A 230,686-nucleotide genomic window follows, 5' to 3' on the forward strand; every position below is an offset into this window, starting at 1 on the left:
ATAAATACTTCCAACACCTCTTTCAAAATCTTCGGTAACAATCATTGGGTATTTAGAAGCATTCTCATAATCTGCAATGGCATTTTTTATGGTTGGAATTACTTGCTCTCTTGGCGGTGTAAAAAGGAAATCCCAATAAGGCACAAAAATTCCACCAATTGGATATTTTTCCATCATGTTTTCAATAGAACCAAATTCTGCTACCTGCGTTTTATGAAACGCTCTTACAATCATGGTTTGTCCAATTTTTTCTCTTATAGATAAACTTTTCCAAGAAGTATCTTTTGGGGTAAAGTTGTAAGAAATTGCATCTGGTAATTGATGTTCTTTGGGTTTGTTACAACTAATAATAGTAACGCAAAACGTTACTATTATTAGAAAAATTGATATGTTAGTTTTCATATTTTATTTTACTTCTTGAGTTTTAAAAAATGCAATTGCTTGTGCTTTTAACTCTGCTTTTATTGTTTTGTAAGCTTCTTCTTTTGCTAAATTCTTTGTTTCCTGTGGATCTTTTTCATAATCATATAGTTCTTCAGCATCCACTAAATCAGCATCAAAAGGTTGATTTGTTCTAAAATTACCTTTCATCCAAATTGTGTAACGATGTGTTTCATTTCTAAATGTATAACCCATTTTATCTTTTTCTCTTGGAAACTGACTTACAGCAAAATCTTTTACTTTATCTACTTTGCCTTCCAATAAAGGAACTAAACTAACTCCGTCTAAATTTCCAGGAGATTTTACACCTGCCAATTCTAACAAAGTAGGGTAAACATCTACAAATTCGGTTGGAGCATTCGATTTTCCAATTTTATCTTTTCCTGCAGAAAAAATTAATGGAGATCTTGTAGATTGCTCGTAGTTTGTGTGTTTACAATACATATTATGGTCACCTAAATGCCAACCATGATCACCCCAAAGAACAATTACAGTGTTTTCTCTTAAACCTAATTTGTCTAACTGGTCTATCACCAAACCAATTTGTGCATCAATAAAAGAAACACTTGCATAATAACCTTGTATTAATTTTCTTTGATCTTCTTTAGGAATTGGCACACTGTAATCTTTAGGAAAATCTACATAACCACCTCTTAATTCCCAACTTGGTTGTGTTGCATAATAAGGTGCACCTTCTGGATCTTTTTGGTATTCTGGAAGCGAAATTGTTTCTATTGGGTACATATCCCAATATTTTTTGGGAACTACAAAAGGTAAATGAGGTTTGTGAAAACCAGTTGCTAAAAAGAAAGGTTTCTGCTGTTTTGCAAATTTTCTTAATAATAAATTACTTCTTGCAGCCACCATTCCATCTACAGTTTTACTGTCAGGAATATTTAAAACTTCATAAGAAACTTTGGTAGTTTCTTTTACATATTCTTTATTTTTTCTTTTGATTCTTGCATATTTATGTGTCCATGAAATAGAATCATTTTCTTTATCAACAGATCTAAAATCGAAAATTTTACCAACAGGAGCTGTTTCATACCCATTTTGTTTGAAAAATTGTGGCATGGTAACAATATCAGGATTTATACTTCTAATGTGTGTTTTTAAATCCCAAATTTTTGTGTAATCTGGTCTTTTCCCTGTTAAAATGCTTGCTCTAGAAGGCCCACAAACTGCTTGCTGACAATGGTTATTCTCTAAAACAAAACCATTGGCTGCTAACTTATCTATATTCGGAGTTTTTACAACTGTATTTCCATAAGCGCCCAAAATTGGTTTTAAATCATCTACAGCTATAAATAAAACATTTTTTGGTTGTTTAGTTTCTTTTTTTGTTGATTTTGATACTCCTTTACAGGCAACAAAAAACAGTGTAAAAGTAAAAATGTAAAGGATTTTAGTTTTATAATTTTTCATTTAATATTTTATTTTAAACACTTTACGAGGTTATGAAACCTTGCAAAGTGTTGATTTTATCCTAAAGTAATTTCTACTGAGTGTTCTTTACCGTCATTAAAAATAGGAGCAATATTGCCTTCTATTTCTTTACCATCAACTAACATAGATTTGTATCCTTTTGATACTCCATTTGGATTTTTTACTGTAATGTTATAGGTTGTATTTCTAAACTTTCTAACGGCTGTAAAACCATCCCAAGATTTTGGTATACAAGGATCTATCATTAAACCTTTGTGGTCTGGACGAACGCCCATAATGTATTTTGATGCTGCTTGATAGGTCCAAGAAGAAGTACCAGACAACCAAGAATTTCTTGCCATACCAAATTGTGGATGCTCATCTCCTAAAATATTTTGAGGATAGCAATATGGATCACACTCAAAAGTGTCTATAATATCATTTTTAGACGCAGGATTTATTTGATTGTAGTATTGAAAAGCTCTGTCTCCATTACCCATCATTGTTTCTGCAATCATTACCCAAGGATTTGAGTGTAAGAAAATACCACCATTTTCTTTGGCTCCTGGAGGATAGGTAGAAACCCCACCTATACTTTCATCATAACCATTGTAACCAGGATAACTTAACTTAATTCCAAATTTTGTATTTAGTTTTTCTTCAACAGAATCTAAAGCTTTTTCGGCTCTTTCTTCAGTTGCAAAACCAGATAAAATAGTCCAAGATTGTGCGTTTGTATAAATTTGGCCTTCGCTATTTTCTTTAGAACCTATTGCATTTCCATTGTCTTCAAAATAACGCATGTACCAATCTCCATCCCAACAATGTGTGTTAACCACTTCTTTCATGTGTGCATGGTCTTTTCTGTATTGATCAGCCAAAGTAGTATCCCCTAAATGATCTAACAAAGCAGCCATTTCGTTTAATGCTTTTCCATATAAATTGGCATTAAAAATACTTTCTGCATCACCAGGTAAATTTACAGTGTCATTCCAATCTGCAAAGCCTAACATTGGTAAACCATGTTGACCACAATTGTTTTTTGTAAATTCTAAAGAACGTTTTAAATGCTCTAAAACGGTTCCTTTTTTACGGTCTTTTAACGGTACTTTTTTCTCGTAAAAAGTAATTTCTTCTTGTAGGAAATTGTAATCTCCAGTTTCTTTTATGTATTCTATTACAGATTGTACAATCCATAAATGGTCATCACCATAAAAATCTTTTAAATGTGGTTCTTCTCTAGAATCCCCTTCATTAGCTTCCATTGTTAAAGGAAAAAATTGGTGCATTGCAGAACCATCTTCTTTTTTTACAGAAATTAATTTTTTAATTAATTCTTTTCCTTTTTCTGGCATTGCCGATAAAATACCTAAAACATCTTGAGAGCTGTCTCTAAAACCAATTCCTCTAGCTCCTAAACCTAACTGATATAAAGATAAATAACGAGACCAGTTATAAGTAGTGTGGCATTGACGTGGATTGTGAATATTTACCATAGAATTAAAGGCAGCATCTGGTGTATGGAAATGTGCTTTTGATAAGTAATCGTCCCAAAATTCTGATAATTCTTTAAAAGCTTGATCTACATTATCTTCGCTTTTAAATTTGTCAATTCCTTTTGTAATTTCATTGGGTGCTTCTTGCCCTAATTGTGTAATTACTGTTTTGGTTTCACCATTTTTAACAGTACCTAACTTGTGTAGCAAAGCTGCAATATTATCACCTCTATTCGATTCGAAATTTGATAAACTTTCGTTTTGTAATTCTAACGGATTTTTCCAGGTTCCATATTCATTATCACCTAAAAATATTTTACGATCTGTTTGAAAAGAATCTACAGGGTAATTTGAGGTAAAAAAGTTATTTTCAGTTTCTTTTTTCATAAAAGCATACTGACGTAATAATACTGTTCCATCTTCATTTTTAGTGGCTCTCATTGTCATTGTTTGCGGACACCAATCTGCATTTGTATACTGTTTTAAGGCATCGAAATGTGTAAATTCTACAACCGGAATTACATCTATCTCTAAATCTTTTCCACTACTATTTTTTACTTCTATTTTACGAATTACCTTGTTTTCTCCTGAAGGAACAAAAATGGTTACCTCTGTTCTAATTCCGTAAAATTCTGATACTATTTTTTGATAAGATAAACCTACATGACACTCAAATAAATCGTAATCATCTAAAGTGGGTACAAAAAATGGCGAAAACACTTTGTATTTACCATTTTCATCTTTAAATCTTATGTATAAAGTTTCTCCTTTAAAATCGGAACTTGGTAATTGTGGTATGTATTTTACAATTCTATTTAATGCTGGGTCTCCTTTACAAATTAAAGAACCTCCTGTTTGATCTACGATTCCTCCAAAAGATAATGTACCTACATAATTGGTCCATTTTACTGGGGTTTTAGGATTTGTAATAATGTATTCTCTTTTTTCGTCGTCAAAATATCCGTATTTCATTTTAATATATTTTTAGTTATTGGTTTATGGTTATTGGTTTTTAGTTAGTTGTAATAACTCATAACTTATTTTCCAAACCTTAATATTCTTTTCTCTCTATTCTTTAAGAATTCTTAAACTTTTCCTCTTCTTTCTTCTAACTGTGTTCTGATTTCAGCGGCTTTTTTAGCTGTAATTGGAAATATTTTTAAAAGTAATATGGCTAAAATCAATGCAGTTATTGGTATTGCTAAAAATCCAATTCTCATAATGTCATAAACCCCTTCAGCTTGATTATTATCTAAATTTGCATCGAAACCAGTCATTTCTATTACAGGTCCAGAAATCATAAAACCAATAACAAAACTAAATTTTAACACCCAAGAAAAAATAGAAGCAAAACTACCCTCACGTCTTTCGCCTGTTTTTAACTCATCATAATCTACTACATCTACTTGCATAGAAGGTATCATTAACCACAAACCAGCATAACCTGCGCCTATAAATGCCGTATTTACTAACATTAACCAAGGGTTATTTGGGGTAAACGTCCACCAAGTTGTGGTAACAGCAACTACTACAATAAACATAGAAATCATTAACACTCTTGGTTTGCCTATTGTTTCTGATAATTTTCTAAAAATGGGTATAAATAACAAACTAAACCCTGTGTAAACAAATGTTCCATAACCTGCAAATTTTGCACCTTCATTCCAATCTCCTCCTAGAACGTAATAGGTTCCTACATAGCGTCCATAGCTATCAAAAATTGAGGTTCCTAATAAAAAGAATAATGTTAATAAACATAAAATTATAAATGGTTTATTAGAAAATGTTTCTTTTAAACTATCTGTTAATTTTACTTTTTCTTGATTCTGAATCAAGTCGCTTTCATAGTAACGTTCTTTTACGAAAATGGCTGGTAAAACTCCTAGTACAAGTATTACAGCTGCTATTATTAAACTTATATAACGCATTCCGTTTACAGGACTTGCTTCTCCATTAATAAAGAAAATTGGTAACATACTTAACCACCAAACCCAACCATTAAAAAAGCCGGCAAATGTTTGAAAATAACCACGTATTTCTGCAACTCTTGTACGTTCATTATAATCAGGAGTCATTTCCATTAACATACTTTGGTAGGGCATTGCCCAAACTGTAAAACAAGTGTAGAATAAAATTCCGAAACCAATTACCCAAAACATAATACCTTCTTGAGACATGTCTGTTGGAAACCACCAAATAAAAGGGTATGTAAGTCCAGCTAAAATTGCACCAACTAAAATAAACGGTCTTCTTCGACCCCATTTTGATCTAAAATTATCAGAAATCCAACCCATTAAAGGATCCATAACACCATCCCAAAGTCGTAAAGACATTAAAATAATAGCTACATATGTTGGAGGCATTTTCAATTCGAAATTGAATACTTGATAAGCAATACTTACCATAACCCAAACTCCTAAAATATCTACAGGACCTCCTGCAGCATACGCTAATTTCTTTGAAAAGGGAACTTTATCCTCGCTTTTCACTAATGATGCTACATCTTTTATTTCTGACATAATTTTTATTGTTTGTTTATATTGTTGGTTTCAGCACTGTTGTTTTTGATAGCCTCTTTAAACCAAAGTGCAGACTTTTTCGGAATTCTTTCTAAGGTTTCAAAATCTACATAGTGCAAGCCAAATCTTTTTTCATATCCAGAGGCCCATTCAAAATTATCCATGAATGACCAGGCGAAATAACCTTTCAATTTTACACCTTCTTCAATTGCTTCTTGACAAGCTTTTAAGTATCCTTGATAAAAATCGACTCTTTTTTGGTCATCAACTTTTCCATCAACTACTTGATCTGGATAAGCACAACCGTTTTCGGTGATGTAAATATTGGGTTGATCATAACGTTCGTCAATCCATTTTAGTAATTTTTTACAACCCCAAGGCACAACTGCCCAGTCCATTAAGGTTACATCCCAACTTTTGTCTAATGACAAGTTAACATCTTGATCTTCAGAAATACCTCCATTTCCGTGAACAGAGATTTCTTCTTGTTGACCATCTGAATGTGCTGCATACATGGTTGTATAATGATTCAATCCGAAAAAATCTGAAGAACCTTTGATGATTTTTTTCTCAGACTCAGAAAACTCAGGAAGACGTTCCTTTAGTTTTTCTTTCATCATATTTGGATAATCACCTTTGTAAACAGGATCTGCAAACCAAGCTAAGAAAAACTCTAAAGCTCTTTGAGCTGCTTGTTTGTCTTGTTCGCTATTTGTAAGTGGTTCACGCCAATCGCAATTGTTAGAAATTCCTATTTGTCCATTTTGATGCGTATATTTTTCTCTATAAACTGCTACTGCTTTTGCATGTGCAATAATTAAATGATGTGCAGCTAAATAAGGTTCTGAATTAGAGTTTCTTCCAGGAGCAAATACACCTTGGCCATATCCTAAAATAGAAACTACCCAAGGTTCATTTAAGGTAATCCAGTTTTTTACACGGTCTCCAAATCTATCAAAGCAAAGATTTGCGTATTCCGCAAAATAGTTTGCCATATCTTTATTTAACCAACCATCTTCTTCTAATTGTAAGGCTAGTGGTAAATCCCAATGATACAATGTTACCCAAGGTTCTATACCTGCTTTTAAAAGCTCATCAATTAAATCAGAATAAAATTGAATTCCTTTTTCATTAACCTCTCCTTTTCCTGTGGGCATTACTCTTGCCCAGGCAATAGAAAAACGATAGGCTTTTACACCCATGTCTTTCATCAGTTGTATATCTTCTTTAAACTTATGGTAATGATCACAAGCTAAATTTCCTGTTTCTCCTTGTGCAATTTTACCAGGTATGGTGCAAAACGAATCCCAAATAGAAGGTCCTTTGCCATCTATATTTGCAGCTCCTTCTATTTGATAAGAAGAAGTAGCTGTACCCCAAATAAAATCTTCTGGAAATTTTTTCATGTTTATTATATTATTTAATCACTTATAAAACGAGTTTAAAATTTTTCTTAAAATAGAACCTCAGATAAAAAATCGAGATTTGTTGTGAAGTAAAATTAGTTTGATTGTGGGTATTTACGGTTTACTCAACATCAAAAGAGGTTTTGATATAGTCAAAAATCTGGGAATTACTTGTATTACCCCTTTGTTGACGATTATTTGACAATAAAAAAGCAGAAGGATCACTTCTGCTTTATAAAAATTCATAAAATTATGGAATTCAATTATTTTCTATCATTACCTATAAGCTCTTTCACTGAAGGTTCTCCTTTGTTTTTATCTACAATCGCACCAAAATCTTTATCTGTAATTGCTCTAAAATCAGATAAAGACTTGTCATTTTCGTACTTTCCCATTAAGCCTTTTAATTGCTTTTTTAGTTGAGCAATAACATTAGTATATTGAGGATCTGAAATGATATTATGCATCTGTTTTGGATCTTTTTCTAAATCATACAATTCCCAAACATCTATGTTATAATAGAAATGTGCTAACGTATATTTTTGGGTTCTGATACCATAATGAGGTTGAACATGATGCCAAAAAGGAAACTCGTAATAATGATAATACATTGCCTGCTCCCAATTGTTAGGTGTTTTTCCGAATAAAATAGGTGTAAAGCTTTTTCCTTGTGTTTTCTTAGTGGTTTTAATATTTGCAAGTTCTAATAAAGTTGGTGCAAAATCGATATTGGTAATGATATCTTCATTTACAGAACCTGCTTTAATTTTTTTAGGATACTTAACAATAAAAGGCATTCTTAAAGACTCTTCATAAATAAATCTTTTATCAAAAAAACCATGATCGCCTAAGTAAAAACCTTGATCTGACGTTAAAACCACAATTGTATTTTCCTCTAAATTATTCTCTTTGAGGTATTGCAAAACACGGCCAACATTATCATCAACAGATTTAACACAAGCTAAATAATCTTTAATATAGTTTTGATAACGCCATTTTTTACCTTCTTCAGCGTTCAAGTTTTCAGGTTGTACAATTTCTCCTGGTTTAGAACCGTAAAATTCCCAAGCTAATCGTTTACGCCAATTTTTTTGTAATTCTTTCGGAGTTTCTAATTTCATATCTCTTCTTGAGAAATAATCCATCGTCATTTCGGTATCTCCTGCAGTTAACTCTCTTCCTTTGTAATCGTCGTTAAAAGTTGTAGGATAAGGCATATCAATATCTTCCCACAAATTCTCATATTTTGTATCTGGTTCCCAAGGTCTATGAGGAGCTTTGTATTGCAATACCATTAAAAATGGTTGTTGTTGGGTTCTTTTATTTGATAACCAATTGATAGCAAAATCTGTACTTAGGTTTGTAGCATATCCTTTTTCCTTAACATCTTTTCCATTTTCATTATACAAAGGATTCCAATACATACCTTGTTGATTGGCAGAGTTATGGTATTTGTAATCTGTAAAACCCTGTGGTTCTGTACCTAAATGCCATTTGCCAAACAAACTTGTTTGATAGCCATTTTTTTGAAATTCTTGTGGGAATGTCCATTTGCTTTTATCAAATTTACCTCCACTTTCATTTTTATAGTATCCATTTAAGTTACTATAGTCTCCAGTTAAAATAGACGCTCTTGATGGACCACAAATGGCATTGGTACATAAAACATCTTGAAAAAGCATACCTTGATTAGCAAGCTTATCGATGTTAGGGGTAGGGGCAATGTCTTTAAAAATACCTCCGTAAGCACTAATAGCTTGTGTTGTTAAATCATCTGCCATAATAAAAATGACATTTGGTTTTTGCGTAGTTGTATTGTGTTTTCTATTTATTGCTTTATTGCCACAATAACTTAGAATTAAAACTACTAATACTACCCAAAAAACAACAGAGAAATATTTTTTTGTTATTTTCATTTTTGATTTTATCCTTTAACTAAAATTAGTAACCAGGGTTTTGATCAGCGTTTGTTAGATTATTATTTCCAATAATTTCATTTACAGGAATTGGAAATAATAAGTTTTTTGTTAATTCATTACCTACAACAAAGGATAAATTTGGATTCCATATGTTATGGTATTTAGTTTTATTTTTTGTATCAAATAAATCTGCACCAGTCATTAATGCCTGTCTTCTTTGGATTCTGTTTTCTAAAAAGGTAGTGTTATTGATTTTTATTCTTCTTAAATCAAACCATTCAAAACCTTCACCTAAAAGTTCATATATACGTTCTTTTGCAATTCTTAAACGTAAATCATCACCTCCAGCAATAGCATCTATATTTGCTTTTGCGTATAAAGTTGGTTCAGCTCTGTCTAAAACTTCTTTAATGTATCCTTTAGATAATACAGTGTTGCCTCTTTCATTTTCTATTTCTGCAAGCATTAATAGTAAATCAGCATATCTAAAAACGATTCTATTTTTTTCAGAATTTATATTTGTGTTATTAGATTCTGCGTATTTCTTTATAAAGTTTACTGCAAAACCTCCAGAGAATTGAGTAGGGTAAATTTTTCTTTTTCTATTTGGAGCAACAATTTCTGTATAAGTATCTTTAACATAAGTAGCATCAATTCTTGAATCTGGATGATTATCTTTGATACCTACGTTATAATCTAAATAATGATCGTGTAAAGCTAATCTGTTTACCCTTACTTGTCCACCTTGATTTCTCTGATTATAAATTGATCTTTGAGGAGAAAAAATTGTTGAATGTTGTCCGCTTTTTGTAGATGTTCCAGTAGAAACAAATTGTAATTCAAAAATACTTTCTACAGTATTTTCATTTCCTTCTGCAAACAAATCTGCATAATTTGGAAGTAAACTATATGCTTTTGCATCATAAACAGCTTTTGCATTTTGAAATGCTAACTCCCAATATTCTTGAGGTGTTTTAGATAAACCTGTTTCAGACGCCATTTGCATGTATACTTTTGCTAAATACCCTTGTGCTGCATAAGACAAAGGTCTTCCTGTAGCATAAGGTTGTGAAGGTAACTCTGATGTTGCTTCAGTTAAATCCTTTATAATTTGGTTGTAAATTTCTTCTTTAGACGATTTTGGTAAGAATAATGTTGCTTCTGTTGCTAAATCTAATCTTAAAGGTACTTCTCCCCAAACTCTAACTAAATCAAAATAAGCTAAGGCTCTTAAAAATTTAGCTTGTCCAAGTACTGTTGTTGTATTTGAAAAATTAGGAGCCAATGAATTCACCTTAATAATAAAATTATTGGCATTATCTATACAACTGTATATTTCTACCCAAGTATCATTTAAGTTTTTTGAGGAAGGAGAAATATTGAATTGCCCAAATTCTAATCCTCTAGCACCAGTACCTGCAAAATACGGGTTATGAGAAGATGTCATTTGAAGAAAGTTACCTCCTTGATAAAATTCTGAGGCATATTTGGCGAAAACACCATTTAGTACCTCTTCTATGTTTTGTTCTGATGAAAACAATAGTTGATCGTTTAAAGCACCAGATTCAGCTAAGTTATCTTCCACATCTAGAATAGTATCACATGAAACTAAAAACTGAAAGCTTACTGCAAGAATAATTATATATTTAAATTTCATAATTTGTTAGTTTAAAAGTTAATAGAAGCTCCTATTGTAAATGTTTTTTGATTGGGTGGACTAGCAATATCAACTCCTAAAACACCTGGAGTAAACCTTAAAGATGATATTTCTGGATTAACACCATTGTAATTGGTCCATGTGAATAAATTACCTCCAGAAGCAAAGAATTTAAGCTCTGATAATTTAGATTCTTTATTTAACGGAACTGTATACCCTAGACTTACACTTTGTAGTCTTAAATAACTACCATCTTGAATAGCGTTATCTAACACTCCAATTTCATTTAATGTTGCCTTTTGTAAATTAAGAGCAGGTAATGTACCTGTTGGGTTTGTAACAGGATTATAATAATTGGTTAGATAAGAAGCTCTAACATTATTATATCTGTTTTCTGCACTATATACTTCTGTTAAATAATTGGCATTGTATATGTCATTTCCAAATACTCCATAGAAATCTGCAGATAACGACCAGTTTTTATAATTTACATTAGTACCAAATGAAACAATAAAATCTGGATTTGGATTACCAATAATAACTTTGTCTTCATTGGTTATATCACCATCTCCGTTTTTATCAATAATTTTATAAAAACCTTCTTGAGCTGGATCACCATTTATTGTTGGGGCACCGTTTGCAATATCGTTAGCATTTAATATTCCGTCTGTTTGAAAACCAAAAAGTAAGCCAGGAGCTTGTCCTTCTAAATATACATTTGTAGGAACAGTATTGGTATTAGATACTTGAATTGGTCTACCATAGTAACCTACAAATCTTCCTGCAGAAGCAAATTGAGCCTCTTCTAGACCTAAGTTTGTTATTCTTATCTTATTAATTGAGTAAGTTCCAAAAAGATTCCATAAAAAATCTTCGTTCTCAAAAATATTTCCATTAATAGCTAATTCAATTCCTTTATTACTAATAGATCCTTGATTTACAACCAATACATCATCACCAGAACTACCTCCAATACTTAAAGTATTTAATAAATCATCTGAAGTTTTATCATAAGCATCTATGGTTATAGATAGTCTGTTGCTAAACATACCAAGATCTATACCTGCATTAAACTGTTTTTGTGTTTCCCAAGTTAAATCCTCGTTTGCAATATTTGTTTTTTCATAGGCTTGTAATAGAGATCCACTAGTTGCATAACCTTCTGGTGAAATTCTGTAATTAACAGCAGTTAAATTGTTACCAACTCTTTGATTTCCTGTTTCTCCGTAACCAAACCTTAGTTTTAACTGATCTATATATTTACTTCTTCTTAAAAACTTTTCTTTATGCATTTCCCAAGCAAAACTTATTGCAGGAAAAAAACCAAATCTGTTTTTTCCGATAAATTTGCTAGAACCATCATATCTTAATGAACCAGAAACCTTGTACCTGTTTTTAAAAGAATAAGTTCCACGACCTAAGAAAGAAATTAATCTTTGAGGGCCAAAGTTTAATACTGGAGTTTCAATAATACTTGCTCCAAAAAAATCACGTCCTCTGTTTAACAATCCTGCTGCAGAGTAATTGGAAGCTCTTGTATATTTCTTCTCAGAATCTGTACTTGCATAAACTACACCTCCTAGAACTGTATATCTATGGTTACCAGTTGTTTTAGGTCTAAACAGTAAAGTTTGATCTATGTTGTAACTAAATCTATCTAATTCAGAAAAAGCGTAACGTCCTTCTCTTGTAAAACCACCTCGTGTGCCTGTTCCTTGCCAAATATCTAGTTCTCCTTTTCTTAAATCACCACCAACTTTTAAATTATATGTTAATGTATTTGTTACTTTATATTTTGCAGAAATATTACCGATAAGTCTATTTTCTGTTGATATATTATCATACTCATCTACCCAACCTCTAGGTGAAATTCTAAACCCTTCATCTTCTAAAGGAGCTATATCTTCTCTAATTTCTAGAGGAAATGCATCATTAATATGTCTGTATATTGATCTTTCTTCTCCTGCATTTGCACTGGCACCTCCAGTTAGTGAGTTTTTTGAATTCGTAAAAGCAATTTTTGCTCCTATTTCTAACCTGTCATTAAACTTGTGTTTTAGGTTTGTGTTAAAATCTAACCTTTGTAAATATACATTTGGTATAACACCTTCATTTTTTAAAAAGCCAATAGAAGCATAATACGTTGTTTTATCAGTTCCGCCAGAGATGTTTAATCTATTGTTTGTTGAGAATGTAGTTCTGTAAAGGTTTCTCCAATTACGAGCTTCAAAAACACCAATTAAATCTAACTCACCATCTCCATCTTCATCATTTCTGTTGATAAAATTATATAAACCATCAGGTCTTTTCTCAAAAGGACTTCTTCCTGTTGGGAATTGGTATTCTGGTCCAGCTAAAGAATTAGGATCTAATTTATATTTTTCGGCCATTAATGCTACATAATCTTCTGTATTTGCTACATCATAAGGTAAAACAGCTTCTCCAACTGTAGTTGATGTAGAAAATTTATATTTTACAGTACCTTTTTTACCAGATTTTGTTGTTATTAAGATAACTCCGTTTGCACCTAACGAACCATAAATTGCAGTTGCAGAAGCATCTTTTAGTACTTGAATAGACTCAATATCTTCTGGAGAAATACCACCAATACCACTTTTACTTGTAGTTTGAAAATTTGTAGGGTCTGTTAAAAACTCTTCAGAGCTATCCATTACAATACCATCTATAACATATAATGGTTGATTAGAACCGCTTAAACTTGATGTACCTCTTATGTTAATAGAAACTGCAGCTCCTGGATCTCCATTAGATAAAACATTTAAACCAGAAACACCTTTTAAGACAGATTCAAAAACACCAACACCAGCCTTTTTTTCTGTGTCTACTTTAACAGTTGTAATAGCAGCAGTAACATCAGACTTTGTAGAACTACCATAACCAATTACAACAATTTCTTCTAATTGTTCAGAGCTATTATCTAAAATAATAGTGATGTTTTTTTGATTGTTAACAACAACTTCTTTTGATTTATAACCCAAATAACTTATAACTAAAGTAGATGGTTTTTTAGGTATATTAATAGAAAATAAACCATCAAAATCGGTTATTGATCCTATTGTAGTTCCTTTTATTAAAATAGAAGCACCAGGTAAAGGGTTATTCTCTTTATCTATTACTTTACCTTTAACAGTTAGTGTTGACTGAGCTAGAAACGCTAACGGAAAAAGCAACAATACTGTATAAAATATTTTTCTCATAATTGGGTTGATTTATATGATGCTAAAGTAGCATTAGAACTTATCATCTGCTTTTAATTAACATCACAATAGGTATGATAATTGTCAAAATAGCAATTATACCTGTTAAAATAGACTATGTTGATAATTTAAGGTTATTCTTTTTTTAGACTATCTAAAAAACCACTTGGAGTTTGGCCATAGAATTTTTTAAAAGAAGTGCTAAAGTATTTTGGGTTTGAAAAACCAGAACTATAAGCAACCTCTTTAATACTTAATTCTCCTTTTATTAATAAGTTTTTAGCATGCTTTAGTTTTGTGTGAATTATAAAATCTTGAGGAGATAAGTTTACTAGATTTTTTAATTTCATATATAAAGATGTTCTACTCATACCAAAACTACCTGATAAATCATGTACAGAGAATGAATTGTTTTCTATATTCTCTATAATTTTATCTTCTAAATCTTTTACAAAATCACTATCCTTTTTATTTCTAAAAAGGTTGGCATTTTCAGAATCATTTTCATGAATATATTTCTCGCGAAGTTTTCTCTGAAACTTTAAAGTGTTTGTAATTTTTGCTAATAAGAGTTTAGTGTTTACAGGCTTCTCTAAATATTCGCTAACACCACTCTCTATACTTTCTATTTTTTGATTGGAATTTTGAAGCACAGTAAGCATAAAAACAGGAATATGATTTAGACTGATGTCTTCTTTTAGCCTTTTTGCCATCTCAACACCATCCATTTCAGGCATTATTAAATCTGTGATTATTAAATCTGGAAAATTTTGAGAAGCTATTTCTATTCCTTCTTTACCATTACTTGCCTCAAATACTAAAAAGTACTTTCCTAAATTTTCTACAAGATTTGCTCTTAACTCATCATTATCTTCAACGATTAAAATTTTAGCATCAGAAAATTTACCTAACTCCAATTGTTCTTCTGCAGATTGCTCAATTTTTAAAGCTTCATTTTGTTTAGCTATAGACTCTTCGTAAGTAGATGTTAAGTTTTTTAATATAATTGTAAAAGTGGTTCCTTTATTTTCTATACTATTAAATGTTATTGTACCACCTGTTTTTTCAATTAATTTTTTGGTCATGATAAGACCTAATCCTGTACCAGGACTTTGACTATTAATAGCGTTTCTTGCTCTGTAATAACGCTTTAAAATGTATTTTTGTTGATCTTTTGGAATACCTAAACCATCATCACAAATTTGAAGTTTTAACTCATTATTAGTGGTTCTATTTAATTTGATAATGATGTTACCTCCTTTAAAAGAATATTTTATGGCATTAGAGAGCAGGTTTAAGAAAATTTTATCGAAAACATCCTTGTAATAATAAAAGATATTATCTGGCCAATTGTTTTCAATTTTTATTGTTAAATCTCTTTCTTTAGTTAGCGGTTCAAAATTGTTTACTCTTGCTTTTAAATAATTCTCTACTTTAATTTTAGATACGTTTTGATATATATTGTCTTGAGAAGTTACCTTATGAAAGTTTAGCATTTGCTCAAATAAAGAATTTAATCTTTTTACCGTAGATTGAATTTGTTTGTTAGATTCTTTAGAGTCGTTTTTATTGGTGATTTTCTCTAATGATGACATTAATATTGTAAGTGGTGTTTTTAATTCATGGGTAATATTATTAAAAAACTCTATTTGATCATCAGCATTTTTTTTATTAATAAGAATAGAAGTAAAGTGAATAACAGACCATATTAATAATATTGATAATAGGAAATATATAAAATATGCTGTATTTGTTAACCACCAAGGAGAAAGCACTTCTATCTTAATAGTTCTAATATCACTTGAAATATCATATTTATTAATTGCTTTAACTTTAAATATATAATTTCCGGCTTCTAGGTTGGTGTAATTTGCTAGATTATTATTGCTAGGTTTAGACCACTTTTTATCAAAACCTTCTAAAATCCAGGAATATTTCATGTTGTTTGGAGTGCTATGGTCTATCCCAACAAATTCCAATCCAATAGAATTTTCGTTATATTTTAAGTTTATAAGTTCTGTGACATTAATATGTTTTTTTAGTGGTGCATCAGAAGGATTAACAGTCTTGTTAAACAACTTAAAATTATCTAATACTAAATTTGGGTTTTCTGTTGGATTTTTAATTTTATTAGGATTGAAAAGGCTTATTCCGTCAACTCCTCCAAAAGCCAAAAAATTGTCATCTAGCTTAGCATAGCTGCCGTAATTAAATTCTGTACTAGCTAATCCATCTTTTTTATCATAGACATTGATAATAGTATCTTTATCTGTAATTTTAATATTGGCTAGACCCTGAGTAGTACTCGCCCAAATATTATTGTCGTTTTGTAAAAGTACACCTTGTACAATATCTGAAGGTAAACCAGAACCTATGTTTATTTTTTTTATTTCTTTGGTTTTAGAATTATAAAAAATTACACCAGCTCCATTTGTTCCGATAACCAAATTATTATTTGAAGTTTCTTTAACGGATTGAATTGTTGAAAAAGCTAAAGATTTTTCATTAGGTTCTAACTCTTCCATAATTCTAAAAGAGTTGTCACTAGGATTTATTTTGTGAACTCCATATCTACCAGAAGCTAAAATTTGGCCATTTTCTAATTCGGTAATTGATTTGATAAATAACAAAGGAAATTTAGTGATACTTTTATCTGGTTTAATAACCATCATTTCATTATCAATACCTGCAACCCAAATATTTTTATGTTTGTCTTTTTTTATAGTATAAATTTTTGTGATGAGGTTTTTCTCTTTGTGTAAATTATTATAGTTTATTATTTTATAATTTTCTATGTTTATTTTATACAAACCAAAACTATAAGTTCCAACCCACATAAATTTGTTATCTGGCTCAAGAGCAAGCACTATTGTTTGAGATAGATTATCTTTATCGAACTTTTTGATATGCTTCCAGGTATTATTTTTCTGATTCCAAATACTTAAGCCATTCTTGGTTCCAAACCATAATTTCCCGTATTTATCTTTGGCTATACTTCTGGTAAAATTACTTGATAAGCTATTTGTATTGTTTAATTCGTGTTGAATCTTTATAAGAGGAAGTTTGTTAAAGTTAAAGTAGTTAATACCTCCACCATACGTGGCAATCCATAGAATTCCAGATTTATCTATTTCTATGTCATATATCCCATTACTAGATAGTGATGTTGGGTTGTTGAAATCTTGTAAGTAATGTTTAAGAATTTTGTTATTTTTTGTTTGATAAATACCATCTCCGTCTGTGGCAATAAAAAGGCTGTTAGAATCACCTTTAATAATGTCTTTAATAGGGAAACCAAATTCTTTCTCAATTTTGTCAAAAACAAAAACTCCTTTTTCTTTTTTTAATGAAAATTCATAACCAGATTCTGTTCCAACTAATAATTGATTATTTACAAACCCAGTAAAATGAACATCTTTAATACTTTCATCTAATTCTATCTCTCTATATTTTTCTGTGTTTAAATTATAGGAAAAAAGACCTTTTTCTGTTCCGCAAAAAACAATGTTTCTAATAACAGTAATCGACATTATAGGCTTGTCAAAACTGGTAGGAACCAATTTTCTTTTTGCTTCATCATACTTCCATAACCCATTAAAACCTCCTATCCAAATTGTTCCATTTTCATCTTCTTTTATGCTATTCACTAGAGATGGATTTATATTTTCTTCGGTTGTTAATAAATCGAACTTGTCTAAATCAGGATTATAAATACAAACTCCTTTTTCAAGACCAGCAAATATATTTCCTTTGCTGTCTATAAAAATTTCAGAGGTTCTATTGCTTAAAGTTTTAGGTAGGCCATTGTAGGTATTGTAAAGTTTGTAGTATTTAGAGTTATGCTTTAAAACACCTTCTTCAGAAGCAATCCATAAATTTCCAATACTATCTTTTTTTATGGCATATGTAATACTTTGTGTAGATGAGTTTTCACCAGACAGCTGCGAAAAATCAATAGAATTTTGACAAAAAGAAGTTTGGCTGAGAATGAAGAATACAATAAACAAAAATCGAAAACTCATTATCTTAAGATATTATAAAAGAATAAAAACTAAATGTAATAAATATTAATTATAAAAAAGTAAAATTTAAGTTTTTCATTACTGTTTCTTATAATTTCAATCTTATAATCAAGATTGATTTTCACAATATAAATTTCAGGTTTTTCAGGTAAATCAACTTAAATTTTACTTAAGTTTTTTTTTATTTTTTGTTGGATTACGATAGAAATAACATCTGCTAATTTTTCTTCTGAAACAGAAATAGAATTGTTGGATTTTTTCCAATAGTTAAAACAAATGATGCTTGCTATTTTTGATGTATCTTGGTTTGTTACAATTTTTAATATCGTTCATTTCCTTCTTTTTATGAACCCGAAACTTACTTCTAATTAGAGTTAATTCCGAAAAAACCTCATAAAGAAATCTTCGTCAAAAGTTTTTTATTCTAATTTGAGTTACCACGTCTACCAAAACCTTACCACTAAAATAATCGCTGTAACGCCTACTGATTTTGAGGTTTACCAGCTTCTCCATATTATAACCTGTTCTACCATTTTCTTTAGAAGTATTCACTTGATGGATGCTCAAAATTTAAGAAAATATGAATTGGGTAAACAAGAAATGAAAATTTCTATGCTGAAGAGGATTGCTGATGCCTTTGGAGTTTCTCCTTCAGAACTAATAAACTTTAACGAAGATTAATTTAAAAAAAATATTTAGCTCTATATTTTTTTTACTTTTGTTACTATCAGAGCTTCTATTCCAATTTAATTTAAGGATACAGCAAAATATACTTTTCTATTAATTCGGGTAAAATCGTGGGTAAAAAATAAAACAAAAAACCCTTAACCAATTTAAGGTTAAGAGTTTGTGAAAAATAATTGAGGTGTCGAGCGGATTCGAACCGCTGTAACTGGTTTTGCAGACCAGTGCCTAAGCCCCTCGGCCACGACACCTTTTTCTATTTAGGATTGCAAATTTACGGTTTTTTACAATTACTACAAGTATTTTTTAGTTTTTGATTTGCCAAGGTGGATTTTTTCTATTTTTTCCTCCATAAAACAATATAATCTGATTCTTATCTGGGTCTTGCAATCTAGCTTCACGCCATAACCAAGTTTTATCAGTTGGGATTTCATCAAAATTAATACCTAAACCTATTAATTTATCTACTTTATTATCTAAATCCTCACATTCAAAATAGACATAGATTCCATCTCCTTTTGGTAACTCTTCTACTTGATGTATTGAGAATGTAGCATCTCCATCAGGACAAACAAACCTTGCATAATGAGGTAATGCATTTACAATGAGCTCTAAACCTAATTTTTTATAAAAGATTATTGCCTTTTCAACATCTAAAGATGGAACAGTAATTTGGTTTAGATTCATTAAAATTTATCTTTTTTTAGATAAAATAATAACTACTTCTTCTACATTACCACCTATTGGCGGATTGATTTTAGCAACTGAAACTGTTGCTTTTTTTAACATAGAAATTTCTTTAAAAAAACGATTTAAAATACGTTGTGCAACTTCCTCTAATAACTTAGAACGAATGGCCATTTCTTCTTTTACAATATAATTTAAATGCACATAATCTACGGTATCTGCTAAATCATCTGTTTTTGCTGATTTTTTTAAATCTGCTTTTACCTCAACATCTACACGATACCAAGAGCCTATTTTTGCCTCTTCATCTAAGCAACCATGTAATGCATATATCTTAATATTGTTAACTCTTATTTTTCCCATTTATGCTTCTTTTTTAGATGCTGATTCAACTTTCTCCCACATTTTGTCAGAATTTAATCTGAATGAACCTAAATGCTGAAAACTACATTGCTCAGGAGCTATTATAGATAAAAATGATTCGTCTTTTTTGTTTTTATACAAATGATAGATTTCGCCAATATTGGGTTCAAAACTAAATTTAGCATTGTACACCAAGTCATTGTATTGAAACTTTTGCATTAAATCTTCATATTGCTGCTTTACCTCATCAAATTTCGATTTAAATTGTTTATTGACACGCTGAATTCCATCGTTTTTCCAACTTGCAGTGTTTAGTGGTTTAATAACTGGAGAACTTGCAGAGGTACCATAAGGCTTTAATGAAGCATCATATTGCTGACTTTCTTCATTGAAAACAACTAAATCTGGTTTTTTATTATCATTCTTCATAAAATGCAAAATTTACTTTAAAATAGTTCTTTTGTTATTCATTAAAGCGCATTGTTAATTTCTATCCAATAACCATCAGGGTCTTGTATATATAATTGATGAATACCGTCTTTTCTCACATAATCTTTAGTTATGGTATTCTTCCAATCTGAATATTCAATATTTAAAGCGTTTAAATGCTGAATAAAAGAATCTAAGTCTGAAGTTGACAAAGCAAAATGCACTGCTTTATTTGTTTTGACTTCAAGTTTTGGACGTGGAATAATGTGCAATTGCTTATTCTCTGCTAACAATAACCATCTTGTTTGAGAATTAGAAGCTGTATTTTCTATTTCTTTTAATCCAAAAACTTTTTGATAAAATGCAATAGATTCATCTACATTTTTTACAGAAATCGCTATATGGTTTAAGATAAAAGAAGACATGTCTTTATTTTAATGTTGTAAAAATACAACAATAAATAAGCAGTAAAACTCCCTTTTAGAAAACTTTAACGAGCAAATATTTGAAAACTCTACATAAGGTCGAGATGACAAAAAGGAATTAACTCGTGAAAAAATCGAATACGTTACTTATTGCACTTGTCTTTGTCTTATAAAATTCTGTATAAGTGCATCGTTCGCAAGTAACGCTTGTAAATTTTTGATTTTGGATATCGAAAATCTTTGACAATGTTCCTCCTGTTGCACGCATTTGCCCTAATTTATAATGTTTTGAATTGCACTTAGGGCAGGTGTAATTTCTAATTTGGTCGCTCATTGTAAATGTGTTTATTGATTAGATGCTGAAATTCTAATTTTGTTACAAGATAGTCAATAGCAATTTATTGGGTAATAAGTTAAAATAGATTCCGAAACAAGTTCGGAACTAATTCAACTAAAAATTTTACTTCATCTTTAATTCGTAAAATTTTAGTTTCATTGAGTATTTTACGTAATTTTGTTGCTTAATTTTTTTTGATAAAAGCATGTCTGAAGAGAGTAAATCGCTCAATTTTATTGAGCACATTATAGAAGAAGATTTGGCAAACGGTATGCCAAGAGAAAATTTGCGTTTTCGTTTTCCACCAGAGCCTAATGGCTATTTACACATTGGGCACACCAAAGCAATAGGGATTAGTTTTGGGTTAGGAGAAAAATACAATGCACCTGTAAACTTACGTTTTGACGATACTAATCCTGCTAAAGAAGAGCAAGAATATGTAGATGCTATTAAGCGTGACATTGCTTGGTTGGGTTATACTTGGGCAAACGAATGTTATTCTTCAGATTATTTTCAACAACTGTACGATTGGGCAATTTTATTGATAAAAGATGGTAAAGCCTATGTAGATTCTCAAACATCAGAAGAAATGAGAATTCAAAAAGGAACACCAACTGAGGCTGGAACCAACAGCCCTTTTAGAGATAGATCTGTAGCAGAAAACTTGGAATTATTTCAAGGAATGGCAGCTGGAAAATTTAAAGAAGGTGAACATACTTTACGTGCAAAGATTGATATGAGTTCTCCAAATATGCTAATGCGTGATCCTTTGATGTACAGAATTATGTACAAAACGCATCATAGAACTGGTGATGATTGGTGTATTTACCCAATGTACGACTGGACACATGGTGAGAGTGATTATATTGAGCAAATCTCGCATTCTTTGTGTTCTTTAGAGTTTAAACCTCATAGAGAATTGTACAACTGGTTTAGAGATCATGTGTACGAATACAGTGCTTCAGCTTTTCCATTTCCTCCAAAACAACGCGAGTTTTCTCGTTTAAATTTGAGTTATACCATTATGAGTAAACGTAAGTTACTAAAATTGGTAGAAGAAAATATTGTTTCTGGATGGGATGACCCAAGAATGCCAACAATTTCTGGTTTACGCAGACGTGGTTATACACCAGCATCAATTAGGAGTTTTGTAGAAACTGTTGGGGTTTCTAAACGTGAAAATATAATTGATGTTGCACTTTTAGAGTTTAAAATTCGTGAAGATTTAAACAAAAATGCACCTAGAGTAATGGCTGTTTTAGACCCTGTAAAAGTGGTAATTACCAATTATCCTGAAGATAAAACAGAGCTTTTAGATGCTAGTTATAACGATTATGAAGAAGGTTTTGGCAGCAGAGAAGTACCTTTTTCTAGAGAAATTTATATAGAAAGAGAAGATTTTAGAGAGCAAGCAAATAAAAAATTCTTCCGTTTAAAATTAGGGAAAGAAGTACGTTTAAAAAACGCGTATTTTATTACTGCCAATAGCTGTACTAAAGACGCTGATGGAAATATTACAGAAATACAATGTACTTATGATCCGTTAACAAAATCTGGAAGCGGAACAGAAGAAAGCAAACGTAAGGTAAAAGGTACTTTGCATTGGGTTTCTGTTAAACACGCTGTAAAAGCAGAAGTGAGAGCTTATGATAGATTGTTTTTAGATGAAGCACCAGATGCGCATAAAGACAAAGATTTTATGGAGTTTTTAAATCCGAATTCTTTAGAAATTATCAATGCTTTTGTAGAACCAAGTTTACAATCTGCAAAGGTTGGAGAGCGTTTTCAGTTTCAACGATTAGGGTATTTTAATGTTGATGATGATTCTACTGCTGATAATTTAGTATTTAACAAAACTGTTGGGTTACGTGATTCTTGGGGAGGGAAATAGTTTTTTAGAATAGAGAAATAAGAATAAAGACAAAAAATGATATGAAAAAGTTAATCGTTTTAAGTTTATTGATTTTAGCTTCTTGTAAAACTAAAATGAAAGTAGAAGTTGCTGAAGCAGAAATTTCTTGTGGTCAATGTCAGTTTGATTTAGATTCTGAAGATGGTTGTAGTTTGGCTGTAAAAGTACTAGACAAAGCTTATTTTGTAGATGGTTTTGATATTGATGATTTTGGTGACGCTCATGACAAACATACTGGTTTTTGCGAAGTTATTAGAACAGGTAAAATTGCAGGAACTATTGAAGATGGTAGTTTTAAAGCAGATCTTATAGAACTAAAAAAATAGTTTTTAGTGAATATTCAAAAAACATAAAAAATCCGAAGTTTGTTGACTTCGGATTTTTTTATGCTATAAATTGAGACTAGAAAATCAATCTAGTTATAATTATGGTGCAGGATTTGGTATTGCTGCATGTACTTCTTCAATTTCCTTTAGGGTTTCTTCGGATAAATTGATATGAATACTGCCAATATTTTCTTTTAATTGACTCATTTTTGTAGCGCCAATAATATTACTAGTTACAAATGGTAATTGGTTTACAAAAGCCAAGGAAAGTTCAGATAAGGTCATTCCGTTATTTTTTGCAATGACTTCATATTTTCTTACGGCGTCTAAAGAACCATCACCCATATAACGTGCTATAAATCTTGGGAATAGTGTTCCTCTAGCTCCTTTAGGTTTATTACCATCTAAATATTTCCCAGATAAAACACCTTGTGCCAAAGGAGAGTAGGCTAATAAACCAATGTTTTCTCGCATGGAAACTTCACTCATACCAACTTCATAACCTCTATGGATTAACGAATACGAGTTTTGAACAGTAACAGGTTTTGCTACATTTAATTTTTTAGCGGCTTCGATATATTTCATGGTACCCCAAGGTGTTTCGTTAGACAAACCATACGTTTTAATTTTACCTTGTTTTACCAAGTCGTTCAAAGTTTCTAGAATCTCTTCATAGTTTTCTACTTCACTATTTGCTGTTGCCAATGGAAAATCTCTAGTTCCAAAAACATTAACTCCTCTGTTTGGCCAATGTAATTGATACAAATCGATGTAATCTGTTTGTAATCTTTCTAAACTTTTGTCAATCGCCTCGAGAATATTTTTTTTGTTAATGCCTCCTTTTCTAATATGAGCAGTGTAATCTCCACCACCTGCAATTTTACTTGCCAAAATTACTTTATCTCTATTTCCTGTTTTCTTAAACCAAGTACCTATAATACGTTCTGTTTCTCCATAAGTTTCTGGACTTGCAGGCACAGAATACAATTCTGCAGTATCAAAGAAATTAACACCTTGTTCTAAAGCATAATTCATTTGTTGATGCCCTTCTGCTTCAGTATTTTGGTTTCCCCATGTCATGGTTCCTAAACATATTTTAGAAACTTTAAGGTCTGTATTAGGCAAAGTAGTATATTTCATTTTGTGGTATAATCGTTTATTTGTTAAATCTTGTAATTATTAAAAAACTAAATTATAACTTATTGGTCTTTAAAACAAAAAGCGTATAATTTTAAAAATTATACGCTCATAAGAATATGTTATAATTGAACTTCGATAAGCTCAGTTTTATATTAAGATTGTTAATTGTTCTATTTGAATTTTAGTTTAAAACTCCAACATTTCAACAATTACGCTTATTTCTGAATTGCTTCAATACCAGGTAAAGTTTTTCCTTCTAAACTTTCTAACATAGCACCACCACCTGTAGAAACATAACTTACTTTTTCTGCAAATCCAAATTGTTTTACAGCTGCAACAGAATCACCTCCACCTACTAAAGAAAAGGCTCCGTTTTTGGTTGCTTTATCAATAGAGTTTCCTAGCGCGATTGTTCCACCTGCAAAAGATTCCATTTCAAAAACACCTAAAGGTCCATTCCATAAAATTGTTTTTGATTCATTTACTACTTTATCAAAATTTTCTCTCGATTTTGGTCCAGCATCTAAACCTTGCCATCCATCTGGAATCGAATTAATGTCTAAAACTTGCGTATTTGCATCATTAGAAAAATCATCAGCTGCAATAACATCAACAGGAATATGAACCTGAACACCTTTTTCTTTGGCTTGTTTTAAAATATCTAAAGCTAACTCCATTTTATCATCTTCACAAATAGAATCACCAATAGTTCCTCCTTGTGCTTTTACAAACGTAAAACTCATTCCACCACCAATAATTAAATGATCTACTTTATCTAAAATATTTTCAATTACGGTAATTTTTGATGATACTTTTGCACCCCCTAAAATTGCCAATACTGGTTTCTCAGAATTGTTTAATACTTTATCAATACTAACAATTTCTTTGGCTAATAAGTTTCCAAAACACTTGTTTTCTGGAAAAAATTGGGCAACAATTGTTGTTGATGCATGTGCTCTATGGGCAGTACCAAAAGCGTCGTTTACATAGACATCTCCTAATTTTGATAATTTTTCTGCAAATGCAACATCACCTTTCTTTTCTTCTTCATAAAAACGTAAGTTTTCTAACAATAAAACTTCTCCTGATTCTAAATTTGCAACAGCTTCTTCTACTTTATCACCAATACAATCTGATACAAATTTTACAGTTACTCCTAAAATTTCTGTTGCCTTTTTTACAATGTGACCTAAAGAAAACTCATCTTGAAATCCTTTTGGACGTCCTAAATGCGACATTAAAATACAGCTTCCATCTTGTTCTAGGATGTCTATTATTGTAGATTTTGCAGCCTGAATTCTAGTTGCATCTGTTACCTCAAACTTGTCATTTAAAGGCACATTAAAATCAACACGAATTAATGCTTTTTTATTTTTGAAGTTAAAATCTTTTAGTGTTTTCATTTTTTTTGATTCTATTTTTAACAAAAATACCGATTTATTTAAGGAAAATCTACCTAGTTTTTAAAAATCTAAGTTAACGTTTGCGTAACTAGCCTATTAATTTTTTTGCATTCTTAAATTGATGAATTGCAGCATTTACAAATAAAATAGCGGCACTTATATAAGCGACAACATCAATATTATTGATTCGTGTTTTGTTGGCTATCGCTATGGCTATTAAAGCCCAAACACCTACAAATACAAAAGCTTTCATATTTCTTTTCCAAAGCACCAAAATGTTGATTATTGTAGCTACTACAATCATAACAATCGTCCATATTTCTGGAGAAATTCCGAATCCATTCCAATCTATTTTTATCAAATAAGACGATACGTTTGCTACACTTGCCACTGTTACCCAACCACTATAAATAGCAAATGGTAACCATATAAAAAAATGCGTTGCTTTTGATGCTTTTACAATTTGCATCTTATTATTGTCTACAATTTTAAGAAGCGAAAAAAGAAGTAGAAAAATAAAAACACATGACAAACCAGTATATTCGTATATCCATGCAAAAACCCATGCTGAATTTGCTACACAAGAAATTATAAACCAAAAACCTATTTTCTCAATAAAATCATCATTTTTAACCTTTACAAAAAGGCTTCTTCCTTGGTAAATTACAAAACAAAAAAGCAAAAGGTAAATTAAACCCCAAATAGAAAAAGCATATCCTGCTGGTGTAAAAAGTGAATTTAATTCTTGAGATATTTTACCTATGGTAGAATTGTTAAGAGCTCCTGTATTTGATAAATAATTGATAAATACAGTAGCAATAAATGCAACACCATTTGAAACTTGTAAATATTTTTTCATATTTGGTTATTTTGAATTTTAAAATTACAAAAAATCCATAATACTTAACGAAACCCTTATATTTGCCTATGCTTTTCAACCAAATTATCGGTCAAGAACATATTAAAAAACACTTGCAAGTTTCTGCTGAGAATGGCAGAATTCCTCACGCTCAATTATTTGTTGGTAAAGAAGGAAGTGGTACTTTACCAATGGCAATTGCTTATGCTCAATTTTTGCTTTGTCATTTTTCTGATACTACAGAAATCTGTAACTTAAAGTGTGATAAATTACAACATCCAGACTTGCATTTTGCTTTTCCTGTAACTTCTAACGAAAATGTAAAAAAGCATCCTGTTAGTAGTTTGTTTTTAGAAGATTGGAGAGAATTTATCGCTACACAACCTTATGGTAGTTTATTTAATTGGCTACAACATATTGGGGTTGAAAATAAACAAGGAATTATTGGGGTTGATGAAGCATCAGCAATTGTAAAAAAACTACAATTAAAAAGTTACGAAGGCGGTTTTAAAGTAATGATTATTTGGATGGCAGAAAAAATGAATATTGCAGCTGCTAATAAATTACTAAAACTGATTGAAGAACCTCCTGAAAAAACTGTTTTTTTATTGATTACCGAAAATGAAGAGCAGATTATCAACACCATAAAATCAAGATGTCAAGCCCTGCATTTTCCTGTTTTAAGCGAACAAGATATTGCCAATACTTTGGTGGTGAATCATCAAGTTGAAAATAAAGAAGCTGCAAAAATTGCACATCAAGCAGAAGGCAATTTTAATAAAGCATTGCATTTGTTACACAACGATTCTTCTGATCTTATTTTCGAAGAATGGTTTGTGGCTTGGATACGAACTGCATTTAGAGCCAAAGGAAATGCTGCTGTTGTGCAACAATTAATTGAATGGTCTGATACCATTGCAAAAACCGGACGTGAAACTCAAAAACGCTTTTTAGACTATTGTTTGCAATTTTTTAGACAAGCTTTATTGCTAAATTACAAATCTGAAAACTTGGTTTTTATGGAAACTAAATCAGGATTTGACCTTTCTAAATTTGCGCCTTTTGTGCATGCTGGCAATATTTTAGATATTGAAAAAGAACTTAATGAAGCCCTTTATCATATAGAAAGAAATGGAAATGCAAAAATTATTTTGTTAGATCTTTCTATGAAATTAACACGTTTTTTGCATAAAAAAGAGGATAAGGTTTAGAAGCTATTTCCAGCTTTTCACTATATCTTTTTTCTACTGTTCTCGATACAAATTTTTCATTCTTCAAAATTCACTCGAACTGATAGAAAAAAGGATGCCGTTTCAATCTGGGCTAAACTTGTTTGCTAGCTAATTTTTCAAAATTTACTCCTATATTTTTTTTGATTATCAGATTTCACTATAACATCGAAATGACATAGGAAATTACATCCCTTTTGCAACTCTTTTTGCAACATATAAATCTGCAATGGTTGGGTTTTCTGGGCAAGATTTTATTTGTTCAAAAATATCACCAGCTTTAACAAAACCTGTTTGTAATACTTTAAAATATACACCACAAAAAGTAGTATTCCAGAATTGTTTTACAATTTTCATATCATTAAAACGGATACCTAATTTGTAACATGGATTTCTTTGAACTGTAGCTTCTAAAATAGTTTCACCTACCTTAAACCTATCTCCTTGATAAATCATAGTTTCATCTAGGTCATCAATAGTTAAGTTTTCTCCAAAAATTCCATTTTTAAAAACTACATTTGGATGGAGTTCTTTAAAGTAGGCATAATGTTTTAGGGAATATCCGTAAACAGCCTGTAAAATTCCTCCGTGATTTTCTCTATCACAAATTGCATCATCTTTTACATCTTCTTTATCTAAGAAAATAGGTGTATCAACTGTATATTTAAAAATACCTGTGGTAACTTTTTTACCTTTCCAGTCAATTTCTTTACGTTCTCCAATATTTGTTGAAATTATTTTCACAAGATTACTTTTTAAACTTTTCTAAGGCTTTTTTGGTAAAATCAGACAAAACCAATTCACCAGAAACAGCAGCTCTTTCTGCTAATAAGCTGTTCCAATTTTCTGTACCTTTCCATAATGCTTTTTTCATTTCTGATAATGCATCAGGATTGTAAGAAGCCAGTTTTTCTGATAACAATGCTACTTCTTCATCCAATTCTTTTTGTGTTTCAAAAACCTTAGCATACAAACCTTTGTCTTTTGCCCAATATGCATTTTTCCACGAAGTTGCGTCAAGAGTTAATTCTGATGTTCCTGCAACTCCAATTTTACGAGTTACAGCAGGTTCTATAACAAAAGGACCTATTCCGATAGTAAATTCTGACAGTTTTACAGCTGCATGTTCTGTTGCCAAAACATAATCGCAAGCTGCTGCTAATCCTACTCCACCACCAACTGTTTTACCTTGAATTCTTCCAATAATCAATTTTCCACAAGTTCGCATTGCGTTAATGACATTTGCAAAACCTGAGAAAAATTGTTTGCCTTCTTCTAAATTAGAAATTGCAACCAATTCATCAAAAGAAGCACCTGCACAAAACGCTCTATCACCCTCAGATTTTAAGACGATAACAGCAACATCTTCATTCTGACCAACTGATATCAACTCTTTTCTCAATCTTTCTAACAATTCACTAGGAAATGAGTTGCTTGCAGGATGACCAAATTCTATGGTTGCTATCTTATTTTGAATTTGTGTGTATAAACTTCCGTTTTGTCTTGTTGTCATAAACGTTCTTTTTGTAAAAATAGGATTTTATCAGCTATTTGTCACTTTGAATGAAATTATTTAAAACGATAACGAAAAATAATTTTGTATTGAGAAGTCTTATTGGTTCTCGATACATTTTTCTTCATTCTTCAGAAAAACACTCGAACTGACAATTGTTATTTTTTGAAAAATTTCTTCGTAAACTCGCAATGACAACTTTTATGAATCATTATTTGCAAGTGGTAAAAACTCATTTCTAAATTTAACCACTAATGGTAAACCTCTAGCTAAAATCCAAAGGGTAAAAGCAATCCAAATTGCGGTTAATTTTAAATCGTAATAATCGAACAGTAATAATGTTGGAATAAAAATAAATCCTGTGGAAAGAATTAAAAGATTACGTAAATACTTCATTTTTCCCATTCCTTTAAACATTCCGTCAAAAATAAATGTAATAGCACTTATGGGTTGCGTTAGTAATACAATCCAAAAAACATCATAAAACTGAACTAAAACTTCAGCTTCTTTTGTAAAAATTTGTCCGATAAAATTGTAAAAAACAAAACCTAATCCCGCAATTAAACTTCCTGTTACAATTCCGTATTTAAACAACTTGTTGCTCAATGCAACTAAAGTTTTATAATCTTTTGCGCCCAATAATTTTCCTGATAAAATGTTTCCTGCACTTGAGTAACCATCAATCATAAAAGCACCCAATAGCCAAATATTAATTCCAATGGTATACGCTGCAATATATTCTTTTCCATAATCGGTGGCGTAGGCTGTTGCAAAATATAATGCAGTATTTAAAGCGATTGTTCTTATAAAAAGGTTTCCTATCATTCCTAATAAAGTCGGAATTTCCTCATGAAATGGTAACCCTATTTTTAAAGAAATAGAAGTCTTTTTTAACAGTAGCACTACTGCAATAATTGCCATCGTAATTTGCGCAATAACACTTGCATACGCAGCTCCTTCTATATTCATAGCAGGAATAAAACCTTCTATTCCGTAAACAAAAATGATATCTAACACAATGTTTAATAAAGCTCCAATAATGGCAATAATCATAGGATAATAGGTGTTTTGTAATCCTCTAAACGTTCCAAAAATTGCAAATACGAAGAGTGAAAATGGGAAACCAAAAATTCGAATTTTAAAATAAGTAATACAATATTCTAAAACAGCTCCTGATGCGTTGTAAAATTGAAATATTTGTTCTGCAAACGGATATGAAATTGCCAAAACCAACAAACTTCCTAAAACTACAATTGCTATGGCTTGAGCTGGTAAGCTTTTGATTTCATCCAACTTATTGGCACCCAAATATTGTGAAATTATAGAAGAAATTGCACTTCTAATCTGACCAAAAACCCAAATTAACATTGAAATAAACGCACCAACAATACCAACAGCAGCTAAACTTTCTGTGGCATTTTCATCAATATTACCAATAATTGCAGTGTCTGTAATAGACAACAAAGGTTCTGCAATACCAGCAATTAAAGCAGGTATAGCTAGTTTATTGATACTTTTTAAGCTAATATCTGTGCTCAAAATTTTATTTTTTTTTGCAAAGGTACATATCTAAAAAATGGAAAAGTAGCGGAATCATTGAAAAATAACTAACTTTGTACCCACCAAATTCGCTTACAATGAAAAACATCTTAGTACCTATAGGATCTACTGAAACTGCTCAAAATTCGTTGCAATACGCTATTGATTTTGCTGCAGATATAAACGCAAATGTTTTTGTCTTTAGAGCTTATAAAGCCAAATCTAAAGCAGGAACTATGATAAACGTAGATGCTATTATTGAACGTGAAACTAACTTGTACCTTCGTACAATGGTAAATGCTGTTGATAGAAAGAATGTTGATGTAAAATTAATTTCTGCTAAAGGTAGTGTTGTTGAAAGTGTTGAAACTATTGATGAAGAGTTAGGTATTGATTTGATTATTGTAAACACCAAAAGTAATTCTATTAAAGAAGAAGTTTTCTTAGGTAGTACTACTGGAAGCTTGGTGAAAAAAACCAATATTCCTGTTTTAAGTGTTCCTCCAGGATACAAATATGAACCAATAAAAAGTGTATTATTGGCATTTAAGTCTGGAATTGTAAATAGTAAAACAGCTTTGAATCCTTTGAAATCTATTGCAAAAAAGTTTACCCCTCAAGTAAATTTATTATTGGTTAAAACTGCTAGTTTTGCTGAAAAAGATTTGGTTTTAAATCAAGATTTAACTGAGTTGCAAACTTCGTTTACTACTACTGAAAATGCAACGACTTTTCAAGGTGTTTTAGAGCATTTTAAAACACATGAACCTGATTTATTATGTGTTTTTAGACGTAAACGTGGATTTTTTACCAAACTTTGGGAAAAAAATACAGTTCTTAAACAAGAGTTTCATACTTCAAGACCTTTATTGATTTTAAAGGGAGAATAATTAGTACTTTAAATCAGCAGGTTCTATAAACGGAATTTCGAGATTGTAAATTTCTTTAATGTAGTTTTTGATTTCATCAATAAAATCATTCAATCTTTCTTCTGAGATTTCAAAATCTGGTTTTCTATAATTTGATGAAAAATTAACCGATAAAAATCCACTTTTTAGATTTTTAAAAGAATAAATTCCAGCTTCTAATGATTGAGTAAAATTGTATTTTTTACTTTTTGTAAATAAATAGGCATACAATAACACCTGAATGGCTTTGTGATGTTTTTCATCCCTTAAACTCTTATAATCTGTTACTCTTAAATTGGTTCCAGAAACCATTCCTGTTTTATAGTCGATTATTCTAAGTGTTCCATTGAGTTCATCAACCCTATCTACTTGACCGTGAATTTTTATTGGAAAATCGAATCCATCAATTGTAAGCTCTGTAGACAAATTTTCTTCTGTTGCCAAGATTTTAAGTCGATTATTCTCGTCTTTTAGTACTTCCTTTTCTTGTGATAAAAAGTTTATTACAAAACGATTGGCAACCTCAAAAATCAGACGATTTCTACCTGTGGTAATATCACCATTTTTAAATTCCTTTTTAAAGTGTTTAACAACTAAATCTTTGGCTTTGGTTTCCATCCATTTGATGTTTTCTAAAGTCAAGTAACTATTTACAAAAGGTGTGTATAATTCGTCTAAAGTTTCGTGAACAACAGTTCCTAAGGTGTTATAAGCGACAGTTTCTTCTACATCATCAAACTCTTTAATTCGCAATACTTTTTGTTTGTAAAAAGCAATTGGGTTATATAAGTAATTGGTTAATGCAGAAGGAGAAATGCCCTTTTTGGCCAATTCTTTTAAGGAGGTTAAAATGGTTTCATCTTTACTTATTTCTTTTAAAGTTATATTTTGAGGAATTACTTTTGGTGAAATTGTTTTATGAGTAATGTCTGTCCTCATCATTTCCAATTGTGTCACAAATCTACTTTTTTCTCCACTACCAAAGACATCATGTTCTGTGTTATAAATGATAAAAACATTTTTTGCTCTTTGTAATAATCTAAAAAAGTGATAAGAAAAAATAGCATCTTTTTCTCTATAAGTTGGCAAATTAAATTCTAATTTCACATCAAAAGGAATGAATGAATTTTGCTGACTATTGGCAGGTAAAACACCTTCATTTGTAGAAATTAAGATGATATTTTCAAAATCTAACACACGTGTTTCTAACATCCCCATTAACTGTAAACCTCTTAAAGGTTCTCCTTGAAAGGATAAATTTTCTGAGGATATCAATTGCCTAAAAAATTGCGCTAATGTTTTTAAATCTGGAAAATATTGATATTCTTTTTGAAGAATTTTTAGTTGATTAAAAGCCGAATAAAACCGAAACAATTGTTCTTTTTCTAAATTAGTTACTTCTTCTTTTAATAGATCAATAACTGCTAAAATTCGATCTAAAAATTCATCAACAGTAACTATTGGTTTAAAAATTGATAAAATGGTGTTTTTACTGTTTTCATCTACCTCTTTAAAAAAAGAAAACAAAAAATTTTCATTGATAAATGTCTGATTTTGTTTGGCAACCTCATCAGAAAAATTATCAATATTGGGTAATAATTTATAAAAGGATTGATGTTTTAGAACGCTAATTACATCTTTATAATAAAACTCATTTATTGCTATTTTTTGCAACTTTTCTTGCGAAATAAACAATTGAAATATTGAAAAAATAAGACTTGTAGTAGGCACATCTTTTAACGGATAACCCATTGTAATGTTAATCGCATTGATGTTTTTTGGTAAGGAGTTTAACGTTATTGGCAACAAGGTTTCGTCTGATAAAACTAATGCTGTATTGGTAAAATCATTAAATTTTTCTAAAATCTCTCCAGCATATTTTACTTGAGTAGTGTTTTTTGGTGCACCAATTACTTGAATGTTTTTTGGTGCCGCAAAGGTATTTCCAAGTGTTTTTAACGCATTATTTTCATAATACTTCCACTCTTGTTTGTATTTTCTGATGAATTTACCGGCTTGATGATTGGCGTTGAAAAAAGTAGTATCAATGTCCCAATACATCTCAGAATTGCCTAATGCTAACACTTTTTGAAACAACAATTCTTCCGCTTTGTTTAGCGCATTAAAACCAATAAAAAAGAATTTTTTTGTAGCGTTTTTATCAAGATAATCATCAATTTTTTTACATGATTCTCTATAAATAAGGCCCTGATAACCAATGTTTTTTTTCGTTAAAAAAACATATAACGCATTGTAATACGTATTTAATTGTTCTAAAAACGAGTAATGATCTTTCATTAATTCGGTTTCCTTAAACTCACCTTTTACAGACCATTTTCGCAATCTTTGAATATCTCTTAAATAAATAAAAATTTCTTTAGCATTTACTAAATGCTGATCAATTTCATTAAAATCTTGTAATACTGTAACCGCCCAAGAAGCAAATACATCAAAAGTTACAGGTTCTTTTTCTATAGTTTTGTAAATGGAGTAAAAATGAAATAATAACTGAATACTATCTGCTTTTTCAATTCCAGAAATTTGATTGATAAATTGCTCAACATTTAAAATTTGAGGTAAAAACCCAACTGTAATTTTATCTTTAAACGTTTGTTTTACAAATACTTTTGCTCTTTGTGATGGCAAGACAAAAACAACATCTTCAAAAGAAGTGTTACTTTTTAAAATATCATCTATAGTTTCAGAAATAAAGGATTGCATCAATTTTTGGGTATCATTTTGGTTTTCTAAATTACAAAAACTTACTTTTATACTTCTTTAATCTTAAAATTATTTTTGATGCAAAATGAATTGAATGTTGTTGGTATTCAAGCTGATTTGGTTTGGGAAAATCCAGAAAAAAATCGTGCTTTTTTTGAAGCTCAAATCAATAACTTAGAAAATGTTGATTTGGTAGTTTTACCAGAAATGTTTACCACTGGTTTTACAATGCATCCTTCAACAATTGCAGAAAAAATGGATGGAGCATCAATTTCTTGGATGCAGCAAATCGCCAAAGAAAAAGATCTTGCGATTACTGGAAGTTTGGTTATTGTTGATAAAAATAATTATTACAATCGTTTGGTTTTTGTGCATCCTTCTGGAAAAATTGAAACCTATGACAAAAGACATTCGTTTACTTTGGCAGGTGAGGATAAAGTCTATACTTCTGGAACTGATCAACTCATTGTAAATTACAAAGGATGGAAAATTTGTCCGTTAATTTGTTATGATTTACGTTTTCCGGTTTGGGCAAGAAACACAGAAAATTATGATGTATTAATTTACATGGCAAATTGGCCCATAACTAGAATCAAAGCTTGGGACACACTTTTAAAAGCCAGAGCTATCGAAAATATGTGTTATACAATTGGCGTAAACAGAACAGGAAAAGATGCTAATGATTATCAATATTCTGGAAATTCTCTGATTGTTGATTATTTAGGTGAAGAACTGTCTAATTTAAAAGCTAATGAAATAGGGATTCTAAACGCAACTTTGCGAAAAGACAATCAAGAAAAAGTTCGTGGAAAATTAGGTTTTTTGAATGATAGAGATATTTTTAAAATAATTGAGTAACTTTTTTTAATCTGCTATATGGGCATCTTTTTTTAATGGCAAATCAATATTTTACTTTCTAATACCTTATTATAAATTACGTTGTTTAAGTATTTCTTCTAAATCTGTATTCTTTTTTGAGTTTTTAATCATTTTAAAAATAAAAAAGACAGGAAATAACATTGGTATAAAAAATCCTAATCTTTTTTTTGGAGAAAGTAACCAAGCAACAATTCCAAAAATTAATATTCCTACCAAAAAACCAATCATTAATGCATGTATAATTTTAGATTTTTGTAGTTTCTTTTTTTCAATTAGAAGTTCATCGTTTGATAATTTTAAAAAATCCTTTTTTTCTATATCTGCTGATTTTATAATAAACTGAAATATTATATAAAACTAAAATAATCTATTTACATAAATGCTAAGCATAGCATTAACTTGGTTGCAACATCCACTTGAATTTAAAATCGGTATCTGGAACCACAATTCTTTCTGTAATTCTATACATTCTATCTGGTAGTTTCATTAAGTAATCACGTGCTTTTTCTGCCTCTGGAGTAAGGTTGGTAATTTTATCGATTTCCCAAGCTTCATTTAATTTTCTTAAGATATCTACATAATCGAAACCTGTGTAAACTCCTAATCTTTGTGCTACTACAGAGAAATCATCAAACAAGGTGCCTTTTGCGTTAAAAGACTCTCTTAAATGCATTGCAGGCATTACAATTTTATGTTTCATCATATGATGAAAAGCCAACATCATTTCGCTTGCATCTATCTTAAAAATTTCTCTTACAAAATCTGTATATGCTTTATGATGACGCATTTCATCACCTGCAATAATTTTAGACATTTTTGCTAATGCTTTATGTCCTTTTTTACGCGCAATTTTTGCAACATTGTTATGAGAAACATAAGTAGCCAATTCTTGAAAACTGGTATATACAAAGTTTTTATAAGGATCTGTTGAGGTACCTATATCAAAACCGTCTGCAATTAAATGCTGTGTAGAAATTTCTACTTCACGCATATTTACACGACCTGATAAATACAAATATTTATTTAATACATCTCCGTGTCTATTTTCTTCTGCTGTCCAGGTTCTTACCCATTTTGCCCAAGAATTGTCTGGGTCTTGAGAAACGCCATCTAAATCTAACAACCAAGATTCGTATGTTGGTAATGCTTCTTCTGTAATGGTATCTCCTACTAAAACAATCCAAAAATCATCATGCAAATCTTTTGATAATTCTCTGATTTCTTCAACTTCTGAGATGAAAGAATCTTTCTGAGAATTTGGTAAAAAATCTGTAGGTTGCCAAACTTTTTCTGGTGTTATTAAGTATTTATCTACGAAGCCTTGCATGTTCTTTTCTAAAGTTTGCATTACTTCTATTCTGATGTTTTTTATCGACATAATCGTTATTTTATGTGTTCTTTAATGACTTTTTCGGTCTTTTCTAAGAGTTCTTCAAAAGGTAAAGAATCAATTTTGATAGGTTCGTGTGTAGTAATTGTCATTGGACTTCCTATACCTAAAGGAAATTTTCCATATTTGAATACTTTCCAAGAATTGTTTATCGTTAAAGGTACAACATATCCATCTTTATTGAACTTCGCAATCACTTTTAATCCGTTTGAAGAGAACTTTTTTGGTACTCCATTTCTACTTCTTGTTCCTTCAGGAAAAATAATGGCTCCCCATTTATTTTTATGAATTCGTTTAGAAAACTTAACCAACTCACCTATGGCTTGTTTTGGATCTTTTCTGTTGATTAACGCTGCACCACCATTTCTTAAATTATAAGAAACACTTGGTAACCCTTTTCCTAATTCTATTTTGGCTACAAATTTTGGTTTATGCTTTCTAAAAAACCATCCTATTGGTGGAATATCAAAGGTTGATTGATGGTTTGACACAAAAATCAATGTGGTGTCTTCTGGTAATTTATGTTTGTTGATTAAACGAACTGGAACCCCTATAATCAACATTGATTTTACTAGAAAAAAGTTCAATGCATTAATTACTTTATCATGTGCTCCTCTACCAAATACATTTAAACTTAACCATTGTAATGGATGGAAGATGACTAAGAATAAAAAAAACACCAATGCAAAGATTGGTGATAATATGTAACTTAAGATTTTCATTTTTTAAAACCAGTTATTCCAAGGGATTCTTGATAAAATCAACACTAATGCAATTCCATAAAAGATAACAAAAGTTTTGAACTTTGCAGCATCTTCTGTCTTTTTCTTGTGTTTAGACCAACCTATGGTGATTAAAACAATTGCGATAATCATCATTAATGGATGCTCTACAGCCAACAGTCTTGCAGTTTTATCTCCCATGACATCTCCTGTTCCAGATTTTAAAGCTTTAAACCAAGGAGACATAAAATACCATCCTAAACCAATTAACAGCTGAATATGAGATACAATTAAGGTAAATAGCCCAAATCGTAAATCTTTATCTGTAAATTCTTTCTTTTGAGATAAACCAATAATTGCGTTTACCACAGTAAAAATTAAAATTGCTAAAACAATATATGCCCAATAGGAATGAATTTGTACCATAATAGTAGTTTTTTGAGACTGTAAAGTTATCATTTTAAAAATAAAAAAACCACCTCATTTGAGGTGGTTTTTAAAATTTTGTTTAAGAAAATTTTACTGTTTTACAAAAACACCACCTGTTTTAATAAGGTTCATTGTGTTTTCTCCAGTAGCACCATCGTAAATTACATAGGTAACTGCATATTTTTGCCCTTCTTCTGCAGAAGGGTTAATGTTATTTAATAACGCATTAAACGCTTCTAAAAGCATGTCATCGTTCCAGTAATTAGAACTGCTTTCTCTTCTGTCAAAACTTCCGAAAAAGCCAACATTATCTGCAGGACCTGGATAAGTAGTTATAAATTCATTAGAAATATATGCTATATCTGCAGCTGTAAGTGTATATTTAATTGTGTTATCTGGCACCCAATTTGTACCATCATGACCCAATTGTAGTTGAGTTTCTATAACAGTTGGTATTGCATTCCAAACTGTACCATCAAAAACAAAGTTTACATTTCTTTGACTTACACCACTACTAAAGTAATCGTATTGAACTGCTACAAAGTCGTCAGGTTTTGCAAATGGATATAAAGTTTTTAAGTAAATTCCTATATTGTACACAGCTTCATCTCTATCATCAAAATTAGGAAAACGTTGCCCCATCAAAGTATATTCTGCTCTAGTAAAAGTTACTGGTGCAGCCCATTCTTCTGCTAAAGTAAATCTCATAGTAGCATCTTCTAAAGCAAAAGTATATAGCTCATAAGTTTTGGCACTAAATAAATCATAAGCATTCCCATTCTTAACAACTAACATTGTTCTTGTAGAATCGAAACCTTCCCAAACAGCATAAGTTACTCTATAAATATCGCCATCTACTGCAGCCGGGAAATTAGCAAGTAAAATAGTTTCTATTTTTGCTCTTCTAGATTCTATAGTTTCTTCACCTCTGCCTTCTCTAATATCAAAGTTATCAAATTGCCCATTACCTACAGAATCAAAATCTGCCTCGGTTAAAGTATAATCTGTTGTTTTTGCTGGGTCTGGAGCATTATCTGTTAGTATAACTTCCATATCCAAGTTTACGGTTTCAAAATCGTTATTAAAAGCGTCGTAAGTTACTTTGTATTTAGCTCCAAAATCGGCATCAGGAAAATTATTTAGTAAGATAGTTTGAATTTTTACTCTTCTTGCTTCTATAGTTTCTTCATCTCTACCTGTTCTAATATCAAAATTATCGAAACGACCATTACCTACAAAATCATAATCATCATCGTTTAATGTATATGATGTAATAGTTGGCTCTGCTTTGTAAGTTAAATCTACTACAGTTCCTTTTGCTTCACTCGGAAATTTGTAATCGAAAAAATCATTGTAATCTCCAGCATCATTTAAACTGGTTAACCCAATTGCAGAATAGTCTGCATCTGTTACAGTATAACTTTCATATTTAATTGGGCTAAATAGTTTATATGTAACTATTGCTGATGAAGATTGAGCTATTGTACCATCCGGATTATAAGTTACACCTAATTGTGGGTAATTTTCTGCTAAAAATCCTGGTAGAGCTTCTTTGGCATCATCTACAGAGCTAAAGTTACCAAAACTTAAACCTAGTTCTTCGTAATCTTCATCGGTTAAGGTTAAGACTAAATCATCTACAAGTTTATCATTAGCTGTTAATGCATCTACTTCTTGATTTATATCCTCTAAAGGATTACATGAAGTAAATACCAACGCTGTAATTGCGAATAAATAAAATATTTTTTTCATTTTGTTATTTTTTTAAAAGTTAATTTTTGCTCCTACACTAAATGTTCTACCAAAACCATAATAAACATTTGCTGTAGTTGCATTAGAATCTCTACCATCTTGTGCATCTGCAATATATGTAGTGTCAAAAATATTGTTTACTCTTGCAATAATTGACGTATCAAAGTTGCCTATTTTAAATTCATGTCTTATGGCAGTATCAAAAACGTCGTATGATGGTACTTTCCAAGCATCTGGACCTGGAGTTCCTCTGTCACTTGGGTCATAATCTGCATATAAATCTGCAAAGTGATTATAATCTAAAGTAAATGTCGTTTTTTTAGTTAAATCATAATTTAAACCTAAAGCAAACGTAGTTTGTGCTGCATCACCAACATGAACATCTTTAATAAACAAGTCTACAGTTTCTACTAAATTATTTTCTTCATCAAAAATTTGTACATCTTTAATATCATTTGCCCATCTCCAATCACCTAAAGATGCCATACCTGTTATTCTTAAATTATCTGTTGCTCTGTATATAAAGTCTACTTCTACACCTTGATGAATTGCGTTTACCCCCAATACATTTGCAGTTGCTCTAGTACCATCTGGTTGTTGAAAACCAATAGTTTCTGTTCTATCATTCCAATTAGTTCTATATACGTTAACATTACCTGTTAATTTAGAACTTCTATAGGTATACCCTAACTCGTAACTTGTAATTTTTTGGTTCGGTGCATCCTCGTTTGTATTTGTATTACTGTTAAAATCTACAAATACGGCTCTAAAAAAAGGTGCTCTTTCAAAATAACCGATGTTTGCAAAAATACCATGATTATCATCTAAGTTATAGTTTGCACCACCTTTAGAACCAAAACCTGTAAAACTAAATTTCTCTGAAGTTTGTCCGGGATCTGAATCTAAATAATTAAAACGATCAACTCTTTGGTAAGATGTTGTAGATAAATTTAGAGAAACAAATGCAGATAAATCGTTTTTTGAATATTCCATTTGTGCAAAACCTCCTAACCAATCTACTAAACCATCATTGTCGTATAATATTTTATCTCCTGTCTGTGCCAACTTTGTTGGGTTATTAATATCACTATCATCAGCAAAATACTGACCACCTAATAAATCTGTTAATTCAGTAAAGTGAATACCTTTATAACCTCTGTAATCAATACCAGTTAAAAATGATAACTCATCATTTATCTCTGTTTTTATAGTTGATAAAATACCATACCAATTATGGTCATTTCTTGATGCTCTTAGAATAGATTCTGACCCTTGTGTTCCTCGTGCTATGTTTTCATCAACAATTTTATCAAAATTGATTGTTCCAAAGTTTCCAATTCTGTAGTTAGCGTCATCAAAACGGAATTTATTAACACCAGAGAAACCACCTCCACCACCTGAACCAAAAGAAACGTAGGCTGCTGTAGAGATAAATGTTTTATCACTTAAGTTCCAATAATGGTTTAAAGATATTTGTGGTTTGTGATAAAAATTGTCTTCTGAGTTTGTTAATTGACCATTTTTATAACCCCAATCTGAGTTGTATTTTCTACCTCTTTCACTACCTCTAAAAGTAGCGATTCTATGTCTATTTTGTCTTTGGCCATGTCTTTGTTTAGCTCCAAAAGCCGTTAAAGATAATTTATGCGCATCATTAAATTGTTTGGTAATATTTATAAAATAATTAAAACCTGTAAACGGTGTTCCATCTACATAACCTTCTCCAGAAGTCTGAGCAGCAGAAACAGAAACAGCTACACCATTATCCATTAAACCTGTAGAATATGTTAATCCATACTTTTGGTATCCATCATTTGCTAAAGCATAACTAAAGTTTCCACCTTCTTCAACATCTGATGTTTTTGTTAAAATATTGATGGTACCTCCAATAGAAGGGACTGCTACTTTGGATGCACCTAAACCTCTTTGAACTTGCATTGCAGAAGTTACATCTCCTAAACCTGCCCAGTTAGACCAGAATACACGTCCATTTTCCATATCATTTACTGGTACTCCGTTAATCATTACAGCAACGTTTTCAGAGTTAAAACCACGTAAATTGATACGTCCATCTCCATAACCACCTCCTGCTTTGGTTGCATATACACCAGGAGTTGATTTTAGAATTTCCGGAAATTCTTGAGTTCCTAATTTTAACTCAATTTCTGCAGCTTTTACCGTAGATACGGCAACTGGAGTTTTTCTATCTATTGCAAATGAGTTCGAAACGATTACTATTTCTTCTAAAATAGCATCTTCTTCTAACCTGATGTTTCCTAAATTAGGTTTAGCAGAAGAAAAAATAACTTCTCTTGATTTAAAACCAATAAAAGATACTACAATAGTACCTGAACTAGTTTTAGCATTCAACACAAATTCACCATCAAAATTGGTAGTTGTACCATTTGTTGTTCTTTTTATAAGAACACTTGCTCCTGGTAAAGGTTGGTTTGTATCATCTACAACTATACCAGTAATTTTAGTTTGCCCTAAAACAGTAACTGTTACAAAAAACAGGGCTAAAAATAATAAGTTTTTAAAATTTTTCATTGTTTAATTTTATATTTGAATTGTCCTACAAAACTCTCTCTTTTGCAGGTTTGATGTGTTAACTCAATGTTAAGATTTAACAAAAAATTAAGACAATGAAAAGTAAGTAATTTGGTTTTTATAAATGAACACCAACAAAATAAATATTAACAGATTTATTAACAAAACACTAAGAAATGGTAAAAGTTTTGAATTATTTTTTCTGAAATTTAATTTTTACTGATTATTTAATAATTTTTTAGCCAATTCTTTTCCTAACTCAACTCCAAATTGATCGTAACTATATATATTCCATAAAATTCCTTGAGTAAAGATTTTATGTTCATATAAAGCGATTAATTTACCCAAAGATTTAGGAGTTAATTTATCAAAAAGAATGACATTACTTGGTCTGTTTCCTTCAAAAACTTTGAATGGTAATAATTGATTGATTTTATCTTCATCACCAGAAAATTTTAATTCTAAATGAACCTCTTCTTTTGTTTTACCAAAAGCCAAAGCATCCATTTGTCCGTAATAATTTGCCATTAACTTTTTATGATGATCAGTTAAACCGTATAAAGATTCTTTGTAACCTATAAAATCTGCAGGAATTAGTTTAGTTCCTTGATGCACCAACTGCATAAAAGCATGTTGCATGTTAGTACCTGTGCTACCCCAAACAATTGTTCCTGTTTGGTAGTTAATTTTATCTCCATTTCTATCTACACCTTTACCATTACTTTCCATAATAGCTTGTTGTAAGTAATCTGGAAGCTTCTTTAAATATTGAGAATATGGTAAAACCGCCTCAGTTTCTGCTCCGTAAAAGTTATTGTACCAAATGCTTATTAATGCTAAAACTACTGGAATATTATTCTCAAAATCTTCATTTTTAAAATGGTTATCCATTTCTTCTGCTCCTGCTAAGAGTGCTTTGTAATTGTCAAACCCTACTGATAAAGAAATTGATAATCCTACTGCAGACCATAAAGAAAAACGTCCTCCAACCCAATTCCACATTGGAAAAACGTTGTTTTTATCGATACCAAAACTATCTACAGCTTCTAAGTTTGTAGAAACCGCTACAAAGTGTTTTGGAATGTCAAAAATAGTTGCCGATTTTAAAAACCAATTTTTAATGGTTTCTGCGTTAGAAATGGTTTCTTGAGTTGTAAATGTTTTAGAAACAATTACAAATAAAGTAGTTTCTGGATTTAAGTTTTTAATGATTTCAGAAACGTGATCTCCATCTACATTAGAAACAAAATGTGTAGTTAATTGATTTTTATAGAATTTTAATGATTCTACCACCATATCTGGTCCTAAATCTGAACCTCCTATACCAATATTTACAACATCTGTAATAGATTTACCTGTATACCCTTTCCATTTACCAGAAATTACTTTGTTAGAAAAACTTCTAATTTTTCGTAAAGCTGATTGAATTTTAGGCTTAATATCTTTTCCATCAATTAAAACGGGCTCTTCTGATGTGCCTCTTAATGCTGTATGTAAAACAGCTCTTCCTTCTGTAACATTGATTGTTTCTCCAGAAAATTGTTTTTCAATCGCATCTTTTAAATCAACTTCTTTAGCCAAATTTACTAATAAATCAATGGTTTCTTTTGTGATTCTGTTTTTAGAAAAATCGACTAATAAATCATCAAATTGAATTGAAAAGTCTTTTTTTCTATTCTCATCTTTATATAAATCTTTTATATTGATGTTTTGATTCTCGTTAAAATGATTTGTTAACGCGATCCATGCTTGAGTTCTGGTTGGGTTGATGTTTTTAAGAGCCATTTTTTTAATTTTGTGCTATACTTTCTATAATTTCTGGTTTTTTAACCGGAAGAATTTGATGATCTAACTGATATTTTAGAGGTTCTATAAACTTTAAATATCTTGGTTTTATACTTTTCTTTAGGGGTTCTGCTTCTGGTAATTTGGTTCTGGGACTTAAAGGGTCTACTTGTCTACCATGTTTCCAAAAACGATAACAAACGTGAGGTCCACCAGTATTTCCTGTCATACCAACAGTACCAATTACATCACCTTGCTTTACATAATCTCCTCTTTTAACCTTACGCCTTTTCATATGTAAGTATTGGGTAGAATAAGTGCTATTGTGCTTAATTTTAACGTAATTTCCATTGCCACCTCTTCTGGCAGATTCTATAACTGTACCACTTGCTGTAGCTATTATTGGTGTACCAATATTTGCGGCAAAATCGGTTCCTCTATGAGGTCTTACTTTATTACCATAATACGCTATTTTTCTTCTAAGATTGTATCTAGAAGATATCCTATATTGAAATTTTATTGGTGATTTTAGAAAGAAACTTCGTAACATATTTCCTTCTTCATCGTAATATTCTGGTATTCCATTTATTGAATCAGCAATAAATCTAAACGCATATAAATCTTGACCTTTGTGGGTAAATACTGCTGATTTTATATCTCCATAACCCGCAAAAAGTGAATCTTTGATAAATTTCTCTTCAAAAACCAACTTAAACGAATCTCCTTTCTGTAGCTTATAAAAATCTAGCGTCCATGCATATATATCTGCAACTGCCCAAGTTAGATTTGGATTTAAATGCAAACTATCCATCGTATTTGAAAGATTAGAATAAATTTTACCTTGTACAATTCTTTGAACTGTTTTTATAGGTTCTTCGAATCTTTTTGCAGTAATTATAGAATCTTTAAAATCTACAATGGTAGCATTAATTCTATCGTGTTTGTATATAAAAACTTGCGCTTTTTCAGTAGAATCTTTAGAGGCTAAAATTGTGTAAGGTCTTCCTGCTCTGACTCTTCTAACATCAAAAGTTTCTTTAACCGTTGCAGCAATCTTATTAATCTTCGGATAAAATACGTGATGTCTATCTAAGATAATACCAAAACTCTCACCGTTTTCTATAGTATCTTGAATTACTTTATAATTGTCTAAATTATAACCATATTTGATAACAGGTTTCGGAATTACTATAGGCTTTGAAATTACTTTTTCTTTCTCTTTTTTACAAGAAGAAAAAGCTGCAATAATTAGGAAAAGAAAGATTACTTTTTTCAAGAAGTTTGCCCTTAAATTAAACTCATCAAAAGTACAAATAAAAATAATTTTTTGATTAATGATTATCAACGAATTTCGATAACGGTTTCGTTAAATTCTATTTATTTTTTTAAAAAAGGGTTTGCCAAACCTTTATAATCTTCTAGTTCTGCTCTCAGCGATCCAACAGAAAGTGATGCTTTTAATTTTACAGGAATTTTATTTGTATCGTCAGTTATCCAAATAGAAACACTTTCTTGTGCTTTAAAAACTCTTCCAGACTGAACTAGAGGTCTAAAAACCAATGTTTTTATTTTTCCAAATTTTGTCTTTAAAACTTCTCTACCTAGAAACCTCAATTTGAAATTATAAGTTTGAGAATCTAAAAACATATCTAACACTATTTCTTCTCCTTTTTTCATTTTTGAAACATCTTTGTTTCTCAAAAAATAAAAAGAAGACAACATATCTTGCACATTAGAAAATGCTATGGATGAATCTTTTTGGCGAATAAAATCTTGAACATATGCTTTTTGGGTTTCATGGTTAAAAGAAGTATGTACATGTTTTTTATAACCACCTTCATCAATTTTTCTTTTAAATAAATAAGGTTTTACGGTGTCTTTATCAAAATAAGATTCATACTTATCATCCACTTCAAAAAACCAACTGATCATACCAGAAGTCCAACCAGAGCCTTTGGTATGAAATACTTTTTTACCATTAAACTCTACTTCATCAACCTCTAAAATTGCTGTACCAGCTCTTAAAAAACCACTGTAACTCATTTTATACCTCAGCCATTCTCCGCTTTTAAAAGCTTGTTTTTTTTCTTGACCAAACATTGTTGTCAAGAAGAATAAAGTATAAAGAAATAAAATAGGCTTTTTCATATTAAAATCAAACATATAAAAAAGGAATGACAATTACCATTCCAAAATCAAAAAAAGCCTTTTCCTAACTTTAAGAATATGACTTTTTAACGATTTGTTTAGATTTAAAATGTACCCCAGTTTTCTAACTCTTCTTTATTCCATAAATATGGGTAAAAAATTCTTCTTTGGTATTTAGGATGCATGTATTTACGCCAATTACTGCCACCTGTTGCTTCTAAATCAGAATCTTTACCTCCAATATATTTTGCTGCAGCATTGTAATGTGCCATTACCCACTTTACATTTACAGTATAATCGTAATGACGCATTGCTTTGATTAAATCGTCGTTTTCTTGAACTTCTTTAGGCAATTGTTTGAATTTTAGAGATAAATTAATGTCATTATAATCTTCCATAAAATCTATAAAATCTCCCATATATTTTTTCTCGAAAAGATTTAATAAGGTTGATTTTTGACCAGTAGTATAGTTTTTTCCTGCTGCTTGCCAATACAAATGATTGTATGCATTTCTAAAAGACGAATTTCTATCAATTGTATCTCTGTAACGTGCATCTATTAAATTGATGAGTTCAGTAGATGCAAACTCTATTTTTCTGTATTGTGCTGATTGAAAACCACTTGCAGGAGTTAATGTATTTCTAAATTTTAGGTATTGTTCTTTCTCCATACCATCTGCCATAACATTAAAAGAACTACATAGCATATCAAAATATCTACTGATTCTGTCTAAATGCATAGAGAATTTTTCTGCTGTAACTTCTATAGATTTCGCAACTTGATCTATTTCCCATAAAATCATTTTAAACAACAATTCATTTACTTGATGATACATGATAAAAACCATTTCATCTGGTTGATTGGTTCTTGGAGTTTGCAAGCCTAAAAGTGCATCTGTTTGAATGTAATCCCAATAGGTAATGGGTGTACTGTGCAATAAACCTTCTAACATTGCATCTACAGGAACACCTAATTTATCGTACTTTTCTTCTATGGCTTTTAAAATTTTTTCTCTGTTCATTTATTGAAGTAAAATTTATTTATAATAACAAAACAGTTATAATCAAATATACAAAAAAGACCTTTCAGGTTTCAAAAACCTGAAAGGTCTTTCGCTATTTTAAGACTTCGAGCTAAAAAACCACCAACTTTTAAAGTGTACCTCTTTTTTGCTGTTCTCTTTCTATAGACTCAAACAAAGCTTTAAAATTTCCTGCTCCAAAACCCTTGGCCCCCATTCTTTGAATGATTTCAAAAAACAAAGTAGGTCTGTCTTCTACTGGTTTTGTAAAAATTTGTAATAAATAGCCTTCTTCATCTGCATCTATCATAATACCTAAAGCTTTTAAACTTTCGATATCTTCTCTTAATTCGTGACTAAATTCTTCTAATCTACCAGGAACAGCTCTGTAGTATTCTTCTGGTGGTGTAGATAAAAATTCTACTCCATTTGAACGTAATTGAGAAACGGTTTTGATAATATCATCTGTAGCCACTGCAATATGTTGCACTCCTGCACCTTCGTAAAAATCTAAATATTCTTCTATTTGAGATCGTTTTTTACCTTCTGCTGGTTCGTTTATTGGGAATTTGATACGTCCATTTCCATTGGACATTACTTTACTCATTAATGCTGAATATTCTGTATGGATTTGCTTATCATCAAAAGACAAAAAGTTTTCGAAACCCATGACATCTTCGTACCATTTCACCCAAACATCCATTTGATTCCAACCTACATTACCCACCATATGATCTATATATTTTAAACCAGCAATTGGCGGATTGTAATCGGATTCCCATTTTTTAAAGCCAGGTAAAAATGCACCTTTATAATTTTTGCGCTCTACAAACATATGCACAGTTTCTCCATAGGTGTAAATTCCTGCTCTAACCACTTCTCCATGTTCATCTTTTTCTACTGTAGGTTCCATGTACGATTTTGCACCTCTAGAAGTGGTTTCTATATAAGCTTGTCTTGCGTCTTCTACCCAAAGTGCCACTACTTTTACCCCATCTCCATGTTTTACGATATGATCGTTAATTGGCGATTTGCTTGTTAATGGTGTTGTAAGCATTAATTTGATTTTGTCTTGGGTTAACACATAACTTACGGAATCTTTTGCTCCTGTTTCTAAACCACGATATGCGTGCGATTGAAACCCAAATGCTGTTTTGTAGAAATGTGCTGCTTGTTTTGCATTACCTACATAAAATTCTACATAATCTGTACCTAACAATGGAAGGAAATCTTGTGCGCCTTCGAATATTTTTTCTAAACCGTAATTGACTGATTCTATTTTTTTATTGCTCATTTTTTGTTTTTTAGCAGACCTTTTAGGTTTTAATACTGAAATAAATTCAGCACAAGAAACCTGAAAGGTCTTTTGTTTTTGGATAAGCTATTTGTTTATTTCTTCTCTTTGTTTGCAAACAAGTTTAGCCGTGATTGAACGGTTTGTTTGAAATCTTTTTTGTCCTGAAAGGCAAAAAAATTGAGTAGTGAAAGCGCGAAATAGCTTCTAAATATTTTTATTTAATAATGATTTATAATGGATTCCCTTTTTCAAGGGAATGAAAAACTACTCTAACCAAGATTTATAATACTCTTCATCCGCAATTTTTAGGGCTTCTTCTGTAACTTGTAAAGGTTTAAAAGTATCTACCATAACTGCTAATTCTTCGGTTTCTGTTTTACCAATACTACGCTCTGTAGCTCCTGGATGTGGACCATGAGGGATACCTGCAGGATGCAAAGAAATATGACCTGCTTCAATATCGTTTCTGCTCATAAAATCGCCATCTACGTAGTACAAAACCTCGTCTGAATCTATATTACTGTGATTGTAAGGTGCTGGAATTGACTGTGGATGATAATCGTACAAACGTGGTACAAAACTGCAAATTACAAATGCATTGGTTTCAAAAGTTTGGTGAACTGGTGGTGGTTGATGAATACGACCTGTAATGGGTTCGAAATCGTGAATTGAAAATGCATAGGGAAAGTTGTAACCATCGTAACCTACTACATCAAAAGGATGTGAGGCGTACACCATTTCTATAATTTCGCCTTGTTTTTTTACGTTGATGATAAAATCGCCCAACTCATTATGTGTTTCTAATTCTTGTGGTCTTCGTAAATCTCGTTCGCAAAAAGGTGCGTGTTCTAACAACTGACCAAACCAATTTCTATAACGTTTTGGTGTGTAAACTGGTGAATAGGATTCTACAATAAACAATCTATTGTCTTGTGAATCGAAATCTAGTTTATAGATAATTCCACGTGGAATTACCAAATAATCTCCATATTTAAAGTCGATATTTCCTAAATGTGTTCTTAGTTTTCCTGTTCCTTTATGGATAAAAATAACCTCGTCTGCATCTGTGTTTTTATAAAAATAATCTTTAGTAGATTCTTTTGGAGCAGACAAAATAATATTACAATCTGAATTGGTTAACACCACTTTTCTGCTTTCTAAATAATCGTTTTCTGGTTGTACTTGAAATCCGCGAAATCTGTAAGACTGAATATTATTTGCTTTGGCAATTTTTGGTTTTACAGAATATTGTTTTCTAATTTCTTTGACCATGGTTGGTCTGTGTTCATGGTAACTGTTGGTAGACATACCATCGAAACCTATGGTACCAAAGAGTTGCTCGTAATACAAGCTACCATCTTTTTTACGGAATTGTGTGTGTCTTTTTGGAGGGATTTCTCCTAATTTATGATAAAAAGGCATAATGTTCAATTTGTCATTCCTGCGAAAGCAGGAATCTTGTTAATCAATTATTGAGTTTTCTATAATGAGATTCCACATCAAGTGCGAAATGACAGTCAAAAGAACATCACTCTGGATTGCGCTTGATTAAGAACTTTAAATAAGTTAGTAAATCTGGATACATATTACTAAATCGATTTCGTTGTCTAACAAATATACAAAAAGTACATCAGAAATTTTTGTTAAGTATTACAAAATGGGTTGTTGTATTCGTAAGATTTATAGACAGTAATTTTATAGAATAAAAAAACCGAAACAAATTTGTTTCGGTTTTACATATTTTTGTTGATACTACTTATTCTGTTGGTAGTCTTTCGTCTATCATTTTTAATGGCATATCTCCCATTAATTCGAATACATCTAAAATACTTCTTACAGTATCTTCTTCTTCTACTTGTTCATTAACAAACCATTGCAAAAATACTTCTGATGCAAAATCGTTTACGCTTCTTGCTTTGCTAAAACATTTATAAATAGATTGTGTAACCCCAATTTCTTGATCTAATGAAGTTTCATAAATAGCCTTTAAACTTTCAAAATCGTTATTCACTACTGGTATTGCTGGCGATATTGCTGCTCCACCTGCATCGTTTATAAAATTAAAAATTTTCATTCCATGTTCTCTTTCTTCCTCAGCTTGTTTGTAAAAAAAAGCTTTGCTATTTAAAAGTTCACGTTGGTCGCACCAAGATGCCATTGCTAAATAAGAAGCAGATGCATGCATTTCTAGTGCTATTTGGTCGTTTAAAACATCCATCACTTCTGGATGTATGGTCATTTGTCTTCTTATGGCTGTTTTCATGATTTTAGGTATTTATACACCAAAGATACAGTAAAGTATCATTATATGTTTATTGTAAGATGAATTTAAAAGCAGTCTAAATAAAAGAAAAGGTATTTAAAACTCTGAAAAACAATACCCTAATTCTTCTTTTAAATCTATTAGTTTGGGTATGTCTAAAAACACTAAATGTTTTCTGTCTGCAATAAATAAGAGCACAAAGTTTTCGTTTTGAATGATGTTTTCTAAACTATCTAAACTGGTTAAAGCTTGTACTTTGTTTCTTAACTGAAGTAACTGTGGAAATGTAAGCGACATTACTTTATCATCTATCTTTAATTGATAGTTGCAAAACGTATGTTTCGTAATTTGAATATTAAAAGTTACGTCATGTAAAATTTCCATGATGCAAATTTAATTATTATTTAGAATAAATAAAAATAATATTTATCTAATTTTAATACTTCTAGAAGATGTCAACTAATGGAGTTACAGCAAGAATATTTGTAGATTACTCAATCTTTTTAACTACTGCTTTTGGTGCTTCTTTTCTAGAGCCATCAAAACCATCTACACCACCAACTGTAGTATATTTCATTACATATTTTTTATCTGGAAAAATGCGCTTGTATGCACTTTGACACATTAAAGTTGCTTCGTGAAATCCGCATAAAATCAACTTTAATTTACCAGGATACGTATTTACATCGCCAATGGCATAAATACCTGGTATGTTGGTTTGGTAATCTAAAGCATTGTTTACTTTAATGGCATTTTTTTCTATTTCTAAGCCCCAATTTGCAATAGGTCCTAATTTAGGTGATAACCCAAAAAGTGGGATAAAATGATCTGTTTCAATCATAAAAGGTTCACCTCCTTTTTTAATAACAGAAACACCTTCTACATGATTTGTACCAGCAATACCTACCACTTCTGCAGGTGTAATTAAATCTATTTTACGAGCATCTTTCAATTCTTGTACTTTGTCTACAGAATCTAAAGCGCCTCTAAACTCGTTTCTTCTATGAATTAATGTTACAGAAGATGCTACATCTGTTAAAAAGATAGACCAGTCTAAAGCAGAATCTCCACCACCAGCAATTACTACTTTTTTATCTCTGTAAACTTCTGGGTCTTTAATAATGTATTCCACACCAGCATTTTCAAAATTTGCAATGTTTGGTATGGGTGGTTTTCTTGGTTCAAAACTACCTAAACCACCAGCAATAGCCACTACTTTTGCTTGATGTTTTGTGCCTTTATTTGTAGTTACAATAAAGGTTTCATCTTCTTGTTTTTCTATGGTATCTGCACGTTCTCCTAACGTAAAACCTGGTTCAAATTGTTTAATTTGTTCCATTAGTTTATCCGTTAAATCGCCTGCTAAAATTTCTGGATAAGCAGGAATATCGTAAATAGGTTTTTTGGGATAAATTTCAGAACACTGACCTCCAGGTTGAGGCAAAGCATCAATTAAATGACAACGTAGTTTTAATAATCCTGCTTCAAAAACGGTAAATAATCCTGTTGGGCCAGCACCAATAATAAGAATGTCTGTGGTAATCATTAATTTAAAAATATAAAAAAAACAAAAGTAGATTTTTTAGAGAAAAGGATATGTGACAAAAGTCACATATAAACTAAGCTACATTAATAACCTCTTCTATTTGTGGCGCATATTTTTTTATCGTGGCTTCTACACCATTTTTTAAAGTCATTTGGTTTACAGAGCAGCCTGTACAAGCGCCTTCTAATTGTACTTTTACAATAGCGTTTTCTATAGATAAAAGCTTAATATTGCCACCATCGCTCATTAAAAAAGGTCGGATTTCATCTAATGCTTTTTCTACATTCTGTAATGTTTCTTGTGCTGTCATAACTTTACTTTTTAACTGCGCTACAACCACTCATTGTTGTAATTCTAACAACTTCTGTTGGTGGTAGGTTTTTGTTTCTTTTTAACAATTGTGAAACCATTTCTTTAGTGATATTATTAAAAGCTTCTTCTAAAACGGTTCCTTCTTGCAGTGCAACTGGGTGACCAACGTCACCAGATTCACGAATACTTTGTACTAATGGTACTTCTCCTAAGAATTGAGTTTTAATATCTTCGGCTAAATTTTTTGCGCCATCTTGACCAAAGATATAATATTTATTGTTTGGTAATTCTTCTGGTGTAAAGTACGCCATATTTTCAATGATTCCTAAAACAGGAACATTAATGCTTTCTTGTTGAAACATTGCTACTCCTTTTTTAGCATCAGCTAAAGCAATATTCTGTGGTGTACTTACTACAACAGCTCCATTAATTGGTAAAGATTGTACTATTGATAAATGGACATCTCCTGTTCCTGGAGGTAGATCTATAAGCAAGAAATCTATATCTCCCCAGTCTGCGTCAAAAATCAATTGTTTTAACGCTTTAGATGCCATTGGTCCACGCCAAATTACTGCTTGATCTGGATTTGTAAAAAATCCTAGTGATAATAATTTAACTCCATAATTTTCTACAGGTTTCATTTTAGAACGCCCATCAACGTTTACAGAAAGTGGTCTAGATTTTTCAACATCGAACATAATATGCTGTGATGGACCGTAAATATCTGCGTCTAAAACACCAACATTAAAGCCCATTTTTGCTAAAGAAATAGCAGTATTTGCTGTGATTGTAGATTTACCTACACCTCCTTTACCAGATGCAATTGCAATGATGTTTTTGATGTTCGGAATTTCTTTTCCTCTAATCTGATTTGGATTTTCTTTTGGTGCAGGTTTCTCAACTTTTACGTTAATTTTTACATCAATCTCTTCAGAAACATTTGTTTTGATTGCTTTTGCAATTTCAGTTTCAATTTTCTTTTTTGCTTGTAATGTTGGATTAGTGATTGTAACATCTACATTTACCTCATTACCAAAAATTACTACATTCGTTACATTTTTGTTTTCAACTAAACTTTTTCCTTCTCCAGGTGCAGTAATTGTTTCTAACGCGTTATATATATCTTGTTTTTTAAAACTCATTTTAGGTTTTAATTTATTAGGATTTATTCTAAATTACAAAGATACTTGTAAAAATATTCTTAAGGAAATATTGCTTCAAATAGTACTATTAAAATACTCTTAAAAGTTAAAAAAAATAAAGCTTGTAGTTTTTATTATTTTTTCTTAGATTTATGTAAAAATACCTTTTAATATATAATCTATGAAAAACATTATCCCCCCAAAATGTTTAGTTGTACTACTATTTTTGCTTTTTAATTTCAAAAGCGGTTTTCTAAGGACAAATTCATTTTCTAAAAATCTTAAATTTACTTATTATTATATTGAATAATAGCTGGGAAATTAAAGTACTAGAAATTTTATCATAAATAAAAAGATGGTAAATATTTCTGCTCTTCTTATTTTAAAAAATAAATAAAGAAATAGAGGTTTTATAAAAGTGAAGAATTAAACGATTCTTCATAAATATTTTATTATGATACTCTAATAAAGTTTTATAGTCTTAATATAAATCATCATAAAAATTAAATATGAAAATATTTATTACGTTTGATTTTACAGCACTTTGCAACAAAGTTCTTGAGGAAAAATTATGCGATCTTGATATTAAATATAAAATGTTAAGTTTTGGTGAAGTAGAGTTTTTAGAGAAAATCTCTAAAGAAAAACTAACTCATTTAAATAATTCTCTTAAAGAATATAGCTGTAGTATTATTGAAAATGAAAAAATTATACTAGTGCAAAAAATTAAAGACACTATTATAGATATGGTTTATAATAACGATAATGATATTCATGTAAAAAGTTCTGTGTATTTATCAGAAAAACTAAACCAAAGTTACGGGTACTTATCTAACCTGTTTTCTGAGGTTACATTTACATCTATAGAAAACTATATTATTCTACACAAAATAGAATACACAAAACAACTAATTACAAACAGCAATTTAACACTAACAGAAATTGCCTATAAATTAAATTATTCTAGCGTAGCTCATTTAAGTACCCAATTTAAAAACACTACTGGCATTACTCCTTCAGCTTTTCAAAGAATAATTACTAAAAGAAGAACCCTAAAATAATTAAATATGCAAGAAAAAGAAATTTACATACTACTAGCAGATGATGATGAGGATGATAGATTATTTTTTACAGATGCTTTAGATGAGTTAAAAATAAAGACCAAGGTTAAAACCTTTAATGATGGAGTAGCGTTAATGAATTATTTAAATGATAAAAGTAATTTATTACCAAGTATACTTTTTTTGGATTTAAATATGCCAAAAAAATCGGGTGTAGAGTGTTTGTCTGAAATTAAAAAAGACGATTATTTCAAAGATATTGCAATTGCCATATATTCTACCTCTGCATCTGAAGCAGATATCGAAGACACTTTTGTGTTAGGTGCAAATATTTATATTAAAAAACCTAATGATTATAAGAAACTAAAAAAAACACTATCTAACATTGTAACAATTAATTGGCAATACGATACAAGTAATTTAAACAAGGATAATTTTTTATTGCGTTTGTAATATAATTTTTAAAATTATGACCTCCAGAAAAATCTTAAATTTTACTTTTTCTCTTAGTTTTTCTATAATTGTTGTTGTAGGTATTTTCTCATACACACACATAAAAGATCTTATTAAATCTTATGATAAAGTATCGCATACTTTTAAAATTATTACAGAATTAAACAAAACACATCATTATTTAACAGCTGCAGAAAATAATTTAAAAGAATACTTAATTTTTAATAATAATATTGAAGAACCTTTTTATAAAAATATACAGAAACTAGATAATAGTTTTACAAGACTAAAAGCCCTTACAGAAAATGATTCTACACATCAACAAAAATTAAAAGAACTTAATATTCTAATACCAAAATTATTAGTTTTTTACAACAAAACTTTAAAGAGTTTAAAAGAGGGAGAATTAAACCCAACTAAGTTTAATTTGGCTTTCATTAAAAATAAAAAGATAGAGGCTATTCGATATGAGATTTCAAATATTATTAGATATGAAGAAAAAATATTAAATTTTCAAAAAGAAAAAAGTTATAATGGTTTAATAAATACCCCTATTATTATATATGTTATTTTAATAATAACACTAATAATTGTCTTATACACCTATTTTAGAACAAGTAAAAATTTAAAAAAACTCGAATCTAAAAATGAGTCATTAGAAATCTTTAAGACAGCTTCAGACCAAGCAGAAATTGCGTGTAAACATGGTAATTGGTCTTTGTTTTTAGACGATTTAAGATATGAATTTTCAGACAATTTATATCGTTTATTAGGAGAAAAACCACAATCTTTTGCGCCTACTTCAGAAAACTTTATGGCATTTGTTCATCCTAAAGATTTAAAAAAATTAAGAAAACAAATAAAGATGATGTTGGTAGCAAAAAACCTTCCTCCTGTCTATTACAGAATTATTAAAAAAAATGGTGAAATCTCTCATTTTAAAACATTTGGTAAAATTATCACAAATAAATATGGAGGGACTAAAATTTTAGGAACAACTAGAGATATAACTGAAGAAATAGATCATTACAAATTGTTAGAAGAAAGAAATAGAACATTAGAACGTAAAAATAAAGAGTTGAATTCTTTTAACCATGTAGCTAGTCATGACCTTCAAGAACCTCTTCGTAAAATTCAAACATTTATATCTCGATTAGAAGATAAAGAAACAGACAATTTATCTGAAAAAGGATTGCAGTATTTACTAAAAATAAAGAATTCTGCAACAAGAATGCGTGCATTAATTAACGACTTATTACATTTTTCTAAAGTAACCAAACCTAAAGAAGTTCTAGAACTAACTGATATGAATATTGCTTTAGAAAAAGCTAACAAGGAATTAGAAGAATTAATTACAGAAAAACAAGCAATAATAACTGCTGATAAAATTCCTATAATTACCGCAATTCCTTTTCAAGTAGAACAATTATTTATAAACTTAATAAGCAATTCTCTAAAATATAGTAAAGATGATACTGTACCAAATATATCAATCTCCTACTCTAAAGTAAAAGCGATAAATTATTCTAAAATTAAAAATCCAAAATTTAAATACTATCATAAGTTAACTTTTAAAGATAATGGTATTGGTTTTAACAAAGCATATGCCGAAAAAATTTTCGCGCTTTTTAATAGACTCCACAGCAGAGGAGAATATTCTGGAACAGGTATTGGATTGTCTATTTGTAAAAAAATTGTAGATAATCACCAAGGCTATATTTTTGCGGAAGGAGAAGTAAATAAAGGAGCTACTTTTGAAATTTTTTTCCCGAAAATAAAAAACTAACCATAAAATTACTGTTTAATAAATCTACTTTTTAAAATCTTATAACAATTAGAAAAAATTGTATAACAAAAAAAGTGAATCTAGATTGTAAATTTGAGATATAGAAATTGTTTTATTAATATAAAACCCTCTGTCATGAAAAATTTACATATAATATTAGGTCTCGTTTTATTGATATCATTAAACTCTCAAAGTTTTTGGTCTCAAAATTTAGCTATAAATACAAATTTAAAAAAAACGTCAGTAAATAATTTTATCCCAAAAAACAAAAAAGTAGTAAATACTATTTTAACTGAAGGGAACTACACATACGTTTGTAAAGGCAAAGAAGTTTTAGTAAAGATTAAAGATGGTTACTATAAAGAAAATTATGAAAATAATGAATTTATTGAGGCTAAAATTAATTGGATATCTGAAAATGAGTATAGCCTTACTATTACAGATATAAACAAGAAAAACCTACCATTTAAAAAAGGAACACAGTTAAATACTAAAATAATAAAAGTTAAAAACAATAAATATTATTACGAATCTAATTTAAATGGTTTAACCTGGACAGGTAACTTTAAAAAAGAGTAAAATGCTCTTTTAATAGTTCATAAAATAGCTCATCATTTATTTGATGAGCTATTTTTTATTTTAGTTTTTTTGGGCTTTAAAGCATGTGCTAAAAATCTTTAATTTAATTTTCTAGCACAGTAATTAGTTTATTTCTAAAAGTTGCTGCATTAATTCTTCTAATATTTATTGTTAGACTTTCTCGTTTTTTAAAAGTAATTACTTACATCTCTTATTAAATTTTTAATGTATTCTAAATTAAAAAAACAATAGACCCAGCATTATTAATTTTAAATAAAAATCTTGTAACAATTAGAAAAAATTGTGTAACAAAAAAAGTAGATATCGGTTGTAAATTTGAGGGTATAGAAGTTGTTTTACTAATTTAAAATTGTCCATCATGAAAAATCCATATAAAATATTAGGTCTAGTTTCATTATCAATATTGTTTAATTTTCAAATTTCCGTTTCTCAAGAAAGAGTTCGTGAAAATATGATAAACACATACTCAAAAATGTATACTTTAGCAAAAAGTGTAGTTGTAGAAAGTCCTATATTAAAGGACGGAGCATACACTTATAAATGTAAAGAAAATGATATTTTTGTAGAGATTAAAAATGGTTATTACTATGAATATCATCCAGGTAAAGAATATATCAAAGCTGTAATTGATTGGAAATCTGAATATCAATACAAATTAATTGTAGTAGAATTGGAAAAAAGAAATGCTCCTTTAAAAATTGGCAGTGAACTGTCAGCTGAAATTGTAAAAGTAAAAGGAGATCAATACTATTACACTTCTGTTTTTAATAATAAAACCAGAAACGGAAGTTTCAAAAAAATAAGATAACTTACTTTTTTAAACTTAATCACTAAAATCTCACCAATTTTTTGATGAGATTTTTTTTTACTTTAATTTTAAAAAATAGAATAACTTACCTTTTGAGTTCTAAAAAGAGTTTTTCTAAATCTTGAATTTTATTGTAATCCTTATCATTCTCTAAAATTATCAAAAGCTTACTAATCTTATAAACAAACCTTTACCTTACATTTAAAAAAAATTTATTATATTTATTGCATAATTTAAAAACCCTAATTAAATCCCCTAATCATGAAAAGTTCAAAAACTCTAAATTTTGTTGTATTCTTATTCTTAATTTTTTTTAATTCCCAAATTTCATTTTCTCAAGAAAGAGTTCGTAGCAATATGATCAACACGTATTCAAAAACATATACTTTAGCAAAAAGTGTGGTTGTAGAAAGTCCAATATTAAAAGATGGAGAATACACTTATAAATTTAAAGAAAAAGAAATTTTAGTAGAGTTTAAAAATGGTTATTACTACGAATACCATCCTGATAAAGAATATATTAAAGCTATAATTGATTGGGAATCTAAATATAAGTACAAATTAATTATAGTAGATATGGAAAAAAGAAATGTTCCATTAAAAGTTGGTAGTGAATTAACTGCTGAAATTATAAAAATTGAAGGAAATCAATACTTTTACACTTCTGTTTTAAATAATAAAACCGGAAACGGAAGTTTCAAAAAAGTAAAATAACTTATCTATTTTATATGTAATAGTTAGAATCTCATCAAAATTTTGATGAGATTTTTTATTTTAAGACAACTCATTTATAGGATCCCAAAAAATATTCTCAAAATCTTGAATCTGATTCTCAACAACTACAATCCCTTCACTTTCCAATAACTGTTGCATAAGGTTTGTGCCGTCAAAATGATGTTTTCCTGTAAGAATTCCTTTTCTATTTACCACTCTGTGTGCTGGAACTTGAGGTTCTTGATTTCCTGAGTTATTCATAGCCCAACCTACCATTCTTGCAGAACGTGCTGCTCCTAAATATTTGGCAATTGCCCCATAACTGGTAACTCTACCAAAAGGAATTAAACGTGCTACCTGATAGACTTTCTCAAAAAAATTATCCTGATTTTTCACCTTGTGAAAATACAAAAGAAATTATGATAAATATCGTAGTTTATTAAACTATGATATTTATCATATTTAAAATGAATTAAAAAGATTAAATTAGAATACAATTTAAATACTAGAAACCATGAAAAAATTAATTTACAGATTGATTGTTTTGTTGTTGATAGGTTTTACTTTAAATATAGAGGCTCAAAACCTTGACAACAACATTGATAGAACAGAAAAATCTATCGAGGACGGAAAATACAAATATAGCAATGCAAGTTGTGATGTTATTGTAGAGTTTAAGAATAATACTTATACAGAATACCACCCTAATAAAGAGTATATCAAAGCCAAAATAAAATGGTTAACAGACCATCATTATATGCTTGAAATTGTAGAGATACAGAAAAAAGATTTACCTTTTGGTGTTGGTACCAAAATGACAACTAAAGTAGTTAGAAAAAAGGGTAACTTTATCTCTTATGAATCTAATTTACAAGGTTTAACTTGGTCTGGTAAGTTTGTGAAAATTAAAGAATAAATTAAACAAAAGAGGGTTAAAAAAAAATCATCCTATCTTAATTAAGATAGGATGATTTTAATATTTTAGCTTAAATTGAATATAAGTAATTGGCTTACCAACCTCTAAATACTGATTCTCATAAAAAGTTTGCGTTTCAGTTACTTCTTTTGGAGATCCTTCATTTTTATATACATTATGGTTTGCATTCAAAACCTCATGCCCTTCTCCATGCAGTAAACCTAAGGTATAACCATGCATAAACTCACTATCAGTCTTTAAATTTACCAAACCATTTTCTTTTAAAATTTGATGATATTTTTTTAAGAAGTCAGAATTTGTCATTCTGTGTTTGGTGCGTTTGTATTTTATTTGTGGATCTGGAAAAGTTATCCATATTTCAGAAACTTCTTTTTCGGCAAAAATAAAATCAACTAATTCTATTTGAGTTCTTACAAAAGCAACATTTTCTAAGTTTTCTTCAAGAGCTGTTTTGGCTCCTCTCCAAAAACGAGCACCTTTAATATCAATTCCAATAAAATTTTTATTCGGATTTTTACGAGCTAAAGCAATGGTGTATTCTCCTTTTCCACAGCCTAATTCGACAACAATAGGATTATCGTTACCAAAAAAAGAATGCCATTTCCCTTTGTAAGAAAAGTTAGTAATTACTTCTTCTCTTGTAGGTTGAATGACATTTTTAAACGTTTCATTTTCCTTGAAACGTTTTAATTTGTTTTTGCTTCCCAAGACGTAAAATTAAGCTCTGTCTTCTGTTCCTTCTCTTAAGAACTTTGCAGATTCTTTCATCCAATATGCAAAAAGAACAAGAAGCACTAAAAGAAATCCCCAGTTAATAGCATTAGAAGTCCACCATCCTAAATCAGATAATGCCAAATCTAACCTTAACCACTCAAAAGGTAGAAAAAGTAAATCTGTAAATAAACTACCAATCCATCTAAAAATATTGCTTGCTATCATAACTTAATTATCTTTACAATGCAAAAATAACAAAAGAAACTATGTTAGCCAATTTTTTAGAGAAATCTAAACCTATAAATTTTATCATCTATTTGGGTTTCTTTCTTTGTTTCTTTCTTATCGCTACAATTACATCTTATTTTAATGATGGTTTTAGCTGGATAAAAGTTTTAGATATTATTGGTTTCTTATTTTTATTTCTGACTATTTTCTTTTTTTTCAACTTTATAACAACCAAGAATAAACTCACTTTTGATCATTCTTATGCTTTCTTTATTTTTATTCTGATTAGCATTCTATTTGTTTCTAAACTCCTAGATTTTAATGTGTTGATTCTGCTTTTAATTCATCTTCTTTTTTTAAGAAAAATCTATAGTTTGCGATCCTCAAAAAGTGTCATTCAAAAATTATTTGATAGTGGTTTTTGGCTAGGTATTCTGTTTATTCTAGAACCTATTTCAATTGTGTTTTTTTTATTGATTATTGTGTCTGTTATTCTTCAGCTTAAAGTAACAATATCTAATATAATTACACCTGTTGTTGGTTTTATAACACCGTTAATTATCTATTTCACGTATCTATTTTGGTATGATACTATTGATGTTTTTATAGCTCTTTTTTCTTTTGATCCGATAATTCCATTACTAATTTATGCAGAAGATGCTACAATTTGGATTTTTGGTACACTTCTTTTACTATCTATATTTTCTATCTTTTTAAAATCACCTAAGGCATTGTCTGTAAACAACAGTTTTAAAAGAAGTTGGCAATTGTTAATTATTAATTTAATACTTGCTGTTGTTTATGCGTTATTAATTACCAATAAAGATGGTTCTGAAGTAATTTTTTTAGCCTTACCTGCATCTGTAATTATTGCAAACGGATTTGAAGTAATTCAGAAAAAAATGATAAAAAATGGACTCTTTTTTGGCTTAATTATTTTGGCAATTGTAGGGTTTTTCTGGCTATAATTTTTCACCAAAAGCCAAATCTCCTGCATCTCCCAACCCAGGTACAATGTACCCTTTATCGTTTAATTCTTCGTCAATAGCGGCAATCCACAAATGTGTGTTTTTTGGAAATTTATCTTTAATAAATTCAATTCCATCTTTAGCACCAATAACCGATACAATATGAATCTCTTTGGGTTCACCATATTTTTTAATTGCTTCTAAAACTGCTACTAAAGACTGACCTGTTGCCAACATTGGATCTGCTAATAATAACGTTTTATTATCTATAGTTGGGGCAGCAAAATACTCAACAACAATTTCAAAATCAGCATTATTATTTGGATGATGACGATATGCAGAAATAAAGCCATTTTCTGCATCATCAAAATAATTTAACAACCCTTGATGCAAAGGCAAACCTGCTCTTAAAATCGAGCATAACACTACATCATTACTAATTAATTTCTCTCTACTTGTTCCTAATGGTGTTTTAATATCTACATTTGTATAAGACAATTCTTTACTCAACTCATAACCTAAAACCTCACCAATTCTTTCAATATTTCTTCGAAACCGAAGAGAATCTTTTTGAATAGTTACATCTCTTATTTCTGAGATAAATTTGTTTAAAATAGAGTTATTTTCTTGGATGTGATGAATAATCATTTTAGCATATTATAAAAACAAATTTAATAAACTATTTAGTATTTGTATATTGCAGCAGCTTAATTTCCATATTTATGTGGAGCAACCAAAAGTTAACAACCCAAACCAATAGAGTTTCAGCAATATGTTGAAACTCTTTTTTTGTTCAACAAATAAAGTATCTTTGTTGCTCATCTAAACGTTGATTTTATGATTCAATCTATGACTGGTTATGGCAAGTCTGTATTACAATTACCTACCAAAAAAGTAACCATAGAAATTAAATCGTTAAACAGTAAAAACCTCGATTTAAACGTTCGTATTCCTTCTTATTACAAAGAAAAAGAATTGTCTGTTCGTAAAAAACTAGCAAGTGCTTTAATTCGTGGTAAAGTAGATTTCTCAATTTTTGTAGAAATGACTGCGGATGAAACCTCTACAACTGTAAATCATGGAGTTGTTAAAGAATACATGCAACAACTTAGAAACGTTGTTCAAACAGGTACTTCTGATGATGTAGAATTGCTAAAAATGGCTGTTAAAATGCCTGATGCCTTAAAAACGGAACGTGAAGAATTAGATGACAATGAATGGGCAGAAATAGAAAAAGGAATCGATATGGCCATCAAAGAAATTGTGCAATACAGAATTGATGAAGCTGCCTCTTTAGAAATAGATTTTAAAGAAAGAATTGCTAATATCAAAACTTATTTAGAAGAAGTAAAGGCGCTTGATGGAGACCGAATTGAAAATGTAAAAATGCGTTTACAAAAAGCTATTGAAGAATTAAAAGTAGAAACAGATCAAAATCGTTTTGAGCAAGAATTGATTTACTACTTAGAAAAATTAGATATCAACGAAGAAAAAGTACGTTTGGCAAATCATTTAGATTATTTTCTACAAACTTTAGAAACACCAGATTCTAACGGAAAAAAATTAGGATTCATCATTCAAGAAATGGGAAGAGAAATTAATACCACTGGTTCTAAAGCCAATTTTGCACCAATGCAAAAAGCAGTAATTCAAATGAAAAACGAGCTAGAACAAATTAAAGAACAAATTTTAAATGTGCTTTAGTTGGTTTTTGGTTGTTAGTTACTAGTAAACTATCAACCAAAAACTACTAACTAAAAACAAAATTATATGTCAGATTTTAAAGGAAAATTATTTGTGTTTTCTGCACCATCAGGCTCAGGAAAAACAACAATTGTTCGTCATTTATTAAAACAAGAAAGGTTTAATTTAGAATTTTCTATTTCTTGTGCTTCTAGAGATGCTAGAGGAACTGAAAAACACGGTAAAGACTACTATTTTATAACCTTAGAAGACTTTAAAAGTAAAATTAAAAACGATGAATTCCTTGAATGGGAAGAAGTGTACAGAGATAATTTTTACGGAACGTTAAAAAGCGAAGTAGAACGTATTTGGGCTCAAAAAAAACATGTAATTTTTGACATTGATGTTGTGGGCGGATTACGAATTAAGAAGAAGTTTCCAAAAGAAACATTATCTGTTTTTGTTAAACCACCAAGCGTAGATGAGCTAAAAATTCGATTAAAAAAACGCTCAACAGAAAGCGAAGACAAAATTAATATGCGAATTGCAAAAGCTTCAGTAGAATTGGCTACTGCTCCTCAATTTGATAAAATCATCAAAAATTACGAATTAGATGTAGCACTAAAAGAAGCTGAAGATTTAGTTGATGAATTTTTGGAGTTAGAAAAATAAGAAGATATTTAAAACAAAACTTCTCGATACAAAATTCTTAAAAAAAGAATTTCACTCGAAGTGACAGTTTGTTTTAGAACTTGATAAAAGTGTTGTCAGTTCGAGTGATTTTTGAAGTATGAAAAAATTGTATCGAGAACATTAAAAGTAAAAAATGAACAAAATTGGTTTATATTTTGGCACGTTCAACCCAATTCATGTTGGCCATCTCATTATTGCCAATCACATGGTTGAATATTCAGATTTAGATGAAATTTGGATGGTGGTAACCCCTCATAATCCGTTTAAAAAGAAAAATTCTTTGCTAGAAAATCATCATCGATTTGAATTGGTATATAGAGCTACAGAAAACTACCCAAAAATTAAACCTTCAGACATTGAGTTCAAATTGCCTCAACCCAATTATACAGTACATACTTTAGCGCATATTTCTGATGTTTATCCAAAACATGAATTCTGTCTGATTATGGGAGAAGACAATCTAAAAAGTTTTCATAAATGGAAAAATTATGAGACGATTTTAGAACATCATCATATTTATGTCTATCCAAGAATTGCAGACGGTATTATAGAACATCAATTTAAAAATCATCCAAAAATTCACAAGGTTGATGCACCTATTGTCCAAATTTCTTCAACAATGATTCGAAACGGAATTAAAGATCAAAAAAACATAAAACCATTACTCACTAAAGAAGTTTGGGAATATGTAGACGAAATGAATTTTTACAGAAAATAGTTTCACTTAAAATTCGTTGTATATTTGTGAAACATCAAATAATATTTTGTGGCAAAAAAGGATAAAAAGAAAGGAAAACTCAAAAAAAAACTGACAGACAAATACAGGTTAGTTGTTTTAAATGAAAACACATTCGAAGAGCGTTTTTCATTGAAACTTTCTAGATTAAATGTATTTGTATTAAGTGGTGTGTTTTCAATTTTATTAATCGCCCTAACTACAATACTCATTGCTTTTACGCCTATAAAAGAATACATTCCTGGGTATTCATCTTCAGCTTTAAAAAGAAAAGCAGCAAAACTAACCTTTGAAGCAGATTCTCTAAAAACAAAATTAGCCGTTTTAGAAAATTATACCAAAGCATTAAAACCTGTTTTAACAGGAGAAATTCAACCAGAAAGCATAGATTCTATTCAGGTTGAAGCCAGAAAACGCTTTATTGATGAAAGTAAACTAAATGCAACCAAAGAAGACTCTTTATTCAGAGAAAAAGTTGATAGTGAAACGCGTTTTTCACTAATCAATAGTAAAAAAAATAAAGTAAATATTGTCTTTTTTGCTCCTTTATCTGGAAACATTTCGCAAGATTTTGATAGTAACTCAAATCATTTTGCGGTAGACATTGTTGCCAAAAAAGGAACTCCTGTTAAAGCTACAGCAGACGGAACCGTTATTTTCTCAGGATGGACTACAGAAACAGGATATGTTATCATTTTAAAACACAGTAACAACTATATTTCTGTTTACAAACACAATGGGAATTTATTGAAAGAACAAGGTGATTTTGTAAAATCTGGCGAAGTTATTGCCATAGTAGGTTCTACTGGAGAATTAACAACAGGACCACATTTACACTTTGAACTTTGGAGCGGAGGTTATGCTGTAAATCCAACCAATTTTATCGATTTTAAATAATGAGTCTCAAGTCTCTCTTAGCCATACCATTTGCCAAAATAGCCACTAAAAAGGTCTATAAATGGGCAAATAAACCCCATAAAACTCAAGAAAAGGTTTTTAAAAATTTAATTGCTACTGCAAAAAATACTGCTTTTGGTAAAGATCATCATTTTGATAAAATTGCTACTTATGATGATTTTAAAAAGCATGTAAAAGTACAAGATTATGAAGGTTTACGTTCTTATGTAGATAGAATTGTAGGTGGAGAATCTGATGTACTTTGGACTGGAAAACCACTCTATTTTGCAAAAACATCTGGCACAACTTCTGGTGCAAAATACATTCCTATTACCAAAGAATCGATGCCAACACATATTAAAGCAGCAAGAAATGCCTTGTTGTTTTACATCGCTGAAAAAAATGATGCCAGTTTTGTAGATGGCAAAATGATTTTTTTACAAGGAAGTCCTGTTTTGAGTGATAAAAACGGAGTAAAATTAGGTCGTTTAAGTGGTATTGTGGCACATTATGTTCCTAAATATCTACAGAAAAATAGACTCCCAAGTTGGGAAACCAACTGTATTGAAGATTGGGATACCAAAGTAGATGCCATTGTAGAAGAAACTCTAAATGAAGACATGTCTGTAATCAGTGGAATACCTTCTTGGGTGCAAATGTATTTTGAAAAACTCATTGAAAAAACTGGGAAAACTGTTTCAGAATTGTTTCCTAATTTTAATTTCTTCATTTATGGTGGCGTAAATTTTGAGCCATATAAAAATAAATTTGAAACCTTAATTGGTAAAAAAATAGATTATATAGAACTTTATCCTGCTTCAGAAGGTTTTATTGCATATCAAGATTCGCAAACCGAAAAAGGAATGTTATTGCAATTAGATTCTGGTATTTTCTATGAATTTATTCCTGCTACTGAGTTTTTTGATGACAACCCAACTCGAATATCTATAAAGGATGTAAAAATTGGCGTAAATTATGTCATCATTTTAAATACAACTGCTGGTTTATGGGGATATAATATTGGAGATACTGTTGAATTTACATCAACAAAACCTTATAGAATTAAAGTTACTGGAAGAATTAAACATTTTATTTCTGCCTTTGGAGAACATGTTATTGGCAAAGAAGTAGAAAAGGCTTTAAACGATGCTATACAAGGTACTGACATTAATATTAGTGAGTTTACGGTAGCACCTCAAGTGAATCCAAAAAATGGTTTACCCTACCACGAATGGTTCATAGAATTTGAAACTGAACCAAAAAATTTAGATGAATTTTCTCTTAAGGTTGATGCTTCTATGCAAGCCCAAAATATTTATTATTTTGATTTGATTGAAGGTAAAATTTTACGACCACTTGTGATTAGAAAAGTTAAAAAAGGCGGATTTCATAATTATATGAAATCTATTGGTAAATTTGGCGGACAAAATAAGATTCCACAATTATCTGATAATAGAAAAATTGCTGACGTTTTAAGCAATTTTTTAGTTGAAGAATCATAAAAATATAAAAACATGGGAGGAGATTTTTTATTTATAGGATTAGCAATAGCATTAGTTATTGTTTACTTTTATAACAAATACAGAAACAGACGTTAATGAGCACAATTAGAATTACAAAGCAATTTAATTTTGAAACCGGTCATGCTTTATATGGTTATGACGGAAAATGTAAAAATGTTCATGGACATTCTTATAAACTTTCTGTAACGGTTTCTGGAAAACCGATAAATGACAATACCAATGTAAAATTTGGGATGGTCATTGATTTTGGCGATTTAAAAAAGATTGTAAACGAAGAAGTTGTAGACCTTTTTGATCATGCCACTGTGTTTAATAAAAACACACCTCATGTAGAATTGGCAAAAGAGTTGAAAGACAGAGGGCATCATGTTATTTTGGTAGATTATCAGCCTACAAGTGAAATGATGGTGATTGATTTTGCTAAAAAAATTAAAGGTCGTTTACCAGAAAATATCAAATTACACTCCATTAAATTACAAGAAACTGACACTAGTTTTGCAGAATGGTACGCAAGTGAAAATTAACTTTTACTATAAAGTAACTTTTTAACGCAATATCATTTATATTAATGAGTTATATTTGAAAAAAATATTCACATGAAATCAGTAAAATACTTTTTAGTTCTATTTCTAGCTTTTAATATACTAGGTTGTGATAGTAGTGATAACGAACCAATTTTTGTATTATCTAAAGCAAATTTAATTGGTACCTATAGCATGGAAAGTATGACCTTAAATACGAAAACAACTACAGAAGTAGTATCTGGTTTTCCTTTTGTTGTTAATGCAAATAGTGTTGGTAGCCTTTTTCAAGTAGATCTAATTTTTAATTCGGATGACACCTATTCTATTAAAGGAGAATACGCTGTTAAAACTACCACAACATCTATTGGAAGTTCACCCATTGTTAATGAACAAATTATTGTTATTGATGAAGCAGGAACCTATGCTGTTGATAATAGTGATGGCACTATTTCATTTACAAATCAAAATGCTGAGTTATTAACAGGAAAGCTAACGGTTTCTGGCATTAGTGAGACTAAGTTATTATTAACTCAGTTTGTAGAAGAAGCTATTCCTTCTCTTAATACTACTATAGAAGCAGATTTAAAAATCAGTTTTAATAAATAAGTAACAAACGTATTATTTACCATTAAAAGTATTCATTGTATTTGCTAAACCAGCTGTACCAAAAGAGGTAACAACTTTTGCTGATGTTGGTAAACGCTCTATTAATTGACTTTCTTCGTCTTTAGACCAATCTCCTAAAACGTAATCTACTTGACGTCCTTTTGAGTAATTACTTCCAACACCAAAACGAAACCTTGGATATTTGTTTGTTCCTAATTTTTCTTGAATATCTTTTAATCCATTATGACCACCATCACTCCCTTTTGCTTTGACTCTTATAGTACCAAAGTCGATATTTAAATCATCAGTAATAACTAAGGTATTCTCTGTAGAAATTTTCTCTTTTTGCATCCAATACTTTACAGATTTTCCGCTTAAATTCATAAATGTACTAGGTTTTAAAAGGATAAAGATTCTCCCTTTAAATCGAAAACTAGCAACATCACCCAATTTATCTGTTTCAAAAGAAACGTTATGCTCTTGAGCTACTTCATCAACAATTTTAAAACCGATGTTATGACGTGTATTCGCATATTTTTCTCCAATATTACCTAAGCCTACAATTAAAAATTTCTTCATCAATTCTTCTTTAGATTCTGTTTTTAAACCGAAAAAGTCTTTCAAAAACCTTAAAATATTCATTCTTCAAAAGTAAGAAGAAATAAGTTTGTAAATAAAGTTTACTGGAATTTGAAATAAATTTAAAGCAAGAAAAAAGCGTTACAACATGTAACGCTTTTTAATATAATTTTGAGCAAAAATTTATTCTGCTGCTGCTTCTGTTGTTGCTTCTTCTTCTTCTTCTTCAACTTCTGCCACTGCATTACGAGAAGTTCTAACTTGAACTACTACTGTATTGTCTGGGTGCATAAATGTATAATCATCATTGAATAAAGAGGTAACAAATAATTTATTTCCTATTTTAAGTTTAGAAATATCTGCTGTTACAAAATCTGGTAAATTAGCTGGTAAGGCTTTTACTTTTAATTTACGGTTTGTAAAACGTAAAGAACCACCATTTAATACTCCAGGAGAAGTACCTGTTAATTTTACAGGAATATTCATCGTTACTTCTTTATCATCAAATAATTGATAAAAATCTACGTGTAAGATTCTATCAGTTACAGGGTGAAACTGAATGTCTTGTAAAATTGCTGGTATTTTTTGTCCATCAACATCAATACTTGCTGTATAAACGTTTGGAGTAAATACCAAGTTTTTAAACGCTTTTTCTTCTGCTGAAAAATGAATTGGTGCTTTTCCTCCGTATATAACGCAAGGAACCATTCCAGCATTACGTAAGGCTTTAGTCGCTGACTTACCTACGCTTTCTCTTTTTGATCCTTTAATTGTAATTGATTTCATTACTTTTTTTTAAAATTATATAATAAATTGTCCGCTTATCGAAGTGTTATCTTGTACTTTATGCATAACATCCGCGAATAAGGGCGCGCAAGATACAACTTTTATTTTAGATGTCTCTTTTTTAAGCGGAATAGTGTCAGAAACGATTAATTCTGTTAATGCAGAATTTTCTATTCTTTCGTAGGCATCACCAGAAAGTAAAGGATGTGTACAAATAGCACGTACAGAATTTGCACCTCTCTCCATCATTAAATTTGCTGCATGAGCTAATGTTCCTCCAGTATCAATCATATCATCAACCAAAATTATATTCTTACCTTCTACATCTCCAATTACTTCCATATGACCAATTACATTGGCTTTTTTTCTTTGTTTGTAACAAATCACAACTTCAGAAAGTAAGTGTTTTGAGTAGGCATATGCTCTTTTAGAACCTCCCATATCTGGGGATGCAATAGTTAAGTTTTCTAGTTTTAAGCTTTCTATATAGGGCATAAAAATAGTAGAAGCAAAAAGATGATCTACTGGTTTTTCGAAGAAACCTTGAATTTGATCTGCATGTAAATCCATGGTCATAATTCTTGTAGCACCAGCTGATTCTAATAGTTTCGCTACTAATTTTGCACCAATGGCAACTCTTGGTTTGTCTTTTCTATCTTGTCTTGCCCATCCAAAATATGGCATTACAGCTGTAATGTGTCTTGCTGATGCTCTTTTAGCTGCATCTAACATCAGTAACATTTCCATCAAGTTATCTGCATTTGGAAACGTAGAACCAATAATAAAAACTCTTCTACCACGCACAGATTCTTCGAAAGCGGGTTGAAATTCTCCGTCGCTAAAATATGTTGTTTTTACTTTTCCTAATTCTGTATTGTATGCTTTAGCTATTTTTTCGCCCAAAACTGTGCTTTGTCTGCAAGCAAATAATTTTGGTGCTAATTGAGAGGTAGACATTTAGATGTGTTTTTGTTGTATTGATGTGAATGAACAAAAGTAGAAATTATTTATTGAGTTTGAAATTTATTTTTTGACTTTAAAATAAAATAATTTTATACATTTGCAATCCTATTAAACAATAGCTCAAGTGGCGGAATTGGTAGACGCGCTGGATTCAAAATCCAGTTCTTTCGGGAGTGTGGGTTCGATTCCCACCTTGAGTACACATAAAAAAGCCTACCCAGATTCTGAGTAGGCTTTTGATTTCATAGCAAATTCCCAACATTAATTACCCCCTAAAAGCAATAATTCATTTACTAAAATTTCTGTCACATATCTTTTTTCACCCTCTTTAGTATCATAAGATCTATTTGTTAGTTTACCTTCTACAGCAATCTCTTGACCTTTGTTTACATAGTTTTCAACTACGTTTACTAAACCTCCTTTTATAATGATATTGTGCCAATAAGCACGCTCAACTTTGTTACCAGCTTTGTCTTTGTAACTGTCATCTGTAGCCATAGAAAATTTAGCCATTTTGTTTCCATCTTTAAAAGTTACGATTTCTGGTTCTTGACCTAATCTACCAATTAACTGTACTTTGTTTCTTAACGTATTCATAAGATAAGTTTTAAAAATTATTATTCGTTTTTGTCAATTCGTTTTGACACTGCAAAGATGAAACACCATCCAACTTTTATTCGGTTGCAAAGCAATTACTTTCGGTTGTAGTCGTTTGTAGTCGTTTGAAATTGAATAAACACACTTGTTTTAGAAATCTATTTATAGTAATGTAGTGCAAATGCTACATTTTTCACCTTTTTCAAAATATATTTTTTGCATCCTAAAAGTATGGTTACTTTAGACAACCTAAAGTTAAAAAAACGACTCAAACTCAATTTTTTATGAAAACTATAAATACACTATTATCTTTTTGTTTAATAATTTTCCTTTCGTTTGGATGTTCAAACAATCAAAATCAAGAAAATAAAAATGACAATATGTACGAACAAAAAATTGACGCACTTATTGCTAAAATGACAATTGAAGAAAAGGTTGGTCAAATGAATTTGTACAATGGTTTTTGGGATGCAACCGGACCCGTACCTGAAGAAGGAAATGCAAAAACTAAATATGATCATTTAAGAAAAGGTTGGGTTGGTGCAATGTTAAATGTAAAGGGAGTTAAAAAAACAAGAGAACTGCAAAAAATTGCAGTTGAAGAAACAAGGTTAGGTATTCCTCTTTTATTTGGTTTCGATGTCATACATGGTTTTAAAACATTGAGTCCTATACCTATTGCGGAATCTGCAAGCTGGGATTTAGAGGCTATAAAAAATTCTGCAAGAGTTGCAGCAACAGAAGCATCAGCAGCAGGAATTACTTGGACATTTGCTCCAATGATAGATATTTCTAGAGATCCACGCTGGGGTCGAGTTATGGAAGGTGGCGGAGAAGACACTTATCTAGGCAGTAAAATTGCAGAAGCAAGAGTAATAGGTTTTCAAGGAGACCATCTTTCTGATGTAAATACCATAGCTGCTTGTGCAAAACATTTTGCTGCTTATGGTTTTTCTGAGGCAGGTAAAGAATACAATACTGTAGACATTAGTAATAATACCTTATACAATACTGTTTTACCACCGTTCAAGGCAGCAGAAGAAGCTGGTGTTAGAACATTTATGAATGCTTTTAATGACTTAAACGGTATTCCTGCAAGTACAAATGAATTCCTACAACGCGATATTTTAAAAGGCAAATGGGACTTTAATGGTTTTGTAGTATCAGATTGGGCTTCTATAAATGAGGCCATCTTTTGGGGACAAGCTAAAGACAAAAAGGAGGCTGCGTATTTGGCCTCTAAAGCAGGTTCAGATATGGATATGGAAGGATATGTATACATCAACGAATTGGTGAACCTAGTAAACGAAAGAAAGGTAAAAGAAGCCATAATTGATGATGCTGTACGAAGAATATTAAGAGTAAAATTTGAGTTAGGTCTATTTGATAATCCTTATAAATATTGTGATGAAGCTAGAGAAAAAGCTATAATCGGACAAAAATCGAATTACGATGCTGTACTAGATATGGCGAAAAAATCTGTGGTATTGTTAAAGAATGATACACAATTACTTCCGCTAGCAAAATCTGGAAAAAGAATAGCTTTAATTGGTCCTTTAGCTGATGATGATAATAGTCCATTAGGTAGTTGGAGACTCGCTTCTGACGACCATAGTGCCGTTAGTGTTTATGAAGGAATGAAAGCTTACAATGGAAACAAATTAAAGTATGAGAAAGGGGTAGATCTATATATTGGTAAAACCGCTTTTGTAAATGAGGTTAACATTAATACAACCAATAAAAAAGGAATAAAAGAGGCTGTTCGAGCGGCAAAAAATGCTGATGTTGTGGTAATGGTTCTTGGAGAACACGGTTTTCAAAGTGGTGAAGGAAGAAGTAGAACAAATTTAGATTTACCTGGTCTGCAACAAGAATTGTTAGAAGCTGTTTATAAAGTAAACCCTAATATTGTTTTGGTTTTAAATGCGGGTAGACCTTTAACGATTAATTGGGCAAAAGAAAACATACCTACCATTGTTATGGGATGGCAATTGGGTACACAAACGGGTAATGCAATTGCTCAAGTTCTTTATGGAGATTACAACCCAAGTGGAAAATTACCAATGACTTTTCCTAGAAACGTTGGGCAAATTCCTATTTACTACAATTATAAAAATACAGGAAGAGGTAGCAATCGCAAAAACAATGTATTCTGGTCTCATTATAGTGATGTAGAAAACACTCCTTTATATCCATTTGGGTATGGGTTAAGTTATACCTCTTTCGAGTATAAAAATTTAAAATTAGATAAATCTGTATATACTGCAAATGAAACGGTAAAAGTATCTGTAGATTTAAAAAATACTGGTAATTATGATGGTAAAGAAGTGGTACAACTTTATATAAGAGATAAAGTGGGAAGTATTACAAGACCTATAAAAGAATTGAAAGGTTTTGAATTGGTTGAACTTAAAAAAGGCGAAACAAAAACCATTACATTAAAACTAACGAAATCAGAATTAGGATTCTATACTAACCATGGAAAATTTATAGTTGAGCCTGGAGATTTTGAAGTTTTTGTTGGTGGAGATTCTACTGCAGATTTGAAAACATCATTTGAGTTAAAGTAATTTTGAAGTCATTATAAATGTAGATTAGTTATTAAAGATAGCTTTTTTCTAGTAACTCATTTTTCTACTTAATAAACCTATACTTATGAAGGAATTTAATATTAAAAGTGTAATTATAGTTATCACCTGCTTTTTGCTATTATTTGCTTGTAAAAGAAATAATTCTAATGAAAATAAAATAGAAATGATAAATTTTGAGATAAAAGCCAAAAGTTTAGTTGCTAAAATGACTTTAGTGGAAAAAGTTTCTCAGATGAGTCATGAATCTCCAGCAATTAAGAGACTAAACATACCAGAATACAACTGGTGGAACGAATGTTTGCATGGAGTAGGAAGAGCAGGAAGAGCAACTGTATTTCCGCAAGCTATTGGTTTATCTGCTATGTTTGATAGAGATCAAATGTCTAAAATATCAACAATTATTTCTGATGAAGCTCGGGCAAAACATCACGAATTTGCGTCTAGAGGAAAAAGAGGAATTTATCAAGGTTTAACCTATTGGACACCAAATATCAATATTTTTAGAGATCCAAGATGGGGAAGAGGAATGGAAACTTACGGGGAAGATCCTTATTTGGCAGGAGAATTGGCTGTACGTTTTATAAAAGGTTTGCAAGGAGATGATCCTAATTATTTAAAACTAGTCGCAACTGCAAAACACTTTGCGGTGCATAGTGGTCCAGAAGTAGATCGTCATCGTTTTAATGCAACACCAAGTCCACAAGATTTTTTAAACACCTATAGTCCGCATTTCGAAAAAGTAGTAAAAGAAGCACAAGTGTATTCCATAATGTGTGCGTATAATAGTTATAATGGAAAACCATGTTGTGGTAACAAAGATTTAAGCAGTTTACTTCGTGATGACTGGGGCTTCGATGGCTACATTGTTTCAGATTGTTGGGCAGTAAGAGACTTTTATGATAAAGGAGCTCATGAAATAAGTGCTAATGCAAAAGAAGCATCAGCCATTGCAGTTAAAGCGGGTACAGATTTAAATTGTGGAAATTCTTATCCAGCTTTAGTACAAGCTGTTAAAGACGGTTTAATTACTGAAGAAGAATTAGATGTTTCTTTAGTTAGACTATTTGTAGCTCGTTTAAAACTAGGTTTATTTGCTCCAAAAGACGCTGTTAAATACCAAAACATATCGTATGATGTTGTAGATTCTGAAAAACATAGATTAGCTGCTTTAGAGACTGCACGAAAATCTATGGTCTTATTGAAAAATGAAAACAATTTATTGCCTTTAGATAAAAATAAAATTAAAAAAATAGCTGTAATTGGTGCAAATGCAGACGATTTAGAAGTGCTTTTAGGCAACTACAATGGTTACCCAACAGATCCTATAACTCCTTTAGAAGGTATAAAACGTAAAATACCAAATGCAAAAGTTTCTTTTGCTGTGGGTAGCAAATTAGCTGAGGGACTTCCAGTTTTTGAAGCGATACCAGAATCTTTTTTGTTTACAGATACTACTTTAAAAACAAAGGGATTAAAAGGAGAATACTACGATAATATCTCATTCAAAGGAAAACCAAAACACACACGTACAGATAAAAACGTAGATTTTACATGGAGAACCACTCCTCCGTTTCAAGATATGAGTTATGACACATATGCTGTAAGATGGTCAGGTTTTTTAAGTGTAGACAAAACTGGTAATTATGCTTTAGGTGCAGAAGCTTTTTCGGGTATGAAGTTGTATTTAGATGAAAAACTAATTGTAAGTTATCGTGCAGAACATCATCCTAAAAAAGTATATGAATACTTAAAGTTAGAAGCTGGGAAGAAATACCAAATTCGTTTTGAATGTGTGCAAAATAATACAGAACATTCTATTATGAGATTGTTGTGGGAATCACCTAAAGAAAATCTTACAGAGGAAGCATTAGCTATTGGTAAAGATGCAGATGCCATTGTTTTGTGTATGGGAATTAGTCCATTATTAGAAGGTGAAGAAATGAAAGTAAAAGTAGATGGTTTTGCTGGTGGTGATAGAGTACATATTAAACTACCAAAAACACAAACAGATTTGATTCAAAAAATTCGAAAATTAGGCAAACCTACCATACTTGTTTTATTAAATGGAAGTGCTTTATCTATCAATTGGGAAAACGATAACATACCTGCCATTATAGAGGCTTGGTATCCTGGACAAGCAGGTGGTACAGCCATTGCTGATGTTATTTTTGGAGACTATAACCCTGCTGGTAGATTACCTGTAACTTTTTATAAAGATATTAATGATATTCCTGCCTTTAGCGATTATAAAATGCAAGGTAAGACCTATCGTTATTTTAAAGGAGATCCATTGTATGAATTTGGATATGGATTAAGTTATTCCACGTTTAAATATCATAATCTTACACTACCAAATGTTATTGAATCTGGTAATGATTTTAATCTTGAAGTAGAAGTGGAAAATACAGGTAAGTATGATGGAGAGGAAGTGGTGCAAGTTTATATACAAAATAAAAATGCAGACAAATTTAATCCTCATAAAACGCTTGCTGGTTTTCAGAGAACTTTTTTTAAGTCTGGAGAGAAAAAACTATTGACTTTTAAAATTGACAAAGCTCAGTTAAGCTCAGTTAACAAAGATGGAAAAAAGGTAATACTGCCAGGAGAATATCATATTTCGGTTGGAGGAGCTCAACCTTCATCAGATAGAGAGAAGAATGGGACTGTTGTTACAAAAAAACTTATACTCCAATAAAACTTAAACTTTGTCTTTTTTTAATGAAACAATTATGTTGTAAATCTATTTTTTGTAACCGTTTGCAAACGGATAATTTTAGGTATATTTAAGCCTATGCAATTTTATTTAGAAACAGAAAGACTTATCCTTAGAGAACTTCTAGATACAGATGTTGAAGGGATGTTTAATTTGGATTCAAATACAGATGTCCATAAATATCTTGGTAATAATCCAATCACATCAAAAGAAGAAGCTCAGAAAAGTATAGCCTTCATCAGAAAACAATATAAAGAGTTAGGCATTGGACGTTTTGCTGCAGTAGAAAAAACATCTGGAGAGTTTATGGGTTGGTCTGGATTAAAGCTTAATAAAGGAGAAAAAGAAGCATTGAATGGTAATCAAAACTTTATTGATATTGGGTATCGCTTTATACCAAAATACTGGAAAAAAGGGTATGGATATGAGTCTGCTGTAGCTTGTTTAAAATTTGGATTTCAACAAATGAATTTTAATACTATTTATGGAGCTGCGGATGTAAAAAACATAGGCTCAAATAAAATATTACAAAAAATTGGTTTGCAGTTTGTCAATGAATTTAGTTATAAAAATCTTGACGTAAATTGGTATGAATTAAAAAAAGAGAATTATGGAAAATAGAAAATGCTTAGAATGTGGAGATGTTGTTAAAGGTAGAATTGATAAAAAATTCTGTTCTGATTATTGTAGAAACGCCTACAACAATAAGGTAAATAAAGACAGTAAAAATCTCATCAGAAATATCAATAATCGTCTTCGTAAAAATTATAAAATTTTATCTGTATTAAACACAACTGGTAAAACAAAAGTAACCAGAACCAAATTATACGACAGAGGTTTCGATTTCAACTTCTTTACATCCATCTATAAAACTAAAACTGGAAACACTTATTTTTATGTTTATGACCAAGGATATTTGGCGCTAGAAGAAGAATTATTTCTACTAATAAGAAAAGGTAGTTAATTCTAAAATAGTATTATTTCCAAGTATTCCCTTTAACGTTATCTGCTGCTTTTAAAACATCTTTCTGGCTTAGTTGGCCAATTAATTTACCATTTTCAACCACAGGAAATCTTCTTCTACGAGAAGAAATAAACTTAAAGGCAGCATCAAAAATGTTCATATTCTTATCAATCGTATCAACATCAGTCACCATATATTTCCCTACAGTATTATTTCTATCAGATGGCATATTGTAATATTTACTCTCAGAAATATGTTTGATACAATCTGTTTCAGAAATAATACCAATCAACTCATTATTATCGTTTACAACAGGTCCTCCAGAAATTTTATAGGTAATTAATTGATGAATTACATGATCTAAAGAATCTTCTGCTTTAAAAGTGATTAATTTTTTAGTCATATAGTCAGACACTAAAATCTGTGCTTCTTCTTTTGCTTGATTTGTATCTCTTTTTCCTTGAAAGCTTTTAATACCCATAATAATTTAGTTTTAGTTGTTTTAAATTTACTGATTTTTCTGTTTTATCCAACAAATACCCTAAGTTTTTTTTATTTCATACATTTATAAAAACTAAACTCATTGTATGAAAGCTTTTTCTTCTCTTGTTTCAGTACTCATAATTTTAGGTGTAATTTATTGGAGTTTTTCTGATATGAAACCTACTTTACCATCAGAAAAAGTAACTTCCAAAACAGCTTTTTCTATTGATAATGCGTTGTATCATTTAAAGAAAATCAGTAAAGAAGCACATTATACAGGGTCTGAAGAACACAAAACTGTACAAAATTATATTGTAAGAGAATTGCAAAAAATGGGGTTAGAAACTGAGATACAAACCCAAACTGCAATCAATAGAAAATGGTTTGCTGCCACAACTACAGAGAATATTTTAGCTCGAATTAAAGGAACTGAAAATGGTAAAGCATTAATGCTATTAACACATTATGATTCGAATCCGCATTCTGCATTGGGTGCAAGTGACGCTGGTTCTGGTGTAGTAACTATTTTAGAGGGAATTAGAGCTTTTTTAGCCAAAAACAAAACACCTAAAAATGATATTATTATTCTAATTTCTGATGCTGAAGAATTAGGATTATTGGGTGCTCAAGCATTTGTTGATGCACATTCTTGGACAAAAGATGTTGGTTTGGTGCTCAATTTTGAAGCCAGAGGGAGTGGTGGACCAAGTTATATGTTGATGGAAACCAATGGCAAAAACAGTAAATTATTGAGCGAGTTTTTGGCAGCAAAACCCAATTATCCTGCTGCAAATTCTTTAATGTATAGTATTTATAAAAAGTTACCTAACGATACAGATTTAACTATTTTTAGAGAAAATGCTGATATTAACGGATTTAATTTTGCTTTTATTGGAGATCATTTCGATTACCATACCGCACAAGATTCTTACGAAAGATTAGACAGAGAAACATTGTTACATCAGGCAGATTATTTTACCTCAACTGTCAATTATTTTGCAAACTCAGACTTGTCTAATTTAAATTCTGATGAAGATTACGTATATGTAAATTTCCCTTTTATGGGATTAGCAACCTATCCGTTTTCTTGGGTTTTACCTATGCTGATTGCTGCAATCGTTGTATTTGTATTGTTAATTTTCTTTGGAATTGCAAAAAGAAAACTTTCATTAAAAGGCATTTTAAAAGGCTTAGGAATTTTTCTTTTATCTATTCTTTTATGCGTTGGAATTTCTTTTGGATTATGGAAACTAATCTTAATGATTCATCCTCATTACCAAGATATGTTGCATGGTTTTACCTATAATGGATATCAATACATTGCTGCATTTGTTTTCTTAAATATTTGGCTACTTTTCAAAACTTACAAATACATTTCTAAACACGAAAAAATTACTGATTTTCTCATTGGACCCATTCTAATTTGGTTAATCATCAACTTTTTAATTAGCAGTTCTTTAAAAGGTGCTGGATTTTTCATCATTCCTGTTTTTTGTGCGTTAGCAATTTTAGCAATTGCTGTTTTTATGGATTTAGAAGAAAAGTCAAAACGTATTTTATTTACCATTTTATCTATTCCAACCCTCTATATTTTTGCACCTTTAGTAAAAATGTTTCCAGTAGGTTTAGGGTTAAAAATCTTATTTGTTAGCGGACTTTTTATTGCATTAATCTTTGGGTTAATGGTGTTTACTTTTCATCAAAAAAAGACCTTTTGGATGCAAAAAACAGTTGGTCTTTTGACTATTATTTTCTTTGGGTTGGCAACATACAACAGCGGTTTTACTGTTGATAAAAAGAAACCAAATAGTATTGTTTACATTCAAAATTCTGATGATAAAACTGCTTATTTTGGAACTTACAATCATACTTTAGATGAATACACAAAACAGATTTTTGATAAAAATGCTATAGAAGGTGGTATTGTAAATGCAGAAACCAAAAGCAAATACAACACTCGCTTTAGCTACCATAAAAAAACTGATTTTAGAAACATCAAATCGTCTAATATTGTTACCGAATTAGATACGATAATTGGCAACAAACGTTTTATTGAGTTAACAATTTCTCCCGAGAGAAAAGTAAATAAGTTAGAATTTATCACAAAAAAAGAATTGAAGCTACATCAATTTAAAGTAAATGATGTTTTGGTAAATGATGGCAAAACCTATAACGTAAAAAGGGCAACCTTTTTAATTTATCATGTGGCAAATCAAGACAAAGAAGTAACACTTTCTTTTTCGGTTTCAAAAGACTATAGTTTTAATGTTATTATCAACGAAATCTCTTACGATTTGTTAGAAAACTTAAATTTTAACATCACTCCTAGAACAGAGACAATGATGCCAATGCCATTTGTAACTAATGATGCTATTATTATTTCTAAAAAATTACCTCTATAAAAAAAGCACCCTAAATTTTAGGATGCTTTTATATATTATTTCAGTGGTTTCTTAATCAATTTCAGAAACACGCAATGTATTTACCATTCCTTCTGCTTCAACTGGCATAGAAGTTAGGTTAATCATTAAATCACCTTCTTGAACAAAACCTATTTTTTTGGTAATTTTATTAATATCAACCACAGTATCATCTGTACTTAATCTTTTGTCATAATAAAAAGCTTTAACTCCCCAAAGTAAGTTTAGTTTTCCTAAAATTCTTTTTTCTGATGAAAATGCTAATATTTTAGCTTGTGGTCTCCATGCAGAAATTTGAAAAGCTGTATAACCACTTCTTGTTAATGTAGAAATTGCTTTTGCATCGATATCATTTGCCATTAATGCTGCGTGATGACAAACGGATTTTGTAATAAATCTATTGGTTCTTATGTGTGGAGCTTCATGTGGTACTTTAATCATTCTTGAGTTTTCCACAGCTTTGATAATCTCTGTCATTTTTTGAATAACTCTTATTGGGTGTTTCCCAACAGAAGTTTCTCCAGAAAGCATCACAGCATCTGCACCATCAATAATAGAATTGGCAACGTCATTAACCTCTGCTCTTGTTGGTACAGAATTGTCAATCATTGTCTCCATCATTTGTGTAGCAATAATTACAGGAATTCTTGCTCTTTTTGCACGTCTCACTAATTTTTTCTGAATTAATGGTACGTCTTGCATCGGAATTTCTACACCTAAATCTCCACGAGCCACCATTAATCCATCACAATAAGGTATTAGAGCGTCCATATTGGCAACCGCTTCTGGTTTTTCTATTTTAGCAATTACTGGTACTCTATATTCTGAATGTTCATCAATTAAATCGCGTAACATTCTTAAATCTTCTGGTGTTCTTACAAAAGATAGTGCAATCCAATCTACTTCTTGCCCTAAAGCAAAAATAGCATCTGCTTTATCTTTTTCTGTAAGAGCTGGCAAAGAAATGGCTGTATTAGGTAGATTAACTCCTTTTTTAGAGTTTAAAGGTCCACCAACAATTACTTTTACAACTACCTCATCTTCTTTGTTTGTAGAGATTACTTCGAACATCAACTTACCATCATCAACTAAAATATTTTCTCCTACTTTAACATCTTTAGGAAAACGTTGATAGGTCATAAACGCTTTTTCTTTTGTACCAATGCATTGATCTGTAGTAAAGGTAAAGGTGTCTCCATCTTCTAAAACTACACCATCTTCCATAACTCCTACACGAAGTTTTGGACCTTGTAAATCTGCAAGAATAGCTACGTTAAAACCGTTTTCTTCATTGATTTCTCTAATTCTTTGAACCTGAGTTTTTACAATATCATAATTCGCATGTGAAAAGTTAATACGAAATACATTAACCCCTTCTTTTGCTAACTGCGTAAGTATTTCTTTTGAATCTGTTGCTGGTCCTAGAGTAGCAACTATTTTTGTTTTTTTATAATAATCCATATTTAAAATATTAAAAAGTCTTTTGACTTTAAAGTGTTTTTATCAATTGAGTATGCTGTAATTACATGATCAATCTGTTTAATTTTATGTATCGTTTTCAAAATAAATTCATATTCAGATTCTCCACAAATTTTTAAAAAAAAATCTACTTTTTTCTTCTCTGGAATCAGATATGTCTTTGTTTCTGATGTTAACAATAATTCATTTGATACGGTTTGATTTTCTCTTCTATAGCTATTTGCTATTAAAAACCAATCAAAATCATATTTTACGTTTTCATAATTATAAATCGAAAATGTTGCTTTCTTATTTTGCCTTTTAAATTCTAAATCTTTTTGAGCTTTAGAAAAATGCGTATTTAAGTTTTTGTTAAGCAGATAAGCAAGTTTGTAGTCTTCTAAAGTAGAATGGATTCCTATTAAAGAATATTCTTCTTCGCAAAATTCGTCCATTTCTAAAGCGTAAACCTGCATAAATTATAACGAGTTATAGTTTTTATGAGTAAGCTAAATTACGAATTTGTTTATGAGTTTTTGTGTTAATTTAACGATAACGTTTTCGTGTTGTTTAGCCTAATGTAATTTCTTTTTGAAAAGCATAATATACTCTTTTAGATGCTTGCTCTTCTGCTTTCTTTTTAGATGTAGCCCTACCTTTGGCAATCTGTTCACCATCAATACTAATTTTTACACTAAAATGTTTTATTGATTCGTTTCCGGAATCTTCATAAGTATCAAAAGAATATTTCTTTTTTTGTTTTTGACACCATTCTATAATCAATCCTTTGTAGCTTGTAATTTTACCTTCTAATTTTTCAATATCTACATAAGGTATAATTACATTTTCATAGATAAATTTTTGGCATTTATTGTATCCTTTATCTAAATAAATAGCGCCAATTAATGCTTCAAAGATATTTCCGTGAATATTATCGCCAACATTAGCTTGATCTATATTACTCTTTACAAAACGAATTAAATCTAAGTCTTTTCCTAACTCGTTTAAATGCTCTCTACTTACAATTTTAGAACGCATTTGTGTGAGATACCCTTCTGAACCTGTTGGTACTTTTCTATATAAATAAGCAGCAATCACAGAACCTAAAATAGAGTCTCCTAAAAACTCCAAACGTTCATAGTTGATAGGAATTCCTTTTTTATCAACAATTTGTAAAGATCTATGTGTAAATGCCTTCTTGTATTTATTGAGGCTTCTTGGAGAAAAATTGAGTAGTTTTTTTAATTCGTTATATAGATGTGTGTCCTCTTCTGATTGAGGTTTAACTATTTTACGAATAAAATTCATACAATATTATTCTTCTAACTTTCTAAATGCAACACAAGCATTATGTCCTCCAAATCCAAAAGTATTGCTCATGGCTACTTTAATTTCTCGCTCTTGCGCTTTATTTAAAGTTAAGTTCAATTCTGGATTGATATTCTCATCTATGTTAGCATGATTAATTGTTGGCGGAACAATACTATGTTTCATCGCTAAAATAGAAGCAATCGACTCGATAGCACCTGCAGCGCCCAACAAGTGACCTGTCATAGATTTCGTAGAGTTGATGTTGATGTTTTTTGCATGATCTCCAAAAACTTTAGATATTGCTTTTAACTCAGCTACATCTCCTAAAGGTGTAGATGTTCCATGAGTATTAATATGATCTACGTCTTCTGGTTGAATTCCTGAATTTTCTAAACAGTTTTTCATCACTTCAATAACACCAATTCCTTCTGGGTGAGGTGCTGTCATATGATGTGCATCAGAAGATAAACCTCCTCCAATAACTTCTGCATATATTTTTGCGCCTCTTGCTTTGGCATGTTCATAGGTTTCTAAAACAATTGCTCCTGCTCCTTCTCCTAAAACAAAACCATCACGTTCTGCATCAAATGGTCTTGATGCCGTTTCTGGACTTTCATTTCTTGTTGACAAAGCATGCATTGCATTAAAACCTCCCATACCAGCTATGGTTACAGCAGCCTCAGAACCACCAGTAACAATAACATCACAATATCCTAAACGAAGGTAATTTAAAGCATCTATCATAGCGTTTGCTGATGATGCGCAAGCGGATACTGTAGTATAGTTAGGTCCCATAAATCCATTTTTAATAGAAATATTTCCTGGAGCAATATCTGCAATCATTTTTGGGATAAAGAATGGATTAAATCTTGGAGTACCATCTCCAGAAGCAAAGTTTAATACTTCGTTCTGAAAAGTTTCTAAACCACCAATTCCTGCTCCCCAAATTACACCAACGCGTAATTTGTTGACTTTGTCTAGATCTAATTCTGCATCAGCAATAGCTTCGTCTGAAGCCACCATTGCATACTGCGTAAATCGATCCATTTTTCGCGCTTCCTTTCTATCAATAAAGTCAGTCGCTTTAAAATTTTTTAATTCACATGCAAAACGAGTTTTGAACTTGGCAGCATCATAGTACGTAACAGGTGCTGCTCCGCTAACTCCGTTAACTAAAGCGTTCCAATACTCTTCGATATTATTACCTATTGGCGTTAATGCGCCAAGTCCAGTGACTACAACTCGTTTTAACTGCATATAAAATTACTTTTTAGCTTCCTCGATATAGCTTACTGCTTGACCTACTGTACCAATGTTTTCTGCTTGGTCATCTGGAATTTGGATGTCAAATTCTTTTTCGAATTCCATTATTAATTCTACAGTGTCTAAAGAATCCGCTCCTAAATCATTAGTAAAGCTTGCTTCTGATGTTACTTCATTATCGTCTACGCCTAATTTGTCTACGATAATAGCTTTTACTCTTGATGCAATGTCTGACATAATTTTTGTTTTTAAAATTTTAATCGGGGCAAAAATACAAATCTTTATAATTATAACTAATATTTGCCCAAAAAATGATTACGAAAGATAAATAAAAATTCTTAATCTTCCTTTCAAATCAATGATTTTGTTAATATTTATTCTTTTTTTTGTAACTAAGATTTATAGATATGAAGCGTATTGTTGTTTTTGCTTCTGGTTCTGGTACGAACGCAGAAAACATTATTAAGTATTTTAATCAAACTAAGACAGCTGTTGTTACTAAAGTATTGTGTAACAATGAACATGCCAAAGTTTTTGAACGATGTAAAAACCTAAATATTAATTGTTTACACTTTAAAAGAAGTGAGTTTTCTTCTTCTAATTTTGTTTTAAATTTACTAAAAGAAGAAGCAGACTACATTGTTTTAGCAGGTTTTTTATGGAAAATTCCTGATGTAATTGTAGAAGCTTTCCCTAATAAAATCATAAATATTCATCCTGCTTTGTTACCAAAATATGGCGGAAAAGGGATGTATGGAATGAATGTTCACAAAGCTGTTGCAGAAAATAAAGAAACAGAAACTGGCATCACAATTCATTATGTAAATGAGCATTATGATGAAGGAGCCATCATTTTTCAGGCAAAAACTCAGCTAAATGATGATGATTCTCCTGAAAAAATTGCTGAAAAAATTCATATTTTAGAACAACAGTACTTTCCTAGAGTAATTGAAGAAGTAATATTGTCTGAAAATGCCTAAAAAAAAGTTTTATGTGGTTTGGAAAGGAAGAAAAACAGGGGTTTTTACTTCTTGGAACGCTTGTAAACGACAAATTGATGGTTTTGAGGGTGCACAATATAAATCTTTTATCAGTTTAGATGAAGCAGAAAAAGCATCTAAAGGAAAATACAAGGACTATAAAGGGAAAAACACTAAAAAACCGACATTAACTTCTTCTGAAAAAGTCAAATATGGTTCACCAATTTTAGAAAGCATTGCTGTAGATGCTGCTTGTTCTGGAAATCCTGGGCAACTGGAATACAGAGGTGTTTTAACGCATAATAAAAAAGAAATTTTTAGAAAAGGTCCTTACCAAAAAGGGACAAATAATATTGGTGAGTTTTTAGCTTTGGTGCATGGAATTGCCTTATTAAAGAGTAAAAACAAAGAAGATGTTCCTATTTATTCTGATTCTAAGATTGCGATGAGTTGGATTAAACAAAAAAGGTGTAAAACCAACATTCATTTTGATGCTTCTAATAAAGACTTATTAGCGTTGATTAAGAGAGCTGAAAAGTGGTTGAAAGAGAACACATTTAAAAATCCTATCTTAAAATGGGAAACCAAAGCTTGGGGAGAAATTCCTGCTGATTTTGGGCGGAAGTAAATTCCCATCCCAACCTTCCCAAAGGGAAGGAGTTAGCAAGTTTGTGTGAACTTAGATTTTTTTCTAAAGACTGAACCTACAAATTATACCCAATACTAAACATAATAATTCTGGGTAAAATAAACGTTCTACTATCCGAAATTACATAATCTGAAAAACCGTTGCTTTGTTTAAACTGTGCATTAAACAAATTTTGTGCAGAAATTTTATAAGACCATGCAGAGTTTTCGTTTTTATAAGATAAAGTTGCATTGGCTATTTCATAGACATTTTTTTGCCCTACTGTTTTATTCTGATAATTGCTTTTTGTGTAATCAAAATTGAAAATAAAACCATCTAAAAAATCATAATCTACATTTATAAAAGGTTCTGTTGTTACAAATTTTGAAGTGTTGTTACTAAAAATAAAACGTCCAACATCTTGTTTAAATCCTATTTCAACAGTAGGAAAATTATCAAACAAGGTTTCTATACTTACTTCATAATCATAACTCCTGTTTTTATTGGTTTGTAAAATATTATCTATTTGTTGTATGTATTGGTTGTTATTAAAACCCACATCAAACTTATATTTTAGCTTTTTTATCGTTTTTTCTAAATGTATATTTCCTTGCAGACTTTCTGATGGATTATCAAACAATTGTGCTGTTAAAAATTGATTAATTCTTAAAGCAGGATTTGTATTATTAGTATCAAACTGAACTTTGTTTCTAACACCTTTTATTTGCTTGTTATAATTGATACTTGCAAACAGCATTAAACCTCTATACAAACTAAACCTACTGTAATAAATACGTGCACTGTGAAACAAATTGTTAGAGAGGTTTTCATTTCCCTTAAAAACAGAATTATACGATTGTAAATAAAAACGATTCGCAAATCTACTAGCATCAGAAAAAGAAGTTTTTAAATTATAATTAATAGTGATTTTTTTTGATTTATTAAACTCAATTTTTGCTAAAAAATCGGGTAAAACCACCCATTTGTTTTTATTTGTTTGGGTTTGTTGATTTACTTGCCAATTGTAATTGTGCGCAAAAACACCTTGTTTTACGGTAAAAATTCCTGTTCTAAATTTGTAATGTACTCCAAAAAACAAATCGTTTAATTTAAAATCTAGATTGTTTCCAAAGCCGTTTGTATTAAAGTTATTGCTATTTCCATTGTCTAACGTTTGACTATCATTTGTAGAAAAATCTTCTAGTAACAATTTATTACCAACCGTTGAGTAAATATGATTGTTATTATTGATTTCCCAAAAATGTTTAAAAACTGCGTCAATATTTTGTTCTTGCGTATTTTTGAGTTGATTGATAAGATATACATTCTGATTGGTTACTGGAATCAATCCGTTAAAAGCATCATCTTGTGTTTCCCAAAAAGAGTTTTGATTGTTTTTATCAAACACATAATTAAATACTGATGAAAAAGTATGTTTATCTGATTGTCTTTTGTGCCATTCTATATTTAGATTGATGTAGGTTGCCTTTAAGTCTCTGTTCGTTACAATGGTATTTGTGTTTGCTGCTACCAAAGAAGTTAAGGAATTGTCTTTAGTATTGTTTGTTCTTTTTACTTGCGTTCTAGCATACCATTTTTCTTTATCATTGGGTGTATATTCTAAATTTAAGTTTCCAATTCCTAGAATATTATCTGCTTGGGTTGTATTGGTTCTGTCTTCTGTAAAGTTGGCATACTTGTTTTGAGTTTCTACTAAATTTTCGATATCTGAACTGGAAAAAATAGCATAGCCAGAAACATCTAATTTTGATGTAGCTGTTTTTGTAATATTGATTGCCCCAAATTTCTGTTTGCTTTCTAACACATCTCTACTTTCTAAAAACTGAGAAAAATTGCCACCTTTCCAACTAAAATTGCCTCTAAAAACAGCATTTATACCTCCAGAAAAACTCATATAGTCTCGAAACGTAAATGTTTTTTCGCCAATGTTATTCAAATTTCCAATAAAATTAACATTAGTTTTAGGTGAATAATAAAACAAATTTGCGCTAGTTTTATAAAAGTCTTTGTTGCCTTTACCAGCTTCTACATCACCAAAAACAAAACGTTTTTTATCTTCTTTAAGGTTGATGTTCATTGCCATATCATCAGAATCTGTTAAGCCTTTTAAAAACGAAACTTCGTTGTAATTGTCTATTACTTCTACATTGCCAACTGCATCTGCAGGTATGTTTTCTACAGCTAGTTTAGAATTACCTCCAAAAAACTTTTTGCCATCTACTAACATTTTGGTTACTTTTTTACCTTGTACTGTAACTCCGCCATTTTTATCAACCTCAACTCCAGGTAACTTTTTTAATACATTTTTTAGTTTGCGCTCAGAACCGTCTATAAATTTATCTGTTTTATAAGTAGTGGTATCTCCTCTAACCGTAACTGGCATTTCTATAACCACCTCATCTAATTGTTCTGAAGATTGTTGTAATACAAAGTCTTTTTTTATGTTTTTAGTTGCAACAAACTGATAATCTGTTGGCTTATATCCTAAATAAGAAATACTAATGGTTATGGTATCTCCTTTTTGTAATATTAGTTTGTAATAGCCTTCATTATCTGTAATGGCAAATTGTAAGTTTTTAGAAACATCTTTGGGTTTTGCAATTACGTTTGCATAAGGTAATGGGTTTTGTAGGCTGTCTTTTACTGAACCTGAAAGGGTTACTTTTTGAGAAAAAACTGTAATACTAAATAATAAAAGTGTAAAAATTAAGGTTTTCTTTTTCATAGATTATTATTGCCTTTTCTTTTTTAAGGAGTCAAAAAAAGATTTTGTTATTTCTTTAAATGCTTGTTCTGTGATTCTTTCTCCTTTTATTAGTTTTTTTAGTATAATTTTTTCTTTTGGATTTAAAATGATTTTAGAAGCACTTATTGTTCTATTGTACATTTCTACTAAAATTACCAACCCAGGCAAACCATTATATTCTAAGGGACCAAAACTTACTGGTATTTGAGGTGTAAACCACACAACAGGTTTCATCATTGTATTGGTAGATTCAATATCTATGGCCTTAAAACATAAATAACCACCTATTTGTTTAGACTCTTGGGTAATTTTCCATTTTTTCTCCTTTTTTTCTATTAAGAGATTTTCTCTTACATATTCCTTTAAATATTCTTTTGTACTTGTATTCTTATAAACTTTATTATCTCCACCAGCAAAAATTCTATTCATATTAAATGTTGACTTTCCTTCTACTTGCATTTTATCTTCTACATAGTATATAGACTCTCCGTTGATAAAATCTAAATAAGCATTTACATTAGGTGTGTTTTTATAAATGCTTCTTGCCCATTTATCCATTTTAGGGTTTTTAACTTTTCTATTTAAAAACAAAGAATCAATTTTTTTATCAGAAATTGGTGTCATAGAAGCTACATAAGTAACTTTACCACTAATGGTTTGAGAGTAGATAATTGTGTTTGTAAAAACGATAAATAATAAAATGATTTGCTTTTTCATAGGTTTTTAAACATTTATTTTAATTACCAAATATTCTTTTTTTAGCAGTTTTTATTTCTTTTTCATATTCTTCATAAGAAATCCGTTTACCACCTTTTGGCTCTTCTATTTTAATTTTTTCTTTAGGGTTTAATGTAATTTTAGTAGCCATAAATCTTATTTTCCCTACCTCTAATTCTAAAATTAAACCAGGTAGACCGTATTCTCCTTTAGGTCCAAAACTGATAGGAATTTCTGGTGTATACCATGCAATAACTTTACCTTTACTTCTAGTGGCTTTATATGTTAAATAACCATTTATTATTTTAGTTTCTTGTGTTAACTGCCACTCTAAATATTTATTGGTATAAATAAAACACTCACCTAAAACATCACAATCTTTAATTAAATAGGTTTTTGTTTGATCATTATAATAATATCTTTTAGAGCCTCCTGCACTTGTTTTGTTAATTCTTTGACCTAAATCATGTATATCTGTACTTAATTTTTCCTCTACAACAAATAAACCTTCCTTCCCTGAAAAAGACAATTTTGATCTTATCGCTTTTGTATATAAATAAACCTGATCAAGAGATTTTAGCAAAGCTTTATTTTTTATGCTTTTTCTTTTTGTTGATAAATATTCATCTAATTTTTTACTACTAATAGTTGATTCATAATGAACAATTCCAGAAAAGCTTAATTGCCCATAAATAATTGAATTAATAAAAATGATGAAAAGTAAAATGATTTTCTTTTTCATAGGTTATAAATTATTAACTTCTTTTACCAAAGATTCCTTCAGCTATTTTTTTAACCTTTTTATTGTATTCTTTATCAGAGATTTCAATACCGTTATTTAATTTGCTAATTTTTATTTCTTGTTTTGGATTTAGTATTATTCGTTTTGCTTTAAAAATAATACTTGGTTCTTCTAATTCTAAAATTAGACCAGGTAAACCACTTTCAGCTTTCGGTCCAAAATTTACAGGTATACTAGGTGCATACCAAGCAATAATATTAAATGATCTTTTCTACCTTTTATAGTTCTAATTGCTTTGTAACATAAATAACCAGCAATATTTTTGGTTTCTTGTTTTAGTTGCCATTCTTTAAAATTGCTTGAAATAATAAAACATTCTCCTAAAGTTTTACAATTTTTTTCTTTGTTTTGTTTTGTTGTTGAGTTTGAATAGAAAATGTTTGAACCTCCAGACCATCCATAAATAAATCGTTCTGCAATATCGTTATGTTCTAAATTTAACTTTTCCTCTACTTTAAAAATTGCTTCATCATTTAAAAATGTTAATTTAGATTTTACGCTTTTTGAACTTAAATACACTTTATCAAAAGCATCAACACTCATTTTTTTCTTTAGATTGCCTCTTTTTTTAGATAAGTAACTTGTCACTCTCTTATCACTAATGGTAGATTCATATTCTATTATACCACTAAATTTTGATTGGGCAATTACACTTGTTTTTATAACTAAAAACATTAATAATATATAAATCTTAGTATTTATCATGATTTTTGTTTAAAATTGGTGTGTAGAAATTTTCGATTCCTATACTATCAAACTTTTCTCTAGAGATAGTGTTTTCATCTTTAGGAAATTCTATTTTAAAATCTTTTTTATTAAACCTTTAACAATACTATCATATTTTTTCAACGATATTTTTATACCTTTTTTAGGCTCAGTTATTTTAAAATTTGAATTATTCAGCTTGATCTTTGTTACTTGAAAGATTTCTCTTTCAGTTTCTAATTCAAGAATCAGCCCTGGTAAACCGCCAAATACGTATGGTCCATAACTAAGTGGAATATCTTGAGAATACCACCCAATAATAATATCATACTTTAATTGCCCTTTTGAGTTCTTATATTGTCTTTTTGAAATAGCTTTATAACATAAATAATTACCAATTTTTTTTGTTTCATTCTTCAATTCCCAGTTTAAAAATGGAAAAGGATAGTTGATTATAAATGTCTCACCACCTCTTTCTTTTTGCCTAAGTAATGTTTTATTCAAACTATTTCTATATATAATTCCACTATAACCTGCAGAACTTAATTTTGACAATAATAATGATTTTCTATCTTTAAAGATTTTCTTTTCTTTTTCAAAAATAGACAATGAATCATTAAAATGTAATATATATGTAACTGATTTATCAGCAGTTATAATCATATCATTAATATCTTTGTTTGATTTTTTTTCAAAAATCTTATCTTTTGTTTGTTTTTTATAAAAAATAGTCCCGCTCTTATTTTGGCTAAAACAAAAATTTGAAATAAAAATTATTAATAGTAAAGCCTTCATTTTATATATTTTAGTTAATTCTTTATTAGTCATTTTTTTTTTATTGAAAGAATAATGAGTCTATTTAAATAATGACTCATTATCCCAATCATTCAATTATTAAAGATCACAAAGTTGAAGTAATAATTCATAAATTTCAAATGCTCGATCTTGTCCTCCTGGAGAGTCCCAATCAAGGCTTTCAACATATTGTTGAGCTGAATCATAACAATCATTATAACCAATTTCTTTATTCATTTCTTTCGCATTCATAATAGTCCCTGCTGTAAAAACAAAAACCATTCCTAATATTAATTTTTTCATAATATAAAATTTTGTAATCCAAATTTTTATTTGGATTGATTAGTTAAAATATTTTAGAACTTTATATGAATTAACAAGTTTAAAATTCTATAAAACTTGTAGAAAAAATGGTACTTTTGCAACACTTCCTCTGTTTGTTGTTGTTTATTTACATAAGCATTTGTTTTAAGTGATACATTTATTTACACGATTTTTATATTTCTTAATTCCGCAAGCGGAGGTTTTTATAGGCAGTAGGCAGTAGGCAGTAGGCAGTAGGCAGTAGGCAGTAGGCAAAACTAAAACTTACTATAGCCACAATTACTTATATATCTTTTTCTTTTTTACTATTAGGCAACTTTTCTTTTTCATAGCAATTTCTTTCTCCAAATTTGAGAAACTTTTTTTTAGCTAGCAAAGAAATCGATTTCCATTTTCGACTAACGGTTTTCAGTGATACAATCTTCTCACGGTTTTCCGTTAGTCGAAAATGGAAAGTTAAAAAACACATTTTTGCATTATATTTGATGTTGAAAAGAAAAAAGGAGAAATGAGTAAAAAAATTACTATTGAAAAACTTCAATTAAAATCTAGCAAAGTATTGTCTGAAATTGCTGAAAGAAGACAAGAATTAGGTATTTCTCAAGCAGATTTGGCTTATCAATTAAATATGACTCCAAGTGGTTATTTTAAAATTGAAAAAGGAGAGTCTAAGTTAGATTTAATTAGGCTGTTTGAAATTGCTCATTATCTAAATATAGACGCTAAAAAGTTATTTTAACTCAAAAAACCCAAAACGAAAATTCGTTTTGGGTTTTTAATATTACTAAGATTTCTCGATACTATTTTCTCATAAATTCGAAAATCGTTCGAAATGACATTGATAATTCTTAAACAGAAGCCTTCATCAACTCTCTGTTCATTCTTGCAATGTTGTCTAAAGAAATTCCTTTAGGACATTCTACCTCACAAGCTCCAGTATTGGTACAGTTTCCAAAGCCTTCTAAATCCATTTGTGCCACCATATTTTGTACACGATCTGCAGCTTCTACTTGTCCTTGTGGTAATAAAGCATATTGAGATACTTTTGCACCTACAAATAACATTGCAGAACTGTTCTTACAGGTTGCTACACAAGCACCACAACCAATACAAGTTGCAGCATCCATTGCTGTATCTGCTGCTTCTTTAGCAATAGGAATTGAATTTGCATCTTGTGTGTTTCCTGAAGTGTTTACAGAAATATAACCTCCTGCATGCTGTATTCTATCAAAGGCAGAACGATCTACAACTAAATCTTTAATTACTGGAAAAGCTGCTGCTCTAAATGGTTCTATAGTAATGGTATCACCATCATTAAACATACGCATGTGTAATTGACATGTTGTAATACCTCTATCTGGGCCATGAGCTTCACCATTTATATACATAGAACACATCCCACAAATACCTTCTCTACAATCGTGATCAAATGCTACTGGTTCTTCACCTTTAGCTACCAAACCTTCGTTTAAAACATCTATCATTTCTAAGAAAGACATGTGTTCTGAAATTTCAGTTACTTTATAATCTACCATTTGACCCTTTGAACTAGCGTCTTTCTGTCTCCAAATTTTAAGTGTTAAATTCATTTTTTTTAGTTTTTGGTTTTTAGTTGTTTGTTGTTAGTTTTTGTTTCCAGAAACCAACAACCATCAACCATAAACTATATTATTTATAACTTCTTTCTTTTACTTCTATATTCTCGTACTCTAATGCTTCTTTATGTAATACAGCATCTTTAGGCTCACCTTTATACTCCCAAGCAGACACAAATTGGAATTCTTTTAATCGTTTTGCTTCACCTTCTGGTGTTTGATGTTCTTCTCTAAAATGTCCTCCAGCAGATTCTTCTCTAACTAAAGCATCCTTTGCAAATAATTCTCCTAATTCTAGAAAATCTGCAACTCTACCTGCTTTTGCTAATTCTTCATTATACTCATCTGCACCTCCAGGAACTGAAACATTTTTCCAGAAATCTTTACGTAGTTCAGAAATTTCTGAAATGGCTTCTTTTAAACCTTCTGCGTTTCTAGACATACCACATTTATCCCACATGATTTTACCTAATTTTTTGTGGTAGTAATCTACAGAATGTGTTCCTTTATTGTTAACAAAGAAATTGATGTTGTCTTTAACTGCTTTTTCTGCTTCATCAAATTCTGGAGTTTCTGTTGATATTTTTCCTGTTCTAATATCATCAGATAAATAATCTCCAATAGTATATGGTAACACAAAATAACCATCTGCTAAACCTTGCATTAATGCTGATGCTCCTAATCTGTTTGCTCCATGGTCTGAGAAATTAGCCTCACCAATACAATACAATCCAGGAACAGTAGTCATTAAGTTATAATCTACCCAAACACCACCCATTGTATAGTGTACTGCTGGATAAATCATCATTGGTGTTTCGTATGGATTTTCATCTACAATTTTCTCATACATCTGAAATAAGTTACCGTATTTTGCTTTTACAATAGCTTTTCCTAATTCTTTGATTTTTGCATCAGAAGGATTGTTGATATTTTTAATTTTTGCTTGTTCTGTTCCATATCTAACAATAGCAGCAGCAAAATCTAAATATACAGCTTCTCCTGTTGCATTTACACCATAACCAGCATCACAACGTTCTTTTGCAGCTCTAGAAGCAACATCACGTGGAACTAAATTACCAAAGGCAGGATAACGTCTTTCTAAATAATAATCTCTTTCGTCTTCAGATAAATCTGTAGGTTTTTTCTTTCCTTCTCTAATTAATTTTACATCATCTAAATTCTTTGGAACCCAAATTCTACCATCGTTTCTCAACGATTCTGACATTAAGGTTAATTTCGATTGATAATCACCTGAACGTGGAATACATGTTGGGTGAATTTGTGTATAACAAGGATTTGCGAAATACGCTCCTTTTTTATGGATTTTCCAAGCCGCAGTTACATTTGAACCCATTGCGTTGGTTGATAGGAAATATACGTTTCCATATCCTCCAGAACCTACAACAACAGCATGTGCTGAATGACGCTCGATTTCTCCTGTTACTAGGTTTCTTGCTATAATTCCTCTTGCTTTTCCATCAACAATAACAACATCTAACATTTCGTGTCTGTTAAACATCTCTATTTTACCACGAGCAATTTGTCTGTTCATTGCAGAATATGCTCCTAATAATAATTGTTGTCCTGTTTGTCCTTTCGCATAAAAAGTTCTAGAAACTAAAACTCCACCAAAAGAACGGTTGTCTAATAAACCACCATAATCACGTGCAAAAGGAACTCCTTGTGCTACACATTGATCGATAATATTTGCAGAAACCTCTGCCAAACGATATACGTTTGCTTCTCTTGAACGGTAATCTCCACCTTTTACAGTATCATAAAATAATCTGTAGGTAGAATCACCATCTCCTTGATAGTTTTTTGCAGCATTAATTCCTCCTTGAGCTGCAATTGAATGTGCTCTACGTGGAGAATCTTGATAAGCAAAAGCTTTAACATTGTAGCCTAACTCTGCTAATGTTGCAGCAGCAGAACCACCAGCTAAACCTGTACCCACTACAATAACATCGATGTGACGTTTGTTGGCAGGGTTTACCAAGTTAATTTTGTCTTTATATAATGTCCATTTATCTTTTAGTGGACCTTGAGGTATTTTTGAATCTAAAGCCATAGTTGTATAAGATTAATGGTTAAAGTGATGATAAAGTGCGATAAAGATGAATCCTAAAGGCACTAGTATTGAATAAGCGATTCCAACTTTCTCTAATTTTTTTCTTAAAGAAGCTGCTCCAACAGATTGAAAGGCAGAGGTAAAACCGTGAGCTAAGTGCAATCCTAAGAAAATAAATGCTAAAACATATGCACCCACTCTTAAAGGATTTACAAATTTATGCACTAATTCTTCGTGATAACGTAAACCTTCAATTCCTTCCATTGTTCCAGACCAATCTCCTTGGATAAATTTTGTATTAATTTCTGGAAACCAAAAATCGATAAAGTGTAACAATATAAAAGCAAGAATAGTTATTCCGCTTAAAATCATATTTCTGCTAAACCATGTAGAGTTTGCAGCTCCATTGTTTTTGGCATATCCTGCTCCATTGGCTTTTCTGTTTTTTAGTTCTAAAATGAAACCCATTACAAAATGGAAAACAACAGCAAATATTAATACTGGCTGTAATGCAAATTGTACTAATGGATTTGTACCCATGAAATGGGATACTTCATTAAATAGTTCTGGACTAAAAACAGATAAAGTATTTATTGCTAAATGCTGTAACAAAAAGAACATCAGGAAAAAAGCTGATAGCGCCATTGATACTTTTCTTCCTATAGAAGATTTAAAAAATCCGCTCATTATATATTTGGTTAAAAATTTTCTGAACAAATTTACGGCTAAAAGCAGCTACAAACAAAAAATTCAAATTGTTTTACGGTTATTTAGAATAATTATAAAAATAACTGCTCATAGTTTTGTTTAAACTCTTTTAAAATGATAAAAATCAGCAATAAATTACTGTTGTTTACATATAGAATTATTAATTAGGTTTAAAAATTACGTTTTATCTGAAGCTATCAAACATTTGTTGTTTTTCCATTTTCCTTTTAACTCTTCTTTTGAAATCACTTTTCCATCACATGTTAAAAAATTTCCAGCTGCATCTTTCTTAATAATTTTCATTTTTCCCTGATGAATGGCATTGATAATTCTATAGATCAATCCTTTTTGAGAAACTTTGCTTCCTTTACTCATCAGTTTTAAGCCTTCTTCATTATTATGTAAATCCATAATAGAAGAAATTTCATCCGGCACAACACCATCTTCTAACTTGTTTTTTTTATAGGTTAAATAGTTTTCTTTTTCATGAGCTTTACCTAGAGAACGTGCTGCACTTTCCCCAATTTCTTGACACAAACGTGCCATCCAATATGCATGTCTAAACGCATCTACTTGTCCTCCAGATTTATCACCATCTAATAAGTTGCTTTTTACGATTGAATCTGCAACACGATTTGCTTCTTTAGAAATTTCTAATGATTTTTTTGCTTTAAAAGGATGAAATATGACCCAAGTTCGTTTTGGTCCAGAAAGACTAAAAAAACTTTTTAGATTAGACTGAGAATACAAATTTATTGATAACAAGAATGTAATTGCTAAAAGCGTTTTTTTCATTTTATTTTATTGAATATTTATAATATTAATTATCTTTTTGTTGAACAGAATCTCATCTCCTTTTTTCTTCCCTAGCAAGAGTTTACCTATTGGAGATGAAACAGAAATTGCAAAATAACTCCTTGCATTATACATCAATTTACCTGCCGAAATTGATAAAAAATAATTTGCTGTATTGGTTTCTATAATGCTTCCTATGTGTCCAATATCCGATTTTTTTGAAACGTCAATTTTAGATAAGATGTGTTTCATATGATTGATTCCTTCTAATTGCTGACTCGCTTTTTCCATTTCTAATTGCAACATGGCACGTCCTGTTTCGTGTTTATCGCCAGCAGAACTTTTGGTTTCAGATTGTAGTCCTTTTTGGTTAGAAGTAATTATTTCTTCTACCGTTTGTAAACGTTTGTTTACAAAGTTTTCACATTGGTTAAAAAGTTCTTGTTTAAGATTCATTATCTAGTATAAAAGCAAAGGCACCATAATTTCCATGATGCGTTTTAGAAAGGGTTTTGGGTGTTTTTTCATCATTTTGATAAATAAAAGGGATGCCTAAAGCATTTTTTTTAATTTGTACTACTGATGAAAAATAAGTTTGTATTTTTTTATCGATAATTTTGGTTGTATTCAAATTATTATCAATAAAAAATGACTCTGAAACCATTTTTATATCATTTTTTTCTGTTGCAGTCGTATAAATATAATTATTTGATATTCTGTATTTTATATAATAAAAAACGTTGTTAAATTGTACAATTCCACTTTGGTTAGAAAGTATTTTACATAAAAATATTTTGGGTGCAAAAAAACGTTTTTGAAACTGCTGAACATGGCATTTGTAAGCAGCTTCTTTCATGCTCCAAAACAACCAAACTTGCTCAAATGGGTTTTCTGATTTTAAAATGGCAGCTTGCTCTTTTTGGGTGAATTGCTTTTCTAAAAAACCTGGTCTTTGCCAATTACTTTGTGTTTTGGCAAGGTTTAAATCAACAATATCGTTTCCTATTCTAAGCATTCATTTTATCTTGAATAATACCAACTGTAGCTTTTACGGATAACATTTTTTCCATAGAATCATTATCAATATGAATGTCAAATTCATCTTCAACATCTAAAATAATGTCTACCAAATTTGCCGAATTTATTTCTAAATCGTTAATAAAATCGGTTTCTTCAGACATGTTTTTAAACCCTTCTTCATTCTGAATATAGGGTTTTACAATGGTAGTTAACTTTTGTATGATTTCTTCTTTTTTCATTTTATTCTGAATATTTTTCAGACCTCGCAGGTTTTAAAAACCTTTGAGGTCTTTAAGTACAAACTAATTATATTTCTTAAAGATAACACAAGCGTTTACATCACCAAAACCAAAACTTGCTTTTGCTAAAATAGTAATGTTTGTGTCTGTTTTTTTTGTCGGAATTTTATTTTTGTCAATCAACGATACAATTTCTGGATGTACATCTTCACAATTGATATTTGGAAACACAAATTGCTCTTTTATTTGAATAACAGAAGCCACACATTCTATAGCTCCAGCTGCTGCTAAACAATGCCCAACTTGCGATTTTAACGAATTTATCAAAGGAAAATTTGCTCCTTTTCTACCCAAAGCTTTGGTCCAATTTTCTATTTCTAAAGCGTCTTTTGTGGTCGCTGTTAAATGTCCATTTATGACGTCTATTTCTTTGGCAGAAATTTTAGCATCTGCAATGGCATTTGTAATACATTTCTGAACAGCCTCTGCATTGGGTGCTGTTAAAGTACCTCCATTTCTTTGTCCTCCAGCATTGATATTTCCACCTAAAACCTCTGCATAAATAGTCGCGTTTCTTGCCAATGCACTTTCTAAAGATTCTAAAACCAAAGCTCCACCTCCACTTCCAGGAACAAACCCTGAAGCAGTTGCACTCATAGGTCTAGAGCCTTTTTCTGGCGATTCATTATGCTTGTAAGTCATAACTCTCATTGCATCAAAACCACCCCAAGTGTATAAACTGCTGTCGCTTGAACTCCCAACCAACATTCGTTTTGCTTTTCCGTTTTTAATACGTTCAAAACCCATTAATAAAGCTTCTGTACCTGTTGTACAAGCAGATGAATTTGTGGTTACTTGATTGCCAAAACCTAAAATTCCGCTCAAATAAGCAGTTACACCACTTGCCATAGTTTGCAATACAGATGTACTTCCTAAACGTCTTACTTTTTGCTCGTCAATTTTGTAAATGGCTTCTCTAAATTTCTCAATTCCTGAGGTTCCTGTACCAAAAATTAATCCTGTATCATAATCTAAAGGTGAGTTTTCATCTACAGTAAAACCAGCATTTTTCCAGGCATCTATGCCTGCCATAACTCCGTATAAAATAGAAGTTGAATTGAAACCTCTTAATTGTAATGGTGTTAAATATTCTTGTATTTTTTCTTCGGAAACCTCTGGAATTCCACCAATACAACAAGAAAAACCTTTGTCTTTTAAATTTTGATGAAATGTAATGCCTGATTTGCCAGATTTTATGGCATTTGTAAACGCTTGTAAACCTACCCCATTTGGAGCAACTACACCTAAACCTGTTATAACGACTCTGTTTTTCATTTTATTAAGCGATTATCATTCCAGAAATTTCACCTCTACAAACCAATTCATTTTTAGTATTCACCATTTTTACTTCGCATTTTAACTTGTTGAATCTAAAATAAACTTTTTCTGAAATTACGGTTACTTTTTCATTGGGTAAAACTGGTAAATAAAAATCTACATGATTAGATGTTAAGGCAATTTGTGGTTTTTTAGTTGATCCTATTTCATCTTTCAACAAAAAAATACCCAAACAAACTACACCAATTTGTGCCATGGTTTCTGTTAAAATTACACCTGGTGTTATTGGTTTATCTTTAAAATGTCCTTCGTAAAAAAACTCATTTTCTTTGTATGTATAAGTTCCTTTAACTCCATTTTCATCAATTTCTAGAATTTCATCAACAAACAAAAATGGTTTTTGATAGGGTAGATTATTTATGATGAGTTGGTTATTCATTTTTGTTAACTTCATTTCACAGACCTCACAGGTTTTAAAAACCTGTGAGGTCTTGTTTTTTTATTATTCTAAAGTTAATGATTCTAAAATACTTACTTGTTTAATTTTATGAGAATCAATAAAATTTTGTTTGTCTTCAAAAATCTTTATAACATCTTCTCTCAATAAACTTGTATTTTATCTGATAAAATTGAATTGAATGAAGAGTGTTTATAGTTTCTGAAATCGTCAATAAATTCGTGATGACTTGGCTTTAAATGCACATAAATTATTAAGTTTTTCAAATATTCTTCAGTGTCTAACTTTATTCTTGAAAAACGATCTTTAAATAAGCTTCCATTTCTTCCGTATTTTTTATTAATACTTTTTGAATATGAATTAAAAAGATTTGAGAACGATTGAGAAATATCTTTTGATAGTATATTTTCTTTCGTTTTAATGATAAAGTGAAAGTGATTTTTTAACAGGCAATATGCTAAAATATCGCAAGTTTTTAAAAGATGTTTTTTTACTAATTTTAGAAAGTAAGGATAGTTTTGTTCTTCAATAAAAATATTCTCCTTATTATTTCCACAATTATAAATGTGGTAAAAAGAATCTTCAACTAAAACTTCATATTTCATTTTGCTCTTTTTTTAACAGACCTCACAGGTTTTAAAAACCTGTGAGGTCTAAATTACCATTCTAACAATATACGTTGTGCAGAAAATCCTGGTCCAAAACTTAACATAATTCCACGTTCGCCTTTTTGCGGATTTCTATCCATAAATCGTTCTAAAACATACAAAACTGTAGCACTAGACATATTGCCATACAAACGTAAAACTTCTTTTGTATCATCTATATTTTTACCTAAAACACCAAATAATTCTTCTACGGTTTGTACTATTTTTTTTCCTCCTGGATGAAAAATTAAGTGATCTACATCGTTAATCGTTAAATTATTTTTTTCTAAAAAAGGATGAATGATTGCAGGAAAATGGTCTGCAATTTTCTGTGGAACTTCTTTATCTAAAATCATTTGCAAACCTGTATTTACCAATTTAAAACCCATCATATTTGTGGCGTCATAAAAATGATACATGGCTTCGTCTATAATTGTTGGGCCTTTATCTTCTTGATAAGAAGACAAAATTACTGCTGAAGCTCCATCACCAAAAATAGCTGCTGAAACAATATTTGTCATCGAAAAATCTTCTAACTGAAACGTTGCTGTGGGTGCTTCTACAGCAATAACTGCTGCTCTTTTATTTGGATTTGCTTTCAGGAAATTTTTGGCATAAATAATTCCAGAAACACCAGCTGCACAACCCATTTCTGTAACTGGTAAACGCACAATATCTTGTTTCATTCCTAAGGAGTTTATCAGGTATGCATCTACTGAAGGAATCATAATTCCTGTACAACTTACAGTAATTATATAGTCTATATCTGTGGGTTTTAAACTCGCTTTTTCTAGCGATTTTTTTAAAGATTGTTCTGCCAATTGTACTACTTCTCTTGTATAAATATCATTTTTTTCTTCAAAAGAAGTGGCTGTAAAAACTTCTTCTGGATCCATAATAGAATAACGTTTGTCTACAGCAGCACCTTCAAAGAGTTTGACTACTTTTCGTTGAAAACGCTCTTCTTGATTTTGCATCCATAATTTTACAAACGGAATAATATCTTTGGTTTCTTTATAATATTTGGGTAGCTGTTTGGCTACTGATTTTATTTTTACTTTCATTTTATTTTTTTATAATCCACAGAAAACGAAATGCCCATTTCCAGGTTATACTATATTTTAAATTGTCACACTGAGCTTGTCGAAGTGTTTTTGAAATTCTTTCTAAATCTTTTCGTTTAAATCCTCTTAATACAGAGGTTAATCCGTCTTCAATAATCATTTTATTGCTAATAAAAACAGACAGTAATAGAAACAAATAATAGGCTAATGTATGTCTGTGTAAATCGTTAACAACAATGCCAATTTTGGTTTGTTTGATTGTGTTTTTTAAAAAAGAAACCAATTGTTCTTCTTTAAAATGATGCAAAAATAAGGTGGCTATCACCACATCAAAGGTTTCCGATTTAAAATCTTCAGAAAAAATATCCTGAGTTTTAAAACTCAATTCTGGATATTCTACAGACAATTCGTTAGCATAATCTATGGCTGTTGGGTTGGCGTCTACACCAATTAATTTGAATTTATAGCCTTCTTTACGCCCAAATTTTGCAACATCTCTTAAAATATCTCCATGACCACAACCAATATCTACAATGGAAATTTCTTCTTCTTTTGGGTGATTTTTTAAGAGCGCCTTTAAACCATTTACAGTTACTTTATTACCTCCTAACCACCTGTTAATTTTCTCTAATTTATCTAAAGTATCTCGTAACAAATCACCACCAATCGAAAAATCGTCCATCAACTCTTCTTTGTCTGTTCTTTGTTTTGTGTTGATGAAAAAATCCATTATTGATTTCTAAAGTTTGATTGGTTTTCCATGCGTTTGTTTGATAATTACAGGTAATAAAAATGGCATTCTCTTTAAAATTGATAATAAAAACGATGCAATTTTGTCTTTTCTAAACAACATTGCTATAAAATGACCCGCTTTTAAACGCCACTTAAATTGCTTGTTCCATTGTCTAATATAAAGATTTTCGAGTTGTTTTCTCGATTCAATTTTATCATTCAAGTAATTTAGAATCAGTTTAGATGCTATTTGTGCAGATTGTATTGCCATACTCATTCCATTTCCACACAGTGGATGAATCATTCCTGCTGCATCACCAGACATAATGATATGGTTTTCTACTGGTTTTTTGGTTTCAAAAGAAATTTGACTGATGGATAAAGGTTGCTCCCAAAATGGAGTTGCATTTTGAAACATTTCTTTTAAAAATGTGTTTTTAAAAACCACATTTTCTTGAAAATCAGTAATGTTTTTGTGTTTTTTAAAAGATGAAAAATTGGTAATGTAACACAAGTTGATCACATCATTTTCTACTTTAGAAACACCACAATAACCGCCTTTAAAATTGTGTAAAGCCACTTTATTTTTAGGAAAATTGCCTTTTACATGAATTTTTACACCTAAATAAGGCGATTTTTTCTGAATAAAATCACGTTGCATTTTTATATCTAACAAACTGCGTTTACCAAAAGCACCAATACAAATTTTAGCTGTAAATTTCTTATTTTCTTTGGTTTCAACAGTAAAAACATCTTTCTTAAAATTAACCTGTATCACTTGATCTTGTAAAATTGCTACACCATTTTCTTTGGCTTTTTTATACAATTCGAAATCTAAAGTGTAACGTGAAATGCCAAAACCGCCCAAAGGTAATTTTGCAGCAATCACTTTATTTTTTGTGGTAGATAATTGAAAATCATCAATTTTTACAGCACCAAAATCAAATGGATTGATGTTTAAAAACTCTAAATATGGTAAAACTTCATTCGAAATATATTCGCCACAAACCTTGTGTTTTGGGTAGCTGTTTTTTTCTATCAATAAAACTTTTTTATCGAATTTAGATAAGTGAATTGCATTGCACAAACCTGCTAAACCTCCACCTGCTATAATAATATCGTATTCCAAATTATCTTTATTCATCTAATAATGCTGCTAATTCTTTACCTACCAAACTGCCAATTGCAACGCCCATTCCTCCTAAACGAACACCACAAAAAACATTTTCTGAAACTGGTTTTACAATTGCTTTTTTCTGACTTCCAACGCCCATAATTCCACTCCATCTATGTTCAATTTCAAAATTGGTATTTGGTAAAATGGTATCTTTCAAAATTCTTTCCAATTCATTTTGAATGATTGTAGTTTGTCCAAACTCTGTAGTTTCTTCTGTTTCAAAATCTAAATTTCTACCTCCACCAAATAAAATTCTATCATCAATATTTCTAAAATAATAATAGCCTTTATCTAAATGAAACGTACCTTTTATATGTAGATTTTTTATGGGTTTTGTAATGAGTACTTGCGCTCTTGCTGGTTGTATTTTTTCATTTAAAAGTTGATTGGCAAAACCATTTGTAGCAATGAATAATTTATGGGTTTTAAACGTTATTTTATTCGTTTTTATGGCAACTTTATCTCCTGTTTCTGTAAAACTATCAACCAAAATATTATTTAAAATTTTAACGCCTAATTGTTGTACTTTTAAAAGCAACTGATGCATCATTTTACCAGTATTTACTTGACCTTCAAAAATATTTACAAAATGATTGGGAGCTACATTTTTAAAACCAAATACATCTGGTTTTACCCAAAAAACATCTTTTTTAAAAATTGGTTTTAGTAATGTATTTATAGTATCTTTTTGTGATTTACATTCTTCAAAAAATGCTTCGTTTTCAAACAATTCATATCCAAAGTTTTGTTGAAAGTCGATGTTTTTATCACCCAAATTTTGTCTCAATAATTGGAGACCTTTCCAACGTTTATCAACTAAATTAAAAATCTCTTGTTCTGAGTGTGTTTTTAAATCGTCTATCAATTCAGATAAGCTACCAAAACAAGCAAAACCAGCGTTTTTTGTGCTGGCTCCTTGGGGTAACATGCCTTTTTCTAAAATTAAAATAGTTGCTTTTGGATGCTTTTTCTTTAGCTCTAAAGCACAATTTAAGCCTACAATGCCACTACCAACAATTGTAAAATCGATGTTTGTAAACCATTCTTTGAGTTCCCAGTAACTAAAGTTCATTTTAAGGTGATTTTTATTTTAGACCTCACAGGTTTTAATACCTGTGAGCTCTTTTTCAAAATGATTTATAAATATTTTTCAAAACAAATACTGTTTTCCATTCCTATATATTGCCCATAATTGGGTATGATTTTATAGTTGCATTTTTTGTAAAATTTTACAGCCTCTACTTGTCTTTTTCCTGTTTCTAAAACACATTTTTTAGCACCCAATTCTTTTGCCCAAGTTTCTAATTCAGTAAGAATTTTTTGTGCAACTTGTTTTCCTCTAAAATCAGGAGAAACATACATTCTTTTTACTTCCATAGAACGTGTTGATTCTTTATCAAACGTCTTTATGGCACCACAACCTACAGGCACTTTATCCATATAAAAAACAACAACGTGTTGCAAAACATCTATATGGTTAAACTGATTGTAAAAGTCGTGTTCATCTCCATCTGTAACTTTTAAATACGCGTCTAAATCTTATACCAAGTTGATAAAATCTTTATTTTTTGAATTGGTTCTTACTATTTTCATAATTATTTTAACACAAAGACCTTTCAGGTTTTAAAAACCTGAAAGGTCTTAAAAGAATATTTTTCTCAAAAATCAAATTGTAATTGCACCCAAACTGGTTCTTTTTTTTCTGTATTTAAGTTTCCAAAAGAAATACCTAACAATCGCACAGAATTCAACAACTTTTCTTGATACAAAAGCTCTTTTACAATGGGCATAAATTCTGTTTTTAATTGTAAAAAATTTGGCACTGTTTTACTTCTGGTTTGTTGTGTAAAGTCAGAATATTTTATCTTTAAAGTTACCGTTTTTCCTTTTGTGTTGGCTTTTATCATTCTTCTTTCTAATTCATCTGCAATATTTTCTAGTTTTTTTAGCATAAATATTTCTGATGAAATGTTTTCTCTAAAGGTTCTTTCTGCTCCTAAAGATTTTCTAATTCTATTCGGTTTTACTGGACTATTGTGAATTCCGCGAACAATATTGTAATAATGCGCACCTGACTTTCCAAATAATTGTACCAACTCTTCCAATGTTTTTTTCTTTAAATCGTTACCCACAAAAATGCCCAAATTATACATTTTAGCTGCAGTAACTTTACCTACGCCATAAAATTTATTGACGGGTAATTCCTCTAAAAATTGTAAAACTTCCTCTGGATGAACTGTTTTTTGACCATTTGGTTTGTTTATATCAGAAGCAACTTTGGCAATAAATTTATTTATTGAAATTCCTGCAGAAGCACGCAAACCTGTTTCATCATAAATTCTTTGTCTAATTTCTCTGGCAATATCATTTGCAGACGGATTCCCTTTTTTGTTTTCTGTAACGTCTAAATACGCTTCATCCAAAGAAAGTGGTTCTACCAAATCTGTATACTCATAAAAAATTTCTCTAATTTTTGCTGAGAGTTCTTTATACCTTGCAAAGTCTGATTTCACAAAAATAATATGAGGGCATTTTTGTTTTGCCAATACATTGCTCATTGCCGATTTTACACCAAATTTTCTAGCTTCATAACTGGCTGCAGAAACTACACCTCTATCTCCACCTCCACCAACAGCAATGGGTTTACCTCTTAATTCTGGGTTGTCTAATTGCGCTACAGATGCATAATAAGCATCCATATCTACATGAATAATTTTTCTATATTTCTCTAAATTTTTCAATACTTGTAAAAATACGACATATCTTTCCTTTGTAAAATATTCTTAATTTTAAAAAACGTATTTTTGATAGATAAATCATAAAAATTACCATGAAAAAATTACTCTTTTTATCAATAGCTATTTGTTTTTTTTCTTTTACTCAAAACGTAAACGCTCAATCTTTTGGGGACTTAAAAAACAAAACTTCAGTTTTAGACAAAACTGCTAAATACAAAGCTTTATTAGACAAACCAGAAGTTCAAAAAAAGGTAAAAGAACAATTGGTAAAAAATACAAGTTTAAGAGACAAAGCCATTAATTTTCTTAAAAATGACCCTGGTGTAAAAAATAAAGTATTGGGTCTAATTAAAAAAACGCCTCTTTCTAAAAATAAATTAATGTCTAACATTTTAAAAAACCCAGATTTGGTAACTAAAATTATGGGGTTTATAAAAAGTAATCCTGATATTCTAAAAAAAGTAATGGGGCTAATTGGAATGTAGTTTAGCTTAAAAAAGCTATACTTTTTGTAACTACTTTTTGCAATTCTTTTGACATTTCATTAGATTTCCAAGGATGAGAAACATTAAAAACATGGTCTGCATTTTTAATAATTTCAAACTCACTTTTAGGATTCCATTTATGTAGATTTTCTCCTTCTTTTATAGAAATAGAAGTATCTGCATCACCATGAATTATTAAATGTGGAATGGTCATATTTTTAGCTGCTCTTTCAATATTTAGGCGTTCTTCGTTTTCTTTAAAATTGATGTAAAACTGATAAAAGTGAGGCATTTGTTGTTTGGTACGTCCGTTTACAACATATTTAACCCCTGTTTTTTTCCAGTTTTCTAAATCGCCAATGGTTGATGATCTTGAACCAAAATCGCACACTGCAGCTAAAGAAATTACTTTTTTTACACGATCATCTTCTGCTGCTTTTAAAGTTACAATCCCTCCACCTCTACTATGTCCAATAATAGAAATATCGTTAGAATTTATTTCATTTTTAAATTTATCTTCGGATGAAATCCAATCTAAAACACTTTCTAAATCGTCTAATTCTTTTGTGTAATTGTTGTTTCCAAAAGCTTCTAAATCAGGAAAATCAATTGGGTTTTCTGCAGTACCACCATTATGAGAAAAATTGAATTTTACAAAGAAAAAACCAACTTTAGCAAATGCTTCTGCCATTAAATTCCAAGCACCCCAATCTTTAAACCCTTTGTATCCGTGGCAAAAGACAACTACTTTTTTGGGTTGATAATTTTCTTGATAAAAAACATCAGTTACAATTGGTTTTTGATGTTTACCATCAACAATTAGATTTTTAAGAATTTTCATTTTTAGATTTTTATACTACAAATTTAAGGAAAGTAAATAAAGCAAAACCTGCTGTGATATAACATAAAATTAAGTTGATATTTTGTGTAAAACTCCCTGTTTTTTGCTGAATTTTTGGTGCATATTTTCCATATAAATATAAAATAACATAAGCTCCTGTTACTGAACCAATCACGAAAATAAATATAGAAACAACTTCAAAATTCATCATATTAAAGCCTACTAAGAATGCAGTTACTCCAGAGAAAAAGGGAATTGCAAACATATTTAGCGTAGACAATAGTAGACCTGTAAGAAAGGAATTTTTTGTTTCTTTTTTATGTTTAATTTGTCTCTTCTCTTTGGTATTCTTTTTAAAAAAGTAAATAGATAATCCTAATAAAACTATAACGCCTAATTTTTCTAAAAGCGCTAAAAATTCTGGGTTTTTACTAACATAATTTGTTAGGTAAATAGAGAGACTTGCTTGTACAAAAACAATTAACGAAACTCCCAAACTAAACTTGGTAAATTCTTTTTGATTGCTATCTATTCGGATTTTTAACGCAGTCATATTTAAAACACTTGGAGGTGTGTACCCTAAAAATGCAAAAAGAAATCCGAATAAAAAAAGAGACAACATAGTTATAGTTTATAACAATTCTGTCGCAAGCTTTTTAAAAAAATTACTTGTAAGATAAATGAATTAAGTTTCCAATTGCTACAATACCTGTTAAACAACCTAAAATAAAATCCATTTTAGAAGCAATATAAGTAAGTTTGTGTTCAATTCTTTTGGCTACAATTGCATAAATACTATATAATGTAAATGAACCAATTGTGGAACCAATAGAAAAGTATAATGCGTTTATGTAAGAATAATTAAAGTACTCCATTCCTATTAGAATAGAGATAAATGTAAAGTAAAAAGGGATAGCCATCATATTTAACAAAGACATCATAATTCCGTAAAAAAAAGCTTTCGACTTTGGAATTTCTTTATCCTTTTTTTGTTCCTTGGATGAAAAATGAACTCTAAAAAAATTTATTGAGAGTAAAAAAAGAATACCTGTACCAATTTTTTGAATTAGTGTAATGTATTCTGAGTTTTCCATTAAAATACTGGCTAAATACGCTCCTATATTTGCTTGAAAAAAAAGTACTGTTGCATAACCACCAATCAAATAAAAAGCTGGTTTTTTTCTATTTCTTAAACTGAATTTTACAACAGTTAAATTTAAAAAACTAGGTGTTATACTGCCTAAACTTGCAATAATGAATCCGAAAAAAAAATATGTGTAAAAAGCCATAATTAATGGCAATGTAGTCGCTTTATGAATTTTACATTAACGCAATCCATTTAAATATTATAAGGTATCCACAGGAATGCCTGTTTTGTTAGATTTGTAAATAGCATCTTGAACAATAATATTATCTAAATAAGCTTCTACATCAGTTTCAAAAGGTTTTCCTGAACGTAAACAATCTATAAAGTGTTCTTGAGTATTATACACACAATCTCCTGCAAAGTTTATTTTTTCAAAAGGATATTCATGTGGTTTTTCTGCTTCACCTAATTTTTGAATGGTAATTTTACCGTCATCAAACAAACGAATGGTTCCTTTATTTCCATCTAGACAAATATTTCCAAAGGTTAATCTTGGATCTTCACTAGTGTTTTCATTAAAACGATTGGCGTCTAAAAAGCCTAACGTTCCGTTTTTAAACTCGAATTGAACCCAAGCAAAATCTTCACCTTTAATATTATTATTTAATGTTCTTAATTTTGAATATACTTGAGAAATATCACCCATTAAATATCGAAATACGTCAATAAAATGCACGCCTGTTTCGTAAATTAAAAGTTGTGGCATTTCTCTAAAATAGGGTTGACGATTCATGTAGGCGTCTTCTTGCCATCCATCACCCATTCTCATTCTTAAATTGATACTGTGAATTTTATCACCAATAACATTCTCATCTAACAACTTTTTAAGTTCTCTGTGCCAAGGTTGAAATCTAAAGTTTTCGTGCACCATCATTCGTACTCCTGAATCTTTAATCGCATTTGCTAAAGCTACAGATTCCTTATAAGTAGGTGCTAATGGTTTTTGACAAATAATATCAATATTATGTTTTATAGCGATGTTACAGAACAAAGAATGTGTTTCTGGAGGTGTAATAATATCTACAAAATCTGGTTTTTCAGCAATTAACATTTCCTCAAAACTATCATACGCAGTTGGTATATCAAATTGATCACAAATGGCTTGTGCTTTTTCCATTCTTCTGCTAGATACTGCTACAATTTCTACATTTTCCATTCTGTTCCAAGCTTCATATTGAAACTGACTAAAATACCCTGTACCAACTGCTACACCTCTTAATTTTTTCATCATCAATAATTTTAATATTCAGAAAAATGTTTGTGTGGTTTCATTTTTAACCATAAAAAAATGGCAATTATATTTAATACAGCACCTACTACAAAAAACAAATTTGTATTTCCTGTCCAAGATAATAAATATGGAAAAATTAGTGCTGTAATAAAAGCCCCAATATTTCCTGCCATATTCATGGTGCCAGAAACGGCTCCTGAATGTTCTTTTCCAATATCTGCACAAAAAGCCCAAGAAGAAGGCAAGGTCATGTCTGCACCAAAAATTGCAACACTTAAAAATGCAATGGCACCTATAGCACTTTCCATATAAATACTACCAATTAAACCTATTGCTGCAAAAGCAAAACCTAAAGCTGCTGGAATTACTCTTGACTTTTTCCAATCTCCTTTTCTAAAAATATAATCACCTAAAGCGCCAGAAACCCAATTACCAAATGCACCAAATACTAAAGGTATAGAAGTATAAAAACCAGCCTCTAATGTGTTTAAATTATATTCACTTTTTATATGAGGGAACAGCCAAGTTAATGCAAAGAAAAAAGTAAAATTACTACAGAAATATTGCCCCATAGCAAACCACATATTTTTAGATTTTATTAATGTTCCAAAATGGATTTTCTTTTTTGCTGTACTTGTTTTTCTTTCTTGTCTATGTTCTAAGATAAACGCTTTTTCTTCATCACTTAATGCACTGTGATTCTCAGGGTTATCTCTAAACAAAACATACCAAGCCAAAGCCCAAAGCACACCTACTACACCCATTATTAAAAAGGATACTCGCCATCCAAAACTATCAATTAACCAAACTACTAAAGGCAATGCAAAAGCAGCTCCTAACCTTGAGCCAGAAAAGTTAATTCCTGTTACTAAACCTCTTTCTTTTAAAGGAATCCAGTTGTAAATAGCTCTTGTCATACCAGGAAAAGCACCTGCTTCTCCAGCACCAAATAAAAAACGTACAATTAAAAGTGATATAAAATTCCAAGCATACCCAGTTAATGCTGTAAATACAGACCAAATGGTTACAATACTTGCCAATACTTTTCTTGGTCCTAACTTGTCTGCCAACATGCCTGAAGGTGTTTGAAAAAAAGCATATCCTAAAGAAAAAATTGCTAAAACCCAACCCATTTGTTTGTCTGTTAAACTTAAAGATTCAGAAATAGGTTCTTTAGCTACAGAAATACATACACGATCTATGTACAATAATAATGCGAGTAGAAAAGTACCTGTTACCATTAAGTAACGTTTTGGGAAATAGCTGGTTTTTTTCATTTTAAAAGTTTAGTTAATTGATATAAAGCTTGGTTATCTCCTACATTACCAGGAAAAATGATATAAGGCATATTAGGAAACTTGGTTTCGTTTCCTAATTTCCAAACAGGAACACCTTTTAATGCTTGACCTAGAACATGAGCTCTTTGCACATTTAGGCCTTTTGTAGCCACATCACTAGACGTAATTCCGCCTTTGGCTACAATATATTTTGGTTTTATGTTTAGTTGTTTTATGATTGATATTACTCCATTAGAAACCCTATTCACTATAGCTAAACTTTCTGCTTTAGTTGCTCCTCTTATAATGGTTCTGCTGGTATGAAAAACAACATCTTTATTTTCTTGTAAATACTGATTTACTTTTTTTGAGAGTTGATGAATATCTTCTTGAAAAAGAGCATCATTTTTTACGTTTGATACATCTAACTCTAAAAAAACAGCTTTAGAATGCTCTTTTAAAACTGCTAATTGCGCTGAGGTTTTTGGAACATAAGAACCGATAACAATTAACGATCCTCCTGTTTTTTGATCGTTTAAAATTTCTTCTTTAGATAAGCAATCTTTCGCTTCTATACCCGTAATTGCATTTACAAAAGAAGCCGATGTTCTTAACAAAAAAGTTTCCTTGCTTTTTAAAACCGCTAAAGCAACTGCTTCCAAATCAGAATAACTAGTTGCATTCACCACAATATGCGATTTTTTGCGTGATTCAATTTTTTTGAGAAAAGCTGCTGTAGATTGTGTTCTTAGAAAATCTATAGAAAGACTTTCAATGGCATTTTTATTGATTTTGCCTTCATATTTTTCTACAATCCAATCCACTAAATTTGCATTCTCGTATCCAAACGTATTGTCTTTTGCAAACGGAGTTTCGTTTGCAGGAATAAAATCATCGCCTTCCTTTACGTAATGAACATCACCATAAGTATAACGCCCTCCTTCAAAAAAAGCTGGAGCTAAAATATGTTTTGCATTTTGATTTTCTAATCCTTTTGCTAAGGCATCAACTTCATTAGGATAATGTCCTCTTAACGTAGAATCTCCTCTACTTACAACAATAAGTTGTTTATTGTGTTTTTTGGAAAGTTTGTTCAGTTTTGAGCCTAAAGATTCTGCTAATTGATTGGCTTCTTCTATCTGTAAACTCCTTGAGTTTGTTAAAATAAAAAAAACAGGACTGTTAATAATTTCTTTCTCTAAAACGGATGATTCCCAACTGGTTACTACAGGCAAATTATATACTGTTTGTGTTCCAGTTGGATCATCATCTAAGATAACAATAGATTTAGGGGTTGCTATAATTTCTTTTTGTATTTCTTCTAAAAACCCTTTACATTGATTTCCAGATTCAATAGCTGATATGATTTGTTCTTTTAGCATTATTATTGTTGTAAGGCAATTACTCTTGATGGGGCGCCATCTCCTCCTTCAACTTTTAAAGGCAGTGCAATTAAAGTAACTTTTTTAGCCGTAATTTGTTCTAAATTACAAAGTCCTTCTACAATAATAATATCGTTTTTCATTAAAATGTGATGAATTTCTGTAACCTCATCAATATTATTAACATCTGCCACAGATGGTGGTTCTACGCCTAAAATATTTACCTTTTTTTCACCTAACCAATTGGCAAGTTCCACACTGATTCTTGGTAATTGATCTCTATAAGCTGTAGTACCAAGTTTTTTACTCCAACCTGTATGTAAAATAATACTTTGTCCTACTTTAAACTCATCAGCAATAACACCTAAGTGACTTATTAAAATTTCTTCTTTAGGTTTGATTTCTGTAAGATTTACTACCCAAGCTTCGCTAATGAGTCTTTCTGTGGGAAGTTTGTCTATAGTTTGCGCATTGACTCCAAAATGAAGTGGAGCATCCATGTGAGTTCCACTATGTGAGTACAAATTTAGTGTTGTAGCATTCCAACCATCAACATCTAAAATTTTAGCAGGTGAAATAGTAACGCCACTCATCTTATTATTGATGGGTAGCGTTAAATCTATTATTTTTTTGCGCTGCATTTTAAACTGTAGCTAATTTTGTAGCTTCTATATAATTAATTACACGATCTGCAATTTCTGAAGTTGAAGCATCACCTCCTAAATCTACGGTTAAATTACCTGCTGCTGTAGTAGCTTCAATACCTGCAACAATATCATTTGCAGCCTCTGTTTCGCCCAAATGCTCTAACATGATTGCTGCTGACCAAATTTGCCCAATAGGATTTGCTATATCTTGCCCTGCTATATCTGGAGCAGAACCATGAATAGGCTCAAACATAGATGGAAAATCTTTTTCTGGGTTGATGTTTCCACTTCCTCCAAGACCTAAACTTCCCATAATTGCACCCCCTAAATCTGATAAAATATCACCAAAAAGATTTGTTGTTATAATTACATCAAAAACTTCTGGCCTTAATACAAAACTTGCAGAAGCATTATCGATATACATTTTGTTAAACTCTACATCTGGATATTCTTTAGAAACCTCTTCTATAACTCTATCCCAATACGCTAAACTGTTAATTAAGGTGTTTGATTTGGTAACGTTAGTTACTTTGCTTCTTCGTTTTCTTGCTAATTTAAAAGAATAATGTGCAATTCTTTCAATACCAAAACGTGTAAAAACACTGGTATCAGTTGCAAAACCATGCGCATCATCAGCATAAAATGTTTTACCACTTTGTACAAATTCTCCTTCGTTATTTTCACGAACTACCACAAAATCGATATCTCCTTCTGTTTTTGTTCTTAACGGACTTTTTAATCCTGAAAACAATTTTACAGGACGATAATTTACATATTGGTTTAATTCTGTACGTACTTTAAATGTATAATCTTTTGCTGGCAATGTATCGTCTATTTCTGGTAAACCTACTGCACCAAAATAAATTGCATCAAATTGCTTTAATGTTTCTATAGCATTATCTGACATAAATTTACCATGATCTCTATAGTACCCTGCACCAAAAGGAAAAGACTCTTTTTCGAGATTAAATCCATGCTTTTTTGCTACAGCATCTAAAACTGAAACTCCTGCAGGTACAATTTCTGCACCAATTCCATCTCCATTTACAACTGCAATCTTGTAACTTTTACTCATTTTTAATTTTTTTTGTGTTGTTTATAATTTTTTTGCGCAAATTTGCACAGACAAAAGTGTGATTATCAATAATTATTACACCTTTAAAACAAAACTATATAAATTTTAGCTTAATAAATTAAATATATTATATTTTTTGCGCAAATTTTTGCATAAACCATTAAAGATTTGATAAATAAAGAAAACTCTTCGAACCTCAATAACATTACTTTAAAAGATATTGCCGACGAATTACAATTGTCTATCTCTACTATATCTAGAGCTTTGAAATCTCATCCTAGAATAGGAAAAAAAACACAAGAAAAAGTGAAACGAACTGCTGTTCGATTGGGCTATTTATCAGTTGATTTACTGGAAGAACAGCAAAAAAAAAATTCTGCTTTAATTGGTGTAATTGTTCCTAAAATTAGCTATTATTTATATGCTATGGCAATTAGCGGTATAGAGAAAATTGCAGAGGCAAATGGCATGCACATTATTGTTTGTCAATCTAATGAATCTTACGAACGTGAAAAAGGTTTGGTTGAAGAGCTTTCTGCTATTGGTGTAAATGGTATTATTGCATCTTTAGCGAGTGAAACTAAAAATTTTAATCATTTTAAAAAAGCTAAAGAATCTGGAGTTCCAATTGTTTTTTTTAATCGTGAGTGCAATGATGTTATCGCCAATAAAGTTACTATTAATAATGAAAGAGCAGCCTACGAAGCTGTTAACCACCTTATTTCTGTAGGTTGTAAAAGAATAGCATATATTGGTGGACCTAAAATATTACAAATTAATAGTGATAGAGCTAAAGGTTTCTCAAAAGCTATAACAGACAACAAATTAGAAAATATACCCAATTATTTAATTTACAGTAATTTTGATAAAGAAAGTGTGTTTTCTGCAGCTCGTAAATTGTTGTATGCGCCAGTTCATCCAGATGGAATTTTAGCGTTTAGCGATCAAATTGCAATTCATGTAATGTTAGTTGCAAAAGAACGTGGCATTTCTATTCCTGAAAACTTATGTATAATTGGGTTCAATAATGAACCTGTTGGCGAATTGATAAACCCTTCATTAACCAGTATTTCTCAACCCGGTTTTAGAATGGGTGAAGAAGCTGCTCAATTTTTAATTAACGAGTTAAAAAAACCAAGTATTCTTTTTGAAAAACGGATTTTAAATTCGTTTTTAGTAGTAAGAAACTCAACAAACAAAAATAAAATTTAAGATTTATGAAATTTATTATTTTTACAAAAGCAGTAAGTTGCGCTATTATATTATTAATATTTACTAATTGTGCATCAAAAAAAGTAGACAAAGAAAAAGATGGGTTTTTAATTGTTGAGGCTGAAGATTTTTATTTACAAACCAATGATACTATAAGAAAATGGTATATCATCGATAAAAGTTTTACTACTGATTTAAAAGACGCTGATGACTCTCATTTTACAACTGCCAGTAAAAACGCCTATATTGAAATTTTACCAGATACCCGCCAAACGCATGATGATCAATTAATAAGAAAAGAAAATTTCAGCAATAAACCTGGAATAGCTATTGTGCATTACAAAGTAAAAATCTCAAACCCTGGTAGGTATTATGTTTGGGTAAAAGCATTTAGCACTGGATCTGAAGATAATGGAGTTCATGTAGGTTTAAATGGCAATTGGCCAGAATCTGGAAAACGAATGCAATGGTGTAAAGGAAAAAATTCTTGGTACTGGGAAAGTAAACAAAGAACAAAAAAAGAACATTGTGGCATTGAGCATGCTATTTATTTAGATATTGATAAAGCTGGCGAACACATTATTCAATTTAGTATGCGAGAAGATGGTTTTGAAATTGATAAATGGTTGATAACTAATGATAAAAACTACAATCCTAGAAATAAAAAATAACAATAAAAAAGCTTAAAGAAGTTTCTTTAAGCTTTTTAATATTGTTTAAAAATAGAATATTTAAATAATTCCTTGTGCCAACATTGCATCTGCTACTTTTACAAAGCCTGCTATGTTTGCACCTCTCACATAATCTATAGAGCCATCTTCTAATTTTCCGTACTCAACACAAGAATCATGAATATCTTCCATAATATCTTTTAGTCTTCTATCTACTTCTTCTCTTGACCACGAAATTCTCAATGAGTTTTGCGACATTTCTAAACCAGAAGTTGCAACACCTCCTGCATTACTCGCTTTTCCTGGTGCAAATAAGATTCCTGCGTTTTGAAATGCATGCATTGCATCTGGTGTAGAAGGCATGTTTGCACCTTCAGAAACACAAATACAACCATTGTCTATTAATGTTTTTGCTTCTTCTCCATTCAACTCATTTTGAGTTGCACATGGCAAAGCAATATCACATTTTATAGACCAAGGTCTTTCTCCTTTAAAGTATTTTCCAGAAGGGTATTGATCAACATACTCGCTAATTCTGCCTCTTTGATTATTTTTCAAATCCATGATAAACTTTAACTTTTCAGTATCAATACCATCTTCATCATAAATATATCCACCAGAATCTGATAACGTTAAAACTGTAGCACCCAATTCTATTGCTTTTTCAGCAGCAAACTGAGCTACATTTCCAGATCCAGAAATAACAACTTTTTTACCTTTAAATGATTCTCCTTTGGTCTTTAACATATTTTCTGCAAAGTATACAGTTCCATATCCTGTGGCTTCTGGTCTAATTAAAGAACCACCCCAAGATTGACCTTTACCTGTTAATACTCCTGTAAAAGTGTTTTTCAACTTCTTGTACATTCCAAACATAAACCCAATTTCTCTTGCGCCAACACCAATGTCTCCAGCAGGAACATCTGTATTATGACCAATATGTCTGAATAATTCCGTCATAAAAGCATGACAAAAACGCATAATTTCATTGTCTGATTTTCCTTTCGGATCAAAATCAGAGCCTCCTTTTCCTCCACCCATTGGTAAAGTAGTTAACGAGTTTTTAAAAACTTGTTCAAATGCTAAGAATTTTAAAATACTCGCATTTACTGTAGGATGAAAACGCAAACCTCCTTTATAGGGTCCAATTGCTGAATTCATTTGAACTCGATATCCTCTGTTTACTTGAATTTCTCCATCATCATCTACCCAACATACTCTGAAAGAAATTAATCGTTCAGGCTCTACCATTCTTAGTAAAACGTTTTTACCAAAATAGATATCATTATCAATGATATAAGGAATTACAGTTTCTGCTACTTCTTGAACAGCCTGTAAAAATTCTGGTTCATGGCCATTACGTTCTTTAACCAACTCCATGAAACCATCAATTTTGGATTTAATACTTTCCTTCATATTTTTTTGTGATATTAATAAAAATTTAACGCTGCAAAGATAGTTAATTTTCAATATGATAAAATAAAAAAGTTTTCTTAAATTTTTTCTAAACCCTATATTTCAATCGATTTCGTTTGATTTATTTTATCAAAGCAAAAAGCATCCTTAAACTATCTAAAAAACACTAAATTTGTAGTCGAATTTTTTTCTATAAATTACAATGTTAGATAAAGTCAAAGAATTGATTGGGGAAGTAACTTCTTTTAACGCAACCACAAAAGAAGAAGTTGAATCGTTTAGAATCAAATACTTAGGAAGCAAAGGGTTGCTAAAAGGTTTGTTTGCTGAATTTAAAAATGTTGATGCGGAATTACGTAAAGATTTTGGTCAAGCATTAAATAACCTAAAAAAATCTGCAGAAAACAAAGTTGTTGAATTAAATGATGCTTTAGAAAATGCGGTTCAAGAAAAAGGTATTTATGGTGATTTAACGCGTCCTGCAGAACCTATTAACTTAGGTTCTCGTCATCCAATATCGTTAGTAAAAAACCAAATTATTGATGTTTTTAATAGAATTGGTTTTACAATTTCTGAAGGACCAGAAATAGAAGATGATTGGCATAATTTTACAGCATTAAACTTGCCAGAATATCATCCTGCAAGAGACATGCAAGACACGTTTTTTATTGAACAAAATCCTGATATTTTGTTACGTACCCACACTTCTTCTGTGCAAGTACGTTATATGGAAGAAAATGAGCCGCCAATTAGAACCATTTCTCCTGGTAGAGTTTTTAGAAACGAAGATATTTCTGCACGTGCACATTGTATTTTTCATCAAGTAGAAGGTTTATATATTGATACTGATGTTTCTTTTGCTGATTTAAAACAAACACTTTTATACTTTACCAAAGAGATGTTTGGGAAGTCTAAGATTCGTTTACGTCCTTCTTATTTTCCATTTACAGAACCAAGTGCAGAAGTTGACATTTACTGGGGATTAGAAACTGAAACCGATTATAGAATTACAAAAGGAACTGGTTGGTTAGAAATTATGGGTTGTGGAATGGTGGACCCAAATGTGTTGAAAAATGCCAATATAGATCCTACAAAATACTCTGGTTATGCTTTTGGAATGGGGATAGAACGTATTGCTATGTTGTTATATCAAATACCAGATATTAGAATGTTTTATGAAAATGATAAACGTTTCTTAGAGCAGTTTAAATCAGTAATCTAGTTCGAAAGTAGAAAGTTCTTAAGGTTGGAAAGTTTTTTAACTTTATAAACTTTTTTACATTAAAACTTTAAAAACTAATTTTGAAAAAAGACATCCAAATACCAGAAGTTACTGACGTTGAAGTTGCTGTTGTTTATGAATACAATGACATTTATAAAACTGATGATTGGAATGTATATATCATCAATAAAAAAGAGGTTGATTTAGAAATGGTGGTTATTGTTTCTCAAGGTTTTTCTGAGACGAAAACCACTTCTTTATTGCGTAAGAAATTAGAAAAACTACCTGCAAATTCTTTTGCTAAAGTGGAGTTAATTCAACCTGAATTATTTAAACTCAACAACCGTTTTCAAGTAACTTTTTTTGAAGGAAATACTTTATATGATAAGACATTTACATTTCCAGAAAACACTATTAAAGAAGGAGCTTTGCGTATGATTTCTGAGTTGAATAAACGTGGGGTTTTGGCTGATTAACCTAACCAAAAAAACCAATCAATAAATACAAAATAACTGTAATTAAACCTCCAAACAAAGCATAAGGCAATTGGGTTTTTACGTGGTCTATATGATCGCTTGCAGACGCCATAGAAGAAATAATTGACGTGTCTGAAATAGGCGAACAATGATCACCAAAAATACCTCCTCCTAAAGTAGCTGCTACTACAACAGTTAAATCAGCTCCATGAATATTTGCCATCGGAATTGAAATTGCCAACATAATAGCAAATGTTCCCCAAGAAGTTCCTGTAGAAAACGCAATAAATGAACTGATTATAAAAACGACTGCTGGTAACAATTCTGGCGATAACCAATCTTTGGTAGCATTGGCAACATAGACTCCTGTATTTAACTCTTTACAAGCGTTTCCAATTGCAAAAGCTAACAACATTAATAATGCTAAAGGCATTAGCTCACTTATTCCTTTTAAAGTGATGTTTACAGCTTCTTTTGGTTTTAAAATTCCTTGGATAAAATATAGTACAATAGCTACCAAAATTGCTGTAATTACTGCATATAATACAGATGATGAACCAGAACCTTCTCCAATTGCTTGTGAAGCATGATTTAAAAATGATGTTGATTCCTTTACGTTATTCCATCCTGTATACATCAAGTTAATGGGCATCATACAAACCATGACCAACAATGGTACAATCATGTTATATGCTTTGGCTGGAATTCCTTCTTTAGGTGGAAAAGAAGTTACTTCATCAGAAACCATTGGTTTTGAACCTTTGTTCATCAATTCTCCTGTTTCTTTAGTTCTTTGCTCTGCTTTTTTCATCGGTCCAAAATCTTTTTTGGAAAAAATCACCACAAACACTAGTATAATTGCTAATAAAGGGTAAAAATTATATCCAATAGATTTTAACAACAGTGGTAAAGGTTTGTCAATTCCTTGTGTAAGAAGTAACCCCATAATGAAAGCTCCCCAAGCATTAAAAGGAATTAAAATAGATGATGGTGCAGAACTAGAATCTGCTATATATGCCAACTTTTCTCTTGGTATTTTTAGTTTGTCAAAAATTGGTCTGTATAATGTTCCTACAGTTAAAGAACTAATACTGGTTTCTACAAACAGTAAAATTCCTGTAAATGTTGCTAAAACCTGAACCATTATTCTACTGTAACCATCTTTCTTTTGTTCAAGTTTTTCTAACCTTTTGTTCAAAACATTGATAAAACCCTCAACTCCTCTAGAATACTGAATAAAAATCAACAAAGCACCCACTAAAGCACTAAACATAATGGTTCTTGTGCTTCCTTTGTCTTGGAAAACATCAACCATTCCTTCTATCATCGCTAATGTTCCTTCTAAAGGATTCCATCCTTCAATAATCAACCAAGAAAACCAAATTCCGAATAATAAAGCGATATAGACTTGTTTGGTTCTTAATGCTAAAACAATGGCTAATATTGGTGGTAAAACTGAAAGAAATCCGTAATCCATAAAAGAAAAAAATTTTTCCCTAAAGGTAAGAAATTAATAATTTGAGATGTTGTAAATTAGTAGTTCAAAATTTGAACTAAAAATGTCAAAATTTTACACTAAAATTACGTCAAGACTTCAAAAATTTATTGAAGTTCAAAAAATATTTTTTGTAGCAACTGCTCCAAATTCTGGTCGTATTAATTTATCACCAAAAGGAATGGATTCTTTTCGAGTAATTGATGAAAACCGTGTTTTATGGTTAAACGTAACAGGAAGTGGAAACGAAACTGCAGCACATTTGCTAGAAAATGATAGAATAACAATAATGTTTTGTGCTTTTGAGGGCGCACCTAATATTTTGCGTTTGTACGGAAAAGGAAAAGAAATAAGAGAAGGTGATGCTTCTTGGGATGAATTGATTCAGCTATTTCCTGAAACTCCTGGAACCCGTCAAATTTTTGACATTAGCATTGAATCTGCCCAAACTTCTTGCGGAATGTCAATTCCGTTTTTTGAATATAAAGGCGAAAGAAATGAACTGAATGATTGGGCAACAGCGCAAGGAAAAAATGGAATCAAAAATTATTGGGAAAATAAAAACCAAACCAGTATTGATGGTTTACCAACTAAAATTTTAGAATAGAAATGAACAACTTTTCCTACTTCAACAGAACAAAAATAACCAAAGATTTACAATCATCAGAATTTGATATCTTGATTATTGGTGGTGGAATTACAGGTGCAGGTATCGCTTTAGATGCTGCATCAAGAGGAATGAAAGTTGCCTTAATCGAAAAAAATGATTTTGCCTCTGGAACCTCTAGCAAATCAACAAAATTGATTCATGGTGGTTTACGATATTTAAAACAATTTGATTTTTGGTTGGTTAAAGAAGTAGGCACAGAACGTGCTATTGTTCACAAATTAGCTCCTCATTTGGTGGTTCCAGAAAAAATGATTTTACCTTTAATAGAAGGGGGCACCTATGGATCTTGGTTAACATCTATCGGATTAAAAGTATACGATATTTTAGCATCAGTAGAAGGTGAGGATAAACGTAAAATGTTGGATAAAGAAGAAGCTTTGGCTAAAGAACCTTTGCTTCCAGAACAAATTTTAAATGGTGCTGGTTATTATGCAGAATACAGAACTGATGATGCTCGTTTAACTTTAGAGGTTTTAAAAACAGCTCTAGAATACGAAGCAAAAATCATTAATTATGTCACAGCTTCAGCGTTTATTTATGAAAATAAAAGAGTTGTTGGTATTACTGCAAAAGATAACTTATCTAACACTTCTTATGCTATCAAAGCAAAGTATGTAGTTAATGCAACAGGTCCTTGGGTAGATATTTTACGTCAAACAAATCACTCAAAAATTGGCAAACGTTTGCACCTCACAAAAGGAGTGCATTTAGTAGTTCCTCATGAAAAATTACCTGTACAACAATCTGTGTATTTTGATATTCCTGATGGTAGAATGATGTTTGCAATTCCTAGAGGAAAAGTTACCTATTTTGGAACAACAGACACCAATTATCAGCTAGATAAAAACAATGTAGAAACGAACTTAGTGGATGCAACTTATTTAATATCGGCTGTAAATAATATGTTTCCAGATATCAATTTGACTTTAGATGATATTGAATCTTCTTGGGCAGGTTTGCGTCCTTTAATTCACGAAGAAGGAAAATCTGCATCAGAATTGTCTCGAAAAGATGAAATTTTTGTATCTGATACAGAATTAATTTCTATTGCCGGTGGAAAATTAACGGGGTACAGAAAAATGGCAGAACGTATTGTAGATTTAGTGGCAAAAAAATACAAACGTAGATTTGATAAAGAGTTTGAAGACATCAAAACCAAAGAAATTGTACTCTCTGGAGGCGTTTTTAAAAACTATGATGAGGTAAAAAGTTATACAGATGCCATTCAAAATAGAATTGCTGAAGTAGATTTTACTCGAAAAGATGCAGAATATTTGGTTCATAATTACGGAAAACAAACTGATATGATTCTGCAAAAATTTGATGATTTGATGCATGATAACATGTCAGAAAAAATGATAAAAGCAGAGGTTTGGTATAGTATTAATTATGAAATGGCTTGTACACCAACCGATTTTTTTATGCGTAGAACTGGACGTTTATTTTTTGATCCTGAAAGTGTATCAGAATTCAAAAACTTTGTGTTATCAGAATTTAAAAATTCTTTTTCTTGGGATGACAAAACAACAGAACATCATCAAAAAGAATTAGAAGAGAAACTAAAATCAGCAACTACTTTTAAATAAATTGAGCTTAAAAGTTAACTAAGTAACACTGCTAAACACATAATCAACCTTATATTTAAACACTTTCTCTTAATAGCAATTTGTAGGTTTTTCTTAATTTTTTTGGATGCACACCCAACTTATATTTTAGAAATACATAACCGTTAATTAAATTTACTTTTAACCAAGAATTGTTTTCATATTTTCGAGCACTTGCAATAGCTTTTGATTGTATAATTGCATACGGAATTTTATATTTTCTAACTCTATCAATCATTTCAAAGTCTTCCATGATACAGAACTCTTCATTATAACCATTAAGGGTTGTAAAAACTTCTTTTGTAAAAAACTGACATTGATCTCCTCCTCCAGCAAAAAAACCATCTTTGGTTGTAAACTTACTATTGACGTTTAGTAAAAAAGAATCTTTATCAAACCTATAGGCAAAAAAGCCTGCTTTATTTCCGTTAGAAATTGATGTTGTAACTTGCTTATAGAAATCTTTTGGTAATTGAATATCAGCGTGTAAAAATAGAAGAATAGCACCTTTGGCCTTGACAGCAGCAAAATTCATTTGAGCAGCTCTACCTTTTTTTTCTGATTGTAAATACCTAACTTTATCAAAATTCTCACAGATTTTTGGACTATCATCTGATGTCTCTGGAGAATTAGAAACAATAATTTCAATCGGAAATTTGTTAGCTTGCTCACATAAAAACGACAACCTTTTTACAAGATTTTCTTGTTCGTTATAAACCGGAATAATAACACTAATTAGCATACTTAAACATACGAATTTATCTATGAAACAGTTTTTCTTTATCGCATTTTTTTTAGTCAATTCAATCAATTTTTCTCAAGAAACAATTAATTATGAAACTGTATCTCAACAATTATTGCAAAATATTATCGATAAAAAACCGTATGAAAATGAAGTAAAACTCTTAGAAAACAGCACTTTATACGAGTTGGTAAATCAACTAAAAACAGATGAACAGAAAATTGCTTTTTGGGTTAATATCTACAATGCGTTTATTCAAATTTCATTAACTAAAAACCCAAAATTATACGAAGATAGAGGTGCTTTCTTTTCTGATGAAAGAGTAAAAATAGCTGGAGAAACGTTGTCTTTTGATGATATTGAACACGGAATTATAAGAAAATCTCGAATGAAAATTAGTTTAGGTTACCTAAGAAAGTGGTTTAGACCAAAATGGGAACGTAAATTGCGTATAGACGGTAAAATTGATTGGAGAATCCATTTTGCATTGAATTGTGGTGCTAAAAGTTGTCCTCCTGTTGCTGTCTATTCTTCAGAAAAATTAGATCATCAACTTGATTTTATGACTACTGAATATCTAAAAGAACAAACTTCTTATCATGCAGAAACAAAAAAGGCTACATCTGTAGCATTGATGTCTTGGTTTCGAGGAGATTTTGGCGGTAAATCTGGAGCTTGTGAAATTTTAAAAGAATATGGAATTACACCTGAAGAAGCAAAAAAACTAGAGTTTAAATCTTATGATTGGACCTTACTTTTAGGAAACTTTAGAGAAATACCTAATTAGTTTCTTCTTTTTCATTCTCTTCAATATCTTTTGTCAAATCTAAATTTCTTAAAGTAGGATTAATAGCTCCTATAGTTACTACTGTGAGTAAGGTCATTGTTCCACCAAAAACCACAGCAGTTACTGGTCCTAATATTTTTGCAGCTAAACCACTTTCAAAAGCACCCAATTCGTTAGAAGATCCTACAAACATAGAATTTACTGAAGAGACCCTTCCACGCATATCATCTGGAGTTTTTAATTGTAAAATGGTTTGTCTAATTACCATCGAAATTCCGTCTGCTGCTCCACTGATAAACAACGCTAAAACACTAACCCAGAATAAAGATGATAATCCAAAAGCAATAATACTCAATCCAAAAATAAAGACAGATATCAACATTTTTTTACCTGTATTTTTGTTGATGGGAATGTAAGTGGTTAAAAACATGGTAACAATACTACCTATAGATATTGATGCGTTTAAAACTCCAAAACCTTCTGGACCCACTTTTAAAACATCTTGTGCAAAAACGGATAAAATAGCAACTGTTCCACCAAATAAAACTGCAATCATATCTAAAGTTAATACTCCTAAGATTTCTTTGGTTTTAAAAACAAATCGAACTCCAGCTTTTAGACTGTCCATCATTGGCTCACCAATGTTTTTATTTAAAATTGGCTTCTTTTTGATGAAAAACACAAAAACTAAAGATAACATTACTAAAATAAAAACCATGCACAAAGTCATATCAACACCAATCCAACTGATAAAGAATCCACCAAATAACGCTCCAGAAACAGAGGCTGTTTTCCATGTACTTGTGCTCCAAGTAGCAGCATTATGATATATTTTTTTAGGAACTAATAATGCGACTAAAGAAAAGATGGTAGGGCCAAAGAAAGATCGTAAGAATCCGCCAAAAAATACCAAAGCATAAATTCCGTATAAAATAGATTTTGTTGACCAGGTATTCACAATATCATCCGTAGTTAAAATAAACAAACCTAAACTAATGAGTGAAAATGCAGCAATACATAAAGCAAATAGATTTCTTTTCTCTTTTTGATCTACAATATGACCTGCAAAAAGTGCCATGGTAAATGCAGGAATAATTTCCATTAAACCAATAATACCTAATGATAAAGGATCTTTAGTAATACTATATACTTGCCATTCAATAACAATAAATTGCATAGACCAACCAAAAACCAACAAAAATCTGACAAATAAAAAAACATTAAATTCTTTTATTCTAAGTGCTGCATACGGATCGTTTTTAGCCATTTAGCTCAATTTCATATCCATTAAAATAGCAAATGTTTGATTGATGTCTTGCTCTTTTACAACAATTGTCATTTCGTTAGTTGTAGAAATAATTTCTTGTAATGGTATATCTGCCCAAGCCAATTGCTTTAAAATAAAGTAATAAATACCAGATTGTTCTAAATTTTCTTGAGGTAATTTTATAGTAATAGAGGCCAACTCTAACATAGAATGTGTTAGTGTTTCTTGTACAAAGATTTCCTCTACATAAGGTCTTAAATTTTTACTAGTAACAATATTGGTTTCAAAAATTCCTTGAGAAACCGTTAAAAAGTAGTCTGAATTTTCTGCTGATTTTGTTAAAATCTTAGCAATTTCTTTTAATAAAGAAGGTGTATTTTTAAAGGTAAAATCGCATAAATCTGAGCGTACAATTACGTCTCCTAAATCTAATGCTAATTTTTTAATGTTTTTTCTAATACGCAATTCGCTTGCAGGAGATAACCTGTTAATTGCCATCATAACCGCCCCAACTTTTACGTCTTTCTTTAAAGTAGATGACACTTCTGGTAAAATAATTCTTGCCAAAGAAGAAACATTTATCAATTTTTCATTTAATGCTTCTTCTATAAAAGGAGTTTTTCTAATGGTACTTTCTACAACTTCTTGTATTGTTTTCATAATAATTGTTTAATACATTACAATAATGTTCAAAATTAAACAATTAATCTAAATTATCCGTCAACTTTTTAAATTCTTTTTTTGGAGTCTTATTTTTATATAGAATGTTATAAACGGTATCAATAATTGGAGTCTTTGCTCCGTTTTCTTCCTTAATTTTAAAAGCACTTTCTGTAGCATAATATCCTTCTGCAATCATACTCATTTCCATTTGAGCAGATTTTACAGTGTATCCTTTACCTACCATATTTCCAAACTGTCTGTTTCTACTAAAAACAGAATATCCTGTTACTAGTAAATCCCCTAAATAAGCAGAGTTATTAATGTTACGTTTCATTTTATGTACTTTTTTGATAAAACGTTTCATTTCACGAATGGCATTACTCATTAAAACGGATTGAAAATTATCACCATAACCCAAACCATGAGCCATACCTGCTGCAACTGCATAAATATTTTTTAACATTGCTGCGTATTCTGTACCGATAATGTCATCAGAAATTTTGGTTTTGATATACCAACTTTCTAATGCCTTACCTACAAGTTTAGCTTTTTCTTCATCTTGACAAGCAATGGTTAAATAAGATAAACGCTCCATGGCAACTTCTTCTGCATGACATGGCCCCGTAATTACACCTATGTTTTCTAAAGGGATATTATATTTTTGATTGAAGTGTTCGCCAACAATTAAACCTGTTTCTGGTACAATACCTTTAATAGCCGAAAAAACAATTTTATGTTCTAAAGATGCTGTTAGTTTGTCTAACTCTAAAGTTAAAAAAGCAGAAGGAATTGCAAAAATTAAAATATCGTATGTTGTTACAATTTTATTAATGTCTTCTGTTAAATCTAACTTACTAGCGTAAACATCTGCTGCACGTAAATATTTAGGATTATGATCGTTTTCTTTAATATGAGCAATTGTAGATTTGTTACGCATGTACCAACCCACAGTTTCTAAATTTTCTTGTAACATTTTTACAATTGCTGTTGCCCAACTACCACCTCCTAATACCGCTATTTTCTTCTGATTGCTCATGAATACTTTTAATTTAGAGTCCAAAAGTAATAAAACTAATAACTTTATCTGAAAGCATTTGTGAATTATTATATTTGTGAAGCATCAATCTTTATATGAAAAAAATTGTTCTCTTATTGTTTTCTCTTTTTTTACTGATGATTTCTTGTAAAGATAAAACTACAAAAAAGGAAAGTCAACAACCAAAAACAGCAGAAAAAAAGTCAACAAAAGCAGCTAATGTTTCTATTTTAAAAAAGGAATTTGTTATTGCTGGTTTAAATGATATTTCTCACAAAGTTTGGTTGTATTTGCCACCTAATTATAAATCTTCAAAAGATAATTATCCGGTAATTTATATGCACGATGCACAAAATTTATTTGATGATTTAACTTCTTTTGTAGGAGAATGGGGAATTGATGAAACTTTAAACCAACTTTATAAAAAGACCGGGAAAAGCTTTATTGTAGTTGGTGTTGAAAATGGTGGAGAGAAAAGAATAGAAGAGTATACACCTTGGACGCATCCAAAATATGGTGGAGGAAAAGGTGCTATTTATGTCGATTTTTTAGCAAACCAACTCAAGCCTTATATTGATGCAAATTACAGAACAAAACCAGAAGCAAACCAAACAGCTATCATTGGAAGTTCTTTAGGTGGATTAATTTCTTTTTATGGAGGTTTAAAATACCCTAATGTGTTTGGAAATATTGGCGCACTTTCAACCTCTTTTTGGTTTTCTGATAATGTAAATAATTTTGCTAAAGAAAATGCAAATCAACAAAACACAAAACTGTATTTATTAGTTGGCGGAAAAGAAGGAGAATCTATGGTTCCTGATACAGAAAATATGTCAAAATTATTACTTAAAGATGGTTTTAAAAAAGCGCAACTTAAAACAAAAATAGTTCCTGAAGGAAAACATACAGAGTCTTTTTGGAAAGCAGAATTTTTAGAAGTTATTACCTTTTTATATAATTTATAAATCAATGAACGTACAAATCATTAACAAATCAAAACATGCAACACCAAATTACGAAACAGATGGTGCAGCAGGAATGGATTTAAGAGCAAATATAGATACAGCTATTACTTTAAAACCCTTAGAAAGAGCTATTGTAAAAACAGGTTTATTTATTGCATTACCTGTTGGTTTTGAAGCGCAAGTAAGACCTAGAAGTGGTTTGGCTGCTAAAAAAGGAATTACAGTTTTAAATAGTCCAGGAACTGTAGATGCAGATTATCGAGGAGAAATTGGTGTGATTTTAGTCAATTTATCAAATGAAGATTTTGTGATTAATGATGGTGAACGAATTGCTCAATTGGTCATTGCAAAACACGAACGTGTAAACTGGCAAGAAGTTGAAGTTTTATCAGAAACCGAACGTGGAGCTGGTGGTTTTGGAAGTACTGGTGTATAGCAATGGAAGCACCTAAACTGCAACCTTTAAGAATTATCTCTGGATGGCACGTAGAATGGAATTTATTTTACGAGGTAGATCCATCAGAAGAAACTATGACTTATTTAGATTCGAGTTCTTTACTTCATCTTAATAATAATGCTGGTAAAGTTGCTGTTAACTTAGAATGGAGACCAGAAAATGATGTAAACGGAAACTATATTCTTAGAGTTATTAGTTTAAGTGAAGTAAAAAACAAAAAAGGTGACATTATTTACGATGGTGACTGGGAAAATTTACTTTTCGAATTACATTCTAAAAATAGATTGGAAGTTGTAAGTGAAATTGAAAGAGTATTACTACAATTTTGATTAAAAGAGGTTTAGTTTCATCAAAAAAAGAATGCCTTTTAGCAATACAATGTTGCTAAAAATTTAAAATAATAAAATTATGATATTAGGAGTTTCAGATTGGTTAAGTCCAAAAATAAATGTAGAAGCAAAATACATTAGAATTGGTTTTGTTTTAGCAGTTTTACTGGCAGGTTTTGGTATTGGTTTATACCTTATTCTTTGGATTATTAAATTACTTTCTAAGTAAGAATTTTATAAACCTGACTCATTTTTCTTACCTCATCATGTAATAATGTATAAGGTAAAAAAGTATGAGAATGATATGTATAACCTCTCTTTTTGTAAAATTGAAAAGCTTGAGGTTGTTCATCCATAGCATCTAACCAAATAATGCTATATGATTTTTTAAATGCTTTTTGCTCTAACCAAGTAAGAAGTGTTTTTCCTATTCCTAAACCTTGTGTTTTTTGATGTAAATATAACCGATGTAATTTTACTTGTTTTACGTCATGTAAACCTTCTAGTTTTTCATCCCAAATAATTCTAAAATTACCAATAATTTCTTCATCATATAAGATGAAATAGTAATCTGTATTTTCTTGAGAAAGCTCTTTTAAAATGTTTTCTTTTGAGTATTGACTATTCACATACCAATTGCCATTATCTTTCCAAAAATGTTGATAAGCTAAAGGATAAATTTCTTGCATTAATATAAAAAGAGCATTCGTGTCTGAAGTGGAAATTTTTCTTAATTGAAGATTTTCTGATACTTTTATCATATATATAAAAATAAAAAACTGCTGTAGATTGATTACTTCTACAGCAGTTTTATAATAATAATTAGAACTTTTAAGACTTAATCTTGATTTTCAATAGCATCTTTTATTTTTCCTTCAAGTTCTTCCATGAGTTCTGGATTGTCTTTTATTAATCCTTTTACAGCATCTCTACCTTGACCTAATTTGGTTTCACCATAACTAAACCAAGATCCGCTTTTTTTAACAATCCCTAACTCTACACCAATATCTAAAATTTCTCCAACTTTAGATATTCCTTGTCCATACATAATATCAAATTCTGCAATTTGGAAAGGAGGTGCTACTTTATTTTTTACAATTTTAACTTTGGTTGAGTTACCAATAACTCTATCACCATCTTTAATTTGTGTTCTTCTTCTAATATCTAAACGCACAGACGCATAAAACTTTAATGCATTACCACCTGTTGTTGTTTCAGGGTTTCCAAACATCACCCCAATTTTCTCTCTTAACTGGTTGATAAATATAACCGTACAATTAGTTTTAGAAATGGTACCTGTTAATTTACGTAATGCCTGAGACATTAAACGTGCATGAAGTCCCATTTTAGAATCTCCCATTTCACCTTCAATCTCAGATTTTGGTGTTAAGGCAGCAACTGAATCAATTACTACAATATCTATTGCTCCTGAACGAATTAAATTATCTGCAATTTCTAATGCTTGTTCTCCATGGTCTGGTTGAGAAATAATTAAATTATCTACATCTACACCTAAATTTTCTGCATAAAACTTATCAAAAGCATGTTCTGCATCAATAAAAGCGGCAATTCCTCCTGCTTTTTGAGCTTCTGCAATGGCATGAATTGTTAAAGTAGTTTTACCTGATGATTCTGGTCCGTAAATTTCAATAACCCTTCCTCTTGGATAACCTCCAACTCCTAAAGCCAAATCTAACCCTAAAGAACCTGATGAAATTGCATCTACGTCTTCGGTTACAACATCACCTAATTTCATTACAGAACCTTTACCATAAGTTTTATCTAACTTATCTAGAGTAAGTTGTAATGCTTTAAGTTTTGCTTGCTTTTCTTTATCTGTCGCCATAAATCTTGCTATATTTTTTATATTTTTAAAGTGTTACAAGTTACAAAAAACGCTTTCTTTATTCCTAAAAAAACTACTATAATTTTATAGTATTTTTACACAAAATTTAATTTATGAGTTCCATAACTGTTTTAAAGAATGAAACTTCAATGGTTTCTATTGAGAAAGGTGAGTTAATCAGTTTTAAGGTGAATGAGGAAGAATATATTCATCAAAAAGGCAATAAAGGTTGGCGAAATTCTGATGATGAAATGTTTCCTGTAATTGGTCCAACCTCAAAAAATAATTTTAGAGTTCACACCAAAAATGGTGAAGCAATTCAAGATCAACATGGTTTATTGCGTGAAATGGACTATACTTTAATTTCTTCTGATAAAACCAGTGCTAGTTTTCTAAAAAAATATACAAAAAATACCAAAATTAAGAATAGTAAATTTCCAGAAAAATCTACTGAGGAATTGCTGTTTTGGCCTTTTGATTTTTCTTTTGAAAAACATTTTACTTTAAAAGATGATGTTTTAACCATTAAATTTATGATGAATTCTGATAAAGGAATGCCTTTTATGTTGGGCTATCATCCTGCGTTTTTATTGTCAGATACTGGAAAAGAAACCTTAATTTCTGGTGATCAAAAAATTACGTTATCAGATGTTTATAAAGCGGGTTCTAATGCTTTTCCTGTGTTGAATACTGATAAAATCATCCTAAAAAATATTGATAAAAGTGATTTAGAAATTACCACCCAAGGTTTTGATAATTTTATGATGTGGACAGAGGTTGATAATATGTTATGCATTGAGCCCATTACACAATATACATCGTATACAGACCAAAATTTTTCTGAAGAAAATATGCGATTATCAGCAGGAAAAAACGAATTTTTAGTGCAAATTAAAATCTTATAATTTGATTAAAAATCATCGTCATTTTATCATTCACAAACCTTGGGGAATGATTTCTCAGTTTGTAAATCCTGCAAAACGTAAAAAAAGTTTGTTAGGAGAATTGTACAATTTTCCTGAGGGAACCATGGCAATTGGCAGGTTAGATGTACCTTCTGAAGGCCTACTTTTATTAACAACAGATGGTAAAGTATCTGAAGCAATTAGAAGTAGTAAATACGAAAAAGAATATTATGTTCAAGTAGATGGAGTTATTACTGAAAACGAAATTCATCAACTTAAAAAAGGTGTAGAAATTGGTTTTAATGGAAAAAAATATATGACAAAACCAGGTAAAGCTGCTATAATTGAGGATCCTAAATTTCCGTTAAGAAGTCAAAAAATTAGAGATGCTAGACATGGCCCAACAAGTTGGATTTCTATTTGTATTAGAGAAGGAAAATTTAGACAAGTTAGAAAAATGACAGCTGCTGTGGGTTTTCCTACCTTACGATTAATAAGAGTGCGTATTGGAAACATTAAATTAGAAAATTTAGAAGTTGGTGAAGTGATAGAGGTAGATAATTTAATGTAACAAATATTACGTACTACATTTTTAATTCTATTTATTTTTGTGCTATGGATAATTCTAACACCACAATTTACATTGTTGCTGCAATTATAATTTTACACTTTTTAGTAGGTTTTGGATATTTAATCTATAAATTGAATAAAAAAGATAAAAAGTAATTTTTACTTCTTTTTTTTATAGTTATCAAAATACAAAGCAGCTAGTAAACTTAATCCAACAACTATTCCTCCTAAAGAATCAAAAACTTTTTGATCTTTATACATTACATACACTGAAAAGAAAATTGATAATAAGCTAATTATTATGATAAAGTATTTTAGCTTTTTACTCATTTTTATTTGCTTTTATCCATTCTAATATGAGGTATTCCATCTTCTAAATACTCCTCTCCTACTTTTATAAACCCATGAGATTCGTAAAATTTTTGTAAATATACTTGTGCAGAAATGGTAATATTTATTTGATTATAATGTTCTTGTATTGCTTTGATAGAAGCTTTCATAACATCATGTCCATAACCAAACTTACGTTCTTTTTCTTCCACTACTACCCTACCAATACTTGCATTTTCAAAATAATCTCCTGGTTTAAAAATACGTGTATAGGCAACAATTTTATCATTTTTAACACCAAAAACATGGATTGCTTTTTGGTCTTTACCATCTACATCTTGATACACGCAATCTTGCTCTACTACAAAAACTTTAGAACGGATTTGTAGTATTTGATATAATTCTGTTGTGTTTAATTCTTGAAATGTTTTTGTAATAAAATTCACTTAGAAAAGATTTCTCGATACAATTTTCTTCCTTTATTAAGAAAATCACTCGAAATGACATATTTAAAATTGATTTACCCAGCACAAGAAATTTTATTCACTCTGTTTTGATGTCTTCCACCTTCGAATTCTGTAGAAAGAAAAACATCTACAAAACCTAATGCTTGTTGTAAAGACACAAAACGAGCAGGAATGGTTAAAACATTCGCATTATTATGTTGTCTTGTTAAGGCTACCAACTCATTATTCCAACACAAAGCCGCTCTAATACCTTGATGTTTGTTAGCTGTCATTTGTGCACCATTACCAGATCCACATAAAATAATACCTAATTCGGCTTTACCAGATTCAACAGCGTCTGCTGTAGGATGAATTGCATCAGGATAATCCATAGAACCATTTGTATCTGTTCCAAAATTTAAAACTGTATATCCTTTATTTTCTAAATGCTTTATAATTTCGAACTTATATTCAGTTCCTGCGTGGTCATTACCAATAGCAATTGTCATAATTTGTTGATTTAAGAATGTCATTTCTACTTTATGGAGAAATCTTATTATTTTTGAGATTTCTCAACTTCACTACGTTACGTTCGAAATGACAAGTAGTTACATCACAAAAATATAGAATTTACAGGTTATGAACAGTTATAAACAATCAAAATTTATCATTTTTTAATAACCTCTTATTTTTGAAGTGTTTATCTATTTTAAGGGAATGTTAAGAACTTATCATTAAAAACTCGAAACTTTTTTTGGTGATTTTAAAAATTATTACAATACAAGTTCATACATGAGATATGCAAATTTAATTTTGATTTTTTGATAAAAGTTTATCAACATAAAATTTACAATTTGTTTACAGTAAACTTTGTAAAATTTATGAGATTTTTATATGAATACGTGTTTATAAGTTTTGTTAATAACTCTAAATTTAAATTGATTTTTAAGCTTTTAAATAACTCATAACTTGTCAATGTTTTTTAATAAGTGAATTATAAAAATTTAAAAGTAAAAATTTATAGTAGCTATTCACATACTATTATAAACATTATAGTTTTTTAAATTTTTATAAAAGAAAAATAATTATAATATAGAATGTTGATAAGTGATTTATAAGATAATAATTAACTTTGTAAAAAATTAGTTTATGAAAAAGTTATCTGCTTTTATTTTTTTCTACTTTTTTATTATCAATATTAATTCTCAAGTTTATGATAAATTTATAATAGATTCAATTGAGTATATTATAGAAGACCCATACTCTACTGAAAATTTTGAGGTTAGTATTAGAAAATATCAAAATTGTCCGAAAGGTAAGTTTACTATTCCTGAAAGTATTTATTGGAATTATAACAATAAAACATATAAGATAGTGGGTATTTCGGAGAATGCATTTAAAGATTGTGTAAATTTAAATGAAGTAGTTTTTCCAAATAGTTTAAAATATATTGGTGAAGAAGCTTTTAAAAATACTGGCCTTAAAACTCTAAATTACCCAAAAGGTTTAACTTCTATTGGTTATGGTGCTTTCAGAGAATGTAAAAATTTAGAAACTATTAGTATTGAAGAGGGAGTAACATATATAGGAAATAGTACTTTTTCTTGGTGTAATAGCTTATTAAATGTGACAATTTCTAATACTGTAAAAAGTTTTGGATACAGCACATTTAGTGCATGTAAAAGTTTGAGAAGTATTGTTATTCCTGACAGTGTTGAAAATATTGAAAGTGGATTATTTGGAGGTTGTTCAAATCTTGAAACTGTAAAAATTTCTGATTCATTAAAAAAAATTCCTTATAAAACTTTTTCTGGTTGTGAAAGATTAAATAATGTTGAAATTCCCGATAATATAGAAAAAATAGAGAGCTCTACTTTTAGTGGATGTAAGAGTTTAACAAGTATTACTATCCCAGAGAATGTAAAAACTATTGGAGATTATGCCTTTTATAATTGTATAAAATTAGAAAATGTGTCAGTTGAAGTTAAGACTCCTATTATTATAAATAATACAGTTTTTAAAGATGTCGCTATTAATAATATTCCTCTAAAAGTTCCAGAAAATTCAGAATTATTATATAAAAATGCCAATATATGGAAAAATTTTAAGACAATAATACCTTTAAAAATAACTAATTTTTATAATAATTTAAGAGTAGAATTTTACCCAAACCCAGCATCTAAACAAATAAAAATTGAGTTAAATAATTCAGAGTTACAAGAAGTTTTAATATGCAATAATTTAGGACAATTAATAAAAACTAGCAACAAAACTGTAATAGATACTTCTAAATTAGAATCTGGAATTTACTTTTTACTTGTAAAAACAAATAAAGGTAAAGCAACGAAAAAATTAGTAATAGAATAATTTAAACCGTTTCAGTTTTCTTTTCAGCTTTTAAAAGATAGGTTGTGTCTTTTTGAACTTCTGAAGCTTTAATAGGTACTTCTGTTTTGTTTAGAGATGAATTTACCGTTAGTACAGTAACTGCTATTCCTGTAATAAATATTACAGCGAATAAAACGATAATTTTACGTAGATTTTTCATTTCTAAATTGGTTGTTCTTATTATAAAGACGTATTAATTTAGAAAACGTTACAATAAAATTAAGATTTCTTTAACTTTTTATTTAATTGATAAAGAAATGAATAGCTTTTTTAACGATAGAAACATTAATTTCTCCTGTTCCAATCAATTCTCCATCTGCTTGTATAAATGGTTTTGAGTTTTTAGGAATTACAGTAATTTCTCTAGTTTTATAAGTTGCTACTTTTTTGTTATTCACAATTTTCCCAGAATATAATTTAGGTAGATTAAAAACTAAATCAAAAAAAGTTAAGTTTTTAGCAATGGTAATATCTAACAAACCATCAGAAGGATTTACATCTTTAGTAAACTGCATTCCTCCTCCAGAAAATTGACAAATTCCAACAATTGTCATCAAACATTTAGTTTCTATACTTGTATCATCAAATAGAATTTTAAAAATAGTTTTCTTGTAAAATAATAATCCATATAATCCTGCTAACAAATAAGCTACAGCTCCAAAACGTTTTAATGTATTTAGTTTATTCACAATATATCCATCATACCCTAAACCAGCAACATTGTTAAAGTAATGTAGCTTTTTATCATTTGTTTTTACTACTCCAATATCTTGTAAAATAACTTTATGTTGTTGTATGATATCAATCGCTTTTTCAATATCATTTGGTATATCGTAGGTTTTTATCCAATCATTACCAGTTCCTAAAGGAATGACACCAATAGTTAGTTCGGAAGTTTTTATGTATGTTTGCAGCATTATTCCGTTAACTACATGATGTAGTGTACCATCTCCACCAATCGAAATAATAATTCTAAAACCTTGTTGAATTGCAGTGTTTACCAATTCAATTTCGTGTTTAGAATACTGTGTAAAAGCAAAAGAATAGTCAATCTTTTTTGTTTTTAAAATATACTGAATCTTCTTCCATTTTTTAGAAAAGTTTCCATTTCCAGAAGTAGGGTTAGTAATTAAAAACCAAGAATTAGACATAAAAAACAATAATTAACAACCAAAATACAATAAATCATATCATAACAATTTTTTAATAAAAAAAGTATTGAATTATCGTATTTTAGGATCATAAATAACAGAAAGGTTTTATGCCAAGAAAGAAGAAAAAAATATATAAGAAAAAAGGAAGAGTCATTAAAGATTTAACCAGAAATATATTTAAAATATTAAATAAAGACAGCGATAAATTTTACAATTACAAACAAATTGCTGCACAATTGGGGATTTCTGATACAGACGGAAAAACCCAAGTTTTAAAGAAATTAGCAGAATTGACGGCTACAAAAAAAATTAAAGAAGTAGATAGAGGAAAGTTTCAAATTAATGAAGATCGTAAGTATTCTTTAGGAACTTTAGATATTACATCAAACGGAAATGGATATTTTATTTCTGATGATTATGATGATGATATTTTTGTACCTAATGTTAATTTAGGTAAAGGTTTACAAGGAGATATTGTAAAAGTTTATGTTTATAAAAAAAGACGTTCTAACAAATTAGAGGCAGATGTTGTAGAGGTTTTAGAACGTGTAAAAACAGATTTTGTAGGTGTTTTACAACTAAACAAAAACTTTGGATTTGTATTACCAGATAGCAATAAAATGTATGCTGATATTTTTATATCACAAAATAAACTCAATGGTGCTGAACATGGTGATAAAGTGCAAGCAAGCATCACAGATTGGCCAGAGAAATCGAAGAATCCATTTGGAAAAATTACCAAAGTTTTAGGGAAACCAGGAGATCATAACACAGAAATGCATTCTATTTTATTAGAATACGATTTACCCTATGAATTTCCGAAAGAAGTTGAAGAAGATGCATCAACTTTACCAATAGAAATCACTAAAGATGAAATTGCCAAACGTAGAGATATGAGAGGTGATTTAACGTTTACCATAGATCCAAAAGATGCCAAAGATTTTGATGATGCGTTGTCTTTTAAAAAATTAGAAAATGGCAATTATGAAATAGGAATTCATATTGCAGATGTATCGCATTATGTGCAGCCAAAAACCATTTTAGATCATGAAGCTTATGAAAGGGCAACCTCTGTCTATTTAGTGGATAGAGTAGTACCCATGTTACCAGAAATGTTGAGTAATGGTGTGTGTTCTTTAAGACCAAATGAAGAAAAATTAACCTTTTCTGCAGTGTTTGAAATCAATGAAAAAGCACAAATTATAGATCAATGGTTTGGTAGAACAGTTACCTATTCAGACAAACGTTTTGCGTATGAAGAAGCTCAAGCTATTATTGAAAATAAAAACAATATCATACCAGAGAATGTATCTTTAACAGGTGAAGAATATACTGTGGATGATGCTATTGTAGAAGCAACTTTAAAATTAGATGAATTGGCAAAAATCCTTAGAAAAAAGAGGATGAAACAAGGTGCTATTTCCTTTGATCGAGTAGAAGTGAAGTTCAATTTAGATGAGGAAGCAAATCCTGTTGGCGTGTATTTTAAAGAAGCTAAAGATGCAAATAAATTAATTGAAGAATTTATGTTACTTGCCAATAGAAAAGTAGCTGAATTTATAGGAAAAGCAAAAGGAGGGAAGCCTTCTAATAAAACATTTGTTTACAGAGTACATGATGAACCAGACATAGAGAAATTAGCTTCTTTACAAAACATCATCAGTAAATTTGGATATAAAATAGATACCAATACAAAAGAATCTACATCAGATTCTTTAAATCAATTATTAAATGATGTACATGGAAAAGCAGAATCTAATATGATTGAGACTTTAACTATTAGAACCATGTCTAAAGCAGTGTATACTACTCAAAATATTGGTCACTATGGTTTGGCATTTGATTATTATAGTCATTTTACATCACCTATAAGACGTTATCCAGATGTAATGACACATAGATTATTGCAACATTATTTAGATGGCGGAAATAGCGCAAAACAAGATATTTATGAAGAAAAATGTAAACATTCATCAAAGCGAGAAGAATTAGCTAGTAAAGCAGAACGTGATTCTATTAAGTACATGCAAGTAAAATACATGCAAGACCATAAAGATGAAGTGTTTGATGGTGTAATTACAGGAGTTACAGAATGGGGAATTTATGTAGAAATTACCAAAAATAAATGTGAAGGAATGGTGCGTATTCGCGATATAAAAAGTGATTATTATATTTTTGATGAAGAGCAATATGCAATAGTTGGACAATCTACCAAACAAATGTATCAGTTAGGAGACAACGTTCAAGTAAAAGTTAAAAAAACAGATTTAGAACGTAAACATTTAGATTTTGATTTAATTGAAGAGTAGATTAAAATTAAATTAAAAGCTCTTTAAGTATTTAAAAGTTACAGTAAAATAGAATATAATTATTTATAAATCAGAAAAATACGTCAGATGACGTATTTTTTTTTGTTTATATAAGATTGACTTTTGTAAAAAACAAATATCATGAAATTAAAATTACTTCTATTTTTTTTTATACCTGTCATGGCTTTTAGTCAATCTCAATTAGGAAATCAAATTAATAACCCAGATGAAAGTAATACAAAACCAAGTAAATTTGGAACTGGTGTTGCAGTTTCTGATGATGGATCTATTATAGCAGTTGGTGCTCCTGGGAATAATGAGAATAGTTTTGTTAGAGTATTTAAATACGTAAATAATGATTGGCAACAATTAGGAAATGATATTACAAATGAATCTATTCTAGAAAAAGTTGGTCATGGTGTTTCTTTATCTTCAGATGGTAAAATATTAGCTGTTGGTGCTCCAGAAGGTGGAGATTTAGATGAAGGTCACATCAGAATTTATGAATATAAAAATGATGCCTGGGAAAAAATAGGTCAGATTGTTGGTGATGGAACTCAGTTTTATTTGGGATACAAAGTAGTGTTAAGTCCTGATGCAAAATTCTTAGCAGCAACAGCTTATAAAACAAATTCGTCTAAAAAAGGTTTTGTCAATGTTTATGAAAACATTAATGGAACATGGACGCAAAGAGGTACCACTTTAGAAGGTGAATTTAATTATGATGCCTTTGGATATACTTTAGACATGTCTGATGATGGTAATGTATTAGCTATAGGAAACAAAGGAAGAAAAAAAGTAAAAGTTTTTAAATTTGAAAATAATGATTGGGCTCAAATAGGTGATGATTTTACAGGTTTAAACACAACAACTAGAGAGTTTTTAAGTGTTTCTTTATCATCAAATGGAAATAAAGTTGCAATTGGTTCTAGTGAAGGGGTAAGTATTTATGAAAATAATAATGATACCTGGAGCTTACTAGGTAGTAAAATAACAAATGGAAGCATCACTTCTTTATCATCTGATGGAACAAAAATTGCAGTAGGTTCTCCTTACAATTATACTGTTAAAAACTATATTTATAATAATGATAATTGGACTCAAAGAGGTGAAGATGTTTCTACTTGGAGAAGTAGCAATTTTAGTGAATCATTAGCATTATCAGCAGATGGAGACACATTTATTTCAGCAAGTAATAAAGCTTTTCCAAGAGTTTATACTTTTAATACAACCTTACTTTCTGTAGAAAAAAATAGTATAGAAAACTTAGTAGCTTTATATCCAAATCCAGTTTTTAATAATTTTAAAATTAAAGTTTCTAATGATGAATTTAGATCATTAACCATTTATAATTTATTAGGAAAAAAGATATTAGAAAGTAGAAATACCTTAATAAACTTTTCCTCTTTTCCTAAAGGAATCTATATGGTAAAAATTAGAATAAATACAAGAACCATCACCAAGAAAATTATAAAAAATTAAAATTTAATCACAACTTATTTAGATACTTACAGATTTAAATTGATAATAAATATCGTAAATTTGTAAAATGAAAATAAAAGGTATTCTTATTTTAAGTATTTTTCTTTTTTTCTCTTGCAACCGCACTTCTAATTCTGTTGTTGAGAATCATTTAAACGTTAAATTACCAAAGAAATTTATTATTTTAAAAGATACACTTATTGTAGATCAAAGAGTTGTACATAAAATGGATTTACAGTACACTAAAAAACAAATTTATTTATTAGTGCATAAATTAAAAAGAAAAGAAAACCTTACGCTTACAAAGTTTGATAAAGGTTATAAACTTAGTTTCGTAGATAAAAAAAATAAAGGAGATATTATCATTAAAATTGATACGATTAATAATCATTTTTTATATAGAGAATACTATTTTCAAAATATTATTCCTATAAAAAAAGGTATTTAGCCATAAAATTTTTATTATTAATTTAATGTTATTGCAACAATAAAATTCAAATTAAGTCTTTATATTGGTATACTTATTATCTAAGTAGTATAATTAAAGTTTAAAATGATGAAAAGAACATTTTTTTTAATTGCGTTAGTAACAAGTTTTTCTATAGTATCACAATCTACAATATCTAAAAACCTTGGTGATTACTCAGAATTAAAGGTTTACAATGGTATTGAAGTAGAACTAATAAAATCAGATAAACAAGCTCTAGAAATCTCTGGAGAGAAATCTGAAAGAGTAAAAGTTAAAAATGTTGATAATACATTAAAACTTTCCATGAAATTTTCTGTAAAACCTTCAGAAAACGCTGCAGAAGGTAAAGTTTTAATCAAATTATATTACAATAAAAAGATTGATATTATTGATGCTAATGAAGGTGCAACCATAACTGGTAAAGATTTTAATCAGGACAAATTAGAAGTCAATGCACAAGAAAGAGCGTTTATAAACCTTACATCTTCTATAAAAACACTAAAAGTAAGAACATCTTCAGGTGGTATTGTAAAATTATCAGGAACTGCAGACAACCAAGAAGTAGATGTAGATTTGTATGGAACATATCATGGTTTTAATATGAAAGTTACTGGGAATTCAACAGTTAAAGCAGGTACAGGAGCTAAAGCAGAAATTTTAGCAGGATCTACGTTAAATGCTAAGGTTAGTTTTGGAGGTTCTATTTTCTATAAAGGAAATCCTAAAGTAATAAAAGATAAAAAAGTAATTGGTGGAATTATTCAGAAAAGAAATTAGACTTACTTTTGTATCTTTGTACTCTAAAAAATAAAAAATGAACAGTTTAGCTATATATTTCGGAATGATTGGTGGACCACAAATTATTATTATTGTTGTGGTAATTTTATTATTATTTGGTGGAAGAAAAATTCCAGAATTAATGAGAGGATTAGGAAGTGGAATAAAAGAATTTAAAAACGCAGCCAAAGAAGAATCTGACGAAAAATTAGAAGAAAAGAAATAGAAAGAATTCTAGTTCTTTTAAAGCATAAAAAAAGCTCAATTTGTATTACACAAGTTGAGCTTTTTGTTTTTTAAATTAAAAAAATCCCCCAAAATTTTTAATTCAATTTATTTTAGCAAATATATAATTCAATAATGTATTTTTAAAAAAAATGTTACAAAAGGGAAGAATTTATCAATATTTGGGATGAATAGGAAACCTAATTTAATAAACTTAACAAAGAATTTTTATTAAATTTTCTTGATACAGGAATTTCAAAAGAAATTAATTTAGATTTTAAAAGATATCCTCTAGCATTACCAGCAATATCATACATAAACTTTGTATTAACAATATAAGATTTATGACATCTAATAATAGTATTATAGTTTTCTAAAGCAGCATCAATTTTAGACAAAGTTACTCTTAGAATTTCTTCTTTCAAATCTTCAGAATTGTCCTTTTTTATAAAAAAACTAGCATAATTTCCTTGAGAAGTAATGTATACAAGATTGTTAATATCAAAGCTTATAAATTCTTTTTTATTATCAGAATAGAGTTTAATCTTTGTAGTTAAAATTTCTTTTTTTTGATCTTGTTGCTGCTTTCTATAATTTCTAATTTGACTTATTCTCTTTTGTCTTTTTTCACTAACTATTCTTTCATTATAAAAAGTATATAAACTCATAGGTAATGAAGTAACTAATAAACTATATGTTAAATATTCTATTAAAGAAAGTTTTCTTAATTGAAAAGGTTCTTTGTACATTTCTCCAAAATACCATAATAAAGTACCAATAAAAAGAACACCAATAATCACCAAAAAAAGACTTCTACCTACTGTCCAATTATCTTCATTAAAATATTCTTTAAAAAATAATGGTGGTACATAAAGCATAAAAAATGTACCTAAAAATGCAATTAATCCAATACCAATGGTATATTCTAGAATAATTACATCAAAAAGTGATAAATAAAAAGGTCTAAAAATGTAAAGAAATAGAAACACAAATAAGCTAAAATAAAAACTAAATCTGAACTTAAAATTTAAATTTGGATTAAAATAATAGGGCTTAGATAACCAAGAAAAAAAAGTTTTCATAAAAAATTAAGAAATTAAGTTTTGAAGTTCTTCTTTTTTAAAACTTCTAGATACAGGTATTTGCGTGGTTAATACATCTGATTCTAAATAATAACCTCTAGCATTTCCAGAAACAGTATTCATAAACTCAGAATTTACAATATAAGATTTATGACAACGAATAATGTTTGAATAATTTTCAAGTTTAGAAAAAATATTAGAAAGAGTATTTCTTAAAATGTTCTCTTTAATACCTTTTTCTGATTTAAAATAAAAACTGGCATAATTGCCTTGTGATGTAATGTAAATCAAATCATTAATATAAAAAGTTACGTTTTCTTTTTTATTATCACCATAAATCTTTATTTCATCATTTATATTTTTTTCTAAACTAGTATTCTTAAACAACATTATTGTTTTAGCTGTCTTTTTTCTATGGATTCTATACAATTTTTCACTGACAAAGGTAAAAAGGAGAATAGGAAATATAGCTAATGAAAAAGTGTACACAAAAAAACTGGATAACGAAAGTTGGTACATATTTTCTGTATTTTGTACCAAAGAATTGTAATAATAATTAGCTAAAGTAATTGTAACTAGTAAACAAAATAAGAAAAAAATATTTTTACCAACATTCCAATTTTCATCCTTAAAATAGTTTTTAAAAAAGAATGGTAATCCAACAAAAAAGAAAACCATTGCTATAAAAGAAACAAGACCAAAACCACCTGTATATAAAAACTTATTGTTTAAAATACTTGCTATTCCAAAAGGTTGAAAAGAAAATAAAAACAAGAAGATAAACAATCCAACACCAAAAGATAATATTAAATTAAATTTTGGAGAGTTTATAAAAAAATAAGGTTTTTTTAACCAGTTGTATATTAACATTATAGTGATAATCTTTAAAAAAGAGTATCAAATATAAAATTTTTATTAGTTAAAATAGAAAGTTTAAGTTTTGAAAAAATGTAATTATTCTATTTCTTCAGTTTTTACGGTTCCTTTTGGGATATCTAAAGAAGTTTTAAAATCAGGTAAAACAGAACTCATCATAGGGTTTGATAACTGTTTTGCTTCTATAAAATTCCATAGTTTATCTTCGGTATTATAAATTCCTAATAGGTATGAAATAGACATAATTTTCATTTTATTAATATGCATGATGTTTTTAGTTTTTACATAACATCTATATTGGTTCTGCTCATTTATAATTTCAGATACTTCTAATACTTCAGCAGATTTAAAAATAAACCCTTGTTTTTTCATAGTATTCATTGTATCAGTAATTAAACTCAAAGCTTGGTCTTTACCTCCCATAATCTTTAAAACAGGTGGATAAGTATAGTTTAAAACTGTTTCAAATTTTGATTCTAAAGTAGCTTTTGAAGTAATTTTTGCATCACGTAAAGCTTCTTCTTTAGTTTGACAGAATAGTGTTAAACTAAAGAAGAGGCATATTACCAATAAGAATTTTTTATTCATTATTCTTTTTCTTTGATTTTGCGTTTTTCATAGCTTCACCTATTTGATTGCTAGCAGTAAAACTAGCTACCATATCATTTAACATTTGGCTTCCCGCTTGTGGCGAATTTGGTAACAAAATTAAGTTGCTATTGGTTTCTTGCCCAATAGATTGTAATGTGTCATAATGTTGCGTTACAACAATTAATGCAGATGCTTCTTGACTGTTGATACCTACTTTGTTTAAAACCTCTACAGACTCTTCTAAACCACGAGCAATTTCACGTCTTTGATCTGCAATACCTTGTCCTTGCAAACGCTTACTTTCTGCTTCTGCCTTTGCACGTTCTACAATTAAAATACGTTGTGCATCACCTTCAAACTGAGCTGCTGTTTTTTCTCTATCTGCTGCATTAATTCTATTCATTGCAGCTTTTACTTGAGCATCTGGATCAATATCTGTAACTAATGTTTTAATAATATCATAACCATATTCAGTCATGTATTCTTGTAATTCTCTTTTTACAGCAATTGCGATATCATCTTTTTTTACAAAAACATCATCTAATTTCATTTTTGGTACTTCAGCTCTTACTACATCAAATACAAAAGAAGTAATTTGATCATGAGGATAATCTAATTTGTAAAAAGCATCATAAACTTTATCTCTAATTACTTTATACTGTACAGAAACTTTTAATTTTACAAAAACATCATCTAATGTTTTGGTTTCTATAATTACATCTAATTGCTGAATTTTTAAACTCACTTTTCCTGCAACTCTATCCACAAAAGGAATCTTTACTTGAAGACCAGACTGACGTATGCTTTGAAATCTTCCAAAACGTTCAATTATGGCAGCAGTTTGTTGTTTTACCATAAAGAAAGTAATAAAAATAACTAAGGCAATTAAAACAATAATAATGGGTAATGTAGCAATCATTGTATAAGTTTTTAAAAGTTAATAAAAGTGTGATGTAAAGATACTTAAAAGATTAAGTACTTATAAGTAGTAATTTTAGTAATAATGTTACATATTAAAAATAAAAAAACCCTATAAATAAATATTTTACAGGGTTTTATATTTTGTTTTTTAATAAAACTTATTCTTTAGGAAAGATTTTATATAATTTTCTGTTATACTTTATCCATTTTTTATACTGTTTTGCAGAAAGTAAACTTTTTAGTTTTTTATCGAAAGCAAGATCTTCTTTTTTTAAGGTTTCTGAAAGTGGTTTTAGGTTTTCATTCATTTCTTTAGCCACTTTCTGTTGATTGGAAAAATCACCAGTTTTCATTGCTGTTTTCTGAAAATTATCAATCATATTTTTAGTGTTTTTTAAGAGAAAACTATTAATTCTCTTAATATCACTAATTCTCTTATTATATTCAGAAAGAGTTTTAGAAAATGTTTTTCCGGTATCTGATGATAATTTTACCTTCGACTTTTTTGCCGCTTTTTTAATATCATAAATAACAATACCTACATATTTTTCGATTTTAAAATCAGGATCTGGAGGTTTTTGAGTTGTTTGATTCATCTGTCTTTGACGTTGCATACTGTTTCTCATTTGTGCTTGAGAGATAGTAGTAAATAGGACAATAAAAAGGATGAATATTTTTTTCATAATTATAATTTTTCTATGGCGTTTTCAAGTCGTTTTATAGTTTCTTCTTTACCAATCATTGCAATAATATCAAATAAATGAGGTCCTGCCAATTTGCCAACCAAACTTAAACGTAAAGGTTGCATCACTTTACCAAACCCAATTTCCTTGCCAGAAATCCATTCTTTGATTTCTTTTTCTGTATTTTCTGATGAAAAGTCTTCAATTGAATTGATAATATCAATTAATTCCTTCATTAATTCTGGAGTTCCTTCCTTCCAATTCTTTTTTACGTTTTTGCCATCATATTCTTTAGGAGAAACAAAAAAGAAAGAGGATAAACCCCAAAAATCTTGAATAAAAATAGCTCTTTCTTTAACAGATGAAACTACTTTTTGAACATAGTCTTTTTCAGCAATAATTCCTTTTTCAGCTAAAATAGGAAGATATAAATCAGTCAATTCTTCATCAGGTTTAGACTGCATGTATTGCTGATTGAACCACTTGGTTTTATCTGGACTAAATTTCGCTCCAGATTTGCTAACACGCTTTAAATCAAATGTTTTTACTAATTCTTCTAGAGAAAAAATTTCTTGTTCTGTTCCTGGATTCCATCCTAAGAAAGCTAACATATTTATAAAGGCATCTGCAAAATAACCATCTTCTTTATAACCACAAGAAACATCACCATTAACTTCATTTGTGTATTCTAAAGGAAAAACAGGAAAGCCTAATTTATCACCATCACGTTTGCTTAATTTTCCTTTTCCAACAGGTTTTAAAATTAGTGGTAAATGTGCAAATTTTGGAGATTCCCAACCAAAAGCTCTGTATAATAAGCTATGAAGTGGGAGAGAAGGCAACCATTCTTCTCCACGAATTACATGAGAGATTTCCATTAAATGATCGTCTACAATATTTGCCAAATGATAGGTTGGCATACCATCACTTTTAAATAAAATTTTATCGTCTAAAGTGTTGGTATCTATTTTTATAGTTCCACGAATTTCATCCTCTAAAATCAAAGTTTCATCTTGAGGAGTTTTAAAACGAACTACAAATTTTTCTCCAGAATTAATTCTTTGTTGTACTTCATCATCAGACAAAACCAAAGAATTTACCAAACGTCCTTTTTCACGATTATGCCAATTGTAGATAAACGTTTTTCCTTCTGCTTCATGTTGTTTTCTATGAGCGTCTAACTCTTCTGAAGAATCAAAAGCGTAATATGCCCAACCAGTACCAATCAATTGATCTGCATATTTTTTGTACAAATCTTTGCGTTCTGATTGTCTGTAAGGACCAAATTTTTCGTTCTTTCCTGGACCTTCATCAAAAGGTATAGCACACCATTCTAAAGCATCAATAATATATTGTTCTGCGTTAGCTACATAACGTGTTTGGTCTGTATCTTCTATACGTAATACAAAAGTTCCGTTGTGTTTTTTAGCAAATAAATAATTATATAAAGCGGTTCTTACACCCCCAATGTGAAGAGGTCCTGTAGGACTTGGCGCAAAACGAACACGAACATTAGATTCCATTTTCTTTTAATTTTAAGTGTTGCAAAGATAGTTTTTAAAAGAGAGAATAGAAATTAGAGAAAAGAAAAAAGACTTCAAAAATGAAGAGTTTAAAATATTTTAATTCTATTTATTTAAAAATAATGATATATTTTATGACTTCAAATTTACGAATTTTTTAAAAGGTAGACCCATCAGGTTTTCAAAACCTGATGGGTCTTTTTTATGTATTATGAGGATATAAAGTATAGTTTAAAACTTACGATAAATTCCAAAATTAATAGCAGCTTTTTTGGGTACATTATTGCCAAAAAAAGCACTTGCAAAACTTGCAGTTACTCCAAAGTTATTAGTAAACTCTCCAATTCCTTTTAAACCATAAGCACCATATTCTTGATTGTTTACATACAAACCAGTTTGATCATTGACAAGTGGAAAGTCTATGGTTCCGTTTTCGAAAGATTTTACAACATCAAGAAAACCAACCAACCAAATACGTTTGGTAATTTTGTGTCCTATTTCTCCACCAACTTTAAAGTTAGAACTGTAATCATTAGACCTGTATTGTAGTCCAATATGAGTTTGTAAGTAAGTTTTTCCAAAACTTCTACCAGCTAAAAAAAGAGGTGTAATCGTAGTTGCGTCATAAGAAACTCTAATTCCTGTATCGTTATTATAAGTATTTGCGGTATTAAATTCTACATCAATTTGACCCGCTAAAACCCATTTTTTATGATGGAATTGATGTTTTAGACCAAATGCAATATTACCAAAAGCAGTTTCAGACCCAGGTATAGTTCCGCTAAATATATTTGGATTTGCAAGATTTCCTGTTTCGATATGTTTAATGGGTAAATTAAAAAGTAATGTTGTTTTATTGGTTAAACCGTATTCTGTGTATAGTTGATAAGTTTGATCTGTTATTTCGCGCTCAAGACTATTATCAGGATTTCCAAATAAAGTATCATAATTAGAGATTGTTGTAAATGAGACTTGGGTGTAAAATTTTCCTTCTTTTTGTGTCCAAGGACTTTGTGATAGTAAAGAAATACTGATAAATAAAAAAACGAGTTTTGCTAACTTTTGCATTTTGTTAAAATTTATGATTGCTTAGTAGTATCTTTAGTAAAATACTTACAAAACCGTTTTAACAAAAATTTGAATGGTCAGCAATTTAAAAAACAGTATTTTTATTAGTTGATTATGAGTGGATTTAAAAACATAGAGCAAAAACTATATCAATTTACGCGTAAATTTTATACAAGTGAGTTGATAAAAGGCGTCATTTTATTCCTTTCTTTAGGATGTGTATACTTATTTTTCACGCTTTTTTTAGAGTATTTTTTATGGCTAAAACCTACAGCTAGAACCTTATTATTTTGGTTTTTTATACTCGTTGAGGTTTTTCTTTTAGTTCGTTTTATTGCTTTTCCTATTTTTAAATTGTTTGGTCTTCGTAAAGGAATTTCTTATGAGCAAGCCTCAAAAATTATTGGTAGCCATTTTCCAGAAGTACAAGACAAACTATTAAATGTTTTACAACTTAAACAAAATAATAATCCTACAGACTTATTGTTGGCAAGTATTGATCAAAAATCTGAAGAATTACAGCCTATTCCTTTTTTAAAAGCTGTAGATTTTAAACAAAACACAAAGTATTTAAAATATGCAATAATACCAGTTTTAATTTGGATAATTACCTTATTTTCAGGAGTTAATAGTGATTTATCACAGAGTTTCAAACGTGTTGTCAATCATCAAAAAGCTTATTCACCACCAGCACCATTTACTTTTTTTGTGATCAATAAAAGTTTGCAAGTTATTCAAGGAAAACCAATTACAATTCAGGTTAAAACTGTTGGAAGTGTTTTGCCAAATGAAGCTAAAATCATTTTTGATAATCAACAATATTATCTTCAAAATAATGAAAACGGAACTTTTTCGTACACTTTTTCTGATGTCCAACAACCAATAGATTTTTATATTGAGGCAAACGAAATTCAATCTCAAGATTATCAAATTAATATTATAAAAACACCAACAATAAACAACATTACTTTGGACTTGAACTATCCAAGGTATTTGAAAAAGAAAAACGAAACAATTCAAAATTCTGGAAGTATAATTGTGCCAGAAGGAACAGAAATTATCTGGAATGTAACTACCAACCAAACAGATTCAGTTGCGTTTATCAACAATAATAATAAAGTGTTTTTTGATAACCAATCAGAAGATTCTTTTCAATATTCAAAAAGGATTCTTAAATCGATGAATTATCAAATTTCATCATCCAACTCTAACTTACAAGATTATGATAATCTACAATTTTCTGTAGATGTTGTTAAAGATGATTATCCTCAAATAACAGTAGAATCTAACATCGATAGTATTTCACGTGGAACATCTTTCTTTGCAGGCCAAATATCAGATGATTACGGATTAAAGAAGTTACAATTGGTTTATTATGATGACGAAAATCCAAGTCAGAAAAACATTTTTGAGCTACCAATATCAAAAGAAAATATACAATCTTTCTTTTATCAATTTCCTGATGGATTAACTTTAGAGAAAGGAATTAATTATGAAATGTTTTTTCAAGTTTATGATAATGACGCCGTCAATGGAAACAAAAAATCCAAGAGTAAAGTATTTCAATATCGTCAAAAAACAGATCAAGAAATAGAGGAGGAATTGTTGATAGAGCAGAGAAACACTATTAATAATATTGAGAACTCTATCAGCAAACAACAGAAACAACAAAAAGAGTTAGAGCACGTTCAAAAAGAGTTACAAGGGAAGAAAAAAATTAATTGGAATGATAAAAAGAAGATTCAAAAATTTATTCAGCGTCAGAATCAATACAATCAAATGATGCAACGTCAAACAGACAAGTTGCAAGAAAATCTTGATGAAAAGAAAGAAGAAAATGAAAATCTTCAAAACAAAAAAGAAGAATTAAAAAAAATACAAAGACAACAAAAGCTATTGGATGAAATTCAAAAAATGGCAGAGAAATTAAATAAAGACGATTTGCTGAAAAAGTCTAAAGAATTAGCACAACAAAACAAACAACAAGAACGCAGTTTAGAAAGAATTTTAGAACTAACTAAACGTTTTTATGTTGAGCAAAAAACAATGCAAATTGCCAATAAAATTGAAAACCTTTCTAAAAAACAAGAAGAGTTAGTTACAAAAAAACAGAATACTTTACAAGATCAAAAAAACATTCAAAAAGAATTTAATGACATTAAGAAAGAGCTTTTAGAATTGAATAAAGATAATGAGAAGTTAAAAGAACCCATGGAGCTTCCAGATGTTGATGATGAAAAGGAAGAAATTGATGAAGAGTTGTATAAATCTGAAAAGAACCTAAAAGAGAATAAATCTTCTAATGCAAAAAAGAACCAAAAGAATTCATCTAAAAAGATGAAAGAAATGAGTTCTAAAATGCAACAAAAAATGTTAGAAATGGAAGGTGAATCTATGGAAGAAAACATGGAAGACCTTCGAAAGATTTTAGAGAATCTAGTTATTTTTTCTTTTCAGCAAGAAAATCTGATGAATAAGTTTAGCACTACATCTACTTCACATCCAGATTTTGGTAAAGACTTAAAAAGACAAAACCAACTCAAAACTTATTTTGAGCACATAGACGATAGTCTGTATGTTTTATCTATGCGTTTGCCTAAAATTTCAGCTAAAATTAAAGATGATTTATCCACTACACATTATAATTTAGATCAATCTTTAGATAATTTTTCTGAAAATAGGTTTAGAAACGGTGTTTCTAATCAACGCTATGTAATGACAGCTGTGAATAATTTATCAGACTATCTAAGTAATATTTTAAATAGTATGAAAAATTCTATGTCCATGAAAATGGGGAAGGGAAAAAAAGGTAAAGGAAACGGATTTAGTTTGCCAGATTTGATAAAGAAACAAGAAGGTTTGTCAAAGCAAATGAAAAAAGGAATGCAAAAAGGTAAAGGAAAAGAAGGTAATAAACCTGATAAAAATAGTCAAAAAGGGGAGAAAGGAAAAGATGGTAATAAGGGTGATAAAGGTAAGAACGGAAAAGGAAATAAACCTGGAGAAGATGGAAAGAAAAAAGGTAATGGAGAAGGAGGTTCTAATGATGATTTAGATGGAGAGATTTATCAAATCTACAAACAACAAAGTATGTTACGTCAACAACTACAAGAACAAATTTTTAAATCTGAAAGTGATGGTAATGGCGTGAATTCTAATGCAAGAAAAGCTCTAAAAATAATGGAAGACCTAGAGAATGAGATTTTAGAAAAAGGTTTTAATTCTAGCACATTACAAAAAATGCAAAACTTAAATTACGAATTACTAAAATTAGACAAAGCAGCATTAGAGCAAGGAAAAGATAAAAAACGAAAATCAAACACAAGTTTAATAGAGTTTGAAAAACGAAAAATTAAAGCAATTGAATTTAAAAAGCAGTTTTATAATCAAACAGAAATATTAAACAGACAATCACTACCTTTGCAGCAAAATTATAAAAAGAAAGTTAGAGCTTATTTTTCAGATAAAAAGAGAGAGTAACAATGATTGAGTTTAATTATGAAACTTCATTTAAAATCAAAGATGAAAATCTTTTACAAAATTGGATTGTAACTACGGTTTCAAAAGAGGGCTTTGAAGTTGGTGAAATCAATTATATCTTTTGTGATGATGAGTATCTACACAAACTAAATGTTGAGTTTTTACAACACGATACTCTTACTGACATTATCAGTTTTGATAATAGTTTAGGTCAAATCATTAGTGGAGATATTTTTATCTCTGTTGATAGAGTAGAGGATAATTCTAAAGATTATAATGTTTCTTTTGAGGAAGAATTACACAGGGTTATGATTCATGGTGTTTTACATTACATGGGTTATAAAGACAAATCTAAACAAGAGAAAGAATCTATGAGAACCGCTGAGAATAATGCTTTAAATAGTTTAAAAAACTGATAATCAATTATTTACAAATTAAGTTTCACGTGGAACTATACATATGAGTTTAATTAATACAACATACGATGTAATAGTAGTTGGTGGTGGTCACGCAGGTAGTGAGGCAGCAGCAGCAGCAGCAAACATGGGTGCTCACACTTTGTTGATTACAATGAATTTACAGAATATAGCTCAAATGAGTTGTAATCCTGCAATGGGTGGAATAGCTAAAGGACAAATTGTAAGAGAGATTGATGCTTTGGGAGGTTATAGTGCAATTGTTACAGATAAAACTGCGATTCAGTTTAAGATGTTAAACAAATCAAAAGGGCCTGCAATGTGGAGCCCAAGAGCACAATCTGATAGAATGCAATTTGCAGAAGCATGGAGAACCATGCTAGAGCAAACTGATAATTTAGATTTCTATCAAGACTCTGTTAATGGATTACTGTTTGATGGAAATAAAATTATTGGTGTTAAAACGGTTTTAGGTTTAGAAATAAAATCTAAAACAGTGGTTGTAACTGCTGGGACTTTTTTAAATGGATTGATTCATATTGGTGATAAAAGTTTTGGTGGAGGAAGAGCAGGTGAAGGAGCTTCAAGAGGAATTACCGAAGATTTAGTGGCAAAAGGTTTTGAATCTGGCAGAATGAAAACAGGAACACCTCCAAGAGTTGATGGTAGATCTTTAGATTATTCTAAAATGACAGAACAACCAGGTGATGAATACACAGAGAAATTTTCCTATTTGCCAATTACAAAAAAGTTAACAAAACAACGTTCGTGTTGGTTAACATATACAAATCCTAAAGTGCATGATTTATTGCGAGAAGGATTTGAAAGATCGCCAATGTTTAATGGTAGAATTAAATCTACAGGCCCAAGATATTGCCCTTCTGTTGAAGACAAAGTGAATCGTTTTGCAACTAAAGAAAGACATCAAATATTTGTAGAACCAGAAGGTTGGACTACCTGTGAAATGTATGTAAATGGATTTTCTACATCATTGCCAGAAGATATTCAAGATAAGGCAATTCGTTCTATTGAAGGTTTTGAAAATGTAAAGTTTTTTAGATATGGGTATGCTATTGAATATGATTATTTCCCGCCAACACAATTAACCCATTCTTTAGAGACAAAATTGATTAAGAATTTGTTTTTTGCTGGACAAATTAATGGAACTACAGGTTATGAAGAAGCAGCAGCTCAAGGACTAATGGCTGGTGTAAATGCAGCTTTAAAAGTTCAAGAAAAAGATGCTTTCATTTTAAAAAGAAACGAAGCTTATATTGGTGTTTTAATAGATGACTTAATAACTAAAGGAACAGAAGAGCCATATAGAATGTTTACTTCCAGAGCAGAGTATAGAACTTTATTAAGGCAAGATAATGCAGACTTAAGATTAACTCCTAAGGCTTTTGAATTAGGTTTGGCATCAAAAGAAAGAATGGATCGTGTTTTAATGAAACAAGAAAAAACAGATTTATTAATCAATTTTTTAAAAGAAACAAGCGTTAAAAAAGAAGAAATTAATCCAATCTTAGAATCAAAAAATTTAGCATTGGTAAATCAATCTATGAAGCTTTTTAAAATTGCTGCAAGACCACAATTGTCTTTTTCTGATTTTAAAAACATTCAAAAATTAAGTGTTTTTATAGAGGAGCAAAACATAGATTCAGAAATTATTGAGCAGGCAGAAATCCATCTTAAATATTCTGGATATATTGAGAAAGAAAAAAATAACGCCGATAAATTAAACCGTTTAGAGAATGTAACCATTCCTTCTAAGTTTGATTATCAGAAAGTAAAATCACTTTCCTACGAAGCAAGAGAAAAATTAAGTAAAATACAACCTACATCAATATCGCAAGCTAGTAGAATTAGCGGAGTTTCCCCCAGTGATATTTCTGTTTTGTTGGTGTACATGGGTAGATAAATTGAAAATAAAATTGCTATTGTTCCACGAGGAACATTTTTATAAAAAAGAAAAATATGGGGAAAAAAAGGGACTTTCATAAAAGGCTGAAGCCTTTTTTAAATTGTAAAGATTTTACAGTTTCTGGTGAATCTTACGAAGTAATGTTTAACGAGGAATATGATATGATGGTGACATCACCAATTCCAGTAGATTTAGAAAATTACTACAAAAGCGAAGATTACATTTCGCATACAGATAGTAAAAAATCGATTTTTGATAAGGTTTATCAAATGGTAAAGAATATTACACTAAAGAAAAAACTATCTTTAATTAATTCTTTTAAAACAGACTCAAAAAATATTTTAGATGTTGGAGCAGGAACAGGAGATTTCTTAAAATTCTGCTCAAATAAAGGATGGAATATTTCTGGTGTAGAACCGAATATTAATGCAATTAATAAAGCAGCAGAAAAAGGTGTTTTTTTAAATGAAGACATTGATCAAATTGAAAAAGGCAATTTTGATGTAATAACGCTTTGGCATGTTTTAGAACATGTAGAACATTTATCTGACTATATCACAAAACTAAAAAAGTTACTTTCAAAAAATGGAAGACTTGTAATTGCTGTGCCAAATTATAAAAGTTATGATGCCAAATATTACAAAGAGTTTTGGGCAGCTTTTGACGTTCCTAGACATCTTTGGCATTTTTCTCAAAGTTCAATTCATAAAATATTTTCTGAAGAAAATATGATTGTTGAAAAAACAATACCGATGAAATTTGATGCGTATTATGTTTCATTATTAAGTGAGAAATATAAAAAAGGAAAAATGAAACCTCTTAATTCTTTTTACAGAGGTTTATTGTCAAATATAAAAGCTAGAAAGACTTCTGAGTACTCTTCTTTAATTTATGTCCTTAAAAAGTATTAAAACGTCATTTAGAAAGCTTTTCTTTTGTTTTTTACTTAAAACCATAGAAATGGGTTAGAAAAATAATAAAACCTCTTAAAATAGCTGTTTTAAGAGGTTTTATTATAGTTTTTACTTATCAAAAAACTATAAATCAATCAATTTTACTTATTTAATAAATAAACACCTAAGAGTGTTATCAAAAAATAGACACCTAAAGACATTGCTCCTGGATAATCTTTTGCCAAACGTTGCCCAATAAGCATAAAAATAATTGAGACCGCAGAAAGCATTATACCCCATAATGCAATTTCTTTTTGTTCTGAGGTGTAAATTTGATAAACTCCAATAACCATGAATATACATGCTGCAATTTCTATTATCAAAAGAATTGCTAATAAAAATGAAACATGGTTTTTTAACGGAGAGTTTTCAAAATGATTCTTGATGTAACTGACACTTCCTTTCCAATCAAATATTTTTTCTACTGCAGAAATAACATAAGTAATGATTAAAAATAATAAGATTAATATTTCTGTTGGATGATTAGAAAGTACCTTCATGTTTATTTATTAGTAAATTTATGCAGTATAAACATTTAATATTCAGTAAATTAAACTATTTAAATGCTTGATCTATAGGTTCCCAAAGTTCTATTTTATTGCCTTCGTTATCTAGAATCCAGCCAAACTTTCCATAATCGTATTCTTGCATTTCTCCAACTATAGTTACTCCTTCTTTTTTCAATTCTGCTAACAACTCAACCAAGTTTTCAACTCTATAATTAAACATAAAGTCTTTTTTTGAAGGCTCAAAATAGCTAGTATCTTTAGCAAAAGGACTCCATTGTGTAGCGCATTCTTTACCGTCTTTATCTTTCCACCAAAATGTACATCCCCAATCATCTGTCTTAAAACCTAAGTGTTTTTTATACCATTCTTTGGATGCTTTAGAATCTTCACTTTTAAAAAATACCCCTCCAATTCCTGTAACTCTATTTTTCATTTTTATTTCTTTTTGGTATTTGTTTCATAAATAGCAATCCATTGATCTACTGTTATTTTTGTGCACAATTCAGCAATCAAATCAAAAGGAATATCATCTATTTTTTTAAAACGAATGCAACTTTTTCCCATATCTAATTTACGTTTACAATATTTTGGGTATTCAGCCACAAACCAATCATGAATTTCAGGTACTGCATAAATGCCACTATGATATAAATTAACCGAGTTTTTTTGAGAGGCAAAACTCATAAAAGGTAAAGGTTCTTTAGGATTACAATGATAACCATCTGGATATTTAGAATGTGGAACGTAATATCCAATCATTCCATATTGAATGCCTTCTTCAAAACCTTTTGGTAGGTTTTGCTTGATGGTTTTACGTAATTTAATTAACTTTTTTTGACGTTCTTCGGGAACTTGACTGATATAGTCTTCAGGTGAATTTGCTTTGTATTGCATAACATCTGTTTTTATTGTGACAAGTTAACAAAACTTTTCTTTGATTTTATCGACAATAGTTTGTGCTAATTTTTCTTTGCTTTCAATAGTCCATCCTGCTACATGCGGTGATAAAATTACATTTTCAGCTGAGATTAAATAACAAAAAGCTTCTGGCATCTCTACTGTATTCGATGTGACATTTTTCTGAAAAAGATTTTCAAAAGATGATTTTTCATATTCTAAAACGTCTAATCCTGCACCCAAAATTTTGCCAGATTTCAAAGCTTCCACTAAATCTTTGGTCACAACAGAAGTTCCACGTGCTGTATTAATCAACCAAAAAGGCTTTTTAAATTTGTTGATGAAAGTGGAATTCACCATCTGTTTTGTGAGTTTGGTTTGAGGTGTATGCAAACTCAAAACATCTGCTTTTTCTTGCAACTCAGATAAAGAAACTTGTTTACAATTTTCATCGCCAACATTTGGTTTGATATCGTAACAAAGAACTTCAACGTCAAAACCTCGTAATTTTTTGGCGAAAGATTTACCCATATTTCCGTAACCAATTAGACCTACAGTTCTACCATCGAGTTCTATTCCGCGGTTTTCTTCACGCAACCATTTTCCGATTCTAACTTCTTTATCAGCCTTGTTGAGTTTGTTAAAAAGCGATAATAACATTCCTAAAGAATGTTCACCAACAGCGTTTCTATTGCCTTCTGGAGCAGCAATTAGCTTAATATTTTTTGATGCAGCATAGGTGCAATCTATATTTTCTAAACCCGCACCAACACGTCCAATAAACTTTAAATTTGTGGCTTTGTCTAAAAAGTGTTTATCAATTTTAAAACGACTTCTAATGATAAATCCATCATACAAATGAATTTTTGCTTCGATTTCTTGTTTTGTTGAAGTATAATCTTCATCATTAGTAAAACCTAAATCGTTTAATTGATTAGTTAGAAGAGTATGATTTGAATCAAGATGTAATATTCTCACGTGTAATTTTCATTTTTTTGGCTACAAGGTAGTCAACTTAGTTTAAGTTTTTATTTAAGTAATAATTATTTCATCCATTTTGAAAAAACTAAAATTAATGCACCTATTGGAAATAAGTAATAAGCATAAAATTTAAAAAATTTCAAAAAGAATTTAAAAAAAGGAGCGAATGTATTATCCTTTTCATCAGTCAAATGAAATGTTTTTTTTGATAAAAAGGTAAAGCATATCCTTACGAAAGGAATCAATAGCAAATATATTACAGTAAAATATATTTTTTCAGAAAACTCCATTTCTATTACAGTTCTCTATAAATATAAATCTAATACTGCTCTTTTTTACTCGGGAAATCTCCACTTTTTACATCGCTTATATAAGATTCAAAAGCACCAGTCATTTCTTGGTATAAATCTAAATACCTACGTAAAAATCTTGGGTGAAATTCGTGTGTCATTCCAATCATATCATGAGTTACTAAAACTTGTCCATCTACACCATTTCCAGCTCCAATACCAATAACAGGAATAGACAATTCTTGAGCAACTTCTTTTGCTAATTTTGCAGGTACTTTTTCTAAAACCAAAGCAAAACAACCTAATTCTTCTAATAGTTTTGCATCTTGTTTTAATTTTTTTGCTTCTTCTTCTTCTTTAGCTCTAACAGTATAAGTCCCGAACTTGTATATAGATTGAGGTGTTAACCCTAAATGCCCCATTACAGGAATTCCAGCAGTTAATATTCTAGAAATAGATTGTTCTATTTCAGAACCACCCTCTAATTTTACAGCATGAGCTCCAGACTCTTTCATAATCCTAATGGCAGATTCTAAGGCTTGTCTAGAGTTTCCTTGATAAGAACCAAAAGGTAAATCTACCACAACCAAACAACGGTCAATAGCTCTAATTACTGAGCTTGCATGATAAATCATCTGGTCTAAAGTAATTGGTAAAGTAGTTTCATGACCGGCCATTACATTAGATGCTGAGTCACCTACCAAAAGCACATCTATACCTGCACCATCTAAAATTTTAGCCATGGTATAATCATAAGCAGTTAACATGGAGATTTTTTCTCCATTTTTTTTCATATCTACTAGAGATTTTACAGTAACTTTTTTATATTCTTTCTTTGCTACAGACATACTTTTAATGATTTAGAACGATGTAAATGTAAGAAATCTAAAGAGATTTAAAACCAGTTAATATTTCGTTAATCTTAATAAGATATCATTTAACAATTAGAAATTTAGTTAGATTTAGACTTTTCAAAATCAATATTTTATGTCAAGAATTATAACGATATTAATTGCTGTAGTGTTTTCTGTAGGGATTTCAGCTCAAAATCAATCTGAAGAAAAAACGATAAAAAAAGTAATTTCGACATTTTTTGATGCACTTCATCAAGGAGATAGCACACTTATGAAAAGTACATTGCATCAAGATCTTAAAATACAAACAACTTTTACTAATAAAGAAGGAAATAAACAACTAAGAACTCAAACTAAAGCACAATTATTAAAAGGAGTTGCTAGTAAAAAAGTATCAGATAAATATTTAGAAAAATTACTTTCTTATACCATTAAAATTGATGGTAACTTAGCATCAGTATGGACACCTTATGAATTTTATTTGAACGGAAATTTTAGTCATTGTGGAGCAAATTCTTTTCAACTCTTTAATAACAACGGACAATGGGAAATCATTTATTTAGTAGATATGAGAAGAAGAAGTAATTGCAAAGTTATAAATAATAAAAAATAGCATTATATTTGATTTTTATTCTTCAAATGACACAGGAAAAAGTTGTACTAAACACCAACAAATGGATAGATAATTATGCAGATTACATGTATAATTATGCCATTGTACGCGTTAACGACAGTGATTTAGCCAAAGATTTAGTTCAAGATACTTTTTTTGCAGGGTTAAAATCAGCTAAAAACTTTCAAGGGAAATCTACAGAAAGAACTTGGTTGGTTTCAATTTTAAAACGTAAAATAATTGATCATTACAGAAAAATTAATTCCAAAAAAGGAAAGGCTGAGGTGAGAATGAACTTTTATGAAGACGGTGAGAATGAAGGAAATTGGTTAGAAGAAAGAGTGCCACAAAGTTGGAATAATCAATCTGAGAAATCGATTGAAAATCAAGAATTAAAAACACAATTAGAATCTTGTATTGATGCATTACCAGAAAAATATGCGATGGTTTTTAGAATGAAAACAATACAAGAATTTGAAACTGAAGAAATTTGTAAGGAGTTAGATATAACTGCGTCAAATCTATGGGTTATTATTCACAGAGCAAGAACACAGCTTAGAAAATGTATGGAAGATAACTGGTTTAATAGTTAGAAAATGTTTAAAAGTTTTAGAATTACTTGTAATGAGGCCACAACTATATGTGATAAAAATCAATATGGTGAGGCAACTCTCTTAGAAAAATTAAAGTTAAATATGCATTTTATTCGATGTAAAATTTGCTTTAGTTACACTAAACAAAATATGACACTTACAAAGATTTATAAAGGTCATGCAAAAAGTTGTAAAGAAATAAAACATTGTATGCCTACTAAAGATAAAGATTTACTTAAAGAAGAATTGAGCAAATTAAAATTATAGAAACATTTTTTGTAGTTTTTAAAAAACTACATTTTTTGATTTTTTGTTAGATTGAAACGGAGTTTATAGAAATATAAATTCCGTTTTTTTGTACTTTTGATTTTGTCCTCTCGAGCGCAGTTGAGAGGTTTTTTAGTAATTTAATGAGGTTTCGACTGCGCTCGACCAGACAAAGAATGCACTTCTTACCAGAAAACATAGACAGTTACGTTGTAGCACACTCTCAACAAGAACCACAATTATTAAAAGAGCTCAATAAAGAAACTTGGCAAAAAGTATTAAACCCAAGAATGCTAAGTGGTGCTTTTCAAGGTAGAGTTTTAAGTATGATTTCTAAATTAGTTAACCCCAAAAACATCTTAGAAATAGGTACCTATACAGGATATTCAGCATTATGTTTGGCAGAAGGATTAGATGCTAAAGGTAGAATAATTACCATTGATAAAAACGAAGAATTAGAAACCTTACAGAATAAATATTTTAAAAAATCGGGATACAGCAATCAAATTGAACAATTGGTTGGTGATGCTACTCAAATTATACCAAAATTAGACACAAAGTTCGATTTGGTTTTTATTGATGCAGACAAGTCTAATTACATCAATTACTTTCATTTGATTATTGATAAAATGAATGCTGGAGGTATTATTTTATCAGACAATGTTCTTTGGAGTGGTAAGGTTGTAGAAGAATTAAATCCAAAAGATATAGATACAAAAGTGTTATTGGAATACAATAAACTTCTAAATACTGATAATAGAGTAGAAACAATTTTATTGCCTATTAGAGACGGATTAACAGTAACTAGAGTAAAATAATTTTATTAAAAGGATGAATAACAAAGTAATCTCAAGATTGCTGCACTTTTTTGTTCACAATGAGAAAGAAATTACATATTACGTTTGATAGGACCAGTTAAATCATCAATATTGTCTTTAACTTGATTTATTTCTTTGTTGATGTCTTTAGCTATATCTGTATCAACACTGTGTTTGTCAGAACTTTCTTTAATTTCTCTTTTAATGTCGTTTGTAGCATCTTTTACCTGACGCATTCCTTTCCCTAAGCCTTTGGCAATCTCAGGAATTTTATCGGCTCCAAAAACCATAACTACGATAAGCATCACTACCATAATTTCTGGACCGCTAATAAAAAGAAGAATTGAATTCATACTGCAAATATAATTACTTTTTAATCAACATACGTTTTATCTCATTCAATTTCATTAACGCTTCAATAGGTGTTAAGGTATCTATATTGGTGGCCAATATTTCTTCACGTATATTTTCTAGCAAAGGATCATCTAACTGAAAAAAACTGAGCTGCATTTCTTCATGCTGAGTTTGTTGTAAGACCTCTTTTACATCTCCATTTTTGTTGTTTTTTTCTAACTGCGCTAAAATTTTATTTGCTCTGTGAATCACCATATTTGGCATTCCAGCTAATTTAGCAACATGAATTCCGAAACTATGGTTAGAACCTCCTGAAACTAATTTACGTAAGAAAATGATGTTGTCTTCCAACTCTTTTACAGACACATTAAAGTTCTTAATACGCTCAAAAGTAGTAGTCATTTCATTGAGTTCGTGATAATGTGTGGCAAACAAGGTTTTTGCTTTGGCAGGATGCTCATGTAAAAATTCGGAAATTGCCCAAGCTATCGAAATTCCATCGTAAGTAGAAGTTCCACGTCCAATTTCATCTAACAAGACTAAACTACGCTCAGAAATATTATTTAAAATAGATGCGGTTTCATTCATTTCTACCATAAACGTAGATTCTCCCATAGAAATATTATCACTAGCACCAACTCTAGTAAAAATCTTGTCTACAATACCTATTTTGGCATTTTGAGCAGGCACATAACTTCCCATTTGTGCTAATAAAACAATGAGTGCAGTTTGTCTTAAAATGGCTGATTTACCAGACATATTGGGTCCAGTAATCATAATAATTTGTTGTTGATTTCTGTTTAAAACAACATCATTGGCAATATAAGTTTGATCTATGGGTAACTGTTTTTCAATTACTGGATGACGTCCATTTTTAATGTCTAAGTCTGTGCTTTCATCCATTTGGGGTCTAACGTAGTTGTTCTCTACAGCCAATACAGAAAAAGACAACAAACAGTCTATTTTAGCGATTATTTGCGCATTTTCTTGCACTACATCCACAAACTGAATAATGTACTGTAAAAGCTTTGAAAATAGCTCTTGTTCTAATTTCTGAATCTTTTCTTCAGCACCAAGAATTTTGGTTTCGTATTCTTTGAGTTCTTCTGTAATGTATCGTTCTGCATTTACTAGAGTTTGTTTACGAATCCATGCTGATGGAACTTTATCTCTGTGTGTATTTCTAACTTCTATGTAATATCCAAAAACATTGTTGAATGCAATTTTTAAACTGGTGATTCCTGTTTGCTCAGTTTCGCGAGCTAACATATCATCCAAATACTGTTTTCCAGAATTAGAAATGGCACGTAAATCATCCAATTCTTGATGCACTCCATTTGCAATTGCATTTCCTTTATTAATGTTTACAGGTGCATCCTCAAATAAGGTTTCAGATATTTTGTCAATCAATTCTTTACAACTATGCAATTGCTTTCCTAAAACCTTAACAGTAGTGTTTTTGCTGTTTTCTGCAGATGATTTTATAGGTAAAATTGCTTTTAAAGAATTATTTAACAAGACAATTTCTCTAGGTGAAGCTTTGCCTGTGGCTACTTTAGAAATCAATCGTTCTAAATCAGAAATTTGTTTTAGTTGATAAGTAACTGTTTGTGAAAAATCATCAGAATCTATAAAAAACTTCACCAATTCATGACGATTTTGAATCGCATCAATATTTTTAAGAGGTAAAGCCAACCAACGTTTTAACAAACGTCCGCCCATTGGCGAAATGGTTTTGTCAATCACATCTAAAAGCGTAACTGCATTTACAGAATTTGGGTTATACAATTCTAAATTTCTAACCGTAAATCGGTCCATCCAAACATAATTATCTTCTGCAATTCTGTTGATACGTTGAATGTGTTTTAATTGATTGTGTTGCGTTTCAGACAAATAATACAACACTGCTCCTGCAGCAATAATTCCGTTTTTTAAATCTTGAATTCCAAAACCTTTTAGGTTTTTAACCTCAAAATGATTTTGTAAAGTTTCGTTTGCATATTCTTTCTGAAAAACCCAATCATCTAAATAAAACGTGTAATATCTGTTTTCAAATAATTCTAAAAAACGTTGTTTGTTTTGTTTTTGAACTAAAACTTCACTTGGGTTGAAGTTTTGTAATAATTTATCAATGTATTCTGCATTTCCTTGTGCAACCAAATATTCTCCTGTTGAGACATCCAAAAAAGAAACACCCAATTGTTTTTTATCAAAATGAACAGCCGCTAAAAAATTATTGGTTTTGGTTTGTAAAACTTCGTCGTTTAAAGAAACTCCTGGAGTCACCAATTCTGTAACGCCACGTTTTACAATCTTTTTGGTCATTTTTGGGTCTTCTAACTGATCACAAATTGCCACACGCATTCCTGCTTTGACCAATTTTGGTAAATAGGTGTTTAAAGAGTGATGAGGAAATCCTGCCAATGCAGTTTCAGACTCAGAACCAGCACCTCTTTTGGTAAGGATAATACCTAAAACTTCAGCCGCTTTTTTAGCGTCTTCACCAAAAGTTTCATAAAAGTCTCCTACACGAAATAACAGCATTGCATCAGGATATTTACCCTTGATGGTATTGTATTGTTTCATTAAAGGAGTTACCTTTTTCGCTTTTGATTTTGCCAAGTTTTTGGAAATTTTCAGTTAGTTTTGCGAAGATATAAAATATAGTTGTTAGTGTTTAGTTTTTGGTTAATAGTTAGCATACCATCAACTAAAAACCACCAACCACCAGCTACAAAATATGAGAAAACTAAAAAACAACGAACTAGGTAGAATTTCAATTGACGAGTTTAAATCGACCAAAAAAACACCAATCATTGTAGTTTTAGACAACATTAGAAGTTTAAATAATATTGGTTCTGTGTTTAGAACTAGTGATGCTTTTTTAATAGAAAAGATTTATCTGTGTGGTATTTGTGCTACTCCACCAAATAAAGATATTCATAAAACAGCTTTAGGAGCCACTGAGTCTGTAGCATGGGAATATGTAGAAAATACGTTAGAGTTAGTTAAAAAGTTGAAAGTTGAAGGTGTAAAAGTTTTGGCTGTTGAACAAGCTGAAAATTCAACAAAGTTGAACAACTTTTATCCTCAAGAAAACCAAAAATATGCCATTGTAATGGGTAATGAAGTTAAGGGAGTACAACAAGAAGTTGTAAATGCTGCTGATTTGTGTATTGAAATTCCGCAATTAGGAACCAAACACTCCTTGAATATTTCTGTAACCACAGGAGTAGTTTTGTGGGATTTATTTCAAAAAATAAACTAAAAACAATCTATTTTTAAAATAATATTTTACTTTTATCTGTTGAACTATTTAAAGAGCAAAAAATATGTACACAAAAGAAGAAAGTATTGATGAATTCAGATTACATCTTATTCCAGGAGGAGGAGGATCAGGCACTGTTGGAGAAGAAGATAAAGAGAATGATGAAGATGGTGAAAAAGAAAAAGTATAACTTTTAAAAACCCAAACACCCTGAATTTTCAGGGTTTTTTATTTTTTATGAAAAAATTGTGTTTTGTTTGTGTATTACTTTTGGCTTTTGAGGGGTTTTCTCAGAGCCAAAATTTAGAACTGATTTCAGATTCTTTATCTGTTCTATACAAAGAATATAAGAAAACAAGAAAGATTAATATACCCACTAAAGCTTATAGTTTAGCTGAAAAAACTAAAAGTGATGCATTCATAAAAAAAACATATATAAGATTTGGGATAAGAAGTTTTTTTTTAGAAGATATCCCAAATTTATCTTTAAGTGAGCAAAAATTATATCGGTTTTTCCAAAAAACAAAAGACTCTTTTGCACTTGCAAAACATTACCATTACAAAGCATTAATATTTAAAATTAAAGTAGCATCAGACAGTTGTTTCTATTACTATAATAAATCTTTAGATTTATCTGCAAAATTAAAAGATTCTTTAGAAGTGGCAAGGAGGTATCTTTCTATGTCTAATATTCAAGAAAGAGAAAGAGATTATTTAGGAAGTGAGAATTCAGTAATTAATGGGTTACGTTATGCAGAACCCCTAAATGAGATCAAATTTACATCATATTTATATATAAATTTAGGTATCGCTTTAAAGTATACACAAAGATTTAAAGAAGCAAGAAAGTATTATGTAAAGTATTTAGAGACTCAAAAAAAATCTAAAAAAAAGAATTTTGATGTAGAATATGCTCTTTTTTATAATCTGACGGCAAAAAGTTATGAGGCAGAATTTAATTATGAAAAAGCAATGAGTTTTTACAAGAAAGCGTTATCAATCGATAGTCTTGCAATAAAAGATCCAAATAAATATAGATTATCTTTAGAAGGCTTTTCTTACAATAATTTTAAGCTAGGGAATAAAGATATTGCACTAAAGGGGTATTTAAAAGTTTTAGAATTAAGAAAAAAATTAATAGATAAAAGTTCCTTGGTTTTTTCTCATTCATTATTAGGTGAGTTTTACGCCTCAACCAATCAAAAAAGCAAAGCAATTTTTCACACTAAAAAGGCACTGGCCTTATCAAGAAAATTTAATAATAGTGAGCGTATTTTAGAAAACTTATTTTTATTGTCTAAATTGGTTAAAGGAGAAAAAGGAAGAAAATATTTAGAAGAGCATTATCGTTTAAATGACAGCCTTTTTAAGCGAGAACGAGCGATGAAAATTCAGTTTTCGAATATTAGATATGAGACCGAAAAAAAAGAAAAAGAAAATTCAAAACTAAAAGTTGAAAATGAGCAAAAACAACTGCGAATCGAAAAAGAACAACAACAAAAAACAATTGGATGGTTAGTTGCAGGAGGAAGTTTTTTATTTATTGCTTTTGGAGCTAGTGTTGTATCTAGCAGAAGAAAAAAGTTGATTTTCGAATCGAAATTACAACAAGTAGAAGCTCGTGAAAAAGAGCGTCAGCAGATTGCAAAATCTTTGCATGATGAGGTTGCAGGAGACATTAGAATACTGCATAAAAAATTAGAACAAAAAAAGTTTTTAGAAGAATCTAAAGAACTAGACAGAGTTAAGAATAATGTTAGAAATTTATCGCATCAATTAAGTAGTATTTCTTTTGATGAGGTTTCTTTTAAAAATCAAATTATAAATTTAGTTTCTGATTTTTTCGATGCAAATTTTACAATCAAAATCAAGGAAATTAATGCAGTTTCATCGAAAAAGATAAACAGTTCTATTAAAAGAACGTTGTTTTTGAGCATACGAGAAAGCCTTCAGAATATTGATAAATATGCAGACGCAAGAAATGTAATTCTTAGCTTTAGCTGCACAAAAAAAATAATTACATTAACTATAAAAGATGATGGTGTTGGTTTTGATACCAATTCATTAAAAACAGGAATTGGTTTAAAAAATATGAAAGAAAGAGTTGAAGAAATTAATGGTCATTTTTCAGTAGAAAGTGCACCAAAAAAAGGAACTAAAATCACTATAGAAATCCCCAATAATGGAAACTAAAACCAGAATTTTAATTGTTGATGATCATCAGTTGGTCATACAAGGAATTTTATGTTCTTTAAAAGAAGTTGGCGATTTTGATGTTGCTACTACCAATACTTGTGATGAGGCTTTTCAGTTGATTAAAACAAGCCAAAACACCAATCCATTTCATCTTTTATTCACAGATTTAAGTTTTGATAATACTACAGAAGATTCCCTTTTAGATGGTGGAGAAGAACTCATTAAAGCTATTAAAAATAATGGTATTAATGTTAAAATAGCTGTTATTACAGGGCACACAGAAACAAACAGGGTATATAATGTAATTAGTAATTTAAAACCAAATGCGTATTTATTAAAAAGTAAATGTGATGCAACTGAAATTGGTTTTGCGGTTCAGAAAATGTTGGTGAATGATTTCTATTATACGCATGAGATTCATCAAAAAATAATGCGTAGAAATATCATTCAAATTCAAATGGATGAAGTTGCCATCCAAATTTTAAAAGAGCTTCCTAATCATCCAAAGATTGCCAATTTAGAGGGAATTATAGAAAAAAATGATGGAGGGTTTTTAAAATTACGTTCTATCGAAACCAAATTAGGAAACTTACGTGCTGATCTAAACGCAAATAATAATACAGACTTGGTTTTAAAAGCTAAAGAACTTGGAATTATTGATTAAAATTTAAGTTTTGCGGAAATCCACATTTTAAACTTCGGCTTTTTACAACTTTACCTTTTTTATATAATGTACTTTTGAGGTGTAAATGTTTAACCAAACAAATACAACAAAAAAAAGGGATTAATTGCGGATATGAAATTAGGGGTTCATGTCTAATATTAAGAAGAAAAAGGAAAAAGCCTTTCTGTGAAAACAGTAAGGTTTTTTTTATATTCCTAAAATCATTTTTGCGATTAAAAAATAAATTAAAATTCCGAAAATATCATTAGAAGTGGTAATGAATGGACCTGTAGCAATTGCAGGGTCTATACCTCTTTTATTTAGAAATAAAGGTACAAAAGTTCCTATTAAACCTGCAACAACAATTACAGCAACTAGAGAGACAGAAACAGCTAAAGCCAAGTAAATTTCACCTTTAATAATCCATACAAAAAGCAGTAAGAATATTGCTAAAATAAATCCGTTTAATAAAGCCAAAAGCATTTCTTTCAACAACCTACTATTGATACTTCCTTTTACGTCATCGTTAGCCAAACCTTGCACAATAATTGCAGATGATTGTACACCAACATTCCCTGCCATTGCTGCAATTAATGGTGTAAAAAAGAATAAGGCTGCGTATTTAGAAAATACTCCATGAAAACCTTCCATAATTAAAAAAGCACCAATACCACCAACTAGACCTAAGAACAACCAAGGTAAACGTGCTTTGGTTAATTCTAAAATACTATCATCAGAATCTACATCTTGTGTTAAACCAGCAGCCATTTGATAATCTCTTTCAGCCTCTTCTCTTAAAACATCTACAATATCATCAATGGTAATTCTACCCAATAAAACATTGTTATCATCAACAACAGGAACAGCTTCTAAATCGTACTTAGCCATTACTTTTGCTACTTCCTCATCATCCATATCTACGTGAACTGCATCTACTTTAGACTTGGCAATTTCAGCGATTTTTTGATCAGATTTGGCAATAATCAAGTCTTTTAAAGACAATCTTCCTACCAGTTTGTCTTCTTTATCAACCACATAAATAGAATGTACTCTAGTGACATCTTTTGCCTGACCACGAATTCTACGCATACAACCAGCAACCGTCCAAGTTTCATAGACTTTTACCAATTCTTTTGCCATTAAAGAACCTGCAGATTCATCTTCGTAAGAAAGTAGTTCTTTGATATCAGCTGCTAATTCATCATCATCTAAGGCTCTAATTACACGTTCTTGTCGGTCTTCAGAAAGTTCACCTATAATATCTGCAGCATCATCAGAATCCATTTCTTCGACTTCTTCTGCAATTTCTTTGGCTGATAAATTTTCAAGAATTTTCTCACGAATATCTTCGTCTAATTCCGTAAGGATTTCAGACGTTTTTTCGCTATCTAAAAGTTTAATGATGTAAATGGCTTCATCAAAATTTACTTCGTCTAAAACTTCTGCAATATCTGCATAATGCACTTCAGCAAACAGTTTAGAGATTGCTTTATCATCTTTATTTTCGATGAGTGTTGTTAAGTTATCGAAAAAAGTTTCTGTGATTTCAAATGCCATTATCTGCTATTTTTTGCGTGAGTGATATAAAGGCAGCAACAGAGAGTTGTTCTGGCCTTTTCGCAAATATAGGGTCTTCTTTTAAAGAAACCGAAAGATTAAAGGACTTTAAACTAGAGCGTAACATTTTTCTTCGTTGATTAAATGCTGTTTTTACCACTCTAAAAAATAATTTTTCATCAACAGGAAGTGTATAATTTTCTTTTCTGATGCATCTAATTACACCAGAATCTACTTTTGGTGGTGGATTAAAAATTGTTGGAGGAACAGTAAATAGATACTCTACATCAAAAAATGCTTGCGTTAATACAGATAGAATTCCGTAGACTTTGCTCCCTTCTTTTTCAGCAATTCTTTGTGCAACTTCTTTTTGGAACATTCCAGAAAGTTCAGGTACAAATTCTCTATTTTCAATCGCTTTAAAAACAATTTGCGAAGAAATATTATACGGAAAATTACCAATAATAGCTACTTGTTGTTGGTTAAAAATTTCTAGAAGATTCTTTTTTAAAAAATCACCTTCAATAATTTCAAACTTTTCTGATGAAGTATTGATGTTAATTTGCTCTTTTTTAAAGTTATCGTTCAAATACTCAACAGACTCACTATCAAGTTCTAAAACCGTTATTTTTGGTTTTTTTTGCAATAAATATTTGGTTAACACTCCCATTCCTGGGCCAATTTCTAAGACATTTTCGTAACCATTTTCGGTAAGTGTATCTGCAATTTTTTTTGCAACGTTTTCATCTTTTAAAAAATGCTGACCTAAATGTTTTTTTGCTTTTACAGACATATTTTAATTACTAGCATTAATAGGATAAAACTCTTTGATCAACCTTAATTCTGTTCTAAACGCTAACATTTTATCACCAAATTTTTTAATAGCTTCAACTCTTAAATTATCTGCATCTTCTTTGTAATATGCATCTAAATCTTCTCTAGTATTTGCGGTGTATTGCACAGAATAGGTTCTTCCTTCTATTTCTTGATCAACTAAAACTTCTGTGAGTTTTGCAGAAGTAAATTTACCTGTATTCAAGACATCAGATATGTGAGTTTCCATCCAAGTGAGCCACTCTTTGTGAAGCTGTTCTTCGATATTTATAGTTACGTTGTATATGTACATAGTTGGTTTTTAGTTAATGGTTTTGAGTTGGTGGTTTAGGTTGTTATTTTAAAAATTCTGACTAAAAACTAACAACCACAAACTAAATAGTATCTCCTCTAATTTTTCGATATTTTTTTCTGGCATCAACCAAATAAATACTTGAAGGATAATCAAAAATAATCTTTTGGTAGTATTCTGAGGCTTTTTCTGAGTTATTTAAATGATTTTTATACAATTCTGCCAATTCATAGTGTGCATCATCAATTAAAATACCTTCAGGATTTAGCGTAATTACTTGTTCGAAATTGGTAATTGCCAATTCAAACTTCTTTTGTTTGATGTATAATCTTGCTTGTTTAAAAAGTGCTTCGTCTTCAATAGGCTGTCCTTTAAAATCTTTTTTAATAGTATTTAAAGTATCAATTGCTTGTTGCGTTTTGTTCTGAAAAGCATACAATTCTGCTTTTGCATATTGCATTAACCCAGAAGGAATAGAATCTACAGGTTCATTATCTGTGATGATTAAAAATAGCTCTACAGCATCATTGGCAATAAGCTGTGTAGTGGAGCCTTTTAATACTTTTAGTTGTGCTTTAGCCCAGGTAAAATCACCTTTAAAATAAGAGGTTTGTGCCACTTTAAAACGAGCTTGTTGTGCTAGTTCATCCCCTTTTAATTGGGTCTGAATTTGAGAAAAATAAATCAAAGCTTTGTTATATTTTCCTGTAAACACTAAAATATCTCCTAATTTTAGCTTTATTCTTGCTTTGTCATATTTAGACCTTGAAAACCTTAAAGCTTCTTCTAAAACCAATTTTGCTTTTTGGGGTTTATTTTGATGAAAGGTTAGAAAATCAGCATATTCAACTTGCAATTTTATGGTGAGTGTGTTTTTACCAAACTCAGCAAATAAAGATTGAAATAAAGACTCTGTTTCTGCACTTTTAGTAGCTACAGCAATTTTGGACAAGTACCAATTTGCATTAATTTTTTCTTCTATTAAGGAGGAATTTTGAGTGATAAAATTAAAGGATGCCTTTGCAGCAGCATAATCTCTATTATCAAAAGCAATTTTGCCCAAACTAAATATAGAGGCTAAATCTTCTGGGTTTCTTTGATACAATGCTTTTTCTTGAATTAAGGCTTTTAGATAGTCTTTTTGTTGGGTAAATAACCAACTTAAAAGCACGTTCCAAACATCTTTTGGGTTGCTAGCAGATTTTCTTAATAAAGTTTTTCTAAAGAGAATATTTGCTTCATTTTCTGCATCATCAGTAATATACTTACTGGTATATCTTTGCACCAAACTGTAATAGTTAATGTTTTTATCAACCAAATCAATATAAGATTCAAACATTTTTTTAAAATCACCCTTTTCGCCATAAATCTGCGCAATTTGAAAACTATAATTGGCATTTTCATTTTTAACCATTGTTTTTTTATAGGCTAAAACTGCATGATCTAACAAATTATAATCTTTAAAAACACGACCTATAATTCCGCCATAAGAGGCATTGTTATCAATAGAATTTAAAGCAATATCGTAATTGATTTTGGCTAACTCTTTTTGTTGTTGGCGTTCGTAATTGTATCCTAAATACACATACAAATACCCTTGCTGTGAGTTTCTTTTTATTTTGGATTTTAGTAAATTTTCTGCTTCTAAGAATCTTTCTGTTTCTTGATAGCAAGAAATTAATTTACTAAGGTAAGTGGTGTTAAAAGGACTTTTAGTATAAAGTTTTTTAAAAATTTGAGTGGCTTTTTCATATGCTCCTTCTCTGTAATAACTTTCTGCCAACAAATAATCGTTTTGAGCATAGCTAATACTACTGATAGCAAGGAAAATAATAAAAAAAAGTGTTCTCATATCATTCAAAGATAATCAACATATATGTTAAATTTTTATTAAACCAAGAGTTTTTGAAACGTTCTTTTGTAACATTTTGGCACAAAACTTGTCTATTCTATAAATGAACTAACAAATTAAGATGATGAAAGATCTAACTAGACAATATGAAATCGCAAAACAAAACTCAAAAGAGTTTATGAAAAATGGTCAAATTAGTGCGTATTTAAATGCACTTTTAGAGATGAATAGATATAAAAGATTAATGGTTGCTATTGTAGCAAATTAATCAATTACACTAAACCCAGTATAAGGAATCAAGACTTCCGGAACTTGAATTCCGTTTTCTGTTTGGTAATTCTCTAAAATTCCTGCCAAAACACGTGGTAAAGCCAAAGAGCTTCCATTTAACGTGTGCGCTAATTCACTTTTTCCTTCCTTATTTTTAAAACGAAGTTTCAATCTATTTGCTTGAAACGTTTCGAAATTAGATGCAGAACTAATTTCTAACCATCTGTCTTGTGCTGTTGAAAAAACTTCAAAATCGAAAGTTAACGCAGCCGTAAATCCAGTATCACCACCACACAAACGCAAAATTCTGTATGGCAATTTTAATTCTCTTAAAATATCTTTGATATGTTCTACCATTCCGTTTAAGGCGTTGTAAGAGTTTTCTGGATGTTCAATTCTTACAATTTCTACTTTATCAAACTGGTGCAATCTATTTAAACCACGAACGTGTGCACCATAACTTCCTGCTTCACGTCTAAAACAAGGCGTATAACCTGTAGCTGTAATTGGGAATTCTGATGCTTGCATTAAGTTTCCACGAAACATGTTGGTAATTGGTACTTCTGCAGTAGGAATTAAAAACAAATCGTCTTCAGTAGCATGATACATTTGTCCGTCTTTATCTGGCAATTGACCAGTTGCAGTTGCAGAGGCTGTATTTACTAAATGAGGTACTTGATACTCTTTATAACCTGCTTCAACATTTTTATCAATAAAATAATTGATTAAAGCACGTTGTAACCTTGCTCCTTTTCCTTTGTACACAGGAAATCCTGCACCTGTAATTTTGTTTCCTAATTCAAAATCTATGATGTCATATTTCTTTGCCAATTCCCAATGAGGTAAAGCATTTTCACCTAAGTTAGGAATGGTACCTTCACTAAAAATGATTTCATTGTCTTCTTCTGAAGTTCCTGCTTTTACAGAAGCGTGAGGAATGTTAGGAATTTGATACAATAAACCTTTTAATTCATCGGCAAAACCAGTTAAACTTTCAGCCAATTCTTTAGATTGTGTTTTTAATTGCCCTGTTTTTTCTTTTAAAAGATTTGCTTTTTGTACTTCTCCAGATTTGAACAATCCACCAATTTCTTTGGACATTTTATTAGATTCTGCCAACACATTATCTAACTCAACCTGAGTTTTTCTTCTGTTTTCATCTGCAGTTAATACCTGCTCAATAATTGTTTCAGCGTCAGCAAAATTACGTTTTGCTAAACCCTCTAAAACAATTTGCTTGTGGTCTCTAATAAATTGTACTTGTAACATTTTTTGATGTTTTAAAGCAGCAAAGATACAGTAAGCTTAAGACTTTAGCAATGTAGTTTTAGCAATTGTTTTTGATGTAATCTCTGGCGATTTCTTCATCATTTTTTATTTGATGAATTAAGGCATCAATCGAATCAAATTTGTTCTCATCACGTAAAAAATAGATTAGTTCAATAGTTAAGTTTTTACCGTATAAATCTTGGTTAAAATCAAAAAAATGAACTTCTATGGTTTGATGATTTCCATCAACAGTAGGTCTGTTGCCAATGTTCATCATTCCAAATACTATTTTTTGATCAATAATAGATTTTACTACATATACTCCCGTTTTAGGAATGAGTTTGTAGGTTTCTTTTACATCAATATTGGCTGTTGGGTAGCCAATTTTACCACCCAATTGTTTGCCATTTACAACGTTGCCATTTAACATAAAATGATACCCTAAATAGTTGTTGGCTGTTTTTAAATTGCCACTGTGTAAAGCACGTCTAATTTTTGTTGAACTAACAGAGACATCGTTAATGTCTTGTGCCGGAATTTCTTCTACAGTAAAATCATATAAGTGGCTATATTCTGTTAATTGCACAATATTCCCTTCTCTATTTTTACCAAAATGATGGTCGTAACCAATAATTAATTTTGAAATGTTTAATTGATTGACCAATAAATCTCTTACAAACTCAAGAGCAGTCATTCTAGAAAATTCTTTACTAAAAGGATGGATAATTAAGTAATCTAAACCCGTTTTTTGAAGCAGAGATTTTTTTTCTTCAATGGTATTAATTAATTCAATATTACTGTCTTTTTGCAGAACCATTCTTGGGTGCGGAAAAAATGTTAACAACAATGATTTTTTCCCTGCTTTTTGTGCATCAAAAACCAATTTTTCAATAATTTTTTGATGTCCAAAATGAACACCATCAAATGTACCAATGGTTACAAATGTTTTTTCTTTAGATGAAAACGTAGAAATATCTTGTATTGTAATCAACAATAAAAAGTTTTAAAAACACAAAAGTACGACATCTAAATGTTAAAAACAGATTTATTTAAACGTTTAACCAAGTGTAAATTTGGTAATAAAAACGATTATTTTTAATAAAATCTTAAATTTTAAGTCTAAATAATACGGAATTCAAAAAAAATTGTATTTTGCATGTTAGTTAACAAATTAATTCAAATTATGACAAAAAAGATTTTACTAATTGCATTTATAGCATTCAGTAGTTTAGCAATGGTGGCTCAAACCACGATTACTGGTACAGTTAAAGATGCAAAAACAGGAGAAACCATTCCTGGAGCAAACATTAAAATTTCTAGAAAAGCAGTAGGTACAACTGCAGATTTTGACGGGAATTTTGTGTTAAAGGTTTCAGATACCCCACCTTTTACTCTAGAGGTATCACTATTAGGATACAAAACTCAAAAGGTAGAGATTACAAAAAACAACCAGAAGGTTGAAGTAAGTTTAGAAGAAAATGAAACTTCTTTAGATGAGATTGTAGTTTCTGCATCTAGAACTCCAGAGCGTATCATGGAGTCTCCAGTTACTATAGAAAGAATGGATATTAGGGCAATTAAAAACACTTCTGCTCCTTCTTTTTATGATGGCTTAGAAAACCTAAAAGGTGTAGATGTAAATACAAATAGTTTAACCTTTAAATCAGTAAATACTCGTGGTTTCGCCACTTTTGCAAATACTCGTTTTATGCAATTGGTAGATGGGATGGATAATTCTTCTCCAGCTTTAAATTTTGCATTGGGTAATTTATTAGGAATGTCTGAACTAGATGTAAAAACCGTAGAATTATTACCAGGAGCATCATCAGCATTGTATGGTGCAAATGCATTTAATGGTATTATGTTTATGACTAGTAAAAATCCTTTCGAAGATCAAGGAATTAGTGTTTCTGTTAAAGGAGGAATTACAAGTCAAGAAGCTGCTGGAGATAATCAATATACAGACGTAAATTTAAGAATGGCGTATGCTTTTTCTGATAAGTTTGCAGCAAAAGCTACGTTATCATATTTAGATGGTACAGAATGGTTTGCAACTGATTATAGAAATACTAGAAATGGACGATTTATAGCAGGTGATAGAAACTCGGATAGAAATTACGATGGTTTAAATGTTTATGGTGATGAGGTTTCTACGAACATTAGAGGTGTTGCTCAAACCCTAGAAGGTTTAGGTATAATACCAAATGGTGCTTCAGCTTTAATACCAAGTGAAAATATTAGTAGAACAGGTTATGATGAAAGAGATTTAATGTCTTATGAAGCAAAAAGCGTAAAATTTGGAGGATCTTTAAATTACCGACCATTTGGTGATGACCGTTTAGAAATTATTTGGAATTCTAAATATGGTATTGGTAACACCATTTATCAAGGAACAAATAGATACAACATCCAAGACTTCTTTATGGAGCAACACAAACTTGAGTTTAGAGGTAAAAACTTCTTTGTTAGAGGTTATTTAACTAGTGAAGATGCTGGGAATTCTTATGATACACGTTTTGCTGCAATCAATATCAATAGACAATGGAAAGATGATAACACTTGGTTTGGAGAATATGTAGGTGCATATTTACAATCTACATTAGGAGGTGCTACCTCAGATCAAGCACATGCCATTGCAAGACAAACTGCAGAAACAGGAAGATTAATTCCAGGTACACCAGCATTTAAGGCTGCTTTTGATAAGGTTACTGCAGACCCAGACCTTGTAACTGGAGCAAAATTTCAAGACAACACAAAATTATATCACGCAGACGCAAATTATAATTTAAGAGATATTATTGATTTTGCTGAATTTCAAGTTGGAGGTTCTTATAGACAATATGTATTAAACTCTAATGGAAGTATTTTTACAGATAATGATGGCCCTATAGATTATGATGAGTTTGGAGTGTATACACAAATGCAAAAGAAATTTTTAGAAGATGATCGTTTAAAATTAACAGCTTCTATTCGTTATGACAAAGCACAAAACTTTGATGGTAATTTTTCTCCAAGAGTTTCGTTTGCTTATGCAGCAGGAGAAAATAAAAATCAAAACTTTAGAGCATCTTTTCAAACTGGTTTTAGAAACCCAACAACACAAGATCAATATATTGGTTTAAATGCAGGTAGAGGGTTTTTAGTGGGTTCTGCTCCAGATAATCTAGACAGATATTCAACTCAGCCATTAACAGTAAGTGGTATAGGACAAAACTTTACAGGTTCCCCTACTATTTCTGTTTCAGGTAGAGCTGCTTATGAAAACGCATTTTCTGCGGCATCTGTAGAGGCTTTTGCAGCCGGACAAATAGCTGCTCCAACAGCTGCAAATGTAGCTTTAGTGAAGCCAGAAAGAGTAACTGCATATGAAGTTGGTTACAGAGGTTTAGCTCCTGTAGGAGATGCTAACATTACAATTGATTTAAGCGTATATTATAATCAATATGAAGATTTTATTGCCAATAAAAATGTTGTTGTTCCTTTTTATGGAGATGTTGCGCTTACGCAAACAGCACCAGTTGGTCCAGGAGGTGCACAAGTTCCTTTAGCTTTGGTTGCTTTAGGTAATAGTGATTTTACAGCTTTTCAAACCTACACAAACTCTGCTGCAGATGTTAGTTCTTATGGAGCATCTATTGGGTTAAATACTAAAGTTTTAGACGGTTTTAATTTAGGTGTAAATTATACGTATGCTAAATTTGATTTTGACCAAGCTAGTGATCCAGATTTCCAAGCAGGATTTAATACTCCAGAACATAAAGTAAAATTACAATTTGGTAATCCTAATGTATTTGAAAACTTTGGGTTTAATATCAATGCAAGATGGCAAGATGAATATAGATGGGAAGCAACTTTCCACAATTCAACAGTTACTGCAAGAACCATCTTAGATGCTCAAATTAACTATACAGTTCCTAGTCTTAAATCGGTATTTAAATTAGGAGGAGCTAACATTTCAGGAAATGAGTATGTAAGTGCTCCTGGTGTTGGTGCTATTGGTTCTCAATACTATTTATCTTGGACAATTAATAATTAAAAAATTAGAATATTTTATGAAAAATTATAAATATATAGCATTGTTTCTTTTATCTCTAGGATTTGTTTCTTGTGAAGAAAGTAACGATTTTGAAGCTATTGCAGAAGAAACCCCTGAGGTTGTTGAGTTAAATACAAACGGATTAGATTTTTCTAACTATGTTTCTATTGGAGCCTCTTTTACTGCAGGATTTACAGATGGAGCATTATTTATTGGTGCTCAAGAAAATTCTTTTCCAAATATTTTAGCTGGTAAATTTGGTACAGAATTTAATCAACCTTTGATGAGTGATAATATTGGAGGATTTGTTCTTAATGGTAATGTTGTGCAAGCACCTAGATTAATTTTTAATGGTAGTGCTCCTCAGAGATTACCAGCAACACCAACCACCGTTTTAGGCGCAAGAGCATCAGGAACATCATTTAATAACTATGGTATTCCAGGAGCAAAGAGTTTTCACTTAACGTTTCCTGGTTATGGTGCTTTAAATCCGTATTTTGGAAGAATGGCATCAAGTGCAACAGCAACTGTTTTAGGAGATGCTGCTGCTCAAAACCCTACTTTTTTTACATTATCGGAAGTAGGAGGTAATGATGTTTTAGGTTTTGCAACTAATGGAGGGTTTAATCCAGCCACAGGTACAGACGCTATTTATCAATCAGACAACACAGTTAGTCCTGCAGCTTATGGAGCAAATGATATTACAAATACAGATGTTTTTGCTTCTATTTTCTCTGGTATGGTTACTCAACTAACAGCTAGTGGTGCTAAAGGAGTAGTAGCTACTGTTCCAGATATTACTTTATTACCTTTCTTTAATACAGTACCTAATGATGCTTTAGAACTAGATGCTGCAACAGCTGCTAGTCTTACAGGGTTTTTCCAAGCGGTATCAGGTATCTTTATTCAAGGAGCTATAGGGCAAGGAGTTCCTCCTGCTCAGGCTCAGGCATTAGGAGCGCAATATGCGTTGACTTTTACAGAAGGAAAGAACAGATGGGTTATTGATGTACCAGTCACACAAACAAATCCTTTAGGATTTAGACAGATGACAGAAGACGAGTTGTTAGTATTAACAATAGATCAAGGCGCACTAGCACAAGGTTATGGTAGTGTTGCATTAACACCAGCTGTACTACAAGTTTTAGGAAAATTACAAGCAGGAGCTCAAATAACACCACAAGAAGGAGGAATGGTTTTGGCAGCAGTAAATGGTATTGATGATAAAGATGCATTAGATACAGATGAGTTAGCAAGCTTAAAAAGCGCTACAGATGCTTACAACGCAACAATAAAAGCGATTGCAAGTTCTAACAATAATGTAGCTTTGGTAGATTTAAATGAAATCTTAGAAGAAGCTGCTATGGGAATTCAATTTGATGGTTATACTATGACAACAAGTTTAGTTACTGGAGGATTGGTAAGTTTAGATGGTATTCATTTAACTCCTAGAGGATATGCTTTAATGGCAAATAAAATTTTAGCTGCAATGGATGCTAAGTTTGGTTCAAACTTTACAACAGCTACTGATGGTTTGGCAAAAGCAGGAGATTTTCCAACGAACTTCTCACCGATGTTGAGGTAGTTTCAAAATATTTTCATCCTATAAAAATAGGTTGATGACAAAAAAAAGCCGGTAAATTTATTTACTGGCTTTTTGTATGATAGCAATTAAAGTATCATATAACATTGTCAACTCTTTTGGTGGATATTCGTGATCAAAATCTGAAGAAACATAGGTTATCCCTTCCTTTTTTATAACAAAATGCGCAGATAGCGCTCCGTCTGTAAAACGTTTTTCTGTTGGAGCCTTTAAACCTTTTATTTCCGAGAGTTTTATTTTAGAAACCTCTACATGTATTCTTTTTATATTTTCTTCTTTTAAATTGATTAATTTATCTTCTGAAGTAGATCTTAAGGTCAATGAATTTTCTTTGTAAATTATAATTACAGAGCTCCCTCTAGTTCTTGCAGTATATTCTATTTCTAAAGAACCCTCTAAACTTTCTTGTTGCGCATTACAATTAGAAAACAATACAACAAATAGTAAAAGGGTGATATTAAAATTTCTCATAATTATTTATAAGTAAAAAGGCATCATTTTGTGATGCCTTTTTTATTATGTATGTAAGCTGTAATGATTAGTTTCCTGCTATTGAAGCTCTAGCGCCACCAGCAGCAAAAATTGCTCTCATTCTGTCTTTTTGACCATTAGAAAACATATTCATACAAGAATCATCTGTATAATCCATATAGTTCATAAATTGATCGTTAGAACGACAATGGTATGCTGTTGTAGGGCATCCATAATTTGGTCTGTCTGATGATGGAGTATCTGAAACAAAATCGTCTCTGTTACATCTACCATCTCCCCAAATATGACGTAAGTTCAAGTAGTGACCTACTTCGTGTGTAGTTGTTCTACCACCATCAAAAGGAGCAGCAACATAACCAGTTGTACCAAAATATTGAGGTGAAACCACAATACCATCTGTAGCAGAATTACCACCTGGAAATTGAGCATACCCTAAAATACCTCCACCAATATTTGCTACCCAGATGTTTAAGTGAGTAGATGGTGTTACAGGAGGATAAGCGCTTTTTACAGCATTATTAGTTCCCCAAGATGTAGTTGAATTTGAATATCTAAAGGTATTTGCTAGTGTGAATGAAATTTCTGTATCTGCTGCAACTCCAGAAAATTCATTTGGAGTATTGTTTGCATCGTTATTTGTTCTTCTAAAATCATTGTTTAAAACGCTTATTTGAGAAGCAATTTGAGCATCAGAAATATTTTGATTAGAGTTACTGTAAACTACGTGTACATATACAGGGATGTTTATAACACCTAAGTTATCTCCTCCTGTGTCTCCACCACCATCATTACCTCCGCCACCATTGCCTGGTTTTCCACCTCCAGCACCATCTGGTTTTTTACCTGCAATAAACTTTCTAGTAGCATATTCGATATCGTACATTTTTTGGTATAATCCTTTGTTTTCTTTAAGTTGTCTGTTTAAGACTCTCATAGTGTAACATTCTTTGGTAGATTTCCCTTTTGCTGGACCTTTAGATTCTACATGGTCTGTGTGCACATAGAAATCACTCATGTCAATTTTTGATTGTTGTTCATTTGGTAAGTCAGTAGTATTATCTTGACATCCAATAAAAGTTCCTGCTGCTAAAAGCAACGCTAATAATCCTTTTTTCATCATGATTAATTGAGATTTTTGGGGTTAAAAAAATATGTTAAATGAAGTTAAAAAGTTAAGGGTATGGCAATGATTTTGTTTAAATAGCAACAAAACACCATTCTTTTGTTTAAAATTTTAACGATACGAATATAGAGTTTTTTTTTGAATCCACAATTTTGAAGCAAAAAAATACCTCTAGAGGTTCTCTAAAGGTAAATATGTTTTTGTTAAATCGTAAAATTAAGACAACATCATCACTGCTCTTTTTACACCAACCACCAAAGCATCAATTTCTTCTTTTGTGTTATAAAATGAGAAAGAAGCTCTTATTGTACCAGGTATTTTATAGAAGTCCATAATAGGTTGTGCACAATGGTGTCCTGTTCTTACAGCTATGCCTAATTTATCTAAAATAGAACCAATATCATAAGGATGAATAGTACCCACATTAAAAGAAATCACAGCCGTTTTTTCTTTTGAAGTTCCGTAGATTTTTAAACCTTCAATTTTTAAAAGTTCTGATGTTGCATAGATTAACAATTCGTTTTCATACGCTGCAATATTCTCAAAACCTACTGAATTCATATAATCTATAGCAGTTCCAAAGGCAATTCCGCCACAAATATTAGGTGTTCCTGCTTCGAATTTATGAGGCAAACCTGCATACGTAGTTTTCTCGAAAGTTACCGTTTCTATCATTTCTCCTCCACCTTGATAAGGAGGTAGCTTTTGCAACCATTCTTCTTTTCCGTATAACATTCCCATTCCTGTTGGGCCACATAATTTATGTGCAGAAGCAACATAAAAATCTACATTTAAGGCTTGTACATCTGGTTTTATATGTGGAGTTGCTTGCGCACCATCAATTAAAACAGCAGCACCAACTTTATGAGCCGCTTCAATAATTTCTTCAATTGGGTTTACGGTTCCTAAAGCATTAGAAACATGATTACAAAACACCAATTTTGTTTTAGTAGTAACCAATTGATGAAAAATAGCCATTTCTAATCCGCCTTCATCATTCATCGGAATTACTTGTAAAATAGCGCCCGTTTTTTCGCACAACATTTGCCAAGGCACAATATTAGAATGATGTTCTAAAGCAGAAACAATTACCTCATCACCTTTGTTTAAAAGTGATGCAAAACCAGAGGCCACCATATTTATACTGTGTGTTGTACCAGATGTTAAAATAATTTCATGAGCCTTTTTTGCATTAAAATGATGTTGAATTTTAATACGCGCTTCTTCATATTTATCTGTTGCTTCTTGACTTAACGTATGCACACCTCTGTGAATATTTGCGTTGTAGTTGCTGTAATAATCAACAATAGTATCAATAACAACTTGTGGAGTTTGCGAAGTTGCTGCATTATCAAAATACACTAGGGGTTTTCCGTGAACAGTTCTTTTAAGAATAGGAAAGTCTTCTCTAATTTTATCAACATTAATCATACAAATCATTTTAAAAGACAAAGATAAAATATGATTCTTTAAACTCGTAGAAATGCCAATAGGAATTTGTTATTACACTACTTTCGAAACCAATTTCACCAAAAAACCAACTCCGTTTTGAATGTTTGCAATAGCATTGGCTTTCTGATCATTAGACAAAGTAGCGTTATTGATTTCTTTTAAAACCGATAAAGCATCTGTATTTGTAATATTACTTTCTGAAATAAAAGTATCTATTTCTGATGTTTTTAAACTTGTTAAACCTGCTAGCTGATTCTTAAATTCTGAATCTGTTTGTGTAGCTGCTTTTTCTGCTAAGGCATTCCAATCGATATTGCTCATAACTTAACTTATTTAATAATTTTTTCAACTTTTAATAATTTACCCATTCTTAAGCCTGTATTGTTTAATAGGCTATCCATTTTACTTTCTATTTCTTTAAAGTTTAATTTACCACCTGTTAATTGATTGATACCTGCCAACGCATTTTCTTCATCTGTTTTAAGCTTTGCAGCAGCATTAATGAGGTTTTGTAATGATGAGGTGGCCTTAGCATAAGAAATAAAATTGGTATTTAAACCTGATACAATTTGCTGTTGCTGTTTTAATAATAAATCTTGTAAAGAATCTCTTTTTCTGTTAATAACTGGTACAATTGCTTTAATAATATTTGGCAATTCTTTTTTGTAATCTACATCTGCAGGCAATAAATTTTGATATTTTTCAATAATTGCAGGAGTATAAGTATTGGTGATAAAACTGTTTAAACGAGCTCTTCTTTCTGTGAATAATTGATTGACCAAAGAAATATTTAATTGATGCATAGCATCACCTTCATCAACAATATCTTTGGTAAGTTTTGGTGTGGATTTTGGAATGCTTACACAAGAAGAGAGCCCAATAAAGAGTACAATTAAAATTGATTTTTTAAACATTAGTTTGACGGATTTGAGGTTAAAAATATGCTCTTAATTCTGTTGATGAGTCCTTGCAAAATGCTAAAAATTGCATCCGAAGAAAACCCACCAATCAAAGCCAAAACACTTTTGTTAAATAGGTTTATTTTTTGAGGATCAGTAGTGTAAAAAGCAATGATTTCTGACATGATTAAACCCGCAATAACTCCTAAAAGAATTTGAGATACATAAGAAATGGCGTTTTCAGGAATTAATGCGCCTTTTTTTAATGATTCACTAACTTCTTTTAATAAATAAAATAACACACCTAAACCTGCTACAGAGCCTAAATACGCAATGTTTAACAATAATGAAACTCCACTATTATTCATCATTCCTTTGTCTAAAGAATCATTATTAACTTGCGTAGTCATTCCTGTTGCGATGTAAGCAATCAGAAAAAATAACGCCAATAAAATTAAATTTCTAAGTAATGGAAGTTTATAAAAAATCGATTTTCCATTACTTTCTTGGTTCAGTTTTTTGGTATACTGAATGGATTTTGGTGTTGCTGGTGCTACGTTTTTACACAATAAATTGTGGGCGTTTATCAAATCATCAACACTACTATTTTGTATCAAAGCGTTTACTTTTGTATTTACTGTTATTCCGTTAAAAACAGCAAAAGATAACATACTGTTAATCTCTTTACTCATTTCAGAAATTACTTCTTCAGAAATACCAGGAGCAGCTTTTTTAGAAGCTACTTTCTTGTTTGATGAAGAGGTGTTTGTAAGATTTGACGTTGTTGCCATAGGAAACGATGATTAATAATGAACTATAAAACTATATAAATAAGTGAGTTATCGTTAGAGAAGAAAGCCTTGGTTTTAGAATCGGGTAATTTTACGTACTTTAAAGATTTGAGTTATTTTTACAAAACCAAATTTATTTTCAATGAAAATTTTTAAGCGAATTCTTCTTTTACTCTTAGCATTAATTGCAGTAACTGTAGTGTACAACTATCCAAAATTGAACTTATTAGCAGGTTATTCAGCAAAAAATACAGCTTCTTCAGTTTTTGTTGCAGGTAGAACATTAGAGTTAACAGATGCTACAGACAATAATTTTTCTCCTGTAAATTTAGCATCAGACAAAGTAGATGTAGAAAATAAAATAGCTACTGCTTCAGCCTTTGGGTTGTTAACTAGAAAAGCAGTATATAGAAAAGGTTTAGGCACAGTGTTAACTTTAACAGAAGAGGATGAAACTGCAAGTTACTTATCACCAAAAAGGTTACAACCAGATAATGCTACTCCTTACCCATATGGAAATGCACCTCAAAAAGATACTATTTTTGCCAATATCAATTACAAAACACTAAATACAGCTGTAGATTCGTTATTTAGAGAACGTAATAAATCGAGAGCAGTTGTGATTTTATATAAAGATCAAGTTATTGCAGAAAGATATGCAAAGCACTTTAACAAAGATTCAAAATTATTAGGATGGTCTATGACCAAAAGTATTTTAAGTACTGTTTTTGGAGTGATGCAACACCAAGGAAAATTAAACGTGAATGATAAAGCACCTATTGCTTCTTGGCAAAATGATGAACGTAAAAACATTAGCATCCACAATTTATTACAAATGAATTCAGGTTTAGAATGGGATGAAAATTATGATGAAATTTCGGATGCCACAAAAATGTTGTTTTTAGAACGCGATATGACTAAAATGCAAGAAAATAAACCTTTGGTAGGGAAACCCAATGCAACTTTTAACTACTCATCAGGAACCACAAATCTGTTATCAGGAATTTTAAGAAAACACTTTGACTCGCATCAAGAATACTTAGATTTTTGGTACACCAATTTAATCGATAAAATAGGGATGAACTCTATGATCTTAGAAGCCGATTTAAGCGGAAATTATGTAGGTTCTTCTTATTCTTGGGCAACTGCAAGAGATTGGGCAAAATTTGGATTGTTATACTTGCATAATGGCAACTGGAATGGAGAGCAACTCTTTACCAAAGAATGGGTAGCGTATGCAACAACGCCAACACCTACTTCTAAAGGAACCTATGGAGCGCAATTTTGGTTAAATGCTGAACAGCAATTTAAAGACGTTCCTAAAAACATGTATTTTGCTGATGGTTATCAAGGACAAAGAGTGTACATTCTCCCAGATCAAGAACTGGTAATTGTACGTTTTGGTTTGAAGAATTTTATGGAAAATGAATTTTTGAGACAAGTTATTAAAAGTGTTCAATAAATCTAAAGAGATATGATGCATTAGTGCATCATGTTGTTTTATTGTATAAAAAAACCGATACAATAGTATCGGTTTTTAAAATTTATAATCTCAAAGAGTTTTAGAAACCACCACCTGTAGCAGTAGGAGTACTAGCTGCTTGAGCAGATTTTGGATTTAATATTAGGTATGTTCCCATAGCAGTTAAAGCTGCATACTTACCATAATTTCCTATTTTTTTTATCGCCTCTTTTCTTGTGATATCATTTTTTGAATTGTCTTTCATAATTAAAATTTTAAAGTATGATTTTTTTTGTGATACTACCTTTACTACTTTCTATATTAACAACATAAATACCTTTAGATAATTTAGGTAATTTTATGTTCTTTTCGCTATCTAGTGTTAGAGTAGAATTTAGAATTTGTTTCCCTAGAATATTGTATAATTTAAAACTGATGTTTCCATCTATATTTCCTGTTAAACGTAAGGTTTGATCATTAAACTTGTAAATACGAACGCCTTCTAATAAGGTGTTTTTAGTACTTAATGCACTATTTGATTTTGTATGTAGATAAAAGCGACCAGTACCATTTAAAGCTTCATTTAAAGTAACTTTATACTCGCTATTTAATTCGTCTATACGTGTAATTGTATTGGTAGTTGTATCTTCTATAAACACTTTAATATCTGTTGGAAGATTTTCTATCTCTGTAGAAAATGAAATTTCTTTCCCTGCATCAGCAGAAATACCAACAGGTACAACCATAGATTCAAAATCTTTATTTGGTAAAGCTTGTATTGCTAAATTCTTATCACTATCATTAGAAACTACCTTTGTGTAAATAGAAAAACCATTACTACCAAATAGAGAACCATCATAACCATTATCAAAAGCCTTAGTTACTTTTTTATGTTCTAAATAATAAATATCTGTATCTCTAATAGAATTACCCTCTTTTACTTTTAAGTTTATTTTTGTAGTTAAATTATTGCTTTTTTGAAAAGTAGGTGTAGCTTGGTGTGATTGTAACTCTCTATTAATTACAAAAGATGATGCACTAGCAGCTTTTACAAAAAATCCTTGACCAGGAGCAATATTTAAAGCATCTCCCACACCAACAACAAATGTATCATAGCCTCCAGCACCACCATTATTGGCTTGATTCCAAACCCAAATAGTTGCTTCGTCTAAAATACCAGAATTTGACGCTAAAATATTTGTAGTGTTTGCAGGATTGTTTGCTGGGATGTAAGATGTAAATGGGTTCCCTAAAAAGTTAAAACCATTTCCAGTATTTACAAGAGTTGTACTAAAATCAGTTGCAGAAATATCACCAGAGAAATCTAAAGTACCACTACCACCATCAAGATTTATAGAATATCCTTTTCCAAGTACAAAGTTTCCTGATGCATTAGCACCATCTTGATAATAAGTCCAAGTATCATCAGCTGTATTATAAGTACCTAATGCAATATTATCTGTTTTTCCTGGAGTAGTACTTTGTTGTAAGCCAGAAGCAGCTACAAACGCATCTATGTTTTGTCCTGTAACTGGAGAAGTAATATTATACCAATTGGTAGTAGCCAAATCTAAAGAAGCTTTTACATTATTTTCCAAAGCAGTTTCGTTACCTAAAAGGATTAAAGAACCTCCACTTTCAATTATAAGAACATCATCTGCAGGAGATAGAATTTCTCCTGTAACCGTAAGTCCAGCGCCAGAAGCAATACTTAATGTTGAGCTACCAACTAATCTTATGTTTCCAGCAAAAGTTTCACCAGAAGGAATCGTAACAGTTTGATTTATAATGGTAACAGAACTAGAAGAAGTAGGTATACCAAAAGACCAGTTTCCAGCATTATTCCAATCATTATCTCCAGCTCCATTAGTAAAATTTGTTAAACTCGTATTAATTGTAAAAGAAGCAGAGCTAAATGGAGTAATATTGTCAGCATTAGCTAAACTTTGAGGATCTACACCATCCCAATTTGATGTTGTGTTTATTATTGAAAAATAATTACTGTAGGATGCTTGGTCACCTCTAGAACCTTTGTATCTTCCTTGATCTGGATTTGTTGTAGAAACAGTATCTCCATTACCTGCTAAACCATAAGTGTTATTGTTCATTTGCAAGAAATCTGTACCTACAGTTAAACCTGTACCCGCTAAATCTGTAGTTACAGTTTCGTTTTTATAACCCGTAAGAAATAAACTAGGCGTATTTTTATCTGAGCCTAAATAAGCAAATGCAGTTTCACCAGGATTTAGTAAATTCATTGTGCCATCTATTGTTATAGACCCAATAGAAACATCAGAAGTTCCAGTATCTATTCCAGTAAAATGGATTATTCTACCCGCTATTATAACGTTATTTCCTGAGTTCCAAGTTAAAAAAGCATCTGTTCCGCTTGCTGTAAAAGAACCACTATTTGTTTCATCCCATTCGTAATCTGTAAAATAAATGGTAGTATTTGCAGGAATATCAGCTAATGCAGCTATTGCAAAGCCATCAGCAGCATCAGTATCAAAACCAACAAAAGCAATATCTCCTTTAGAAGGTGTATCTGTATCTATAGTAAAATTAGTTGGAGAAGAAGGTAAGTAATTAACACCACCTGCATTTGTCACTTCCCAATTGGATGGTTGGTTTATCGTTACAAAATAATCGCTAAAAGAACCTAAGTTTGCTCTTTCTCCATTATATAAACCAGCATCAGGTACTGAAATTGATTTTGTAGGCCCAAGTTCAATAAAATCTACACCTGGTGTTAGAGATGTACCTGTTAAATCTGTACCCACAGCTCCATTTCTATATCCTGTTAAAAATAATGTAGGTGTATTTTCATCAGTTCCTAAATACGCAAAAAGTGTTTCTCCACCATTTATTAAATTCATAGTTCCTCCAGATCTAGTAAGCGAACCTACTGATACTGAGGCACCTCCATTTTCAACAGTTCTATCTACATTAGTAAATGTTATAATAGTTCCTGCACTTATTGTTGAAGCACCACTATCCCAATCTATAATTGCATCTGTACCACTATCAACAAAAGCAGTTCCAGTTTCATCCCAGTCAGAATCTGTAAAATAGATGGTTGAGTTTGCTGCTATGTCTGCTAAAGCGACTATAGCAAATCCATCTCCAGTACCATCTGTATTATAGCCAACAATGGCAATGTCTCCTTTAGATTGTGCAACGGTTCTTGAAAATAAAGCACTAAAAAACAGAAAAGTAAGTAATAGAAAATAATTTTTTTTCATAATATTTATTATTTAATTATACAAAAGTATGAATATTTATAAAAAAAATGGCTTATTGAAAAAGAATTGTGATTTTCATGGTTTTTTAACTAAAATAATAAGCTAATAATAAAAACCTCTCACAAAGAGAGGTTTTTATTATTGTATTTTAGATTAACTTTTTCCTTTTATTAAACTTGTAGCGACAGCAACTATTCCTAAACCAATTGTAATATAAGCACTTGTATTGTCTTGGGCTTCTAGCAAATCTACATCGCCAATTGAGACTTGAGTTTCTGGAATGACCATGGTGTAAATTCCATAAGTTAATAAGACAATTCCTGCAATTAATAATACGAGTTTGATACTTTTATTCATAATATTGGTTTTTTGATTAATAATTACTTAAAATTAGATAAACTATTAAAACAATATTAACTCGTATCAAAGAAAAGTGAACGGAATCAATTATAAATCAAAACCAACTTTCACGTTTAATTTTTTGGCTATTAGTTTTGTTATTCTTTGTTTTACCTCTGGTATTTTAACGCTTTCTAAAACTGTATTTGCAAAGGCAAACATCAACAAAGCTCTACCTTCTTTTTGCGGAATTCCACGTTGTTGCATATAGAATAAAGCATCATCATCTAATTGACCAATAGTACAACCATGAGAACATTTTACATCGTCAGCAAAAATTTCTAATTGTGGCTTTGCATTAATAGTTGCTTTATCACTCACCAAAACATTGTTGTTTTGTTGATATGCATTGGTTTTTTGCGCTTCTTTTTCTACAATTACTTTACCGTTAAAAACACCTGTAGAACGCTCATCATAAATACCTTTGTAATCTTGATGAGATTCACAATTTGGTTCTATATGATGTACTAAAGTATGATGATCTACGTGTTGTTTACCTTCTATAATTGTGATTCCTTTTAAGATAGAATCTATATGTTCTCCTTTTTGATAAAAGTTTAAATTATTTCTGGTGATGTTTCCTCCAAAAGAAAACGTATGCACAGAAACCACACTATTAGATTGTTGTTCTATATAACTATTATCTACTAGAGAAGCTGTAATTTCATCATTCTGAATCTTGTAATAATCTACATTAGATGCTTTATCAGCAAAAATTTCGGTAACCACATTAGTTAGTACAGCATTGCTTGTTAAACTCTGATGACGCTCTATTATTTGAACTTGAGAATTCTCTCCAACAATAATTAAATTACGTGGTTGAATCATAGAAGCAGCTTCAGAACCTGTAGTAAAGTTAAGAATCTGAATCGGTTTTTTTACCTCAGTATTTTTAGGAATATTGATATAGGCACCTTCTGTAGCAAAGGCAGTATTTAACGATGTTAAATTGTCTTGTTTAGCTACCTTGTTAAAGTATTTGTCTATTACAGGTTTGTATTTTGCATTTGTAAGTGCAGAAGACATTAAACAAACATCATAATGTTCATGAGTAGTTTGTGACAAAAATGAACTGTATTTACCGTTGATAAAAACAACCTTATAAGCATCTATTTCATGAATAAAGTATTTTTTTACATCAGCGAGTTCTATAGCTTCAACCCTATCAGGAAATAAACTGTAATCTTGCTTTAATACTGAGTTTAATGAGGTGTATTTCCAAGCTTCTAACTTTCGAGTTGGGAAACCCAATTCTTCAAAATTTTCTAGAGCTTCAGATCTAATTTCGTGTACATCTGTATTGGTGTCTACACGATTTTCAAAAGCCACATATGATGATAATAATTTATCTTTTAATTCCATTTTTTTTAGTTTTAAAGTTGTCAGTTTTTAAAGTTTATAAAGTTTTGTTTTACCTCAACTTTATAGCTTCTCCAACTTTTAAACCAATTCTTGTTTAATCCAATCATACCCTTTTGCTTCAAGCTCATGGGCTAAAGAAGCATCACCCGTTTTTACAATTTTTCCATCGTGTAAAACGTGTACAAAATCTGGGATAATATAATCTAACAAACGCTGGTAGTGTGTAATTACAATGACAGCATTGTCTTTAGATTTTAGTTTGTTTACCCCATTTGCAACAATACGCAAGGCATCAATATCTAAACCAGAATCTGTTTCATCTAAGATGGCTAATTTTGGTTCTAACATTGCCATTTGAAAGATTTCGTTACGTTTCTTTTCTCCTCCAGAAAACCCTTCATTTAAAGAACGACCTAAAAATTTACGATCAATTTCTAATAATTCTGATTTCTCACGAATCTTTTTCAACATATCTTTAGCTGGCATTTCTTCTAAACCTTGTGCTTTACGAGATTCGTTAATTGCAGTTTTGATAAAGTTGGTTACAGAAACTCCAGGGATTTCTACTGGATATTGAAACGATAAAAAGACACCATTGTGCGCTCTTTCTTCTGGTGCTAATTCGCTAATGTCTTCTCCATTAAGTTCAATTGTACCTTCAGTAACTTCATATTCTTCTTTTCCTGCAATTACATTGGCCATGGTACTTTTTCCAGCACCATTTGGTCCCATAATTGCGTGAATTTCTCCAGCGTTAACTTGTAAATTCAATCCTTTTAAGATTGATTTTCCTTCTATTTCTGCTTTTAAATTTTCTATTTTTAACATGTTCTTTATGCTATTGGCTTCTAGCTTTTGGCTATCAGCATTATTTTATTGTTGATATACTTTTTTTAGTTGATAAAAATCTGTTTATCCTACAGAACCTTCTAAACTAATTTCTAATAATTTTTGAGCTTCTACGGCAAACTCCATAGGAAGTTTATTTAATACTTCTTTACTAAACCCGTTTACAATTAAAGCAATGGCTTTTTCGGTATCAATACCACGTTGATTACAATAGAACAACTGATCTTCACCAATTTTACTGGTGGTTGCTTCGTGTTCTATTTGTGCGGATTTATTTTTGGCTTCTATGTATGGAAACGTATGAGCTCCACATTCATTACCCATTAACAAAGAATCACATTGAGAGAAATTACGCGCATTTTCTGCTCTGGAATTTATCTGAACTAAACCTCTGTAACTGTTTTGTGATTTTCCTGCAGAAATTCCTTTAGAAATAATGGTTGACTTGGTGTTTTTACCTAAGTGAATCATTTTTGTTCCTGTATCTGCTTGTTGATGGTTGTTTGTTACTGCAATTGAGTAAAACTCACCTACAGAATTGTTACCTTTTAAAACACAAGAAGGATATTTCCATGTAATAGCAGAACCTGTTTCTACTTGTGTCCAAGAAATTTTTGCATTGTTTTCGCACAAACCTCTTTTGGTTACAAAATTGTAAACCCCACCTTTACCAGATTCATCTCCTGGAAACCAGTTTTGTACGGTAGAATATTTAATTTCTGCATCATCTAAAGCAATCAACTCAACTACAGCAGCGTGTAATTGGTTTTCATCTCTTTGTGGAGCTGTACATCCTTCTAAATAAGAAACGTAGCTACCTTTATCTGCAACCACTAAAGTTCTTTCAAACTGTCCTGTTCCACCTTCATTAATTCTAAAGTAGGTTGATAATTCCATTGGACAACTAACTCCTTTTGGAATGTAGCAAAAAGATCCATCAGAAAAAACAGCAGAATTTAAAGCTGCATAAAAGTTGTCTGAGGTAGGAACCACAGAACCAATATATTTTCTCACCAATTCTGGGTGTTCTTGAATTGCTTCAGAAATAGGCATAAAAATAATACCTTTTTCAGCTAATGTCTTTTTAAAAGTTGTTGCAACAGAAACAGAATCCATTACAATATCCACTGCTACATTAGCTAGTTTCTTTTGCTCGTCTATAGAAATCCCTAATTTTTTAAAAGTTTCTAATAAATCTGGATCTACTTCGTCTAAACTATTTAATTTCGGTTTTTTCTTTGGAGCAGAATAATAAGCAATTTCCTGAAATTCTGGTTTTTTGTAGGTTACATTTGCCCACTCAGGTTCTTCCATTTGAGACCAAACACGAAACGCTTCTAAGCGCCATTCAGTCATCCATTCTGGTTCATTTTTCTTTTTTGAAATTGCACGAACCACGTCTTCATTTAACCCTTTTGCAAAGGTTTCACTTTCTATTTCTGTATAAAAACCGTACTCGTATTCTTTGGTTTTTAACTCTTCTCTTAAATCGTCTTCTGTATACTTGCTCATAGTAGTTTATCTTGTTAAAAAGTTGAAAGTTTATAAAGTTGATTGTAGGTATTTGAGTAAACCACTTATCAATTTTGAAACTTCGTTTATTTTTAACTTTAATTCTTTAAACTCATTATTACTAATATATTTTATGTCGTTAGCTAAATACAATTGAGAACGAACTTCGCCTGCTGAAGCTTTAGCTATATATAAGAATCGTATAAATTCTTTTGTTGTTTGTCTTTCAAAACCTTCTGCAATATTAGAAGATATTGAAATTGACGCCCTTCTTATTTGATCCCTCAATCCAAAATCTTTACTAAATAAGTCATTTGAATTGGTTACTTTATATATGATTACATTTAGTTCTCTTGCTTTTTGCCAAGAAATAATCTCTTCAAAAGAACTAAACTTTGCCATTTACTTTTTAAACTTTTTTACTCTCAACTTTATAAACTAAATGATTCTCCGCAACCACATGTTCTGTTTGCGTTAGGATTGTTAAAAACAAATCCTTTTCCGTTTAAACCACCAGAATATTCTAAAGTGGTACCAACTAAGTATAAAAAACTTTTTTTGTCTACGATAATACGTACACCATTTTCTTCAAATACTTTGTCGTTTTCTTCTTGTTTGTTATCAAATGTTAAATCGTATGACAAACCTGAACAACCTCCGCTTTTAACGCCTACTCTAACGTAATCTTGAGTTGCATCAAAACCATCATCAGTCATCAGTTCGATAACTTTCTTTTTAGCTGTGTCTGAAACTTTTATCATAATTTTAAATAGATTAAATCTAAATTGGTTGCAAATATACGATATAAGTCGAATAAAATGGTTAACCTTTCATTATCAAACCTAATTAAAGGATTGGTTTTATTGATTATTCTCTAAAGGCTGAATTATTTAAAAAATCAAAGTCGGAAAGTGTCAGTAAAAAGCTTTTTAAATCGGCTTTGTCTTTGGCAGATAAACCTACACCACCTTGGTTTACTTTTTTCATCAAAGGATCTATGGTTGGAGATGATTTTAATCCTTCTGAATAATGATTGATCACCTCATCTAAACTCGTAAATCTACCATCATGCATATAAGGTGCAGTAAATGCTAGATTTCTGATTGATGGTGATCTGAACTTTCCATTATCTGAAGGATCTCCTGTTACAGCTCCTAAACCTAAGTCTGTAAAAGTGGCATCTAAACCATTGTTGTGAAATTTATTGTCTGTCCAAAGAGGATTATTATCACTTCCATGACAATGAAAACAATCGCCTTTTGCTTCATCCATAAAAACATCAAATCCGTTTTGTTCTTCTGGAGTTAATGTTGCTTCTCCACGAAGAAACTTATCGAATTTAGAATTTCCAGAAATTAAGGTTCGTTCAAACTGAGCAATGGCTTTGGTAATTAAGGTAGAATCTATTGTTACAGTGCCAAAAGCTTGACTAAAAAGTAGTGGATATTCTGGATGGTTTTTGAGTTTTTCTGCAACGTTTTTCCAATTAGAATGCATTTCTATAGGATTGGAAACAGGCTCAAAAGCTTGTCTTTCTAGACTAAAATCTTTTCCATCCCAAGCAAAAAGTTGGTCAAAGTTCCAAGCTAAATTGAATAATGGCATCACATTTCTTGTTCCAAGTTTTCCATCTATTCCTGCGCTAAACTGTTGTTGGTCTGTAAAGGCATTTTTTGGGTTATGGCATGTTGCACAAGACTGAGAATTATCTCCTGACAGCAATTTATCAAAAAAGAGTTTTTTTCCTAAAGCGATTCCTTCTTCAGTTAACGGATTGTTTGCAGGAATTACTGGGGCAATTAACTTTTCAGCAAAAAGTGATGGTATTTCTAAGTTGTAAGGAACTGGTTTGTAAACCTCTTCTTCTTTAGATGTGCAACCCATCAGAAGAAAAAAAAGAAGTAAAGAAAGTATACTATTTTTCATTTCTCTTACAAGTTACAACTTTCTGATTTTTTTAATCTTCCTTCTCTAATTCTAGAACCTTTTGAAGCATTTTATCATCTTGATGAATAATTCTGTAGAAACCAAAATCGCCAAAAAGTACATTAGCAATAGATGCTTTTAAATACTTTTTTAAACTTTTTTTAGTGTTGTAAGAAGGTTTTGCTCTGTCTTTTATAGAAGATAAATAACTATCTAAAACTGTATCGTCCTTATCGAAATCGTTTACAAAACTATCTACATTCCAATTTTGTAATTTTTTTCTATTATTATCAACGTAATCAAAAGCAAAATTATTTACAGTGTTAAAGTAGAAATTTGACATATAAGAAGTAGTATCTATGGCTACAAAAACATCAGGAATAATTCCACCTCCACCATAAACTACTTTTCCTTTTGGTGTTTCAAATTTTAAAGAATCTACTACTTTAATACTGTCTTTATTTAACAATTCTCCGCTTGCAATTCTTTTTTGATAATCTCTGTAATAGTTTCTATTTCCGTCTTTAGAATACGGTTTCTGAATAGAACGACCTGTTGGTGTGTAATAACGTGCCGTGGTTAAACGTACTGCAGAACCATCACCCAAATCCATTTCTACTTGCACCAAACCTTTACCAAAAGATCTACGTCCAATTATGGTTCCTTTATCATTGTCTTGTAAAGCACCAGCTACAATTTCTGAGGCTGAAGCTGAGTTTTCATCAATTAAAACATATAAACCTCCTTTTTCAAAACTTCCTCTTGAAGTTGCAAAAGACTCGTCTATTTCATCTTTGTTGTTTTTGGTAAAAACGATGAGTTTGTCATCTTCTAAAAACTCATCAATAATACTATTTGCAATATCAATATATCCACCACCATTTCCTCGTAAATCCAAGACCAAATCTGTCATACCATCATCAATTAGCGTGTTTAAAGATGATTTAAACTCACGATAGGTATTTCTAGCAAAACGATCTAATTTAATGTAACCCACACTGTCATTAATCATGTAAGCCAAATCAACACTTTTAATGTTTACTTTACCACGAGTAATATCTATAGTAAACAAAGAATCGTTACTTTTTCGATACACTTGCAATGCAACTTTAGTATTTGGTTTTCCTTTTAGGTATTTTGGTACTTTGTTGCTAAACATATTTTTACCATACAAAGTATCTTTGTTTGCCATTAAAATTCGGTCTCCAGCTTTGATTCCAGCCTTAATACTTGGGCCTCCTTTTATAGGTTGAATTACGGTAATAGAGTCTTTTATCATTCTAAACTGTACACCAATTCCTACAAAATTACCTTGCATATTTTCGATGTTGGCTTGTTGATTTTCTTTAGGAATGTACACAGAGTGTGGATCTAGTTTTCCTAACATTTGGGTTATTGCACCATCTAAAAGATCTTCTGTATCTACTTTATCAACATAGTCTCTTTCTATAAAATTAATGAGTCTTTTTATCTTTTTTTCTTGTGATGTATTTCTTGATAATGATAACATATCAGAAGAGCTTCCGTTTAAAGACATACCAATTATAATACCTAAAACAACAGCTAAAGAGAAATATATAGGAAAGTTATTTTTATTCTTCATATGGTAAATGATTTACAACAACACCTGCTTTTTCTAAAAAATTGATACCAGAAAGATCTTTATATGCATTGGCATAAACGACACGTTTTATACCTGCTTGATGGATGAGTTTGCTACATTGTGTGCAAGGAGATAATGTGATGTATAATGTTGCTCCGTTTGCAGATTGAGTAGAAGATGCTACTTTTAAAATAGCATTGGCTTCTGCGTGCAAAACTTCCCATTTGGTAACACCATCTTCATCTTCGCAACAATTATCAAAACCTGTTGGAGTTCCATTAAAACCATCAGAAATTATCATTCTTCCTTTTACAATTAAAGCACCAACTTGCTTTCGTTTACAATGCGATAGTTTTCCCCATTCACGAGCCATTTTTAAATATGCTCTGTCGTATTTTAATTGTTTCTTTTCTGTCATCGAAACGAAAGTAAAAAGATTTGATGAATTTAGAAGTTAATAATTTACCAAAATACTCTGTCTAACATCATTTGTATGGCAAAACCAATTACAATTGATGAGGTTACTAAAATCCAATCTATTCTGGTAACTCTAAAAAAGTTTTGAAGTAGTGTGCCAATGATTAAAATTCCTAAGACAATAATAATCTGTGCAGCTTCAATACCTAATGCAAATTCTAGTAAAGGAAATACTTTATCGTCTTCTTTACCTACCATCATTCTAAAGTAGTTAGAGAAGCCCAATCCGTGAATTAAACCAAAGAAAACGGCAAAAATTAAGTTTACATTTTCTTTTCCTGACGATGATTTTTTTGCGGTAAAAACATTAACAACTCCTGTAATGAAAATAGTTAACGGAATTAAGAATTCAATTAAATCCATACTCACTTTTAAAATGCCAAAAGCAGACAAAGCCAATGTTAGTGAATGACCAATAGTAAATAAGGTTACCAACCATAATACTTTTTTCCACTGATTAAAACTAAATACAACAGCTAAAACAATTAAAAATAAGATGTGATCGTAAGCAGAAAAGTCTAACACGTGGTTAAGACCCATTTTAAAGTAGAGGAGAAATTCGTCCATTCATGTATAAATTTAGAGGATTCCAAATATATTAAAAAAGAGATAAGTATTTCTAAGATATGGCATTCATATTTATCAATAAATAATTTTATTGATTACTCATTAATACGTATTTATTTTTTCTGAAATCACAAAAATCATTCATTTACGTAAAAAAACTAATATTTGAAGCTTTAAAAATAAGTAATAATACTTAGTTTTGTTTTTAAAATACGTAATTATGAAAACAATAATTGTTGTAGGTAATGGAATGGTTGGGTATAAATTTTGCGAAAAATTTACGACTCAATCTAAAAATAAAGATTTTAAAATCATAGTTTTTGGAGAAGAACCAAGACCTGCGTATGATAGAGTTCATTTAAGCGAATTTTTTGAAAACCAAAATGCAAAAGCTTTAGAAATGGCTCCTGCAGAATGGTACAAAGAAAACGGAATTGATTTAATCGTAGATGAACGTGTTTCTGATATTCATAGAAATACAAAAACGATTATCACTGCTAAAAACAGAACCTTTACTTACGATTATTTAGTGTTAGCAACTGGTTCTTCTGCTTTTGTTCCTCCAATTAAAGGAGTGGAAAAAGAAGGTGTTTTTGTGTATAGAACTATAGAAGATTTAGAAGGAATGCTGGCATATGCAGCAAAAATTAAAGCAAAAAACCCCGCAGCAAAAGCAGCTGTTTTAGGTGGAGGTTTGTTAGGTTTAGAAGCTGGAAAAGCTGTGATGGATATGGGTTTAGAACCACATATTGTTGAGTTTGCACCGAAATTAATGCCAAGACAATTAGATTCAAGAAGTAGTCAAGTTTTACAATTAAAGTTAGAATCTATAGGGTTAAATATTCATTTAAGTAAAGCTACCAACCAGATTTTAGGAAATGGTGCAATTGTAGGAATGGAGTTTGGTGAAGATGATGTTTTAGATGTAGAGATGTTGGTGGTTTCTGCGGGAATTCGTCCAAGAGATGAATTAGGAAAAACGTGTGGTTTAGAAATGGGAGTTCGTGGCGGAATTGTGGTAAATAACAAAATGCAAACTTCGGATGAAAGTATTTATGCAATTGGAGAAGTTGCGTTGTACAATCAAATGATTTATGGTTTGGTTGCTCCTGGTTATGATATGGCAGGAATTGCAGTTGAGCAAATTCTTGGAAAAGAAGACAGTGTAATGGTAGAGGATATTGATATGTCTACCAAATTAAAATTAATAGGAGTTGATGTGGCTAGTTTTGGAGAACCATTTATGCCAGCTAGCAAAGGACATTCTATCATTTTTGAAAACAAAACACAACATTTATATAAAAGAATAAATGTAAGTCATGATGGTAAAAAACTATTAGGAGGAATTTTAGTAGGTGATGCATCAGATTATAGCATGTTGCATCAAATCTATTTAAACGGAATGAAAATTCCTGAAGATCCATCTCAATTAATTTTACCTGCAAGTGATGGTCAAGCAGCATTTGGTGATGTAATGGATTTACCAAATGAAGCACAAGTTTGTTCTTGTGAAAGTGTTACCAAAGGTCAGATTTGTGGTGTAATAGAAAGTGGTGAGGCTAAAGATTTGGGTGATGTAGTTTCATGTACAAAAGCAGGTACAGGTTGTGGTGGTTGTAAACCAATGGTGGCAGATTTAACCTCAGCTACCTTAAAATCTTTAGGTATTGAAGTAAAAGATTCAGTTTGCGAACATTTTGATTATAACAGACAAGATTTATATAAAATTATAGAAGTTAAAGGCTATACAGCTTTTAATGAAGTATTAGACAATCATGGAAATGGTGGTCATGGATGTGAGTTGTGTAAGCCGTTAATTGCGTCTTTAATGGCAACAATTCATGCAGATACTGCTAATAAAGAGTATGCAATTCAAGATTCTAATGATCGATTTTTGGCAAACATCCAAAGAAATGGAACCTATTCTGTTGTACCACGTGTTCCTGGAGGAGAAATTACACCAGATAAATTAATCGCTTTAGGTCAAATTGCAAAAAAATACGATTTATATACCAAAGTAACTGGTGGAGTTCGAATCGATTTATTTGGAGCTACCTTAAATCAATTGCCATTAATTTGGAAAGAGTTGATTGCTCACGGATTTGAAAGTGGGCATGCGTATGGAAAATCATTACGAACCGTAAAAACTTGTGTAGGTTCAACGTGGTGTAGATATGGAATGGATGAAAGTGTAAGTTTTGGTATCGAATTGGAAAACAGATACAGAGGAATTCGTGCTCCACATAAAATTAAAGGTGGAGTTTCTGGTTGTATTAGAGAATGTGCAGAAGCAAGAGGTAAAGATTTTGGTTTGATTGCTGTAGAAGGTGGTTGGAATCTATACTTAGGTGGAAATGGTGGAGCAAACCCACGTCATGCAGAATTATTTGCAGAACAAATAGATAATGAAACCGTCATAAAATACTTAGATAGATATTTAATGTTTTATATGAGAACTGCTAAACCTTTGCAAAGAACTGCTGCATGGCAAGAACGGTTAGAAGGTGGTTTAGACTATTTAAAAGAAGTAATTATAGATGATAAATTGGGTATTGCAGAAGATTTAGAAACAGAAATGCAAACCTTAGTGAATAAGTTTGAGTGTGAATGGACACAAGCTGTTAATGATCCAGAAGTCATGAAACGTTTCAATCATTTTGTAAATAGCGAAGAAGAAGATGATAACATTGTTTTTGTGCCGTTAAGAGAGCAAAAAATGCCAGAACCTTGGGTTTAATTTTTCAAAAGATGGTATAAACTGTCAGTTCGAGTGATTTTGAGGTACGAAAAATTGTATCGAGAACTAAAAAATATAAAAATGGAAAAATTTTTAGAACAATACACAACAACTAAACTAGAGGATGCAAAAGTTTGGTTTAAAGCAGCATCAATAAAAGATTTTCCTAAAGATGGTGGAGCTTGTGTAAAATATAAAGACAAACAAATTGCTGTTTTTAATTTCGAAAGGATAAACAAATGGTATGCTTGTCAAAATGTGTGTCCGCATAAAATGGAAATGGTACTAAGTAGAGGAATGATTGGAGATGATAAAGGATTGCCAAAAGTGGCTTGTCCATTACATAAAAAAACCTTCTCCTTAGAAAATGGAGAAAATTTAAATGGAGATTTAGATGCTATTGCTACTTATCCTGTAAGAATTGAAGGAGAAAATGTGTATATTGGCTTTTTAGAATAAGGTTTTTCAAAGATTGTTCGAATGTCATTTCGAGCGCAGTCGAGAAATCTCAACAATTTAACAAAACTTGATTTAATTTTATTTAATGAAACCTACAAGATTTGAAACTGCCATTGCATTAATAGACAAAAAAAACGCTCAAGATCCAAATATCTATGAAGTTGCTGGTTTTGAATATCCAAAAGAATTATTATATTCTCAAAGGATGTCAAGAAAATTATTGCAATTCGACCCAAATGCATCAAAAGCCCTACAGATAGCAGCTAGAGCACAGCATATTTGTAGATGGAAAATTGCAAGAAATGAGTTTCCAATGGATAGAGTTGGGTATTTAAAGTGGCGTGAAACTCTAAAAAAAATGCATGCAAAAACTACAGGTGAAATTTTACAACAAGTAGGTTTTGACGATCAGTTTGTTGATAGGGTTCAAAAAATCATCCTAAAAAAACTCATCAAAAAAAACGAAGAATCACAAGCCTTAGAAGATGTAATTTGTTTGGTGTTTTTAGATTATTATTTTGATGAATTTGCAGAAAAACACTCTGATGAAAAAGTAATTGATATTCTCCAAAAAACTTGGGTGAAAATGTCAGAGAAAGGTCATAAAGTTGCTCTAAAACTCCCTTTTTCTGAAAGTGGTTTAGCACTCGTAAAACAAGCTATTTCATAAATTATTATAATGACAAAAAATGGTAACTCTTTAGATCAACGTACGTTTTCTAAATTAAGCCGTTTATATATTATTGCTTTAAGTACAATAGCACTTTCTGTAGTTATTAGTCAGATTTTTGTTCGCAACCACTTACAAACACAACAAAGTGATTCTACCGTAATTAACATTGCTGGTAGGCAGAGAATGTTGAGTCAAAAATTGACCAAAGAAATTGTCTCTCTTACAGTTTATTCTGATGAAAAGAATAGAAATAAACTAAAAAATAAGATCAAACAAACGTTGTCTTTATGGGGCTTATCTCATAATGCACTGCAAAAAGGGAATGATTCTTTAGGTCTTCCTGCAAAAAACAGTAAAAAGATTGATGAAAAATTTTCTAAAATAAACCCTGTTTTTAATACAATTCAAAAAGCATCAATAGAAATCCTTCAAAAAATAGAAAATAATCTTCTAGTTTCTCAAGAAGAATTGAGTTCTAATATCGAAAAAATAACTAAAAACGAAAGTACTTTTTTGTTGATGATGGATGATATTGTAAACCAATATGATAAAGAAGCTGATGCAAAAGTAATATGGTTAAGAAAATTAGAGTTTTCTTTAATGATTTTAACCTTACTCATTCTTTTGGCAGAATTTTTATTTATTTTTTGGCCAACTGCAAAGTCTGTAAAAGCTACTTTATCAGAATTACTATCTGCAGAAAAAAAAGCTAAAAAAATGGCTTTTGATGCTGATGAATTGAGTGCAGCAAAAGAAAAATCAATTAAAGAATTACGTGCATTAAGTCATGCAATGGATGAAACCTTGCTGTTTGCTCGTATTTCTCAATCTGGATCTATTATTCATATAGGAAACAAGTTTTCGAGGTTATTTAAAATATCAAGATTTAAACAAGATATTCTGTTTTGGAAATTTTTAAGCACTGATAAAAGTGAACAACTTAAAATAGAAGAGTTAATTAATAAGCATCAAAAAACAGGTTGGCAAGGAGAGGTAAAAGCAACCATAAAAAGCGATGTGCCTGTTTGGTTAGAAATGGCAATTATTCCATATAGACCCACTGAAGAAAAGTCTGAATTACTTATTATTGCTTCAGAAATCACAGAAAGAAAATTTGCGCAATTAGAAATTGAAAAACTTAATAAAGCCACGTTTGATGAAAAAATAAGTCAGCAAAAAATCGTTTCGAGTAAAATTATAGAAAACCAAGAAAAAGAACAAAATAGAATTGCTAAAGATGTTCACGATGGAATTGGTCAGATGTTAACAGGATTAAAATTTAATTTAGAAAGCATTAATTTAGATAATTTAGAAAAATCTAAAGAAAAAATTGAGCACCTAAAATTACTTACAACCAACATTATCAAAGGAGTAAGAACTGCTACTTTTAACTTAACACCTCCAGAATTATCGGATCACGGAATTGTACCAGCATTAGCAAAGCTTACACAAGAACTAACAAAATTAACAGGAAAAGAGATTGTTTTGTTTAATAAATCAGATTTTAACAAACGCTTAGATTCTTTAGTAGAAGTTAATATTTACAGAATTACACAAGAAGCCATTAATAATGCCATAAAATATGCAGATTCTTCACATATTTTGGTGTCTCTTTCTCATAGTAAAAAAATGTTGAGTATTGTTATTGATGATGATGGTAAAGGATTTGAACCTTCAAAAGTGAAAAAAGTGAAAAATGGAGATGGCGGAATGGGAATGACGTTTATGAAAGAACGTATAAAATATATTGATGGACGATTGTTTTTAACATCAGAATTAGGAAAAGGAACAAGAGTTACCTTAAATATCCCAATTTAAAAAATATACGTAGTTTTACTTAAAAAGTTTATTTTTGTAAGTATAAATTAGTTGGATTATGATAGATGTAGTTTTAGCAGACGACCATGTTTTGGTAAGAGATGGTATTAAGGCGCTTTTAGAAGATCAGTCAGATATTGCTGTGATAGATGAAGCTTCAAACGGAAAAGAAGCTTTACAATTAATATCAAAAAACAAACCTGATGTTTTAATTGTTGACATACGGATGCCAGAAATGAATGGTATTGAGGTGGTTACTGAGATTACAAAAAGTAATAAAGACGTTAAAACCTTGGTACTTTCTATGCATGATTCAGAAGAATATGTCGTGCAATCTATTCAAGCTGGTGCAGACGGATATTTGCTAAAGGGTTCTAGTAAAGAGGAGTTTTTAAAAGCGGTTCACAAGGTAGCATCTGGAGAAAAGTATTTTACTGGTGATGTTTCTACCATTATTATGAGCAACTTTGTTAATGGTAATGTAGCTAAAACAAGTGTACCAAAAACTAAAATAAAACCACTTCCTTTTAAACTCACAAAACGAGAAAAACAAATTTTAGATTTGGTTTTAGAGTTGAAAAACAACAAAGATATTGCTGAAGAGCTTCAAATTAGCAAAAGAACAGCAGAAGTGCATCGTTTTAATTTAATGAAGAAATTAGAGGTTAAAAACTTGATGGAATTGACCAATAAGGCCAAAGAGTTCCAATTAATGTAAACTTTATAAGACATTATTTTTCAGAATAATTTTATTTTAAGTTGATTTTTAATAAATCCTTAAAATCCTTATTCGCAATTTATCATTTTGCTAATAATAAAAATATACGTATTTTTTATCTTAAAATTAAGTATTTATACTTAGTTTTGTTTGTTGTTAAGAGTTACAATACAAATTTTGTCTAAAACCTTAGTCTAAAATGATAAAAAATGAAGTAAAAACTACCTGTTCTTATTGTGGGGTAGGTTGTGGAATTATCGTAAAAAAAGATAGTAATAATAAGGTTTTTGTTGAAGGCGATAAAGATCATCCTGTAAATAGAGGAATGTTGTGTTCTAAAGGGATGAATTTACATTACGTTGCTAATGATACTTCAGATAGAATTTTATACCCAGAAATGCGTTGGTCTAGATCTCATCCTAGAGAAAGAGTTTCTTGGGATACTGCATTAGATAGAGCTGCAAGTGTTTTTAAATCCATTATTAAAAAACACGGTCCAGACTCAGTAGCCTTTTATGTTTCCGGACAAAGTTTAACAGAAGAATATTACATTGCCAATAAACTCACAAAAGGATTTTTAGGAACAAACAACATAGATACAAATTCGCGTTTATGTATGAGTTCTGCAGTTGTAGGTTACAAAAAAACATTTGGTGAAGACAGTGTGCCAATTTCTTATGCAGATATAGAATTGGCAGATTGTTTTTTAATTACAGGAGCAAACCCTGCTTGGTGTCACCCTATTTTATTTAGAAGAATAGAACAGCATAAAGAGAAAAATCCGAATGTAAAAATAATTGTTATTGATCCACGTAAAACAGATTCTGCTAATTTTGCTGATTTGCATTTACAACTAAAACCAGGAACAGATGTGGTTTTATACAATGCTATTGGTAGACGTTTGTATAAAAGTGGTTTAATTGATGAGAATTTTATCAAAAAACACACCCAAGGTTTTGAAGAGTATAAGAAGATTATTTTAGGTACAAGTTTAAAAAAGGCATCTAAAATATGTGGAGTTCCAGAAAAAGATATTGAGAAAGCTGCAGAAATGATTGGTCTTTCTAAAGGTTTTATCAGTATGTGGGCAATGGGCTTAAACCAAAGTGTGGTGGGTACAGATAAAAATGTATCCTTATTAAATTTATCCTTAATTACAGGTCAAGTTGGTAAACCAGGTGCTGGACCATTTTCATTAACAGGACAACCCAATGCAATGGGTGGTCGTGAAGTGGGTGGAATGGCAAACCTATTAGCAGTTCATAAAGATTTAGCAAACGAAGAACACAGAAGAGAAGTTGCACAATTTTGGGGTGTAGATAAAATATCAGCCAAACCAGGATTAACAGCTACTGAAATGTTTGATGCTTTGGAAAGCGGAAAATTAAAAGCAGTTTGGATTGCGTGTACAAATCCATTGGTGAGTCTGCCAAATTCGCATCAAATAGAAAAAGCGATGGCAAATTCTAAGTTTGTAGTGGTGCAAGAAATTTCTCATAAATCTGATACTGTAAAATATGCAGATTTGGTTTTGCCTGCAGCAGCTTGGTTAGAAAAAGAAGGAACTATGACAAATTCTGAACGTAGAATTTCGTATTTACCTAAAGAAATTGATGCGCCTGGAGAAGCAAAACCCGATGTAGAAATTTTCTGTGATTTTGCACAAAGAATGGGGTTTAGAGGATTTAATTATAATGGAACAGAAGAAATATATGACGAATATGCATCAATGACCAAAGGCACTAATATTGATGTTTCTTTTTTAAATTATGATCGATTAAAAGCCGAAGGCACATTTCAATGGCCAGTAAATGAATATAGAAGTAAAGGAATACAGCGTCTTTTTGAGGATAAAAAATTCTATACACCATCACAAAAAGCCATTTTTAATATTCCGCAATCTATAAAAAATACAGCTGTACCCACTTCAGATGAATTTCCGTTGATTTTAACCACAGGCCGTATTCGAGATCAGTGGCATACCATGACTAAAACAGGAAAAGTTTCGCGTTTAAAAACACATTATCCAAAACCTGTATTAGAAATTAATCCTGTAGATGCTTTTTTAAAAGGAGTAAAAGATGGTGATATTACTGAGATTAAAAGTGCAAACGGTGTAGTTAGAGTTAGAGCTAAAGTTACAGATGCAATTAAAGAAGGTGTGGTTTTCTTGCCTATGCATTGGGGTAAGGTATTGCAAAGTAATTTAAATAGAGCTAATAATTTAACCAATACACATGTAGATCCTGTATCAAAAGAACCAGATTTTAAGTTTACTACAGTTTCAGTATCAAAATATAAAAAACCTAAAGAAAAAATTATTATTGCTGGTGCAGGAGCAGCTGCTTTTCGTTTTTTACAGAACTATAGAGATTATAATGAGGTAGATGAAATTCACGTTTTTTCTAAAGAATCAAACTTATTTTATAATCGAGTTTTATTGCCAGAATATGTAACTGAAGAATTGACTTGGGAGCAATTATTAAAGATAAAAAATGTTGAATTATCAGCTCTTAATATCAACTTGCATCCAGAAACGCTAATCAATAAAATAGATAAAGAAAATAAAGTAGTTACAGATTCTAATGGAGTAACACATACTTTTGATAAACTGATTTTAGCCACAGGAAGTAGCGCATTTATTCCAAGAGATGTTCAAATAGATTTACCAGGTCGTTTTACTATGCGTAATAAAAGTGATGCTGATGAATTTAAAAAATATTTAGATGATACAGGTTTACCTCCAGAAGAACAACATGTGGTTATTGTTGGTGGTGGTTTGTTGGGATTGGAATTGGCTGCTGCACTAAAACATAAGAATGTAAAAATTACCATAGTGCAAAGAGCTTCCCGTTTAATGGAGCGTCAATTGGATAAGATTTCAAGTAAATTATTGTCTTTGGATGTGCAAGAAAGAGGCATTCAAATTTATTTTGATAATGAGGTTAGTACTGTTTTTGATGATGAAGATACAGGTGAATTAACCATCAACCTAAAATCTGGAAAATACATTACTGCCAATGCAATTGTATATGCAATTGGTACGAGACCTAATATAGAAATTGCTAAAAACAACGGAATTTCTTGTGGGCGTGGCGTAAAAGTAAATCAACATTTACAATCATCTCATCCAGATATTTTTGCCATTGGTGAAATTGCAGAATTCAACAATCAATTATTCGGAATTACCTCTGCAGCAGAAGAGCAAGCAGGTATTTTAGCCAATTTCATTGCTGGTGACATTAGCGAATCTTATAAAGGTTCTGTATTAATGAACATTTTAAAATTCAACGATTTAAACCTGTGCAGTATTGGCGAAATTTCAGTTCCTGAAAATGATACTCGTTACGAAGAAATCATTTTTACTGATATTTCTAAACGTTATTACAAAAAATGTATTGTAAAAGATGATTTATTAATTGGTGCCGTTTTAATGGGAGACAAAAATGAGTTTGCAGAATTCAAAACCATGATAGAAAGCAAAATCGAAATGTCTGATAAACGAGATACTTTATTGAGAGGTTCTTCGAATGCAGAACCAATGTTGGGAGAATTGGTTTGTTCTTGTAGTCAAGTAGGTTCTGGAAATATTGAAGAAGCAATTGCTGGTGGTTGCACAAATTTTACAGAATTGTGCAATAAAACTGGAGCAGGTTTAGGTTGTGGAAGTTGTAAAACCGAGGTAAGAGAAATCTTAAATAATACAAAAGCAATAGTATGAGCAAATTGTTAAATAGAGTTATTGTAAAAGGAGGAGTTTTATCTCCAGGAGAGCTAAAATATATTTGCGAATCTGTAGAAAGTTTGGGCTGTAAAACCATTTCTTTTGGGTCTAGACAAGATATTTTATTACCAAAAAAAGTGAAGTCCAAAGACTTAAAAGAGTTTGACAACCTTCAAGTTGTAGAATTTGACGAGCTTGGAGTAGAAAATGTAGTTTCTTCTTATGTATGTGCAGATATTTTACCCTCTACCTCTTGGCTAACAGGAGATAAATATTTGTACATTTTAGAGCAATTTAAGGCAAAATCATCCTTAAAAATAAATATTACAGACCCAAAACAACGTCTGGTTCCTTTGTTTACAGGGCATATTAATTTTATTGCTTCAGAACATGAAGATTACTGGTATTTGTACATCAGATTGCCAGAATGGAAAAACACCAAAATGTATCCTGCTTTAATTTACAGTTGGGATTTGTTTAAAATTGAAACTGCCATAGAAAACATCTTGCAAGAAGAGCCAGAAGATATAGCAACAATTTTTGAGTTGGTTACTGACGCTGTAGATACCAACAACAGAACTGTAGATAAGCCATTAGAAGTTCCTTTTTATCCCTTCCCATATTTTGAAGGAATGAATAAAATTGGGACAGATAAATATTGGTTAGGCTTGTATTGGAGAAATAATAAATATGATATTTCTTTTCTAAAGGATATGTGTGAGTTATGTTTCGAAAATAAGATTGGTAAAATTTCTATAACACCATGGAAATCGTTTATTGTTAAAGGTATTCCAAGAGAATCTAAATTAATTTGGGAAAAGTTTTTAGGCAAAAGAGGAATAAATGTACGTCATTCTATGTTAGAGTTAAATTGGCACTTGCCAGTAGCTAATAAAGAAGCGTTGAATCTTAAAAAATACCTAGTTGCAAATTTTGATCAAAATGATATTAGTACTTATGGCTTAACATTTGCAATTACAGATTATGGCAAAACTTCTTATTTCTTTACATCTATCGTTGTTCAGAAAAACAAACAACCAGAGTTAATTGGTAACTTTCAAACAAGAGATACTTATAATTTGTTATACGCCAAAAATTTTGATCCTAATACAAGAGAATACATCACTCATGTACAAGATGTAGACAAGGTAGAATTACCAGGGTTATTGATGGAATTGAGTCAGTTGTATTTTGATGAATTGGGCTCAGAAAAAGAAGTTGAAAAAGAAGCTGAAACAAAAAAAGTAATTACAAAATTAGAAGTCTATCAATGTAAAGACTGTTTAACAATTTATGATGAAAATTTTGGTGATATAACGCAAGATATTGATCCGAAAACTGTTTTCAATGAACTTCCAGATAGCTATGAGTGTTCACTTTGTGAGGCTCCAAAAAGTAGTTTCGAAAAAGTAGTTTTAGTAAAATAATAAATTTTAACAACCACCTTCAGCGGCTTTTTTCTTTTTTTGTCTTACTACAATTTTCTTTCGTGTAGGTTTTGCTTTCGTAATTTTGGTTTGTAAACCAGCATTTTTTTGAGATGCATTTATAAACGCAGCAATGTTATTTTTAGAGATTTCAACTGTACTGTTTTTTGTAAATAAACTGTTTTGAACATAATCTAACTCAATAGTTAGCAGTTTTACATTATCAAAACCTAATTGGTATAAGAGTAGAAAAGGAAGATTTACTTCTTCAGGGTTTTTACCGTATAAAACAATTGTTTTTTCTACGTTTTTTAATTCTTTAAACACCTTTAAATTACCATCAGCTAAAAAATCTGGAGTATGAATATTTATGGCGTTTTTTAAACTACCCTTTTCAAATTCATACGCACTTCTAATATCTACAAATACATATTTAGGATTATTTATCTCACTGATACTTGTCAAGTAATTTTGATTAGAAATTTTCTCTAGCGTGTTTTTGGTAGTATGGACAAACGTATTTTTAGGTCTTTTAAAAGTAAAAAGACCAATTAAAACAGCCAAAATAAAAAGTGTAGTAGCTATTGAAATTCGTTTTGTTTTTTCTAATTCTTTCATGTCTTAGATGTTATTTAGTTAAAAGAGGTTTTCTATGAATTAACAACCACCTTCTGCTACTCTTTTCTTCTTTTTAACTGTTATTATTTTTTTAGGAGCTCTTTTAACAACAGTATTTATTTTTGCTTGATCAGGATAAACAACTCCAAAAAACATACTTGCAGCTTTTCTAGTATTGTACAATTCAAAAGCACTAGCTGGCATGTTTTCACTTGGTTTTTCAGGATTGATAATTGTTGTAAACCACCCATTTAAACCGCCTTTTAAAACATGTAAATTGGCATACGAAAGTCGGTTGCAAATTGCCCAAGCTTGATCTGCGTAAAAATTATCGTTAGAAAAAAAGACCACATCATATTGATCTTGATTTAAGTAGGCTTCAAACTCTTTATCTAACAAATTCTTTAAAGGAATGTTTATGGCATTAGGAAGCGTATATTTACCATAACTTTCTTTATCTCTAACATCAATCAAAATAAATGATGGATCTTGGGTTATCAATTTGTTTGAAATGTCATCTGCAGAAACATACCTTTCTAAACTGATTATATTACTCAATAATTGATCAGCAGAGATGCCTTCATTTTTTTCATATTTAGGCAAAATCACTAATCCACCAGCAAGAAGTATTAATACTACTGCCATGATTGCGTATCTAAATGATGAAATTTTTGCAAATCTTTTTTTATCCATTGTTGTTTTACTTTAAATTAATAGAACACCTTTTTGATTTTTTTTCTAACAAAATCTGCAACTACAAAAGCTACAATTGCTATAAGTGAGAAAATGAAAATGGTCCAATACGGATTCCAACCAAAAGAATCTATTAAGGTGATGTTTCCTAGAAAATAACCAGTATATATAGGTTCGAAAAATGAGTATAATTCAGAGAAAATAAAAATTCCAATAAACATACCTAACACATAAACCCAAGCATCTATTTTACCAATGGCAACTCCACATAAACTTGTACCTGGACAAAAACCACCCGCAATAAAACCAACGCCCATAATGGCACCACCAATAATGGCACCCCATACGTAGGTTGGATGAATATACAATTCGCCAACATCAACATAACCTAAATAGTCTAAATAATAAATTCCGATTACGGCAACAACAGCAGCTGTAAAAAACACTTTTAAAACAGCAAAATCGTAGCCATAGAAAACTCCCGCCATTTTTCTTGAAGAAGAAAATCCAGAAGATTCTAATACAAAACCAAAAGCAATTCCTATGCAAATAGCAATGATGCTATCCCAATGTGTAGGAATAATAGTATTCGCAATTAAAAATTCCATATGTTATATTTTTTTAATTAAATCCAATTTTTTCTAAAGAAATACGCAACCAAATAACCTGTGCCAAAAATGGCCAACATGGTGATAAATCCGCCTGTAGACAATACTGCCATTCCGCTTAAAGCCGCACCACTAGTACAACCTCTTGCTATTTGAGCTCCAAGACCAAATAAAATTCCTCCACCCAGTGCAAATAGCAATCTGCGTCTGCTTGATATTTTAGGAGAATGTTGCACTCTCCATCTAATTCTACCTGATAAACTTCCAGATATAAATGCACCAAAAAGGATTCCTAAAGCTTCAAATACCAACCAAGTATTCATGGGTGATTCATCTTCTTTAATGAACTTACTGTAATACGCATTATTTTCTGCGTGTGTGGGTGCTACTTTATCTACAATAGTAACCACACTACTTTTCATTGCGCCACTAGCTCCTAAACTTCTACCTGTTAATAAAAAAGTAAAAATGATGATGATACCTAGCAGAAATCCTCCAAAATAAGGATTCCAATAAATATGACTGTTTGTATTTTTTTCTGTATTCATGTGTTAAAATTTAATAAAGAAACCTGGTTAATTGTCCAGCTTCTACCATTACAAACCTAAAAATGAGCCCCCCAAGAATCACCAATAAAGCAGGCACAACAACGGGTGCTTTAAAACCAAGAAGTTCAATAAATTCTAGAATTCCGGGGATTATCAGTCCTAATAAAACTACAAAACCAAAGAACATAAGTGTAAAATCTCCATTTACAAGTAGCTGCATTGCTTCTAACTGTACTTGAGAACCTGCATAATAGCCCATAATCATGTGCGTGATTAAAGCCAATTCTATAATAATTAATCCTAAATCTATTTTACCAAAAAGATGTTTTTCTGCTTTTGTTTTTGATAATAAAATGATAGCTGCAGCGCCTGTAGAAAGCCCTGAAACAAGAAATAACGGACCTAAAATAGCGTTATTCCAAAGAGGTCTTGCGTTAAATGCAGATAATAAAATACCTGTATACACCCCTAAAATTAAAGCTAGAGGTATTAAAGCATAAGCAATATTTTTTTTGTTTTTGATGGTAAACTTTTCGAATGAATTTAAGAATGCAAATCGTTTAAAAATCTGTAGCTTTTCCTCTAATTTAGGATACACTTCTCTGTAAGAACTAAACGTCCAGATAAAAGATAAAGGAGTGGTTATTAATAATACCCAAGCACCCCAAGACATGGGCGACTCAATTCTGAAAGTTGTGTATAATTGCCAAGTATATAAAGGATGCGTTAAATCGTACACCAATGCCAAAAGACCTAAAGACAATGCAATTGGTGGAATTATTGACGCAGTTTTTACTGCTGTTGGATATTTATTTTCCAAACCAAGAATATAAAGTAAGGCTCCAAAAAACAAAATACCAGCAGCAAGCCCTCCTAAAAATAAATACACAGAAATTGGCCAATGCCAAATTTCTAAAGAAGGGTCTATGTTCGGAATATTTCTGCCACTTGTAAAAATTTCTTCTTGTATCATATCAATTTATATTAAGTAAAACACATGAGGGTTTGTTCCTGCTTCTGGTGCTAATGTTTTGTGTTTTCTATTCTTTAACAACATAGAAACTTCACTATTCGGATTGTCTAAATCTCCAAAATACATACACTTTGTAGGACAAACAGAAACGCAGGCAGGGAGCTGTCCTTTTTTAAGTCTATGATGACAAAAAGTACATTTGTCTACATAACCATCTGGATGTTGATAACGTGCATCGTAAGGACAAGATTCTATACAAGCTCCACAACCTATACATTCATCTGCAGTGACTAAAACAATTCCGCCTTCTACAATATGACTTGCTCCTGTGGGGCAACATCGAACACAAGGTGCAGTTGCACAATGATTACATCTTTCTGATTTTAATTCTAAAACCACATTTGGGTATGTGCCATCTACAGTTTCTGTAATCCAATCTCTACAGTACCCAATTGGCACATCATTTTCGGTTTGACAAGCAACCACACAGTCGCTACAACCCACACATTTTAAGGTGTCTATTACCATAGCATATCTCATATCGCTTGTTTTTTATATGGATTTTCAGTTAAAATTGTTACAAAATTTCCTCTCATACCAGTACCTCCCATAATTGGGTCGTCCATGGTTTTTGTAATCATTTGAGTATCGTTAATACCTTTACCAAAAGCTCTTGTTAATTTTTTATTATCGTGCCCAAAACCATGAACCATATACACAGAATCCCATCGAATACGCTCTGTAACCCTTACTTTGATAGAAAATGTTGAGGTAACACCATCTTGATTTTTTAACCAAACAGATTGTCCTTTTTTTAACCCAATGATTCTTGCCACTTTAGGATTTACCCAAAGATTATTTTCACTTTTTAAATCATTTAAATTGGGGTTGTTAGCAGTTCTACTAAAGGTATGCATTGGTGCTCTACCATAATTTAATCTATAAAATCCTTGAGGTGGTTCTGGGTGTTTTGTGTACACTGGCATAGGATCAAAACCAAGGTTTTCTAGTTCTTTAGAGTACAGTTCAATTTTTCCACTTTCAGTTGGAAACTCATAATCTTCATTCTCTTCTAAATACAGCGGTCTAGATGTACGAGGAAAGTTTTTAACGCCAATCTTTTTCATTTCATCTAAAGATGTCCCCATCTTTTGCAATTGCCATTCAATAACCTCTTTATAATCACTATATCTAAAATAATCGCTTAAGCCAATACGATCGCCAATTTGTTTTGCAACCCACCAACCTGGTTTTGAATCGTATTTAGGTTTTACAGCAGGAACTCTAACTGCAATAGAGGGCTCTCTATTTGTTGCAGAACGAATACCATCATAACGTTCTAAATAAGTGCATTCTGGTAAAACAACATCAGCATAACCAGTGACATCCATAGGCATTGTATCTAAAACTACCATAAATTCAAGTTCATTCATGGCTTTTTCCAATAACTTCTTATTAGGAATAGATTTAGTAATGTTTGTCCCAGCAACCATTAATGCTTTTACAGGATATTTGTTGTCTTTACTTGGGATAGCACATTTTATGACTTCTGTTGTAATACCCATTTGTGCTAAAGGAAATTTTTCGCCAATATCAGACCAATCCCATTTAGGATGTGGATATTTAGGGTGTGGATATTTAGGGACACTAATTTTTTCTTTAAAATAAAAACCTCCTCGTCTTCCCCAAGAACCTAACAATCCATTTAAAATTGCCATCGCTCTTGCGCGTTGTGTATCATCTCCATACCAACTTACATGACGCCCAGGATGAATGATAACAGCAGGTGCTGCATGTGCCATTTCTCTTGCTGTTTTTCTGATTTCTGCTGGTTGTATTGTTGTAATACCATAGGCCCATTCTGGAGTAAAATTAGCAACGTGTTTTTTTAATTCTTCAAAACCTGTAGTATACTTTTCAACATATGCTTTATCGTAAATTTCTTCTTTTATGATGACATTCATCCAAGCAAGCATTAAAGCAATATCTGTAGCAGGTTTAATTGCTAACCAATATTTAGATTTACTTGCGGCAGTTGATAATCTTGGGTCTACAGTAATGATTGTTGCTTTATTATCAATAGCATCAGACATTTCTTGTACTTGAGAGTTGTGCATATTCTCACCAATATGAGAACCAATTAACACTAAACATTTGGTGTCTCTTATATCTGTAGGTTCTGGAGATCCAATCCAAGAGCCAAAGGTTAGATTAAAACCAGCTTCTCGAGCTCCTCTACATTGTGCGTAGGCAGGTTCAGCAATAGTATCTGAGCCATAAGCCTTAAAAAGGTGTTCTAAATGTTTTCCAGGAGAACCATGTTTTAATAAAGCAAAAGATTCTGCTCCATATTTTTCTTTGATATTTTTAAATTTAGAAGCAATTAAATCTAAAGCTTCATCCCAACTTGCTTCTCTAAACGTTTCTTCGCCATCTATAGTTGTTCTAATTAAAGGCGTTTTTAAGCGATCTTCATCAGCATACATTCCAACACCACCAGTTCCTCTTGGACAAAGTCGACCGTAACAATGTGGATCATTATCGTTACCAATAATTTTTTTGATGGTATTGTTCTCATCAGAATATGCCCAAGCAGCACATTTCCAAAAACATACTTCGCAGTAAGTAGCCGTCTTTTTAAGGTTTTTTGCAATATTTTGCGCCGTTTTTTCACTTAAATATGAATTGTTTCCGAAAAGACTAAATGCCGAAGTTGATGCGAAAGCACCTCCTAAACCTAATGCAGAAATTTTAATAAATTTTCTTCTAGAAGTTGTCATATATTACTGATTTATCCAGAAGTAAAGATAAAAGCTAATGGAAATTGAAATTATGATAAAAGTCAGTAAAACAGTTGTTTGTATGTAACATTTGTTACATAAGGGTAATAATATAGATGAGATTGTTGTTTTGAGTTGTTGTGATTTTAAATTATTGTAAATTTGAATAATGGATAAAATAAAGAAAACTAAAGCGTTTTTTATTGTTGCCTTTTTGTTGTTTTCTCTACTGTTTCTTGTTAAAAATAGACAATTATTTGAGGTAGAAGAAGCATATAAAATAGTGAAAGAGAATGTGTATGAAGGAGCAGTATTGGCAGCTTCTGAATCTTGTTTTCTCTGTCATCAAAATACCAAAGGATACTCTCAGCATCACAATCCAAAATATATTGGTTGTGTAAGTTGTCATTTAGGAAACGCAGCTTCATCAGATAAAGAGTTGGCTCATAAAAACATGGTTTTAATTCCTGGAAATTTATCGGATGCAAAACAAACTTGTGGTACTTGTCACCCAAGTGAACTTCATAAAGTAGAAAACTCATTAATGACAACAAATAGCGGACTTATAGCGGTAGATAAATTTGTTTTTGGTGAAGCTGGTAGTCTAAATGATCATTATCATATAAAGGATTTAAATCAATCTGCATCAGACAAACATTTAAGAGATTTGTGTGCGAATTGTCATTTAGGAGCAGAAAAAAAATCTTTTGGACCAATAAATCAACTAAGTAGAGGTGGTGGTTGCAATGCTTGTCATTTAAATTATTCTGATGAAGCAAAACACGATCTTGAGCGTTATGTAACTTCAAGTAAAAAGAACGTTCCAAAATTTCATCCTTCTACAGATATTTTTGTGAATGATACTCATTGTTTTGGTTGTCATAGTCGTTCTAGTAGAATTTCTACTAATTATTTAGGTTTACAAGAAACTTTGTTAGAAGAAAAAGATGTAAAAAATAAATCTGATTATAAAATTCTAGAAGACAAACGCGTTTATAAATATAAAGAAGAAGATGTGCATCATACAAAAGGATTGTTGTGTATCGATTGCCATTCTTCGCATGAAGTTATGGGTGATGGAAAAAAATATGCCCATGAAGAACAAGCTGTAAAAATTCAATGTATAGATTGTCATTTTAAAGACAAACCCAATACAATTTTATATAACTCTTTAGATGCAGAAAGTATGCTTGTGTATGATCATAGAGCGTATACTCATCAAGACAAACCAATTCTTGCAGTAAAAAAATCTGGTCATCCATTGGTAAACACATATGTAGATAGTTTGGGTGATGCGTATTTAATTGGAAAAAAAGACGGGAAATTACACCCTTTGCAACCCCAAGGAGATATCTGTTCCAGAGACAATGCGCATAAAAATGTAAGTTGTGCTTCATGCCATTCATCTTGGACACCACGTTGTATTGGTTGCCATAATGAATTTGATAAAGATGAACCCAGTGCTTTTGATTTGCTAGATAAAAAGTTTACCAAAGGACAATGGAAAGAATATGTTGCTGAATTTTCATCCTCAATGCCTGCATTAGGAGTTCGTGAGAATTCAGAAGGCAAAATTATTGAACCTGCAATTCCTGGAATGATTATGACAATTGATTTAAATAGTTATTCTGATAAAACTTCGGAAGAAAAGTTGTTGTTTCATAGATTATATGCGCCAAATTCACCACATACAACAACTAAAGAAGTTCGAGACTGCAAATCTTGTCATTCTAATGCAGCTACTTTAGGTTTTGGAAAAGGGATGTTAGATTATGATATTAACAACCAAAAAGGGAAATGGATTTTCACACCTGAATATGCCTTAAATGCTAATGATAATTTACCTGAAGATGCTTGGGTTCCTTTTTTAAAAGAGATTGATACCAAAACTGTTAATTCAACAAGATCAGATTTTAGGCCTTTTGCTCTTAAAGAACAGCAAAGTTTATTGTTGGTTGGAGCTTGTTTGCAATGTCATAAAGACAATTCTAAAGTAATGAAACAATCTTTAGAATTGGGAATAAATACTTTGCTTAAAAACAAACATTCTTCTTGTGTTTTGCCAGATTATACGTATTAATAATTTCTAGCGTATTATGATTTCAATAAATTTAAATTGTTATTTCTTTGATTGTTAAATAACAGAAAGCTTTTTTTGTGATACTTCTAAAAATAAGTAAATGTTTTTAAAATTAAGTATTATTACGTAGTTTTGAAAAACATTTATACTTAAGGTGACAAAATCAGTAAATATTTTAGATCAAAACTCAAGAAAAGTTATTAGAGATTTTTCTTGTGCCTCATGCAATAATAAAAGTTGTTTAATTAAAAAGAATTTAAACAATCTTACAAGTATAGATTTTGTTGAAAATAAGAAAACTTTAAAATGTAAAAAAGGACAACAATTCATTATTGAAGGAGCATCTGTAAATGGTTTGTTTTTTATTTTAAAAGGGACCGTAAAAGTCTTTAGAACAGGTATCAATGGTCGTGAACAAATTGTACGTTTTGCCAAGGAAGGTGAAATTATTGGACACAGAGGTTTTGGTACAGAAGAGTATTATTCTATAGGTGCAATTGCGCTAGAGGATGCTGTTTTGTGTTATTTTTCTAAAGAGCAGTTGCAGAGAGTTTTGTTAGAAAACCCCATGTTTTCTTACGATATGATGCTGTTTTACGCCAACGAACTAAACAGAAGCGAATCTAAAGTAAAGTCTATTTCTCAAATGACAGTTCGAGAAAGAGTTATTGATACTTTATTATACATTCATAGAAAATTTGGTGATTTGCGAAGTTTCCTAAATTTACCGTTAAGTAGAAAAGAATATGCAGATTATGCAGGAACAACAGAAGAACAAGTTATAAGAGTATTTTCTGCTTTAAAAAAAGAAGGATTAATTACTACAAAAGGAAAGAAAATTGCTATTCATAATTTGCAATTACTTAAAAATGAAATTAGCGAGCACAACTACTTTTTAGATTCTTAATATAATTTTATTTGAATTGATTTGAAAAGCCTTTTGAGTTTAAAAACTTAATAGGCTTTTCTTTTTTTAGAAAAAAATAAGTATTAAAATTATACAAATAATTGATCTAGGTAATTTTTAAGATGCTAAAAATGTGAGTTTTATGTTTAAAACATGTTTTTTGGCAGTTTTAATCATGTCTTAAAAAGAGGTTTCAATATGGTTTATTCCATATAATAGAATATATACTACTTATATATTTGTCAAAAAATAAGTATTAATACGTAGAATACTAAAACTTACAAGAAATGAAATCTCTATTTAAAAAATCAACTTACATTTTACCAGTAGCACTATTGTTATTTGCGTGTGGAGGTAAAACAGCAAAAAAAGAAACTACAACAGAAGTAGTAACAACATCAAAAACAAAACAATTAGATATTGAGAAACCTCAGTTAACATTTGGGTTTATCAAATTAACAGATATGGCTCCTTTAGCCATTGCAAAAGAAAAAGGATTTTTTGAAGATGAAGGGTTGTTTGTTTCTGTAGAAGCGCAATCGAATTGGAAAAATGTTTTAGACAGAGTTATTGATGGGCAATTAGATGGATCGCACATGTTAGCAGGTCAGCCAATTGCAGCAGGTGCAGGATTTGGACGTCAAGCAAAATTAGTAACTCCATTTTCTATGGATTTAAACGGAAATGGAATTACAGTTTCTAATGATGTTTGGTCTAAAATGAAACCAAATGTACCATCAGATAAAGATGGTAAACCTATTCATCCTATCAAAGCAGATGCATTAAAACCCGTAATTACAGAGTATAAAAATTCTGGTAAAGCATTTAAAATGGGAATGGTTTTTCCTGTATCTACACATAACTATGAAATTAGATATTGGTTAGCAGCAGCAGGAATTCATCCAGGTATGTACACAAAAGAAAATGTACAAGGTCAAATTGATGCAGAGGTTTTATTATCTGTAACACCACCACCACAAATGCCAGCAACCCTAGAAGCAGGTACCATTTTTGGGTATTGTGTAGGTGAGCCTTGGAATCAGCAAGCAGTATTTAAAGGAATTGGCGTTCCTGTAGTAACAAATTATGATATCTGGAAAAATAACCCAGAAAAAGTATTTGTTATGACAGAGAAATTTGTAAAAGAAAATCCGAATACAGCAATTGCAGTTACTAAAGCTTTAATTAGAGCTGGTAAATGGTTAGATAAACCAGAAAACAGAAAAGAAGCTGTAAAAATCTTATCAATGTCTCAATATGTTGGAGCGCCAGAAGCAGTTTTAGCAAATTCAATGACAGGTACTTTCGAGTTTGAAAAAGGTGATAAAAGAGATATGGAAGACTTTAATGTATTCTATAAATACAATGCAACCTACCCTTTTTATTCTGATGGAATCTGGTTCTTAACCCAAATGAGAAGATGGGGGCAAATTCCTGATGCAAAACCAGCAGATTGGTATGCATCAACCATAAAAGATATTTACAGACCAGATATCTGGAAAAAGGCTGCTACATTATTAGTTGAAGAAGGAAACATACCTGCATCAGATATTCCAGCAACAGATGGTTACAAACCAGCAACAGCAGATTTTATAGACGGTACAACCTATGATGCTAAAGATCCAATAGGATATATCAACAGTTTTAAAATAGGAAATAAAGACAAATAATAACCTCTCGATACAATTCCGATGAAAAATCGGAATTACTCGATATGACAATCGGTAATTTCAGTTCAAGTGATTTTGAAGAATGAAAAATTTTATCGAGAATATTAAAATTAAGAATACAGAATTATGAAAGCAAGTTTAACATTAGGAAAAGTATCTGATTTTTTAGGATTGGGAATTTTTACAACTTTAAAAGATTTATTTACTGGAAAACTAGAAAAAGAAGATTTTAAAAACTTTTTACGTAAATTTATTGTGCCACTTGCTTCCATATTTTTATTTTTAGGAATGTGGCATTTAGGAGCAAAGTCACTATACAACATTGAGGCGGAATTCAAAATTGAAAAAGCACTACAAGATCAAGGTCAAGTTGCTGCAGATGCATTAAAAGCATGCATTGCTTCTGGCGATTCAAGTTGTCAACCTAATACATTACCATCACCTGCTCAAGTTTGGGAATCTTTTCAATCTTTACTTAGAGATCATAACATTATTAGCGCAGACAAAGCTGCATTTATCGAAAAAACAGCAGCCTTGAACGAAAAAAGAATTGCTGCAGGAAAAGATCCAATTGTATATACTGGAAGGCCATCTTTTGTTGATCAAATTTTTAGAAGCTTACAAACAGTTTTTGCAGGTTTCTTTCTAGCACTTTTAATTGCAGTTCCTTTGGGTGTTTTTATCGGATTAAGTCCAACTTTAAAAAGTGCATTCAATTGGTTTATTCAAATTTTTAAACCAGTTTCTCCAGTAGTTTGGTACTTATTGGTTTTTATGATTGTAAAAACAGTATTAATAGGTTCTACAGAAGATAGTTCATTCACCATCTCATTTATTAGTGTTGGTTTGTGTTCTATGTGGGCAACTTTAGTAAACACTGCAATGGGAGTTTCTACGGTAGATAAAGATTTTATCAATGTTGCAAAAGTTTTAAAGTTAGGTACTTTTCAAAAAATATTCAAAGTAGTATTACCATCTTCTTTACCATTAATTTTTACAGGATTAAAAATCACATTATCAGTTGCTTGGATGGTTTTAATTGCTATTGAACTTTTGGCACAAAGCCCTGGTTTAGGATTATTTGTGTGGGAAGAATTCCAAAATGGAGCTAATGATTCTAACGCAAAAATAATTGTAGCAATGTTTGCCATTGGAATTATTGGATTTTTATTAGACAGAATAATGTTATCCATTCAAAATTGGATTTCTTTTGATAAACAAGACGCTATTTAACATGTGTAATTGTTTAACTGTTTAATCGTGTAAGCGAAAATGCAGCATACAACAATCTACAGCAATTACACAAATAAACAATTACACGCTTCAACAATTAAACATCAAAAAATGGCATATTTAGAGCTTAAAAATATATACAAAACCTATGGTCAAGGTGATAGTGAGACAGAAGTCTTGTCTAACATCAACTTAAAAATAGAAGAAGGAGAATTTGTTGCCATTGTTGGTTTTACAGGAAGTGGAAAAACAACTTTGGTAAACTTAATAAATGGTTTGTTAGAGCCAACAAGTGGCGAGGTTTTATTTAAAGGAGAACCTGTAAAAGGCACAAGTCATGAAAGAGGTGTAATCTTCCAAAATTATTCACTATTGCCTTGGTTAACAGTAGAGCAAAACGTTGTAATGGCGGTAAAAGCGGCTTTTCCTAAACGCGATAAATCAGTCTGGAAACGTAAAGCTGCACATTATATAGATATGGTAAGTTTAACGCCAGCCATTAACAAATTACCAAAAGAATTATCAGGAGGAATGCGTCAAAGAGTAGCTGTAGCAAGAGCTTTAGCCATGAAACCAGATATGATTATTATGGACGAACCTCTTGGAGCTTTAGATGCTCTAACACGTGGAAATTTGCAAGATCAAATCTTAAACATTTGGGGAAAAGACAAACGTACAGCCTTGTTAATTACCAATGATGTTGATGAAGGTATTTATATGGCAGACAGAATTATTCCTTTAAGACCAGGGCCAAATGCAACTTTAGGTCCAGAATTTAAGATAGATATTGATCGTCCTAGAGATAAAACAGAAATGAATGATAATGCCAATTTTAAAGAAACCAGAAATGCAATTATTGAGTATTTGATGGATATTGGTAATGAACGTAAATCAGAAGAAACAACAGAATATATGTTGCCAGAATTAACTCCAAAAGATTTTGTTAATCAATTTAGATAGAAAAAGATGAGCATAATGACAGAAAAATCAATTACAAAAGAAATTATAGCAAAGAAATTTCCTTCTAATGAAGTAATGTTAGATCTAAAAGACTTAAAAAAAGTATACCCTACACCAAAAGGAGATTATGTAGTTTTAGAAAACTTAAATCTTCAAATAAAAAAAGAAGAATTTGTGACCATTATTGGACATTCTGGATGTGGAAAAACCACAATGTTATCTATGATTGCAGGCCTAAATCCTATTTCTGGAGGAAACATTGCTGTTCTTGGAAAACATATTAAAGGACCAGGACCAGATAGAGGAGTTATTTTTCAATCACCAAGTCTTATGCCTTGGATGACATCTTTACAAAATGTGATGTTAGGTGTAAATCAAGTTTTTCCTCATGCAAGTAAAGCACAAAGAACAGATGTTGCAAAATATTATTTACAAAAAGTTGGTTTAGAAGATGCGTTTTATAAAAGAGCTTCAGATTTATCACAAGGAATGCAACAAAGAGTGGGTATTGCAAGAGCATTTGCCATTAAACCTAAAGTATTGTTGCTAGACGAACCTTTTGGAATGTTAGATTCGTTAACAAGAGGAGAATTGCAAGATATCTTAATCGAAATTTGGAACAAAGAAAAAATTACTGCAGTTATGATTACTCATGATGTTGATGAGGCCATCTTTTTAGCAGACAGAGTAGTTATGATGACAAGCGGACCAAAAGCCAAAATTGGAGACATTTTAGATATCGATTTTAAAAGACCAAGAACAAGAAAATCGGTTTTAGAGCACGATGATTATTACAAGTATCGTAAACATTTAATTGACTTTTTAGAGCACTAAGCAAACTTTAAAAAAACAAACATAAATTTTAAAATAGAAATTGGTTTTTGAAGCAAAAAACTTCACTGCCTTAGGTGTTAACAACCAAAAAATTAATCAATAAACAACACAAATTAAAAATTAGAAACAATGAGAAAACAAGGTATAATTTTAGGGCTACTGTTAGCGTGTTTTCAATTCGCGTCAGCACAATTTACATTAGAGGGAGAGTTTAGACCACGAACAGAATTATTTGGAAATGGACAATCTAAAACAGCATTAGCAGGTTCTACACCTTGGCTACAAACAAGTGTTAGAGCTGCAATAAATGCAAGTTATAAAACAGAAACATATACAGTTTATCTAGGTTTTCAAGAAGTATTTCTTTTTGGAGACAGGCCGCAAATATCTCCATCTGGTAATGGAAATTTTAGAGTACAAGAAGCTTGGGCAAACATTAAATTAGCAGAAACTTGGAGTTTAAAATTAGGGCGTCAACCACTTTCTTATGATGATCAAAGAATTTTAGGAGGTTTAGCTTGGGCACAACAAGCAAGAACGCATGATGTTGGTGTTTTAAAACACAAATCTAAAGGTGGTTTTGGTTTAGATGTAGGTTATTCTTTAAACACTTTTGGAGATAACATTTATGATACAGCAGCTTTATTTTCTTACAGAGAATTATTCTTTGCTCATGCTAATAAAAAATTAGGTAAATTAAATTTAAGTGCATTATACTTAAACACAGTTTATCAAAATGGAACAGACCTTAAATCTAGATTGTATACATTAGGTGTACATGCAAAATACAACATAGGAGCTTTTGGTTTAGCAAGTAATATATTTTTCCAAAATGGAGACAGAGTTGGAGGTGTAGCAGTAAAAGGTGCTAATTTACTGAGTTTAGACGCTACATTTAAAGCGACCGAAAAAACAACGTTATTAGCAGGTTTAGAATCCATTTCTGGAAAAACAGCTACATCAGCAGCTTTTTTTCCACTATATGGGACTAATCATAAATTTAATGGTTTAATGGATCGTTTCTATGTTGGAAATCATGGGAATGCTGGTGGTTTAATTGATTTAAATATTGGAGCAAAATTTAAATTACCAAAAGGATATTCTTTAACAGCTAAATTCCACAACTTTAAAGAGCAATCTTTAACGAAAGAAAGTTTAGGTAACGAGCTAGATTTAGTTGTCGCAAAAGGTTTTAAAGGATTTAAATTGGTAGCGGGTTATTCACAATTCTTTGAACCTAGTTCAGTTACAGGAGCAGATAGTACTCAAAATTGGGCTTGGGCAATGTTAATTATTAAGCCTAAGTTCTTATCAGGAAAGTAAAATGAAGCCTTTAGATAGATATTGATTTTATAGTCGTTTTAGTGTTAATAGATTATATGTTTCAATATATGAATCCCTCGAAAGAGGGATTTTTTTGTTTTTAAAGCTTTATTTGTGTTAGTTTTAAAGGTTTAATATAAGATGATTTATTTGTAAAATGATAGCTTTAGAATCATTTAAAGACATTTGTTTCATGATAGTTTATGTTAAATGATTCTTAAATAAAGTACTAAGAAAAGAACTTAATTCATTGAATTACATTTTTTTGTAACTTACAATTTCAATTTAAAGACAATTAAAATGCCTAACTACACACTTCACATTAACGGAAAAGAAAAATCTGTTTCTGCAGATGCAGATACACCATTGTTATGGATTTTAAGAGATGAACTCAATTTAGTAGGCACCAAATTTGGTTGTGGAATTGCACAATGTGGAGCTTGTACTGTGCATATAGATGGAGTTGCAACTAGAAGTTGTCAACTACAAGTTTCTATTTTAGATGGTGTGAAAATCACCACAATAGAAGGTTTGTCTGATGATGGAAAACATCCAGTACAAGAAGCTTGGGCAGCAATAGATGTTCCACAATGTGGATATTGTCAAGCAGGACAAATAATGACAGCATCAGCTTTTTTAGCAGAAAATAAAAACCCTTCAGAAGAAGAAATTAGAGCAGCAATGCATGGTAATATTTGCAGATGTGCATCGTATAATAGAATAGAAAAAGCGGTAAAAGTTGCTGCTGAAAAAATGGCTTAATCACTAAAATTTAAGAAAATGAAATCAAAAATCAATACAAATTTTAGCAGAAGAAATTTTTTAAAGACATCAGTTTTAGCAGGTGGAGGAATGTTAATTGGCTTCAATTTACTTACAGCTTGTAAAAAAGATGCAGTAATGCCTGTAGATATTAAAAACTTAAATTTTAACGATTTTAATGCCTACATTAAAATATCTGATGAAGGTTATGTTACAATATATTCTACAAATCCAGAAATTGGACAAGGCGTAAAAACGTCTATGCCAATGATTATCGCAGAAGAATTAGATGTAGATTGGAGCAAAGTAAATGTAGAACAGGCTGCTTTAGATACTAAGAATTTTAAAAGGCAAGTAGCTGGTGGAAGTCAATCTATTCGTGCCAGTTGGGATATACTCCGTCAAACAGGTGCCACAGCTAAACAAATGTTAGTCAATGCTGCCGCTGCAAAATGGAAAGTAGATGCATCAACTTTAAAAGCATCAAAAGGAATTATCACTAATGCAAAAGGTGATAAAATTGGTTACGGAGAAGTTGTAAAAGAAGCCGCTTTATTAGAGGTGCCAGAAAATATAACTTTAAAAGACATCAAAGATTTTACAATTGTAGGAAATGATGCTAAGAATGTAGATCTCAATAAAATTATTACTGGAAAACCTTTATTTGGCCTTGATTATAAAGCAGGTAATGTACTTATTGCTTCTGTTTTAAGACCACCAGCATTTGGTCAGAAATTAGTGTCTTTTGATGATACTAATGCCAAAGCTGTACATGGAGTTTCTGATGTCATCAAATTTGGAAATAAAATTGCAGTGTTGGCTTCATCAACTTGGGCAGCCATGAAAGGTAAAAAAGCTTTAACTGCTCAATGGAAGGACAAAAAATTAGAATCAACAGAAAATCACGATAAAATTTTAACCAAGATCTTAGATGGTAAAAAGTTGAATGTTCGTAGAGAAGATGGGAATGTAAAACAAGCTTTTGCTAATGCAGATAAAGTGATTGAAAGAACATATCATTCACCATTTTTACCTCATAATTGTCTGGAGCCAATGAATTTTTATGCAGATGTAACAGCAGATAAAGTGCATTTGGTAGGCCCTATTCAAACTCCACAATGGACCGTAAACAGAGTTGCTAAATTGCTCAAGAGAAAAACAGAAGATATTCATTGCGAGATGACAAGAATGGGAGGTGGTTTTGGTAGACGTTTATATGGAGATTTTGCTTTAGAAGCTGCAGAAATTTCAAGTTTAGCAAATAAACCTGTTAAAGTAGTCTATTCTAGAGAAGATGATATGACAGCGGGTAGATATAAACCTTCTGTAAAATATAGAATTGCGGCCTCTTTAAAAGATGGAAAAGTTACAGGATATCATTTAAAGGAAGCTGCTATTAATGGAAACATGTATGGTTTAATTCCTAATTTTTTTCCTGCAGGATGTATTCCTAATCTAAAAATTGAAACAGGTAATTATAAGAGTAATATTACAACTGGAGCATGGAGAGCACCTTATACCAACTTCTTAGCTTATGCAGAGCAAAGTTTTTTTGATGAGTTAGCAGTAGAACTAAATGTTGATGCTATTCAATTGCGCTTAGATTTATTGCAGAATGTAAAAAATACTACTGATAAAAGAATTGAATACTCTGGTCAACGAATGGAAGACACCATTAGATTAGTAAAAGAAAAAGGAAATTGGGGGAAAACTCCAGAAGGAGTTTACCAAGGTTTTGCAGCATATTACAGTCATAATACACACGTTGCAGAAATTGCAGAAATTGTTTTAAAAGATGGTTTTCCAGTAATTAAAAAAGTAACTGCTGCTGTAGATTGTGGTGTAGTTGTTAATCCTACTGGAGCTATGAATCAAGTTCAAGGTGGAGTTTTAGACGGAATAGGACATGCCATGTACGCTGATTTTTCTTTTAAAAACGGAAAACCAGATGCTAATAATTTTGATCGATATAGGTTGATTAGAATGCAAGAAACTCCAAAAGTAGAGGTACATTTTGTACAAAACAACTTATCACCAACAGGTTTAGGAGAACCAGGTTTACCACCTGCAGGAGGTGCTGTTGCCAATGCAATTCATGCTGCTTTAGGAAAACGTTTATACAAGCAGCCTTTTATAAAAGATTTACAAAAGAGTTCTGTTTTAGGCTAATTTTCAAAAAAAAATTAAAAGTAAATTTCTTGCGCCAATCTAAAGGTATTGGCGTGAGCTTCTACAATAATCTTAATATCTTTAGAATAACCTCCACCCATAGAACACATTACAGGGATTTTTAAATCGAAACAAGTTTGTAGAACAAAACGATCTCGTTCTTTACAGCCTTCCATTGTTAATGCTAGTTTACCCAATTTATCAGTTTCAATAACATCAACTCCACACAAATAATAGATAAAATCTGGTTTTTCTTGGGTGATGAGTTTAGGTAAGGTTTCTTTCAAAATCGATAAATACTCATCATCTTTTGTATCATTTTCTAAAGCGATGTCTAAATCAGATTCTTCTTTAACAAAAGGATAATTGCTTTTACCGTGCATAGAAAATGTAAAAACAGCATCGTCTTGTTGAAAGATTTCAGCGGTTCCATTTCCTTGATGAACGTCTAAGTCCACAATTAAAATTTTATTTGCTAAACCTTTTTGCTGTAAATATTTTGCACCAATGGCTTGGTCATTTAACATGCAAAACGCTTCTCCACGATTAGAAAACGCATGATGTGTGCCACCTGCAATGTTCATTGCAATTCCGTTTTGTAAAGCAAATCTTGAGGCTTTCATAGTACCATCTGCAATAATCATTTCACGCTCTATGAGTATTTCCGATAACGGAAAACCTATTTTTCTTGATGCTTTTTGATGTAAAGTAATATTTAATAAATCAAAAAAATACTCAGGTTCATGAACCGTAAAAAAGTGTTTGTTATTGGGTATCTCTGGCTCGAAAAAGTTTTCTGGATTGCAAGTTCCTTCATACAACAATTGTTGAGGTAACAAATCATATTTTTCCATCGGAAAACGATGACCTTCTGGTAAAGGATGTTTGTATATAGGATGATATGCTATTTTAAGCATTAACTTACTTGCTGTCCGTTTTTAACTTCTTTTTCAGGTGCTACAAAAGCCAATTTTCCTTCAGGTGTATCTGTCATTAAAATCATTCCTTGGCTTTCTACACCTCTAATTTTTCTTGGTGCTAAATTTACCAAAACAGAAACTTGTTGGCCAATAATTTCTTCTGGAGAAAAACTTTCTGCAATTCCTGATACTATGGTTCTTGTATCAATACCCACATCAACTTTTAATTTTAAAAGTTTCTTAGTTTTGGCTACTTTTTCCGCTTCTAAAATAGTACCAATTCTGATATCTAATTTGGTAAAGTCATCAAATTCTATGGTTTCTTTTTGAGGTTCTACCACTTTATTTTCTTGCTCGTTAGCTAATTTAGTCGCTTCTAATTTTGCCAATTGTGCTTCAATAGTTTTATCCTCAATTTTAGAGAATAACAATTCTGCTTTTTTAATTTGATGATTTGCTGGTAATAAAATATCTTTTTTCGTTACGTCTTTCCAAGTAAGATCTCTCGACTGCGCTCGAGATGACAAATCTAGGATTGATTTTAACTTTGTTGATGTAAAAGGTAAAAAGGGTTCAGAAACCACAGCTAAAGCTGTTGCTATTTGTAAAGCAACGTACATAATGGTTTTTACTCGTTCTTCATCAATTTTTATGACTTTCCAAGGTTCTTCATCTGCTAAATATTTGTTTCCTAGTCTAGCTAAATTCATCAATTCTTGAGAAGCTTCTCTAAACCTATATCTTTCTATGGATTTACCAATGATATTTGGAAATTCTTTTACAGCCGCCAAAACATCTTCATCAACTTCAGAAAAATTCCCTGCAAGTGGCACTTGCCCTTGATAATATTTGTTGGTCAATACCACAACTCTGTTGATAAAATTACCAAAAATAGCTACCAATTCGCTGTTGTTTTTGGCCTGAAAATCTTTCCAAGTAAAATCGTTGTCTTTACTTTCTGGAGCGTTTGCAGTTAAGGTATAACGTAACACATCTTGCTGATTTGGAAATTCTTCTAAATACTCATGCAACCAAACTGCCCAATTTTTAGAAGTTGATAATTTGTTGCCTTCTAAATTTAAAAATTCGTTTGCAGGAACATTATCAGGTAAAATATAATCTCCATGTGCTTTTAACATTGATGGAAAAATAATACAGTGAAACACAATATTGTCTTTACCAATAAAATGA

The 230,686-nt window shown here is 30.6% G+C and carries 222 protein-coding genes, 2 tRNA genes and 1 pseudogene (2 of these 225 running past the window's edge); 81 read left to right on the top strand and 144 right to left on the bottom strand.

What is annotated here, in order from left to right; translation table 11 throughout:
• From FP421_RS07990 to FP421_RS08030, 9 genes are all read right to left on the bottom strand, one after another.
• On the bottom strand, positions 1–402 hold the beginning of the coding sequence (locus FP421_RS07990; protein ID WP_159949405.1) for a glycoside hydrolase family 3 protein. The gene continues 1,347 nt to the left of window position 1, outside the view; the window shows 402 of its 1,749 coding nt (coding positions 1–402); its start codon is at positions 400–402; its stop codon lies beyond the left edge, outside the window.
• A gap of 3 nt (positions 403–405) precedes the next feature.
• On the bottom strand, positions 406–1,866 hold the full coding sequence (locus FP421_RS07995) for a sulfatase (RefSeq protein WP_159949407.1): 1,461 nt from the start codon (positions 1,864–1,866) through the stop codon (positions 406–408).
• A 56-nt stretch (positions 1,867–1,922) separates the two neighbouring features.
• Positions 1,923–4,334: a GH36-type glycosyl hydrolase domain-containing protein gene (locus FP421_RS08000; protein ID WP_159949409.1), complete on the bottom strand. Its 2,412-nt coding sequence runs from the start codon at positions 4,332–4,334 to the stop codon at positions 1,923–1,925.
• 113 nt (positions 4,335–4,447) lie between these two features.
• Entirely contained in the window at positions 4,448–5,881 is a 1,434-nt protein-coding gene (locus FP421_RS08005) for an MFS transporter (protein WP_159949411.1), read from the bottom strand.
• Positions 5,882–5,886: 5 nt separating this feature from the next.
• The gene (locus FP421_RS08010) at positions 5,887–7,287 is read right to left on the bottom strand and encodes a GH1 family beta-glucosidase (RefSeq protein ID WP_159949413.1); all 1,401 of its coding nucleotides are present in this window, start codon (positions 7,285–7,287) and stop codon (positions 5,887–5,889) included.
• A gap of 263 nt (positions 7,288–7,550) precedes the next feature.
• Positions 7,551–9,203: a sulfatase family protein gene (locus FP421_RS08015; protein ID WP_159949415.1), complete on the bottom strand. Its 1,653-nt coding sequence runs from the start codon at positions 9,201–9,203 to the stop codon at positions 7,551–7,553.
• A gap of 25 nt (positions 9,204–9,228) precedes the next feature.
• Entirely contained in the window at positions 9,229–10,863 is a 1,635-nt protein-coding gene (locus FP421_RS08020; RefSeq protein ID WP_159949417.1) for a RagB/SusD family nutrient uptake outer membrane protein, read from the bottom strand.
• A gap of 11 nt (positions 10,864–10,874) precedes the next feature.
• Entirely contained in the window at positions 10,875–14,081 is a 3,207-nt protein-coding gene (locus tag FP421_RS08025; RefSeq protein ID WP_159949419.1) for a SusC/RagA family TonB-linked outer membrane protein, read from the bottom strand.
• A gap of 134 nt (positions 14,082–14,215) precedes the next feature.
• Positions 14,216–18,103, bottom strand: coding sequence for a hybrid sensor histidine kinase/response regulator transcription factor (locus tag FP421_RS08030; protein ID WP_159949421.1), 3,888 nt, complete (start codon positions 18,101–18,103; stop codon positions 14,216–14,218).
• Between the two features lie 429 nt (positions 18,104–18,532).
• Here FP421_RS08030 and FP421_RS08035 point away from each other — a divergent pair, with 429 nt between their 5' ends.
• Positions 18,533–18,784 (top strand): helix-turn-helix domain-containing protein, encoded by a 252-nt coding sequence (locus tag FP421_RS08035; RefSeq protein ID WP_159949423.1) that lies wholly within the window; start codon positions 18,533–18,535, stop codon positions 18,782–18,784.
• 182 nt (positions 18,785–18,966) lie between these two features.
• Here the strand turns inward: FP421_RS08035 and FP421_RS08040 are convergent.
• The 6 genes from FP421_RS08040 to FP421_RS08065 all read right to left on the bottom strand — a co-directional run bounded on the left by FP421_RS08040 (position 18,967) and on the right by FP421_RS08065 (position 21,025).
• Positions 18,967–19,038 (bottom strand) — tRNA-Cys (locus FP421_RS08040).
• A gap of 55 nt (positions 19,039–19,093) precedes the next feature.
• A complete protein-coding gene (locus FP421_RS08045; RefSeq protein WP_159949425.1) occupies positions 19,094–19,474 on the bottom strand; it encodes a VOC family protein in 381 nt (126 codons plus the stop codon).
• 6 nt (positions 19,475–19,480) lie between these two features.
• Positions 19,481–19,837: a dihydroneopterin aldolase gene (gene folB, locus FP421_RS08050; protein WP_159949427.1), complete on the bottom strand. Its 357-nt coding sequence runs from the start codon at positions 19,835–19,837 to the stop codon at positions 19,481–19,483.
• Entirely contained in the window at positions 19,838–20,266 is a 429-nt protein-coding gene (locus FP421_RS08055) for a DUF2452 domain-containing protein (RefSeq protein WP_159949429.1), read from the bottom strand.
• Positions 20,267–20,307: 41 nt separating this feature from the next.
• Positions 20,308–20,691, bottom strand: coding sequence for a VOC family protein (locus FP421_RS08060; RefSeq protein WP_159949431.1), 384 nt, complete (start codon positions 20,689–20,691; stop codon positions 20,308–20,310).
• A 118-nt stretch (positions 20,692–20,809) separates the two neighbouring features.
• On the bottom strand, positions 20,810–21,025 hold the full coding sequence (locus FP421_RS08065) for a zinc ribbon domain-containing protein (RefSeq protein ID WP_159949433.1): 216 nt from the start codon (positions 21,023–21,025) through the stop codon (positions 20,810–20,812).
• Positions 21,026–21,233: 208 nt separating this feature from the next.
• Between FP421_RS08065 and FP421_RS08070 the strand changes: the two genes are divergently transcribed.
• Positions 21,234–22,919 (top strand): glutamine--tRNA ligase/YqeY domain fusion protein, encoded by a 1,686-nt coding sequence (locus FP421_RS08070; protein WP_159949435.1) that lies wholly within the window; start codon positions 21,234–21,236, stop codon positions 22,917–22,919.
• A 41-nt stretch (positions 22,920–22,960) separates the two neighbouring features.
• The gene (locus tag FP421_RS08075; RefSeq protein WP_159949437.1) at positions 22,961–23,266 is read left to right on the top strand and encodes a DUF6370 family protein; all 306 of its coding nucleotides are present in this window, start codon (positions 22,961–22,963) and stop codon (positions 23,264–23,266) included.
• A 99-nt stretch (positions 23,267–23,365) separates the two neighbouring features.
• Here FP421_RS08075 and FP421_RS08080 read toward each other — a convergent pair whose 3' ends face one another.
• From FP421_RS08080 to FP421_RS08090, 3 genes are all read right to left on the bottom strand, one after another.
• Complete coding sequence (locus tag FP421_RS08080) at positions 23,366–24,406, bottom strand: aldo/keto reductase (RefSeq protein ID WP_159949439.1); 1,041 nt, start codon at positions 24,404–24,406, stop codon at positions 23,366–23,368.
• Positions 24,407–24,621: 215 nt separating this feature from the next.
• A complete protein-coding gene (locus FP421_RS08085) occupies positions 24,622–25,809 on the bottom strand; it encodes a phosphoglycerate kinase (RefSeq protein WP_159949441.1) in 1,188 nt (395 codons plus the stop codon).
• 88 nt (positions 25,810–25,897) lie between these two features.
• Complete coding sequence (locus FP421_RS08090; protein ID WP_159949443.1) at positions 25,898–26,668, bottom strand: tryptophan-rich sensory protein; 771 nt, start codon at positions 26,666–26,668, stop codon at positions 25,898–25,900.
• A gap of 68 nt (positions 26,669–26,736) precedes the next feature.
• On the opposite strand from FP421_RS08090, the gene FP421_RS08095 reads away from it, so the two are divergent.
• Positions 26,737–27,879: a DNA polymerase III subunit gene (locus FP421_RS08095; RefSeq protein WP_159949445.1), complete on the top strand. Its 1,143-nt coding sequence runs from the start codon at positions 26,737–26,739 to the stop codon at positions 27,877–27,879.
• A 204-nt stretch (positions 27,880–28,083) separates the two neighbouring features.
• Here FP421_RS08095 and FP421_RS08100 read toward each other — a convergent pair whose 3' ends face one another.
• The 3 genes from FP421_RS08100 to FP421_RS08110 all read right to left on the bottom strand — a co-directional run bounded on the left by FP421_RS08100 (position 28,084) and on the right by FP421_RS08110 (position 30,949).
• Complete coding sequence (locus tag FP421_RS08100) at positions 28,084–28,641, bottom strand: MOSC domain-containing protein (RefSeq protein WP_159949447.1); 558 nt, start codon at positions 28,639–28,641, stop codon at positions 28,084–28,086.
• Between the two features lie 4 nt (positions 28,642–28,645).
• The gene (locus FP421_RS08105) at positions 28,646–29,410 is read right to left on the bottom strand and encodes an enoyl-CoA hydratase/isomerase family protein (protein WP_159949449.1); all 765 of its coding nucleotides are present in this window, start codon (positions 29,408–29,410) and stop codon (positions 28,646–28,648) included.
• A gap of 201 nt (positions 29,411–29,611) precedes the next feature.
• The gene (locus FP421_RS08110) at positions 29,612–30,949 is read right to left on the bottom strand and encodes an MATE family efflux transporter (RefSeq protein ID WP_159949451.1); all 1,338 of its coding nucleotides are present in this window, start codon (positions 30,947–30,949) and stop codon (positions 29,612–29,614) included.
• Between the two features lie 98 nt (positions 30,950–31,047).
• Between FP421_RS08110 and FP421_RS08115 the strand changes: the two genes are divergently transcribed.
• Complete coding sequence (locus FP421_RS08115) at positions 31,048–31,839, top strand: universal stress protein (protein WP_159949453.1); 792 nt, start codon at positions 31,048–31,050, stop codon at positions 31,837–31,839.
• On the opposite strand, the gene FP421_RS08120 is transcribed toward FP421_RS08115, so the two are convergent.
• Complete coding sequence (locus tag FP421_RS08120) at positions 31,840–34,578, bottom strand: PD-(D/E)XK nuclease family protein (RefSeq protein ID WP_159949455.1); 2,739 nt, start codon at positions 34,576–34,578, stop codon at positions 31,840–31,842.
• A gap of 78 nt (positions 34,579–34,656) precedes the next feature.
• On the opposite strand from FP421_RS08120, the gene FP421_RS08125 reads away from it, so the two are divergent.
• The gene (locus FP421_RS08125; protein WP_159949457.1) at positions 34,657–35,436 is read left to right on the top strand and encodes an amidohydrolase; all 780 of its coding nucleotides are present in this window, start codon (positions 34,657–34,659) and stop codon (positions 35,434–35,436) included.
• A 69-nt stretch (positions 35,437–35,505) separates the two neighbouring features.
• Here FP421_RS08125 and FP421_RS08130 read toward each other — a convergent pair whose 3' ends face one another.
• From FP421_RS08130 to FP421_RS08210, 17 genes are all read right to left on the bottom strand, one after another.
• Positions 35,506–35,685, bottom strand: a complete 180-nt coding sequence (locus tag FP421_RS08130) for a hypothetical protein (RefSeq protein WP_236548077.1) — start codon at positions 35,683–35,685, stop codon at positions 35,506–35,508.
• Between the two features lie 166 nt (positions 35,686–35,851).
• Positions 35,852–36,835, bottom strand: coding sequence for an acyl-ACP desaturase (locus FP421_RS08135; RefSeq protein WP_159949459.1), 984 nt, complete (start codon positions 36,833–36,835; stop codon positions 35,852–35,854).
• A gap of 5 nt (positions 36,836–36,840) precedes the next feature.
• Entirely contained in the window at positions 36,841–37,569 is a 729-nt protein-coding gene (locus FP421_RS08140) for a lysophospholipid acyltransferase family protein (RefSeq protein WP_159949461.1), read from the bottom strand.
• Positions 37,570–37,572: 3 nt separating this feature from the next.
• Complete coding sequence (locus FP421_RS08145; protein WP_159949924.1) at positions 37,573–37,995, bottom strand: hypothetical protein; 423 nt, start codon at positions 37,993–37,995, stop codon at positions 37,573–37,575.
• Positions 37,996–38,088: 93 nt separating this feature from the next.
• The gene (locus tag FP421_RS08150; protein WP_159949463.1) at positions 38,089–39,750 is read right to left on the bottom strand and encodes a hypothetical protein; all 1,662 of its coding nucleotides are present in this window, start codon (positions 39,748–39,750) and stop codon (positions 38,089–38,091) included.
• Between the two features lie 12 nt (positions 39,751–39,762).
• Complete coding sequence (locus tag FP421_RS08155; protein WP_159949465.1) at positions 39,763–42,300, bottom strand: TonB-dependent receptor; 2,538 nt, start codon at positions 42,298–42,300, stop codon at positions 39,763–39,765.
• A gap of 216 nt (positions 42,301–42,516) precedes the next feature.
• A complete protein-coding gene (gene pgi, locus FP421_RS08160) occupies positions 42,517–44,085 on the bottom strand; it encodes a glucose-6-phosphate isomerase (protein WP_159949467.1) in 1,569 nt (522 codons plus the stop codon).
• A gap of 4 nt (positions 44,086–44,089) precedes the next feature.
• Positions 44,090–45,361 (bottom strand): M23 family metallopeptidase, encoded by a 1,272-nt coding sequence (locus tag FP421_RS08165; RefSeq protein WP_159949469.1) that lies wholly within the window; start codon positions 45,359–45,361, stop codon positions 44,090–44,092.
• A gap of 101 nt (positions 45,362–45,462) precedes the next feature.
• Positions 45,463–46,233, bottom strand: a complete 771-nt coding sequence (locus FP421_RS08170) for a DUF3108 domain-containing protein (protein ID WP_159949471.1) — start codon at positions 46,231–46,233, stop codon at positions 45,463–45,465.
• Positions 46,234–46,337: 104 nt separating this feature from the next.
• Complete coding sequence (locus FP421_RS08175; protein ID WP_159949473.1) at positions 46,338–47,255, bottom strand: tryptophan 2,3-dioxygenase family protein; 918 nt, start codon at positions 47,253–47,255, stop codon at positions 46,338–46,340.
• 130 nt (positions 47,256–47,385) lie between these two features.
• A complete protein-coding gene (hppD, locus tag FP421_RS08180) occupies positions 47,386–48,549 on the bottom strand; it encodes a 4-hydroxyphenylpyruvate dioxygenase (protein WP_159949475.1) in 1,164 nt (387 codons plus the stop codon).
• 267 nt (positions 48,550–48,816) lie between these two features.
• Positions 48,817–49,974: a homogentisate 1,2-dioxygenase gene (locus FP421_RS08185; protein ID WP_159949477.1), complete on the bottom strand. Its 1,158-nt coding sequence runs from the start codon at positions 49,972–49,974 to the stop codon at positions 48,817–48,819.
• A gap of 334 nt (positions 49,975–50,308) precedes the next feature.
• Positions 50,309–50,815: a ferritin gene (locus tag FP421_RS08190; RefSeq protein WP_159949479.1), complete on the bottom strand. Its 507-nt coding sequence runs from the start codon at positions 50,813–50,815 to the stop codon at positions 50,309–50,311.
• Positions 50,816–50,911: 96 nt separating this feature from the next.
• Positions 50,912–51,199, bottom strand: a complete 288-nt coding sequence (locus FP421_RS08195) for a hypothetical protein (RefSeq protein ID WP_159949481.1) — start codon at positions 51,197–51,199, stop codon at positions 50,912–50,914.
• 106 nt (positions 51,200–51,305) lie between these two features.
• The gene (locus tag FP421_RS08200; protein ID WP_159949483.1) at positions 51,306–52,361 is read right to left on the bottom strand and encodes an NAD(P)/FAD-dependent oxidoreductase; all 1,056 of its coding nucleotides are present in this window, start codon (positions 52,359–52,361) and stop codon (positions 51,306–51,308) included.
• Positions 52,362–52,434: 73 nt separating this feature from the next.
• The gene (locus FP421_RS08205) at positions 52,435–52,671 is read right to left on the bottom strand and encodes a NifU family protein (protein ID WP_159949485.1); all 237 of its coding nucleotides are present in this window, start codon (positions 52,669–52,671) and stop codon (positions 52,435–52,437) included.
• Between the two features lie 4 nt (positions 52,672–52,675).
• Entirely contained in the window at positions 52,676–53,815 is a 1,140-nt protein-coding gene (locus FP421_RS08210; RefSeq protein WP_159949487.1) for an Mrp/NBP35 family ATP-binding protein, read from the bottom strand.
• Between the two features lie 509 nt (positions 53,816–54,324).
• On the opposite strand from FP421_RS08210, the gene FP421_RS08215 reads away from it, so the two are divergent.
• The 6 genes from FP421_RS08215 to FP421_RS08240 all read left to right on the top strand — a co-directional run bounded on the left by FP421_RS08215 (position 54,325) and on the right by FP421_RS08240 (position 59,237).
• Positions 54,325–54,876: a helix-turn-helix domain-containing protein gene (locus FP421_RS08215; protein WP_159949489.1), complete on the top strand. Its 552-nt coding sequence runs from the start codon at positions 54,325–54,327 to the stop codon at positions 54,874–54,876.
• Between the two features lie 6 nt (positions 54,877–54,882).
• Positions 54,883–55,329: a response regulator gene (locus FP421_RS08220; RefSeq protein ID WP_159949491.1), complete on the top strand. Its 447-nt coding sequence runs from the start codon at positions 54,883–54,885 to the stop codon at positions 55,327–55,329.
• Between the two features lie 16 nt (positions 55,330–55,345).
• Positions 55,346–57,115, top strand: coding sequence for an ATP-binding protein (locus FP421_RS08225; protein WP_159949493.1), 1,770 nt, complete (start codon positions 55,346–55,348; stop codon positions 57,113–57,115).
• Positions 57,116–57,250: 135 nt separating this feature from the next.
• On the top strand, positions 57,251–57,694 hold the full coding sequence (locus FP421_RS08230; RefSeq protein ID WP_159949495.1) for a hypothetical protein: 444 nt from the start codon (positions 57,251–57,253) through the stop codon (positions 57,692–57,694).
• A 379-nt stretch (positions 57,695–58,073) separates the two neighbouring features.
• Positions 58,074–58,523, top strand: coding sequence for a hypothetical protein (locus FP421_RS08235; RefSeq protein WP_159949497.1), 450 nt, complete (start codon positions 58,074–58,076; stop codon positions 58,521–58,523).
• Positions 58,524–58,784: 261 nt separating this feature from the next.
• Entirely contained in the window at positions 58,785–59,237 is a 453-nt protein-coding gene (locus tag FP421_RS08240; protein WP_159949499.1) for a hypothetical protein, read from the top strand.
• Positions 59,238–59,297: 60 nt separating this feature from the next.
• On the opposite strand, the gene FP421_RS08245 is transcribed toward FP421_RS08240, so the two are convergent.
• Positions 59,298–59,633 (bottom strand): MGMT family protein, encoded by a 336-nt coding sequence (locus tag FP421_RS08245; RefSeq protein WP_159949501.1) that lies wholly within the window; start codon positions 59,631–59,633, stop codon positions 59,298–59,300.
• Between the two features lie 118 nt (positions 59,634–59,751).
• On the opposite strand from FP421_RS08245, the gene FP421_RS08250 reads away from it, so the two are divergent.
• Complete coding sequence (locus FP421_RS08250; protein WP_159949503.1) at positions 59,752–60,153, top strand: hypothetical protein; 402 nt, start codon at positions 59,752–59,754, stop codon at positions 60,151–60,153.
• Positions 60,154–60,210: 57 nt separating this feature from the next.
• Here FP421_RS08250 and trmB read toward each other — a convergent pair whose 3' ends face one another.
• Both trmB and FP421_RS08260 read right to left on the bottom strand, forming a co-directional pair.
• Positions 60,211–60,882, bottom strand: coding sequence for a tRNA (guanosine(46)-N7)-methyltransferase TrmB (gene trmB / locus FP421_RS08255; RefSeq protein WP_159949505.1), 672 nt, complete (start codon positions 60,880–60,882; stop codon positions 60,211–60,213).
• Positions 60,883–60,891: 9 nt separating this feature from the next.
• Entirely contained in the window at positions 60,892–61,113 is a 222-nt protein-coding gene (locus FP421_RS08260; RefSeq protein ID WP_159949506.1) for a DUF6341 family protein, read from the bottom strand.
• 41 nt (positions 61,114–61,154) lie between these two features.
• Here FP421_RS08260 and FP421_RS08265 point away from each other — a divergent pair, with 41 nt between their 5' ends.
• Positions 61,155–62,084: a DUF6427 family protein gene (locus FP421_RS08265; protein WP_159949508.1), complete on the top strand. Its 930-nt coding sequence runs from the start codon at positions 61,155–61,157 to the stop codon at positions 62,082–62,084.
• Here the strand turns inward: FP421_RS08265 and upp are convergent.
• Positions 62,079–62,732, bottom strand: coding sequence for a uracil phosphoribosyltransferase (gene upp, locus FP421_RS08270; protein WP_159949510.1), 654 nt, complete (start codon positions 62,730–62,732; stop codon positions 62,079–62,081). The genes FP421_RS08265 and upp overlap by 6 nt on opposite strands.
• 189 nt (positions 62,733–62,921) lie before the next feature.
• Between upp and FP421_RS08275 the strand changes: the two genes are divergently transcribed.
• The 7 genes from FP421_RS08275 to FP421_RS08305 all read left to right on the top strand — a co-directional run bounded on the left by FP421_RS08275 (position 62,922) and on the right by FP421_RS08305 (position 68,746).
• The gene (locus FP421_RS08275) at positions 62,922–63,788 is read left to right on the top strand and encodes a YicC/YloC family endoribonuclease (RefSeq protein WP_236548078.1); all 867 of its coding nucleotides are present in this window, start codon (positions 62,922–62,924) and stop codon (positions 63,786–63,788) included.
• Between the two features lie 66 nt (positions 63,789–63,854).
• Positions 63,855–64,439, top strand: coding sequence for a guanylate kinase (gene gmk, locus FP421_RS08280; protein ID WP_159949512.1), 585 nt, complete (start codon positions 63,855–63,857; stop codon positions 64,437–64,439).
• 154 nt (positions 64,440–64,593) lie between these two features.
• Positions 64,594–65,178: a nicotinate (nicotinamide) nucleotide adenylyltransferase gene (gene nadD, locus FP421_RS08285; RefSeq protein WP_159949514.1), complete on the top strand. Its 585-nt coding sequence runs from the start codon at positions 64,594–64,596 to the stop codon at positions 65,176–65,178.
• Positions 65,179–65,226: 48 nt separating this feature from the next.
• Complete coding sequence (locus FP421_RS08290) at positions 65,227–66,093, top strand: M23 family metallopeptidase (RefSeq protein WP_159949516.1); 867 nt, start codon at positions 65,227–65,229, stop codon at positions 66,091–66,093.
• The gene (locus tag FP421_RS08295) at positions 66,093–67,595 is read left to right on the top strand and encodes a GH3 auxin-responsive promoter family protein (RefSeq protein WP_159949517.1); all 1,503 of its coding nucleotides are present in this window, start codon (positions 66,093–66,095) and stop codon (positions 67,593–67,595) included. The genes FP421_RS08290 and FP421_RS08295 overlap by 1 nt, the downstream gene beginning before the upstream one ends.
• A 95-nt stretch (positions 67,596–67,690) precedes the next feature.
• Complete coding sequence (locus FP421_RS08300) at positions 67,691–68,140, top strand: 6-pyruvoyl trahydropterin synthase family protein (protein WP_159949519.1); 450 nt, start codon at positions 67,691–67,693, stop codon at positions 68,138–68,140.
• A gap of 72 nt (positions 68,141–68,212) precedes the next feature.
• Positions 68,213–68,746 carry a hypothetical protein gene (locus FP421_RS08305; protein WP_159949521.1) on the top strand — a complete coding sequence of 178 codons (534 nt, stop codon included), beginning with the start codon at positions 68,213–68,215 and terminating at the stop codon, positions 68,744–68,746.
• 12 nt (positions 68,747–68,758) lie between these two features.
• Here FP421_RS08305 and pth read toward each other — a convergent pair whose 3' ends face one another.
• The 3 genes from pth to FP421_RS08320 form a co-directional block, all read right to left on the bottom strand.
• Positions 68,759–69,325, bottom strand: coding sequence for an aminoacyl-tRNA hydrolase (gene pth / locus FP421_RS08310; RefSeq protein ID WP_236548089.1), 567 nt, complete (start codon positions 69,323–69,325; stop codon positions 68,759–68,761).
• A gap of 183 nt (positions 69,326–69,508) precedes the next feature.
• The gene (locus tag FP421_RS08315; protein WP_159949526.1) at positions 69,509–70,111 is read right to left on the bottom strand and encodes a 50S ribosomal protein L25/general stress protein Ctc; all 603 of its coding nucleotides are present in this window, start codon (positions 70,109–70,111) and stop codon (positions 69,509–69,511) included.
• Between the two features lie 15 nt (positions 70,112–70,126).
• Positions 70,127–71,068: a ribose-phosphate pyrophosphokinase gene (locus FP421_RS08320; protein WP_159949528.1), complete on the bottom strand. Its 942-nt coding sequence runs from the start codon at positions 71,066–71,068 to the stop codon at positions 70,127–70,129.
• A 124-nt stretch (positions 71,069–71,192) separates the two neighbouring features.
• Between FP421_RS08320 and FP421_RS08325 the strand changes: the two genes are divergently transcribed.
• Positions 71,193–71,274: transfer RNA gene (locus tag FP421_RS08325), tRNA-Leu, on the top strand.
• 61 nt (positions 71,275–71,335) lie between these two features.
• Here the strand turns inward: FP421_RS08325 and FP421_RS08330 are convergent.
• Positions 71,336–71,671: a single-stranded DNA-binding protein gene (locus FP421_RS08330; protein ID WP_159949530.1), complete on the bottom strand. Its 336-nt coding sequence runs from the start codon at positions 71,669–71,671 to the stop codon at positions 71,336–71,338.
• 284 nt (positions 71,672–71,955) lie between these two features.
• On the opposite strand from FP421_RS08330, the gene bglX reads away from it, so the two are divergent.
• The 4 genes from bglX (at position 71,956) to FP421_RS08350 (ending at position 77,939) form a co-directional block, all read left to right on the top strand.
• Positions 71,956–74,241, top strand: coding sequence for a beta-glucosidase BglX (bglX, locus tag FP421_RS08335; protein ID WP_159949543.1), 2,286 nt, complete (start codon positions 71,956–71,958; stop codon positions 74,239–74,241).
• Between the two features lie 184 nt (positions 74,242–74,425).
• Positions 74,426–76,957 (top strand): glycoside hydrolase family 3 C-terminal domain-containing protein, encoded by a 2,532-nt coding sequence (locus FP421_RS08340; RefSeq protein WP_201288817.1) that lies wholly within the window; start codon positions 74,426–74,428, stop codon positions 76,955–76,957.
• Positions 76,958–77,053: 96 nt separating this feature from the next.
• A complete protein-coding gene (locus tag FP421_RS08345) occupies positions 77,054–77,596 on the top strand; it encodes a GNAT family N-acetyltransferase (protein WP_159949545.1) in 543 nt (180 codons plus the stop codon).
• Positions 77,586–77,939 carry a hypothetical protein gene (locus FP421_RS08350; protein ID WP_159949546.1) on the top strand — a complete coding sequence of 118 codons (354 nt, stop codon included), beginning with the start codon at positions 77,586–77,588 and terminating at the stop codon, positions 77,937–77,939. Before FP421_RS08345 ends, FP421_RS08350 begins: the two co-directional genes overlap by 11 nt.
• 13 nt (positions 77,940–77,952) lie before the next feature.
• Here FP421_RS08350 and FP421_RS08355 read toward each other — a convergent pair whose 3' ends face one another.
• Positions 77,953–78,420, bottom strand: a complete 468-nt coding sequence (locus tag FP421_RS08355) for a CBS domain-containing protein (protein ID WP_159949547.1) — start codon at positions 78,418–78,420, stop codon at positions 77,953–77,955.
• A gap of 106 nt (positions 78,421–78,526) precedes the next feature.
• On the opposite strand from FP421_RS08355, the gene FP421_RS08360 reads away from it, so the two are divergent.
• Entirely contained in the window at positions 78,527–80,824 is a 2,298-nt protein-coding gene (locus tag FP421_RS08360; RefSeq protein ID WP_159949548.1) for a M20/M25/M40 family metallo-hydrolase, read from the top strand.
• A gap of 51 nt (positions 80,825–80,875) precedes the next feature.
• Here FP421_RS08360 and pyk read toward each other — a convergent pair whose 3' ends face one another.
• The 5 genes from pyk to FP421_RS08385 all read right to left on the bottom strand — a co-directional run bounded on the left by pyk (position 80,876) and on the right by FP421_RS08385 (position 85,111).
• Positions 80,876–82,303 (bottom strand): pyruvate kinase, encoded by a 1,428-nt coding sequence (pyk, locus tag FP421_RS08365; RefSeq protein WP_159949549.1) that lies wholly within the window; start codon positions 82,301–82,303, stop codon positions 80,876–80,878.
• A gap of 2 nt (positions 82,304–82,305) precedes the next feature.
• On the bottom strand, positions 82,306–82,776 hold the full coding sequence (locus FP421_RS08370; protein ID WP_159949550.1) for an IPExxxVDY family protein: 471 nt from the start codon (positions 82,774–82,776) through the stop codon (positions 82,306–82,308).
• Positions 82,777–82,870: 94 nt separating this feature from the next.
• Entirely contained in the window at positions 82,871–83,608 is a 738-nt protein-coding gene (gene rnc / locus FP421_RS08375) for a ribonuclease III (RefSeq protein WP_159949551.1), read from the bottom strand.
• 6 nt (positions 83,609–83,614) lie between these two features.
• Positions 83,615–84,868 carry a beta-ketoacyl-ACP synthase II gene (gene fabF / locus FP421_RS08380; protein ID WP_159949552.1) on the bottom strand — a complete coding sequence of 418 codons (1,254 nt, stop codon included), beginning with the start codon at positions 84,866–84,868 and terminating at the stop codon, positions 83,615–83,617.
• Positions 84,869–84,874: 6 nt separating this feature from the next.
• The gene (locus FP421_RS08385; protein ID WP_144896032.1) at positions 84,875–85,111 is read right to left on the bottom strand and encodes an acyl carrier protein; all 237 of its coding nucleotides are present in this window, start codon (positions 85,109–85,111) and stop codon (positions 84,875–84,877) included.
• A gap of 170 nt (positions 85,112–85,281) precedes the next feature.
• On the opposite strand from FP421_RS08385, the gene purN reads away from it, so the two are divergent.
• On the top strand, positions 85,282–85,854 hold the full coding sequence (purN, locus tag FP421_RS08390) for a phosphoribosylglycinamide formyltransferase (protein WP_159949553.1): 573 nt from the start codon (positions 85,282–85,284) through the stop codon (positions 85,852–85,854).
• On the top strand, positions 85,847–86,482 hold the full coding sequence (locus FP421_RS08395; RefSeq protein WP_159949554.1) for a ribonuclease H1 domain-containing protein: 636 nt from the start codon (positions 85,847–85,849) through the stop codon (positions 86,480–86,482). The genes purN and FP421_RS08395 overlap by 8 nt, the downstream gene beginning before the upstream one ends.
• A 76-nt stretch (positions 86,483–86,558) precedes the next feature.
• On the opposite strand, the gene FP421_RS08400 is transcribed toward FP421_RS08395, so the two are convergent.
• From FP421_RS08400 to FP421_RS08430, 7 genes are all read right to left on the bottom strand, one after another.
• A complete protein-coding gene (locus tag FP421_RS08400; RefSeq protein ID WP_159949555.1) occupies positions 86,559–89,228 on the bottom strand; it encodes a carboxypeptidase-like regulatory domain-containing protein in 2,670 nt (889 codons plus the stop codon).
• 6 nt (positions 89,229–89,234) lie between these two features.
• A complete protein-coding gene (locus tag FP421_RS08405; RefSeq protein WP_159949556.1) occupies positions 89,235–89,966 on the bottom strand; it encodes a GLPGLI family protein in 732 nt (243 codons plus the stop codon).
• A gap of 19 nt (positions 89,967–89,985) precedes the next feature.
• The gene (locus tag FP421_RS08410) at positions 89,986–90,708 is read right to left on the bottom strand and encodes a GLPGLI family protein (protein ID WP_159949557.1); all 723 of its coding nucleotides are present in this window, start codon (positions 90,706–90,708) and stop codon (positions 89,986–89,988) included.
• Between the two features lie 13 nt (positions 90,709–90,721).
• Entirely contained in the window at positions 90,722–90,964 is a 243-nt protein-coding gene (locus tag FP421_RS15330; protein WP_159949928.1) for a GLPGLI family protein, read from the bottom strand.
• Positions 90,931–91,473, bottom strand: a complete 543-nt coding sequence (locus tag FP421_RS08420; protein WP_159949558.1) for a GLPGLI family protein — start codon at positions 91,471–91,473, stop codon at positions 90,931–90,933. Before FP421_RS08420 ends, FP421_RS15330 begins: the two co-directional genes overlap by 34 nt.
• Before the next feature lie 90 nt (positions 91,474–91,563).
• Positions 91,564–92,301 carry a GLPGLI family protein gene (locus FP421_RS08425; RefSeq protein ID WP_159949560.1) on the bottom strand — a complete coding sequence of 246 codons (738 nt, stop codon included), beginning with the start codon at positions 92,299–92,301 and terminating at the stop codon, positions 91,564–91,566.
• A 66-nt stretch (positions 92,302–92,367) separates the two neighbouring features.
• Complete coding sequence (locus tag FP421_RS08430) at positions 92,368–92,571, bottom strand: hypothetical protein (protein WP_159949562.1); 204 nt, start codon at positions 92,569–92,571, stop codon at positions 92,368–92,370.
• Between the two features lie 529 nt (positions 92,572–93,100).
• Here FP421_RS08430 and FP421_RS08435 point away from each other — a divergent pair.
• Complete coding sequence (locus tag FP421_RS08435) at positions 93,101–93,331, top strand: helix-turn-helix domain-containing protein (RefSeq protein ID WP_159949564.1); 231 nt, start codon at positions 93,101–93,103, stop codon at positions 93,329–93,331.
• Between the two features lie 109 nt (positions 93,332–93,440).
• Here FP421_RS08435 and FP421_RS08440 read toward each other — a convergent pair whose 3' ends face one another.
• The 16 genes and pseudogenes from FP421_RS08440 to dinB all read right to left on the bottom strand — a co-directional run bounded on the left by FP421_RS08440 (position 93,441) and on the right by dinB (position 107,176).
• On the bottom strand, positions 93,441–94,181 hold the full coding sequence (locus FP421_RS08440) for a succinate dehydrogenase/fumarate reductase iron-sulfur subunit (RefSeq protein ID WP_159949566.1): 741 nt from the start codon (positions 94,179–94,181) through the stop codon (positions 93,441–93,443).
• 79 nt (positions 94,182–94,260) lie between these two features.
• The gene (locus FP421_RS08445; RefSeq protein WP_159949568.1) at positions 94,261–96,258 is read right to left on the bottom strand and encodes a fumarate reductase/succinate dehydrogenase flavoprotein subunit; all 1,998 of its coding nucleotides are present in this window, start codon (positions 96,256–96,258) and stop codon (positions 94,261–94,263) included.
• Between the two features lie 12 nt (positions 96,259–96,270).
• Entirely contained in the window at positions 96,271–96,945 is a 675-nt protein-coding gene (locus tag FP421_RS08450; RefSeq protein WP_159949570.1) for a succinate dehydrogenase cytochrome b subunit, read from the bottom strand.
• 198 nt (positions 96,946–97,143) lie between these two features.
• The gene (locus FP421_RS08455; protein ID WP_159949572.1) at positions 97,144–97,761 is read right to left on the bottom strand and encodes a DUF6973 domain-containing protein; all 618 of its coding nucleotides are present in this window, start codon (positions 97,759–97,761) and stop codon (positions 97,144–97,146) included.
• A 6-nt stretch (positions 97,762–97,767) separates the two neighbouring features.
• Positions 97,768–98,217, bottom strand: a complete 450-nt coding sequence (locus FP421_RS08460; RefSeq protein WP_159949574.1) for a GreA/GreB family elongation factor — start codon at positions 98,215–98,217, stop codon at positions 97,768–97,770.
• Positions 98,207–98,776 carry a 4'-phosphopantetheinyl transferase family protein gene (locus FP421_RS08465; RefSeq protein ID WP_159949576.1) on the bottom strand — a complete coding sequence of 190 codons (570 nt, stop codon included), beginning with the start codon at positions 98,774–98,776 and terminating at the stop codon, positions 98,207–98,209. The genes FP421_RS08460 and FP421_RS08465 overlap by 11 nt, the downstream gene beginning before the upstream one ends.
• Entirely contained in the window at positions 98,769–99,020 is a 252-nt protein-coding gene (locus FP421_RS08470; protein WP_159949578.1) for an acyl carrier protein, read from the bottom strand. The genes FP421_RS08465 and FP421_RS08470 overlap by 8 nt, the downstream gene beginning before the upstream one ends.
• A gap of 63 nt (positions 99,021–99,083) precedes the next feature.
• A complete protein-coding gene (locus tag FP421_RS08475) occupies positions 99,084–100,355 on the bottom strand; it encodes a beta-ketoacyl-[acyl-carrier-protein] synthase family protein (protein WP_159949580.1) in 1,272 nt (423 codons plus the stop codon).
• 4 nt (positions 100,356–100,359) lie between these two features.
• Positions 100,360–100,797, bottom strand: a complete 438-nt coding sequence (locus FP421_RS08480) for a 3-hydroxyacyl-ACP dehydratase FabZ family protein (RefSeq protein WP_159949930.1) — start codon at positions 100,795–100,797, stop codon at positions 100,360–100,362.
• 161 nt (positions 100,798–100,958) lie between these two features.
• Positions 100,959–101,420, bottom strand: coding sequence for a transposase (locus tag FP421_RS08485; protein WP_236548080.1), 462 nt, complete (start codon positions 101,418–101,420; stop codon positions 100,959–100,961).
• Positions 101,421–101,473: 53 nt separating this feature from the next.
• Positions 101,474–102,526, bottom strand: a complete 1,053-nt coding sequence (locus FP421_RS08490; protein WP_159949582.1) for a type III polyketide synthase — start codon at positions 102,524–102,526, stop codon at positions 101,474–101,476.
• Between the two features lies 1 nt (position 102,527).
• On the bottom strand, positions 102,528–103,256 hold the full coding sequence (locus FP421_RS08495) for a methyltransferase domain-containing protein (protein ID WP_159949584.1): 729 nt from the start codon (positions 103,254–103,256) through the stop codon (positions 102,528–102,530).
• A 9-nt stretch (positions 103,257–103,265) separates the two neighbouring features.
• On the bottom strand, positions 103,266–104,402 hold the full coding sequence (locus FP421_RS08500; protein WP_159949586.1) for an NAD(P)/FAD-dependent oxidoreductase: 1,137 nt from the start codon (positions 104,400–104,402) through the stop codon (positions 103,266–103,268).
• Positions 104,395–105,507 (bottom strand): NAD(P)/FAD-dependent oxidoreductase, encoded by a 1,113-nt coding sequence (locus FP421_RS08505; RefSeq protein ID WP_159949588.1) that lies wholly within the window; start codon positions 105,505–105,507, stop codon positions 104,395–104,397. The genes FP421_RS08500 and FP421_RS08505 overlap by 8 nt, the downstream gene beginning before the upstream one ends.
• 65 nt (positions 105,508–105,572) lie before the next feature.
• Positions 105,573–106,028 (bottom strand): annotated as a pseudogene (locus FP421_RS08510) (GNAT family N-acetyltransferase).
• A 65-nt stretch (positions 106,029–106,093) separates the two neighbouring features.
• Positions 106,094–107,176 (bottom strand): DNA polymerase IV, encoded by a 1,083-nt coding sequence (dinB, locus tag FP421_RS08515; RefSeq protein WP_159949590.1) that lies wholly within the window; start codon positions 107,174–107,176, stop codon positions 106,094–106,096.
• A gap of 89 nt (positions 107,177–107,265) precedes the next feature.
• On the opposite strand from dinB, the gene FP421_RS08520 reads away from it, so the two are divergent.
• Positions 107,266–107,658: a hypothetical protein gene (locus tag FP421_RS08520; protein ID WP_159949592.1), complete on the top strand. Its 393-nt coding sequence runs from the start codon at positions 107,266–107,268 to the stop codon at positions 107,656–107,658.
• Position 107,659: 1 nt separating this feature from the next.
• Here FP421_RS08520 and FP421_RS08525 read toward each other — a convergent pair whose 3' ends face one another.
• From FP421_RS08525 to FP421_RS08560, 8 genes are read right to left on the bottom strand one after another with little or no spacing between them, the layout of a single operon-like run.
• On the bottom strand, positions 107,660–108,499 hold the full coding sequence (locus FP421_RS08525; RefSeq protein WP_159949594.1) for an alpha/beta hydrolase family protein: 840 nt from the start codon (positions 108,497–108,499) through the stop codon (positions 107,660–107,662).
• Between the two features lie 10 nt (positions 108,500–108,509).
• Positions 108,510–109,121 (bottom strand): LysE family transporter, encoded by a 612-nt coding sequence (locus FP421_RS08530; RefSeq protein WP_159949596.1) that lies wholly within the window; start codon positions 109,119–109,121, stop codon positions 108,510–108,512.
• Between the two features lie 43 nt (positions 109,122–109,164).
• A complete protein-coding gene (locus FP421_RS08535; RefSeq protein ID WP_159949598.1) occupies positions 109,165–109,788 on the bottom strand; it encodes a LysE family translocator in 624 nt (207 codons plus the stop codon).
• A gap of 57 nt (positions 109,789–109,845) precedes the next feature.
• Positions 109,846–110,874: a Gfo/Idh/MocA family protein gene (locus FP421_RS08540; RefSeq protein WP_159949600.1), complete on the bottom strand. Its 1,029-nt coding sequence runs from the start codon at positions 110,872–110,874 to the stop codon at positions 109,846–109,848.
• A gap of 11 nt (positions 110,875–110,885) precedes the next feature.
• Positions 110,886–112,154, bottom strand: a complete 1,269-nt coding sequence (locus FP421_RS08545; RefSeq protein ID WP_159949602.1) for an MFS transporter — start codon at positions 112,152–112,154, stop codon at positions 110,886–110,888.
• The gene (locus FP421_RS08550; protein WP_159949604.1) at positions 112,151–113,536 is read right to left on the bottom strand and encodes a four-carbon acid sugar kinase family protein; all 1,386 of its coding nucleotides are present in this window, start codon (positions 113,534–113,536) and stop codon (positions 112,151–112,153) included. The genes FP421_RS08545 and FP421_RS08550 overlap by 4 nt, the downstream gene beginning before the upstream one ends.
• 2 nt (positions 113,537–113,538) lie before the next feature.
• Positions 113,539–114,177: a cyclase family protein gene (locus tag FP421_RS08555; protein WP_159949606.1), complete on the bottom strand. Its 639-nt coding sequence runs from the start codon at positions 114,175–114,177 to the stop codon at positions 113,539–113,541.
• A 1-nt stretch (position 114,178) separates the two neighbouring features.
• The gene (locus tag FP421_RS08560; protein WP_159949608.1) at positions 114,179–115,258 is read right to left on the bottom strand and encodes a tartrate dehydrogenase; all 1,080 of its coding nucleotides are present in this window, start codon (positions 115,256–115,258) and stop codon (positions 114,179–114,181) included.
• Between the two features lie 168 nt (positions 115,259–115,426).
• Between FP421_RS08560 and FP421_RS08565 the strand changes: the two genes are divergently transcribed.
• Positions 115,427–116,470 (top strand): LacI family DNA-binding transcriptional regulator, encoded by a 1,044-nt coding sequence (locus tag FP421_RS08565; RefSeq protein ID WP_236548081.1) that lies wholly within the window; start codon positions 115,427–115,429, stop codon positions 116,468–116,470.
• Positions 116,471–116,475: 5 nt separating this feature from the next.
• Positions 116,476–117,141 carry a hypothetical protein gene (locus FP421_RS08570; RefSeq protein WP_201288819.1) on the top strand — a complete coding sequence of 222 codons (666 nt, stop codon included), beginning with the start codon at positions 116,476–116,478 and terminating at the stop codon, positions 117,139–117,141.
• A gap of 60 nt (positions 117,142–117,201) precedes the next feature.
• On the opposite strand, the gene gdhA is transcribed toward FP421_RS08570, so the two are convergent.
• On the bottom strand, positions 117,202–118,557 hold the full coding sequence (gene gdhA / locus FP421_RS08575) for an NADP-specific glutamate dehydrogenase (protein ID WP_394350695.1): 1,356 nt from the start codon (positions 118,555–118,557) through the stop codon (positions 117,202–117,204).
• A 202-nt stretch (positions 118,558–118,759) separates the two neighbouring features.
• On the opposite strand from gdhA, the gene pheS reads away from it, so the two are divergent.
• Together pheS and FP421_RS08585 are read left to right on the top strand one after the other, a co-directional pair.
• Complete coding sequence (pheS, locus tag FP421_RS08580; protein WP_159949610.1) at positions 118,760–119,779, top strand: phenylalanine--tRNA ligase subunit alpha; 1,020 nt, start codon at positions 118,760–118,762, stop codon at positions 119,777–119,779.
• Positions 119,780–119,859: 80 nt separating this feature from the next.
• A complete protein-coding gene (locus tag FP421_RS08585) occupies positions 119,860–120,255 on the top strand; it encodes a hypothetical protein (protein WP_159949612.1) in 396 nt (131 codons plus the stop codon).
• Between the two features lies 1 nt (position 120,256).
• On the opposite strand, the gene FP421_RS08590 is transcribed toward FP421_RS08585, so the two are convergent.
• A complete protein-coding gene (locus FP421_RS08590; protein WP_159949614.1) occupies positions 120,257–121,732 on the bottom strand; it encodes a Na+/H+ antiporter NhaC family protein in 1,476 nt (491 codons plus the stop codon).
• Positions 121,733–121,814: 82 nt separating this feature from the next.
• Between FP421_RS08590 and FP421_RS08595 the strand changes: the two genes are divergently transcribed.
• Entirely contained in the window at positions 121,815–122,357 is a 543-nt protein-coding gene (locus FP421_RS08595) for a pyridoxamine 5'-phosphate oxidase family protein (protein ID WP_159949616.1), read from the top strand.
• A gap of 2 nt (positions 122,358–122,359) precedes the next feature.
• Entirely contained in the window at positions 122,360–124,006 is a 1,647-nt protein-coding gene (locus tag FP421_RS08600) for a glycerol-3-phosphate dehydrogenase/oxidase (RefSeq protein WP_159949618.1), read from the top strand.
• Between the two features lie 55 nt (positions 124,007–124,061).
• Here the strand turns inward: FP421_RS08600 and FP421_RS08605 are convergent, their stop codons facing one another.
• Complete coding sequence (locus FP421_RS08605; RefSeq protein WP_159949619.1) at positions 124,062–124,766, bottom strand: TIGR04283 family arsenosugar biosynthesis glycosyltransferase; 705 nt, start codon at positions 124,764–124,766, stop codon at positions 124,062–124,064.
• Positions 124,767–124,788: 22 nt separating this feature from the next.
• Here FP421_RS08605 and FP421_RS08610 point away from each other — a divergent pair, with 22 nt between their 5' ends.
• The gene (locus FP421_RS08610; protein ID WP_159949620.1) at positions 124,789–125,553 is read left to right on the top strand and encodes a DUF547 domain-containing protein; all 765 of its coding nucleotides are present in this window, start codon (positions 124,789–124,791) and stop codon (positions 125,551–125,553) included.
• Here FP421_RS08610 and FP421_RS08615 read toward each other — a convergent pair.
• From FP421_RS08615 to FP421_RS08625, 3 genes are read right to left on the bottom strand one after another with little or no spacing between them, the layout of a single operon-like run.
• On the bottom strand, positions 125,546–126,820 hold the full coding sequence (locus tag FP421_RS08615; protein ID WP_159949621.1) for an MFS transporter: 1,275 nt from the start codon (positions 126,818–126,820) through the stop codon (positions 125,546–125,548). The genes FP421_RS08610 and FP421_RS08615 overlap by 8 nt on opposite strands.
• Positions 126,821–127,480, bottom strand: a complete 660-nt coding sequence (locus FP421_RS08620) for a hypothetical protein (RefSeq protein WP_159949622.1) — start codon at positions 127,478–127,480, stop codon at positions 126,821–126,823.
• Between the two features lie 43 nt (positions 127,481–127,523).
• On the bottom strand, positions 127,524–128,519 hold the full coding sequence (locus FP421_RS08625) for an NAD(P)H-dependent glycerol-3-phosphate dehydrogenase (protein WP_159949623.1): 996 nt from the start codon (positions 128,517–128,519) through the stop codon (positions 127,524–127,526).
• A 95-nt stretch (positions 128,520–128,614) separates the two neighbouring features.
• On the opposite strand from FP421_RS08625, the gene FP421_RS08630 reads away from it, so the two are divergent.
• From FP421_RS08630 to FP421_RS08645, 4 genes are all read left to right on the top strand, one after another.
• Positions 128,615–129,484, top strand: a complete 870-nt coding sequence (locus FP421_RS08630; protein ID WP_159949624.1) for an alpha/beta hydrolase — start codon at positions 128,615–128,617, stop codon at positions 129,482–129,484.
• 4 nt (positions 129,485–129,488) lie between these two features.
• Positions 129,489–129,920 carry a dUTP diphosphatase gene (gene dut, locus FP421_RS08635; protein WP_159949625.1) on the top strand — a complete coding sequence of 144 codons (432 nt, stop codon included), beginning with the start codon at positions 129,489–129,491 and terminating at the stop codon, positions 129,918–129,920.
• A gap of 2 nt (positions 129,921–129,922) precedes the next feature.
• Positions 129,923–130,270 (top strand): hypothetical protein, encoded by a 348-nt coding sequence (locus tag FP421_RS08640; RefSeq protein WP_159949626.1) that lies wholly within the window; start codon positions 129,923–129,925, stop codon positions 130,268–130,270.
• A gap of 79 nt (positions 130,271–130,349) precedes the next feature.
• On the top strand, positions 130,350–130,499 hold the full coding sequence (locus tag FP421_RS08645; protein ID WP_159949627.1) for a PspC domain-containing protein: 150 nt from the start codon (positions 130,350–130,352) through the stop codon (positions 130,497–130,499).
• Here the strand turns inward: FP421_RS08645 and FP421_RS08650 are convergent.
• Together FP421_RS08650 and recA are read right to left on the bottom strand one after the other, a co-directional pair.
• Positions 130,492–131,031, bottom strand: a complete 540-nt coding sequence (locus FP421_RS08650; RefSeq protein WP_159949628.1) for a GNAT family N-acetyltransferase — start codon at positions 131,029–131,031, stop codon at positions 130,492–130,494. The genes FP421_RS08645 and FP421_RS08650 overlap by 8 nt on opposite strands.
• 77 nt (positions 131,032–131,108) lie before the next feature.
• The gene (gene recA / locus FP421_RS08655; protein ID WP_159949629.1) at positions 131,109–132,116 is read right to left on the bottom strand and encodes a recombinase RecA; all 1,008 of its coding nucleotides are present in this window, start codon (positions 132,114–132,116) and stop codon (positions 131,109–131,111) included.
• 113 nt (positions 132,117–132,229) lie between these two features.
• Between recA and FP421_RS08660 the strand changes: the two genes are divergently transcribed.
• Together FP421_RS08660 and FP421_RS08665 are read left to right on the top strand one after the other, a co-directional pair.
• Positions 132,230–133,021 carry an aldose 1-epimerase gene (locus tag FP421_RS08660; protein WP_159949630.1) on the top strand — a complete coding sequence of 264 codons (792 nt, stop codon included), beginning with the start codon at positions 132,230–132,232 and terminating at the stop codon, positions 133,019–133,021.
• A gap of 4 nt (positions 133,022–133,025) precedes the next feature.
• A complete protein-coding gene (locus tag FP421_RS08665; RefSeq protein WP_394350697.1) occupies positions 133,026–133,592 on the top strand; it encodes a pseudouridine synthase in 567 nt (188 codons plus the stop codon).
• Positions 133,593–133,750: 158 nt separating this feature from the next.
• On the opposite strand, the gene FP421_RS08670 is transcribed toward FP421_RS08665, so the two are convergent.
• The 3 genes from FP421_RS08670 to rpiB all read right to left on the bottom strand — a co-directional run bounded on the left by FP421_RS08670 (position 133,751) and on the right by rpiB (position 134,876).
• A complete protein-coding gene (locus tag FP421_RS08670; protein WP_159949631.1) occupies positions 133,751–133,921 on the bottom strand; it encodes a hypothetical protein in 171 nt (56 codons plus the stop codon).
• Between the two features lie 2 nt (positions 133,922–133,923).
• Positions 133,924–134,367 carry a GNAT family N-acetyltransferase gene (locus FP421_RS08675; RefSeq protein WP_159949632.1) on the bottom strand — a complete coding sequence of 148 codons (444 nt, stop codon included), beginning with the start codon at positions 134,365–134,367 and terminating at the stop codon, positions 133,924–133,926.
• Positions 134,368–134,441: 74 nt separating this feature from the next.
• Positions 134,442–134,876 (bottom strand): ribose 5-phosphate isomerase B, encoded by a 435-nt coding sequence (gene rpiB / locus FP421_RS08680; protein ID WP_159949633.1) that lies wholly within the window; start codon positions 134,874–134,876, stop codon positions 134,442–134,444.
• Between the two features lie 640 nt (positions 134,877–135,516).
• On the opposite strand from rpiB, the gene FP421_RS08685 reads away from it, so the two are divergent.
• On the top strand, positions 135,517–136,734 hold the full coding sequence (locus tag FP421_RS08685) for a leucine-rich repeat domain-containing protein (protein WP_159949634.1): 1,218 nt from the start codon (positions 135,517–135,519) through the stop codon (positions 136,732–136,734).
• A 1-nt stretch (position 136,735) separates the two neighbouring features.
• Here FP421_RS08685 and FP421_RS08690 read toward each other — a convergent pair whose 3' ends face one another.
• Positions 136,736–136,915: a hypothetical protein gene (locus tag FP421_RS08690; RefSeq protein WP_159949635.1), complete on the bottom strand. Its 180-nt coding sequence runs from the start codon at positions 136,913–136,915 to the stop codon at positions 136,736–136,738.
• 82 nt (positions 136,916–136,997) lie between these two features.
• Positions 136,998–137,906 carry a diacylglycerol/lipid kinase family protein gene (locus FP421_RS08695; protein ID WP_159949636.1) on the bottom strand — a complete coding sequence of 303 codons (909 nt, stop codon included), beginning with the start codon at positions 137,904–137,906 and terminating at the stop codon, positions 136,998–137,000.
• Positions 137,907–138,016: 110 nt separating this feature from the next.
• Here FP421_RS08695 and rnr point away from each other — a divergent pair, with 110 nt between their 5' ends.
• The 5 genes from rnr to tatA all read left to right on the top strand — a co-directional run bounded on the left by rnr (position 138,017) and on the right by tatA (position 143,172).
• Complete coding sequence (gene rnr, locus FP421_RS08700; RefSeq protein ID WP_159949637.1) at positions 138,017–140,218, top strand: ribonuclease R; 2,202 nt, start codon at positions 138,017–138,019, stop codon at positions 140,216–140,218.
• A gap of 141 nt (positions 140,219–140,359) precedes the next feature.
• A complete protein-coding gene (locus FP421_RS08705; protein ID WP_159949639.1) occupies positions 140,360–141,700 on the top strand; it encodes a T9SS type A sorting domain-containing protein in 1,341 nt (446 codons plus the stop codon).
• A 67-nt stretch (positions 141,701–141,767) separates the two neighbouring features.
• Positions 141,768–142,148, top strand: coding sequence for a hypothetical protein (locus FP421_RS08710; RefSeq protein WP_159949641.1), 381 nt, complete (start codon positions 141,768–141,770; stop codon positions 142,146–142,148).
• A 105-nt stretch (positions 142,149–142,253) separates the two neighbouring features.
• Complete coding sequence (locus tag FP421_RS08715; RefSeq protein WP_236548082.1) at positions 142,254–142,946, top strand: head GIN domain-containing protein; 693 nt, start codon at positions 142,254–142,256, stop codon at positions 142,944–142,946.
• A 37-nt stretch (positions 142,947–142,983) separates the two neighbouring features.
• On the top strand, positions 142,984–143,172 hold the full coding sequence (gene tatA / locus FP421_RS08720; RefSeq protein WP_159949643.1) for a twin-arginine translocase TatA/TatE family subunit: 189 nt from the start codon (positions 142,984–142,986) through the stop codon (positions 143,170–143,172).
• Positions 143,173–143,371: 199 nt separating this feature from the next.
• Here tatA and FP421_RS08725 read toward each other — a convergent pair whose 3' ends face one another.
• From FP421_RS08725 to FP421_RS08755, 7 genes are all read right to left on the bottom strand, one after another.
• Positions 143,372–144,253: a LytTR family transcriptional regulator DNA-binding domain-containing protein gene (locus FP421_RS08725; RefSeq protein WP_159949645.1), complete on the bottom strand. Its 882-nt coding sequence runs from the start codon at positions 144,251–144,253 to the stop codon at positions 143,372–143,374.
• A 6-nt stretch (positions 144,254–144,259) separates the two neighbouring features.
• Positions 144,260–145,123, bottom strand: a complete 864-nt coding sequence (locus FP421_RS08730) for a LytTR family DNA-binding domain-containing protein (RefSeq protein WP_159949647.1) — start codon at positions 145,121–145,123, stop codon at positions 144,260–144,262.
• A gap of 84 nt (positions 145,124–145,207) precedes the next feature.
• The gene (locus FP421_RS08735) at positions 145,208–145,717 is read right to left on the bottom strand and encodes a hypothetical protein (protein WP_159949648.1); all 510 of its coding nucleotides are present in this window, start codon (positions 145,715–145,717) and stop codon (positions 145,208–145,210) included.
• Positions 145,710–146,639 (bottom strand): SPFH domain-containing protein, encoded by a 930-nt coding sequence (locus tag FP421_RS08740; protein ID WP_201288820.1) that lies wholly within the window; start codon positions 146,637–146,639, stop codon positions 145,710–145,712. The genes FP421_RS08735 and FP421_RS08740 overlap by 8 nt, the downstream gene beginning before the upstream one ends.
• Positions 146,640–146,799: 160 nt before the next feature.
• Complete coding sequence (locus tag FP421_RS08745; RefSeq protein ID WP_159949650.1) at positions 146,800–147,324, bottom strand: hypothetical protein; 525 nt, start codon at positions 147,322–147,324, stop codon at positions 146,800–146,802.
• A 2-nt stretch (positions 147,325–147,326) separates the two neighbouring features.
• Positions 147,327–148,847, bottom strand: coding sequence for a glutamate--tRNA ligase (gene gltX, locus FP421_RS08750; protein ID WP_159949652.1), 1,521 nt, complete (start codon positions 148,845–148,847; stop codon positions 147,327–147,329).
• A 231-nt stretch (positions 148,848–149,078) separates the two neighbouring features.
• Complete coding sequence (locus FP421_RS08755; RefSeq protein ID WP_159949654.1) at positions 149,079–149,915, bottom strand: hypothetical protein; 837 nt, start codon at positions 149,913–149,915, stop codon at positions 149,079–149,081.
• 114 nt (positions 149,916–150,029) lie between these two features.
• Between FP421_RS08755 and FP421_RS08760 the strand changes: the two genes are divergently transcribed.
• Genes FP421_RS08760 through FP421_RS08775 form a run of 4 tightly spaced genes read left to right on the top strand, consistent with a single transcriptional unit; the run spans position 150,030 to position 156,646 of the window.
• Positions 150,030–153,395 carry a DUF4175 family protein gene (locus FP421_RS08760; RefSeq protein WP_159949656.1) on the top strand — a complete coding sequence of 1,122 codons (3,366 nt, stop codon included), beginning with the start codon at positions 150,030–150,032 and terminating at the stop codon, positions 153,393–153,395.
• A 2-nt stretch (positions 153,396–153,397) separates the two neighbouring features.
• Positions 153,398–153,811 carry an rRNA maturation RNase YbeY gene (ybeY, locus tag FP421_RS08765; protein ID WP_159949658.1) on the top strand — a complete coding sequence of 138 codons (414 nt, stop codon included), beginning with the start codon at positions 153,398–153,400 and terminating at the stop codon, positions 153,809–153,811.
• A gap of 43 nt (positions 153,812–153,854) precedes the next feature.
• Complete coding sequence (gene mnmG / locus FP421_RS08770; RefSeq protein ID WP_159949660.1) at positions 153,855–155,732, top strand: tRNA uridine-5-carboxymethylaminomethyl(34) synthesis enzyme MnmG; 1,878 nt, start codon at positions 153,855–153,857, stop codon at positions 155,730–155,732.
• Between the two features lie 56 nt (positions 155,733–155,788).
• Positions 155,789–156,646 carry a class I SAM-dependent methyltransferase gene (locus FP421_RS08775; RefSeq protein ID WP_159949662.1) on the top strand — a complete coding sequence of 286 codons (858 nt, stop codon included), beginning with the start codon at positions 155,789–155,791 and terminating at the stop codon, positions 156,644–156,646.
• A gap of 143 nt (positions 156,647–156,789) precedes the next feature.
• On the opposite strand, the gene FP421_RS08780 is transcribed toward FP421_RS08775, so the two are convergent.
• The 5 genes from FP421_RS08780 to panB form a co-directional block, all read right to left on the bottom strand.
• Positions 156,790–157,188 (bottom strand): DoxX family protein, encoded by a 399-nt coding sequence (locus FP421_RS08780; protein ID WP_159949664.1) that lies wholly within the window; start codon positions 157,186–157,188, stop codon positions 156,790–156,792.
• 55 nt (positions 157,189–157,243) lie between these two features.
• Positions 157,244–157,630 carry a VOC family protein gene (locus tag FP421_RS08785; RefSeq protein WP_159949666.1) on the bottom strand — a complete coding sequence of 129 codons (387 nt, stop codon included), beginning with the start codon at positions 157,628–157,630 and terminating at the stop codon, positions 157,244–157,246.
• A gap of 2 nt (positions 157,631–157,632) precedes the next feature.
• A complete protein-coding gene (locus FP421_RS08790) occupies positions 157,633–158,091 on the bottom strand; it encodes a DUF1801 domain-containing protein (protein WP_159949668.1) in 459 nt (152 codons plus the stop codon).
• A gap of 24 nt (positions 158,092–158,115) precedes the next feature.
• Positions 158,116–159,072 (bottom strand): 2-hydroxyacid dehydrogenase, encoded by a 957-nt coding sequence (locus tag FP421_RS08795; RefSeq protein ID WP_159949670.1) that lies wholly within the window; start codon positions 159,070–159,072, stop codon positions 158,116–158,118.
• A 322-nt stretch (positions 159,073–159,394) separates the two neighbouring features.
• Positions 159,395–160,213 carry a 3-methyl-2-oxobutanoate hydroxymethyltransferase gene (gene panB, locus FP421_RS08800; RefSeq protein WP_159949672.1) on the bottom strand — a complete coding sequence of 273 codons (819 nt, stop codon included), beginning with the start codon at positions 160,211–160,213 and terminating at the stop codon, positions 159,395–159,397.
• A gap of 139 nt (positions 160,214–160,352) precedes the next feature.
• On the opposite strand from panB, the gene FP421_RS08805 reads away from it, so the two are divergent.
• The 3 genes from FP421_RS08805 (at position 160,353) to FP421_RS08820 (ending at position 162,510) form a co-directional block, all read left to right on the top strand.
• Entirely contained in the window at positions 160,353–160,832 is a 480-nt protein-coding gene (locus FP421_RS08805; protein WP_159949674.1) for a nuclear transport factor 2 family protein, read from the top strand.
• A gap of 26 nt (positions 160,833–160,858) precedes the next feature.
• The gene (locus FP421_RS08810) at positions 160,859–161,425 is read left to right on the top strand and encodes a sigma-70 family RNA polymerase sigma factor (RefSeq protein WP_159949675.1); all 567 of its coding nucleotides are present in this window, start codon (positions 160,859–160,861) and stop codon (positions 161,423–161,425) included.
• Positions 161,426–161,868: 443 nt separating this feature from the next.
• Entirely contained in the window at positions 161,869–162,510 is a 642-nt protein-coding gene (locus FP421_RS08820; protein ID WP_159949677.1) for an O-methyltransferase, read from the top strand.
• Positions 162,511–162,581: 71 nt separating this feature from the next.
• Here FP421_RS08820 and FP421_RS08825 read toward each other — a convergent pair whose 3' ends face one another.
• A complete protein-coding gene (locus FP421_RS08825; RefSeq protein ID WP_159949678.1) occupies positions 162,582–162,863 on the bottom strand; it encodes a Sec-independent protein translocase subunit TatA/TatB in 282 nt (93 codons plus the stop codon).
• A gap of 13 nt (positions 162,864–162,876) precedes the next feature.
• Positions 162,877–165,450, bottom strand: coding sequence for a DNA mismatch repair protein MutS (mutS, locus tag FP421_RS08830; protein WP_394350698.1), 2,574 nt, complete (start codon positions 165,448–165,450; stop codon positions 162,877–162,879).
• A 154-nt stretch (positions 165,451–165,604) separates the two neighbouring features.
• Between mutS and FP421_RS08835 the strand changes: the two genes are divergently transcribed.
• From FP421_RS08835 to FP421_RS08845, 4 genes are all read left to right on the top strand, one after another.
• Positions 165,605–166,132: an RNA methyltransferase gene (locus FP421_RS08835; protein ID WP_159949680.1), complete on the top strand. Its 528-nt coding sequence runs from the start codon at positions 165,605–165,607 to the stop codon at positions 166,130–166,132.
• Positions 166,133–166,196: 64 nt separating this feature from the next.
• Positions 166,197–166,322, top strand: a complete 126-nt coding sequence (locus tag FP421_RS15265) for a hypothetical protein (RefSeq protein WP_262885950.1) — start codon at positions 166,197–166,199, stop codon at positions 166,320–166,322.
• A 47-nt stretch (positions 166,323–166,369) separates the two neighbouring features.
• A complete protein-coding gene (locus FP421_RS08840; protein WP_159949681.1) occupies positions 166,370–168,325 on the top strand; it encodes a tetratricopeptide repeat-containing sensor histidine kinase in 1,956 nt (651 codons plus the stop codon).
• Positions 168,315–168,992 (top strand): response regulator transcription factor, encoded by a 678-nt coding sequence (locus FP421_RS08845; protein WP_159949682.1) that lies wholly within the window; start codon positions 168,315–168,317, stop codon positions 168,990–168,992. The genes FP421_RS08840 and FP421_RS08845 overlap by 11 nt, the downstream gene beginning before the upstream one ends.
• A gap of 207 nt (positions 168,993–169,199) precedes the next feature.
• Here the strand turns inward: FP421_RS08845 and mgtE are convergent, their stop codons facing one another.
• The 4 genes from mgtE to FP421_RS08865 form a co-directional block, all read right to left on the bottom strand.
• Positions 169,200–170,549 (bottom strand): magnesium transporter, encoded by a 1,350-nt coding sequence (mgtE, locus tag FP421_RS08850; protein WP_159949683.1) that lies wholly within the window; start codon positions 170,547–170,549, stop codon positions 169,200–169,202.
• Entirely contained in the window at positions 170,539–171,342 is an 804-nt protein-coding gene (gene rsmA, locus FP421_RS08855; RefSeq protein ID WP_159949685.1) for a 16S rRNA (adenine(1518)-N(6)/adenine(1519)-N(6))-dimethyltransferase RsmA, read from the bottom strand. The genes mgtE and rsmA overlap by 11 nt, the downstream gene beginning before the upstream one ends.
• A 3-nt stretch (positions 171,343–171,345) precedes the next feature.
• Complete coding sequence (locus FP421_RS08860) at positions 171,346–171,675, bottom strand: DUF4286 family protein (protein ID WP_159949687.1); 330 nt, start codon at positions 171,673–171,675, stop codon at positions 171,346–171,348.
• Positions 171,676–171,757: 82 nt separating this feature from the next.
• Positions 171,758–173,527: a tetratricopeptide repeat protein gene (locus FP421_RS08865; protein WP_159949689.1), complete on the bottom strand. Its 1,770-nt coding sequence runs from the start codon at positions 173,525–173,527 to the stop codon at positions 171,758–171,760.
• 121 nt (positions 173,528–173,648) lie between these two features.
• On the opposite strand from FP421_RS08865, the gene FP421_RS08870 reads away from it, so the two are divergent.
• The gene (locus FP421_RS08870) at positions 173,649–173,795 is read left to right on the top strand and encodes a hypothetical protein (RefSeq protein ID WP_159949691.1); all 147 of its coding nucleotides are present in this window, start codon (positions 173,649–173,651) and stop codon (positions 173,793–173,795) included.
• Here the strand turns inward: FP421_RS08870 and serS are convergent.
• Together serS and FP421_RS08880 are read right to left on the bottom strand one after the other, a co-directional pair.
• Positions 173,792–175,066 carry a serine--tRNA ligase gene (gene serS, locus FP421_RS08875; RefSeq protein ID WP_159949693.1) on the bottom strand — a complete coding sequence of 425 codons (1,275 nt, stop codon included), beginning with the start codon at positions 175,064–175,066 and terminating at the stop codon, positions 173,792–173,794. The genes FP421_RS08870 and serS overlap by 4 nt on opposite strands.
• 58 nt (positions 175,067–175,124) lie before the next feature.
• Entirely contained in the window at positions 175,125–176,057 is a 933-nt protein-coding gene (locus tag FP421_RS08880; protein WP_159949695.1) for a bifunctional riboflavin kinase/FAD synthetase, read from the bottom strand.
• 192 nt (positions 176,058–176,249) lie between these two features.
• Here FP421_RS08880 and FP421_RS08885 point away from each other — a divergent pair, with 192 nt between their 5' ends.
• Positions 176,250–179,102 carry a TonB-dependent receptor gene (locus FP421_RS08885; protein WP_159949697.1) on the top strand — a complete coding sequence of 951 codons (2,853 nt, stop codon included), beginning with the start codon at positions 176,250–176,252 and terminating at the stop codon, positions 179,100–179,102.
• Positions 179,103–179,118: 16 nt separating this feature from the next.
• Entirely contained in the window at positions 179,119–180,687 is a 1,569-nt protein-coding gene (locus FP421_RS08890; RefSeq protein WP_159949699.1) for an SGNH/GDSL hydrolase family protein, read from the top strand.
• A gap of 57 nt (positions 180,688–180,744) precedes the next feature.
• On the opposite strand, the gene FP421_RS08895 is transcribed toward FP421_RS08890, so the two are convergent.
• The 6 genes from FP421_RS08895 to FP421_RS08920 all read right to left on the bottom strand — a co-directional run bounded on the left by FP421_RS08895 (position 180,745) and on the right by FP421_RS08920 (position 185,462).
• Positions 180,745–181,176: a hypothetical protein gene (locus FP421_RS08895; protein ID WP_159949701.1), complete on the bottom strand. Its 432-nt coding sequence runs from the start codon at positions 181,174–181,176 to the stop codon at positions 180,745–180,747.
• A gap of 67 nt (positions 181,177–181,243) precedes the next feature.
• On the bottom strand, positions 181,244–182,317 hold the full coding sequence (locus FP421_RS08900) for a zinc metalloprotease (RefSeq protein ID WP_394350696.1): 1,074 nt from the start codon (positions 182,315–182,317) through the stop codon (positions 181,244–181,246).
• A 219-nt stretch (positions 182,318–182,536) separates the two neighbouring features.
• Positions 182,537–183,751, bottom strand: a complete 1,215-nt coding sequence (locus FP421_RS08905) for an aminotransferase class V-fold PLP-dependent enzyme (RefSeq protein ID WP_159949946.1) — start codon at positions 183,749–183,751, stop codon at positions 182,537–182,539.
• A gap of 72 nt (positions 183,752–183,823) precedes the next feature.
• Positions 183,824–184,093, bottom strand: coding sequence for a hypothetical protein (locus tag FP421_RS08910; RefSeq protein ID WP_159949703.1), 270 nt, complete (start codon positions 184,091–184,093; stop codon positions 183,824–183,826).
• A gap of 8 nt (positions 184,094–184,101) precedes the next feature.
• A complete protein-coding gene (locus tag FP421_RS08915) occupies positions 184,102–184,686 on the bottom strand; it encodes a hypothetical protein (RefSeq protein WP_159949705.1) in 585 nt (194 codons plus the stop codon).
• Positions 184,686–185,462, bottom strand: a complete 777-nt coding sequence (locus tag FP421_RS08920) for a hypothetical protein (RefSeq protein ID WP_159949707.1) — start codon at positions 185,460–185,462, stop codon at positions 184,686–184,688. The genes FP421_RS08915 and FP421_RS08920 overlap by 1 nt, the downstream gene beginning before the upstream one ends.
• 142 nt (positions 185,463–185,604) lie before the next feature.
• Here FP421_RS08920 and FP421_RS08925 point away from each other — a divergent pair, with 142 nt between their 5' ends.
• On the top strand, positions 185,605–186,924 hold the full coding sequence (locus FP421_RS08925) for a serine hydrolase domain-containing protein (protein WP_159949709.1): 1,320 nt from the start codon (positions 185,605–185,607) through the stop codon (positions 186,922–186,924).
• A 100-nt stretch (positions 186,925–187,024) separates the two neighbouring features.
• Here FP421_RS08925 and FP421_RS15115 read toward each other — a convergent pair whose 3' ends face one another.
• The 12 genes from FP421_RS15115 to FP421_RS08980 form a co-directional block, all read right to left on the bottom strand.
• The gene (locus FP421_RS15115) at positions 187,025–187,189 is read right to left on the bottom strand and encodes a hypothetical protein (protein ID WP_201288821.1); all 165 of its coding nucleotides are present in this window, start codon (positions 187,187–187,189) and stop codon (positions 187,025–187,027) included.
• A 10-nt stretch (positions 187,190–187,199) separates the two neighbouring features.
• Positions 187,200–190,166: a T9SS type A sorting domain-containing protein gene (locus FP421_RS08930; RefSeq protein WP_159949711.1), complete on the bottom strand. Its 2,967-nt coding sequence runs from the start codon at positions 190,164–190,166 to the stop codon at positions 187,200–187,202.
• Positions 190,167–190,319: 153 nt separating this feature from the next.
• Positions 190,320–190,523 carry a hypothetical protein gene (locus FP421_RS08935; RefSeq protein ID WP_159949713.1) on the bottom strand — a complete coding sequence of 68 codons (204 nt, stop codon included), beginning with the start codon at positions 190,521–190,523 and terminating at the stop codon, positions 190,320–190,322.
• A gap of 90 nt (positions 190,524–190,613) precedes the next feature.
• On the bottom strand, positions 190,614–191,927 hold the full coding sequence (sufD, locus tag FP421_RS08940) for a Fe-S cluster assembly protein SufD (protein WP_159949715.1): 1,314 nt from the start codon (positions 191,925–191,927) through the stop codon (positions 190,614–190,616).
• Positions 191,928–192,005: 78 nt separating this feature from the next.
• Positions 192,006–192,755, bottom strand: coding sequence for a Fe-S cluster assembly ATPase SufC (gene sufC, locus FP421_RS08945; protein ID WP_159949717.1), 750 nt, complete (start codon positions 192,753–192,755; stop codon positions 192,006–192,008).
• An 84-nt stretch (positions 192,756–192,839) separates the two neighbouring features.
• Positions 192,840–194,288 (bottom strand): Fe-S cluster assembly protein SufB, encoded by a 1,449-nt coding sequence (gene sufB / locus FP421_RS08950; protein WP_159949719.1) that lies wholly within the window; start codon positions 194,286–194,288, stop codon positions 192,840–192,842.
• 30 nt (positions 194,289–194,318) lie between these two features.
• Positions 194,319–194,690, bottom strand: a complete 372-nt coding sequence (locus FP421_RS08955) for a four helix bundle protein (RefSeq protein WP_159949721.1) — start codon at positions 194,688–194,690, stop codon at positions 194,319–194,321.
• Between the two features lie 29 nt (positions 194,691–194,719).
• The gene (locus tag FP421_RS08960; protein WP_159949723.1) at positions 194,720–195,049 is read right to left on the bottom strand and encodes a HesB/IscA family protein; all 330 of its coding nucleotides are present in this window, start codon (positions 195,047–195,049) and stop codon (positions 194,720–194,722) included.
• A gap of 106 nt (positions 195,050–195,155) precedes the next feature.
• Positions 195,156–196,214: a cytochrome-c peroxidase gene (locus tag FP421_RS08965; protein ID WP_236548083.1), complete on the bottom strand. Its 1,059-nt coding sequence runs from the start codon at positions 196,212–196,214 to the stop codon at positions 195,156–195,158.
• A gap of 31 nt (positions 196,215–196,245) precedes the next feature.
• Positions 196,246–197,817: a S41 family peptidase gene (locus FP421_RS08970; protein WP_159949725.1), complete on the bottom strand. Its 1,572-nt coding sequence runs from the start codon at positions 197,815–197,817 to the stop codon at positions 196,246–196,248.
• Positions 197,807–198,235, bottom strand: a complete 429-nt coding sequence (locus FP421_RS08975; RefSeq protein ID WP_159949727.1) for a deoxycytidylate deaminase — start codon at positions 198,233–198,235, stop codon at positions 197,807–197,809. Before FP421_RS08975 ends, FP421_RS08970 begins: the two co-directional genes overlap by 11 nt.
• Positions 198,236–198,279: 44 nt before the next feature.
• Positions 198,280–198,861, bottom strand: a complete 582-nt coding sequence (locus tag FP421_RS08980; protein ID WP_159949729.1) for a HupE/UreJ family protein — start codon at positions 198,859–198,861, stop codon at positions 198,280–198,282.
• Between the two features lie 220 nt (positions 198,862–199,081).
• Between FP421_RS08980 and nirB the strand changes: the two genes are divergently transcribed.
• The 7 genes from nirB to FP421_RS09015 all read left to right on the top strand — a co-directional run bounded on the left by nirB (position 199,082) and on the right by FP421_RS09015 (position 210,417).
• Entirely contained in the window at positions 199,082–201,598 is a 2,517-nt protein-coding gene (gene nirB / locus FP421_RS08985) for a nitrite reductase large subunit NirB (RefSeq protein ID WP_159949731.1), read from the top strand.
• A gap of 81 nt (positions 201,599–201,679) precedes the next feature.
• Positions 201,680–202,057: a nitrite reductase small subunit NirD gene (gene nirD / locus FP421_RS08990; RefSeq protein ID WP_159949733.1), complete on the top strand. Its 378-nt coding sequence runs from the start codon at positions 201,680–201,682 to the stop codon at positions 202,055–202,057.
• 85 nt (positions 202,058–202,142) lie between these two features.
• Positions 202,143–202,727, top strand: a complete 585-nt coding sequence (locus tag FP421_RS08995) for a DUF4202 domain-containing protein (protein ID WP_159949735.1) — start codon at positions 202,143–202,145, stop codon at positions 202,725–202,727.
• A 9-nt stretch (positions 202,728–202,736) separates the two neighbouring features.
• The gene (locus tag FP421_RS09000; protein ID WP_159949737.1) at positions 202,737–204,548 is read left to right on the top strand and encodes a sensor histidine kinase; all 1,812 of its coding nucleotides are present in this window, start codon (positions 202,737–202,739) and stop codon (positions 204,546–204,548) included.
• Positions 204,549–204,606: 58 nt separating this feature from the next.
• Positions 204,607–205,266: a response regulator transcription factor gene (locus FP421_RS09005; protein ID WP_159949739.1), complete on the top strand. Its 660-nt coding sequence runs from the start codon at positions 204,607–204,609 to the stop codon at positions 205,264–205,266.
• Between the two features lie 199 nt (positions 205,267–205,465).
• Positions 205,466–208,987 (top strand): nitrate reductase, encoded by a 3,522-nt coding sequence (locus FP421_RS09010; protein ID WP_159949741.1) that lies wholly within the window; start codon positions 205,466–205,468, stop codon positions 208,985–208,987.
• Positions 208,984–210,417, top strand: coding sequence for a rubredoxin (locus FP421_RS09015; RefSeq protein ID WP_159949743.1), 1,434 nt, complete (start codon positions 208,984–208,986; stop codon positions 210,415–210,417). Before FP421_RS09010 ends, FP421_RS09015 begins: the two co-directional genes overlap by 4 nt.
• A gap of 6 nt (positions 210,418–210,423) precedes the next feature.
• Here FP421_RS09015 and FP421_RS09020 read toward each other — a convergent pair whose 3' ends face one another.
• The 7 genes from FP421_RS09020 to FP421_RS09050 are packed head-to-tail and all read right to left on the bottom strand — an operon-like array spanning position 210,424 to position 216,637.
• Positions 210,424–211,035, bottom strand: a complete 612-nt coding sequence (locus FP421_RS09020; protein ID WP_159949745.1) for a rhodanese-like domain-containing protein — start codon at positions 211,033–211,035, stop codon at positions 210,424–210,426.
• Between the two features lie 39 nt (positions 211,036–211,074).
• Positions 211,075–211,728, bottom strand: a complete 654-nt coding sequence (locus FP421_RS09025) for a rhodanese-like domain-containing protein (protein WP_159949747.1) — start codon at positions 211,726–211,728, stop codon at positions 211,075–211,077.
• 17 nt (positions 211,729–211,745) lie between these two features.
• Entirely contained in the window at positions 211,746–212,336 is a 591-nt protein-coding gene (locus FP421_RS09030) for a YeeE/YedE thiosulfate transporter family protein (RefSeq protein WP_159949749.1), read from the bottom strand.
• Between the two features lie 17 nt (positions 212,337–212,353).
• On the bottom strand, positions 212,354–212,884 hold the full coding sequence (locus tag FP421_RS09035) for a YeeE/YedE thiosulfate transporter family protein (protein ID WP_159949751.1): 531 nt from the start codon (positions 212,882–212,884) through the stop codon (positions 212,354–212,356).
• A 10-nt stretch (positions 212,885–212,894) separates the two neighbouring features.
• Positions 212,895–213,857, bottom strand: a complete 963-nt coding sequence (gene nrfD / locus FP421_RS09040) for an NrfD/PsrC family molybdoenzyme membrane anchor subunit (protein ID WP_236548084.1) — start codon at positions 213,855–213,857, stop codon at positions 212,895–212,897.
• 6 nt (positions 213,858–213,863) lie between these two features.
• Positions 213,864–214,397, bottom strand: coding sequence for a 4Fe-4S dicluster domain-containing protein (locus FP421_RS09045; protein WP_159949753.1), 534 nt, complete (start codon positions 214,395–214,397; stop codon positions 213,864–213,866).
• On the bottom strand, positions 214,394–216,637 hold the full coding sequence (locus tag FP421_RS09050; RefSeq protein ID WP_159949755.1) for a molybdopterin-containing oxidoreductase family protein: 2,244 nt from the start codon (positions 216,635–216,637) through the stop codon (positions 214,394–214,396). Before FP421_RS09050 ends, FP421_RS09045 begins: the two co-directional genes overlap by 4 nt.
• A gap of 169 nt (positions 216,638–216,806) precedes the next feature.
• Between FP421_RS09050 and FP421_RS09055 the strand changes: the two genes are divergently transcribed.
• From FP421_RS09055 to FP421_RS09095, 9 genes are all read left to right on the top strand, one after another.
• The gene (locus FP421_RS09055; RefSeq protein ID WP_159949757.1) at positions 216,807–218,717 is read left to right on the top strand and encodes a hypothetical protein; all 1,911 of its coding nucleotides are present in this window, start codon (positions 216,807–216,809) and stop codon (positions 218,715–218,717) included.
• Positions 218,718–218,871: 154 nt separating this feature from the next.
• Entirely contained in the window at positions 218,872–219,624 is a 753-nt protein-coding gene (locus FP421_RS09060) for a Crp/Fnr family transcriptional regulator (protein ID WP_236548085.1), read from the top strand.
• Positions 219,625–219,911: 287 nt separating this feature from the next.
• The gene (locus FP421_RS09065; protein WP_159949759.1) at positions 219,912–221,294 is read left to right on the top strand and encodes a CmpA/NrtA family ABC transporter substrate-binding protein; all 1,383 of its coding nucleotides are present in this window, start codon (positions 219,912–219,914) and stop codon (positions 221,292–221,294) included.
• A gap of 126 nt (positions 221,295–221,420) precedes the next feature.
• Complete coding sequence (locus tag FP421_RS09070) at positions 221,421–222,527, top strand: ABC transporter permease (protein WP_159949761.1); 1,107 nt, start codon at positions 221,421–221,423, stop codon at positions 222,525–222,527.
• A 111-nt stretch (positions 222,528–222,638) separates the two neighbouring features.
• Positions 222,639–223,487 carry an ABC transporter ATP-binding protein gene (locus FP421_RS09075; RefSeq protein ID WP_159949954.1) on the top strand — a complete coding sequence of 283 codons (849 nt, stop codon included), beginning with the start codon at positions 222,639–222,641 and terminating at the stop codon, positions 223,485–223,487.
• Between the two features lie 15 nt (positions 223,488–223,502).
• Positions 223,503–224,321, top strand: a complete 819-nt coding sequence (locus tag FP421_RS09080) for an ABC transporter ATP-binding protein (RefSeq protein WP_159949764.1) — start codon at positions 223,503–223,505, stop codon at positions 224,319–224,321.
• 129 nt (positions 224,322–224,450) lie between these two features.
• On the top strand, positions 224,451–225,644 hold the full coding sequence (locus FP421_RS09085; RefSeq protein WP_159949766.1) for a porin family protein: 1,194 nt from the start codon (positions 224,451–224,453) through the stop codon (positions 225,642–225,644).
• A 300-nt stretch (positions 225,645–225,944) separates the two neighbouring features.
• On the top strand, positions 225,945–226,406 hold the full coding sequence (locus FP421_RS09090; RefSeq protein WP_159949768.1) for a (2Fe-2S)-binding protein: 462 nt from the start codon (positions 225,945–225,947) through the stop codon (positions 226,404–226,406).
• Positions 226,407–226,424: 18 nt separating this feature from the next.
• Positions 226,425–228,575, top strand: coding sequence for a xanthine dehydrogenase family protein molybdopterin-binding subunit (locus FP421_RS09095; RefSeq protein ID WP_159949770.1), 2,151 nt, complete (start codon positions 226,425–226,427; stop codon positions 228,573–228,575).
• Positions 228,576–228,589: 14 nt separating this feature from the next.
• Here FP421_RS09095 and FP421_RS09100 read toward each other — a convergent pair whose 3' ends face one another.
• Together FP421_RS09100 and metG are read right to left on the bottom strand one after the other, a co-directional pair.
• On the bottom strand, positions 228,590–229,492 hold the full coding sequence (locus FP421_RS09100; RefSeq protein ID WP_159949772.1) for a histone deacetylase family protein: 903 nt from the start codon (positions 229,490–229,492) through the stop codon (positions 228,590–228,592).
• Positions 229,492–230,686 carry the 3' portion of a methionine--tRNA ligase gene (metG, locus tag FP421_RS09105; protein WP_159949774.1) on the bottom strand. Its footprint extends 875 nt past the window's final position, so the window shows 1,195 of its 2,070 coding nt (coding positions 876–2,070); the start codon falls outside the window, past its right edge; its stop codon occupies positions 229,492–229,494. The genes FP421_RS09100 and metG overlap by 1 nt, the downstream gene beginning before the upstream one ends.

The organism is Polaribacter septentrionalilitoris (assembly GCF_009832745.1).
Taxonomy (GTDB): domain Bacteria; phylum Bacteroidota; class Bacteroidia; order Flavobacteriales; family Flavobacteriaceae; genus Polaribacter; species Polaribacter septentrionalilitoris.

Excerpts from the sequence above, each read along its gene's own strand:
- FP421_RS07995 (WP_159949407.1), bottom strand. The coding sequence starts at position 1,866 with ATGAAAAATTATAAAACTAAAATCCTTTACATTTTTACTTTTACACTG.
- FP421_RS08000 (WP_159949409.1), bottom strand. The coding sequence starts at position 4,334 with ATGAAATACGGATATTTTGACGACGAAAAAAGAGAATACATTATTACA.
- FP421_RS08005 (WP_159949411.1), bottom strand. The coding sequence starts at position 5,881 with ATGTCAGAAATAAAAGATGTAGCATCATTAGTGAAAAGCGAGGATAAA.
- FP421_RS08010 (WP_159949413.1), bottom strand. The coding sequence starts at position 7,287 with ATGAAAAAATTTCCAGAAGATTTTATTTGGGGTACAGCTACTTCTTCT.
- FP421_RS08015 (WP_159949415.1), bottom strand. The coding sequence starts at position 9,203 with ATGAAAATAACAAAAAAATATTTCTCTGTTGTTTTTTGGGTAGTATTA.
- FP421_RS08020 (WP_159949417.1), bottom strand. The coding sequence starts at position 10,863 with ATGAAATTTAAATATATAATTATTCTTGCAGTAAGCTTTCAGTTTTTA.
- FP421_RS08025 (WP_159949419.1), bottom strand. The coding sequence starts at position 14,081 with ATGAGAAAAATATTTTATACAGTATTGTTGCTTTTTCCGTTAGCGTTT.
- FP421_RS08030 (WP_159949421.1), bottom strand. The coding sequence starts at position 18,103 with ATGAGTTTTCGATTTTTGTTTATTGTATTCTTCATTCTCAGCCAAACT.
- FP421_RS08045 (WP_159949425.1), bottom strand. The coding sequence starts at position 19,474 with ATGAATCTAAACCAAATTACTGTTCCATCTTTAGATGTTGAAAAGGCA.
- folB (WP_159949427.1), bottom strand. The coding sequence starts at position 19,837 with ATGGGAAAAATAAGAGTTAACAATATTAAGATATATGCATTACATGGT.
- FP421_RS08055 (WP_159949429.1), bottom strand. The coding sequence starts at position 20,266 with ATGAAGAATGATAATAAAAAACCAGATTTAGTTGTTTTCAATGAAGAA.
- FP421_RS08060 (WP_159949431.1), bottom strand. The coding sequence starts at position 20,691 with ATGTCTTCTTTTATCTTAAACCATATAGCGATTTCTGTAAAAAATGTA.
- FP421_RS08065 (WP_159949433.1), bottom strand. The coding sequence starts at position 21,025 with ATGAGCGACCAAATTAGAAATTACACCTGCCCTAAGTGCAATTCAAAA.
- FP421_RS08070 (WP_159949435.1), top strand. The coding sequence starts at position 21,234 with ATGTCTGAAGAGAGTAAATCGCTCAATTTTATTGAGCACATTATAGAA.
- FP421_RS08075 (WP_159949437.1), top strand. The coding sequence starts at position 22,961 with ATGAAAAAGTTAATCGTTTTAAGTTTATTGATTTTAGCTTCTTGTAAA.
- FP421_RS08080 (WP_159949439.1), bottom strand. The coding sequence starts at position 24,406 with ATGAAATATACTACTTTGCCTAATACAGACCTTAAAGTTTCTAAAATA.
- FP421_RS08085 (WP_159949441.1), bottom strand. The coding sequence starts at position 25,809 with ATGAAAACACTAAAAGATTTTAACTTCAAAAATAAAAAAGCATTAATT.
- FP421_RS08090 (WP_159949443.1), bottom strand. The coding sequence starts at position 26,668 with ATGAAAAAATATTTACAAGTTTCAAATGGTGTTGCATTTATTGCTACT.
- FP421_RS08095 (WP_159949445.1), top strand. The coding sequence starts at position 26,737 with ATGCTTTTCAACCAAATTATCGGTCAAGAACATATTAAAAAACACTTG.
- FP421_RS08105 (WP_159949449.1), bottom strand. The coding sequence starts at position 29,410 with ATGACAACAAGACAAAACGGAAGTTTATACACACAAATTCAAAATAAG.
- FP421_RS08115 (WP_159949453.1), top strand. The coding sequence starts at position 31,048 with ATGAAAAACATCTTAGTACCTATAGGATCTACTGAAACTGCTCAAAAT.
- FP421_RS08120 (WP_159949455.1), bottom strand. The coding sequence starts at position 34,578 with ATGCAATCCTTTATTTCTGAAACTATAGATGATATTTTAAAAAGTAAC.
- FP421_RS08125 (WP_159949457.1), top strand. The coding sequence starts at position 34,657 with ATGCAAAATGAATTGAATGTTGTTGGTATTCAAGCTGATTTGGTTTGG.
- FP421_RS08130 (WP_236548077.1), bottom strand. The coding sequence starts at position 35,685 with ATGATTGGTTTTTTGGTAGGAATATTAATTTTTGGAATTGTTGCTTGG.
- FP421_RS08135 (WP_159949459.1), bottom strand. The coding sequence starts at position 36,835 with ATGTCGATAAAAAACATCAGAATAGAAGTAATGCAAACTTTAGAAAAG.
- FP421_RS08140 (WP_159949461.1), bottom strand. The coding sequence starts at position 37,569 with ATGAAAATCTTAAGTTACATATTATCACCAATCTTTGCATTGGTGTTT.
- FP421_RS08145 (WP_159949924.1), bottom strand. The coding sequence starts at position 37,995 with ATGGTACAAATTCATTCCTATTGGGCATATATTGTTTTAGCAATTTTA.
- FP421_RS08150 (WP_159949463.1), bottom strand. The coding sequence starts at position 39,750 with ATGAAAAAAATATTTTATTTATTCGCAATTACAGCGTTGGTATTTACT.
- FP421_RS08155 (WP_159949465.1), bottom strand. The coding sequence starts at position 42,300 with ATGAAAAATTTTAAAAACTTATTATTTTTAGCCCTGTTTTTTGTAACA.
- pgi (WP_159949467.1), bottom strand. The coding sequence starts at position 44,085 with ATGGCTCTTAAAAACATCAACCCAACCAGAACTCAAGCATGGATCGCG.
- FP421_RS08170 (WP_159949471.1), bottom strand. The coding sequence starts at position 46,233 with ATGAAAAAGCCTATTTTATTTCTTTATACTTTATTCTTCTTGACAACA.
- FP421_RS08175 (WP_159949473.1), bottom strand. The coding sequence starts at position 47,255 with ATGAACAGAGAAAAAATTTTAAAAGCCATAGAAGAAAAGTACGATAAA.
- hppD (WP_159949475.1), bottom strand. The coding sequence starts at position 48,549 with ATGAGCAATAAAAAAATAGAATCAGTCAATTACGGTTTAGAAAAAATA.
- FP421_RS08185 (WP_159949477.1), bottom strand. The coding sequence starts at position 49,974 with ATGCCTTTTTATCATAAATTAGGAGAAATCCCTCCAAAAAGACACACA.
- FP421_RS08190 (WP_159949479.1), bottom strand. The coding sequence starts at position 50,815 with ATGAAAACAGCCATAAGAAGACAAATGACCATACATCCAGAAGTGATG.
- FP421_RS08195 (WP_159949481.1), bottom strand. The coding sequence starts at position 51,199 with ATGGAAATTTTACATGACGTAACTTTTAATATTCAAATTACGAAACAT.
- FP421_RS08200 (WP_159949483.1), bottom strand. The coding sequence starts at position 52,361 with ATGATTACCACAGACATTCTTATTATTGGTGCTGGCCCAACAGGATTA.
- FP421_RS08205 (WP_159949485.1), bottom strand. The coding sequence starts at position 52,671 with ATGACAGCACAAGAAACATTACAGAATGTAGAAAAAGCATTAGATGAA.
- FP421_RS08210 (WP_159949487.1), bottom strand. The coding sequence starts at position 53,815 with ATGAGTTTTAAAAAACAAGATATATATAACGCGTTAGAAACAATTACT.
- FP421_RS08215 (WP_159949489.1), top strand. The coding sequence starts at position 54,325 with ATGAAAATATTTATTACGTTTGATTTTACAGCACTTTGCAACAAAGTT.
- FP421_RS08220 (WP_159949491.1), top strand. The coding sequence starts at position 54,883 with ATGCAAGAAAAAGAAATTTACATACTACTAGCAGATGATGATGAGGAT.
- FP421_RS08225 (WP_159949493.1), top strand. The coding sequence starts at position 55,346 with ATGACCTCCAGAAAAATCTTAAATTTTACTTTTTCTCTTAGTTTTTCT.
- FP421_RS08230 (WP_159949495.1), top strand. The coding sequence starts at position 57,251 with ATGAAAAATTTACATATAATATTAGGTCTCGTTTTATTGATATCATTA.
- FP421_RS08235 (WP_159949497.1), top strand. The coding sequence starts at position 58,074 with ATGAAAAATCCATATAAAATATTAGGTCTAGTTTCATTATCAATATTG.
- FP421_RS08240 (WP_159949499.1), top strand. The coding sequence starts at position 58,785 with ATGAAAAGTTCAAAAACTCTAAATTTTGTTGTATTCTTATTCTTAATT.
- FP421_RS08250 (WP_159949503.1), top strand. The coding sequence starts at position 59,752 with ATGAAAAAATTAATTTACAGATTGATTGTTTTGTTGTTGATAGGTTTT.
- FP421_RS08260 (WP_159949506.1), bottom strand. The coding sequence starts at position 61,113 with ATGATAGCAAGCAATATTTTTAGATGGATTGGTAGTTTATTTACAGAT.
- FP421_RS08265 (WP_159949508.1), top strand. The coding sequence starts at position 61,155 with ATGTTAGCCAATTTTTTAGAGAAATCTAAACCTATAAATTTTATCATC.
- upp (WP_159949510.1), bottom strand. The coding sequence starts at position 62,732 with ATGATTATTCATCACATCCAAGAAAATAACTCTATTTTAAACAAATTT.
- FP421_RS08275 (WP_236548078.1), top strand. The coding sequence starts at position 62,922 with ATGATTCAATCTATGACTGGTTATGGCAAGTCTGTATTACAATTACCT.
- gmk (WP_159949512.1), top strand. The coding sequence starts at position 63,855 with ATGTCAGATTTTAAAGGAAAATTATTTGTGTTTTCTGCACCATCAGGC.
- nadD (WP_159949514.1), top strand. The coding sequence starts at position 64,594 with ATGAACAAAATTGGTTTATATTTTGGCACGTTCAACCCAATTCATGTT.
- FP421_RS08295 (WP_159949517.1), top strand. The coding sequence starts at position 66,093 with ATGAGTCTCAAGTCTCTCTTAGCCATACCATTTGCCAAAATAGCCACT.
- FP421_RS08300 (WP_159949519.1), top strand. The coding sequence starts at position 67,691 with ATGAGCACAATTAGAATTACAAAGCAATTTAATTTTGAAACCGGTCAT.
- FP421_RS08305 (WP_159949521.1), top strand. The coding sequence starts at position 68,213 with ATGAAATCAGTAAAATACTTTTTAGTTCTATTTCTAGCTTTTAATATA.
- pth (WP_236548089.1), bottom strand. The coding sequence starts at position 69,325 with ATGAAGAAATTTTTAATTGTAGGCTTAGGTAATATTGGAGAAAAATAT.
- FP421_RS08315 (WP_159949526.1), bottom strand. The coding sequence starts at position 70,111 with ATGAAATCAATTACAATTAAAGGATCAAAAAGAGAAAGCGTAGGTAAG.
- FP421_RS08320 (WP_159949528.1), bottom strand. The coding sequence starts at position 71,068 with ATGTCTACCTCTCAATTAGCACCAAAATTATTTGCTTGCAGACAAAGC.
- FP421_RS08330 (WP_159949530.1), bottom strand. The coding sequence starts at position 71,671 with ATGAATACGTTAAGAAACAAAGTACAGTTAATTGGTAGATTAGGTCAA.
- bglX (WP_159949543.1), top strand. The coding sequence starts at position 71,956 with ATGAAAACTATAAATACACTATTATCTTTTTGTTTAATAATTTTCCTT.
- FP421_RS08340 (WP_201288817.1), top strand. The coding sequence starts at position 74,426 with ATGATAAATTTTGAGATAAAAGCCAAAAGTTTAGTTGCTAAAATGACT.
- FP421_RS08345 (WP_159949545.1), top strand. The coding sequence starts at position 77,054 with ATGCAATTTTATTTAGAAACAGAAAGACTTATCCTTAGAGAACTTCTA.
- FP421_RS08350 (WP_159949546.1), top strand. The coding sequence starts at position 77,586 with ATGGAAAATAGAAAATGCTTAGAATGTGGAGATGTTGTTAAAGGTAGA.
- FP421_RS08355 (WP_159949547.1), bottom strand. The coding sequence starts at position 78,420 with ATGGGTATTAAAAGCTTTCAAGGAAAAAGAGATACAAATCAAGCAAAA.
- FP421_RS08360 (WP_159949548.1), top strand. The coding sequence starts at position 78,527 with ATGAAAGCTTTTTCTTCTCTTGTTTCAGTACTCATAATTTTAGGTGTA.
- pyk (WP_159949549.1), bottom strand. The coding sequence starts at position 82,303 with ATGGATTATTATAAAAAAACAAAAATAGTTGCTACTCTAGGACCAGCA.
- FP421_RS08370 (WP_159949550.1), bottom strand. The coding sequence starts at position 82,776 with ATGCAGGTTTACGCTTTAGAAATGGACGAATTTTGCGAAGAAGAATAT.
- rnc (WP_159949551.1), bottom strand. The coding sequence starts at position 83,608 with ATGAATTTTATTCGTAAAATAGTTAAACCTCAATCAGAAGAGGACACA.
- fabF (WP_159949552.1), bottom strand. The coding sequence starts at position 84,868 with ATGCAGTTAAAACGAGTTGTAGTCACTGGACTTGGCGCATTAACGCCA.
- FP421_RS08385 (WP_144896032.1), bottom strand. The coding sequence starts at position 85,111 with ATGTCAGACATTGCATCAAGAGTAAAAGCTATTATCGTAGACAAATTA.
- purN (WP_159949553.1), top strand. The coding sequence starts at position 85,282 with ATGAAGCGTATTGTTGTTTTTGCTTCTGGTTCTGGTACGAACGCAGAA.
- FP421_RS08395 (WP_159949554.1), top strand. The coding sequence starts at position 85,847 with ATGCCTAAAAAAAAGTTTTATGTGGTTTGGAAAGGAAGAAAAACAGGG.
- FP421_RS08400 (WP_159949555.1), bottom strand. The coding sequence starts at position 89,228 with ATGAAAAAGAAAACCTTAATTTTTACACTTTTATTATTTAGTATTACA.
- FP421_RS08405 (WP_159949556.1), bottom strand. The coding sequence starts at position 89,966 with ATGAAAAAGCAAATCATTTTATTATTTATCGTTTTTACAAACACAATT.
- FP421_RS08410 (WP_159949557.1), bottom strand. The coding sequence starts at position 90,708 with ATGAAAAAGAAAATCATTTTACTTTTCATCATTTTTATTAATTCAATT.
- FP421_RS08420 (WP_159949558.1), bottom strand. The coding sequence starts at position 91,473 with ATGATAAATACTAAGATTTATATATTATTAATGTTTTTAGTTATAAAA.
- FP421_RS08425 (WP_159949560.1), bottom strand. The coding sequence starts at position 92,301 with ATGACTAATAAAGAATTAACTAAAATATATAAAATGAAGGCTTTACTA.
- FP421_RS08430 (WP_159949562.1), bottom strand. The coding sequence starts at position 92,571 with ATGAAAAAATTAATATTAGGAATGGTTTTTGTTTTTACAGCAGGGACT.
- FP421_RS08435 (WP_159949564.1), top strand. The coding sequence starts at position 93,101 with ATGAGTAAAAAAATTACTATTGAAAAACTTCAATTAAAATCTAGCAAA.
- FP421_RS08440 (WP_159949566.1), bottom strand. The coding sequence starts at position 94,181 with ATGAATTTAACACTTAAAATTTGGAGACAGAAAGACGCTAGTTCAAAG.
- FP421_RS08445 (WP_159949568.1), bottom strand. The coding sequence starts at position 96,258 with ATGGCTTTAGATTCAAAAATACCTCAAGGTCCACTAAAAGATAAATGG.
- FP421_RS08450 (WP_159949570.1), bottom strand. The coding sequence starts at position 96,945 with ATGAGCGGATTTTTTAAATCTTCTATAGGAAGAAAAGTATCAATGGCG.
- FP421_RS08455 (WP_159949572.1), bottom strand. The coding sequence starts at position 97,761 with ATGAAAAAAACGCTTTTAGCAATTACATTCTTGTTATCAATAAATTTG.
- FP421_RS08460 (WP_159949574.1), bottom strand. The coding sequence starts at position 98,217 with ATGAATCTTAAACAAGAACTTTTTAACCAATGTGAAAACTTTGTAAAC.
- FP421_RS08465 (WP_159949576.1), bottom strand. The coding sequence starts at position 98,776 with ATGCTTAGAATAGGAAACGATATTGTTGATTTAAACCTTGCCAAAACA.
- FP421_RS08470 (WP_159949578.1), bottom strand. The coding sequence starts at position 99,020 with ATGAAAAAAGAAGAAATCATACAAAAGTTAACTACCATTGTAAAACCC.
- FP421_RS08475 (WP_159949580.1), bottom strand. The coding sequence starts at position 100,355 with ATGAAAAACAGAGTCGTTATAACAGGTTTAGGTGTAGTTGCTCCAAAT.
- FP421_RS08480 (WP_159949930.1), bottom strand. The coding sequence starts at position 100,797 with ATGAATAACCAACTCATCATAAATAATCTACCCTATCAAAAACCATTT.
- FP421_RS08485 (WP_236548080.1), bottom strand. The coding sequence starts at position 101,420 with ATGAAATATGAAGTTTTAGTTGAAGATTCTTTTTACCACATTTATAAT.
- FP421_RS08490 (WP_159949582.1), bottom strand. The coding sequence starts at position 102,526 with ATGAAAGTAAAAATAAAATCAGTAGCCAAACAGCTACCCAAATATTAT.
- FP421_RS08495 (WP_159949584.1), bottom strand. The coding sequence starts at position 103,256 with ATGGATTTTTTCATCAACACAAAACAAAGAACAGACAAAGAAGAGTTG.
- FP421_RS08500 (WP_159949586.1), bottom strand. The coding sequence starts at position 104,402 with ATGAATAAAGATAATTTGGAATACGATATTATTATAGCAGGTGGAGGT.
- FP421_RS08505 (WP_159949588.1), bottom strand. The coding sequence starts at position 105,507 with ATGAACTTTAGTTACTGGGAACTCAAAGAATGGTTTACAAACATCGAT.
- FP421_RS08520 (WP_159949592.1), top strand. The coding sequence starts at position 107,266 with ATGAAAAAATTACTCTTTTTATCAATAGCTATTTGTTTTTTTTCTTTT.
- FP421_RS08525 (WP_159949594.1), bottom strand. The coding sequence starts at position 108,499 with ATGAAAATTCTTAAAAATCTAATTGTTGATGGTAAACATCAAAAACCA.
- FP421_RS08530 (WP_159949596.1), bottom strand. The coding sequence starts at position 109,121 with ATGTTGTCTCTTTTTTTATTCGGATTTCTTTTTGCATTTTTAGGGTAC.
- FP421_RS08535 (WP_159949598.1), bottom strand. The coding sequence starts at position 109,788 with ATGGCTTTTTACACATATTTTTTTTTCGGATTCATTATTGCAAGTTTA.
- FP421_RS08540 (WP_159949600.1), bottom strand. The coding sequence starts at position 110,874 with ATGAAAAAATTAAGAGGTGTAGCAGTTGGTACAGGGTATTTTAGTCAG.
- FP421_RS08545 (WP_159949602.1), bottom strand. The coding sequence starts at position 112,154 with ATGAAAAAAACCAGCTATTTCCCAAAACGTTACTTAATGGTAACAGGT.
- FP421_RS08550 (WP_159949604.1), bottom strand. The coding sequence starts at position 113,536 with ATGCTAAAAGAACAAATCATATCAGCTATTGAATCTGGAAATCAATGT.
- FP421_RS08555 (WP_159949606.1), bottom strand. The coding sequence starts at position 114,177 with ATGCAGCGCAAAAAAATAATAGATTTAACGCTACCCATCAATAATAAG.
- FP421_RS08560 (WP_159949608.1), bottom strand. The coding sequence starts at position 115,258 with ATGAGTAAAAGTTACAAGATTGCAGTTGTAAATGGAGATGGAATTGGT.
- FP421_RS08570 (WP_201288819.1), top strand. The coding sequence starts at position 116,476 with ATGAAATTTATTATTTTTACAAAAGCAGTAAGTTGCGCTATTATATTA.
- gdhA (WP_394350695.1), bottom strand. The coding sequence starts at position 118,557 with ATGAAGGAAAGTATTAAATCCAAAATTGATGGTTTCATGGAGTTGGTT.
- pheS (WP_159949610.1), top strand. The coding sequence starts at position 118,760 with ATGTTAGATAAAGTCAAAGAATTGATTGGGGAAGTAACTTCTTTTAAC.
- FP421_RS08590 (WP_159949614.1), bottom strand. The coding sequence starts at position 121,732 with ATGGATTACGGATTTCTTTCAGTTTTACCACCAATATTAGCCATTGTT.
- FP421_RS08595 (WP_159949616.1), top strand. The coding sequence starts at position 121,815 with ATGTCAAAATTTTACACTAAAATTACGTCAAGACTTCAAAAATTTATT.
- FP421_RS08600 (WP_159949618.1), top strand. The coding sequence starts at position 122,360 with ATGAACAACTTTTCCTACTTCAACAGAACAAAAATAACCAAAGATTTA.
- FP421_RS08605 (WP_159949619.1), bottom strand. The coding sequence starts at position 124,766 with ATGCTAATTAGTGTTATTATTCCGGTTTATAACGAACAAGAAAATCTT.
- FP421_RS08610 (WP_159949620.1), top strand. The coding sequence starts at position 124,789 with ATGAAACAGTTTTTCTTTATCGCATTTTTTTTAGTCAATTCAATCAAT.
- FP421_RS08615 (WP_159949621.1), bottom strand. The coding sequence starts at position 126,820 with ATGGCTAAAAACGATCCGTATGCAGCACTTAGAATAAAAGAATTTAAT.
- FP421_RS08620 (WP_159949622.1), bottom strand. The coding sequence starts at position 127,480 with ATGAAAACAATACAAGAAGTTGTAGAAAGTACCATTAGAAAAACTCCT.
- FP421_RS08625 (WP_159949623.1), bottom strand. The coding sequence starts at position 128,519 with ATGAGCAATCAGAAGAAAATAGCGGTATTAGGAGGTGGTAGTTGGGCA.
- FP421_RS08630 (WP_159949624.1), top strand. The coding sequence starts at position 128,615 with ATGAAAAAAATTGTTCTCTTATTGTTTTCTCTTTTTTTACTGATGATT.
- dut (WP_159949625.1), top strand. The coding sequence starts at position 129,489 with ATGAACGTACAAATCATTAACAAATCAAAACATGCAACACCAAATTAC.
- FP421_RS08640 (WP_159949626.1), top strand. The coding sequence starts at position 129,923 with ATGGAAGCACCTAAACTGCAACCTTTAAGAATTATCTCTGGATGGCAC.
- FP421_RS08645 (WP_159949627.1), top strand. The coding sequence starts at position 130,350 with ATGATATTAGGAGTTTCAGATTGGTTAAGTCCAAAAATAAATGTAGAA.
- FP421_RS08650 (WP_159949628.1), bottom strand. The coding sequence starts at position 131,031 with ATGATAAAAGTATCAGAAAATCTTCAATTAAGAAAAATTTCCACTTCA.
- recA (WP_159949629.1), bottom strand. The coding sequence starts at position 132,116 with ATGGCGACAGATAAAGAAAAGCAAGCAAAACTTAAAGCATTACAACTT.
- FP421_RS08660 (WP_159949630.1), top strand. The coding sequence starts at position 132,230 with ATGAGTTCCATAACTGTTTTAAAGAATGAAACTTCAATGGTTTCTATT.
- FP421_RS08670 (WP_159949631.1), bottom strand. The coding sequence starts at position 133,921 with ATGAGTAAAAAGCTAAAATACTTTATCATAATAATTAGCTTATTATCA.
- rpiB (WP_159949633.1), bottom strand. The coding sequence starts at position 134,876 with ATGACAATTGCTATTGGTAATGACCACGCAGGAACTGAATATAAGTTC.
- FP421_RS08685 (WP_159949634.1), top strand. The coding sequence starts at position 135,517 with ATGAAAAAGTTATCTGCTTTTATTTTTTTCTACTTTTTTATTATCAAT.
- FP421_RS08690 (WP_159949635.1), bottom strand. The coding sequence starts at position 136,915 with ATGAAAAATCTACGTAAAATTATCGTTTTATTCGCTGTAATATTTATT.
- FP421_RS08695 (WP_159949636.1), bottom strand. The coding sequence starts at position 137,906 with ATGTCTAATTCTTGGTTTTTAATTACTAACCCTACTTCTGGAAATGGA.
- rnr (WP_159949637.1), top strand. The coding sequence starts at position 138,017 with ATGCCAAGAAAGAAGAAAAAAATATATAAGAAAAAAGGAAGAGTCATT.
- FP421_RS08705 (WP_159949639.1), top strand. The coding sequence starts at position 140,360 with ATGAAATTAAAATTACTTCTATTTTTTTTTATACCTGTCATGGCTTTT.
- FP421_RS08710 (WP_159949641.1), top strand. The coding sequence starts at position 141,768 with ATGAAAATAAAAGGTATTCTTATTTTAAGTATTTTTCTTTTTTTCTCT.
- FP421_RS08715 (WP_236548082.1), top strand. The coding sequence starts at position 142,254 with ATGATGAAAAGAACATTTTTTTTAATTGCGTTAGTAACAAGTTTTTCT.
- tatA (WP_159949643.1), top strand. The coding sequence starts at position 142,984 with ATGAACAGTTTAGCTATATATTTCGGAATGATTGGTGGACCACAAATT.
- FP421_RS08725 (WP_159949645.1), bottom strand. The coding sequence starts at position 144,253 with ATGAAAACTTTTTTTTCTTGGTTATCTAAGCCCTATTATTTTAATCCA.
- FP421_RS08730 (WP_159949647.1), bottom strand. The coding sequence starts at position 145,123 with ATGTTAATATACAACTGGTTAAAAAAACCTTATTTTTTTATAAACTCT.
- FP421_RS08735 (WP_159949648.1), bottom strand. The coding sequence starts at position 145,717 with ATGAATAAAAAATTCTTATTGGTAATATGCCTCTTCTTTAGTTTAACA.
- FP421_RS08740 (WP_201288820.1), bottom strand. The coding sequence starts at position 146,639 with ATGATTGCTACATTACCCATTATTATTGTTTTAATTGCCTTAGTTATT.
- FP421_RS08745 (WP_159949650.1), bottom strand. The coding sequence starts at position 147,324 with ATGAAAAAAATATTCATCCTTTTTATTGTCCTATTTACTACTATCTCT.
- gltX (WP_159949652.1), bottom strand. The coding sequence starts at position 148,847 with ATGGAATCTAATGTTCGTGTTCGTTTTGCGCCAAGTCCTACAGGACCT.
- FP421_RS08755 (WP_159949654.1), bottom strand. The coding sequence starts at position 149,915 with ATGCAAAAGTTAGCAAAACTCGTTTTTTTATTTATCAGTATTTCTTTA.
- FP421_RS08760 (WP_159949656.1), top strand. The coding sequence starts at position 150,030 with ATGAGTGGATTTAAAAACATAGAGCAAAAACTATATCAATTTACGCGT.
- ybeY (WP_159949658.1), top strand. The coding sequence starts at position 153,398 with ATGATTGAGTTTAATTATGAAACTTCATTTAAAATCAAAGATGAAAAT.
- mnmG (WP_159949660.1), top strand. The coding sequence starts at position 153,855 with ATGAGTTTAATTAATACAACATACGATGTAATAGTAGTTGGTGGTGGT.
- FP421_RS08775 (WP_159949662.1), top strand. The coding sequence starts at position 155,789 with ATGGGGAAAAAAAGGGACTTTCATAAAAGGCTGAAGCCTTTTTTAAAT.
- FP421_RS08780 (WP_159949664.1), bottom strand. The coding sequence starts at position 157,188 with ATGAAGGTACTTTCTAATCATCCAACAGAAATATTAATCTTATTATTT.
- FP421_RS08785 (WP_159949666.1), bottom strand. The coding sequence starts at position 157,630 with ATGAAAAATAGAGTTACAGGAATTGGAGGGGTATTTTTTAAAAGTGAA.
- FP421_RS08790 (WP_159949668.1), bottom strand. The coding sequence starts at position 158,091 with ATGCAATACAAAGCAAATTCACCTGAAGACTATATCAGTCAAGTTCCC.
- panB (WP_159949672.1), bottom strand. The coding sequence starts at position 160,213 with ATGTCTGTAGCAAAGAAAGAATATAAAAAAGTTACTGTAAAATCTCTA.
- FP421_RS08805 (WP_159949674.1), top strand. The coding sequence starts at position 160,353 with ATGTCAAGAATTATAACGATATTAATTGCTGTAGTGTTTTCTGTAGGG.
- FP421_RS08810 (WP_159949675.1), top strand. The coding sequence starts at position 160,859 with ATGACACAGGAAAAAGTTGTACTAAACACCAACAAATGGATAGATAAT.
- FP421_RS08820 (WP_159949677.1), top strand. The coding sequence starts at position 161,869 with ATGCACTTCTTACCAGAAAACATAGACAGTTACGTTGTAGCACACTCT.
- FP421_RS08825 (WP_159949678.1), bottom strand. The coding sequence starts at position 162,863 with ATGAATTCAATTCTTCTTTTTATTAGCGGTCCAGAAATTATGGTAGTG.
- mutS (WP_394350698.1), bottom strand. The coding sequence starts at position 165,450 with ATGAAACAATACAATACCATCAAGGGTAAATATCCTGATGCAATGCTG.
- FP421_RS08835 (WP_159949680.1), top strand. The coding sequence starts at position 165,605 with ATGAGAAAACTAAAAAACAACGAACTAGGTAGAATTTCAATTGACGAG.
- FP421_RS15265 (WP_262885950.1), top strand. The coding sequence starts at position 166,197 with ATGTACACAAAAGAAGAAAGTATTGATGAATTCAGATTACATCTTATT.
- FP421_RS08840 (WP_159949681.1), top strand. The coding sequence starts at position 166,370 with ATGAAAAAATTGTGTTTTGTTTGTGTATTACTTTTGGCTTTTGAGGGG.
- FP421_RS08845 (WP_159949682.1), top strand. The coding sequence starts at position 168,315 with ATGGAAACTAAAACCAGAATTTTAATTGTTGATGATCATCAGTTGGTC.
- mgtE (WP_159949683.1), bottom strand. The coding sequence starts at position 170,549 with ATGGCATTTGAAATCACAGAAACTTTTTTCGATAACTTAACAACACTC.
- rsmA (WP_159949685.1), bottom strand. The coding sequence starts at position 171,342 with ATGTCTGTAAAAGCAAAAAAACATTTAGGTCAGCATTTTTTAAAAGAT.
- FP421_RS08860 (WP_159949687.1), bottom strand. The coding sequence starts at position 171,675 with ATGTACATATACAACGTAACTATAAATATCGAAGAACAGCTTCACAAA.
- FP421_RS08865 (WP_159949689.1), bottom strand. The coding sequence starts at position 173,527 with ATGAGAACACTTTTTTTTATTATTTTCCTTGCTATCAGTAGTATTAGC.
- FP421_RS08870 (WP_159949691.1), top strand. The coding sequence starts at position 173,649 with ATGATGAAAGATCTAACTAGACAATATGAAATCGCAAAACAAAACTCA.
- serS (WP_159949693.1), bottom strand. The coding sequence starts at position 175,066 with ATGTTACAAGTACAATTTATTAGAGACCACAAGCAAATTGTTTTAGAG.
- FP421_RS08885 (WP_159949697.1), top strand. The coding sequence starts at position 176,250 with ATGACAAAAAAGATTTTACTAATTGCATTTATAGCATTCAGTAGTTTA.
- FP421_RS08890 (WP_159949699.1), top strand. The coding sequence starts at position 179,119 with ATGAAAAATTATAAATATATAGCATTGTTTCTTTTATCTCTAGGATTT.
- FP421_RS08895 (WP_159949701.1), bottom strand. The coding sequence starts at position 181,176 with ATGAGAAATTTTAATATCACCCTTTTACTATTTGTTGTATTGTTTTCT.
- FP421_RS08900 (WP_394350696.1), bottom strand. The coding sequence starts at position 182,317 with ATGATGAAAAAAGGATTATTAGCGTTGCTTTTAGCAGCAGGAACTTTT.
- FP421_RS08905 (WP_159949946.1), bottom strand. The coding sequence starts at position 183,751 with ATGATTAATGTTGATAAAATTAGAGAAGACTTTCCTATTCTTAAAAGA.
- FP421_RS08910 (WP_159949703.1), bottom strand. The coding sequence starts at position 184,093 with ATGAGCAATATCGATTGGAATGCCTTAGCAGAAAAAGCAGCTACACAA.
- FP421_RS08915 (WP_159949705.1), bottom strand. The coding sequence starts at position 184,686 with ATGTTTAAAAAATCAATTTTAATTGTACTCTTTATTGGGCTCTCTTCT.
- FP421_RS08920 (WP_159949707.1), bottom strand. The coding sequence starts at position 185,462 with ATGGCAACAACGTCAAATCTTACAAACACCTCTTCATCAAACAAGAAA.
- FP421_RS08925 (WP_159949709.1), top strand. The coding sequence starts at position 185,605 with ATGAAAATTTTTAAGCGAATTCTTCTTTTACTCTTAGCATTAATTGCA.
- FP421_RS15115 (WP_201288821.1), bottom strand. The coding sequence starts at position 187,189 with ATGAAAGACAATTCAAAAAATGATATCACAAGAAAAGAGGCGATAAAA.
- FP421_RS08930 (WP_159949711.1), bottom strand. The coding sequence starts at position 190,166 with ATGAAAAAAAATTATTTTCTATTACTTACTTTTCTGTTTTTTAGTGCT.
- FP421_RS08935 (WP_159949713.1), bottom strand. The coding sequence starts at position 190,523 with ATGAATAAAAGTATCAAACTCGTATTATTAATTGCAGGAATTGTCTTA.
- sufD (WP_159949715.1), bottom strand. The coding sequence starts at position 191,927 with ATGGAATTAAAAGATAAATTATTATCATCATATGTGGCTTTTGAAAAT.
- sufC (WP_159949717.1), bottom strand. The coding sequence starts at position 192,755 with ATGTTAAAAATAGAAAATTTAAAAGCAGAAATAGAAGGAAAATCAATC.
- sufB (WP_159949719.1), bottom strand. The coding sequence starts at position 194,288 with ATGAGCAAGTATACAGAAGACGATTTAAGAGAAGAGTTAAAAACCAAA.
- FP421_RS08955 (WP_159949721.1), bottom strand. The coding sequence starts at position 194,690 with ATGGCAAAGTTTAGTTCTTTTGAAGAGATTATTTCTTGGCAAAAAGCA.
- FP421_RS08960 (WP_159949723.1), bottom strand. The coding sequence starts at position 195,049 with ATGATAAAAGTTTCAGACACAGCTAAAAAGAAAGTTATCGAACTGATG.
- FP421_RS08965 (WP_236548083.1), bottom strand. The coding sequence starts at position 196,214 with ATGAAAAATAGTATACTTTCTTTACTTCTTTTTTTTCTTCTGATGGGT.
- FP421_RS08970 (WP_159949725.1), bottom strand. The coding sequence starts at position 197,817 with ATGAAGAATAAAAATAACTTTCCTATATATTTCTCTTTAGCTGTTGTT.
- FP421_RS08975 (WP_159949727.1), bottom strand. The coding sequence starts at position 198,235 with ATGACAGAAAAGAAACAATTAAAATACGACAGAGCATATTTAAAAATG.
- FP421_RS08980 (WP_159949729.1), bottom strand. The coding sequence starts at position 198,861 with ATGGACGAATTTCTCCTCTACTTTAAAATGGGTCTTAACCACGTGTTA.
- nirB (WP_159949731.1), top strand. The coding sequence starts at position 199,082 with ATGAAAACAATAATTGTTGTAGGTAATGGAATGGTTGGGTATAAATTT.
- nirD (WP_159949733.1), top strand. The coding sequence starts at position 201,680 with ATGGAAAAATTTTTAGAACAATACACAACAACTAAACTAGAGGATGCA.
- FP421_RS08995 (WP_159949735.1), top strand. The coding sequence starts at position 202,143 with ATGAAACCTACAAGATTTGAAACTGCCATTGCATTAATAGACAAAAAA.
- FP421_RS09000 (WP_159949737.1), top strand. The coding sequence starts at position 202,737 with ATGACAAAAAATGGTAACTCTTTAGATCAACGTACGTTTTCTAAATTA.
- FP421_RS09005 (WP_159949739.1), top strand. The coding sequence starts at position 204,607 with ATGATAGATGTAGTTTTAGCAGACGACCATGTTTTGGTAAGAGATGGT.
- FP421_RS09010 (WP_159949741.1), top strand. The coding sequence starts at position 205,466 with ATGATAAAAAATGAAGTAAAAACTACCTGTTCTTATTGTGGGGTAGGT.
- FP421_RS09015 (WP_159949743.1), top strand. The coding sequence starts at position 208,984 with ATGAGCAAATTGTTAAATAGAGTTATTGTAAAAGGAGGAGTTTTATCT.
- FP421_RS09020 (WP_159949745.1), bottom strand. The coding sequence starts at position 211,035 with ATGAAAGAATTAGAAAAAACAAAACGAATTTCAATAGCTACTACACTT.
- FP421_RS09025 (WP_159949747.1), bottom strand. The coding sequence starts at position 211,728 with ATGGATAAAAAAAGATTTGCAAAAATTTCATCATTTAGATACGCAATC.
- FP421_RS09030 (WP_159949749.1), bottom strand. The coding sequence starts at position 212,336 with ATGGAATTTTTAATTGCGAATACTATTATTCCTACACATTGGGATAGC.
- FP421_RS09035 (WP_159949751.1), bottom strand. The coding sequence starts at position 212,884 with ATGAATACAGAAAAAAATACAAACAGTCATATTTATTGGAATCCTTAT.
- nrfD (WP_236548084.1), bottom strand. The coding sequence starts at position 213,857 with ATGATACAAGAAGAAATTTTTACAAGTGGCAGAAATATTCCGAACATA.
- FP421_RS09045 (WP_159949753.1), bottom strand. The coding sequence starts at position 214,397 with ATGAGATATGCTATGGTAATAGACACCTTAAAATGTGTGGGTTGTAGC.
- FP421_RS09050 (WP_159949755.1), bottom strand. The coding sequence starts at position 216,637 with ATGACAACTTCTAGAAGAAAATTTATTAAAATTTCTGCATTAGGTTTA.
- FP421_RS09055 (WP_159949757.1), top strand. The coding sequence starts at position 216,807 with ATGGATAAAATAAAGAAAACTAAAGCGTTTTTTATTGTTGCCTTTTTG.
- FP421_RS09065 (WP_159949759.1), top strand. The coding sequence starts at position 219,912 with ATGAAATCTCTATTTAAAAAATCAACTTACATTTTACCAGTAGCACTA.
- FP421_RS09070 (WP_159949761.1), top strand. The coding sequence starts at position 221,421 with ATGAAAGCAAGTTTAACATTAGGAAAAGTATCTGATTTTTTAGGATTG.
- FP421_RS09075 (WP_159949954.1), top strand. The coding sequence starts at position 222,639 with ATGGCATATTTAGAGCTTAAAAATATATACAAAACCTATGGTCAAGGT.
- FP421_RS09080 (WP_159949764.1), top strand. The coding sequence starts at position 223,503 with ATGACAGAAAAATCAATTACAAAAGAAATTATAGCAAAGAAATTTCCT.
- FP421_RS09085 (WP_159949766.1), top strand. The coding sequence starts at position 224,451 with ATGAGAAAACAAGGTATAATTTTAGGGCTACTGTTAGCGTGTTTTCAA.
- FP421_RS09090 (WP_159949768.1), top strand. The coding sequence starts at position 225,945 with ATGCCTAACTACACACTTCACATTAACGGAAAAGAAAAATCTGTTTCT.
- FP421_RS09095 (WP_159949770.1), top strand. The coding sequence starts at position 226,425 with ATGAAATCAAAAATCAATACAAATTTTAGCAGAAGAAATTTTTTAAAG.
- FP421_RS09100 (WP_159949772.1), bottom strand. The coding sequence starts at position 229,492 with ATGCTTAAAATAGCATATCATCCTATATACAAACATCCTTTACCAGAA.